Source organism: Alkalinema sp. FACHB-956 (assembly GCF_014697025.1).
Lineage (GTDB): Bacteria > Cyanobacteriota > Cyanobacteriia > Leptolyngbyales > Leptolyngbyaceae > Alkalinema.
Genome location: NZ_JACJRC010000001.1, coordinates 288,052 through 518,737, shown reverse-complemented (window position 1 = coordinate 518,737; position 230,686 = coordinate 288,052). Strand labels below are relative to the sequence as shown.

Genomic DNA, 230,686 nt, shown 5'->3' with positions numbered 1-230,686 from the left:
CCTTGATGTGTGATCAGATCAGCCTCTCGCGGATTGTGGTGGAACTCTTAAGCAATGCCTACCGCTATACGCCCGCAGGCCAACACATTATGATTGCTGCCAAACAGGTGGTGGACGATTCCGAGGAAGAACCCCGACTGCATTTGCAAGTGTTTAACGCAGGTGTGGAAATTCCTCGGGAAGAAATTCCCCGCATCTTTGATAAATTCCACCGCATTCCCAAGCTGGATATCCGCAAACAAGGCGGCACAGGACTGGGGTTAGCCTTGGTGCAACGGTTGGTCAATCGTCTCGGGGGGCGAGTTCTACTAGAAACCAGTCCCGAAGGCACGCAATTCACGATCGAACTGCCCTTCCAAAGCAAAGGTTAGGGCTGCACTGACAGGCTGCACTGATAAACTGCGCTGACAGGCTGCACTGATAAAAAATTGCAAGGGAGACTAGACCCACGAACCATCACTAAACGATCGATGGATAAACGCTCGATCGATCAACGTGGGAACCGTCGTGCTAACGTTCAGTTCAGCAGACAAAGCAACATCCTGAGGAAAGTCCCGTACAATTAATTCCTTACCAGAACTACATCGCTGGATCAGTGCCTTCAGGTTTGGTTGGACGCCTTGATAGGCCAGCATTGCAGCTTGGGCTTCCGGCGATAATTGGCCCTGTAAATAGCTGATAATGGCCCCAGCCCCCAGCCAATCTTCTAAGGACGGACGCAGACTCCCATCGGGCCAGCGCTCCCCAGCAGGAATCACAGCAATCCGACTTCCATAGGTCATGGCAGCCTGGGCGATCGCTTGGCAATTCCGAAAGCATCCCGCCAAGGTCGGGCTCGGTTGTGCTGCCAAACTGAGGGGCGAACCGTTCGCCGAAGGCAGAACCAACCGGGTTCCGGCGGGGATGGTTTGCAACGCGGTCGGCGAGAGAGAATATCCCGAATGGCTGCGTTTGGTCGCCAATTCTGCCCCGATCGTCCGAGCAAATGCCTGGGCAGAGTCATCCTTCCACCCATAGGGAAACACGATCGCACCTTGATGGGTCGCAATTTCAATACAAGTTGAAAAGGACAAAATATCAACAATGATCACCACATCGCTGATCGGGGCTAATTGGGCAACGCCATGCGCTCCCCATTCACAACGAATATCAAACTCTGCCTGATCGAAATCCATGCCCAACCCTATCGCATTTTCCTAGAATGAAATTGGCCTAGAACGACATGCATCTAGTGAGCCAACGCTTCTAATCGGCTGATACTGCGATCGACGATATCCAAGCTGGCCTGCCAAAACTCCGGTTGGCGGATGTCTTGGTTCAGGTGAGTTTGCACCACCGCTTCAGCAGTCATGCTGCCCGTATCCCGTAGGAGGTTGGTATAGAGCTGATTAAACGTTTCGCCGTAGCGTTCTTTTTGGGCGTAGATGCCGAGGCTAAATAAATAACCAAACAGATAGGGATAGTTGTAAAAGCCCAAGCCGGACATGGAGAAATGCAGCTTACTGGCCCAAAATAGCTCGTCATAGCTGGCCAAGCTGTCTTCGTACCAATGCTGCCAACTGTCGCGCATCATCGTTTTCAGCGTATCGGCAATCACAAATCCCTGTTTGCGCCGTTCCACCAACGCTTGCTCAAAGGTGAAGCGGGCGGGAATATTCAGCAAAAAGGTCGCGGCGGCGGTGCCATCTTCCCAGGCGATCGCTAACTTTTCTGCCGTCGTACTCGCTTGGGCTAGGAGGGCATCCCGCACCAGGGTTTCAGCAAAAATGCTCGCGGTTTCAGCCAGCGTCATAGAGTAGTAGGTTTTGTAGGGCGGCAGATCGCGCATGACCCAGTTGTGCCATGCATGGCCCAGTTCGTGGGCGAGGGTCAGCACATTGGTCATGCTGCCGTCGAAGGTCATGAAGATACGCGGCTGGCGCGGTTCGGCAAATCTAGTGCAGTAGGCTCCCGTTGCACGGTGGGGCGTCGGCTTGGCATCAATCCAGCCTTTTTCGGCCATCATCACGGCAAAGTCGCCCATGGCCGGGGTGAGTTGGCGGAAGGCATGGGCAATCAGGTCGATCGCCCCTTCAAAGGGAATCGAGGTCGTTTCTCCGGGGGCGGGTGCCGGGGCAAATAAATCCCACGGTTGCATCGCGTCCACTTGCAGCACCTGACCCATAGCCTTAAGCGCACGCTGGCCGATCGATCGCCGTTGGTAGGTGGTGTCCATCAGCGCATCCAGGGTGGCGCGATCGATGCAGCTTTGGTGGCAGCTTTTATCCAGGTAATGCAGAGGCCGAATTTTGCCGCGCTGTTTGCTCTCCTGTAAGCGCCAGCCGTTGATCGCGTTGAGGATGGCGGCGACGGTGCCCGATTGGCTCTCCCAGGCGGCTTGGGTGCCGTGCCATGCCGCCGATCGCAGGTCACGATCGGGTGAACTTTGCAGGTTAAACGCCTTCGCAAGGCCGATCGCTTCGCCATTCACCTGACATTGCAAGTTACCCGCCAGTTCGGTGTACAGGTTGCCCCAGCTATGCAAGCCATTGACCGCTAGCCCTGTCACCAGTTGTTCTTCCTCCAGGCTGAGCAGTTGGTCTTGCAGTTGGCGATCGTGTTGCAGAGAAAAGCTGAGTTCTTCCAGCAGCGGATCGCGAATCAGTTCTTGGATGAAGGCGTCGTTGACCCGCAGGAGAAACACTTCCAGGGGCTTTGTGGCTTGGCTAAATTCGGCGGAGAGTTGTTGGAGGGTGGGTTTCCATTCACGGGCGCGGGCGTCTTGGGCATCAACGCTGAGGATGGAGGAGATGAAGGTGTGGGTATTACTCAGTTGGTTGCGCAGTTCTGTCCGCCGTTGGTGCACGGTTTTGACTTGTTGCAGGAGAGTGTCGAACTGCTCCGGGGCCACGGTTGCAGCAGTGGCGATGTGCAGGCTGAAGGGAGTGCATTGTTCGGCGAGCTGGGCGATCGCGCTTTGGAGTTGCTCGACGGTGGCGGCAATCTGCGGATCGGCGCTGCTGCTGTAGAACTGGCGGTTGTCCCAGGTTTGCTGTAAGGCGGGGAGGGGCTGGGGGCTGACGGTGGGTGAGGGGGCGGATGGCAGATTCGACACGGCAGTTCTCCAAGATGAAACCCAATATCCATCCTACGCTAAAGGTCCAGGGGTTGGGTTTACAGCAAGTGTAGGTTAAGTTTCGCAAGAAATGTCTTCGGCATCGAGGTCTTCGTAGTCGGCAAGGATTTCTTCAGAGGTCATACTTGCACTAAGGTGTTCTAGAATCATTTCGACTGGGTAGCGAAGGCCACGAATGCAGGGGTTACCGTGGCAGATATCTGGGTTGTGGGTAATGCGTTGTAAAAGATCTGTAGTTGTGTGAGTGGATGTTAATTTGATGTTGAATGATAGATTTATGATCGCTCTTTTTTCAATATTGAATTCTTCATTCTTCGTCCTCTACTGCTCCGAGAGCTTTGAGGGAAACGATCGGTTTACAGACCCATTCTTTTCTGGGCTAACGGATGCGGATAACGTCCTTGGTCGATGAGGATTTGCCGTTCCATGAGGCGATTACGATCGTTAAACCCCAAAATCCTTACGGTGACTTCACCGATCGAACTCACGGGCATGATTGTACTTTGTTCTAACCGAAAATGCTCGCTCCACTGGTCTCGACGGGGATTATAAAACCTGATGAATTCCTGAGTTTCCCAGATAATCGAGCCAATATCACTGCCTTTATAACGGTTACAGAAGATGCAAGCGTAGGCGAGGTTATTTGCTTCGTTGGGGCCGTTATGTTTGAGGCTGATGATGTGGTCGATCGAACAGCCCAAAACAGTATCATCAGAATGAATTAGGCAATATTCACAGAGGCGATCGGCTCGATTGATCACAAGTTGACGTATTTCTTGGGAAATGTAAGGTCTTTCCATTGCCTATGCGGGGTTGAGATGTTGGTGGGCGCGGGCTTTGGCGAGACGGAGCAGGTGTTCGAGGGTCATGTATTGTTCAAGCTCTGCTTTTTCGTCTAAGGTCAGTCCAGCATTTTTTTCGCGAAAAATTAGATCGCTGACTCGTTCTTTTGCGACTTCAGAGGGCTGAAATTCAATTAGTTCTTTAGGTGTGATGCCTGCGGCAAGAAAGTCAATGATTTCGTCGTAAGCGGTGGGTGTGTTGATTGGGGTTGTCATTGTTGTACTCCTGATTAACTAAATATATAGATTTATGATCACTCTTTTTTCCATATTGAATTCTTCATTCTTCGTCCTCCACGGCTCCGAGGGCTTTGAGGGAGGCGATCGTGGCGGGAGTTAAGCCTTTAACTCCAGTAATGTTCATACCTTCATAGGGGCGACGGGGATGGAGAGTTTGTAAACACTTACCTGTTTGAACATCCCAGATGCGAATTGTCTGATCTGAACTGCCACTAATCACCTTAGAGCTATCTTTAGTAAAGGAGGTAGAATGAACACTGTCTCTGTGTCCCTCTAAAGTGTGAAGAAGTTCACCCGTACTCAGGTTCCAGAGCTTAATCGAAAAATCTTGGCTAGCACTTGCTAGCAATCTATCATCTGTAGAAACTGATAATGAAAGAATATTTGCATCATGAGCTATCCATTTTTTAAAACATCTCATATCAGCAGTATTCCATAGTCGAATAATTCCATCGGCACCAGCTGTTAATATTACTTCCCCACTATGAGTAAATACAATAGAGTTAATTCCTCCTTTGTGTTCTTTATATTTGCCAATGCAGATTCCTGTTGAAAGTTCCCACAATCCAATTACTTGATCATCTCCGCCACTGGCAATAAGAGAATCATCCGGACTAATTGCAATAGCCCATAGCCAATTATCATGAGCTTTGAAAACAGATATGCATTCTCCTGAATCTATACTCCATATACGTACCGTTAAATCAGCACCTGTACTAATCAAGAGACTACCATCTGAATTAAAAATAACTGCGTTAACAGGTCGTTCATGCCCAGCTAAAACCTTTAAACATTGACCTGTGTTTAGATCCCAAAGCTTAATTAGTCTGTCAAAACTTGCAGTTGCAATACTGTTTCCGCTCGGGCTAATCGCAACTGAATTGATTCGACTCTCATGTGCAAGAAAAGCCATGTTACGTCCAGTTCTCACATTCAGATTATCGAAATTCATACCTTGCCAAATTCTCAAACCTTTATCTTCACACCCAAGCACTAAGGTTTGTTCATCAGGTGACAAAGAAATTGAGCGTATACCCCCTGTATATCCTTGTAGTGTCGCTATGCATTCTCCGGTTGAAATATCCCAATGCTTGATGGTTTGATCATCACTGCCACTTGTTAATTGCAGACCATTGGGATGAAATGCCACCGCTCGAACCCAATCAACATGACCCAGAAGGATTTTCAAGCATTCTCCACTTTCAACTTCCCAAACCCTAATCGTTTGGTCATAGCAAGCGCTTGCTAGAAGTGTTCCATCAGGACTAAACTTCACAGAATACACTCTTTTATCAGAATGACCTTCTAGGACTTTCAGACATTCACCCGTATCAAGATGCCATAATCTAATAGTTTGATCGCGACTTCCACTTGCCAATGTTCTACCATCAGGACTCAGTGCTAAAGAACGAACCCGATGTGTATGACCACTCAATGATCTCAAATATGTTCCTGTTTCCAAATCCCAGATTCGGATAGACTGGTCAGAGGCACCACTAATCAATACTTTATCCATATCTTGGATAACAACTGCTTCTACGGCTGAAGTATGTCCTTCTAGCGTATGCAAACATTTCTGACCTAACCAGTCCCAGACCTTAATTGTTCTATCATCACTACCGCTGATAATATATTTTTTATCAAGGCTCATAGTAACTGAATTGATGCGGTCAGTATGACCTAGTAAAACTTGAAGACATTTTCCCGTTTTGACATCCCAAACTCGAATAGTGCTATCAAATGCGGCACTAATTAGTAGTGTATTATCTGCGGAAAACTCGAGCGAACGCACCCAATTTGTATGGCCTTTGAAACTGGTAATTAATTGATTATCTTTTGTGTTCCATAAATCAATTGTGCAAATTGCACTAGCTGTTGCAAATATCTTGCCATCATGGCTATAAGAAATCGTAAAGACAGCACCAAAGATTTGAGGAAAAGTAGACTGTTCAAGTACTGCATTCTTAAAGTTAGTCTCGTTCAAGTTCGCATTCACTAAATCTGCATTTCTAATAACTGTATTTGACAAATCTTGTGCGGCCAATGCACTTCTATCAAGTAGAGTCAATAGTGTAGCTGTATTACCACCCAAATAATCGACAACCTTGGGATTATCGTTTCGAGTCGCTTCAATCACAAGTTGAAGAGGATGCGTAGGATTACGTCTAAATGTAGTCAGTATTGGAGTAATCAGTTCTACCAATGCTTTTGTCAGAGTCTTTTTGCCGATTGTTTGATGCAGTTTTTCCAAACTCTCTGTCTTAAAACTTGCTAGCGGAGCCACCTGATCTCGCGTTTCAAAATACTCAGACCAAGTATACTCATGAGGTTCCAATGCCCGATCGATATCCCCTCGCATCTGCGCCAACTCTAGAAAATCTGGTGCTAATGCTCCCAATTCTGCCGCAAACTTAAACGCCACAAAAAACTCCAACAACGATCGATGGGCAGGCGTATAATCCCCCTCGGCATTCCGAATCAGCATCGTCTGACCCATCATGTCGTAATGCCAATGGTCTAAATCCTTCTCCTCTTGCACCGCCGAGCCAAAGAGCTTACGAAGCCGATCGGGGAACTCCCGGTAATTCAAGCTCATACGATCGGTGCTCAACATCTCCCAGGACAATTCGCAGAGAAAATATAACTTATCTGCCATCGAGGTAAACGTGCGTTCCGCCTTGATGTCTCGCTCCATCTTGCGCCGCACCGCATACAAATACACCCGCGACATATCCACCGGCTTCCCCGCTTCAATATCCGGTAATGCTTCTAGAATTAACTCCGTCATCACCGGACGCCTTGCCAAATCCAATAACTGTGGATTACCCATCACCTGATCGACCGTTGCCGCAGCAGCTTGTAACTGCAATACCTGACGGATTTGCCCATCGTCAAATTTTTCTAACTCCAGCACTTCAAACTGTGGTGTTTCTCCTGTCAAATCCCGCGTTGAAGCTTGCAATTCCGCATTCAATAACGCCCTACCTTCCCGCGCCTCTGGGAAATGCTCCGTCCGACAGGTCAAAATCACCTTGGAACCCGGCACTACCACCTTCGCCAGTTCCCAAAAATTATTAATCATCTGCTGCTTATCGACCCGCGCCGCCATTTCGTCAAACCCATCAAAAATCAGCAGCAATTTCCCCATACGGTTCAACTGTTCAAACGCCGAATAGCCGGGAATCGGAATTTCATGCTTGCGGAAAAAGAATTCCGAAAACAACGACTCCACACTGACCGCCTTGGCATAATCCCGCAACGGCACCACGATCGGTAACCGAGGCCGTGCCATTCCCTTCGCTTGGGCTTCGCGATATTGCCGCAACACCTGCGCCGCATAATGCAACGTCAGCCAGGTTTTGCCCGTGCCAAACTCACCCAAAATCGACAAATGTTCCTTGGCCGGATCATCCAACCAGCGATCGAGATAGCCCTCTGTCCAGCCATCCTCCGCCCCATAGCGACTAATGCCCAGCCGCTGATGGGTGATGGGATCAACTTCTTCCTTCGTACAGGCCAACGGCACATAGCGCGCTTCGACGCCCCGCTGCGCAATTTCCGCTGCCAACCAGTCTAAATAGCCCGTAAAATCAGCATCTTGGTCGAGCAACTCGTCCAACGTAAACGCTGCCAACGACTCATAATCCGGTTGTTCTAATACATTCCGTGCTGCCTGGGAAATCCGCCGTGCCGTCACCAGCCAGCCCTCATCGGTTTTCTGCTGGGCCGCAACTTCCGCCAACGATCGCACATCCCGCACGCCCACTTCCCCATCCACCCCGCGCACCAGAATGCGATCGTAGCGACCTCGCCGCACCGGAATGTTAATAATCCATTCAAAATAAGTCGCGTCCCACACCTCATAGGACTCGAACCGATAGCCTAATGTCTCAAACCAACCCCGCACCTGTTGTCCCAGGGCAAAGGCGCGGCAGGACTGGGCTGGGTGTGATGTTGTTGTTGCGGCACCGGAGAGTAGAGCGGGCTGTGCGCCTGCAAGGTTAGCCAGTTCCGTGCGGATGCCTTCCAAGCTGGGCAAGCGATCGAGCCGTTCGTGCAACTGCTGAAGGGTCTGTTGGACGGACGTGACTTGATGGGACAGCATCACCTCGCTGGGATTGCGGGTTTGCTTCGTCACCGTGATAAAGCAGGCGGCAAAAGCGGCTAATTCCCGCTTTGGATCTAACCCGATCGATCGTACGTCTTGCCCGATCGGACTTTGGTCTAAAAACTGTTCCCCCGACGTTAGCCAATGTTGGGCGTTGTTGTCACCGAAGGCCGTTTTAAAAATTTTGCGAATTTCCGACTGACGAAAAATCTCTAAACAGGGCTTGGGTTTGCCCACGCCATATTCCACCAGCGCGTAGGTATAAACCCCATCAAAATCCGCTGGCGGCTGGTCGGGGGAAAGTCCAAGCTGCTTCAAAAGCCGAATCACATGCTCATTGCGTTGCAGCTTATCCTTAACCAGTTGGCTCCCGATCAACATGTCCAGAGCCTTTGCCAGCAGATCGAAAACCATAAGGCAATCGTCCAAAAGAGGGCTATAAAGAGGTTGTCTGCCAGTGTAGCAAATTTACAAAAAAGCCCGATCGATCGCTGGATTTCCGATCGCCCTACGCCCGATCGCCGCACTACGGCAAAGCATCCTGTCACCAAACAATACAAATTGAGCAGTTTTGTAAAGCGGGATTGACAGGAACTCTACTTTTTCGTAGGCTTGTTTTTCATAGCGATCGCCATGGACATCCTTCTTTCAACGGGTCGGCATGAAGCATGGGGTCGCTGGGATCCAAAAATTTAGAGCACTACCCTTTGTTGCTGGACACAACTCTGGGTAGCTATTCCCCCTCGCTGGTGCTACAGCAAGGAGGCTTGTTGAGAATTTTAACATTCGAGCGAGCCACTCTTGTTTGTGATGTCAAACGGGGTGGCTCTAAATTTTTGGGCTTCTTACCAACTCTCAACAGGAGAAGCTCAACAATGGCAAACAGTTCTAGCGATCGCAGCGATCGTGCGGTTCAACCTGAGAAACAACGCTTACAGATCCACTTAATCGGCCACAAAGAATTCGTGCAGGACACAATTAATCAATTCCATGCCCACCGAATTGCAGACAGGATTCACTGGAGTCAACCGATGAAAATTGTTCATTCCGATGGACAATACATCAGCATTCTCAGTCGCGAACGGCAACGGTGATTGCAACGGCAATTGCAACAGTAATTATAGTTATAGTTCATGAAGTTAGGACAGTAGTATCCAGTTCATTCATCTACACTACAGATTCGATCCCCCCGCGCTAAGTGCCGCTGTGCACCGATTTGCAAGCACAAATATGCTTGTCCTAACGATTTTGGCGACTGCTATAATTTCAGCCTCATTTAAAAACCGGGATTTTTAGAAAATCCCGGTTTTTGGGTAGGACTAAAATTTACGCTAACAGGGGATCGAGTTGACCTTTACGATCGAGGGCATGAATATCATCACAGCCACCCACATGTTGGTCATTAATAAACACCTGAGGCACCGATCGACGACCATTGGCCCGCTCAGCCATTTTTGCCCGTCCCGGCTCATCCCCATCCAGGCAGTACTCCGTATACTGCACCCCTTTACTATCCAACAACCGCTTCGCCCGAATGCAAAACGGACAGGTACTCCAGGTATAAATTTCAACATTGGCAGCCATAATTGCGCGTGATTCCCTTTTGTTCAGAATGTCTCGTCCTATTCTAGACGCTCGATCGGCTTTCTCACGGGGCTTTCTTCTGAGATCGCTCACGGGGCTTTTCACGGGGCTTCTCACTGAGCCATGGCATAGCGAACCAACTGACAGAGCCGCTGCCGCAACGTTTCCAGCCCTAACCGCTCCTGCGCCGAGATAAATAACGCATGGGGATATTCCTCCTTAGCCTCCATCAGGCGATCGCCATCCACCTGATCAACCTTGTTAAACACAATCACCGCAGGCCCCGGCGCGATCGGCATCTGCGACAAAATCGCCATCACATCCCGCACCTGACTCAGCCAAGCCGGATGGGATAAATCCACCAAATGCAATAACGCATCCGCCTCCGTCACTTCCTCCAACGTCGCCCGGAACGAATCAAACAATGGTGGCGGCAATTCATGGATAAATCCCACCGTATCCGTTAACAAAATCGCCGATGACTCCTCCATCTCCGCATCCTGAATCACTAATCGCCGCGTCGTGGGATCGAGGGTGGCAAATAACTGATCCGCCGCATAGATCTCGGAATTCGTCAGCACATTTAATAACGTCGATTTCCCGGCATTGGTGTAACCCACGATCGCGATCGTCGGCACCTCCTCATGCTGGCGTTTTTGGCGCATTCTGGCACGATGGGCTTGTAACTGATTCACTTCCTGTTGCAGACGGCTAATCCGTTTCTGAATAGCTCGCCGCTCCGTTTCCAATTTCGTTTCCCCTGGGCCTCGGGTGCCAATTCCCCCACCCAACCGGGACATCGCCTGCCCCCGGCCCACCAAGCGCGGCAGCATGTATTCCAACTGCGCCAACTCCACTTGCAGCTTACCCGCCCCCGACTGCGCTCGCTGAGCAAAAATATCCAGAATCACCTGGGTGCGATCGACCACTCGGATCCCCAACTGCGCCTCTAAATTGCGTCCCTGCACGGGCGATAAATCCCGATCGAAGACAACAAGATTCGCGCCGATCGACTGGGCCACCAAGGCAATTTCCTGCACCTTTCCTTCGCCAACCACCGTTTGGGGATGGGGTCTGGGTCGCTTTTGCCGCAGGGTTTCCAGCACTTCTCCCCCCGCCGTTTCCACCAACCGTCCCAACTCGTCCAGCGTATCCTGGAAGCGCTGCTTCGACAGATCGTTCGTTTGCAGGCCGACGATGAGCACCCGATCGTGATCGCGATCGACCTCTTGAGCCACAAACTGCCGCTGAAAATCCGCCTCCAACTCCTCAACAAACTCGATGAAGTGCTGCGCCAGCAAATCATCAACGGACATGGGATGGGAAATCTGCCAAGCGGTTTCGGGATGGGGCAACAGATGGCAGAGATAGGCTTCTTTGATGTAACCCGTGGCACCCCCACCCCGCCGCTGAAACCCGCTCCCGGTCAAGGTCAACATCACCAGTGCATCTAAGCGTTGCATCGCCATGGCCGTCAGCGCCACTTCCCCTGGGGGGTCTTGCTTCAGTTGCGTGGCCAGACAGCGAATGCCACTCAGCCGTTCGGCCCCGTAGCGCGGCAGTTCCAAGGGCGGAATTTGGGTTTGGCGCGGCGTGCCCACCCCCACCCGGATCACCTGTCCTCGGCGGTTGACATAGGCACAGACTGGCTGACCGATTTCGGTACTCACCGCCGCCAGCCGTTGGGCAAACTCTGGGGTGGTGATGCTATCGATCGGTAAGCGCTGGTGATACAGCCGCTGGAGTTGCTTGAGTTGATTGGTTTTGAGTCCTTGCAGGTGACCGTGAATCGTTTCGATAGGGTACTGAGCCAAACGCGACAAGTTCTATTGTGCTAAACAACCCGGCTGGGGATCAACTCCTTGATCCGCCAAGGGCGATCGCGACGAGCCGCAGAACCCGTTACATCTAAGGCTTTACCGCAATTTGGTAGAAAATCGGAAGAAGCCAAAGCTGCCTGCGGGAAGTTGGTTGTTGGGGGCCGCCAAGCTATCGTTCACCACGTTTGTGACCACGGCTCCATCCACGCCGGTAATGGGTTGGCCCTGGTCATCCACCGTCGGACAGATCAAGCGCTTGCCTGTCCCTACCGGAAACTGGCTGGGCAGCATAGCCCCCGCCGGAAAAAATTCCCCCCGATCCTTCAGGTCTGGGCGGGCGGGATCGATCGAGTAATCGGGAATATCCGTTAATGCAGTTGTCGTATTGCCGATCGTTAGGCTCATGGAATTCGGCACATAGGTTGTATTATTCGGAATCCAATCGCAGAGATTCACATTCGTCGCGGGCAATCCTCCAGTTGAGAGGAAGTAAATGGTGTATTCGATCGTGGAACCGTTTTTCATCACCCCCGCATCGATCGCGCCCTTGAGAGAGTTACTGGGCCAACTGGGATGGTTATCATCGAGGGTATTGGAATCATCATCAAAAGCCGTCAGATCAACGATCGTGCCATTGGCTCGCCGACTGGTGGTGCTATTGTTGATAGCGGTAATCCGTTTCACCAACAGCAGCTTCGATTGACTTCCTAAGGGGTTGAGATCAAAGCCAAAATTCTGTCCAGTAATATCGCTCGTAGACAGTGTGACTGCTAAATTATTTGGCGTTCCCAATACGAATCCCGCTGGAATATCAGGATCACTAGTATCAACTTGAATTTTGTAATTTCCATTCACAACTCCTGCAAAGGTATAATCCCCATTAGCATCTGTTGTCGTAGTTTGCAGAACGTTGTTATTCGTATCCAGTAACTTAACTGTAATGTTGGCAGGTAATTTCGCTTCCGATCCACCGAGTTGATCATTCCCATCACTATCTCGATATAACGTTCCTGTAATTTTAGCCGTAATATTCAGCGTTGCTAATTCCGCTGAGCTTGGGAAAAACGTCCAAGTATCTACCCCTTTTGTATCTCCAAAAGAGCCATTGCACTTGACGTTGGCGTTCCCTCCGTTCGCTGCCCCAAATTTCCGGAATAATGCAGCACTACTATCGGTGCCTAAAATAGGATCGCTAAAAGCGGGGTTGGGTGCTCCGCCACCACAGAGAACCGATCCAACGGTACCCACGGTCGTCCCATTGGCAGTCACATAGCCCCGATCGTCGAAGTAGGCGATCGTATTTGATCCTAAAGGATGTACCCCATTCAGTAATTCAAACGTCGGCCCCCCATAGAAGTTATTTTCCGCATCCAATAACGGAAAGTGATATTCCCCAGAGTGCACCTTCGCTCGGACGGGATAGTTCGCACCGATCGGGAACGGGGTGCCATTGTTATCTTTACCGTTCCAAGGGACAGTTTGCACCCCTGCGGACAACATGACTCCGCGTAATACCCGGTTTTGCGGATGGGTCGGGTCAAAGTTGACACCATCCCGACTGATGACAATTTCGTAATTGCCCGCGATCGAACTATTGAAGGTAAAGGTGCCGCCAGTATTGACTTGGCTGGTATTCCCCGACAGACTGCCCGTGAACTGCAAGCTATCCATACTGGGTGGAATGGGTACGGTGGGAATGCCCGTTCCCACAACCAATCCATTGGGATCATAGCGATCGAGATAACTCAAGGATTGGGCATCCAGCGGATTGACAAACAACGGATACTGAGGCGGTGCTAACTTGGTACCACCATCGGGATTGGTAATGTTACCATCACTGCCCACCATATCGTGGTACAGCGGCGTCTTGCCATCACTATCCCAAAAGCCTACTTGGTTTCCGTAGAGTAGAAATCCGAGGGGATCTAACCCCCGCAACGTAATGCGGTATTGATACCCATCCGTAGTAACGGGATAAATTGGGAAATTCAATGGACGGCCATTGCCTCCAGTAAAGAGCGCAAAGTAATAGGTAAAGGCTCGGCCATTCAGATCAGCAATCGAAGCGGTATCACTGCTGCGAACGGTGATATCCCAAGCGGCTACACTGCCGTTCTGTTGTGCGGAAAAATTATTGGCATTGGCTAGGGCAATATCGCCGGGGGCAGATGCATCTCGGGCACTGTTGACGCCATCTGGCCCATAGAACGCAACACTATAAACCCCTGTTTGGGGCGCTCTGTAGTAGCAGGGGACATAACCTGTTGCATTGCCGCTCCCCGTAATCGCTTGGGGGCCTGCCAGTTCCTGGGTGCGGTTGGTGATTTGCCCCATCGTGGTAGAACTCAGGGCCGATCGCTGGGCCAAGCAGGAAAAGCTGGGACTAGCGGGCAACGTTTCATTGCCCACATTGCCGGTCACCAGCCCAGGGTTATACAGCACAATATCTCCCAACCCCACGCCGACGGCGGTGGAACCCAGCAGAATGTATTCATCCTTCTGGGCAAAGACCTTCATCAAGCTCCGCCGTCTAATCAACCCACCCACAAATTCCGTGCGCCATTCCAAATTTGCCCGTCGGGCTGCGGCTGGAGCCGTTGCGGGATAGAGTGTCCGGCTACCCTCTGCCACGACGGGTTGAGCAGTTAGGCCACTGAGTAGCAACAAGCCACCCAACGCACCCACGATCGCGCTAGCTTTACCCAGCCCTGCTTTACCCAACTTCGAGATCTTGAAATGACGCATCACGGAATTTGATCCCACTCGATCGAACAAGATAGTTATTTAGAAGAACCTACAAATTGAAAATGCCTAGAATGCCGTTATTTCACCCGGACTTGATAGGCCACATTGATTTCCCCCTGGGGCGCGATCGGATTCTGCCACTTCCAACGCACATGGGTGTAGGATTCAACGGGGGCTGGTCGAACTTCCACCTTGCCACTGAGGGTTTTCACCTCCACCATGGGTGCCGCCGAATAGTTTTTGCCCCCATCGATACTGAACAAAATTTCTACCCCCGCTTGCTTGGTTGCGGAATCTTTGAAATAAACGGTGTTTTGCGGAATGGGTTGGGTCAGGACAAGATTTTTTGCGCTGCCTTTGCCTTCATTTTTACCCTTAAGGGAGTAGCGAAGAACGTCACCAGTTTGAGCGGTCACTTGCTGGCCGACTTTTTCCCAGGTAATGCGCTCTTTGCCTTGGGCATCTTTGCTAACGATGCGCTTCTCACCGATCAAATTCAGCTTGATTTGCGGTTTTTCCGCTGTTTGGGCAATCGCGGGTCGGGTGTCCCAGCCAGAGACGATCGTCACAGTTGGAGCCATGACCATTAGTCCGATCGTGCTGAGTCCTGCAATCCAAAACCGTTTCATCATCATTTACCTAGTAGTTACTCAAGAGTTGACTCAATTCCAACCTAGCAATCTCTAGACAGTCCAAGCCAAGGGCTTATGCGTTGATTCCTTATTGTGCGGCATCTCTTTCATCTATCCCTCTGGTCTATCCTGGGCTGCTGTCCCACTCGACTACGTTGCGATCGACCCACCTCTTTAGTTGATTTTGCGGCGGAAGGTGAACTGACCACGGGCTTGGGGCTGAATCACGACACCGGGTTGGTGCACATAGCGGCTGACATCCGTTGCCTTAGTGGTTCCCGTTTGCTCGCCACTGGGCCAGTAGGTCGTCGTACCATTGGTGACAATAACGGAGGCGAGGACGTGGCTGGTCTGAATCAGGCCATTGGCTTCCTTAGCCCAGGTATTGTTGCCGTTGTCGCCATCCTCGGTCAGGGTGATGTTGTTGGCATTCAGGGTGACGTTACCCACCCCAACGGGCGAGATCGAAATATTTTCATAGGTCACGGCATACTCCAACAGTTGTCCGCGCTTGGCATTGGTTTGATCCGCTGCCACGGTGCCATTGGCTTCCAATAGCGTCACGGTTTTGGACAGTTTGAGAAACCCGGTGTACACCCGATCGAGGGTTCGATTCTGCATGGGCTCTACCGCGATCGGATCGGGGCGGGAGTCGCCATCTTGATCCACAAAGGCATAGAGCGGAACGGCAAAGCCTTTCCCGGTATCGGTGGACAGGGGCGTGCCAGCGGGGAGATCCACCGCAACGCTATAGTTCACCTGTTGGCCCGCTGCCAAACTAGGAATCTGGATGGGGCTACCAGACTGCAAAATAAAGTTGCCCACTGCGGTATCAAAGACGTACACCGCTGTTTGTCCACCATAGGTCAGGGTCACTTGAGTCTGGTTGGGCGGCAGTTGTTCCCCAGTCGTAGGGGTAAAATTAGCCGCATCGGGCACGAGCAATAGTCCGGTCAAGGTTGCTGTAGGACTGGGGTTACTGACGGTGTTCTGGAACGTGACCGCTGGTGGATCGATCGTGCTCCCCGGCAGGGCATTGGCAGGCAGGGCCGCACTCCGGTTGGTGAAATCGTCGTGATTATCCACCCGTCCCACGGCTCCCGGCATCCCGATCGGGCCATTCAGCACCGTCCCCGGCAGGGCAATTGTATAGACGTTATCCTCACCACCGGGGCCTTGGCCGGAGTTGTTGTTGGCGCTGTCTACGCCGTGGTTGGTCGGGTTAGCTTGGCCGTTGGGAATGGTGGCCGCACTGGGCGTCAGGCTGGCGGTGGCTCCTGGGGTGCCATTGTCGTTGAAGTTAGACGGCTGGGCGTCACCGGATTCGTCGTAAACCAGCGGTGCGGTGTTGCCTGTAATCCCTTCGGTTTGGCCGAACACCTGCGCAAGGTTGACAATATTGCTGGAACTGCCAGACGCGCCCGTGGTGCGCACTTTAAAGGTCAACCCCGTGACCCGGTAGTTCTTCGGAAGAGCCGTGGTGGCTGCATTGTAGACAAAGCCAACCCGCGTAATGGGTTGCCCAGAGGGTGGGGCAGCCGTGTACCAAGTAGCGGCGGGGGCCGGAGTCGAGAGGGGCGCATCGGTAAACACCGGAGTCCACTGCGGGTCGGACGATAGGGCTGACCCTGCAATGTAGTCGGTGTTTGCGGGTACAGCATCAGAAATCAGGACTCGGTTTGGCCCGATGCCCAGTACGTTAATACCCACCAGATTACCGGGGGTGAGGCCAGGACTCGCGATCGGGGCAGTGCCTTCCACCCGCAGCCCCAACTCATAGGTCAGTTCATCGTCCGTCAACACCGCGACGTTTTTGGCATCGTAGCTTTTCATCGTTTTCAGCACCGTGGCCAGGGCTTGGGCCTGGGCTCCCACCTTGAGGGACTGCACGGCGCTGGCTTCCCGTTCTTCCGTGGCGGGGAGGACGGCGGCGGTGGCTCCGGTTTCGCTGCTGGAGTCTAAGGTGCGGACTTCCGTGGGTAAAGCGGTATCGGGGGCGTCGGGCTGGTTTTGACTGCCTGGTGAGTTATCGTTGGCTCCCGTATCCCCCAAACGCACTGTGATATCTGCACCGGAAGCGGCTTGGGGTTGAATCGTCACCGGAATCGTCACGACGTAGGAATAACCCGCTGGCAGCACCCCCGTTGGCATCGCCCCGATCGCGGGTAAGCCAGGAATCGTACTGGTGCGGGCATTGGCTGGATTGGGATAGGTGACCAATACTGGGTTCGCAAAGTTGACTCGATTACCCTGGGCATCGAGGTAACCCGCAATGAAAACTTGCGCTGCTGTGCCGGGGCCAGCGACGATCGGAGCTGTGGGGATCAAGAGTTCAGTGGTGTCGTTGCCCACGTTAGTGACCTTGAACTCAAAATCCACACCATCGTTGGGTAAAACACTGCCCCCATTGCGATCGATCGTGGCAAGGGGCGTCACTAAAACCCCGGCAACTTCTGCCACCGCAACTTGAACGGTGTTAGATTTTGCGTCGTATTGCGCCCCATTGGGATCTTCATAGGCCGCCGTCGCCGTATTGCGAATGGCAGTTCCCGCAGGAACAACCTCAGCAACGGCAGGGGTAACACCAGCCAAAATACTTCCGGGCAAAATACTTCCGGCAATCAACAGAGACGCTAAGAGCCGAGAAGACGCAAAATAGCGCTTCTTCATTGTGGGTGTGCAAAAGGATCAAAAGGACGAAAACAACAGGACGAAAAAAGGTGAGATCAAATGAATGAGGTTCACCTAACTTTGGTAAGGACAACCTCAAGGCACAGATTCAATGTCGTAAATCAACTCAGTCACTAATCAATTTTTCTAGCCAGATTGATATCTTTCAGCAAGGTTTTCCACTACTTTTCCCCGATTGAGTTATCTAACGATCGCAGCAAATTTTGATCAAGGAAAATCTAGTGCAATTACTGAAGTTGATAGGCAACACATTCTTGATGGGTCATGGATTTACTAGATTTTACAGAGGTTATAAAAGCCGTTGTCTGCAGTGGCACAATGCCATAATGAAAGGCGATCGCTGCTTAATAACAGCCCCATTACTCACGCAGTCAGAAATTGTTAAGAGGTCGTCTGTGCAGGATTTAGCGTCAGTTTTTGTGCCAGGATTTCCGAACGATCGCGCCGGGATAGAAAACCGATCGGGCTGGACGATCGCCGCTCGATCTCTGAGTGTTTTGCTGCTGGTGGGCGGGGCGATCGGTCTGCTTCCAGTGGCCATGGCAGCCCCCACAGAACCCCTGCTCGATCGGGCCTCTAATGGCATGGTCACCTCAGCCCATCCCCTCGCTAGCCAGATCGGTCGGGATGTCCTGAAAAAAGGCGGCAATGCCGTGGATGCAGCGGTGGCGACCACCTTGGCCATTTCGGTAGTGGAACCCTTTTCGGCGGGGCTAGGCGGCGGTGGATTTCTCTTGTTCTACGATGGCAAAACGGGCAAGACCGTTGCCTTGGATTTTCGCGAACGGGCACCCCTGCAAGCCACCCGCAACCTCTATTTAGATGCCCGGGGCAAAGTTCGCCCGCAGGCCAGTACAAAAGGCGCTTTGGCGGTTGCGGTTCCAGGCACGATCGCAGGGCTAGCGGAGGTTCACCAACGCTACGGAAAATTGCCTTGGCAAACCTTGGTGGAACCCGCGATCGACCTGGCGGAGCAAGGTTTTCCCGTCAGTTGGCAATACACCCGCACCAGCCAAGGGGCGCAAGCGGTGCTACAACAGCCGGAAGCCCAGCGAATTTTTACGCACCAGGGCCAACCGCTGCAACCGGGCGATCGCTTGATACAAACGGACTTAGCCAAAACGCTGCGATCGATCGCGATTTCTCCCCAGAATTTCTACCGGGGCACCATTGCCCAGGCGATCGTCCAGGATGTGCAAGTTCAGGGCGGGATTTTGTCGATCGAAGATTTGCGTACCTATCGCCCGATTTGGCGACAACCCCTCTGTGGCCCCTTCCGGCAGTACCAAGTCTGTTCCATGCCGCCCCCTTCCTCCGGTGGGGTGCACCTGCTGCAAATGCTGAATCTATTGGATACCCCAGCGCTGCATACTGGAGGCTGGCACCATCCCGACACCGTGCAGATGATGGTGGAAGCGATGCGGATTGCCTACCGCGATCGGGCGCAGTATTTAGGTGATCCGGATTTTGTGGCGATTCCCGTGCAAGGGCTGATCAGTCCAGCCTATGCCCAGCGTCGTCGCACAGAAATTAAGCTCAACCAAGCCACTCCATCCGGTCAAGTTCCCTTGGTGGATCCTTGGGCGTTTCAACCCGTCAACCCAAAGGTTCCAGCGGCCAATCCTGCTGGGGTGAAACAGCTTAAACCGTTGCAGCCCCAGGAGTCCGATGATACCAGTCACCTCACCGTCGTCGATCGCGATCGTAATGCCGTCAGCCTGACGTTTACAATTAATCTCGGTTTTGGGTCAGGGGTGGTGCCCAAGGGGACGGGAGTTCTATTGAATAACGAAATGGATGACTTTGCCGTGGCTCCCAATACGCCCAATGCCTTTGGGCTGGTGGGGGATGAGGCCAATGCGATCGCCCCCCGCAAAACACCTTTGTCCAGCATGACTCCAACGATCGTCACTGAAAAGGGCAAGTTTCGCATGGCGGTGGGTTCCCCCGGTGGCAGTACGATTATCACCACCGTACTGCAAAGCTTGCTCAATCATCTGGTGCATGGCATGGACATCCGACGATCGATCGCCGCTCCCCGCATCCATCACCAGTGGTTGCCCGATGAACTGCGGGTGGAGCAATGGGGCTTAGATCCCTTAACGCGGCAAGCCCTGGAACATCGGGGACAGCTACTGCGCGATCGGGACAGTTGGGGCAATGCCAACGGGATTGTGGCGCTTCCCGACGGTCGTTTGGAGGGAGCCGCCGATCCGAGAGGAGAAGGCGCAGCGGCAGGTTGGTAATCGAGGGATAACTTTAACGCTGACGCTGACACTGACTCCGACTCCGACTCCGACACTGACTCCGAGCTAGGTGGTTGGAGAGGGCGTTTAAGAGAGCATTTGGCAAGGGGTTTGACAGGTCGTTTTCCCACAAATGGTTGATTTACCGATGAGGCTGTCCATACTGAAGGGGGATATCGGTCGGTTCAGGGGTTTCCTAGAGAGCCTATGCGTCGAAGGGATGGCACCGGATCAATGGCACGCAATCTAAATGGCACAACCATGGCACCTATGGCACCTAAAGTTTCCATCATCGTCAACTGTTACAACCAGAGCCAGTATTTGGCTCGATCGGTTCAAAGCGTCTTGGCGCAAACTTGGACGGATTTGGAATGCCTCATTATTGATGATGGTTCTACGGATGAAACCCCCCAGGTAGCAGCAGCCTTGGTGCAGCTCGATCCCCGCGTGCAGTATTTTCGCAAAGAGAACGGCGGACTGCCTGCTGCGCGCAACTTTGGAGTCGCCCAGGCCCAGGGGGAATGGATTCAGTGCTTGGATGCCGATGATTGGATTCATACCGATAAGATTCGGGCTCAACTGGCGCAGGTGGAAAATCGAGATCCCCAAGGGTTGGTGCTTTACTGCGATTATGAACGGGTGTTGTTGGATACTGCCGATCAAATTGTCGATCGCCAGCCCCACCCCATTGGTCAACTTTCTTCTGAAACGTTTGTGCAGCGGCTGTTGCTGCCAGATTTTTTGGTCAACACGCCCCATCCCGCATTGCAGCAATGTATGTTGATGCATCGCAGTGTCTTGGCATTGGCGAAATTCCCGGAGCAGTTCAAGGCATTGGGCGATCGGTATTTTGCGATCGAAATTTTGGAGCGAGGCGCAGAATTTATCCATACCCCGATGGTCGGTGCCTTTTACACGAAGCATCAAACCAACCGCACCAATCATTGGGTCTACATGTGCAGTTATTACATTCTGTTTTATGAAACCCTGGCGCAGCACTATCCCCAACGGCTCCCCCAATGCCAAGCGGCGATCGATCTTCTAGTCAATGAAGCCATTCAGGAAAAGCAGACGGAAAACTTCCAGCGTCTTGTCAAAATGCTGACGATTCCAGTGCATTTGAAACTCTGGAATCAGATTTGGACCGTGCGCCAACGTTGGCTCCTACAACTGCTGTATCAACTACGTTGCCGCACACCCAACTTTATTTTGTATGAGAAATACCGAGGCCCCCGTTCCCAGCGAGTTTTGCAGTCTTTACGACTCCTCAAAGCCAATTCATAAACTCCACTGTTTCAGCTTATTCCTCAACCTTGTCGTTCCCAATTTTGTTTTTTGATCTTGTTCTTCCGATCGCGGCCCTAGGCTCCCATGAATTCACCTAACCCCCTGCTGCTCAAATATATTCGTCGCTATCCTGGTTGGATTGTTCTCACCATTCTCCTAGGATTTTCCAGCGCGTTGTTTAACGGGGTGAGTACGGCACTCATCGCTCCAATTCTGCTAAATTTCCTAGGGCAAGCTGAGAGCATGAAAGGGTTGCCTCCGGTAATTGAGAAAACCCTGCGTTTCGCCGGACTGGATCAGAATCCCTCTGCGATCGTATTGTTCGGGGTGATTCTGGCGGCGATCGTTCTCAAAAATGCTGCGAGTTATGCAAGTACATTAAGTTCGACACATCTGATTCGGCTACTGACCAATGGGATGCGGCGGGATGCATTGAGATTGTTATTGCAGGTTGATCTGGATTTCTTTACGAAAAGTAAGGTGGGGGATCTCGTCAATCGCATTGGTTCTGAGGTGGGACAGTCTGCCAATGCCTTAAAAGCGACGATCGGGATTTGCATTAATATCATTACTATTTTTGTATTTTTAACGCTGTTGTTAGCGATTTCCTGGAAACTGACTATTATTTCTACAGCGTTATTGTCACTCGTTGCGATTGCCAATCAATATTTCGTTCGTCGGGCGAAACGCTTTGGTTATGAGTTATCGAATAACTCTCGACTGTATTCAGTGAAGTTGCTGGAAATCCTCAATGGGATTCGGTTAATTAAGGCAACGAGCAATGAATCAGCAGAATATGACAAAATTGAACGCATGATTTCCGATCGAGAAAAAGCGGATTTTCAATCCCAGGCCAATTTTGCGATCGTAGGCCCGGTTAATGAAGTTGCAGGTATTATAACGATTCTGTTGATCGTGATTTTAGGTCGATCGCTGTTTGCGGATCAAATTGCAGCCACTTCAGCATTGTTACTGAGTTATTTATTGCTACTCTTTCGAATGCTACCTGTGATTGGCCAGCTTAACAGTGCGCGAAATACCTTGGCCAATGCGACTCCCAGTCTCGCGATCGTGGAAGATCTGCTGCGATCCGACAATAAGCCCCTCATGCCCCAGCGCAATCTCTACGGCTACCAAGGACTAGAGACCGAAATTCGCTTTGATCAGGTTAGTTTTGCCTATCCCGGTCAAGAAAATCCTGTTTTGCGCCAGATTTCTCTAACGATTCCCAAGGGTAAAACTGTGGCTTTGGTCGGGGCGTCAGGAGCGGGAAAATCCACGATCGCCGATTTGCTCACCCGCTTTTACGATCCCACCGAAGGCTGGATTACCTTAGATGGCCAAGACTTGCGGGATTTCGATTTACGATCGTTGCGGCGGGCCATGGGGGTTGTCAGTCAGGATACGTTCCTGTTCAACGATACGATTCGCAATAACATTGCCTACGCTTGTCCTGATGTCACAGAAGCCGAGATTATTGCCGCTGCCCAACGGGCAAATGCCTATGAGTTCATTCAAAAATTACCCCAAGGTTTAGATACGCTCATCGGAGATCGGGGGGTGTTACTCTCCGGGGGACAGCGACAACGGCTCGCGATCGCCCGTGCCCTCCTGCGCGATCCGGAAATTTTGATTCTGGATGAAGCCACCAGTGCGCTGGATACGGTATCCGAGCGTTTGGTGCAACAGGCAATCGATGATTTAAGCCGCGATCGCACAACATTGGTGATTGCCCACCGACTTTCGACCATTCAAAAGGCCCATCAAGTGGTGGCCCTCGATCGAGGCCGCGTCGTGGAACAGGGAACCCACGCCGAACTGCTCCAGCAGGGCGGTTACTACGCCAAACTTTGTGCCATGCAGTTTAGTGATTCCAGTCACCACACCCCATTGGATTCTAATCTCTCCACGCAGGACAGCTGTTTAGACGATCTAGCAAGTTCCCAGGAGGTGGTGCGATGAATCGAACTGTGATTGGGATGATGAGCAGTTATGTGGGGCTGAACCCCTGCTCGATCGATTGGCTTTGGAATCAAGCAAAGCAACCCTTTGGCCAATGGGATCGTATTCAGATTTTGGCCAATGCGGAGCGTCCGGATTTTATGCTGATGTATAACTTCCATGACTTTCCCCAGGTTCCACAAAGGCATTGGAATCCCCTCAAAAATCAACGCCGACAAAAGCAATTTATCGATCTGCAAACAGCGCTAGAGGCTAAACGCCGAGGGGTTCCCCCGGAACGCACCCTTTTTCTCTGGCGCGAACCTCCGCTGGCAGAAATTGTCCATAAAAATATCGCCACCTATAACCAGGCAAAACCCTACTGCCACTATATTTCTGGGCCAGATGACCACGCTCCCCAACCGGACTATATGCCCGCAATTTGGTATGTTAACAACACCTTTGCGGAACTGGAGCAAATGCCGCCACCGCCCAAGGTCAAGCCCTGTAGCTGGATTACTTCTGGCATCGATCGCACGGCTAATCACCGGACTCGTCTGGCATTTCTCCAACTAATTCATGAAAGTGATCTGGACTGTGACTTTTATGGTCGGGGATTGCCTACTTGGGCCAAGGCCAGTGCAATTAATAACAAGTGGTATGGCATGGCTCCCTATTACTACAATTTGTCGATCGAAAACTATGCGGACAATGACTGGTATGTCAGCGAAAAGCTATGGGATTCGCTGCTGAGCTGGTGTTTGCCAATTTACTACGGCGGATCTGCTGCGGATAAGCTTTTGCCGCCCGGTAGTTTTCTGCGACTGCCCAGTTTGGATGAAAAAGGCTTGCAGTACATTCGGGAAGTGACGGCAACCCCGGATGCTTGGTATGAAGCCAAGGACGCGATCGCCGAAGCCCGTCAAATCATCCTGCACAAGTTGAATTTGGTGAATTGGCTGGCAGAGTATGTGGCAAAGTTTTAGGTGCAGTGATTGCAAGTGTAGTGGAAGCGTAGTTGAGGGGAATGGGTAAACGCATGGATGGCATTTGTACCCTGGCAAACGATCGGGTTCTCGATCAAACGATCGCGCTGCTCAACAGCATTGAAGCGACGATGGGGCCGGAGTTTCCCGTTTGCATTTTCCCCTACGACGATCGCTGCGATCGATTAGCGGAGGTGATTCAAGCCCGCCCTCAGGTACAAATCTTTCGCGATCGCGCCGTGCTGGCCTATTGGGATCACTGGGCGCGGGCGATGTGGGATGCCTGTCCCCAAGCCAAGCAGCGCTGGCAGGAAATTACGACAGATCCCTACTATCGCTTTGGCACCCATCGTCGCTTGGCTGCGTTTTATGGGCCCTTCGATCGCTTTCTCTACATGGATGCGGATACGTTATTGCTCCAGGATGTACGTCCCTTATTTCAGCAATTAACAACCCATGACTGGATCGTCTACGACTTCCAACATCGCGATCTCTCCCATGTGTACAATCATCGATCGTCAAAATTGTCGCAGGTGTTTGCGAACGATCGGTTAGCGCGAGAAATTTTCTGTTCAGGTTTCTATGCGGCGAAGCGAGATACCTTTTCTGAGACGCAGTTGCAGGAATTACTAACCCATTTACAATCGGGAGAGTCAGAGATTCTCTATTGCATGGCTCCTGACCAAACGCTGTTGAACTATTGGGTGATGCGATCGAATTTGTCGGTCTATAACCTCGCGCTAGAACTGCCGCTGGAAGCACAAACGGGCTGCTGTGTAACGTCGGATCATTTTGTCTATCGCGATCGACAGCTCTATGATCATGAAGTTCCGCTCACCTATTTACATTACATTGGTTTATCGTCCAGTTTGTTTCAACGACTCTGTGCGGGGGAAAATCTGGCGTTGCCCTACCGCGACATTTTTCTACAATACCGCTATTGGCACGATCCCAGCCAGCAGCCCCGCTTTGTTGGCAAACCGCGTTCCGGCGATCGCCCCCCCTTGGCCGATCGAATTTTGAAAAAACTATGCCGTACCCCGATCGGTCGCTAATTTCTATCTTGCTGGCTCATAATCACCTCGGGGAATCGATCGTCTCTCCGCTGTTCCCCAATCTTCAACTGCGGTTAGACGATATTTTGCCGCGATAATCGCAAGTTGTGATAATCACAGGCTTCTAAGTTGACAGGTTTTTAAGGCATTGTGGTTAGGGCGATCGCGCTAGAAATTTGCGTAGGAATTGGCGGAAGGGATTTATTTCTGCCTCTGAATTGGGCACCCTAATGCAGTATCCTGCGTTGAACGCACCTTTGAAGGAGTTCGCCATGAGTCGTGGCATTTACATCACAGCGAATGATAAAGTGACCGATCATGCGATCGCGCTCCTGAATAGCATTCGTTTATATGACACCGAAACCCCGATCGTTTTAATTCCCTACGACGACAACTATCACAGCATTGCCGCCCTGCTGAATCAACGATTTGGCGTCACCGTCTATGAAGACTTGGAATTGATCGATCGACTGTCTCGGCAGTTGCATGAGACCTTTGGGGGCAACTTCTTTGCACGGCCCAACCAATTCCGCAAGCAAGCCTGTTGGTTTGGCCCCTTCGAGGAATTTCTCTACATCGACACCGACATTGTTGTTTTTGAAAAGATTGTTGATAATCTCAACTATTTGCAGGATTATGATTTCCTCTGCTGCGACTATCAACATCGCGGGGGCATCAAAAACGTCTTTTCTGAAGCCGTATTAACCCAAGGCATTTTCACTGAGCAAGACTTGCAAGATCTGTTTAATGGCGGTTGGTGGGCGTCCAGAAAAGGGGTAATCCAGGAAAAAGACTTGCTGGAAACCTTTGCTGAATGTGCTCAACACCCTGAATTCTTCGACTTTTCCCAAAAAACCTCCGACCAGCCCATCATCAACTACATGATTCTCAAGCGGGTGGCCAAACGCTTCAACGTCGTGCGGCGGGAAGGAGGTGCCCCCGGTAGCTGGGCGGGCAGTCCCCAGTTTGTGCTGAACAACGATCGCCCCTTCGACCCCACCTGCAATCAGCCCTTACAGTATCTCCACTGGGCGGGCATTCGGATTCAACCCGGTTGTCCCTACTGGGATCTGTGGGCCAAGCATCGCTACCTCGGCGAAGAGATGCCCACCTTTGAAACCCCGACTGCTCCGGTCAAATCGCCCAAAGCTAGCTTTTTAAAGCGATTAGTGAATAAAGTCAGGGGCTAAGATCGAGGATTTCTGGGGTGCCACCCGCCAATCCGCAGAACTAGGATTGAACTCAGAGAGCACTCAGCAAATTTCTGTTGAGGGATGAAATCGCGGATGGCGAAGGACAGGCTTTCAATTTACAGTATTATCCTGACCCAATAGGATGCCGTATGGGAATAAATGTTGTAACAGGTGTGGCTGGATTCATCGGTTCTCATGTCGCCGAAACCTTGTTAAAGCAAGGCGATCGGGTGATTGGGATCGATCACTTTAACGATTACTATGATCCGCAGTTGAAACGGCGAAACTTGCAAAGTTTTGTGGATCATCCGAATTTTCAACTGATTGAGGGCGATATTCAATTCCTTGACTGGAATTTATTGCTTCAGGATGTGGATGTTGTCTATCACCAAGCGGCCCAGGCCGGGGTGCGGGCCAGCTGGGGCACAAGTTTCCGGGCTTATACAGAGCGCAACATCAATGCAACCCAGGTGATGCTGGAAGCAGCCAAGGATGCGAAACACCTGCAACGGTTTATCTACGCATCGACTTCGTCCATCTACGGCAACGCGGAAACCCTGCCCACCTACGAAACCATTCCGCCCCAGCCCGTTTCTCCCTACGGCATTACCAAGCTAGCCGCAGAACGGTTGTGTGGGTTGTATCACGACAACTTTGGTGTTCCGTTTGTCTCCCTGCGTTACTTTACAGTCTATGGCCCTCGTCAACGGCCAGATATGGGCTTTCACAAGTTTTTTAAGGCTGCAATGAACGATCGCCCGATCGATATTTTTGGCGATGGGCAACAAACCCGTGATTTTACGTTCATTAGTGATGCAGTGGCCGCCAACTTAGCCGCAGCGAAAGCCCCTGGCGCAGTGGGGGAAATTTTCAATATTGGCGGTGGCAGTCGGGTTGTGCTGGCAGACGTGCTGAACCTGATGGAGGACATTATCGGCAAACCCATTCAGCGCAATCACATTGAGAAGGCACGGGGCGATGCAAGACATACAGCAGCCGATGTGACCAAGGCACGGGAAATCCTGGGGTACAATCCACAGGTAGCCTTGCGCGAGGGCCTGGAGCAAGAGTGGGCTTGGATTCAGGAATTGTACGCTGAAGCGACTTCGGTGAGTTCGTCGGTCAGCTAAGGGAACAGCGCATCCATCCCGTCAGCAGAATGCAACCGTTATCTATTGTTTGAGTTTGGTATCGCGATAAGTCTGTGGCAGGTTGACTCTGTTACAGACTTTTTTCTTGCTACAGACTTTTTTCTTGAGTCCGCAACCGCCACTTTGAGGCGGAGGCAGCCAATAGACCTCTGAGCATTAAAGCGCGATCGCCCCTGGCAACAGATAACAGATAACAGATTGCCATCGACCCACAGATTGCCATCGACCCCCGTTATCGATGGGGAATTCGAATCACAAGTTCCGTTCCATGACCCACTGTGGAAACACAGGTCAGATGGCCTTGGTGTTTATCAACAATAATTTGGTGGCTGGTGGATAGTCCCATCCCTGTCCCTTGCCCCACGGGCTTGGTCGTGAAAAATGGGTCGAAGATATGACTTTGAATGTCTTCCGGAATTCCTGGGCCATTATCCGCGATCGCAATTTCCACCCACTGCTTGCCACAGGGGTCATCCAGTAACGCAGTGGTAATCGTAATTTGACTAGGATGAGCTGCTATTTCTGGGAGTTTGCGATGACGATCCCTCTCATTGAGTGCATCGATCGCATTGGCTAAAATATGCATGAATACTTGATTCAGTTGCCCAGCATAGCATTCCACTTGCGGTAATGTGCCGTACTGTTTAACGACTTGAATTCCGGGTTGGTTGTCTGTTCCATTGAGGCGATTCTGTAAAATCATTAATGTGCTGTCAATGCCTGCATGGATATCGACGGCTTTCACATCCGACTCATCCAACCGGGAAAATAGGCGTAGAGACTTCACGATTTCGCGAATGCGTTCTGTTCCACCTTTCATGGAACTTAAGAGTTTGAGCAGATCTTGATTGAGAGACTCTAGATTAATGGCTTCAATCTGATTGACGATCGCGGAACTCGGGTTCGGATAGTTTTTCCGATAGAGTTCAACAATATTCAACAGATCTTGGGTATATTCTGCTGCATAGGTAATATTGCCATGGATGAAATTGACGGGATTATTAATTTCATGGGCAATCCCTGCAACCAATTGGCCGAGGCTCGACATTTTTTCATGGTGCACCATTTGCGCTTGCGTGCGCCGCAATTCCTGTAAGGTGATTTCCAGTTCCTGACTTTTGGCCTGTGCTTGGGTATAGAGATCGGTGTGGTCAATGGCGATCGAAACTTGATTCCCAACAGCATTCAGTAAATCAATTTCCGCTTCACTCCAGTGGTGGTATTTTTGGGAATATAGACAAAATAGGAGGCCAATGCGATCGTTCGCCGTTCTAATAGATAAAATCACATCGGATTTAATATTGAGTGAATCTAGTAAAGTTCGAAAGACCGGATCCTCAACCTCTCGACTGTCATTAATCACAATCGTTTGATGCTGTATGAGCAAATCGGAAGCATTCCCCAATAAAGAGACGGGATATTCTCCGACGTAGCTGGGAAACCCGTCGGGTCTGACATCCATAATGATTTCCCAAACAGATTCTTCTTCCTGGGGGCGTAACCAACCGAACCCGCAATAGTCCAATTCAAGAAGCTCATGTAAGGCTTGAATTGTCGTTTCAATAACTGTATTTAAACTTAGTGCATTACAAATTTGATTGGTGATTTGACTGAGAAGGGTTTTATAGCGATTTTGTTCTTGGAGTTGAGCCTCTGCTACTTTTCGATCGCTGACATCCCGAGCAATTCCATGGAAACCAATGACTTGGCCCAATTCGTTTTTGATAGGCGAGTTATTACAAACAATCCAAATCCAACTTCCATCCTTCCGCCGAGTGCGAAACTCAAGCCCTGATAGCTTTTCTCCGGTTTGCAACAAATGCTGACTACTAGCAATCACCCGAGGTAAGTCGTTAGGATGGATGAAAAGACCAAAGGGTTTGAATAAAAACTCTTGCACCTCGTAACCATACATGGTTTTGAACTGAGGTGACAGATAGGTGAAGTTCCCCGCAGCATCGACTTCGTAGATGAGATCATCTGCATTTTCGATAAAGTGCCGGAATTTCGCTTCACGTAAGCTAATTTCTAATTCGATTTCTTTTTGTACGGTAATATCAGTCGCCGTGACGATTAATTGTTGAATACCCTGTTCCCCCCAGGAGAGCGGCTTGACCGTCAGTAACCACCAAGTGCGATGACCGTCGAGTTCGAAATATTCTTCAAAGGAAATCGCCTTTTGAGCGGAGAAACAAGCTTGATATCGACGCAGATAGAGGTCTGCAATGTTAGCTGGAAGGGCTTCGCACACAGTCTTTCCTAGCAAATCATTGACGGGAATAGGACTGGTGCGAGCCATCGTCGCGTTGAATTTGACGTACCGGAAATCCTGACCATTGTCGATGACCTCTAAGACAAAAATGCCATCTAAGGTATCCCACAATTGTCGTAAAACTTGGGGTTGTAAAACTTGGGGTTGTAAAACTTGGGGCTGTAATAATGCGGGTTGTTCTGAAGAAAGAACCCCATCCGTAAACGAAGTGCCAGGGCCATCAATGGGAACTTTCATAAAACTTTAGCCTAGGTAGAGGAAGTAGGGGGAACGATACTCAAGAACGATTCTCAAGGACTCTCCACAATAATTCCAGAATTCCCTATGCGTACCTATAGTTTACTATTCTAACGATGGGGAATGCGAATCACGAGTTCCGTGCCGTGACCCACGGTTGACGAGCAGGTCAGACTCCCTTGATGTTTATCGGCAATAACTTGATAGCTGGTGGATAGTCCCATCCCCGTCCCTTGACCCACGGGCTTGGTCGTAAAAAATGGGTCAAAGATTCGGCCTTGAATGTCTTCAGGAATCCCTGGGCCATTGTCCGCGATCGCAATTTCCACCCACTGCTTACCGTCGGATTCCTCCAGCAACGAAGTTGTAATGGTGATTTGGCTGGGATGAGCTTCCATCTCTGGAATGGAACGATGCTTATCCCTTTCCTCTAAGGCATCGATCGCATTGGCCAAGATGTTCATGAAAACTTGGTTGAGTTGGCCTGCATAGCACTCCACGGAAGGCAAGGTACCATACTGTTTAATGACTTGAATCCCAGGACAATTTGGCTTACCTTTGAGACGATTCTGTAGGATCATTAATGTACTATCCATGCTTTCATGAATATCGACAGATTTCACATCCGATTCATCCAACCGGGAAAATAGGCGCAGGGACTTCACAATTTCGCGGATGCGTTCCGTTCCCACCTTCATGGAATTCAGTAGCTTCAGTAAATCTTGACTGAGAAACTCTAGATCAACTTCTTCAATATAGTCGGCAATGGCGGAGGTCGGGTTAGGATAGTCCTTCTGATAGAGTTCAATTAACCCCAGAAGGTCTTGGGTATATTCTGCGGCATAGTTGATATTGCCATGAATGAAGTTGACAGGATTGTTAATTTCATGGGCAATTCCTGCAACCAGTTGGCCAAGGCTCGACATTTTTTCATGGTGCACCATCTGAGCTTGCGTGCGCCGCAATTCCTGCAAGGTGATTTCCAGTTTTTGGCTTTTTGCCCGTGTTTGGGCATAGAGATCAGCTTGGTCAATGGCGATCGAGACTTGACTCCCAATGGCATTGAGCAACTCAATTTCCGGGTCACTCCAGTGGTGGTATTTTTGGGAATACAAACAAAATAGAAGCCCAATGCGATCGCCCGCAGTTCTGATGGGCAACGTGACATCGGACTTAATGTTAGATGAATCTAGCAAAGCTCGAAAGACTGGATCTTCAACGTCTTGACTATCATTAATGATAATCGTTTGATGTTGTATGAGTAAGTCAGAACCGCTGCCCAATAAAGAGGCTGGATACTTTCCTACATAGCTCGGGAAACCCTCAGGTCTGGCATCCATTATGATTTCCCAAATGGGTTCTGCTCCGTTGGGGTGGAACCAACCAAATCCACAATAATCCAGTTCAAGCAGCTCATGTAAGGCGTGAATTGTCGTTTCAATAACTGTGTTTAAACTCAGTGCATTACAAATTTGATTGGCAATGTGGCTGAGGAGCGTTTTGTAGCGAGTTTGCTCTTGGAGTTGGGCTTCTGCCACTTTACGATCGCTGACATCCCGAGCAATTCCATGGAAACCAATGACCTGACCCAATTCATTTTTAATAGGGGAATTATTGCAAACAATCCAAATTGAACTGCCATCCCTACGACACGTTCGGAATTCCAGTCCTGATTGGCGCTCTCCAGTCAATAATAAATGTTGGTTACTTGCAGCTACTCGGGTCAGATCGTCAGGATGGACGATCGAGACAAAGGATTTTCGTAAAAACGCTTTCACCTCATAGCCATACATGGTTTTGAACTGAGGCGACAGATAGGTGAAGTTCCCTGCGGCATCAACTTCGTAGATGAGATCATCGGCATTTTCGACAAATCGTCGAAACTTCGCTTCACGAATTCCAATCTCTGCTTCGATTTCCTTTTGTGCGGTAATATCAACAGCGGTGGCGATCAATTGCTGAATGCCCGCCGTCCCCCAGCACAAAGGCTTGACCGTTAGCAACCACCAGACCCTATTTCCTTCTAATTCAAAATGTTCTTCAAAGGAAACCGTTTGGGCAGAATTAAAACAAGCCTGATACCGTCGTAAACAGATGTCGGAAATCGTTGGAGGAAGTGCCTCTCTCACCGTTTTCCCCAACAGATAATCGACAGGAATAGGACTGGTGCGAGTCATCGTGGCGTTGAACTTGACGTACCGAAAATCTTGACCGTTTTCGATGACCTCCAATATAAAAATGCCATAGTCGATCGCATCCCACAACTGTTGTAAAAACTGAACCTCTTCAGGAGAAAGGGATGCATCAAGAACCAATATTTCAGCAGCATTGGGGCTTGTAAAAGTGGCTACAGGAGGAACTTGTGCACTCAAATCAACGGGAACTACCATAAAACCTTAGCCTAGATAGAGGGAGCGCGGGAACGATACCGAAAGACATCTATGTATGGTTCCAGAATTCCCTTCGTGCACCAACATTCCACCATTAGGCTAACAATTCCCGAATATTTAGCGATATTACGATCGCCTTCTTGACGTTCAATTCACCTTAAATCAGTAAATCTACGGGGTTGGCAATTATTGCCTCAATAGATTTACGGAGCATTTTCTATAACATTCCCAGATCTCTTAATGACTGCTGAAGTCGCTGAGCTTCTGGAGACCCTTGTTGTTGATGGAGGGCGATCGCTTGCTGAAAGGCTGCACGGCTCCCAGCCCCATCGCCAATTTTCAGCAAGACCACCCCCAGGTTTTGATAGGCATCGGCGTAGTCTGGTTGCAGTTGGATGGCCGTTTGATAATGCCCGATCGCCCCTGCCAAATCGCCCAATGCCCTCAGCGTCATACCTAGGTTGTAATGGGCGATCGTGAAATCGGGGGCGATCGCTAAGGCCTGTTCGTAGAGTAACTTTGCAGTTTCCAAATCCCCATGGGTTTGCCGCAAAGCAGCCCAGTTATGCAGCGCACCGAGTTTGAGCATCGGCAGGATTGGCTGCTGCATGGCTTGCTGATACTGTTCATCAGCTTGTAAGGGTTCCTGTAATTCTTGGTAGACAGAACCAAGATGATAATGCAATTCGTACCGAGTTGATACATCGATCGTTTCTGCTTGCAAACCTCGTTGTAAAAGTTCAATTCCCCGTGTTGTTTCTCCCATTTGAATATACAACGCACCTAATTTGCTACAGACGTAGGGATCGTTGGGATGCTGGGCTAAGAAGCCTTCCATAGTGGTGCGAGCTTTCTTCCATTTATCCCGTGCAGCAATCATTTCCGGTTGATAGCCATCATGCCAAATGGCGATGTCTGGTAAGTTAATAATTTCCCAGTGGGATTCCTGCTGTAATAGCGTCTCCACACTGTCGTCAATCATGGCGTGGTAAGGCCGCTGAAAGTAGATAGCAGGGTGTTTCCGAAAGAGGCGCGAGACGAGGGAATAGGGAGCTTGGGGGGCTCCGACTTCTTGGCGCACGAGGTTGATGACTAAAGCCTTGGAATTTTGGATGGCGGTTGTTAAGGCTGGCACGATCGCGGGGAGCAAAACTTCATCGGCATCCAGAACTAGAACCCATTCTCCGGTCACATAGGGCAGCGCAGCATTGCGAGCCGCAGAAAAATCATCACACCAGGTAAATTCGTAGACCTTTGCGCCGTAGGATTGGGCGATCGCGATCGTCTGATCCGTTGACCCCGTATCCAGCACGATCATTTCATCAACCACATCTTTCACACTATCCAAGCAGCGGGGAAGATTGGCTGCTTCGTTTTTGACAATCATGCAAAGGCTGAGGGACATATTGAGAGACGTACTGAGGGACATCCAGCGGTTTATGCAACGGGGGAACGGGACTAGGCTAGGAACGCAGCCCCGATCGCGTCATCCAACGAGGGAAGATCTTTTTGGCGTGCTTTCCAGTATAGGATTCTCTGCTGGATAATAGATGAATGGCGCATCACGGAAGATCTATGAGTTCCACTGGCCGAAATCCAAATCAACGACAGACAGACCCATCCCTGGGGCCACCCTCGCGGCCAAAGACTCGCTGGTGGCGACAGGCAAAGTTCTGGCAATTCTTTTGGCAGGCGATCGTCGTTCTCTTCGTCGTTGCAGCATTAAGTTATTTAGGCTACAACCTCGATCACAACCTCAAACGACTGGGAATTCGGCTGGGGTTCAAATTCCTAGAATCACAGGCGGGGTTTAGTATTGGCGAAACGCCGATCGCCTACCAACCCAGCGATCGCTACGCCATGGCGATGTTTGTTGGCTTTCTCAACTCTCTGCGGGTGATTGTGAGTGGGATTGCGATCGCGACGTTAGTGGGGTTTGTGGCGGGCGTGGCGCGGTTGTCCAATAACTGGCTGCTGCGACAACTGGCTAAGGTCTATGTGGAAACGCTGCGCAATATGCCGCTGTTATTGCAACTGCTGTTCTGGTACTTTGTCTTCACCAGTTTGACCAAGTCGGATCAGGTGGTCTCCTTTGGCCTGATCCAGTTCAGCAAAGGGGGCATTAATCTGTTGGGGTTGCCACTCTCTCCGGAATTCTCGGCGCTGCTCACGGGGCTGACGCTGTACACCGGAACGTTTATTGCCGAGATTGTGCGGGGGGGAATTCAATCCGTTCCCAAGGGGCAGTGGGAAGCAGCCCGATCGCTGGGGTTATTGCCGGGTCAAACGTTGCGGTTCATCATTCTGCCTCAGGCACTCCGATCTATGATTCCGTCCCTGGCCAACCAATATTTGAACCTAGCGAAGAATTCCAGTTTAGCGATCGCCGTGGGCTATCCCGATCTGTATGCGGTCTCGTCTACCACATTTAACCAAACGGGGCGTGCCGTGGAAGTGATGATTCTGATTTCCCTGACCTATCTTTCCCTCAGCTTATTGATCGCCTGGGTGCTCAATCAATTCAATCGGCGTGTCCAGCTTGTGGAACGGTAACTGGGAACTCCTGAGCACTGTCACTTGTTGGAATCCATCTTTGACCGATCGCTTGCAATAATCCATTAGAGTTACGATGATGCAGAATTCCCAGCCTCCGACTCCTCCAAAAGCACAGACGAGACAACAAACGCTACAACAGATTCCACAATGGTTACAGAAGAATCTGTTTAACACAACGTTGAATAGCCTCTTGACCCTGCTATGCCTTGCGTTTTTAGTCTGGGTGGGCTATGGGTTTTGGAGTTGGCTGGCACAGGCCCAATGGACGGTGATTACGGCAAATCTGCGCTTATTTTTCGTGGGGCGCTATCCGGTAAATCAGGTGTGGCGGCTGTGGGCTGTATTGGGCGTATTTGTCGGAATGACTGCGCTCTGGACTGTGCCCCAATTTATGCAATCTGTGCAATCCCAACGGGTGCAATCCCAACGGGTCAAGAAGCGCATTCAGTTAGTATTCTATGCCCTGCTTCCGATCGCTTTCTGCGCGATCGCCTACTTGGCCAATGGCGGCTTAGGGCTGAAGTTTGTCCGCACAAGTTTATGGGGCGGCTTGTTTCTGACGCTCTTGACTGCCGCAGTCAGTATCTTACTAGCGTTTCCGTTCAGTATCTTGCTGGCCCTAGGCCGACAGTCTACCTTGCCGATCGTGCGTTGGGTTTGTACGGGTTACATCGAACTGGTGCGGGGCTTACCGCTAATCGGGATTTTATTTATGGCGCAGGTGATGCTGCCGTTGCTGCTGCCCGATGAAATTCGCCTCGATCGGGTGGTGCGGGCGATCGCAGGACTGATGCTGTTTAACGCGGCCTATCTGGCGGAAAATGTGCGATCGGGTCTCCAGGCGATTCCCAAAGGACAGACCGAAGCGGCCAAAGCTCTCGGACTCAATACGATTCAAACATTGACTTTAATCATATTGCCCCAATCGTTACGCATTTCTACCCCTGCCATTGTGGGACAGTTTATTTCTCTATTCAAAGATACGTCGTTACTAGGATTGTTTTCGATGTTTGAACTAACGGGAATTTCTCGCACAATTCTGTCCCAACCAGACTTTAGCGATCGACAAACGGAAGTGTATTTATTTATTGGCTTCATCTACTGGATGGTCTGTTTCAGTATGTCCCAGGTCAGCCGCAAGCTTGAGAAGCAGAAAGCTTGAGAGGCAGAAATGAGCCTGCATTCAGCGGCCCGATTCCTGCATTCTCGACACCCGCTATTTTTCAAGCAACACCACCGCATAGGCGATGATTGCGTCCTCCCGTCCTACCGCGTCCTGTTTCTCATTAGTCGTCGCTTTGATGCCAATTAAATCGGGATCGATGTTGAGCACTTCTGCTAGGCGATCGCGCATTGCAGGAATGTGGGGTTTGAGCTTGGGCCGTTCTGCGATCACCACCGAATCCAGGTTCCCAATCCGCCAACCCCGATCGAGAATCAGTTGATGAACCTGTTCCAAAAGCTTGAGGCTATCTGCACCTTTCCATTGCGGATCGGTCGGCGGAAAGTAGTGGCCAATATCCCCCAAACTGAGGGCACCCAGCATCGCGTCCATAATGGCGTGGGTCAGGACATCCGCATCACTATGCCCCAGTAAACCTTTGGAATGATCGATTTTAATTCCGCCTAGAATCAAGTCCCGCCCTTCTACGAGGCAGTGTAGGTCATAGCCGTTGCCAATTCGAATTGCCATAGGTTTACTAATGGTTGACTAATCTTCAAAACATCGATACTTTACCAGCTTACGGGATCTTGGCTGATGGTATGCCGGGACGATGCAGTCTACCGAGACGATCGGGCTACGATGCCCCTCAGCTCGATTTCAGATCAGCGCGATCGCAGAACCAACCTCCTCCCCCTGATTTACTGGCCACCGTCCATAAATTGTTAACCGAATCCGGGTTCTCCTGATTAGCATAGAGAAGACAAGTACATTGCAAGATCAGCGATCGGGTTAGCGAATCTTGTTGGCAAATCTTGTTGGCAAATCTTGTTGGCGAATTTGGGCCTAGCAGGAAGTCCAACCTTTCAACCTTTGACCGATCGTCGTGATTGCTCCTGTCGTCCCATTTCTTCGGTTCTTCTATGCGCGACTTCCTTAAGACCACCCTGGCCACTCTTGTAGGGCTGTTGATTTTCTCCGGTGTCAGCCTCGGTGGCCTGCTCTTTCTCATCATGGGGCTGGCGAGTTCTCGCAGCACCGGCCCGCAGGTCAAAGATAAAACCGTGTTGGTCATGGACTTGGCGCAGCCGATTACGGATTCCCAACCGGAACGGAGTCCTCAGGAAGTAGTGAATGATACCGTTGCTGGCAACCTTCAGAGCACAGTCACCCTGCGCACGGTATTAACCACGATCGATCAAGCCGCTAAGGACGATCGCATTCTGGCCCTGTACCTGACCGCCCGCGATTCCTCCAGCCGCAATGGCTCCGGCTATGCCACCCTCAAGGAAGTCCGCGAAGCCCTGCAACGATTTAAAGCATCCGGGAAGAAGATCTACGCCTACGACGTGGAATGGGGCGAGAAGGAATATTACCTCGCGTCGGTGGCAGACAATATTGCGGTCAATCCCATGGGGGTAGTGGAAATGAACGGTCTGAGTTCCCAGACAATGTTCTTTTCCCAGGCTTTACAGAAATTTGGGGTGGGCGTGCAGGCGATCTGGCGGGGGAAATATAAGTCGGCGGTGGAACCGTTTTTGCGCCAACGGAGCAGTAATCCCAGCAAAGAACAAACCACCAAACTGTTAAATGACATTTGGGGCGAATTTTTAACCGCAACCGGCAAGGCGCGCAATTTAGATCCCAATGTTTTGCAAAAGCTCTCGGATACCAAGGGCATTTTGACCGCAGCAGATGCCAAGCAAGCCAAATTGGTCGATCGCGTGGTCTATGCCGATGAAGTGTTGGATGAGTTGAAAAAGCTAACGGGTGAAGAAGACGAAACGAAATCCTTTCGAGGTATTTCCCTGCGGAACTATGCTGAAGCCATCAGCGATCGCGTCGAAAAAGTTTCAGAAAATCAAATCGCTGTGGTCTATGCCGAAGGTGAAATTGTTAACGGTTCAGGAGATGTCGGACAGATTGGGGGCGATAGTTTTGCGAGAACGCTGCGCAGACTGCGACAGGACAAGGATGTAAAAGCCGTTGTCCTACGCATTAATAGTCCCGGTGGAAGTGCCACGGCCTCCGATATCATTCAGCGGGAAGTGATTGTCACTCGCAAGGTTAAACCCGTCATTGTCTCCATGGGCAGTGTGGCGGCTTCGGGGGGCTATTGGATTGCCACCTATGGCGATCGGATTTTTGCAGAACCGACGACGATTACCGGGTCGATCGGGGTGTTTGGACTGTTGCCCAATATTCAAAAACTGGCCAACGATAATGGCATTACCTGGGATGTCGTCAAAACAGGCAAATTTGCCGATGGAGCAACCATTTCCCGCCCGAAAACCCAGGAGGAAATTACGATCGTTCAACGCATTATTGGCCAAATTTACGATCAGTTTCTCACTAAGGTAGCGGAATCCCGCAAGCTCGACAAAGCCAAGGTGGCGGAAATTGCCCAAGGCCGAGTTTGGTCGGGGGCCGAAGCGAAAAAAATTGGTTTGGTGGATGAGTTAGGGGGATTGGAAGCGGCAATTAAAGAAGCGGCCAATCGGGCAAAATTAGGCGATAACTGGCAGGTAGAGGAATACCCTGAACCCACTAGCTTTGAAGAACGGGTGCTGCGGAGTTTGTTTGGTGCCCAGATAGAAGCTCAGCCCCAGGGCAATGATCCGTTTACCGAAGAATTTAAGAAGTTACAGACCGAGTTTAATACCCTGCGATCGCTCAATGATCCCCGTGGGATTTACCTGCGGATGCCGGAAAATTTGCGGATTGAGTAGGGAAGGCTCCCGTTTCTGGAAAACGCTCAGTTGGATGCGTAGACTTGGGTAAACCACGATCGCTCCATCCAACGATCGTTCCATTGAACAGATTTTTCGATCGCTCAGCCTCACCCGGTTCCCAAGGATTTTTCTATGAAAGTTGGTCTAGAAATTGCCCTCAGCGACGTCCAACTGGACGTAACCCAAGCCAACAGCCAACGCCAAGCGGCCATCTCCGTTTTTGCGATGCCGGAACCCAGCAGCCGAGAGGTTCCTCTCAACCTCTGTCTCATCCTGGATCACAGCGGTTCCATGCGGGGTAAATCCCTGGACACCGTTAAACAGGCGGCCAAAGGGCTGATCGAAAAACTCACCCCCGGCGATCGCATCACCATCATCGCCTTCAACCACGAAGCCCACGTCCTCGTGGCAAACCAAACCGTTAACCAGCCCGCTGACATTCAATCCCAACTGGATGCCCTCACCGCCACCGGCGGCACCAACATCGACGAAGGCTTAAAACTCGGCATCGAAGAATGCGCTAAGGGCAAACAGGGCACGGTCTCGCAAATTTTCCTGCTGACCGACGGCGAAAACGAACATGGCAACAACGATCGCTGCCTCAAACTGGCCCACGTGGCCACGGGCTACGGCCTGACAATTAATGCTTTGGGCTTCGGCGATAACTGGAATCAGGATATTCTCGAACAAATTGCTGATGCAGGCATTGGGGCCTTGGCCTACATCGCTGCGCCGGAACTAGCCGTGACGGAATTCGATCGCCTGCTGAACCGGGCGCAATCCGTCGGCTTGACCAACGCCCACCTGATGCTGAAATTGGCCCCCAACACCCGCCTTGCCGAACTGAAACCCCTCGCTCAGGTGGCTCCGGAGACGATCGAACTGCCGGTGACGATGGAAGGCGACATCGCGATCGCCCGGTTGGGAGATCTCCTAGTCGATGCGCCCCGCGTGGTACTGGCCAACCTCTATTTCGATCAGCTTCCGGAGGGTAGCCACACCGTCGCCCAAGTCCAAGTCCGCTACGACAACCCCCTGACGGGCACCACCACCGCCTCCGATATCTCCCCCATCACCCTGCAAGCCGTCCCCACCTACACCCCCCAGCCCAACCCCGCTGTCCAAACCCACATCCTGGCCCTGGCCAAATATCGCCAAACCCAAATCGCCGAAAACAAGCTGCAACAGGGGGACAAAACCGGAGCGGCCACGATGCTGCAAACCGCTGCCAATACTGCCTTGCAAATGGGCGATCGGGCGGGAGCCACGGTGCTCCAGGAAACCGCTACCCGCTTGCAATCCGGTGAAACCCTTTCCGAACGCGATCGCAAACAAACCCGCATCGCCTCCAAAACTGTCCTCCAGGGATGATTCCTGCAGCCTCTTAGCTTTTAGGGGATAATAACAGGGCTTGTCTGGTAGGAATTGCAGTGGATACGCCTACACAGTTGATCTTTGCGCTGGGGTTAATTGTCCTAACCCTAATTCTCGCTGCTTGGCAACGGTTGGATCTGCTCGGGAGTGTGGTGGTGGCTGCGGGGCGATCGATCCTGCAAATGATCGTATTTAGTTATATTCTGGCAACGATTTTTATCGTGCGCGATCCGGTTTTAACCCTCATTGCGGTCTTGGCGCTCCTGCTTGTTGCCGCGATCGTCACCCAAAAACAACTCAGCCAACGGATCCCCTACCTCTTGCCCATCACCCTCGGTTCACTCTTCCTGGGCAGTAGCGTCACCCTGGGCTATGTGTTCACCTTTGTGGTGCAGTCCACCCCTTGGTACGAGCCGCGCGTTTTGCTACCGCTGTCGGGACTGGTCTTTGCCAACGCCATGAACGGAGCCGCGATCGCCGGAGAGCAGTTCATCCACAGCCTCAGCCACAACACCCAGGAAATTGAAACCCACCTCAGCCTCGGAGCCAGCCCCACGATCGCCATTGCCCCCTACCGCCAAGCCGCGATTCGAGCCGGACTGTTGCCCACCCTGAACGCTCTGACGATCGCGGGGCTGGCAATCCTGCCAAGTTTTATGGGAGGCACCTTACTCGCTGGCTTCGATCCCCTGCAAGCTGGAGCCTATCAACTCCTGATTCTCTTCATGACCCTGCTTGCCACACTGATCACCCTCCTGGGTCTTCTGGCAGGCATCACCCAACAATTTTTTACACCGGCTGCCCAGTTGCGCCGCTGGTGATCCACAATGGTGGGTAATTCCCCGTAGTTTATCCAACCGCTGGGAATCATGAAACGTCAGCCGTTTCTCCTAACCTAATGGAACACCTCTCCGTTCCCAAGACCTTCAAGGGCATTGCTCTTTTTACTCCAGGCGGAGATTTAGTTTATTGTATTGACGCAAACAAGCAGTCCCGTTGGCACCTCCATCTCTGTGCAGCCTTGCAGGATTGGCTGGGACTCTCAGAACCGCCTCATTTTCTCTTGCCTTGCTATACCGCAACGGTCGATCGCTGGCAGGACGCTCACACTGGAAAAGTCAACACTTTAGCGACCGCCGCTCCGGGTGTGATTCGTTACCGTGTCTTGTTAGAAGCGTTATTTGGCCTCGAACCGCAGCAGTGGCAAACCGTACAAACAACCCCAGAACTCTGTACCCCCCGATTACTATCCACCTACCGCCAACAATTTCCAGTCCTGTGGGAATGCCATGACTGGGTCATTCGCCTAGACGACACCGATCGTCCATCCCCGATCGAGCCATCCCACCCCATCATTCCTGCCCCCTTCTCACCCTCCCACTCTCCCACACCCCACACCCCACACCCCCACACCCCACACCCCCACTCCTCCACTCTCCCACTCCCCACTCTCCCACTCCCCCATTCCCCCATTCCCCACCCAACTCCCTCCCCCACCTACGTCTTCCATCTCTATCTCTCCAGCCGTAGTGGCAATGTCCAACGCATCTTGCAAAATCTCCATACCTTGCTGGAACAATGTATCGATCAACCCTACACACTCAAAATGATCGATATTTCCAAGAACCCAGAACAAGCAGAACTCGATCAAGTGACTGCGATGCCCACCTTGGTGCGGGTGAGTCCTTTACCCATGCGACGAATTGTTGGAGACTTGGAAGATGCCGATCGGTTGCTGAGCCTACTGAGTAGCCCTTAAGTTGCAGCTTGAATTGCAGCCTGAACAGCAGCTTGATAGTCTGCTATCGCCTAGCGATCGTGTTGCTTCGACAAGCCCATGGCCTAAAGCTCACTGCCTAGCCATCTTCCTATAATCGCCACTGCATCCCCTGCTTTCTAGTTCATTCTTTTCAAAGTCGATTCATAAATTCCTATCAGCAATGTATTTAGAAACCAGTCAGTTATCCTTGGATACCCTGTTGAACCATGCCTTAGCAGGGCATGATTTATCGCCAGAGGAAGGCTTGTACCTGCTGCGTCAAACCAGTCCCACAGCACTAGAGGCCATTCGTGAAACCGCCGATCGCCTTCGCCAACAGCAAATCGGCGACACCGTCACCTACGTGGTCAATCGCAATATTAACTACACCAACATTTGCGAACAGCATTGCAGCTTTTGCGCGTTTCGGCGCGATGCGGAGGAATCGGGAGCCTATTGGTTAGATTGGGACACCATTTTGGCCAAGGCGACCGAAGCGGTGCAGCAAGGCGCAACGGAAATTTGTATGCAAGGGGGCCTCAATCCCCAGGCCAAAATTGACGATCGGGCCTTACCCTATTACCTAAAATTAGTCGCTACGATTAAATCCGCCTTTCCCCATTTGCATCTCCATGCCTTTTCTCCCCAAGAAATTCAATTTATTGCGCGGCAGGATGGCCTAACCTACGGCGAGGTGATTGCGGCATTGCAGGCAGCGGGGGTCGATTCCATGCCCGGAACGGCAGCGGAAGTCCTGGATGACACCGTGAGGCGCGTCATTTGTCCAGAGAAAATTAATGCAGCCACTTGGGTTGAAATTATTCACACAGCCCATACCTTAGGGATGCCCACCACCAGCACAATGCTGTCGGGGCATATCGAAACCCCGGCCCAACAAATTGCGCACCTAGAACAACTCCGGCAACTGCAACAAAAAGCCCAGCATCGCGGCGATCGCGGCATTACGGAATTTATTTTGCTGCCCTTTGTCGGCCAAGAAGCCCCCAAACCGTTGCGCAGTCGAGTCGGACGGGATCAACCGGATTTAGCCGCCTCGTTACAGTTAACTGCCGTCGCCCGCATTTACCTCGGCAACTGGATTCCCAACCACCAACCCAGTTGGGTCAAATTGGGTTTACCGGGCGCGATCGCTGCGCTGACTTGGGGCTGCAATGACATCGGGGGCACATTGATGGAGGAACATATCACCACCATGGCAGGTGCGATCGGGGGCACTTGCCAAACCGTGGAGACCTTAACCCAAGCGATCGCCAGCCTCGATCGGCCTGCCCAGCAACGGGATACGCTGTATCGATCGATTTCAAGGTGATTTTTTGAAAAATTGTTTTTTCTTGGGAAATTGTGATTGTTTCCTGAAAATTCCGTTGGAAAACCACAAAAACCGCACAGTGTTTGACGAAGAGTCCTGCAACGCGGGTCTAGACTCGACATTGCGTCCCTAGATTCGATCGTCGTATTCCAGAAAATAATCGACTAATCTTAATTTTTTCTGTGGAATTGCTGCTCAAGCCGCGTGAAGAATGGATAGACTCTGGTACATTGGCTGTTGATAGATTGCAATGGCATTGCTTGATCCCGGTTAGCGAATGAACGCCAAAACCCTCTTCCAGAAGAAACCTAATTCCTTCCTGCTGCCCCTAGCGGGAGCCGCTTTCCTGATTGTAGGGGGCGGGTTTGCCTTCTGGACCTTGACTCGCCCCAATTTTGCTCCGGGCACGTTGCCGAGTGGCGCAACCCTGATTCCCCAGGATGCGCTCATGGTGGTGTCCTTCACCACAGACGGCAACCAATGGCAACAATTGCGCACCTTTGGCACGCCCCAAAGCCAAGCAGCACTAGATCAAAACCTCGCCCAATTGCGCGATCGCTTCCTGACGGCCAATGGACTGAGCTACGAACAGGACATTCAACCGTGGATTGGCCCGGAGGTCACCCTGGCCATGCTGTCGCCCCAATCGGAATTGGAACCGCCGAAGAATGGTCAACCGCCCCAACCCGCCAATGCCCAGCCCGCGGTCCTGGTTCTTCCGATTAACAATGCCTTAAAGGCGAAGGAAGTCTTCGATCGGCCCCGTAATCTTCCCGGACGGCAATGGACAGAGCGCACCTACCAAGGGATTCAAGTTCGGGAGGCAAAGGGGGAACAACCCTCGCAGAATGTGGATATTGCCGCGATCGACGGCAAGTTTATTCTGGTGTCCAATAGTGCTCGGGCCATCGAACGGGCGATCGAGACCCATAAAGGGGGAAAATCCCTGGCGGGGACTCCGGGCTATGCCAATGCCCTGGGACAAATCCAGAAAGGACGCGGGTTTGCCAGTGTCTATATGAACCTGCCAGAAATGGTGATGTCGGGTAACGCCAACACCAATCGCAACCTCCCGCAACAGAGCCTTGAGCAGGTGAAGCAGAGCCAAGGTTGGGCCACGGTGGCGAATCTTGAGAACGATGGGATTACGCTCAACAGTGTGTTCTGGCTGAAACCCGATGGCGATCGCAAATTCTCCGTGCGCAACACGGCCAAAACGATGCCGACCCGCTTACCCGGAGATACGGTTCTGATGGCCTCGGGGGGGGATTTTAAGCAGTTCTGGACAGACTACACCCGCGACTTTGCCACAATGCCCGTCAAGCTGCTCGATCCGGTCAGCTTCCGGCAGGAGGTGAAGGGTGCGCTGGGGATGGATCTAGAGCAGGATTTTGTCAATTGGATGCAGGGTGAATTTTCGCTTTCCCTAGTGGCAGCGCCTCCGGGTAGTCCGCCGACCACGCCGATCGGGTTAGTAATCATGGCTCAGACTAGCGATCGTCGAGCGGCGGAAAAGGCCCTGAAGCAACTGGACGAAACCATGGCGAAGAAGTTCAGTTTCAAGGTGGAAGCAGGGCAAGTATCGGGGCAAGAGGTGGTGAACTGGCGGATGCCCTCGGCGGAAGTGGGCATTACCCGTGGTTGGCTAGATGGCAATGTAGCGTTTCTCACCCTGGGGGCTCCGGTGGTCTCCAGTCTGCTCCCCCGTCCCGCTAATACGCTCTCGGCGAGTCCATTGTTCCAGAAGGCGATCGCGCCGAGTAACGATGCGGTGAGCGGTAACTTTTTTATGGATGTGAAACGGGCCGGTGGCTTTAAGGGGCTACCGCTATTGCGCTTTCCTGAAAGTAGTCAAGTCTGGTTGGATGCCATTCAAGCGATCGGGATTACCACCGTCGTCACCAGCGATCGAACGACTCGCTATGATGTGACCTTGTTGATGCAAAAGGGCGATCGACCCGGCGACCTGCCCAGTCCGAGCCTCCCCAGTCCCAGTGCTCCGTCCTCCGGCCCATCTAAGTAACTAGCCTTTGTGACGGGAGTTCCATGCTCAGTGCCCCTAACTCAGCTAGTCTCAGTCCCCCAAGCCAATCTAGCAATCCATAGCAGGGCCAGAACCCCTAGCGAGACCCAATCCCAGTGCCGTAACTGTAATTCATGCCATTCCACCCGATGGCGATCGGGACTGGTAAATCCCCGGACTTTCATCGCACTGGCAATTTGTTCTGCCCGCAACAGTAAGTTCTCTAACAGGCGTTCTGCAACTAAAACCCACACTTTAATCGTGCGTTTTAACCCCAGCTTTTTCCAATCGATCGCGCGAGTACGAATCGATCGCACCAAGTTTTGAAATTCTTCCAACACCAGCGGAATAAATCGTAGTGATAACGTAAGTGTCAATGCAATTTCAGTCACCGGAATTTTAAACCGCCGCAAGGGTTCCAGTAAATCTTCCAAACCTGCCGTAATTTCCTCTGGAGCTGTGGTGAGTAAATACAGCGTCGTGCTATACAGCAATGTGAATAAAAGCGTGGCAAACCGCAGCGCTAAATTGAGCGATCGCTGGGTAATGGTAAACACACCGAACTTGGCCACAACATAATGATAATCCGTGGGCTGAGGCAATTTCGGGGCGGCCTTCGCTTCGTTGGATCCCCCCCCTAGCAAACGACTGTACCAAGGTTTTTCCGCTGGCAAGGGAGCCATCTGAGCCGGTTGCTGGGAAAAGACTAATTCATTCTCCGGAAACCGAGGCTGAGGATTCACGTTCAAGCCATCCGGCGCGATCGCAATCAACACCCCCACATACACACAGAGCAGCGTTAACCACCCCATCTGCTGCCGCCACACCCGCAGCGGAATCTTGGCACTCATGGTTAACCCCATCAGAGCCACGACCAAGCCAATTCGCCATTCCACCGTTGCCAAAAAGGGAGCCGCTAGGAAACTCATGAGCCACGCTAACTTCGTCCTAGGATCCAACTTGTGCATCCAGGTAATCGGCTGTTCCAGATACAGTCCCAGGGGCAAAGAGCGCAGCAGATCCATACAACAACGTGATCCAGAGAAGCAGTTTGGACAGAAAAGCGAATTCAGGACGGTGAATGTCGGCAAAATTCACACCCGTGGATCACCCACAGACACCCATATCTTCAGAATCTTCAGAGTCTTCAGATATCTTCAATTAGTGTAGTCGGGATTGTTCAAAGTCTGCTGAGAGAATTGTGAGTTTCCGCATGATCGATCGGCCTTTCTGTCGAACGCCCCTTGCATGAACAAACGCGATCGACCGTGCCATTGACAGATTGAGAGGGGTATACTGCCATCACATATATCACTCAGCCTGTGCATGAATAAATCCTTTGTCCTGGACACCAACGTTCTGCTTCACGACCCTGCTGCTATCCATCGCTTTGGAGAAAACGATGTCGTGTTGCCCATTACGGTCATCGAAGAGCTCGATCGCTTCAAGAAACAGCCAGAGACGACCGGACGGAATGCACGTCAAGTGTCCCGTATGTTGGATGAACTGCGCCAGCAAGGAACGATTATTCAAGGCATTCCCCTGGATAACGGAGGCACCTTGCGGGTTGCGCTCTGTCATCGAGAAACGCTGCGGGAGCTGCCGCCGGAACTAGAGGGCGATCGGGCGGACAATGAGATTTTAGCGGTGGCGCTGGAACTGCGGCGGCAATGCCAATGCCCCGTTGTCCTAGTCAGCAAAGATACGAATCTACGGATCAAGGCGGATGCCCTTGGGTTAGATGTCAGTGACTACGAAACCGATAAGGTCGATATTTCGGATCTCTACACAGGCTCAGCGGAAGTCCTTGTCGATGCTGAGGTGATTAGTCAACTCTTTCGGGAAGGGGGCGTGATACTCCCCGGAGAATTTTTCCCGAACCAGGCCATTACCTTGGTCAACCAACTCAACCCTTCCCACACCGCCTTAGCGATCGTCGATGGCAGTGGCAAAAAACTGGTGCCCATTACCAAGTTTCCCCATTCCGGCATTTCCCGCATCCAGCCCCGCAACCGAGAACAAAGTTTCGCCTTTGATTTACTCCTGCGGGATGACATTCAATTAGTCACGTTGGTCGGCTTTGCGGGCACCGGAAAAACACTCTTGGCGATCGCAGCGGGGCTGCACAAAGTAGCCGATGAACGGCTCTATTCCCGTCTGTTGATTTCCCGGCCTGTGGTGCCGATGGGTCGGGATATCGGCTATCTCCCCGGTGACATTGAGGAAAAACTGGCCCCTTGGATGCAGCCGCTGTTCGATAACTTTGATCTCATTTTTGGGACTCAGGACAGTACTGGCAAGCCCTCCCATTGGCGCAAAGGCCATGAGGAGCTGATTGAACGGGGGTTGTTGCAGATTGAACCGCTGACCTACATTCGGGGGCGCACCTTACCGCAGCAATTTCTGATTGTGGATGAGGCGCAGAACTTGACCCCTCACGAGGTCAAAACGATTCTGACTCGGGCAGGGGAAGGCACCAAAATCGTTATGACAGGCGATCCGGATCAAATCGATAACCCCTACGTGGATGCGGCCAGTAATGGCTTGACCTACGCAGTGGAGCGATTCAAATCCGAGGCGATCGCAGGTCACATCACCTTGGCACGGGGTGAGCGATCGATCTTGGCAGAGCGGGCAGCGGCTCTGTTATAGCCTGTCACCCAACCATTCTAGAGCTGTGCGGTAGAACGTCTGCTCAAGCCATCACCAACGCTGGGGGGGCTTGAGTCACAACTTCGCGAAATTGCACGACGTTGCCAATCACTGCGATCGCAGGGGCTGTGAATTTACTCTCTTCTACCGCTTGCAAAATTCCGCCTAGGTGGCCGATCAATTCGGTTTGATCGGGACGGGTACCCCAGCGGATTAACGCGATCGGAGTTGTATCAGATAACCCAGCATCGATTAAGGCTTCAACAATGTGAGGGAGATTGTGTATCCCCATGTAAACGACAATGGTTTCAGCACTGTGGGCGATCGCAGACCAATTGACATCGGGGCGGTATTTCTCAACCGATTCGTGACCGGTAACGAATATCACCGAGGAACTGTAATTCCGATGGGTTAAGGGAATGTTTGCATAAGCAGGGGCTGCAATGCCTGAGGTAATGCCCGGAACGACCTCGACGGAAACTCCCGCTGCCACCAGATCTTCCATTTCCTCGCCGCCCCGCCCAAAGATAAATGGATCACCGCCCTTGAGTCGCACCACGATCGCGGCGTCCTGGGCCTTTTCAATCAGTAATTTCGTCGTCTCTTCCTGCAACAACGAATGCTGTCCTCTGCGTTTGCCGGCATGAATTTTTTCAGCTTGAGGATTGATCATTGCGAGGATAGGCGGACTGACTAATGCGTCATAGACTACAACATCCGCACATTCTAGAAGCGCTTTGCCTTTTAGCGTCATTAAACCAGGATCGCCTGGGCCTGCACCAACGAGATAGACTTTACCGAAGGCCATAGAACGCTGGGTCATAGAGGTGTCACACTGAAACCACGACGGTGAATAAGTAGGGCGAATTAGAAAAATATTAAAGATACAGGAATGAAAAAGAAAAAACAATGGATCAAGATTGAATCCATGATTGCGTTAATCAAGATATTGCAGCCAATAGCATCCCTCCATTCACGGATGGACGCATTCAGGCTTCAACTGTTTTAATATCAAATCCACTAAAGCGGGATTGGTATCGAGGGTTGACAACAGTTGAACCTGTGGACGGTTGGGACGATGAGACCACGATCGTACCTGTTCTGCGATCGCATCGGTAATGCCTCCTTCAGACAAGAAGTAAGGAAGAATGACAATGGGTCTATTGACCACTGCGGGTTCTGCCGCACTAGGTAGATGGTTCTCAGAGTTTGTTTCTGGGGAAACATTTCTATGAAGAGATTGATTTAAGCAATCCTCTAAACTGGGGGCAATTGACCAATAGGCTATCTGGGCATCCAGGGCCTGGGCCAACTGTTCCACGATCGTGTTGCCCCCTGGACGACGACTGCCATGGGCTAGCAAAATGCGTATCGGGGACAGTAAGGGGGACTGGGAGGGCGCGGGTGTTTGCGGGGGTAAAGCCTGGTCAAACTGTTGCTGGAGTAGGGGGAGCAACTCTGGATCACTGCCCAAAAACGGCATCATTTTGAGCATGACCGCCGTTTGGGACTCGGCCAGTGCTTGCTGCGCGATCGAAATCTGTTGCGGTAAATCTTCCATCACATGCACCCCCGGCAAAAGAAACAAGGGGACGATCGTCACAGTTTTGCCCCCGGCCTGGGCCACTGGCTGGGCAAAGGCAATAATCTGCTGATGTAAGGGCTCCGGCATACATTCCAATGCGGCTGTGCCAACCGCGACCGGCCTGCTCAGCATCGTCGATCGCGTCTCTCCCGTCGATCGCGTTGCGCTTGAACAATCCTGGCCATAGGAATCGAGAACCAGGGGAGGTTGGCCTAGGCGATCGCGAAATTGCTCGGCCAATCTTAAGGCAGCACGCTGGGAACGGGGGTCACGACTGCCATGGGTGACAAATAGGTAAGCGTTCAAGGATGTACTCAACCAAGCCAAAGGCGTACTCAAGTTATTGCTAGGAGGGAATCTCAGTGGGAATCTCGAAAGGGAAATCTAAAACAAGTTGTAATCCGGAAACTGAGTTCAACCAATGCGCTTGATTGAATGGCCGAACAAGACGTAGCCGCTTATATACAACTCAGTTTGACTCAAACCCAGTTGCAATCAAACTCAGTTGCAATCAGTTGCAGTCAAGAGAACTTAAGCAATTAATTAAATAGCTCTTAATCATACTGTGCGATCGACTCCTGGGTTGTAGCGGATTTAGCGATCGATCATCGATCTTTGCGAAATTAATTCTATCCTGCCTTTTGGGTGAGATTCTTGCCCCGATCCCCTGGAAAGGGTGCGTAAACAGTTAGCATAGGTGGAGCAATTTCAGAGAGGCTGGGCGATGCAACTCAGGGATACGCAGGTCAGGGGAGGACAACTCCATGGAATCCAACTGAACGCGGGAACAACCCTGCAAAGCGGAAAATACTTGCTGAACCATCCGTTGGATGGACAGGGAATTGGCATCACCTACCGGGCCACCGTGACTGCAACCGGACAGACAGTGGCGATCAAAACCTTTAACCCCAGTTTGCAGACCCATCCCAAATTTGCTCAACTCTGCCAACGCTTCCTCGATCGATCGCGCATTCTTGCCGCTAGCCAACATCCCAGCCTCATTCGTGTTCTTGACTTTTTTTTGGAAGCAGAGCACCCGTTTGTCGTGATGGACTACGTTCCAGGCCACACGCTGGCGGATCTGTTGAGTGCAGGCTCTCCCATTGCTCCGAAGGCTGCCCTACAGGCCCTGTGCCAAGCCACCGCTGCCCTGCGCATTGCCCATCAGAATCACTTGGTGCACGGGAACCTGCACCCCCGGCAACTGATTCAGCGCACGGGCACCAACTTAATTGTCGTCGTGGGATTTAGTACCGGGCTGATTCCGGCTGCATCGAAATCACTGGATCCAGCGCGATCGCTCTATTGGGCTCCGGAAATGCTCACCCAAGGGGCGACTCCGCAAACCGATCTTTACAGCATTGCGGCCATTTTGTACCATGCCCTTTCCAATCATCCGCCGGTCATCTCTTCTACAAACGACTTCGCGGAGAAATTTCCCTTACTGCCTTTACTGCCTCCCGTTGCCCAGAAAGTATTGCGCCATGCCCTAGAAACGGATCCCAAACAACGAATCCAAACAGCGGAAACCCTCTTGCAGCTTTTAGGGGGTAAATCGGCCACGCTAAGTACTCCTCCCAGTGCAAGTACTCCTCCCAGTGCAAGTACTCCCGGTGCAAGCAGTCCCAGCACAAGCAGTCCCGATGCAAATCCTGAGGCAAGTCCTGAGGCAAGTCCTGAAGTTGAACGCCCTCATTCACCGAAGGTTGCCTCTACGAGCCCCCCCACGACCAGTCTCCCGCCGACCCTATCGGCTCCCACACACCCAGTAACGGCAGCCCCGCAACCCGGCCCCAATCTTCCCGATGTCCCTACGGTGCTACCAGTCCCAGATCCCCCCACGACTTCTCCCAGGGCAACTGAATCTCTTGCCCCTGTGGAAGCATCTGAATCGGCTGCCACGACTGCAAATCTGTCCCAGGGAGCTGTGACGACTCCTCACTCGATCGCACTGCCTAAACTACCGCAGAGTCCCCCTTCTCTCTCACCAGCAGGCAGTGAGCCTTTGGTAGATCCAAGGACAGACGGATTCTCTGCCTCGACTCCCTTGGCTCCGGCTCCCTACCGCCAGGAACCGCTGCCTGAACCGGAAGCCCCCCGTCCAGAAGCACCCCCTGGATCGACCCATGGGTCTCCTCTATCCTCGCGATCGACCCAAGATTTTGACGCACAAGATCTTGACGCCCATTCTGAAGCTTCTCAATCTCACACCCCAAAATCGTCCATGCTAACTGTTCCTAAATATTCCAAACGTGCCTTTGTCCTGATTGGCGCGATCGCTGCCGCGCTGGGGATCAGCTTCGGGCTAGCGCTCCGCTTTAGTGCAGGGCAACGTCCGGGATCTAGTTTGTTCCATGCTGGCCAGTCCTTCCCTGAACGGGAATGGAAAGGCTCCGTTGAAGCGGTAGAAAACACAGATGAGATTCCCAGTGAAATCTCCGGCGGCAAAAGTGGCTCAGCCAGCTCTGGTCCAACTGCCCCCAGCAATGAAGTCAACGAGTTTCCTGAACCGATCGAATCTCCCCTCCCTCGCCGAGAACTTCCGTTCAGTCCAGAAGCCCCTATCAGCCCTGTAGATTCAGCACAGCCTGAACCAGCCCCCCCACGATCGCAACCGCCCGTAGCAGCCCCCCCTCGTCGCTCAACGGTCACAGCCCCTGAACCTCCCCCGCCCGAAAATTCTGCTGCACCGTCCAAAGCCGCCCCCGCAGAACCCGCCCCCCCCGCGCCGGAACCCCCACCCCAAAAACTCCGCGAGGCTGATCCTGCGCCCCCCATTGCAGCGCCCAAATCCCTCACAAAATCGGCGGATCCCCTCCCTCCAGGCTCCACACCCTAGGGAGAGATGCTGATTCGACAGACTGGGGCATGGATTCCGGGATTCGTCTGACTCTGGAATGTTAAGCAAGTTATAATTTTTGCGAACGTCTGCAAAGCATTCCCATGAGTAGTCCCTTGGTTCATGCCTTTTTTGTTGGTCGCGCGATCGCAGAAATTCTCTCGGAGCAAGCTGAGAAAGCGGTGACCAATGCCCTGAGCGAGCTAGGTAAATTTGATGCTGAGCAGCGGGAAACCCTGCGCAACTTTGTTCAGCAGGTTACAGAACGAGTAGAAGTCAGCGTTAATGCCCAAGGCAGTACTGCTCCAGCGTCCAATCCGTCTCGGAGCGGAGACTTGCAGGCCATCATTGATGATCTGCGGGCTGAGATTGCTGAGGTTCGCACAGAACTTCAGCGTTACCGTAATGGTGATAGCTAATCCTGCTACCTCCCCTTTCCTTGTTTTGTTCCTCTCTACCCCGAGAATTGCTTCATGGGCAGCCAGTCCTATACCGATCGAGCCTATCGCTGGAATCGTGACAACTATTCCCGGCGGCGGCGCTTTGTAGATATTTGGGCCTTTGTGCTGCGGTTGCTCTATGAGCACTGGCTGTTTGAGAAGGCTTGGAGTTACCGGGGGGGTATCTCAGAATCGAAAAAAGCTGTTCGTAGACGCGCCCTAGCAATCTGGGTGCGGGAAACCTTGTTAGATTTGGGGCCAACATTTATTAAAGCGGGTCAATTATTTTCAACCCGCGCGGATTTATTTCCCAGTGAATTCGTCGAGGAACTGTCTAAGCTACAAGATCGTGTTCCAGCCTTCAGCTATGAGCAAGTGGCTGAAATTATTCACCAGGATCTGGGCAAATCGATCCCAGACCTCTATCGCAGCTTTGATCCCGTGCCACTTGCCGCTGCCAGCCTAGGCCAAGTCCACCGGGCCCAGCTTCAATCTGGGGAGGAAGTGGTTGTTAAAATTCAGCGACCGGGCCTACGCAAGCTATTTACGATCGACCTGGAAATTCTCAAGGGCATTGCCCGCTACTTCCAAAGCCATCCCAAATGGGGGCGAGGGCGGGATTGGATGGGGATCTATGAGGAATGCTGCAAAATCCTCTGGGAGGAAATTGACTACCTCAATGAAGGGCGCAATGCCGATACGTTCCGGCGCAATTTTCGGGACGAGCCGGGGGTTCGCGTGCCTCGAGTCTACTGGCGCTATGCCTCTCCCCGCACCTTAACGCTGGAATATGTTCCTGGCATCAAAATCAGCCACTATGAAGCGTTGGAAGCAGCGGGCCTCGATCGTAAGGAAATTGCCAAACTAGGGGCACAATCCTATCTGCGGCAAATTTTGGACAAAGGCTTTTTCCACGCTGACCCCCACCCCGGTAATTTAGCGGTGAGTCCAGAAGGCCAACTGATCTTTTATGACTTCGGCATGATGGGTCAGGTAAAATCCGTAACCCGCGAGAAACTGTTGGGAACCTTTTTTGGCATTGCCCAAAAGGACGCCGATCGGGTGATTCAATCCCTGGTGGAATTGGGTGCGCTCACTCCGACGGATGATCCGGGTCCAGTGCGGCGATCGGTGCAGTACATGCTGGACAACTTCATGGATAAACCCTTTGAAACCCAGTCCATCAATGCCATCAGTGATGATCTGTATGAAATCGCCTACGATCAGCCCTTTCGCTTTCCCGCAACTTTTACCTTTGTGATGCGAGCGTTTTCCACGTTGGAAGGAGTGGGCAAAGGCTTGGATCCTGAGTTTAATTTTATGGAGGTTGCAAAACCCTTTGCAATGCAGCTTATGGCCAATGAGAATCCCTATTCAGAAGCGGGCAACCTATTAAATGAGCTGAGTCGTCAAGCGGCCCAGGTCAGTAATTCTGCCCTAGGACTCCCCCGACGGATTGAGGATACCCTAGATAAATTGGAACGGGGAGACTTGCGTGTCCGGGTGCGATCGAGCGAAACCGATCGTGTGCTGCGCAAGCTGACAGGGGTTAATATGGGAACCAACTACACATTGTTGGTTTGTACGTTTACCCTGTCTGCAACCATCCTACTGGTGAACCATTGGGTATGGGCGGCGGTTTTGGCTGCCTTGGCAGCACTAGCTGCAGGGACTGCCCTAGTACGCCTGTTAATTAAGCTCGATCGCTTTGAGCGACTGCCCTAGGGGCTTTACGCCTTGTTTCCATTTCTTCAACCTTGTTCGCTGAGTGCTGTCTGTTCATGAAACGTTTTTTCGCAGGAATGACTGATCCGGGGCTAGTGCGCTCGGCTAACCAGGATGCCTATCACACGGATCCTGAGGGTAGATTCTTTGTCGTAGCGGACGGAATGGGCGGCCATGCTGGGGGACAGGAAGCCAGTCGTCTCGCGATCGAGGCAATGTATGGCCATTTCCAGCGCTTTTGGGATTCGGAGGATTCCTCCCAGGATTTGTTGGAGCAAGCGTTTTTAAAAGCGAATCAAGCGATTCTCTACGACCAAAAGCTACACCCGGAACGCAGCGACATGGGAACAACAGCAGTGGCGCTGCTGTTTCGTCAGGGAGAGGTGTGGTGTGCCCATGTGGGTGACTCGCGGCTGTACCAAATGCGGGGCGCTACGTTGGAACAAATTACGAGGGATCATACTTGGATTGCCCGTGCTGTTAGTTCTGGAACCTTGACCCCGGATCAGGCCCGTGTGCACCCAATGCGCCATGTGCTGTCCCAGTGCCTTGGCCGGGAAGAAAGCTCAGAAATCGATATGCAGCAAATCGATGTCAAACCCGGCGATCGGCTTCTGCTGTGTAGTGATGGCCTCACAGAAGAACTTAGTGATTCTCTGATTGCCAATAATCTCAAAACAATTCGAGCCTGTGATATGGCTGCGAGTACCTTAATTAACGCGGCCAAGGACCATGGAGGCCGAGACAATATTACTGTGGTAGTCATCACGATCGATCCTTCAGGTAACTCCTAAGCCTCGACAGAAGCTACTGAGCAAAACAAATCTTGTCCTGTAGATTTCATGCAGCAGAGTTCACCCCGTAGATCCTAATCGAGATTCAGTAATTCTACAGAGTGAGAATGATTAGATTTATTCATCTGTGGATTGCTGGCAAATTAGTTAATTTAACTTATCAGGTAAGTTTAACCCAGCTATCAATTAATCTGAGGCTGAGTAATGACTTCATCGCCGGGAATCGTTACTTTAGCTACACCAAATCCTAAGATTGCCCATCATCCTGGAAAGGTGGAGATAGCACTTGTATCTTCTCCACATTACTACTCTCTCTCTTATTTCAGGAATGACCATCATGGATAAGTCAATTGAGCTAACGCTGGAACAACAATTCAATCTGCGATCGTTTGCTACGTTGGTACGCGATATGAGTCGGGAACAAGCCCAAGAGTTTCTGGTGAATCTCTACGAGCAGATGCTGATTAAAGATGCTTATTACAAGCATTTTCTGCGCAAGGAATGGGGACTAGAAGAGCAGGGCTGGGAAGGCTCAAGCTAAGCCACAGGTTACGAAACTAAGGCTCTGAGTGGCTATGAGCACTGTATTGTGAGGAATTCATCAACCCAATCATTCATAACTCGGAAAGTTGTGGACGAATGAATTCCTCATTCTTGTTGAGAATCTTTAATCTTTATTTAATTTAGAAACTTTTAATTGAGTTAAAAAAGTAAGCTATCAATTTATAAAGTTCCTGAAGGCAAATTCAGACCTATAAAATCACTACAGAATGACCACGGAGTAATTTTGCAATAAAAGCTTTTCATAATTTTATAAGGTAACGCTTTTATAAAGTGACGTTTATAAAGTGACGCTGGAGTTCTATTCCCTAGAATATAAAGTAAAGCTGGAGTTCTATTCCCTAGAACTCCCAGCGATCGCAATTAATCTGCCCACTGTAATTTACCCTTGCAACTTAACTGCAATTTGTAGCGATTTGTAGAATTTGTAGAGCCATTTTTAGCTATTTGCAGAATTCAGATCAGGGGGTCATACAAGTCAGCAGTTTATACCCGTCCGAGTGCATCAAGGTCGGTGGTTCATGTTTATCTTGTTATGACTGATTCACCAACCTGATGTAATTTGCATGTAATTTACATTTCTTACCATGTAATTGGTACGTTCAGATTAGTAATCAAACGATCGATATAGCAATCAATACGATGATCGTTAATGCAATCTAAGCCTGGTTTCATAAAATCATCCATGCTCCCTTGGACGCGATCGAGAAACTGTAGCCAAAAGTAGGGATCTGTTTTGATTTGTCCCGTTGCTGTGAAATAGAGAAAGGTACCAGCATGGCTATACCCCATTTCGCGCGGGGGAATGCGCGTCACCGTATCGTTGTTATTCACAAAGCGAAAGCTCTTGGATTTAAAATCAGCGTTGAATGTCCGTTCAAAGGCCCGATCGCCGACTCGCGGCGACCCAAAGGTATACAAGCCATAGACAGGAATATCTTTTTCCCGGAGCCGAGCCACCGCTAACGTTGCCAATGCCCCTCCTAAACTGTGTCCGGTAAACCACAGCGATCGCGGTTTTTGGAGTTGTAACTGCTTGATATAGTCCAGAAACCGCATTTCTTCACCTTTGCTGTTCTTGCCATAGCTTTTTTGCCAAAGGTGATCGAGGGCATAGCGAAACCCAGGATGGACTTTACCAAAGGCGTCGGATTCTGGCATCAGACATTTCAAGTTATTCAGCCAATCTGCCTGCTCTGTCGATCCGCGAAAGGCGACGATGATGACTTGATCATTCACCATCAAGTAGGCCTGGGTTTCTTTCTCATTCAGGAATTGACAATCTGTAAAGTGCCAAGTCTGTTTCACAAATGGAATGACATCTTCAGGGGCGAAATAGGCTAATTTCGAAGCCTTGGCGAGGGTTAAGGCAATTTTGGGGTGATACTTCGCAGTTTCGTATTGGAAATCAAACTGTGAAACTTTTGGGAGAATGGCCGAAAAATCAGGGGAGGGCATAGAGCTGCAACCTTCAAAATAGTTGAATATCAGACTATCGAATCTTCTATGCATCCATTCACGCCCTATCCCATGGATTTCGGGAACCTTTTCAAAATTTGACAGTCTACCTGCCATTCAGCGACAGCAGGTAGAGTTTCGATCGAAAAAGCTCCCCAGCCTTGACTTGATAGTCATCTGGAGAGCTTCCCTAGGTCTTAATAATTCGTGGTCTTAATAATTCGTGGCCTTACAGTTAATTGATGGTAATTGTAATTGATGGTAATTGATGGCCTTCATCCTGCTCTGACTACAGGGCTGGGCGTTGGGTATGCCATTCGGTAGCTTGCTCGTAGGCATAGGCCGTGTGGAACACTTGATCTTCCCGCAGCACATTCCCGATGATCTGCAAACCGATCGGTAAGCCGTTGGAATCGATGCCACAGGGCAAACTCAGACCGGGTAACCCTGCCAGATTCACCGGAATCGTCATCAAGTCATCCAGGTACATGCTGAGCGGATCGGACATTTTATCGCCAATCTTGAAGGCAGTGGTGGGTGCAGTCGGTGAAACGAGGACATCCACTTTTTCAAAGGCCGCTTCAAAGTCCTGTTTGATCAGGGTGCGTACTTTTTGCGCTTTGAGGTAATAGGCGTCGTAATACCCCGCAGATAGGGCGTAGGTGCCAATCATGATCCGCCGCTTCACCTCCGCCCCAAAGCCTTCGGCTCTCGTGCGGGTATACATTTCCATCAAGTCTTCAGCATCTTCTACCCGGCGACCGTAGCGTACACCGTCATAGCGTGCCAGGTTAGCCGAGGCTTCCGATGGTGCAATGATGTAGTAGGCCGAAATACCATACCGGAACCGAGGACAGGAAATGTCAATAATCTCTGCACCCAGGTCTTTGAGTTGCTGAATGGCTTTCTGGGTGGCTGCCGCCACTTCTGGGTTCAAGCCTTCGCCAAAGGTTTCTTGAATGACTCCAACCTTTTTACCCTTCAGATCGGTCTTGAGGTACTGGGTATAGTCAGGAACTTCGACCTTCAAGCTGGTGGAGTCCTTCGGGTCATAGCCTGCGATCGCCCCCAGCAGGATCGCCGCATCTTCCACCGTGGTAGAAAAGGGGCCAATCTGATCCAAGGAGGAAGCAAAGGCAACGAGCCCATAGCGGGAAACTAAGCCGTAGGTCGGTTTGAGACCCACAATGCCGCAGAACGAAGCAGGTTGACGGATGGAGCCGCCAGTATCGGAGCCGAGGGACAGAGGTGCTTCCCCAGCGGCCACCGCAGAGGCTGACCCACCCGAAGAGCCACCCGGTACCCGATCGAGATCCCAGGGGTTCGCGGTTTTTTGGAAAGCGGAAGTTTCCGTGGAGCCACCCATGGCAAACTCGTCCATGTTGGTTTTGCCCACCATGACCATGTCCGCATCCAGCAGCTTCTGGTTAACCGTCGCGTCGTAGGGCGGGACAAAGTTCTCCAGAATGCGGGATGCACAGGTAGTGCGCACGTCTTTGGTGCAAATGTTATCTTTCACCGCGATCGGAATGCCTGCCAGCAGCCCGATTTCTTCACCAGCGGCGATTTTGGCATCCACGGCCTTGGCTTGTTCCAGCGCCCGATCGCCCGTCACCATCAAGAAACTCTGGACTTTGCCATCCACGGCGGCAATCCGATCTAAAGCTTCCTGGGTAATTTCCACCGCCGATCGTTCTTTTTTGACAAGCTGTTCGTGTAGCTCACGAATGGATGCCATTGTTACGTCCTCTATCTTCTGATGCGCGTCCAGCTTACCAGTATAGGAGGAATTGGCCTGGAAGAATCGATGGAGCTCTTCAGGAAACGCAATCGAATATCCCCGGTGATTTCTGGCCTGGAATGCTCAAGCTGCCATCAACCCACCGTAAAGTTTTTCCAGAGGATTGCTAGTTGTTGAATCAAGTCCTTTAAGGGAAGGCGGTAATAAGCGGCAATGACGCCCCCAAAAAAGCCGAATAAATGACTTTCCCAGGCAACATTCTTTGAAACCACGGGAGTCATGCCCCAAACTAGCGTATTGCCAAAGTTCCAAGGCGTTTTTTCACCAGTCAGCCTTGGAAAGACAATCATGTCCCCAAAGAAGAAGGAAAAAATAATTAGACTAAAGAACACCGCTGCGAAGGCATCTTTATTCACTAAAATCTGAGTCAGCAGGAAGCCAAAATACCCTGCATTAATGTCACTGGCACCAATGTAACTGGTTTTAGCTCGGCCAAAGAACCAACCCAGCAGCCCAGAAACCCACAGGGACACAAACGTCACCATGGAAAAATCGCTCGGATCACGCAGGACTAAGATCCCCCCAAGCAGTAAGTAGTATTTAGTATTGCCAATGAGATGGTTCCAATCTGCATGGAGAAAGGGGGCCAGGGGAATCCGAAATAGACTCCAGACATCCCGTGGATATACCCCCAATCGATTGAGCTGCCAGTTAAAAAAGCCCCCGTTAATGACAGTAAAAGCCCATGCAATGATGAGGAAGTCCAGCAAGAGCCTAGCTTGGGCAAACCAGTCGTTAAAGGAAAGATAGAGGGGATTGTTCATGCTTGCACCCGCAGCAGCCAGAGTCTTGAATCGTCTTCTTCAAATTTAATTTTGCGGCAATCTTACTGCCATCCGATCGCTAATTTCTTTTATGCACAATATTTTTATGGCCGTTTTTTATAGCCGTTAGTGAAAGAATACCCTGACTGGCTAGAGATCTGCTTAACATGCCGATGTTTTTTAAGCTTGGCAGCCCTCAGTTTTCACGCTCAGCCCTAACCCTCAGTTTTCACGCTCAGCCCTAACCCTCAGCCGATCGCTGTTTTGCTATGCACCCGCTCCTAACCCGCACAGATCAACTCTGTCAAACCCACATTGCGCCCCAAGCACAAACCTTAGACTGGAATCCTGACGCTTTAGCCCAAGCCTTAGCGCTCCTGGGACAGCATGATCTGTTAGCCCTCAAAGCCTTTCCCTCTTGGCAGGGAGTACCGATCGATGCCCTCGTATTTGCCCAGTTCCAAGAACGCTTGGCCCGATCGTCTGGGGCGTTGGCCTTTCTGCAAACCCAACACCAAAGTGCTGGGGGAATGTTAGCGAATAGTGACAATCGATCGCTGCAAGCGGACTACCTGCCCAAAATGGCTAGCGGAGAAGCCCTGGTCGGCATTGCCTTTTCCCATTTACGACGAGTGGACAATCCTCCGGTCACCGCGATCGTGGTGGATGACGGTCAGACAATTAACGGCTATGAACTCAACGGTTACATTCCCTGGATTACCGGCTCTGGCATTTTTCAGGATTTTATTCTGGCAGCAACGTTATCCGATGGGTCGGCGGTCTACGGCCTGTTACCGTTCAAATCAACCACGCAATCTACGGGTGGATCTCTGCTGCTGAGTGAACCGATGCAACTCGCGGCCATGAATGCGGCCCAAACGGTGACAGGGAATCTGAACCGTTGGATTTTGCCGTCGGAACGAGTGGTAACGATACGGCCTGCGGGGGCGATGCCAGCCAGCGATCGGGCCAACGTCCTCAGCCACAGCAGTTTCGCCCTAGGGTGTGCCCAAGCGGGATTAGATTGGCTTTTGGAAATGCAGCAGCGTAAGTCTTTTTTAGCGATCGGGCCGATCCATACTGATCTCTCCGCAGAACTCTACACCTGCCGCACGGAGATTGACCAAGCATTAACGAACCAGAACTCAAAGCATCGTTTAACCCAGAACTACGAGGCCCAATTATCCCTCCGGGTTTGGGCGATCGATCTAGCATTACGCTGTACCCAGGCTGCGGTTGTCGCTTCGAGTGGGGCCGCCAATCAGAGCAGTCATCCGGCCAATCGTCTCTACCGGGAGGCGTTGGTGTGGAGTGTGGCCGGTCAAACCCCGGATGTGCTGGCAGCGGCGCTCCAACGGATTGCAGGACGATCGACCTCAATGGTAAGCCCGTAAATTCCCGGAAACCACGCTGGCCCAGAAGCAGTCATCCAGCCCATGATAGAAATCTACTTAGAGCAACCTCTTAGATCAACCTCAATTAAACCCCTGTCATGATGCAAAAGTTACTAGCTGGAATGATGGGTATCGCTCCCGTCTTGCTCTCGGCACAGGTTACTCTGGCCGGCCCTATTTTGCCTGGGCGCTGCCACATGGGAACCTGCTGGGATAGTCAATTCATCAGTAAAACAGTGATGGACAAAACCGATCGGGGCACCCTCTACCGCGTACAGATTGCCCATCGTTTCTGGCCTATGGAGAGTGAGCCGTCTGACAACTTTGGGGAGCCGCAAACCAACTACGTCCATTGCTCCACCCAAAAGCCTGCCTACATCTTTGAAAGTGATGGGACGATCTACGCCCACCTGCTGAATCCCGGCGGTGACTGGTTTGGCTATAACCAAGGCGACTATCCCGTTTACTGGGCGACTTGCCATAACTTCGTTGGCCCAGACTTTTTCTCCGATGAAATGACCGAAAAAGCCCGCAGCTTGGGCTATCCCTTAGACCTTCCGTCAGATCAAATTGAGCTCACCAAGGTCACGGACATTCTGGAGTAGCCCCCAGTGTCACGTCCCAGCCTTAGCCGCTCTGCCTTAGCCGATTTCACTTAGCCACCACTGGCATCAAAGCGACTCCGTTCAATTAACTGAGAGGGGCTCAAGTTAGCCACAAAATCCCGGAAGGCTTGGCGTTCTGCTTCGTCGGCATCCCGATCGACAGGAATGGAAGCATCCGCCACCACTTCTTCCATCACCCAAATGGGAGCCCCTGCTCGCAGGGCTAGGGCGATCGCGTCACTGGGTCGCGCATCAATTTCCCGCTTCAACTCGCCCTGTTTAACGATCAGCAGCGCATAGAAGGTACTGTCCTTGAGGGCATGGATGACAACGCGATCCAAGGCCATATCCCAAGCATCCAGCAAATTGACAAATAAATCATGGGTACCTGGGCGCGGCGGCGTGATATTGCGCATCACACTGCCGATCGCCTTTGCTTGGTCTTCCCCGATATAAATGGGTAACGCTCGACGACCTGTACCATCTTCGAGCAGGACGATCGGACTCCGGGTTGCTGCATCCACCGCGATCGTCGTCACTTTCATTTCGATCATAGATCCCGCCTCAAGAACACCCGTCGCAAACGAAGCTTATCTATATAGACTAATTATCAACATGGTCTAAACTTTGCGTTGGGGGCTACGCATGGAGAGATCCTTAGATGATGAATTCATTTTCTACATCCCAGAAATCCCTGAATTTAATCCTAAATGATTCCCTAGAGAATTTGCCAAAATAAAAAAGACTTCGTACTTTCATTAAACTAAGTCGAAGAAATATCAAGCGATGACTTTCTTGTTTACGACATTCAAGCGTAGATTAAACTTCAAACGGCTTAAGTGAAATTCTCAACCAATGATCTTCCTATCGTCAATCGCAAAACTCTGATCATCTAATCAAAAGTCTGATTAAAAAACTTAAAAAATTTGATCAAAAAATATTTGCTACACTATCCACCCTTTTGAGTCAAAGCAAACGCTGTGTTTACAGGACTAGTTCAAGACGTTGGTACCTTGCAAACCCTCGATCCGGAGCATGTAGAAATTACTTGTTCAGAGGATTCTATTATTCTCCAGGGCCTAGAACTGGGAGATAGTGTGGCTGTGGATGGGGTGTGTCTGACGGTGGTGAAAATTTTGCCGATCGGATTTATTGCCGATGTTTCCCCAGAAACGATGCGGCGCACTGCCCTCGGTCGCAGTGAGGGACGAGTCAAACGGGTTAACTTAGAAACGTCTCTGAGGATCGGCAGTAAACTCGGTGGCCATTTTGTCACCGGCCATGTGGACGGCATCGGGTATTTCCAATCCGCTGTGCAGGCTGCAACATCCTGGGATATTACGTTTACGACGGAAAGTGACACCGTTGCCCGATACATCCTCTCCAAGGGCAGTGTGTCCGTCAATGGGATTAGCTTGACCGTGGCTGATTGTAACCTGGAAGGGACGCGCTTTAGTGTGGCAGTGATTCCTCACACCTATACGGCGACCAATTTGTGTCACCTTCAACCGGGAAGCTGGGTCAATTTGGAAGGCGATATTTTGGGCAAATACGTTGAAAAATTCTTGCGCAGCGATCGTACCGCTTCCAATCCCCCCCTGGGCAGCCGATCGGGGAATGGCTATGCCTCCCACGATGCAGCTATTTCCACCGATTTCCTAGCAGAACACGGTTATCTTTAACCGGGTCTCTCTAAGCGATCGCAGCCAAAGCTAGATAACAGCAGGGGACGATCGGATATCTCGCCGATCGTCCCCCAAATTTTCTAGCCGATGATGGCTTGTCTACCCAACTACGGCTAGAACTATGGCTAGAACTATGGCCAGAAAACCCCTGCCCTACAGCACTTCCCGCTTGAGATAGGGCTGCAAGGCTTCGGGCACTCGGATGGTGCCATCGGGTTGTTGGTAATTTTCCAACACAGCGGCCATGGTGCGGCCCACTGCTAAGCCTGACCCGTTCAACGTATGGACAAACTGCGTCCCCTTTTGCCCGGATTCCTTAAAGCGAATGTTGCCGCGACGGGCTTGGAAATCACCGAAGTTCGAGCAGCTGGAAATTTCCCGATAGGTATTGCCGGAGGGTAGCCAAACTTCTAAGTCATAGCACTTCGCTGCACCAAACCCGATATCCCCTGTACACAGTTCGATCGTGCGGTAGGGCAGTTTCAAGGCTTGCAGGATGGATTCAGCACTGGCGACCAGTTTTTGGTGCTCTTCCTCAGAGGTTTCGGGCCGCACCAGTTTGACGAGCTCAACCTTGTTGAATTGGTGCAGCCGGATCAACCCACGGGTATCCCGACCATAGCTACCCGCCTCCCGCCGGAAACAGGGGGTATAGGCACAGTGGTGAATCGGTAACTGGCCGCTATCGATAATTTCATCCCGATAGAGGTTAGTCACCGGTACTTCTGCCGTCGGAGCCAGCCACAGGTCATCCTCAGCACATTTAAAGCTTTCTTCCGCGAACTTGGGTAACTGGCCTGTCGCGGTTAACGACGTGGAGTTAATCAAAAAGGGCGGCAAGACTTCCAAGTAACCCGCTGCGATGTGTTGATCCAGCATGAACTGAATCAAGGCTCGCTCCAGCGCTGCCCCTGCACCGAGTAAGGCTACAAAGCGGGTCTGGGCAATTTTGGTGGCCCGATCGGTGGTCAGAATCCCCAATTTTTCAGCAATTTCGTAGTGGGGCAGGACAGCATGGCTGGGTTTGTACTCATCACCCCAGCGGCGCACTTCCACATTCTCCGTTTCGTCTTTCCCGATCGGCGTGGTGTCGCTGGGCAAATTGGGTAATTGTAAGACGAGGGCTTCGATTTGCGCCTTAATTTCCTTCTCGCGCGGCTCCAGATCCGCCAGTTGCGCCTTGACTTGGTTGCCTTCTTCCTTCAGCGCCAAAATTTCTGGATCGTCGGGCTTGCTGCCGGATTTCATCTTTTGGCCGACGAGCTTACCCACTTCGTTGCCCCGTGCTTGGAGGGCCGATCGCTGTTGTTCTAGGTCACGACGCTGCTGATCCAAGTCTAGAATTGGCTGGATGTCATAGTTTCCCCCTCGCTGGGCCAACTTTTGGGTTACGAGGTCTGGATTTTCTCGCAGGAGCTTTAGGTCAAGCACGGGTTTTTAATCGGTAAATTTGTCCATAGAACAGGATACAAGGCGATCGGGAGAAGGCGCACGCCACAGCGCGGAATTTTGAGATTCCTGCTTGAAGTCATTCTCAGTGGCAGTGATCCATTCAGGGCAGAGCCAGCTGTTCCGATCAATAGATGACCAACTAGCGGCTTATACAACCCGATTAGCTTCTTGTCTGCGATTCGCTTCTTGTCTGCGATTCGCTCACTTTTCCACAATCTCGCCAGCATTTGGCACAATCTGATCCAACATAGGCTGATCCGTAGAAGCGGGAAGCATTGTCTGAGTTTCCGGAATGTACTTTGTTCCCCAGGCCAACATCGCTTTCAATACAGGTCTGAGACTTCTACCATAGTCCGTCAAGGAATAGTTCATACGGCGGGAATGGCTGCTGTAGCGTTTTTTTTCGACCAGGCCGAACTCTTCCAACATCTTTAAACGATTGGTCAAGATATTCGTCGAAATGCCTTCTGGCGACTCTAAAAACTCCTCGAATCGCTGTTTGTTGAAAAACAACATATCGCGAATGATTAACAACGTCCAACGATCGCCAATGAGATCCAAGGCACAAGCAATAGGACAGGCCGATCGACGCTCAGGCGGCATAGGTACAGGCACAATGGAAACGGGATTGAAAGGGTTCAACTCGAATTTATCTTGATGACTTGCATTATACAAGCGAAGTTGATAGAGTCTAACTTGTAAATTGCAATTTAAAAGTGAATCCAATGACTTCTTCCTTCGACACCCATGCATCCCATGCAGACACGATGACCAATCCTGTGCAACAGCTTCCAGACAGTGCCCAAACCTTGCAAGGGGAGAATTTTTCAGCGTTGCTGCTCGATCGGTGGCAATCTTTGGAGCAGGCAACGTTTGATTTGAAAACCCGTAACTTCAAGGTGCAAGGGAAGTTATTTCTGAAGGAATTACTGGGTCTGACCGGAGCAGAAATTTCCCTGAATGTGATGCCTCCTGGTGGGGCAGTGCCCTTCTATCACAAGCATCAGCAGAGTGAAGAGATTTACCTGTTTATCCAAGGACAAGGAGAGTTTCAGGTAGATGGAGAGTGTTTTTCAGTGCAGTCCGGCTCCGTGGTACGGGTGGCACCAGAAGGGGAGCGGTGTTGGCGCAATACGGGAACGAACACATTAGTGACGATCGTGGTGCAGGTCCTTCAAAAGTCCTATGAATCCATTCACACGATCGTAGATGGGGTAGCGATTGACAAGCCAGTTGTTTGGGCGGATTAGCGGAATTAAAAGTGGATTAGCCCTTATCTAGGAGCTGGCTCGTCTAGAAACTGGCAGTTTTGTTGTAATGCTTGGTTGAGGAGGACTTGGTACTGCCGATCGTTGATGATGTAGGAACCGAAGCGTTCCAAATGGGGGTTGGTCATCTGGGCGTCAAATAGGACAAACTGACGATTGCGCAAATGCTCCACCAGCTTGACCATCGCCACCTTTGAGCCTTCGGGAATGCGATAGAACATCGATTCACCAATAAAGGCCCCACGAATCACAATACCCAAAATGCCCCCCGCCAGATGATCTCCCTGCCAGGTCTCAAAACTATGGGCCCAACCCGCTTGGTGCAATTTGTAATACACCAGTTTCAGTTCTTCGGAAATCCAGGTGGTGTCCCGATCGGCACAGCCCTCCACAACCTCCATAAAGGCCCGATCGATAGCAACTTCAAAGCGATTCTGATTCAGTGCCCGTCGTAGGGATTTGGGATAACGGAAGCGATCGTCCAGAGGAATCAGCGTCCGCTGCCGACTGACATACCAGCCCAACTGATGGTCATCATCCGCCATCAAAAAGTAGCCCTCTGCGTAGGCTTGCACGATCGAGGGCACATCAAGTTCCATGATTCAGCGAGGGGTTCAGCTCAAACGATTACTTTCACAGTACATCATGCACCAGGACATCATGCAGAAAGACAACAAGTACAGAAACAACAGGCACAGACCCGGACAACCAGCAAAAGAATAACGGATTCCATTAAACCGCTCGATCGTTGCGAACCCGTTACAAACCAACGATTTCCCCCACAGTCACAGATTGGCTGGTGTATAGTTTGGATTAGCTCTCTGCTTGTGGATGGGTGGCACTATACCGCCGCCTGAAAGGAATAACCGTCCATGAATTATTGGGAAACAAATACCGACCACGCCGAACCCATTCCTTCGGTAACGTTGCATACAGCGACTCAGCCCGAACAGGAAGGCGAATGGCTGCGACAAAAGCTTCACCGTTGGTTAGACGAACAATTTATTCCAGAAGCCGTCAATGCAGAGATTGCCTATCGGGCATCCCAAATCTTTGTGCGGCAACGGATGGAAGGCGAGAACGACTTGATTACGCTAACCCTCGCGCTGGTGACTGAATTAGAGAATTTTGATTTTTCTAAAAGTTTCTTTGGTAATTTTGCAGTCGCCAATGCCGTTAGTGAATTAGTCATGGAAAGCCTAGGCGTTAGCGATTTGTGCTGCGGGCAGTAAGTCGGGCAGTCAGTCGGACAGTCAGTCGGGCAGTCGGTCGGGCAGTCAGTCGGGCAGTCAGTCGGACAGTCAGTGATTTGGCTGCGGGCAGTAGTAGCGTGGTAGCAGTTGCTGTGGTGTGGGTCACTTGCAGGAGTCGCTGTGATGGCAGCCAGTGGAACAGCAGGACTGACCTTGCCTGCGAATAGTAGGCATCAAAATTGAGGTAGACATAAAAATTGAGCTTTAAGCGAGAGAGGACTTAACTTGCAACGACATCACTCTCTGCCTAAAACTCAGTTTTTCAAACCTAATTACAGTCCCGAACCAACTAGACTAGCGTGGTCAACTACCAGCTAGACTTCACGACTCCAGGAAGCAGCCCTTGGTGGGCCATTTCGCGGAGAACGTGACGAGATAACCCAAAGTCACGGTAATAGGCGTGGGGACGACCCGTAGCCCAGCAACGGTTGTGCAGACGAATCTTGGCACTGTTGCGAGGTAGTTGCTGGATCTTACGATGAACTTCCAGCTTCTCCATGGGATCTTCGATGCTTTCAAATTCTGCCTTCAGCGCAGCCCGCTTTTCAGCATATTTGGCAACCAGCTTTTCGCGCCTTTTTTCGCGCTCAATCATGCCTTTCTTAGCCATGAAACCCTTTGAACCGTTTTATACAGCGTTTCTGATTATATCGAACAATTCCCGATCTGTAACCTGCGATTTGTCAAACAATCTTGATAGAAAGGGGTGAGTCAGGGTCTCAATTCCAGCGTTAACCCCAGGCCCAGCAAACCAGCCGATCGCGCCCCCTACTGACCCTCTACTTACCGCGCTTTGCAAGTTCCTTTTGGCGATTCACCTTCCCCGCTGAAGGACATAAATCCGCCAGTTCGCAGGCTTCGCACAGGGGCTTACGGGCATCGCAAATGGCACGACCATGGTAGATCAGATGGATCGAAGTATTTTCCCATTCTGGCTGGGGAAACAATTTCATTAAGTCCCGCTCGATTTTGACGGCATCCTGGTGCTTAGTGAAGCCTAACCGATTGCTCAAGCGCGTCACATGGGTATCTACCGTAAAGCCTAAATTCACCCCATACCCCACCGCAGACACCACATTGGCCGTTTTGCGAGCCACTCCCGGCAAACGCGTCAGGGTTTCCATCGTGCGAGGCACCTCCCCTTCGAACTGCTCCAGAATCATCTGGCAGGCTGCCCGAATATTTTTCGCCTTATTGCGGTAGAAGCCCGTCGATTTTACGAGGGATTCCAACTCGTCTAGGTCAGCTTCTGCAAAGGCTTGGGCGTTGGGATAGCGCTGGAACAAGGCAGGCGTGACTTTGTTCACCCGTTCATCGGTACATTGCGCCGCCAGCATGGTGGCAACCAAAAGCTGCAAGGGATTTTCAAAATCTAAGGAACAGGTCGCCCCAAGATATAGCCGTTTCAAACGCACCAAAACTTCTAAGGCCCGTTGTTTTTTGGCCGGGAGACGAGTCCGACGGGTGGGAGGCGTCGCTTCAGCTTGCATGGTAGGTCGTTTTCATGGCAATCAGAACAGAGATGTTTGAGAATTTCCCCCAGGAGAATCAGAGCTCCAACGGGAAAAGTCCCCTAGAAAAACCAATGGCCCGATCGCCGATTTCATCCCAACGATCGAGCCATTGATTCATCCGAAGATTACTGCTGGATCCAGTTAGCGGTATCTCGGATAATCAGAAATACGCCAAGCCCGAGGAGCAACACCAATCCGGTTTGCATAAAGCTCTCTTCAATCCGCTTGGGCACAGGTTTCCCGGACAGCGCCTCAAACAGAATAAAAACCAATTGCCCCCCATCCAGCGCTGGCAACGGCAGAATATTGATCACCGCTAGGTTAATGCTAATCAAGGCAGCGAAGCCAAACAGCCGACGCGGATCATCCTGGGCTAACTGGGCACCCTGACGAACGATCGCCACCGGCCCTGCCACTTGATCAGCCACTTGACTGAACTTGCTGACCAACATACCAAAGCCCGCGATCGTTTGGGTCGTAATCCGATTAAATTCATCGGCGGCCAGGGTCAAGGATTCGATCGGATTGCGGGGCTTTTTGATCTCCACTTTTTCCAGCATGGGAAACAGCCCAATCCCAACCCGACCGACTTTTTTCTTTTGATCCAGTTCCGGTGTAATGGCGATCGTCAGATTTTCCTGCTTGCGCTGCACCTGTAACTGCAATTCCTGATTAGGGCTGGTTTCGATCGCTTGGCGCAGGCGATCGGGGGAGTTACTGGCTGCTGGAATGGGCTTGCCGTTAATGGCTAGAACAACGTCCCCCGCTTGCAGTCCGGCTTTTTCGGCTACAGACGCCTGTTCGACTTTGGGCAGGAGCACCCCTGGTTTAAAAATCGGTGTTGGAATACCGACTGTCCCTGCCTGAGCAACTAAAACGGCATAGGCAAAAATCAGATTGGCAATCACCCCTGCACTGATGACGATCGCCCGATCGAAGACGGGACGATTACGCAACAGGTTGGGATCTGTGGGGGGAATGTCACTATCTGGATCATCGTCAGGAAATCCCACAAAACCACCCAAAGGTAAGGCCCGGAGAGCATATTCTGTCTGTTTACCTTGGTATTTCCAGAGCACCGGGCCAAAGCCGATCGAAAATCGGTTGGCGTAGATTCCTTGGAGCCGTGCCGCCAAAAAGTGGCCTAACTCATGCACAAAGATCAGCAAGGCGAGAATCAGAATGACCTGAAAAATTGGCATAGATTAAAGGGGAAATCTAGGACAGACACAATTTGAGCAATACAAAAACCAGCAATCCTGAACTAGCACATTGCTGTCAATGTTGCTTCATTGTAGATTGCTGGGCTTCAGACTATCAAACGATCGCAGGGAAATGCTGTTCAGCGATCGCGAAACGATCGAACCAGACTAGCAGCCTCTTACACCGAAGAAACTAGGGCTTGGCAGGCTGACTTCCTGGACCCGGCAGGTTGGATTGAATGGGTTGCAGGTTGGTGGAGACTGCTGGCTGCTGGCCTTGGGCAATCTTTTGAGGTTGCTGGGCAATTTGCAGAGACTTCACCAAACTAGCCATGGCAAACTCCAATTCCTGCCCTGCATCCTGCGCTACCCAAGAGCCATCTTCCGTTTGTTGCCGCAGTTCAAAGTGCAAGTGCGGCCCGGTGGAATTTCCGGTACTGCCCACAAGCCCAATCACCGTGCCCTTTTGAATCACCTCACCCGGCTTCACGAAGAGTTCCGACAGGTGAGCGTATAGGGTTTGTTGGGTGCCGTTGTTATGTTCCAAGGCCACGGTTAAGCCATAGCCACCCAGCAAGTCTGCTAGCAGAACCCGTCCGGTCAAAGCAGCCAACACCGGAGTTCCCATGGGGGCACCAATATCAGTTCCAGTATGCATCCGCTGATCCCCCGTGATGGGGTGGATGCGCCAGCCGAAAATTGAAGTAATTTCTGCGGGGATGGCTAGGGGAAAAATTAAGCCCAAGTTGCGAATGGGCGTTAGCTTGGATAGCTTGATGGCGGAGTTGAAGTAGGGTTTCAGCGAAGGGGGGGTAAACTGCACCCCAGCACTTCCAAAGCTGACAGGGCCTAACCGGACTGGAGCCGCACTCATGGTTTCCGGCGTGGCGACGGCGTAGGTCGCGGGCCCCTGGGCACCGATCGCGGCCTTTCCGCTGGTCGATCGCCCAGCACCTTGGGAGCCAGAGGCCACATTCGCCCCACCACAGACACTTCCGGCGGTCTTGCCCCACTTCACTGCTTGTTCGCAGCCAGAAGAGCGCTCAGAAAAAATGATGGCATCGGGCGCAATATAGGGGGCTTCGTTCGGTTGGCTAGGTGCTGTTTCCACGGGAGACGGCACAATTTCCACCGGCGGTGCTGTCTCTCGTGCCACAGGAGCCGGTTCATCGGGCAGCGGAGCCGCGCCCATATCTGGGGAAGCTGGGCTCGCGGATGACGGGGCTAAGGAGACCTGGGGAGAGGGCTCCGGCAGTTCTAGCTCGATCGGCAGATCATCCGGCTTGGTAGACGCTGGGTTGATCGCCCGATCGCCACCGGACGCAGCAAGCTCAGTGGGCGCTTTTTCAGAAATCAGCAGCTTTAAAGGATCCGAGGTTTGGGCTTGGGCAACGGTGGAACCCAGCATACTCAGGCTCCCCAAACAAAAGCCGATCGTCCGAATCAGCGAGGTTCGGCCATTGCAGCTAGGGGACGGGTTCATCGGGGGACGCTGGGTCATGCTTGTTCTTACTCCTCTACACCCCAGTGGCGGCCTACCACGAAGGCTCACCGGGGTCAAATGGTTAACTGATTGGGATGAATGATTGGGATGGATGAACGATTGGGATTATTGTTGTCCAGAATAGCCTAACTGCACCATTCCTGGGGGAAGGTATCGGTCTTGGCTAGACTCGGGGGCTGGGCTGGGATTGCCACTGACGGCCTGTTGGATTTCCAGCGGGGACATCTCTGCCTTAGACTGCAAGCGAACGTGAAGGTTCCCTTGAGCCGTAACCCCAACCACAACGCCCCTGTAACTTTCCCAGGTGACAGTTTGCCCAAGGTTGACCAACAGATCTAGATATCTGGGTAACATTGCAGCCACACCATAGGTTCGCCAAGTTGCATAGCCACCTATCACCCCCAAGGTGACGATCGCGGCCAAACTTTCCAAGGATTCTAAACCAGGAACGGGCTGGCTTTGCAAGATCTCCTGCAAACATATTCCTGGGGGTGGGGGTGAGTTACACCAGTTAATCCCAACCCCCACCACCGCCTGATGGATTTTTCCCTGGCGAAGACGAGTTTCGGTCAAAATCCCGCCGAGCTTGCGTCCCTGCAGAACCAGATCATTAAGCCACTTGACTTGTACAGGCACTTGTACAGGTGCTTGTACGGGCATAGGCACTTGTACGGGAAATTCTGTGGGAACTGGCTCAGCAACCTGTAAGGGATCCTGTAAGGGATCCTGCCCAGCAACCTTCTTCGCGTCAGCAGCCAATAAACCCGGAAACTCCCGCAGGGCCGTGGCAATGCCCCAAGCACTACAGAGCGTAAGTTGGGCAGCCTCTTCCACGTCTAAGTCCGGCTGGAGCGCGATCGACAGATACAAACCGCCCGTCTGAGAGTCCCACGATCGTCCCCATTGGCCTTTACCTGCTGTTTGCGTCTCCGCCAGCACGATCGTGCCCTCCGATGCACCCTGGGCCAGCAATTCCCACAGCTTGCGATTCGTTGAATCGAGTTCTGCAAAGTAATGCAGTTTGAGGGATGGCCGCAAAGTTGCAGCAGTCAACCCATGATTGAATTGAAGCAACGTCTGCAAGGCAGCATCAAATTTGGCTAGGTTAAAAGGCACGGACTCACGGGCTCAGGGTAAGGGGCGCAAAGGCTGGCATGGATTGCCTAGGGAAAACCGCTATCAACGCTACCATGTTTGTGTTTATCCCTCTGGGTTGATCTCAGCTTGAGCCCTAGAACTTGGCCTACAGAACTTGAACTCTATGCATACCTGGCATTGGCAAACGTGGAACGACCTGCCCTACCTGACTTGCAGTTTACTGGAACCGTGGCAGCACGGTTGGTTTACCCAGAAATTTGCGCCTAAAACACCGTTTGAACTGACCGCCGAACTCTATCCCCAGGCGATCGCCTATCGTGCCAAGCAAGTCCACGGCGACAAAGTTTTAGCCCCGGCGGAGATGCCCTCCCCCCTGCACGCTGATAATTTGCCCGATGGAGATGGGGTGATTTCCCAGGACGCCCATCAAGCGGTTTGGGTGTGTACCGCCGACTGTACCCCAGTCCTCATTGGCGACGTCCAGACGGGCCAGGTGGCCGCAGTCCATGCAGGTTGGCGCGGAACGGCAAAAAAAATCGTGCCTGGGGCGATCGAACGTTTACTTCAGCACGGTAGTCAGTTAGCTAATCTGCGGGTAGCTATGGGACCCGCGATCGCTGGGGAAGTCTATCAGGTAGATACTGATGTGGCGGTGCAAACGGCAGCAACCATTGCCCCCGAAACCCCTGAAATGGCCTTGGATGAAGCGATCGCCCATCTACAAGCGTTGCCCCATTCCCCCGTGTTACCCGATCCGCAGGTTGGTAAAGTGCGCCTCAATGTGCGCCAAGTCAATGCCCTCCAACTTGAACAACTGGGGCTAGCACCGGAGCAAATCGCCATTTCTCCCCACTGCACCTATCAGGATCCTGATAACTTCTTTTCCCACCGTCGAGCCCCCTTGAGGAAGGCGCAATGGGCTGGGATTGTCAGCCGTGGCCTGTCAGTCGTGGACTAGAGTCTGAACCCAAAAATAAATTCGGGCACAGATAATCCGTGCCCTGCCCACACCGGAACGGTGCTCTGTCTGTCAGTTTAGTGCGATCGCCTTAAAACTTCACGATACCTGTGACGCCTTGTTAGTAGTTGCTGACATTCGATTGCTCTGACCAATTCCGGCACACGGAGCAGAGCAGGGGGCTGTCTATGATACAGTGACCCCTACGGGTATCCCTTCACCAGTCATTTTTGACCGTCAACCCTTTTGGTTGTGACCCTTGGTTACAATTTTGGGTTGTGCCTAGTTCAGCTATACCCAGTTCGGTTATGCCCAGCAGTTATGACCCGTGAATGCTTCAGCCAGTACCCGGTTATGCCTTGACGGCAATGCCTTCATCGTCGTATGGGGCTGTGCTACTTTCATCGCTTCGTTTGTTTATCCAGTTTCTACCCAGTCGGTGAATTTCCATGTCGTTGTTTGATTGGTTTGCGAATCGGCGCAAAGAAAATCCTTCCTCAGAGCCGCAGCAGGAACGAGAGATTGCAGATGGCCTGTGGACAAAGTGCGAGTCGTGTGGGGCGTTGATGTATACCAAGGATTTGCGAACCAACCAGATGGTTTGCTTGGAATGCAACCACCACATGCGGGTTTATAGCGATGAGCGCATTCGTCAGCTAATTGATGCCGATACTTGGACCGCCCTGGATGAATCCGTTCGGTCTATAGATCCGCTGGGATTCCGCGATCGTAAACCTTATACCGATCGCCTGCGGGAAATGCAGGAAAAAACCAAGCTGGTGGATGCGGTGCAGACTGGGGTAGGCCAGTTAGAAGGCACAACCGTTGCCCTCGGGGTCATGGACTTCCGCTTTATGGGCGGTAGCATGGGATCCGTCGTGGGCGAAAAATTGACCCGCTTAATCGAACGGGGCACACAACAACGCCTGCCGGTGATTATTGTCTGCGCCTCCGGGGGAGCCAGAATGCAGGAAGGCATGTTGAGCCTTATGCAAATGGCGAAGATTTCCGGTGCCCTCGATCGTCATCGTGATCAGCGCTTGCTCTACATTCCTGTGCTGACCCATCCCACCGCAGGCGGGGTCACAGCCAGCTTTGCCATGCTCGGTGATGTCATCATTGCGGAACCCAAGGCCACGATCGCCTTTGCGGGACGACGGGTGGTTGAACAAACCCTGCGGGAAAAACTGCCCGATGACTTCCAAACGGCGGAATACCTCTTGGAGCACGGATTTGTGGATCTGATTGTGCCGCGCACCCAACTGAAAAAGACGTTAGCTCAGTTAATCGATCTCCATCAGCCAACCCCCGCTTCCACGGATTTGGTGCGCCATCATCTCGCGAGTGACCTGCCCGATGTGAAGCCGCTAAGCCACATTGAAGGGTAATTGCAGAGCCGTTTTGGAATGCATTTCTCAGTGAAGTCGTGAGTGAGCTGCTCGTAGTGAGATGCTTGTGTCGAAACGCAGCTCACTACGCAGCTCATTTTAGGGAAGGTTCTGCCGAAATTTGGGCAACAGTTTTTCGGGGGATCCATCTGAAAAATCGACAATTCTAGCTTTTTGTTGCAGTTTGTAAAGGTAACTCTAAGATTGCCATTAGTGATTGTCCAATCCCGTGATATTGGTATTAAAAGACATTGTTGTGTTGTGAATCTGATCCGAGCCACTTCTGAAGGAGAACCATGCTTAAGAGATTCTTTTGGCTGGCCGTAACCGCCGTATTCTTTACTTTTCAATTCATCCAAGGGGCACAGGCAGCCGAGTTGGACACAAAGATTCGGACAGTCCCCCTCAACTCTTCTGGGGATACTGTTACTCTAAGCCTCAAGCAGGTTTCCGAAGGGAAGCGGCTGTTCCAATACGCCTGTGCTCAATGCCATGTGGGTGGAATTACTAAAACCGATCCCAACGTAGGTTTAGATCCTGAAGCGCTGTCATTGGCAACCCCCAATCGGAACAGTATTGAAGCCCTGGTTGACTATATGAAGGATCCCACCTCCTATGATGGGACAGAGTCGATCGCGGAAGTTCACCCCAGCTTGAAGAGCGCTGATATTTTCCCTGAAATGCGCAACTTGACCGATGATGATCTGTTTGAAATTGCAGGTCATATCCTATTGCAGCCCAAGGTTGTTGGCGATCGTTGGGGCGGCGGTAAGATCTACTTCTAGGAATTTAGTAATCGATTCAGGCATTCTTCAACTTAGCCACAATAGTGCTTTCGCCAGTGCTTTCGCCTAGCCAGTTAAGTTGGAAGCTGTTGTTTCATCATTAAATAATTTGGGAGGAAAGTCGATTTTTGCAGATGCAGAGGTCGGCTTTTCTTTCAATTTGAGCCTCGATCGTTCACGGGTTCAGATCCGTTCCAAACCCATTCCAGATCGGTTCCATTACGCAGTGTTCGTTTTCCCCACACCTCTCCGGGCTGTTTCCACAGTTCGATACCAAAAACGATGTTGACAACATTCACGAATCGCTTACGACGCGCTTGTTTGCTAGGACTATTACTGGCATTGGTGTTTCCAGCAATAGTCCTGTTTGCGGCTCCGGCCCAAGCCGCTTTGGATCCCTACGTGACGCAATATCTTAAGGTTTTACCCAGTGAGGCTGCTAGTTTACCGATCGATCGCACTGGAGCCACCCGAGAAGTTGGCTACCAAGAGTTATTGCAGGGCAAAACCCTCTTTTCCCAAACTTGCCAAAGTTGTCATGTTGGCGGCTCTACTCTAGCCAATCCAACCGTGTCTCTCGCCCTACCCGCCCTGCAAGCAGCCACCCCACCCCGTGATACCCTCAATGCCTTAGTCACCTACATGCGCCACCCCCTGGCCTACGATGGCAGTGATGACAACTTATACTGCCGGGAAGTTAGCGAAAGTTGGCTCTCTCCAGCAGAGGTGGAAAGCATTGCCGCATTTATCCTCCGCGCCGCCGAAGTTGCACCCGGTTGGGGTCGATCGCCCATGTAGTGGTGTCGATCGTCTCTGTGAATTCTTTTAATAAGGTCGATCGGCTATGTAGCGCAGTGAATTGTAGTGTGGATTGTAAGCGTGAGCTCGAAAAAATCCTACGACGACCTGTCCTACGACAACCCGTCTAAGATATGATCTCCTATGGAACGGTTTTAGTATCCGAGGGATCGATATGAAAGCTTTTGCTAAGGTTAGTCGGCAGCTGGTTGTTGCAGCAGTTGCAGTAATTTTAGTTGTTGGCAGCTTCTTCTTCAGTGCTGCTTCTGCTGAAGCCGCTAACGTGACGGTGAAGATGGGGACAACCAAAGGTCTGGTATTTGAACCTGCTGTTGCTAACATCAAACCCGGTGACACGGTAACTTGGGAAGTTGGGCAATTGCCTCCCCATAATGTGCAATTTGATAAAGTTCCCGGTGGAGACAGCGCGCTCGCTGCTTCTCTGTCCCATAAGTCTTTGGAAGGTGCAGGGAAAACTTTTTCCGTGACTTTCCCTGCTGATGCTCCTGCGGGTGAATACAGCTACTTCTGTATGCCTCACCGGGGTGCAGGAATGGTTGGTAGAATCGTTGTCAACTAGTTCTCTCCAGGGTTCTAGGGAATACTTGCTTGTCCGGATATCCTAGGTGAGACTGAGTGGTAGAACTGAGTCAATCCCCAATCCAATAATCTATAGCAAGAATTTAACCACGCAGAATTCACTCCAGAAAAGAGATGCTACTCAGTAGCATCTCTTTTTGCATGCTGAGATTAAGGCTTTCATACTGGGATTAAGTCAGTGGGTCCAGGTAGAGTTCTTCAATAGAGTTCTAGGCAGAAGACACGAGTTGGTATAGTGGTTTTGTGGATTTTTGGGTTGTGGGAGAAAGGCTGTGAGACTGTTGAAAAGACTGATCACGATCGTGTTTGCCCTGGGGTGTTTCAGTCTGATGGGGCCACTGCCCTCTTCCGCCGCGCTGATGTCTCCTGCTCCAGTCCCCAAGCCATCCGTCAGCCCCAGCCCCTCTGCCCCAGTACCCTCCCTAGGACAAAAAATTTTTAGTGCAAATTGCTCGGCCTGTCACATTGGTGGCAATAACGTGATCTTGGCCGAAAAAAATCTCCACCTCGAGACTTTGCAAAAGTACGAAATGGATTCGATCGTGGCCATTAAAAACCAGGTTATCCACGGCAAAAATGCCATGCCCGCCTTTTCCGATAATTTGACCCTAGAGGAAATTGAAGCCGTTGCGCGCTATGTCCTTAGTCAAGCAGCCCAGGATTGGAAAGATAGCTCGATCGACCTGCAATCCCTGCAAATGGCTAGCCCACGGGAAAAAGACAAGGAAAAGCCGAATGCTATTGGAAAAACCAGCGTCGTTGGGTCTTAGGAATAGTCAGATTGTAGGTGCTATGAAAATCCGTCTGAACTTTGTGGGTCAGTCGGCGCGACACTTGGCGAATGATTTGATCGAGTAAGCGTTCCCCCGTAGCCTGAATCAGCGATTTGGGGAGAGCTTGGATAAACTTGGGGAATTGAATCTGCACCGTCAGATCCAAATGCCACTGCACACGGGTTATTTTTGCCCCGTTATCTAGTCCATCCTCTTCAGTGGGCTCATGTTCCACCAATTCCATTGAGGCTCTAAAGTCTACATCGTAACCAGGAGCCACAAAACCAGGCACAGGAATGGTCTCAATCCGATAAACACTTTCTTGTTGCGGTAACAGGTCAAGACCGATTTTAGGTTCGATTTCGTACCCTAGAGCGCCATAATTCCCGATCGTTAAGATATAGCCCGTGTTGCCGATCGGATCTGCCTTCATCGGTTGGGCACAGCGACGAAACCACTCGGAATGATTATCCAAATAGCGAGCGACCATGGCTGCATCGGCATACATCTCCATGCAGTCCACAAAAATCGTGTGAAACTTAGTGGTGGGCTCAATGGTTGGCTCGGCCACGATATCGACAAAAGAATCAAAGGTGCGATCGTTGGGCTGGGCTTGCATAATCAGTTCCGCTCAGGACAAACCGTCGGGGCAGCAACAAGATTCTCCTAGATGGGATCAAAGCAGTGACTGAGGGGTCAACTGCGATCGGCTAAGAATTGATTCCTAGGGAATCCCTCGTCATATCTAGGACTGCATGAGACTAGTTATGCAGCTTACAAGCAACATAACCAGTAGACCTCAACCATCCTAACGGCTGCCTTACCGGATACGCTACCAGCATAGCTTGGTGAATTCCGCAACGAAGTTGGAGAAATCACCGAAAAACAACCTCAAGAATTCCTGCGGTATCTTGGAAATCGGTGAGATTGCCATACTAAATCAAGATCGCCATATTAGCAGACAAAGGATTAGAGAACAGGTATGAAGGCATTTGTCGCAGGAGCTACGGGAGAAACAGGCCGACGCATTGTGCAACAACTGGTCGATCGCGGCATTGCTGTTCGGGTCTTGGTACGGGATGCCAACAAGGCAAAAGACCTGCTCCCCGCCTCTGTGGAGGTGGTGACGGGTGATGTGCTGCAAGGCAATACTTTGGCTGCCGCGATCGGGGATGCGACTGTCGTCTTTTGTGCCACGGGTGCAAGACCAAGCTTGGATCCAACACAGCCCTATTTGGTAGATTTTGAAGGGACTAAAAATTTGATTAATGCGGCCAAAACCCAGGGGGTGGAGCAGTTTGTCCTAGTGACCTCCCTTTGTGTTTCGAAGCTGTTGCATCCGCTGAATTTATTCTGGGCAATTCTCGTCTGGAAAAAATGGGCTGAAGAATACCTCCAGCGCAGTGGCTTGACCTATACGATCGTGCGTCCCGGCGGGCTGAAAAATGACGACAACAGTGATGCGATTGTGATGTCCAACGCCGATACCTTGTTTGAGGGCAGCATTCCTCGCACTAAGGTCGCGCAGGTGTGTGTAGAAGCCGCTCTGGCCACAGAAGCGAAGAATAAAGTGGTTGAAATTGTGGCTAAACCCGATGCCCCCCACAAGTCCTTCGGTGAGCTGTTTAGCGCGATCGGGTAATCCCCCAGGTAATCCCCCCCAGGTAATCCCCCAGATGATCAGCCTGTTTTAGGTTGGTCTTTAAATTAAGAAGCGATCGAGGGCTGCTTTGAGTTCATCGATCTCTGCTTCAATATCGCCTTCCTTAGCGGCACGGGCAATGCACTCGGTCAAATGCTCATCCAAGATGATTCGACCGACTCGATCGAGTGCACCCCGTACCGCAGCAATTTGCACCAAAACATCGGGACAAGAGCGATTTTCCTGCAACATCGTCTTGATGCCACGAATATGGCCTTCAATCCGCGACAAACGGTTGACTAACCGTCGGGTTGATTCTTCGCTATGAATGTGGCCGTGGGAATGATGACTGTGGGAATGACTGCCGTGGGAATGACTGCCGTGGGAATGACTGCTGTGGGAATGGCTCGAGTCATGGGAGTGCCCTGAATTCGGAGGATGGGAATGGGAAGACAGGAATGACTCGTGAGAAGAAGAACGGTCAGTTTGGGTCATCGATCCTTAGAACCTGGCTGATTTCTCCTTTTAGTGTAGTGCGATCGTCTGAGGGGAGGCTGTTCATTCGAATGGGGCCGCGATCGCAACTCTCTGCTATACAGTCTGCTATACAGTGCCACTAGATCTGGAACAGGTTCACGAAAAAAACTCTGGAATCGTCAAACCTTTCACGATCGCAGAGGTGTTTAATGCAGTGTTTTCTCAGGATTTACGAAGCTATTGACTAGCTTCGTAAGGGCCCATTCTAACTTGAGGTTCTATCCCACCCGATCCCTCAGTGGTGCACTTTATCTGGTGCACTTTATCTTCAGTGGTTGGTGCACTTTGCTCAGGAGATGGCAGCTTAGGAGATGGGATCTAATAAAAGATGGGATCTAAAGAGACGGCGGCTTGGGTGCATTGCTTTGCTTGTCCTGCCAGTAGAGGTAGCCATTCCAACCTGCTGCGGCAATAAACAGCAGCAACGATAGCCAGTAACCGATCTCATAGGTTGTGCCAATCATATTCTCCAAACCGAGGCTGGCACCGTTGCCATTGCCTGACTTTTTCAGTTCTTCCGCCAGCCCGCCGTCAATTCCTAGTTTGAGGAACAACAATACGATCGCACCCAGTCCCCCGATCGCAGCCTGGATCAGCATCTGCTGCTGAACTGCAACGAACCCCAAGGCTACGCCTGCACAGGCCACCGCAAAGGCTACGCCCGCTAGGGCATTTCCTGGGACTTTGTTTTCTGGTTCCTTGGAGTTTTGTTTTGAACTACCCGAATTCGGTAAAGAATTTGCCGAGGTATCAGGAGAGCCTAAAGCATTCAAATTGGGGCTAGCTATTTTCTTTCCGGTCGCCACTTCAAACCCTGTCATCTTCACCAAAGGTATTTCCTGCCCTGGGCCTTTACAGGAAATCGTGACGAATGGCATAAAAAAGCAGATTAATATCAAGGCAAAGAGCGCCGGAGAGACTTTAGGCAGGAAGTTTTTGAGAGCCATAACGCTTGTTTATCCTTGCAAATGCTGAATTGAATGACGGTGGAAGAATCAATCAGAACCCTGCCATTGCCCCTAAGTTCGACTGCCCAGTCATCCTTGCCCGATGGTTTGGAATGAACTAGTCCCGGCAAATCTCGTGATCAATTTTCAGGCTTTTGATTAATTTGCCTCGATAATACTTGCTTCGAACACACTTGCTGCAAACACACTTACTGCAAACACACTTACTGCAAACACAGCAGCCCGAGCAAGTTACTTCACCCAGAACTTCGCTCAACCCATCCATGGGGATGACGGTTCTGAACAATCGTACTAACCACAACATCGTACTAACCACAACGCTGACCACAACGCTGACCATCACCAGCCTGAAATAATTCCCAGCCTGAAATAATTACTAGACGGCAAGTGAGGTTTCCGAACTACCCGATCCCCCCTGAACCTGCCAGAATGGGCGTAGGGTATTCGTCGATCGATCTATTAGGTCGATCGATTGTGTCGATCGAGTTTTCATCGATCTATGTGTCGATAAATGTCTAAGATGCCTATGCAAGCCTTGAAGTCCCATCGGTTGAAATCCCATCGGTTATTGCGTACTGTGCGATCGCTCCTGTTAGCAGGGCTCGTCTTTTTCTCCTCGATCGTGGGTTGGACAATCCCCGTTCAGGCAGATCCAGACTCGCCCTTAGCCCAATCTCAGAAGACGGCTGAATCCACGGTAGTCAGCCAGCCTGCAAAAAGTTTGACCAATCCCAAGCCGGAACCTACTCTGCGGGAACCCAAACCGATTGAACGAGGCAGCTTTGTGGCGGCAGCCGTGCGGCGGGTGGGGGATTCCGTAGTTCGCATTGACACCGAAAAGACCATCACCCGACGGGCTATTCCGGATCCCATGTTCGAGGATCCATTTTTCCGTCGCTTTTTTGGAGATGAACTTTTAGCACCACGGGAAGAATTATTGCGCGGTCAAGGTTCGGGTTTCGTGATTGATAAATCTGGTGTGATCTTGACCAACTCCCACGTTGTGAATGGAGCAGACAAGGTAACCGTCACCCTGAAGGATGGTCGTAAGTTTGAAGGGCGGGTCAAGGGAGTGGATCCCGTTACCGATTTAGCGGTGGTCAAGGTTGAAGGGAGTAACTTACCCACTGCCCCCTTGGGAGACTCCAGTGATGTACAAGTGGGGGATTGGGCGATCGCGGTGGGCAATCCTCTGGGCTTAGATAATACAGTGACCCTGGGGATCGTCAGCACCCTCAAGCGATCGAGCGCTCAAGTGGGAATGGTCGATAAGCGGTTGGAGTTTATCCAAACCGATGCCGCGATTAACCCAGGCAATTCTGGGGGGCCTTTGGTCAACGATCGGGGGGAAGTGATTGGCATTAACACCGCCATTCGGGCCGATGCCATGGGCATTGGTTTTGCGATCCCCATCAATAAAGCAAAGGATCTCAAGGATCAATTGGCGCGAGGGGAGAAAATTCGCCATCCCTACCTGGGTGTTCAAATGACGACGTTGACGCCAGAACTGGCACGGCAGAATAACGATGATCCCAATGCGGTGTTCCTGGTGCCGGAAGTCAATGGCGTGATCGTTGTCAAGGTGATGCCCGGTACCCCTGCGGCCAAAGCTGGCATTCGGCGGGGGGATGTCATTACTGCGATCGATGGGCAGCCCGTGCGATCGGCGGAAAACCTGCAAGAAGTGGTGGAGAACAGCCGTCTGGGGCAGTCGCTCAAAATTGAAATTCAACGCGGTAACCAAGCCCAACAATTAACCGTGAAAACGGGTGAATTACAAGAAAACGCTTAGCCGATCGGCCATCTCATCCAGCTTTGTTCAGCTAGCGCAAGATGTCTGCTTTCTGCTTAAGATAAATAAATGCCCTTACCGCTATGGCTGGGGCATTTTTGTTTTTTAGGTCTAGCACGTTGCCCCAGAGTGAATGGCTCTAAAAGTGGAGGGCTTTAAGAGTGAATAGCTTTAAGTGAATGACTTTAAGAGTGCAGAACTCTGAGGGAGACTGGATCCTGTTGATTGCCGATTAGCTAGTTAGCTAGCTAATTGCCTGTTAGTTGGCTTGTTAAAAGTGGGATTGTTAATTGATCAGTCTTGCTGTCAATTTCTAGTGTGAATGCAGTCTACCGAGGTGGGGCATGGGTGGCTTAAGTGGTTTAAAAGGTCGCGATATTTTGAGTCTGGCGGATCTGACTCCTGAGGAAATCCAAGATGTGGTCAATCTTGCGATCGCGTTGAAAACGGGAACCGTCAATCCGCGCTTTACAGGAAAAATCCCGACGTTAGGACTCCTGTTTTATAAGGCTTCTACCCGTACGCGCGTCAGCTTTTCTACAGCGATGTTTCAACTGGGGGGACAGGTCTTAGATCTCAATGTCAATGTGACGCAAATTGGCCGAGGTGAGCCTTTAGAAGATACAGCACGGGTGCTCGATCGCTACCTTGATGCGATCGCCATTCGTACCTTTGCCCAGGCCGATCTAGAAATTTTTGCTCAGTACGCCAACATTCCCATCATCAACGCCCTGACGGATTTGGAACATCCCTGTCAGATTTTGGCGGATCTGCAAACGATTCAAGAAACCTTTGGCGCTTTGTCTGGTCTGACCTTAACTTACTTGGGTGATGGGAATAATGTAGCCCATTCCCTGTTAATCGGTTGTGCAGCGGTTGGCATGAATATTCGCATTGCCACACCAGCGGATTATCAACCCGCCCCCGCCATTGTCCAGCAGGCCCAAACCTTAGCAGCGGGCAGATCGGAGGTGCTTTTGACCCAAGATCCGATCGCCGCCGTTACCGGAGCCCATGTCCTCTACACCGATGTCTGGGCCAGCATGGGGCAGGAAGACGAAGCGGATGCCCGCATTCCGATTTTCCAACCGTTCCAAATCAATGAAGTCTTGTTGAAGCAGGCGGATTCCAGCGCGATCGTTCTGCACTGCTTGCCTGCGCACCGAGGGGAAGAAATTACCCACGAAGTGATGGAAGGCCCACAATCTCGGGTATGGGATCAAGCTGAAAATCGGATGCACGCTCAAAAAGCATTACTCGCTAGCTTATTTGGCTTGGTCTAGGAAAATGGGGTGGGGTCTAGGGAACTCTGATCTAGAAGCTGGCTGTCGCGAAGTCATGATTCTTCCCAGGCAGGTTTCAGATTTCGGGTGCTCTAACACGTTCTCAGTGCTCTCACTTGTGTGGGTAAAAGCATCAATTTAATTCAGCCTAGGGCCTGAATTTGCCGCTCACCATCTAAAACTTACCGCCTAAAACTGACTGCCTAAACCACACTGGTGAGTTTTAGGCAGCGCGCGATCAGTCTAGGTCAGTCCAGGATGGTTGCTGATTTTGCTGCGGTGAATGCTTTTATTGCGGTAAATGCTCTGGACTCGGAAAACGTTTCGAGTTGATTGACTCCAGTGGAGTTACATCCCTGTTGAAGCCCTACCCTGAGTTTGAATCTACAACCTGAGTTTGAATCTACAACCTGTTTAAATCTAGCCCCTGAGTAAGGTCGATCGCAGATCAAATGCACCTTGGGCCAATGAAGTTTGACAGCTTGTCTAAGATCCGATTGTGAAACAGTCTACCGAATGCAGAGCCAGTGAAATTGCTATCACGCAATTCATTGCACGCAGTTTAGATGCGTTGGATGGCGCTTGGGGAACTGTTGGAGAGGGGAACTGGGTGGATCCCATTCAGCTTAGCCCCACTCACCAACTTCATTCTTTGGTTCGTTGAATGAGATGGTTCCAATCCGTTATCAGTTTGTCTATCTCTTTTGTTGGGTTTCAGTAGTTAGAGACCTCAGTCTAGAGACCTATGCGGCTAGATGCCACCTATACAGCTAGATACCACCTATACGGCTAGATACCGATGTTGAAACGTTCTCTGAATTCATCTAATTGATTTTATTTATGATGCACCTTGGTTTGGATACTCAGAATCACCGTCGTTTTGAACTTCCAGGGGCACGCCCCCAATATACGCCCGATCGACCCGGGCAAGTTCACCACATCTTTCTTGACTTGGTCTTGGATCTAGCGCAGCATACCTGCCAAGGACGCTGCCAAATCAAGCTGGTTCCCATCCGCAGTGGCCTTGAACAACTGACCTTGGATGCTGTTGATCTCCAAATTCAAGACGTTCGGGTGGGTGGGGAGACACAGATCTTTGATTATGACGGTCAGCAAATTCAGGTTCATCTCAGCCAGCCAACCCAGCAAGGGCAAGCGATCGACCTTGAGATCCACTATGGGTTACAAAATCCCCAGCGGGGGCTGTATTTCGTTGCGCCCAATGAACACTATCCCCACAAACCTGTTCAGGCTTGGACCCAGGGCGAAGATGAGGATTCCCGCTATTGGTTTCCCTGTTTTGATTACCCAGGACAACTGGCCAGTTCAGAAATTCGAGTTGAGGTAGCCAAACCCTACCAGGTCGTTTCCAATGGGGAATTAATTAACACCGAATCCAAGGAAACCACCCAGATTTTCCACTGGCTACAACAGGAAGTCCATCCCACCTACCTGATGACGATCGCGGTGGGGGATTTTGCCGAACTGCAAGACGAATGGCAGGGAAAACCCGTCACCTATTATGTCGAAAAGGGTCAGGAAGCCGCCGCACGCTTGACCATGGGCAAAACACCCGCAATGCTAGATTTTTTTAGCCAAACCTATGGTTATCCCTATCCCTACAGCAAATACGCCCAGGTTTGCGTGGATGACTATATTTTTGGCGGCATGGAAAACACCTCCATGACCCTACTGACCGATCGCTGTTTGTTGGACGAACGGGCCGCGATCGATAGTTTCTACAGTGAAACGTTAGTCGCCCATGAACTGGCGCACCAATGGTTTGGCGATCTGGCGGTGATCAAACATTGGTCCCATGCCTGGATCAAAGAAGGCATGGCATCCTACGCAGAAGTGCTGTGGCTCAGTCATGCCTACGGGGAAGAGGTTGGTCGCTACTATCTACTGGGTCAGGCGGAAGAGTATCTGGATGAGGATGCTTCCCGCTATCGGCGACCCTTGGTGACCCATGTCTATCGGGAGGCGATCGAACTTTACGATCGCCACATCTACGAAAAAGGCTCCTGCGTCTACCACATGATTCGGGCAGAGCTGGGCGACGAGCTATTTTTCAAGACGATCGCGACGTTCCTACAAGACCATGCCCACCGCACTGTGGAAACGGTGGATCTGCTGCGGGCGATCGAAAAGGCCACCGGACGCAATCTCCTTTTCCTGTTTGACCAGTATGTCTATCGCGGTGGCCATCCCGATTACAAAGTGACCTATAGCTGGGACAGTGAAAGCAACCTGGCTAAATTCACCGTAATCCAAACCCAGGTCAGCGATGGGGAAACCGATGGCTTATTTGATCTGAAAATTCCGATCGGCTTTGGCTGGCAGGATGGCACTGTCCAAACACTTAAATCCCAAACATTTAAGTTCCAAACATTCACCGTACGGATTCAAGAACGGGAACAAAGTTTCTATTTTCCCCTAGCGAAAAAGCCGGATTTTGTCCGATTCGATGTCGGCAATCATGTTCTCAAAACCGTTCAACTCGACTATCCACTGCCAGAACTGAAGGCCCAACTCCAGCAGGACCCCGATCCGATCGCTCGCATTTACGCGGCTCGATCGCTGGGCAAAAAGGGAGGCTTAGAAGCAGTCAAAGCCCTGGCCACGGCTCTGACCGAGGATTCCTTCTGGGGGGTTCGCGTCGAGGTTGCTCGGAGCCTAGGCAAAATCACGCTCGATCAGGTCGTTGATGCCTTAGTCCCTGGACTCCAAGATCCCCAAGCACAAGTGCGGAAGGCAGTGATCGAAACCCTGGCTCAGCTGAAAATTCCGACTATCTATCCCATTCTGAAATCCTGTGTAGTGGCTGGGGATGCTAGCTATCCCACAGAAGCAGCGGCGATCGCGAGTTTAGGCACGATCGCGGCCTCGGGCTTAGCTGATGCACCCCCCGAAGCGGAAGTTTTGGAACTCCTACGATCGGTTTTGACCACTCGCCAGGGCTGGAATGATGTGGTGCGCATTGGAGCGGTACAAGCCCTCAGTCGCATGAAACAGTCCGCTGCGGCCCTGGACTTACTCCTGGAATACACAGCCTTAGGGATCTCCCAAGCCCTACGCTTGGCAGCAATTCGGGCCCTGGGTGCAATTTCCAGCGGCCAAACGAACGCGAATATCGATCGCATCCTCGATCGATTACAGGAGGTGATGCGCGAACCGTTTTTCCTGACCCGAGTTGCAGTGATTGTTGCCCTAGAGCAAATGCAAACCCCCCGGGCGATCGGCATTCTTCAAGGACTGTTGCAGCAAACGGCAGATGGGCGGCTACGGCGGATGGCAGAAGAAGCGATCCAAGCAGTGCAGGAACGGATTGGCACCGATCCCTCGGTCAAACAACTGCGCGAAGATCTAGACCAGATCCGGCGGGAAAATCAAGATCTTAAAAGCCGCCTTGCTGCCCTAGAAGCGAAAACGGCACCCGCCAATATTCCGCAATAGAAGGCTTCGAGCTATTCGAGCTATTCGTCTCGGCTAACTATTGGTCTCATAACTATTGGTCTCAGCTAACTCTTAGTCTCAGTTAAATCGCTGGGGTGACAGACCGGCGAGAAGAGGATCGGGTTGACCGACGAAAGCTAGGGCAAAGCGCCGAGCCAAGGGGGGAACTAAAACGAGCGGATTACTAAAGCCAGAGAATAAATGGATGCTGGAATTCTCCACGATCGGGCCAACTAACGGTAAATGATCCCGACTGAAGGCGACAGTGCAGGCGTTCCAGGTTCCCGGTAGATCGGCGATCGCTGGCAGCATCGTGCGCAAGCCATTTCGAATGATTTGTTCGCTGCCCACGGGATCTAAAGGAGCGTCGATCGTGGTGATGGTTCGGCTGATTTGACCGATGCGCAGGGTGCCATCGGCGAATTGCACTGCCCCTGCATCCAAAATCGGTGGGGACAGTTGATGGCCATCTTCGTCCCAGCAGGGATCTAGCTCAGCGGTGCTGGCCTGGGCTTCTAGGCTAAATCGTTTGATCTCCGGAGCCATGACGATCGTGCGGAGTTGCAAGCCACTGGGCGGAATTTCGATCGACTCTGCATAGCTGAAATATTGTTTGAGGGCAATTCCCGACTGGCGCAACAGTTGCCGACTGAGAGATCCAGCACACACGATGACCTTAGCCGCCCGCAAGGTTTCCCCCGCCGCTACCACGGCCACCCCTTCACCATCGGCCTCTATGCGATCGACTTGGGCAATTTTATAGGTTCCGCCCCGCCGCACCATGGCCGATCGATAGGCTTGGCTGGCTTTGACAGGATGAACCTGGGCATGGGGCAGAGCCAAGGCGGCAACCATGGAGTCCAAGGCAAGCAAGGGTTCCCGTTCCTGGGCGTCTTGAGGGGTCAAAACTGTTGGCTGAATGGCAAACCCAGCGTAACTGGCCAGCAATGGGGAAAGGTTTTGCTCCGGCGCGATCGGCATCAGCAATTCCAGCTCCCGGAATTCCGTCGGGGCTTCCAATTCCTCCGGCAGTTGACGATGAATCGCAATTCCCTCAGCACAAAGCGTTTGAGTGAGTGTTGTCTCCCCAGCCCAGTAGGCAATGCCGCCATAGCTCTGTTGGGTTGCGCCCCGCAAATTTGGATATTGCTCGATTAGAAGGACTTGGATGCCTTGGTTGGCTAACTCATAGCCCAAAGCCGCCCCCGTAATCCCTCCACCAATCACGATCGCATCGTAGGACATGGATTCCGCATGACAAAAAGACCTTCCCCATCATGCCATTAACCCCTTACGCGACGATCCCGAAGCTCAGATTTCACGGGCGAAAAAGATAGATGAACTGGATCAGGGAGCATTTGTGCCCCCTTGATCTCCCCCTTCATCGTTGGATGTTTATAGTTGGGGATGTTTATAGTTGGATGGATTCGTTTTCCTCACAGGAGTCCCTGCCCATGAAGTTTGTGCCCATGAAGTTTGTGCCCATGAAGTTTGTGCCCATGAAGTTTGTAGTCCCCTATTTGCCAGGGCAACGGCGGTTCCGGCAACTCTGGCGGCTGATGGTGCCCTTGCTTGCTTTAGTTGGAACTCTGGCCGCGATCGTGATTGCACAGCCATCCATTGCTTTCCAAGCCTCAGTGACCCCCAATAATCCCATTCTGGGAGATACCCTCTCGGTGGTGGTTCCGGGAGCAGCGGAGAGCACGATCGTTCGCATGAATGGCCAAACCTATTCTGCCTTTGACCTGGGAAACGGGCAGATGCGAGCACTACTACCAACGACGCCTCTCGATAAACCAGGCCCTTTGAAAATTCAGGTGGAATCCGGAGCAGACAGCCAAACCCTGACGGTTAATCTGAAAAATCGATCGTTCCCCACCCAAAGCATTTGGCTACCCCCAGGTCAGGATGGCAATGTGAGCGATTGGGAATACGATCGGGTTGATGCCTTTAAGAAAATTGTTTCTCCTCAGAAATTATGGAATGGTAAATTTCTGCGCCCCAATAATGGGCCGGTGACCACTGGCTATGGCGTGCGCCGCTACTACAATGGTGTGTTTGCCAATGACTATTACCACCGGGGCGTAGACTATGCCGGGAATTCAGGATCGGCGGTTATTGCCCCGGCGGATGGCAAAGTGGCCTTGATTGGCTACGAAAAGGATGGCTTTAAAGTCCACGGCAACGTAATTGGCCTCGACCATGGTCAAGGCGTGACCAGCATTTACCTGCACCTCAGCCGGATTAAGGTGAAAGAAGGGGATTTCGTTAAAGCCGGTCAGACGATCGGGACGTTAGGCAGTACGGGTGCTTCTACAGGCCCACACCTTCACTGGGGCTTGTATGTTCACGGTCAATCGATCGACCCGGTGCCCTGGCGGGAAACTGGGTTTAACTAGGGTTTAACTAGGTTGTAGCTAGGGCTTCACTAAAGTCGCAAAGCAAAAAGATCGCAAAGCAAAAAGATCGCAAAGCAAAGTGGCTAACCGTTACTGGCTAGCCACCTAACACTATCGCGAGCATTGACTGAGAACTTCAAAGCCTCAGAACTTCAAAGCCTCAGAACTTCAAAGCCTTAGAACTTTAAACTATCACCAGAGGTTACTGTTCCCACAGGCAAGGTCGCTAACTTCGGGTCAGGGGGAAACGCGACCTCTTGCACGGTTCCAGGCTCGCCGAGGGGCTTAGCCTGACCTTCATTAAACGCAGCCATGACGCCACCGGCATTCCCAGCCCGGACAACCACCTGTTTTTCGGCAGCCCAAGTGCGAGTCGTGCCTTGAGGTAACACCCCTTCAAACTCCTGCTTACCATCCACCGAAATTCGGATCCAGGACTGATCCTTAAACACCAATCCAACTCGAACTGGCTTACCAGTCGAATTTGCCTCGATCGAGGTTGCAGTGGTGGGACTCGCAGCCCGTGCCCCCAAACTGGGGCCCATGGGCACAGGGGACACCGGTAGACTTTCTTTAAACTTTTGGAGGCTTTCTGCCGTGAGTTGGGGCTGGCTAGCAGACTGGTTCATCAGATAGGCTAGTCCCTGTACAGCACCCACTACCAGCGCCAAATACACCAGATAGAGGTGGGCGGGCCGCAGTTGTCCCAACGGGAGCCAGCCCCAATTCAGACGCTGGGGTAAAGCGACTGGATTGGTCAAAAACTCACTCGCTAAGTGAACCCCATTGAGTCCGACCGCGTTGCCAAATAGGCGAATAAAACTCTGAACATAAACGGGTTCCGGAAGATCGGACAGCCGTCCCTCTTCGATCGCCCGCAGCAAGCGCACCTGAATGTGGGTTCTTGCGGCCACATCATCCAGGCTCATTTCGCGCTGCAATCTTGCATGACTTAAGCGTGTCCCCAGCTCTGCCAGCTTTTCGGCCTGCTGTTGTTTTGCTGCTTGGAGGACTTGCTTCCTCATAACCTCTGCTCCTTGCTCGTGGCTGTCGCCCTAATCGATAGTAAGTGAAGTTGGCGTTGTAAGAAAAGAATTTCAGCTTCCGTGAGAGATCGATACTGTCCGGGAGACAGGGGGGGATGGGCCGGCGAATCTAAGGTGATTGTTCCGATCGCCACCCGATGGAGATGAATCACGGTGTGTCCCAGGAGATCAGCAACTTTGCGAATTTGGCGATTTCGCCCCTCCGACAAAATGATTTGCAGAAGTGTGCGATCGGAACGCTGCTTCAGGACTTCCACTTTAGCAGGTAAAGTTTTACGTCCTTCCAACATAATTCCCTCACGCCACCGTCGCAAGCAACTGAAGGACGGATGGCCTTCCACCCACACTTGGTAAGTTTTAGGCACTTGATGACTAGGATGGGTTAGCCCGAAGGTCAATTCGCCGTCATTGGTCAAAATCAGAGCCCCGGTGGATTGAGTGTCTAGCCGTCCCACTGGATGGATTCCTTGACTACTCTGTAAGTCCTTGGGTAGCAGACTTAAAACGGTGGGCCGATTCTGCGGATCCCAACAGGTGGAGACGACCCCGATCGGCTTGTTCAACAGAAGGTAAATCGTCTGGGGGCGTTGAACGGGCTGGAGTAGCTGATCATCCACTTGAATGTGATCGACGGAGGGATCAGCCCTTTGCCCTAACTGAGCCACTTGGCCATTCACCCGAACCCGACCTTCCAGAATCATCTGTTCAGCCTGACGGCGGGAAGCAACGCCCCATTGAGATATGACTTTCTGTAACCGCTCTTCCATGGTGAGTACGTCATCTCGCCGAACAAGTAACGAGTTTTCTAGGAGACCTCAGTCAACCAATCATGGGTGAACCCATCAAGTGAACCCATCATTGAACCTTTGCCATCTGAATGAACGTTGAACCACTCAATACGGAATTGGGTAAGTAACATCATGCAACGATGCAATCAGTTTTGGATAGCAGCACAGAGATAAAGCACAGATTCCTACAAAATATTAGCGGAATATCTTCCTTATCTGGAGAGTTGCAGGAAAACCCATGGAATTCTTGATTTTTCTCCAGTTATACAGTATTTCTGTCCCAACTTATGGCTACCCGATTCAAAGTCATTCACTGACCCAGTCAGTCACTGAATTCACAGGTGTGCTCAAAGGAGTTCACAGGTTACCTAACAACTTAAAAATTAGTTGACGAGTTGGTTGACGAGCATCGATGCCCATCTGACGAGCGTTGGACTGTGCCAACCTATCATAGCGAACTGCCTTGGGCTTCCCCAAGTCACGTGTGATACCCAAAGTCATACTAGATGCTGAATCTTGACCATTGTTTGTGCTGGATGGGCTTAGGTATCTAGACAATGCTTCGTTATTTTGAGCAATGAGCCTTCCAGAATTCGTATCCAATGACACCAAAGCTTTAATTTATGGCTAAACCGCTGACCCTGTGCCACTACGAGGGCCCAGAAATTTCCTGGACGAGAACATAGGGTTGAACAATCAGGGCTTGCAGACGCTTGGTTTGGGGCCAAGTCTCTAACTGTTCCACAGTAGGCTTAGCCACAAGTTGCTCCGTAATCCAGCGTCCAACCGCAACGGAGTCATCTTGCGCGATCGCCAAGCCCACGTCTACCAAGTCCAGCCCCTCGGTCACGACAATGACAACATCCCGAGCCAGATGGGGAGCCAACCAAGACCACTCCGCCTCATCGATCGATTCCGTTAATTCTTCGCGTAGGGTTGCCATAAATGCCTCGTAGATCCGTTGAGAAGGAGGAAACAGATGGGAAATAGATGAGAGATTTAAAAGGACAGCATTAAAATAGATTACAAAAAATGATGGCAAAGGTTATCAGAACGACCAATGCCACATTGCACGATTGATTCACTCATCCAATCATTCAGCGAATTGAGTCTTGCGTCAAAACCATTAACTAAAGCATTAACAGAGATTAGAAAAACCAATCAATCATTTTCTAACCCCCGGTGCAAAAATGCCTTTTCCAACAGCTCTAGATGGATAGACCCATTAGCGTCCTAAATCATGGAGTCCATTGATCACGGCTGCACACTGTTGTGTCACCGCTTCCAACTCTGCCCGATCGCTGCTGGTAGGCGGGAGAATGATTTCTCCAATGCGAATCGTTAGCGGCACAGATCGGGGCCAAGCGGATCCTGATTGGAAAATCTCGTGGCTCCCCCAAAGACAGACGGGCAGAATCGGCGACTGGGTTTTCGCCGCAATCCAAGCTGCACCAATTTTCGGATCTTGGATGCGGCCATCACGGGTGCGCGTTCCATCCAGAAAAATTCCCGTTGCCCAACCTTTTTCGATCGAAGCAATGGCCGATTTCATGGCAGAGCGATCGGCGGAACCCCGTTTGACCGGATAAGCGCCATAGGCTTGGATGGCCTGTTTCAGCACCGGAACTTGAAAGAGCTCCTCCTTAGCCATGAAGGCGACGGGACGCCCCACGCAGTTAGAGACGATCGGTGGATCAAAGTCACTAGCGTGGTTACTCACAACCAACAGCCGCCCGCGCTTGGGCACATTCTGCGCCCCATAGATGCGTCCCCGAAAGTAGGTGTGTAGGACTGGGCTGACCACAGACCACTTAAATAAGTGGTAAAGCATCAGGCTGATCAAGGGTTCCCGATCGGGAACCTGCAGCGAGCGCGGTTGAGAAAGACTGTCAGACATGGGATCAGACATGGGAAAAGCCACTCAGAGGAGGAGCAACGTGAGGAATTTAAGGTTAGGCCAAGGCAGTAGCAGCCAAATCTTCGGCAGTGCCCACCGTGGAGAAGGTGAGGTCGCCGCATGTCCGTTTGATAATACCGACGAGAACTTTACCGGGGCCGACTTCTACCACGCGGGTAATCCCTTCCTCGGGCAGTTGCAGAGAAATTTCCCGCCAGCGCACCGATCCGGTCATTTGCTTGCTCAGACGATCTTTGAGAACAGCTCCATCGGTGCTGGGAGTGGGGTCGGTATTAGACAGCACAGGCACCGTGGCATCCTGGAACGCGATCGCATCCAAAGCTTGATTAAATTTCGCAGCGGCATCGGCCATCAGAGGGGAATGGAAAGCTCCGCTGACATTCAGTTTGACGGCCCGTTTACACTTCACCGAGGCAATCACGGCATCCACAGCGGCAGGCGTTCCCGAAATCACGACCTGGCCATCGTTATTATCATTGGCCAGAACCACCCCTTCCGTTTGACCGATCGCGGTTTCCAGTTGCTCCCGGTTAAACCCTAGGAGTGCTGCCATTTGGCCATCAGAGGCACTATCCATCAGTTGCGATCGGGTTTGGATCAACTGCAAGCCCGTTTCAAAGCTAAACACGCCCGCTGCGTAGAGGGCAGAATATTCTCCCAGGCTGTGCCCTGCCACTAAATGCGGTTTTTCCCCGGCCAGCTTGAGGCGATCGGCCAGAATGGTTTCAACAATGTAAAGGCAGGGCTGGGTGTACAGTGTTCGGGAGAGTTCCGCTTCATCCCCTTGGATCCGATCGATCACCGACCAACCCAAAATCTCGCTTGCTGCTTCAAATCGAGCTTTAGCAGCAGGGATATCCAGAAGATCTATCCCCATTCCAACGGCCTGTGAACCCTGGCCAGGAAACACCCACGCGGTTTTAGTCATGGCTTTAACTGATGTTGTGAACAAATGGTCAACGTTGCCAGCGGCGAACGTCGTTATGGCGCGACGTTACACCGCTGTGGATTAGGTGAATGGCGAGTGGGGAAATCTCAGACCGATCGTGCCCCATTCGCACGGTCAAGGAGGAGCCGTGATTGGCCCAAATGGGTTACTTCCCCCACTGAACCACTGCAGCCCCCCAGGTCAAACCAGCCCCAAAACCAGACATCGCGATTTTGTTTCCGGGCTGAATTCTGCCATCTCGTACCGCTTCATCCAGCGCAAGGGGAATGGAAGCGGCGGAGGTATTGCCATACTTGGCTAGGTTACTAATAACTTTTTCGCGGGGAATGGAGAGTCGATCGGCCACAGCATCCAAAATCCGTTGGTTTGCTTGGTGCATGACCACCCAATCGATCTCGGCGGCATCCAGTCCTGCATGGAAGAAGGTTTTCTCCATGACTTCCGGCACCTTGCGAACGGCAAACTTGTAGACCTCTTGCCCATTCATGGTGATGGGTCGATATCCCCCTTGGGCGATCGTCACGTCTGGAGTGAGAACCTTGGATTCCCCTTGGTAGGCCAAATTTAAGCAGGCATTTTGGCTGCCATCACTGTGCAATTCAAAGCCCAGTAAGCGATCGATCGGATCTGCTTGGATGACCACAGCGCCTGCACCATCGCCAAATAACACACAGGTGCGGCGATCGCTCCAGTCCACCCAGCGCGACAAAATATCCCCCCCAATCAGCACCACATTGCGATATACCCCAGTGCGGATAAACTGGGCTGCTGTGACCAACCCAAAGACAAACCCAGAACAAGCCGCCGTCAAATCAAAGGAAACGGCACGGGTTGCACCCAACCGCGCTTGAATCACCGATGCAGTGCCAAACAGATCATCGGGGGTAGAAGTTGCTAGGAGAATCAGATCGACCTCTTCCGGAGCCACTCCAGCCATCTCCAGAGCTTTGGCCGCAGCCGCAGCCCCCAGCTGGGCTAGGGAATAACCAGGATCCGCTAGGCAGCGCCGACGGATGCCCGTGCGAGTGGCAATCCATTCATCGGAGGTTTCAACGACCTGGCTGAGGCCATCGTTATCCAGGGATACTGCGGGAGATGCTGAGCCACAGCCAATAATTGCAAGTCCAACCCGTTCCAATAGTCTTGTCTCCATGCTGACGGGGTATGTGCTGAGGGAATCTGTACTGATGGGAGAGATACAGCGACCTAGGAATTTTCAGCGATCGCGGGCACTACGGTTTCTTCATAGCTGGAACGAATCCGCTCCAACACCTGATTTTCCACCGCTTCTTTGGCTAGGCGAATCGCGCTACAGACCGTACCAGCCTTAGAACTGCCATGGCCAATAATGCAAATACCAGCCACGCCTAACAACAACGCGCCCCCATGTTCCGCATGGTCAACGCGCTGCTTAATGCGTCGGAGATTGTGGCGGAGAACAGCGGTTCCCAGCTTACCACGCTTGCCACGAGGCAATTCTTCCTTGAGGATTTGCAGAAGAATATCGCCTACCGCTTCGGCAAATTTTAAGAGGACATTGCCCACAAAGCCGTCACAGACCACAACATCAAACTGGCCCGATAGCACATCCCGCCCTTCAGCGTTGCCGATAAAAGGAATGTGGGGATTGTCTCGCAGAAGTTGATTGGCAGCCAAGGCCACTTCGTTGCCCTTGGAATCCTCTTCACCAATGTTGAGCAACCCCACCCGAGGCTCGGGGTTCCCCATCACATACTGGGCATACACCGTCCCCATGAGCGCAAATTGCTCTAGATACTTCGGACGGCAATCGACGTTAGCGCCCACGTCTAACACAATCACGGGTTTATTCGGAATCATGGTTGGGAACACCGCCCCGATCGCCGGTCGATCGATTCCCGGCAGACGACCTAGGCGCAGCAACGCCGCCGCCATGGCTGCCCCAGAATGGCCAGCGGAAAAGACCGCATCTGCTTGCCCCGATTTGACCAAATTCATGGAAACATTGATCGAAGCCTTGGGTTTTCGCCGCAGGGCACGACCCGGTTCCTCCGACATCTCGACCACCCCTTCGGCAGGCACGATCTCTGGTTTCCGGCTATAGGTGTGGTTGGCCAAACAGGCTTCGAGTTCCTGGGGGTCGCCCACCAGTAACACATCGACATCCCAAGCTTCCTGGGCTTTCAAAGCGCCCGCGACGATTTCCGCCGGAGCATGATCACCACCCATCGCGTCAATTGCGATTCGTACCCGCGTTGATCCCATTGGTGAATAGTGATAAAAACCTAAAGAATTTTACCAGAAGGGCTTCCCAACATATAGGGCACAAACCAAGTAGGTCTATAAACCAAGTAGGTTACGAACTCAGGATTTGGCCGGGATATTCAAAAGCTCTCCAAGTAAAGCACCAATAGCATAGGGGATTCATGGGGCCTAAGACTATTACTCTTCCAAAAAAACTCATTCTTCTGACGGTTGTCAGCACGATCGGTCTTTTCTGTTGCAGCAGTTTACGCCATGCCTGGTTTTGGTCAGGGGCGTTTGATCTGGGATATTTTGACCAAGCTGCTTATTTAATTAGCCAAGGCCAGCCCCCGATCGTATCTTTTTGGGGCTATCACTTCCTGGGAGGCCACGGGGATTGGATCCTCTATCCGATCGGGCTGCTCTATCGCATCGTTCCGACGGTTTATTGGCTGTTGGCGATCCAAGCACTCTCCCTATCCCTTGGTCATCTCACCACTTGGCTTGTGGCGCGGCAAGCGGGATTAAGTGAGGCTAAATCCTGGGCGATCGTGCTGGCCTATGGGCTCTATCCCTTGGTATTTAATCTAAACCTGTTCGATTTCCATCCTGAAGTCATTGCCTTGCCGCTAATCTTGCTTGCGGTTTGGGCCGCCAGAGCCGATCGCCTTGGGCTATTTGCAGGATGTCTAGTGGTGATTTTAGGATGCCGGGATGCCCTAGCCATTACCGTTGCGGCCATGGGCGTTTGGCTCTGGTTTTTTGAAAAACGGCAGCGGGCGGGGGCGATCGCGATCGCATGGGGCCTCGGCTGGTTTATTTTTGTCACGCAAATTTTGATTCCCCATTTTCGCCCGGATGGGGTGGAAGCCGTGAGACGCTATGCCTTTTTAGGGGATTCTCTGCCGGAGGTGATTGCCAATCTGTTTCTACAACCCGGTTTAGTGTTGGGTCGCGTTTTTTCCGGTGAAACGATCGGGTACTTAGCCCTGCTGCTCCTACCCCTATTCTGGGTACTCAATCCCAGATTCCTAGCCCCGACGATCGTGGGATTGCCGAATTTCATCATTAACGTTCTGTCGAACTCCCCGGCTCAACGGGATTTAGTTCATCAGTATTCTCTGCCAATTCTGCCGTTCTTACTGCTTGCCGGAATTGCCTGCCTTGCTGCCGATCGTCCCATTTTGCTCCGCCAACCTCGCTGGATCATTGCTTGGTCGCTTTTTGGATTCCTCTGTCTGGCGAAATATAGCTACTTTGGCTGGAAATTCCTCGATCGTTTGGATACATCAGCCGCCGTACAGACTGCCCTAGCCCAAATCCCCCCCCAGGCTGCGGTACTGACCACCCATGACATCGTGCCCCACCTGACCCATCGGGCCCAAATTGACTTCACTAAGGGCGACTATTCTTTACGGCTCGATCGTTTTGATGCGGTGCTATTGAATCTCAAACATCCGGGATTTGGCAGCGATCGAAACTATGCTCACGTTGTCCTACAGCAGGCTCAAAACACCCCTTCCCTCCAGCGCATCTTTACCCAGGATGAAGTCTATCTTTTTCTCCGTAATTTTCCGGATCATCCCAAAGAGTGATGTGTCTAAAGTAACTATAAATTTCGAATAAATACGGACATTATGTGGACACCGCCTGAAGGACTTGCGAACCTCTCCAATGTTGATGTAAAGCTTCTGCAAAGAAACCCTGCCCCACGGTTGTCAGGCCAGTGGAAATTAGTGTTTACTCTGGTAGTGAGAAAAACCACTTAAATAGGTGATTGACCTTTCCTATTACGTGACAATCATCTAGTACTTGACACACCATCAGTCCCTTTCTTGGGATGGAGGTTTGTTGGAACCCAGGGGGTCTACAGTTTAAAGGCTGCATTTGCCAACTGCTACACCGTCGTCAGGGATTTAATCTCTCGCGTAAGTAACCTGAAAGTTGACACCCGAAAGTTGACGCTTAACAGTTAACAATTGTGTTTCACTGCAAATGCATTGGGACGGAGAATAAATGTTGAATCTAGAGTCCTCGCAGGAAGGGTACATGCCCGAAGCTCATTCACTTCCGGCTTCAATCCTCAAAGTACCTAACCTCTTAAATGACGAGATTTCCACCTTAGAGAAATCTGCGACATACATTGGAGAAGACGGTGATAACGACCAGCCGTTCGCGTCTGAACTCCGTTATTCCTACTACATCCAAGCCACTCGGATTGAGCATCGGGCTTTCCTGACGACCAATCTGCCCACCATGGGCGAAGCTCAGGTGACGGATGTGGGCTCCACCTGGTTGATTGGCCGGAGTCGCAATTGCGCGATCGTGGTACCGGATCGATCGATCTCCCGTTGCCATGCCGTCATCAGCCATGATCCTCAGTACGGCTTCTATGTGATGGACGTCGGTAGCAGCAATGGCACCTTCCTCAATCAGCAGCGTTTAGCGGTGCTCAAACGATACCCAATCAAAGATGGCGATATTCTCACGCTCTGTCATCTGCGCACTGAATTTTTTATCCACCCTCGCTAGCCGCCTATTTTTTTGCGGGCAGTCTTCTTCCTAGCCATGCTTCTTCCTAGCCATGCTTGGTAGACGTGCAAGGCTGTAGGTTGACTGATTGACCGAGCATGCAGTGGACTGTGCCCCCTAGCTAGAGGATGCCTCTGGAGGGTGATTGGAGAGTGAGAATGCTTGAAAAGCGCATGACTTAATGTTCATGACTTAATATTCATGACTCAAGATGTTCATGACTTAAGGTTCATGATTTCATGTCGACGCTTCCCGGCTAGTTAAGTGTGGCCAATGCTAACTGAATTGGCCAATTGCAACAATACCGTTCCCGAAATTTTACCGTTCCCAAAATTTTCCCCGAAAATAGCCTGTTGAATCAGGCAGTCTAACCTGCTGCCATCTGAGTTGCCTCCAGGGTGGAGACTTCTTGGAGCTGAATCGTATCTTCACGAGGATCGGCTCGCACAACTTTAACTTGAAAGCGATCGCCCAATTCGATCGAACGGTTGAGACGCATGGCTAGTTCCAGACCCAAGTCTTCCAGCAGGACTAAGCACAGACCTTCATGTTCGCGGAGCCAGCGCAGCATTAGGGTAGACCAGACTTCGTGGGTGTTGCGTCGAAGGTACTCCAGTCCCCAGTAGCGATTGGTTTGGCGCTCCACCAAAGCCGCTTCTTGAACATTACTGGCAATGCTCAAGACTAAATCTTGCATTTGTTCCGCAGAGAACGGCAGCGATTCTCCTCGCAAATGGGCTTTGATTTGGAAGTGAGCAAGTAAGTCACTGTAGCGCCGAATCGGTGAGGTGACCTGTGTATAGGTATCCAGCCCCAAGCTGGCATGGCGAGAGGGGGTGATGCTCAGTTCACTCCGAGGCATACAGCGCCGAATGGCACAAGCTCTCGCAGGCCCCGCCGGAACTTGTAATAACTCTTCATCGGATGGCAGTTCAGGTTGGGGCTGATTGCGAAATAGCAACGGTAGGCTATGGATTTGACCATAGCGAGCAGCAACTTCTCCAGCCAAAATCATCATCTCTGCCACCAGTTGCCGGGAGAAGCGATCGTCCAGCACCTGGATAATAATTTCTTCCCCATCGTTTTCCACTTTGATGGTGGATTCTGGCATGTTGATGCTGATTGCCCCCTGGGATTGTCGCCAGAGTTGCCGCTGCTTGGCCCATTTCGCGAGGCTCTCTAGCTCCGGTTCTGCCGTCACCCCCAATTCCAGCATCTCGTCCACATCCGCGTAGGTGAGGCGATAGGTAATTTTGATGTGGCTAGCGTGAATACTGAAGTCGCTCACTGCGCCATCGGCGTCTAACAAAATACCAAAACTGAGGGCACAACAGACAACCCCAGTGTTCAGACTCATGGGGCCTGTCGCCAGTTCCGTGGGGAACATGGAAATCATGCCCGTAGGTAGATAGAGGGTGGTACTGCGGCGGCGGGCTTCTAGATCTAAGGGATCACCGGGCAGGAGCCAGCGAGTCGGATCGGCAATATGGATCCAAATACGTTCAGAGCCATCGGGTAAATATTCAATACTCAGACCATCATCAATTTCGCGCGTACTTTCATCATCGATCGTGTAGACCTTCAGATGGGTGAGATCTAAGCGATCGGGATGCAAGTCTTGTGGCGGGGAAAGGAGGTACTGATGTGACAACTCTTGAACCTTTGGCGGAAAGTGAGTAGGAATTTGACTATGGCGAAGGAAAAGGTTTTCGTGGGGACTCCATAATCCTAATTCAACCAGAAGCCGAAATGCGCCTTGTGCCGTTTCAGGACGTTTGAGGGCCGCTAAGACCTCGATCGCAGCACTGCGATTGGGAGCATCATCACCAAAGGCGGCAAATTTTTCGAGGGCATCTAATCGGGGACGATCGCTGGGCTGCCAATCGGGCGTTTGCTCACCCGCAATCACCTGTTGCAACCGGGTCAAAAATCCTTCCCATTCCTGCTGGCGCTGGTTGGCGAGGGCAATTTGGCGCTGGATTTCCGCGACTTGACTGGCAGGCCGAGGTTCGTAGCGATCGCCCTTTTGCTTGAAATACAGTCGATCTTCTGCCAAGAGCAGATGGGCAATGTAGCAAAACTCTGGATCAGTCGAGGAAAACAGCAAGGTAGCCAATGCAGCGGGATCGGTGGACTCACCTTCTTCTACCAGAAGTTCCCAAGCTACTTCCAAACTTGAAGGATCCAGGGAGGACTGAACTCGCTGGGAAAAGGCAGCAATTTCCGTGGGCTTAAACGTCTGCCCGGTAACCGTGTATTCAATCTGGCGTGGATGGAGCGTCGAAGCTTGACCTCGTTCATCGATCACGACCCAGTGTTTTTTTCCTTCTGGGCGATCGATCACCGCAAGACGCCGTTCTCCGTTCACAACAAATTCAACCAGCGTTCCCTTTTCCATAGCAGGGCTTCATCCAGGCGAGCGTATACGACTTGAGTAACTAACCCCGAACCGTTCCAGGAAATAGCGGGTTGGTTTAATGATTACCACAATCACCAAACCCTCATTTCCGATCGGTCATTAGTCATCCATTTCTTATTGATGGAATCTTATTGATGAAAAAATAGTGCCAGCAATAGCTGTCTGCTAGCAAGCATTATTAACTAGCAAACATTAATTAACTAGCAAGAATTGTTATCTGGCAAGAATTGTTATCTGGCAAGCAATAAACGATTACTAGTGATTACTATTGTCAATTTGCAAAGGATTCAAATAAGACGAGGGATGATGGACTGTTTAATTGCGGCCATCACCCCTCAGATCTATCCCTAAGACTCGCTTAGCCTTCTTGGTTGATGAAGGGTAGCAATGCCAAAATTCTAGCTCGCTTGATGGCAACCGTCAGATCCCGCTGCTGTTTAGCGGTCAATCCTGTGATGCGACGAGGCAAAATCTTACCGCGCTCTGTAATAAACTTCCGCAGCAGGTCTACATCTTTGTAATCAATGGGATCGCCCGGTTTAATGGGAGAAATGCGACGACGAAAATAAGCCATGGTGTTTCACTCGATGAATTGGACAGAACGGAGATTCTGAGTTTTGTTTGGAGCGATCGCCCCCTCAAAACTTCCAAAGGATTTGCCAGGAGAACTGGTGTATCAAATCCGAGCCTTCGCTAAGTTTGCGAAGCTCTGGTCGTCAAGCTCGCTTTAAAGGCACTTAGGACGACTAATCTCACAACTACTTAATTTCGCGGTGAACGGTATGCTTGTTGCAATGGGGGCAGAACTTCTTGAGTTCTAGCCGGCTGGTGGTGTTCCGACGATTCTTCATCGTGGTGTAACGGGACACCCCTGCAGAACGCTTATCTGGATTGGTACGGCACTCCGTACACTCCAGCGTAATGATTATTCTTACGCCTTTGTTTTTAGCCATGATTCACAACCTTAAGGGCTGGTATTTATTCAGACACAAATAACCATTATTTCACAGGAAGGTCTAGTTTGAAAGTAATCTGCAAGGGGTTTTGCCAGTTTTTTCAGAAGAACAGCTTGCGTTAGTCGAGCAAAAGCACCCCTATCATCCCTGACTGGTGGTTAGGAAAGCTCGATGGGTCGATCGGGGCATCACCTCGGGGTTCAAATTTTCATGCAATTTTTTGCTCAAATATTATTCAAATATTGTTCAAATTGTATTGTTCAAATTGTTCAAAATTGTGGGTCTATGTTGGCAGTTGAAACGGCGGAGTCTTTGATTTTTCAAGCAGTCCAAGTGCCGGATGCAGCGGTTGATTGTGATTGGGTACCGTTATTGGAGGCGATCGATCGCGTTTTGGCACAGCCTGTGAGCAGTGAGTTGGATTTTCCCCATTGGGATAATTCTGCAATGGATGGCTATGCGGTGCGCTATGACGATGTAGCAACAGGGCAAGTGGCAACAGGGCAAGTGGCAACAGGGCAAGTGGCAACAGGGCAACCTGGGGCAATCACCCTGGCCGTGGTTGAAGAGATTCCGGCGGGGGTTGCCCCCCAACAAACACTGCAACCGGGACAGGCGGCCCGCATTTTTACGGGGGCGATGCTGCCCTTGGGAGCCGATACGATCGTGATGCAGGAAAATACCCAGCGCCAAGGCGATCGGGTCACGATCTTAGTCCCCCCCCGTCACCTAGGGGAATTTGTCCGGCGGCGGGGTGGTTTTTACCAAGCGGGACAACCGTTGTTAGCGGCGGGAACTCGTCTAGGAGCCGCAGAAATTGCGGTTCTGGCAGCCGTGCAATGTACCCAGGTACCGGTCTATCAGCGGCCCAAGGTGGCCATTCTCTCCACCGGCGATGAACTGGTGACACCAGACCAGCCGTTACAGCCGGGACAGATTGTGGATTCCAACCAATACGCTTTAGCGGCTTTGGTGCAACAGTCGGGAGCGGAGGTGTTGCGTTTGGGCATTGTGCCCGATGATCCCGCTGCGTTGCAAGCGGCCATGGAAGCCGCGATCGCCCAAGCAGATATCGTAATTTCTTCCGGTGGGGTCTCCGTCGGGGATTATGACTATGTGGATGGAATTTTAGAAGCGCTGGGCGCAACGATTCAGATTCGATCGATCGCGGTTAAACCCGGCAAACCCCTCACCTTTGCGACCCTGCCTAATACGCTGTATTTCGGCCTGCCTGGAAACCCAGTCTCTGCCTTGGTGACATTTTTACGGTTTGTTCAACCGGCTTTGAAACGACGATCGGGACTGGCAACGGGCTGGCAACCGAACTTCATCACGGCCAAAACGGGTTGTGATCTCAAGTCCGACGGCAAGCGTGAGTCCTACCTTTGGGGCAAGGTCACCTTCCAAGCCGGTGAGCTTTGCTTTTCGCCCGCTGCGGGAGGCCATAATTCGGGTAACTTGATTAACCTCGCAGGCTGCAACGGTCTCGCCAGGATCCCCATCGGCGCAACGGCGATCGCTGCAGGAAGCGACACATCAGTGTTGTTGATGCAGGGCATTGTGTAGATGCCCCAGTTTACGGGGGGTGCAACCACTCCTTGAACCCGGAAAACCCACAAAAAAGGCACCCTACAGGGTGCCTGAAACCAGAACAGAAAACTTTGAATGAGTAATCACGTTGAATTGCGTTGCAGCTAGCCTCGGGGTGGACGACGACGCTGCAAAAACTCAGGAATATCTAACCCCCCAGGCGTTGGTGGTGCAGGCTTGGGGGTGCGGGGTTCCGGTAAGGGTAATCCGCCAGCATTGGTTTCCGATTTGGGAACCGATCGCTTGGGTGTAGCCGTAGGTCGGGTGGCTGCTTGCACTTGGGTCTCCCCAGAGAATCCTGTGGCAATGACCGTAATCCGGACTTCACCCTGCATCCGCTCATCAATCACAGCGCCAAAGATGATATTGGCATTGGGATCAACGACTTCATAGATAATCTCCGCAGCAGCATTCACTTCATGGAGGGTGAGGTCATGGCCACCGGTAATGTTAAACACGACGCCCCGCGCACCGTCGATCGACGCTTCCAACAAGGGCGAAGAGATAGCAGCCATCGCGGCTTCCCGTGCCCGAGACTTGCCGGAGCCAATGCCAATGCCCATCAAGGCCGATCCCGCATCTGCCATCACAGCCCGCACATCGGCAAAATCTACATTGACTAAGCCCGGAATGGTAATGATGTCGGAAATCCCCTGCACCCCTTGGCGTAGAACATCATCGGCTGTCCGGAACGCTTCTTGCACCGGGGTCGATTCCGAAATCACGGACAAGAGCTTGTCATTGGGAATGATGATTAAGGTATCCACTCGCCCTTGCAAGGCCGCGAGTCCCTCTTCCGCTTGATTGGTGCGTCGCCGCCCTTCAAAGGTAAACGGACGGGTCACAACTCCAACGGTCAGTGCTCCAATTTCCTTAGCCACTTCGGCAACGATCGGCGCAGCTCCGGTGCCTGTACCGCCCCCCATACCCGCTGTAATAAATACCAGGTCAGACCCTTCTAGGGCCGCTGCAATCTCATCACGAGACTCTTCTGCAGCCTTCTGCCCGATCGCGGGATTACCGCCCGCCCCGAGACCACGGGTTAATTTTTGACCGATTTGCAGTCGCTTTTGGGCAGAGGACTGGGTCAACGCTTGGGCATCGGTATTGATTGACCAAAATTCAACCCCGGTCACTTCACTGGCGATCATTCGATTGACAGCATTGCCGCCACTTCCGCCTACGCCAATTACTTTAATTTTGGCAATACTGCTGGGCACGATGTCACCACTCCTTAATTCCTCTCCGGGCACCACTTTGACATTTCCCCCTGAATTACTGGATGAACTGATACTGCGGAGAGAGTTGGAGCTATCCCCTACCGACGCAAACTTCGAGACTCCATCCTCATGGGAGCCTATATCCGCATGGGAACGAATCTGACCGGGCTCAAGCGACTCGTTGAGGGTCAGTGGAGTGGAATTTGACTCATTGTTAAGCGTCATTGGAACTACGGGCGGAACTTATAAACAATTTTTTGACTCCAGGTAGCAACGCATCACCAGGGGGTAACTGGCTAACCGGAACACCAATTCTACTAAATCTTCAACAGCAAAACCGTCGATTCGCCATCAAGTTCGGTTTAATTGTGCCATGAGATTACGGGAAATTCTGCCACAGTTCGATCGCTATGGGGTACTAATTTTTCCGGAGCTTTTTGCAGCACGCAGTTTCAGGATAGGCGTATTGGGATTTCGCAAATCGAGATATTCCATAGAACCCGCGGTTTTATTCCGAGACAGATCCCGCATACGATCGAGGACTCGAATTTGGTTGCCAAACTGATTGCCATAGGCTCCGAGGTGTACAGTCCCTAATTCAGTTTTGAGGATTAGGTTTCCAGGGTTCTGCCAATTAATGGCCTGGACCGTGATGGGGCTGCGGCTAATGATGGGGTAGAAGCGATCCCAATGGGGTTGATAGGTATCAGGATTCCCAATCACTTGGAGGGGCGGCAATTGGAGATTCTGTTCAACGGCTGTATAACTTTCCAAGGGGATCCAGCGCCCATGCTCATCCAATAAGCCAGACGGTTGCCCCGTAGCCGCTCCCTTTGAGGCGGTGTCTCTAGAAGGGTTACTGCTAGGGGCCTTGTCCTCCTTGGAGATAGATGCTTGACCATTAGGCCCAGGACTCGTGTTGCGATCGGCCTTGCTCGCTTCCCCTGGAGGAGTCAACCAAGCTTGGGCAACGGGTTTACGTTCACGGATACGCACGGTTAACCCTGGGGGGAAGAGATGGCGCTCTACGCTCACCTCGGCGATGGGGGCCTTGTCCTTTAAGGTCTCAGCAATTTTGGTCGGTTGCACCTTACTGAGGGACTCAGGATAGTTGATCGGTAGCAGGGATCGTACCGTTTTTGCAGCTAGGAACTGATTCCCTTCAATCTTGACCTGAGCAGGGTTTCGAATGACCCAATTAGGCTGAGTCACCGCCCATAGGGAGGTTCCGGCAAGCCCGAGAACCACAAGCGATCGCCAAGACATTTTGAGGGTGCGGTTACGTCGTTGTCGCCGCAGTTGTTGCCTTCGTTGAGAAAGTTCGTGCCGAGAAACGGGAGCAATGCCAGCCATGGTGTCTAGAAGGAGGAAGATTGGCGGAGCGACGAATTGCGCGGACAATTCGCACTGCTAATGCGGGGGCGGCTTGACTGGGGATTGGTACTGGAAAGGGTAATCAAGATTGAGTGGGTCAAATCGCCAAAAAATTTGTCCCTATATTTAAGCATGGTCAGTCCAAATGGCACGGCTGAGATTTTCTCATTACGAAGGCACGCTCTAGCTAAATCGTCGTCTCTACCGAGGACGCGAACAAGCAGCTTAACGGATTAGGTGACTGGATACCTGAATAACTAGATACCTGGATACCTGGATAACTCAACTAGCAAACCAGCCCCGATCGTAAAGCCCGCACCGCTGCTTGTGTCCGATCGTCAGCGCACAATTTATTCAAAATATTGCGGACATGGGTTTTCACCGTACCGACCGTGATGAAGAGCTTATCTGCGATCGCAGCGTTGCTGTAGCCGTCCACAATCAGTTGGAGAACTTCCAACTCCCGCTCGGTTAAGGGGTAGGATTCCGTTGGCTCAGTGGGGGTAGGGGGTAGGGCCGCATTGCGCCCTGCCATCGCGGGCTGCTGGGACTGACGCAGAACAATGCGGGCGATCGCCGGATCAATCCAAGAATTCCCTTCATGGGTGACCCGTAGGGCTTCCACCAATTGATCCAGGCTGACATCCTTCATGCAATAGGAATCTGCGCCAGCGGCAAAGGCTGCCATTACAACGTCTTCCGTATCCTGAAGCGTCAAAATCAAAATTTTGGTTGGGGAGTTCTCTGACGGCTGTGCCTGTTTAAACCGTTTTGTCAACTCAATGCCATCCATATCGGGAAGACCAATATCCACAATGGCCACGTCAGGCTTAGCGATCGTCAGCAAACGCAGCCCATCGGCCCCATTGGATGCCTCGCCAATGACCCGAAAACCCGATCGTTGTTGGAGTGCAGTCCGCATGCCGACACGGGTTAAATCGTGATCTTCTATCAGCGCGATTCGAATGTCGTTCATTAGAGTTAACTTCCACCCATTTGCATAAGGATACTTACCCAAAGACTGCCCTGAATTCTGCCATCTGCATCACTGTGGTCACCCGCTCCTTCAAAAGTTTAAACGGACACCCAAAATTCCCAAAACGTGAGGAAATCCCTTAGCGGTGCAGATCTGGTTAACCCCTATTTCGTGCTCAATCGTAGCCGTTTATTCTCGCCCACCTCACCCTAAATGATGAAGGAATTGAGAGTAAACTTCACAAGTCCCCTCGAGATTGACTGCAATTGCAGCGGAATTGAGTGCTTATGGTCAATTTGTTGCCATAAGGTCAACTCATGATGAATCTCGTGCGATCGTGTCTACGGATCTCCCATGTCTCCCATTTGACTCCTATGCATCCACCCTAGGTAGATTCTCAAGAGTTTTGGGCTTGATGGTTCCGATTAGAGTACCTCAATCAGTGTATTTTCGAGTCTTTTGTATCTATTCGAGACTGTCATATTTAGAAGGGAGTCCTTACATCCACCCTAGGAAATAAACCGGGGAATTGCGGGTGATAGTCTAGTGGTTAGCAAATCACTAAAATAATTGGGGAATGCCTGAAAATAGTGAATGAGGGGACTAGTTGAGGGCACTAGTGGATAAAGCTGAGTTGGTTGAGCCTAAACTCGGTTGAGGCATGAGATGTGATGGATAGAAATCTCAAGTTACTCATAGCAGGAGCAAGTGCAACGAATCGCATGGCGGTTTGTCAAGCTTGGCACTTGGCGGGCATGGAACTCCCGATCGTGGAAGTAGACAGCACTGCGATCGCGATCGCGACCTTGGAAAACGAGCCCTTTGATTGTTTGGTCATTGATGAACAATTATTGGATGGATCTGGGCAATTTCTCCTAGATGCCGTCCAACTGAAGCCCATCGCAGTTGGAATTGTCATGCTCATGCATGAGGAGAATCCAGAGGGGGCTTGGAAGCTTCTAGAACGGGGTTCTGGAGAGTATCTAGTGCTGCCGGAGGTCACCCCCACAACCCTCTGCCATCGCGTCTGGAATGCAGTTCGGCTCAACCGCATGGCGTGGCGGATGCAAGGGATGCATCACCAAGTCCAGAAAATTTTGGCTGAGAATGAACGGCTCTCGCAGTCCGCTCAAGAAGCTGAAAAAATCCGCAATCGCGTTGTCTTGACGCTAGGCCGCAACCAGCAACAACTACGCACCCTGCAGCAGTTAACGGATCTACTCAACCAGCGGTTAACGAATTTGCCGGGGCTCTTGCAAGCCATGATTGATGCCGTTTGTGAGGCGATTCCCGATGCACAGTTTGGTCTAATCGTGCTGCAAAATGCCCAAACCCAGCACCTCGAACTGACCGCCACCGTGGGACTGCATCGCAGTGATTTTCTTCAAGAAGCGTTTTCCTTGCAAAAGGGGCCACTGAGTCAAGTGTTTTTGACGGGCGAATCTCTCTTGCTACGGACGCACAAGCTCGATCGTCGGATGCCCGCGATCGAGGTTCAGAATCCCTTAGAGCACACGCCCGCCGCCCTGTGTACGGTGGCGATCGCCTCGGCCCAAGCAGGGCGATTGGGGGTGTTGGCCGTTGGCAACTGGGAAAATCCCCAAGCCTTTGACGATGACGATTTACGGCTGTTAATGGCCTTTGGCGAGCAAGCAGCGATCGCCCTGAATAACGCCCAGTTAATTAACGCCTTGGAAGAACGAGAAGAGCGGCTGGCCCTGCAAAATAATTTGCTGTACGAGCAAAACCAAGAACTGGAAAATCAGCGACAGCAAATTCAGATGCAAAACTTGCGGCTTTTGGAAGCGGCGCAAATGAAATCGCAGTTTCTCGCCACCATGTCCCATGAATTACGGACGCCCATGAATGCCATCATTGGGTTTTCTCAGCTCCTCATGCGGCAACAGAAACAACTCTCCCCGCAACAAGCGGACATGGTGAGCCGCATTCTGAACAATGGTAAGCATCTCTTGGCCTTAATCAATGACATCTTAGATCTGTCGCGAATTGAAGCGGGGCGCTTGGAACTGAAGCCAGAAGGATTCAACCTCCCTGAATTGCTCCAATCCACGATCGAAGAACTGCGATCGCTGGCCGATCAGAAGCAACTAGAGCTACAAGTGATTACTCGATTGTTGGATCCTGTGGTTGTAAACGATATGGCTCGGGTGCGTCAGGTACTGGTCAATCTGCTATCCAATGCCATTAAGTTCACTGAAACCGGCGGTGTGGTGGTTGAAGTCCAGGATTTGCAGATCGATCGACTACAAATTACCGTTCGAGACACAGGCATCGGCATTGCCGAAGAACATCTTCCCCATATCTTTGAAGAATTTCGGCAGATCGATCAAACGGCGACTCGTCGCCATGCTGGGACAGGGCTTGGTCTAGCGATTACCAAGTGGCTCGTGCGCATGATGGGGGGGCAAATCAGTGTAACCAGCCAATTGGGGCAAGGGTCTACCTTCGAGGTGGAAATTCCTCGGGAAGTGGTGATTCGGCCTCCAGCGAAGTTACAACCGCTGATGCAAGGCACAGACTTCTAACAGCGAACCTAGCCCCGTTGGCGCTAGGAAATTTGTTCAGCAGGAAATTCATTCAGCAGGAAATTCGTTCAGCCAGACGAAGCTTCGCCGATCGCGATCGACTGTTCGCCTGAATTTCTTCCTCGCTGGGCAAAATTGGCTTCTTCGTCATGACCTTCAGTAACTCCGATTCCCGCATTCGGTGCTTAACAATGCGATCCTCTAAGCTGTGAAAACTAATAATAGCCAGTCTCCCACCGGGTTTAAGCCAGAGCGGCGCTTGAGCGATGAAGGTTTCCAACACCTCTAATTCTCGGTTTACTGCGATGCGTAAGGCTTGAAACACCCGAGTCGCTGGGTGAATCCGACCATGGCGATATTTCCCAGGAACGCATTGGGCAATGGCCTCCGCCAAGCCAGTGGTGGTCTCAAAGGGGCGACGTTCGACAATTTGCCGCGCAATGCGTCGGGACAGCCGTTCTTCGCCGTAGGTGTAGAAAATATCGGCCAGTTCTTTTTCATCCCAGAAGTTAATGATTTCTGCTGCGGTTAATTCTTGCTGCTGATCCATCCGCATATCTAAGGGAGCCGTGTGGCGGAAACTAAACCCCCGATCGGCGATGTCGAACTGGGCAGAACTGACGCCGAGATCCGCTAGAATGCCGTCGAATTTTAGTTCACCCGGATTAAATGCAGCAAAATTGGTCTGATGAAATGTGACTTGGTTTTTAAAATCACCTAATGTTTCCTGGGCTGCTGCGATCGCCATGGCATCCTGATCCAACGCCACCAGTTCCACCTGAGGAGCGGCTTCCAGAATCAACCGACTGTGACCACCGCCCCCCACCGTCGCATCCAAATAGCGTCCCCCCGATCGCACTTGCAGTCCGTCGATCACTTCCTGGTAGAGAACGGAGACATGGACAAATTCTGGGCGATCTGCGCGATCGGCTTCGCGACCGATCTCGGTGTGATCGATCTGGCTGCGATCGATCGCGCTAGGCATTTCTATCGGCGACGCAGACTGGGAAATATCTTGGGAGGGTTGAGTCACAGGTTCAGTGAGGGGGCGATCGAGTGGGCAAGTTGATGCGCATTGATGCGCAAAAATGCTGTTCTATTGTCCTCAACTTTGGCGCGGACTGGGCAACTTTCTAGGAAAACCAACGGCGGGGGAATGGCCACTCACTCAGAATCTCCCTTGCAGCCAAGAAATTGCAGGCCAGAAATCGCAGGTAAGAAATCGCAGGTAAGAATCAAAACGATCGTAAAAAATATTTTTCAACCGGATAGTAAACTTCTGTAACAGTAGTAGCGCTAAAACGTTAACGCTTTGCAAGATTTACCCGGAAAAATCAGTGACCTAGATTACAAAACCTTTACAAATCAACGGTTCCGAACAAAAGCGTTACATCCCGGTGATAGTCTAGCTTTTGTATTTATTGTGAAAACGCAAGATAGCAAGAGGCGGAAATGACCGGGGCAAACGATATTCCATACCTGTTACGCGCTGCGAAGGGAGAAGTGCTGGCTCGTCCGCCCGTTTGGATGATGCGTCAGGCAGGTCGGTACATGAAGGTTTATCGTGACCTGCGCGATAAATATCCGTCCTTCCGGGAGCGCTCTGAAAATCCCGATCTGTCGATCGAAATTTCGCTACAACCTTGGCGGGCCTTCCGTCCCGATGGCGTCATCATGTTCTCCGATATTCTGACGCCATTACCGGGCATGGGGATCAACTTTGACATCATCGAAAGCCGGGGGCCGATTATCGATCCGCCTATCCGCACCATGGAACAGGTGAAGCAACTGCGCCTGCTCAACCCGGAAGAATCGCTGCCCTTTGTCAAAACGGTGCTGCAATCCCTGCGCCAAGAAGTGGGCAACCAAGCAGCCGTTCTGGGCTTTGTCGGTGCGCCTTGGACCTTAGCAGCTTACGCCGTGGAAGGCAAGAGTTCCAAAGACTATGCCGTGATCAAGCGCATGGCCTTCTGCGAGCCGGAAACCCTGCACGCACTGCTGTCCCTGTTGGCGGATTCGATCGCAGAATACGTTCGCTACCAAATCGACAGTGGCGCGCAACTGGTGCAAATGTTTGATTCCTGGGCCGGACACCTCAGCCCGATCGACTATGACACCTTTGCCCTGCCCTATCAACAACGGGTCTTCCAGCAAGTCAAGCAAACCCACCCCGACACCCCACTTGTGCTCTACATCAGTGGTAGCGCGGGTGTGTTGGAGCGTATGGGCCAATCTGGCTGCGACTTTGTCAGCGTGGACTGGACGGTGGATATGGCCGATGCCCGTCATCGCCTAGGCCATGAGATCGGGGTACAAGGTAACGTTGATCCCGGTGTGCTGTTTGGGTCTAAGGAAATTATTCGCGATCGCATCTTAGATACCGTGCGCAAAGCCGGAAACCGGAAGCACATTCTGAACCTAGGGCATGGTATTCTACCCGGTACTCCAGAAGAAAATGCCGCCTTTTTCTTTGAAACTGCCAAACAACTGGATCAGTTGATGGCAACTGCCTAAGGGGTATAGGGTACGGCGTGACCCTGTACTATCCATTCCGTACCCACCCACATCCATGACCCATAAGCGTATTTTTGTGACTGGTGCCAGTGGCTGTATTGGTCACTATATGGTGGATCAGTTAATTCATCAGACGCAGCATGAGCTATTTTTGCTGGTCAGAAATCCTGAGAAGCTCAAGTTTGACTACAATGCTCGTCCTGGAATCAAGTTGCTGGTCGGGGATATCAAGGAAATCGATCGCTTCGCGGCACTCCTGCAAACGATCGATTGCGCTATCCTAGCTGCAACTTCGTGGGGTGGATTTGAAGAGGTCTATGACGTGAATGTCACCAAGACCCAGGAATTAATTAATCTACTGAATCCCGACCTGTGTCAGCAAATTATTTACTTTTCGACCGCTAGCATTCTCGATCGACAAAATCAGCCCTTGCCAGAAGCGGGGCAGTTCGGGACGGATTACATTCGATCGAAGTATCTCTGTCACCAAGAATTACAACATTCTCCTTGGAAGGACAAAATTACGACGGTCTATCCGACGCTAGTGTTTGGTGGAGACGATCGTTTTCCGAAGTCCCATCTATCTTCTGGGTTGAAGGATGTTGTCAAGTGGATTAAGCTGATTCGCTTTTTCCGAGCCGATGGCAGTTTCCACTTTATCCACGGGCGGGATATTGCCCAAGTCGTGAACTATTTCGTCGATCATCCCCCAGCATTGGGAGAACGGCGCGATTTTGTACTGGGGAACGATCGTTATTCCGTCGATCGAGTCATTTCCGAAGTGTGTGCTTATTTAAAGATTCCCATTTACTTCCGCATTCCACTCTATACCTGGCTAGCGGATCTCATCACATTTCTCTTTCGGATTCAAATGGCTGATTGGGATCGTTTCTCTTTGCGCTATCGTCATTTTACCCATCAACAGGTTGTCAATCCCCAAACCTTTGGGTTGGTGTCCTACTGTTCTACCCTCGGGGATGTGTTACGAATTACTGGAATTCTGCGCTAGTCGGAATCTCCCAGGATCTCTGTGAGTCTCAACCTGTCTCTGATTGCAACTTCAACGGTTCAATTTCAATTGTGATTGCAACTTGGGTTTCAAGATTTTCATAGGCCCAATTCATAGCCAACCCAAACAATTCATAGCCAACACAAAAAGGCATCTTCTACAACTAGGAGATGCCTTTTCCACTGAATTGTCACAGGATTGCATTGCTGCAGAACTGCTTAGATCAGTTTGATGCCACGGAAGACTTTGAACAGACTGATCGCAGTTACAAATGCAGCCCCCAGGAGGACAAAGTACAGCACTACGCTACCCATATTGGTTTTCCTCAGTATTCTCGCTTTTAGCAATATACACCGATTTAGACAGTGATTTGGAGAGTGATTTGGAGAGTGATTGAGACATTGGATTGAGGCGATCGGTGGAGCGCTACAAGGGACGGGGGCAGAACGAGAAACCTCTCCGATGAAAGAGATGGAGCATGGCAGAATAGATAGACTGAGTAATTTTTCGTCCTACCTCATTTTTTTACGACTATGCCATCTGTGATTCCTGTTGCGTTGCCGCAAAATCCCTATGAAATCGCGATCGAAGCGGGCTTGATCGATCGCCTAGGCGCTTGGATGACGGATGAAAAGCTGAAGAAAATGGGCCGGAAAGCGCTGGTGGTCTCCAATCCCACGATTTTTAAACACTATGGGCAACGGGTAGTCGATTCACTCCAGTCAGCCGGCTTTTCGGTGGGACAGGTCATTTTGCCACCGGGAGAACGCTACAAAACGCCTTCGACACTGCAAAAAATTTACGATGCGGCCTTAGAAAATCGGCTAGAGCGATCGTCGGTAATGGTGGCACTGGGCGGCGGCGTGATTGGCGATATGACGGGCTTTGCAGCGGCAACTTGGTTACGGGGCATCAATGTGGTGCAGGTGCCGACGAGCTTGCTGGCAATGGTGGATGCAGCGATCGGGGGTAAAACGGGAGTCAACCATCCCAAGGGCAAAAACCTGATTGGGGCGTTCCATCAACCGCGACTAGTGGTGATCGATCCGCAGGTGCTGAAAACCTTGCCGGTACGAGAGTTCCGCGCGGGGATGGCGGAAGTGATTAAGTATGGCGTGATTTGGGATGCGGAATTATTCCAAAAGCTAGAGGAAGCCAAGCGACTGGATCAGGCTCGCTACGTTGGTGAAGCGTTACTCCAAGACATTCTGGAGCGATCCTGTGGAGCCAAGGCCCATGTTGTCGCGAAGGATGAAAAGGAATCGGGGCTGCGGGAAATTCTCAACTACGGGCATACGATAGGCCACGCGGTGGAAAGCTTGACGGGCTACCGGCTGGTGAACCATGGGGAAGCGGTGGGCATTGGCATGGTGGCCGCTGGGGAAATTGCTGTTGCCATGGGGCTGTGGACGCGGGAGGAGTGCGATCGGCAAAATGCGTTGATTGCCAAATGTGCCCTACCGACCAAGCTTCCCACCACCATGGACTTTGATGCCATTATTGCCTCGACCCAGAACGATAAAAAGGTGCAGGCGGGGCAAGTGCGATTCGTCCTACCGGACACGATCGGGCATGTGAATGTTACCGATCAAGTGACACCGGAGATTATTAAACAGGTGTTGCAAGAGATGTAATCCTGACGTAAGTTCGATGACTTTGTGGTGTGGCGCGCTCGTTGGGGCTGCTGCGCAGCATGGATTCGTAATGTGACACGATCGTCGGGGCTGCTGCGCAGCGAAGATCGGGGAACTTCTCCCCTCAAGGCAGTTTGCTCTGGCAGAGCGTCAGAGAAACTACCTTGCCCCCTGACATGTCAGGGGACTCTACTCCCCCGACACCCCCCGAACGTGAATTCTCCGTCCCAGTACAGGGGATTTGTGAGGGCAACTTGCAATACCTATCAAAAGCAGGGGGGGTATCACTAGACAGTGATACCCCCCCTGCTCTCTGGAACTCATTGAAAGTTTAGCGGGGGCCTCCAGTCCTTTCAGATTGAAGGCCCCATAGTTAGACTCAGGTGAACTTACTCAACGCCTTCAATGCGGTCTTCTACTTCTTGGTAGAGTTCGCGTAGGCGATCGAGGTTTTCCTCCGAAGTATCCCAGTAGCCGCGACCATTGGCTTCCAGCAGAGTCGTCACCATCTTGCGGAAGGAGTTGGGGTTGAGATCCATCAACCGTTTGCACATCTCCTCATCCTTGATGAAGGTAGAGTTGGTATCTTCATAGATCCAGTTATCCACCGCATCCGCCGTCGCAGACCAACCCATCGTGTTGACCAAACGCTTCGACAACTCCCGCACCCCTTCGTACCCGTGGGAGAGCATCCCCTCGTACCACTTGGGATTCAGCAACTTCGTCCGTGAATCTAAGCGCACCGTTTCCGAAAGCGTCCGAATCTGGGCATTGGCCGTGGTGGTATCCGCCATAAAGGACGCCGGAGCCTTCCCATCATCCCGCAGGCGCGCCACGATCTTGGTCGGATCGGAGTCGTAGTAGTGGGACACATCCGTCAAGGAAATTTCCGAGGAATCCAGGTTCTGGAAGGTCACATCCGCCGTTTTCAGGGCTGCCCGGAAGACTTGCTCATTCTGCTCCATCACTCCAGGATTATCCGCCGAGAAGGCAAAGCCCTTGCGGGAGAGGTACATGTTTTGCAGTTCCTCTTCATTTTCCCAGGTGCCATTTTCCACCGCCAAGTTGATGTTGGAGGAGTAGGAACCGGAGGCATTGGAGAAGACACGGGTTGCGGCCTCACGAATATTCACGCCCAGTTCTTCCGCCTGTTGCAAGGCATGTTTGCGAACGAAGTTCATCTCTAGGGGCTCATCCGCTTCCGCAGCCATTTTGACCGCTTTGTCCAACAGCGCCATTTGGTTAATGAACAGGTCGCGGAAGACCCCAGAACAGTTGACCACAACGTCAATCCGAGGACGACCCAGTTCATGGAGCGGAATCAACTCTAACTTGTTGACACGACCAAAGGAATCGGGAATCGGCTTCGCACCCACCATCCAAAGGATTTGTGCCAAGGATTCCCCATAGGTTTTGATGTTATCCGTTCCCCAGAGGACGCAGGCGATCGTTTCGGGATAGGCTCCGTTGTTCTCGGTTTTCTGCCGATCGATCAAACGATCGACCACAATCTTGGCCGACTTCACCGCCGCCGCCGTGGGAATCGACTGCGGGTCCAGGGCATGGATATTTTTACCCGTGGGCAACACATCTGGGTTACGAATCGGGTCACCACCGGGGCCAGGATTGATGTATTCCCCATTCAGACCCGTTAGCAAGCCGCCCAGTTCGTTATCCGCCACCACTTGCTTCAGGCAGAACTGCAAGAACTCAAACAATGGCTTCAAGGCATCGGGATCCACATTGGTGTAGCCCAAATCGTGGAGAGCTTGCACCCAGGGTTCCTTCTTCTGGGCTCCAAATCCTGCAAACAGGTTGGAGAACATCGAGGTTTTAGAAACCCGACCTTCTTCATCTTGCTGCGATCGCACCATGGCCGTGACCGCTGCACGGGTGGCCTGCTGAACGTCGTTGAGCAGTTGCACATCCGCCAACACACCCAGGTCACTGTTTTTGAAGATCTCGTCGATGTTGCGGTAAACGCTATTGGCAATGACGCGCGGCAGACTGAGGATTTCCTCCTCCTCCCGATCGAGGCTGGCAATGTTCACCAACGTGGCGATCGCTTCCTCCGCCGTGGGGGGCTTGCCAATCACATGCAGACCACAGGGCAGCAACCGCGACTCGATCTCCATAATCTTGATGTAGATCTTGCCGACAATGCCATCGCGATCGTCTTGGGTCAGTTCCGCCGCTGAACCCTCCGGCAACACCACATCCTTATCCAGGTTGCAGATGCGGGCCTTGTCCATAATCGTGTCTACGATCTGCACGCCGCGCCCACTGTCCTTCATGGTTTGGTAGGAGCCGATCAACTCGCTCAGCTCCTTCAAGCCCTTGTAAAGCCCCGCATTTTCCGCCGGAGGGGTCAGATAGGAAATCGTTTCCGCGTAGCTACGGCGCTTGGCGATCGTGGCTTCCGACGGATTGTTAGCCGCGTAGTAATACAGGTTGGGAATGGACCCAATCAAGCTGTCGGGATAGCAGGTATCGGACATCCCCATTTGTTTCCCAGGCATGAACTCCAAGGATCCGTGGGTACCGAAGTGCAGGACAGCATCCGCTTGCCAAACCTTTTCCAGGTAGGTGTAGTAGGCGGCAAATCCGTGGTGGGGACTGGCCGATCGGGAGAACAGCAGCCGCATCGGGTCGCCTTCGTAGCCAAAGGTGGGCTGCACACCGATGAAGACATTACCAAACTGCTTACCGAATACCAGCAGATTTTGGCCATCGGTATTCAGATGACCGGGAGGTGGCCCCCAGGATTCGTGCAGGCGCTCTTGGTAGGGCGTCAGGCGCTCGTACTCCTCAACCGACATGCGGTAGGCGATGTTCAGCTCAGGGCTGTTGTACTGGGCTTGGGCATCGTGCAGCACTTCCAGCATCAGGGATTTGGAATCTTCGGGTACGCCGTCGATCGTGTAGCCGTCGGCTTTCAAGCCTTCCAGCACCTTGTAGATGGAGCCAAACACATCCAGGTAAGCAGCGGTACCCACGTTGCCCTTGTCCGGCGGGAAGCTAAAGACCGTAATGGCCACCTTCTTCTCAGCCTTGGGTTTGCGGCGCAGGTTAGCCCACTTCAAAGCCCGTTGCGCGATCGCTTCGACCCGATCTTGCAGGGTAATCGCCTTACCCGTGGCACCATCGCGACCGGACATGATGATGGGTTCGATCGCCCCGTCCAGTTCCGGCAGGGCAATTTGCAGGGCCACTTGAATGGGGTGCAGACCCAGTTCGCTTTCCTGCCATTCCTCGGTGGTTTGGAAGACCAGCGGCAAGGCCACCATGTAGGGACGGTTCAAGCGTTTGAGCGATTCCACCGCCTTGGGATGATCCTGTTTGGCAGGGCCACCCACCAGGGCAAAGCCAGTCAGGGAAACCACGACATCAACGATCGCTTGATTTTGCTCGATCGGATCGTAGAAATAGGCATCCACAGGTTTGGAGAAGTCCAAGCCCCCCGCAAACACCGGAATGACACGGGCACCTAGGGCTTCAAATTCCGACAACACAGACACGTAGTGGGCATCGTCCCCGGTCACAATGTGCGTCCGTTGCAGCACCAACCCAACCGTTGGGCAATCGCCCCGCCGCTGAGCCTCGGGCAAATCGCCACGGGAGGCATACCAGTTGAAGTATTCCTTGGCATCTTCGTACATCGTGGGAGCCAAGGGATGCCAAATCCCCATGTCGGGATAGGTGACCGGCTCACTGTACTCAAGGTTGGGAGAATCTTTCGTGGCCCCAGCGATCGCCCTTTCACCCTTGAAGACGTAGCGATCGGCCAGCATGAGCAGGAAGTTTTCCAGGTTATCTTGGTTGCCCCCTAGCCAGTACTGGAAGCTCAGCATAAAGTTGCGGGCATCCTGGGCTTTTTCCACGGGCAGATATTTCAGCACCGTCGGCAAGGTCCGCAGCAGCTTGAGCATGGCGTCTTGGAAGCCAGCGCCAGACTTCTCTTTACGCTTCTTCATGAAGCTGGAAATGACGCTCTTAGACTGGCCGATCTGCGCCAGGGAGAAGCTGCCCATTTTATTGAGACGCATCACCTGTGGCATTGAAGGGAAGACCACAGAAACATCTAGATTGGCTTTAACAGGCTCCACCGCCTCGACGATCTTATCTGCCAAATCTTCCAGGAAGATCAGAGAAGCAATAAAGACGTTGGCCTCTGCCACATCCCGTTTGAAATCTTCGTAATTACTCGCATCCCGCAGCTCTTCAATCAAGTAACCACTAATTTCAACGGCTATATCTGGGTTACTGGCGTTAATCGATCGCACAGCTGCGGACAATGCGCTCTGGTACTGGGGTTCCAACACGACGTACACCACCTTGACCAAGGAGCGACCATTGAGGTCATCGGGTTGAATGTGGCGGACAGAAGGTTTGGTGTAAGTGAACATGCGGGTCAAGACTCCTTCGATGCGTGTTCTCCTCTGCTAGAGCGACAGACCTAGCAGCGATCGAAAATTTATGAGGGAAAAGGCACAGTTAGACACGGGACACTACAACTCTACGGCAAGCTACAGAAAGCCCAAGGACAGAAATCTAAAGCATGCGACAGAGATTCTGCCAGCACCCGGCGAAATTACAAAACTTCTAACAAGCCAGTGCAAACAAATGTTTGAAACCGAGTAGGAAGTTTGCAATTTACAATTTTCATCTATAACAAATGGTTTTTACCAGAAAACCAGACCAGAACTGCGTTTCAGGCAGCAACTGACACAATTTGATATAAACTCTGTGACTATCATTAATTTTTTTTAACAAAAATGAGAGTATTCACTCCAATAATTTTTACAAAAGTTAAACATTGAGTCAACTACTCTCCACTGTAATGCCGTTAATTACTGCTCAATGGCACTCTATCCTTGGTGTTCATCAATTTAGAACCGATTGAAAAATCTATTGCAGATCGATGCATTACCAGGGTTCGAGCTCCGAGACAGATTCAATTCTTCAGCGCCTAATTCTTGGGCACCTAATTCTCCAGAACCTAATTCTCCAGCGCTGGCAGCATGAGAAACCGTGTCATGCCATCTCACATTTCTGCTACTAGAATTGCTGTTTCTAGCCTCGCCATCTAATCAAGTAGCTTTATAAAAAGCTTTATAAAAATTTAAAGACTGCTGATTGGTTCAACAGTCTCTGGAAAAGATTTCTCGAACCACTCCCCTGAATTTTCCAGGAAAATCGATCGCTGATGAAAGGCAAACCCAGCGGGTGAACAGTCAAGCCATCGGAGCCGAGCCAGCTCAGAAGCCCCTTACACCAAGCCCAGCATTTATTGCCCGGACTGGACTCCTGTTTTCTGTTCGATCGGAAAGCTGACAAACAATTTACTGATGTTTCCTGAATAGGCGGTCGTGATGCCTAGTAAAAACAAACTCGCAATTAAAGCAACGATCGAAGAGGGGGTCTTGAAGCCAGAATCTCGGACGAGGCGAGAAATCGGATGACTCTGGAGCCGTAGAATTTTGACCGATGGAAGCTGCCAACGAAACGGATCCCGAACATAATGGCCCGTCCCACTGGCCACTAGCCGCGAACCACAGTGGGGACACACTTTCAATCCGCCGATCGCCAATCCTTCACAAACGATGGCAGACCCGTGGCAAATCGGACAATGGGAATAGCTACGATCGCAAAACTCAGCGCTCATGAATGAAACTCTGGCAAAGATTCGTAGAAACAAACCTTACTGTCATAACCTATTTTTGAGGGACTGCACCCTAAAAAGATCTTAAAGGTTAAATTATCCAGACAGATCAGGTTGGATCATTCAAGATTCCATAACTCTAGTCTAGCGATGTTCGGTTCCGCCAGGGTAGAGGATGTATGAATCTTTTCGCCGCGATAGGTTTTCGTCCAAGCGATAGGTTTTCGTCCAATCAAACGCGACATCAACCCACACCCTCAGCCCACTCAACAAAAAAGGAACGACAGAAGCCGTTCCCTCAATCACAATGTTTTTCGATAACCCCAATGAGCGACCTGATGGAAAATTTCCAGAAAAATCAGGACTCAAAACTTGGCTGCACTCAGCAACTGAACTCAGAAAACCAGCCTAAATCCTTATACCAAATCAACCTGTGATTGCAACCCATGACGATCCCCCTAAATCCCCCTTAAAAAGGAGGACTTTGAAAGAATTTGACTAAATTCCCCCCTTTTTAAGGGGGGCTAGGGGGGATCGGATCTGTAGCATTGATAAATCAATTTGGTATTAGGTTCAACATCTCTAGGTTAAACATCCCTAGGTTCGAAGTCCCTAAGGCAAAACCTCCTAAGTCTAAAATCCCTAAGGCAAAAACCTTTGAATTCCAAACCTAGGACAGGGTTGAACTAGGATATAGCCTGAATTAGGACATAGCTTGAATGATGATGTCGAAGTAGGGAGCAGTTGCTGCTGCGTCAGCATCACTGAGTAAGTCCAAAGCCGCTGACTTGAGACACTTGATAGCATCCGCCATACCTGGAACTGGAACACCGAGGGAGTTGTACATTTCCCGTGCTCCCACCAACCCGATCGATTCGATCGGCTCTTGATTGCCTGCCAGAACCCCGTAGGTAACTAGCCGTAGGTACCAGCCATAGTCGCGGATGCATTGCGCCCGCTCCCGGCTGCCGTAGGCATTACCACCAGGGGAGATGTAGTCCGGATGAATCTTCCAGAGGTTTTTAGAAGCTTCGTCTACAATCTTTTTTTCGTTTTCAGCGAGGATTTCAGCGATGCGAGTCCGCTGCTCACCAGTTTTAAAAAAATCTGCTACGCCTTTGAGTTCACCGCTGGTGAGATACCGGAGTTCGTCGTCGGCTTTAAGGATGACTTGGCTAACTACGCTCATATCGATGGAGGTTTGATTTGCGGTCTTTCAGAATTCTCCTTGTAGTTTATCCAGTTTAGGGTGCATCCAAAATGGGAAAGGCGAGATTTCTGGGAAATCGTTTACAAAAGTTCATTAATTCCCCTTGTTTTGATCGGCTTGCGATCGACCCATAATCGATGATTTTGGCGGCAGTCTGCGCCAAAAACCCCCCGAAAAACCAGATGATTCGGTTACTCCGCCTCCCAGCGATCGGTTTCTGCTTCACGGGTGATTTCTGAACTGGGTCGGCTGGCCACGAGGGCGATCGCAATGGCATCCATCACGCGGGCCACGGGAATAATTTCCAGACCGACGGAATTGTAATTGCCCCCTTTGGGCACGATCGCCCGTTTGAAGCCCAGTTTGGCGGCTTCCTTCAACCGCAACTCCATCTGGGACACCGGTCGCACCTGGCCGCCCAAGCCCACTTCGCCAATCAGCACCGTCTGCGGATCGACCGTGCGATCGCGGAAACTAGCGGCCACGGCGATCGCCACGCCCAGATCGGCAGCGGGTTCACCGACGCTGAGCCCTCCGGATGAGGCCACATAGGCGTCGAGTTTGGACAGCGGAATGCCAACACGCTTTTCCAGCACCGCCAAAATTTGCAGCAGCCGATTGTACTCAATCCCTGTAGTGGAACGGCGCGGCGAACTGTAACTGGTGGGAGCAACCAGGGCTTGCAATTCCACCACGATCGGTCTGGTGCCCTCGCAGGCCACGATCGTCGCAGTGCCGGAAGATGGTTCCTCCCGGTTGCCTAAAAAGAGTTCGGAGGGATTCAAGATTTCCTGTAAGCCTTGATCCACCATTTCAAACACACCCACTTCATGGGTCGCCCCAAAACGATTTTTCACCGATCGCAGTAAGCGATGGCTGGCGAAGCGATCGCCCTCAAAGTACAAAACCGTATCGACAAGATGTTCCAGAACCTTTGGCCCTGCGATCGCGCCCTCTTTGGTGACATGTCCTACGATGAACAGCGTAATGCCCAATCGCTTAGCCAACTGCATCAACAACGAGGTACATTCCCGCACCTGGGCCACGGAACCAGGCGCAGACGTGAGGGCCGCGTAGTACAGCGCTTGGATACTGTCAATCACCGCTACCCGAGGCCGCAGGGATTCTAACTCCGTCAAAATCGTATCGAGATCAATTTCCGGCAAGAGGTATAAATCGCCGGTGGCAGAATCCGGATTATCAGCAACTGGATTCGCTAAATCAGCTGGATTCGCTAAATCAGCTGGATTCGCTAAATCAGCGGCAGGCGTCTCGCCATCTGCGGTGGCTGTTTTCTTAGCGCGGGGCTGTTTGGTGCGGGTGGATTTGGGCGGGGCTACTTCTGCGGCATCCAAGTTCCGAGTGTCAACAGGTCGATCGCCGCTGGAATCGGGATCTGTCAAGGTCGATCGCCCCAGACCAATGCCCAACCGTTGGGCTCTGAGTTTAACCTGCTGCCCCGATTCCTCCGCACAGACATAGAGAATGCTGTGGGTTTGGGCTAAGCGGTTGGCTGTTTGCAGCAGCAGGGTTGATTTGCCAATGCCCGGATCGCCCCCAATCAGCACTAGGGAACCTGGCACAATGCCCCCACCCAGCACCCGATCGAGTTCGCTATATCCAGATGCAAGTCGAGCTTGGGGGTGATCTTGGATTTGCCCCAAGGTCAACGAAGACACAGGGCGAGGTTCACTGGTGGCATCCCGCGATCGTCGTCCCCGACTTAATTGCAGGAGCGGACTTTGGCTGAGGCGATTGCTACTGCTACTGGAAGCAGCGGCTGAAACTTGCTCCTCTAAAGCGTTCCAGGCATGACAAGCCGGACAACGACCAAAGTACTGGGGAAATTCTGCACCACATTGATTGCAAACAAAGAGCGATCGTGCCTTGGGCATGGATAGAGGACGTGAAGGGCAATTCTTTACAATCTCTATAAGTCTTAAGAAAGCCTGAAGCTTCGTAATAATCAGGATCTTAGGTTATCAAATCAAATACATGTTCTATTATTGTTAATCATAGAGTATGAAAACTTAACTCATTCAGGATTGCCTCTTTGAAGGAGCGTTACCCAAATTGGAAACTCATAAAGAAAAAATCCTAGTTGTGGATGACGAAGCTAGCATTCGTCGGATTTTAGAAACTCGCCTTTCCATGATTGGCTATGACGTGGTGACCGCCGCCGATGGAGAGGAAGCCCTGGATACCTTTCGCAATGCTGATCCAGACTTGGTTGTCCTAGATGTCATGATGCCCAAGCTAGATGGCTATGGTGTTTGCCAAGAGCTTCGCAAAGAGTCTGATGTCCCGATTATTATGCTGACGGCGTTGGGTGACGTGGCCGATCGCATTACGGGGCTAGAACTGGGGGCTGATGACTATGTCGTCAAGCCATTTTCGCCGAAGGAACTGGAAGCACGGATTCGATCGGTACTACGACGAGTTGAGAAAAACTCTGCAACGGGAATTCCCAGCTCCGGCGTCATTCAAATCAATACGATTCGGATCGATACCAATAAGCGCCAAGTGTACAAAGGGGATGAGCGCATTCGGCTCACGGGTATGGAATTTAGCCTGTTAGAGCTATTGGTCAGCAAGTCGGGCGACCCCTTCTCACGGGCAGAAATTCTCCAGGAAGTTTGGGGCTACACGCCTGAACGGCATGTGGATACTCGGGTGGTAGACGTTCATATTTCTCGCCTGCGCGCCAAGCTGGAAGATGACCCGAGCAATCCGGAACTGATTCTCACGGCAAGAGGGACGGGTTATCTATTCCAACGCATTTTAGAACCGGGGGAATTGGAATAGCCTATCAATCGATGGTTGCACAATATTGATTATGAGAATTGAGCACCATCATCAATCTAGCAAAATCAAACAAGCCTGGCAGGTTATGCAGCAGGCTTGTTTTTTTATCAAAAATTAACCGCCCATTCAACAAACTGTTGTCTCAGGTTTTGACTGCCTGAAAGTTTCGTGGTTGGGGATTCGGGCCTTTCTTGTCGGCACAAAATCCCAGGTCGATCGTTTGGCGAGGGGTTAAGGTCTTGCCCCATTCAGCAGGTTGCACTTGATAATTCCCTGCGCTTTGGACTGTGAAGGAGCCATTCCAAGACTGTGTGATAGTGGCATCAACCATGTTAAAGCGCAGAAGCCAGTTGGAAATCGCTTGCTGAGTGGGATTGCTGACTTGAATCCTGGTACAAAACCCCGTTTCCCAATCAGATTGTTTTTGGACTTGGACTTGCAATGGGGTCTCTAAATTGGGCGATCGGGGGGAACTCAACACCGGGCTAGGCGACACCGAGGGCGTTGGCTGGGGACCTGGCTGTGATGGGGAGGTTGGGGTCGGCGTGGGGACTGGAGAAGGTATGGGCGACTGACCACCAACAGGGGCCATTGTTAAGGTCGGTAACAGGACGCTGAGCAATTTTTGTTTATTGCGATCCACAGTTTTCCAGTCATCTAGCAGTAGACCACCAGTATCGCCACTATTAGGATTGAAACTCCAGTAGGCAAACCCTAAACGATTGGTTTGCAGAAATTGCACAAATCGCTGCTGCCAAATGCCTTCTTTGGATTGGTTGTCGGTTTGGCGACCCCCAAATTCCCCCACCCAAATGGGCGCGATACCTCGCTGGGCAATGTAGTAGAATCCTTGATTCCAACGGGAGACTAAGTTATTGGGAAAGCGCTTGTCGGCAAACCAGGGTTGGGCAAAGACGCCGGGGCCATATTCGTGGGGCGAGTACACAACCCGATTCGGCACTGATAAGCGAACTGGGAAGCGATCGACCCCTTCTAGGTTTCCGCCCATCCAATGTTTCAGCTTCTGACCGGGAACGTTATTTTCAACGCCTTCTACGATAATCAGCCAGTTGCGATTTACCTTCAGAATGGCATTACCCGCCCGCTCGGCGGCCAGTCGCCAATCCGTTGCCCGATCGCCCGTTCCCCAACTGGCTTTCCCGTGGGGTTCATTTTTCAAGTCAGCCCCGATCACATTTGGCTGATTTTTGTAACGCTCCGCCAGCATTGTCCAGGTATTCACCCAGTCGGCTTCTGTAAAGCCATCACCGTACCAGAGTTCAGGAATTCGTTGGTCATTTAAGCGATGGCTATCTAGTATCACAAAGAGCCCCTGACGACCGGCCTCTTGCACCACTGCATCCATCACTTGCAAAGGTGTTTTGTTCTTGAAAGTGGCATTTCCGGGCAGATCAAAGTTAATCCCCGAGAGGGTTTGAGATTTTAAGCTAGCCAGGGAATAGGGCAAACGAATCACGTTGTAACCCATTTGCTTGATTTGGGCAACCACATCAACGTAATCTCGCTCCCAAAGTCCGTGGGGGGCATGGGTTTCGGTTTCCAGGCCAAACCAATTGACGCCTCGCAATAGAACAGTGCGTCCTTGGGCATCAACAATCTCACTTTTGCGCGTAGATAAAGGAGGTTGCAAAACTCCTGCCGTTTGAGCTTGAGCCACTGGAGAAAATATTTGCCCAGACGAAAATACTGGCCCAGATAATAACGCCCCGATCGGCCATCCTAGGTGCAGACAAACTGAGGTAATGGCAGTACAAAGTGCCAAGCTCAGCATTCTGAAGCCAACAGACCTAAGCCATTGCCTGGATCGGTGGAGCGATCGGGGTTTGGCATGGGTGACTGAGGAAGGTGGACAGGGCGAACCGGGTTGTCGAGAAGAATGTGCCATGGGTCAGAGGGATACAAGGTACAGCAAACTTATCATTGAGCTCATTCATGTAGCGAATTCATTGAGCTGAACTGCGACGGGTTGAATTCACTCGATCGAGGCCAGATGGAATAAAAGAAGACAAAAGGTGTACTCCGTATTCGGGATTTTATGACGTCATTGTTGGGGGGAAAAAGTTCCGCGATCGGCCCATCTTTGTGAAAAGGCCATGGGTTTGTGAAAGGACCGTCTGGTTGGGAGAAGGGTGGATACATGTGATTCGGAATACACCCTGGCATAAATCAACAGCCCTGGGTGCGTCTAGTCCTTCAAAAAGATGGGTCTGCCCCTGTATTTCTGACTAGATAAACTCTGCTACATTTCTTATGAAGTGCTTAGGCTTAAATGCTTAGTTGATGATTCAGCTTCAATGCTCAGCCCCATTTCCCAGGCTCAATCCAGGGGGATAGGTCTGCTGTGATTCTGGGTAGAGTGCCTGACGGTTAGGTGAATTGCGCATTCCCCCTGCCTCAACACCTTGGGAGTATCTACGGTTATAGATGCCCATGAAGACCTGAAAAATCGCTGAAAATCGTCCTTATCAACGGTTTTCGCCTCCCTTTGTCGGCATATCTAGTTAGTGTTATCAGGGAATTTACATAAACTTGTCTATGTTGGAAGCATTCTTCATCGGATTTACAACATATACCTAGGCGTTAGCCCTTAATCTGGTATCAAAGGTTGAGCGCCCTTCCCAAAGAGTTCTGGGCTGAAGTGTTCTGACTTAGACCTTATTCGGACTTGAGGTATTCACCGGAAGCGCTTTTCTCCTTGTTTTTCTTCTACCAGTTTGTCTCCATCTTGCTAGATACCTAGATACTCAGAGTTACCCATTATGTCTAGAACCTTCTTTGGCAACATCCTAGTTCCTGCTGTTCTGCTCTCTGGCGCAAGTGTCGCTTTTATGTCTGTTGCTCCGGCGGTCTCCAGCACCGACTCAGTCACTGACTCAGTAGAAGTTACCTCCAAAAGCACCTCTCTGATCGGTTCACTGCCAATCTCCGAAATGAAAACTTCTGCTGCTTCCTACGTAGGCTTAGCCAGTGCAGGAATGTTGGGGCTAGGCATCTCAGGTTTAGCTGTTCGTGGCTGGCGTAAATCGGCCCGGAAGGTCAGCCTGATGGAGCAACAGTTGCAAACACTACAAACCAATTTAGAAGTTCGCGATCGTCAACTACAGCAGTCTCTTCTTTCAGAGACTCATTTACTGCAATCGGGATTAGACTTCTTTTTGGAAGATGAGTCTACGGCAGTGGCTCCGTTGGCAGAGGCACCTGCGCTTCCAGTAGCCGAAGCTGCTCATGGTTCTTCGGTTCAGCCATCTACCCCAGCAACTGTCGCTCCTGCCCAATCCTTTGCTGTCGCAAAAGCCGAAGTTGACTTGACGCCCATCAAGGTTTCGCCCGTTAGCATTCATGCTGCCGTTTCTCCGCTCCATGCAGCCCAAGGATTTCTGAGCTTTTCTCGCGTGGGATATGGGGCATCCCAAATGGCAGCTGTTGAATCTCAAGCGCTGCCTGTCCAACAAGAGGTTGTCGTCCCTCAAATTCAAGATCTACAACTGCAACTGCAACAATTGGTTGCTCAGATTGAGGTTCTGCAAAGCAATCTACAGCCGATCGAGAAACCCAGTGCAGGGAAATTTGAGGTTGCTGCTATGCCAGAGAGTAAAGCTGTATCCGTCATGCCACAGCGGTCTCAAACGCTGGATCACACCTGGGTAATGCAACGCGCTGTTTAGGTCGCAAGCGTTAGGTTGCAAGCTGTGTAAGCGGCAGAACTGGTTGAACAGTTGGTTGAAAATTTGAGTTGTCCATAGGTCGCAGTCGATCAGGCTGCGACTTTTTTTGCGACTTTTTTGTAGATTCGACCATGGCGTCCTGCCAATGGTTTATCCTGCAATGGCCTGTAGATCTGATACAAACCTGATCCCAAGATGGGAACTGGAGGAAAATCGAGCAAACCAGGGGATGACACAAAGTCCCAGCCCCTGGCTCACATCCTCTAATTGACTCGCTTTGTAATTGACTCGCTTTGGCCTGTCTAGATGCCTAACCGTTGATAGACCTGATCGAGATTTTTTAGATGATGCTTGGCGTCAAAACAGTCAGCAATTTCTTCGGGAGAAAGCAGTGCCTTGACTTGCTCATTGGCTTCAATTTTGGCGCGGAAGTTTCCCCCTTCTACGTTCCATTCCGTATGGGCACAGCTTTGAACGATCGCGTAGGCTTCTTCCCGTTTCATGCCTTTACCAACCAAGGTCAGCAGCACTCGTTGACTGAAGACCACCCCACCGTACAGGTTCATGTTGCGGGTCATGTTTTCGGGATAGACCAGCAAGTGCTTGACTAAATCCGTGATCTCCACCAGCATAAAGTGCGTCAGGATGCAGGCATCTGGAAACGCCACCCGTTCCACAGAACTATGGGAAATATCCCGTTCGTGCCATAAAGCCACGTTTTCCAAGGCAGCGACCGCATACCCCCGAACTAACCGCGCCATTCCGGTCAGCCGCTCCGATCGAATCGGATTGCGCTTGTGAGGCATGGCAGAAGAGCCTTTTTGTCCTTTCGAGAAAAATTCTTCTACTTCCAGGACATCCGTGCGTTGTAAGTTACGAATTTCCACGGCAAACCGCTCGATCGAAGCAGTCACCAGCGCCAGCCCATTCATAAACTCAGCATGGCGATCGCGGGAAATGACTTGGGTAGACGCTGCATCTGGTTCCAAACCCAGCTTCTGACAGGTTAGTTCTTCAATTTTTGGATCGATATTGGCATAGGTGCCCACTGCACCGGAAATTTGACCCACTGCGATCGATTTCTTAATGGCACAGAGACGATCGCGGTTGCGAAGCATTTCTGCCAACCAACCCGCTAACTTAAATCCGAAAGTCATTGGTTCTGCATGGATCCCATGGGAGCGACCAATCATGACCGTATCTCGGTGCTGTTGCGCTTGGTAGCGGATTGCTTGAATGCAGTCCTCCAGCTTTTGCATAATCAGATCCAAACTGGCGACAATCTGTAACGCCAAGGCGGTATCCAGCATGTCAGAACTAGTCATTCCCAGGTGGATGTAGCGACCTGCATCCCCTACGTACTCATTCACATTGGTTAAGAAGGCAATCACATCATGCTTGACTTCTTTTTCAATTTCTAGAACGCGGTTGATATCAAACTTTGCCTTCGCCTTGATCTCGTCTACCGCATCTTGGGGAATGTAACCCAATTCAGCTTGGGCTTCGCAGACTGCGATTTCCACTTGCAACCAGGTTTGTAGTTTATATTCGTCACTCCAGATTGCGCCCATTTCGGGCAGTGTATAACGCTCGATCAAGGTCCTGTCTCAGAAATACAACCGTCACATTGTAAGGCAATGGGTACCCGAAATTTGTCCGAGGTTGTATCCAACTGTGTAATCAGTGGCCACGGGAAAATTTATACCTGCTGAGGTCAGTGGCGAAGCGGGCGATCGCGAACCTTCGCGCAGGGGCTAAACGAGATGGTTGCGTAGGTTATGGCCCGCTAACCTACTGGGACTCAAGAACTGGATGAATAGAGACCGAATGAATAGAGACCGGATGAATAGATATGCCTACTGGACTTCCACTTGGAAACGGTACTGATATCCTTTGTAATTGGAATCCAAGACAATTTGATAGTCCCCTGATAAGGCAAGTTTCTGTGTCCAAGATGCTTGCCGATCGTCCATACCAACCAGAAATTTGCCCTTGGGATCCCTTACGGCTGGGAGTGGGCCTTTCTGTCGAGTAATGGTGAGGGTTTGGCCTTGGCTCAGTTGTACTCGGTAGATATGGCTACCTGTGCCAATGAACTGATCCCCAAGGGTGGCACGAATACTTCCCTGGGCAAACGTTACCCGTTCAGTTTTCTCGTTACAGCCACTCTGGACCACAGACTTTGCGATCCAGCCCTTTGCTGGAGTCGAAATTCGGAACCAATCATCTTTTTCTTCCACCACAGTCAGAAACGTACCATTTTTGAGCTGGCTGACGATCGTGCTTCCGGAGGCAGTACTGGGTTGCGATCGCAAATTGCTAGGCGGGTTCGGATCACTCACCTTGGCCATCGTTACTTTGCAGCTTTCAACTTGCCGAGTCGGAGTTGCTGAAGAGGGGTCTACAGACTGGCTTCCGTTAGTATCGGTCGGGACATCGGAACCCATGACAGGCTGATTATTATCACTAGCAGTAGGACTAGGGGAGACAGTCCCCAAACTCGGGCTAGGGGAGACAGAGACCGTTGGCGGTTGGGCAGCGTCCTGATTGCCTGACACAGCCGACGGCAGAGCCGTTGGGGTAGCCATGGGCGAAGATTCGGGTTTTGGTTGCACCAGGGCCAGTGTCCCCACCGTAACGGCTGCAACTCCGGTTAAACCCGCAGCGACTAAAGCAGATTTAGATGCCATATTTCAGCCTTCCTAAACGCGATCGATTGAAGAGCTATATCGCTATGGTAGGAAGGATATTGGCTTCCAAACCTTGAGACGACATGAAGTTTTGCCCTTGTCTTGACCTTCACAGGAAAGCGAAACCATCGCGGAAACCCGACTAAAAACGTTACTTCAGCAGCAACATTAGGGGCAATATTAGGAAACACTGTACCCACCCAAGTCCGAGTGGATGGGTAGAGAGGTCGATGGGTGCATGGGTCGATGAAGCGGGGATGGCGCGAAGCGCTGACGGCAATGATCTCGATCGCTCAGACTTTATCTCGATCGCTCAGAACTTATCTCGGCAGCTCAGCGGTCAACTGTAGTTCGATCGCCCGTTTGACTAAAGGAGCCATTTTAGATCGCCAATAGCGGATATCTGGGACAGTATGCATCATGGCTAATACCATTTGAGGCCGTCGGGTGGCGATCGCGACTTCAGCCTTACCGTAAGCATCCTCCGCTTGCTTCCACTTCACCGTCATACTGCCCATTAAGTTTTCCACTTGAGTATAGGCGGGATCTTCAGCGGGAACCTGACGCAGACGATTAAGAGCCCCTGCTAAATTCCCGGCGTGCCATTGCTCCTGGGCTTCTGCAATCAGTTGGCGGCTGGAAGCTGGATGAGCCAATTCTAAGGGCTTTCTGTCTGAACGCTTACCCGATGTATCACAGGTTGTCACAGTCAAATTCCGGTAGACCCAGCCTGAAACCGGCGCATTGATTTGCAACCAACCGTCGCGTTCGTCTACAACGGCTAGATTAACTCCATTTTTGATGGTTCCCACAATGTTGTCTGGCGCAATGCTTGGGGTCGATCGCACATTCAACAAAGGTTTCGGATCTGCGGACAACGTTTGGCAATCACTCAATTTGGCCAGTTGTACGGGGGAGGCATTCCTGGGATCAAAGGATTGGGATGGCTTCGGGCGTAAGGTTGCATATCCCACACCAACGACCGTAACCCCCGCTGTCAGCCACATTCCAACCACTAATGGCAGTTGCAATTTCATATTCACCCTGTCCTTACTGTGACGAATCCTTCCAAACCCGTAAGCACCAAATCCGTAAACGCACTGAGCTGTGACAATTAAGCCGTGACAATCAACCACGAACTGCCTTCAGTGTGCCCAAAGTCATTGGAAAACTCGAACCCAGAAACCGCCCATTCAATCAATGTGCCGACTGAAAAATTTAAGTAACTCCACGGAAGAAGCGGGAGACGCACCCGTCATCGCACCCATCATCGCACCCGTCACGCACCCGCCAAGTCGTTAGGCCCTGGTTGTATTGCCCTCGCTTGCTCACTGACCCTTAACTCAGATCGACAATTGTAAACATATGTTTCAGTATTGCCGTCAAACCGGCATTCTGTCTTGACAGCTTCCTGTACAATCGATAGGGTAATATGCATACCCGGGTAAAACGATTTGAAGTTATATGCAAGATAAGCAGAAAGTTACGTTGTATCTCCCCTCTGACCTGCATCGCCAACTCAAAATTCGTGCAGCTGTCGATGCTGAACCCATGTCTTCCCTAGCAGAAAAAGCAATTTGTTTTTATCTCACCCATCCTGAAGTGGTGGAATCAGTGGAAGCGATCCAAGGTCAGACCCATCGTGTGTACGCTTGCCCGGAGTGTCAATCCTCTCTGGTCATGCGGGAAGGGGAAATGGTGACTCTAGGGCAACAGCCTGGAGCCGTTCAGGAAGCCGCACTGTCTCTGGATGCAGTTGCAAGTACCGAACTTGTTTCTGATCAGAGTGAAGAAGCGCTGGTTCCCTGTTAATTCATAGGATTCGACGGCTTCGGCTTTGTTGAATCCTTCTAAAGGTTCAGTCTGGGTTGCTTTGTTCATTGCATTCTCTGCAACATCCCTAACTTTGTGGTGGATCGTCTATGCAAGAAGAACTCAGTGTTCTCATCCAAGCTCAATACCCGCTCATCTATCTTGTAACTTCCGAAGAAGAACGAGCCGAGCAAGCAATCTCAGAGGTTGCTCAGAATAAGTTGGAGCGAACTGTTTATAGCTGGACGTTAACCCAAGGGATGGTTCAGTATGGACGTACAGGCCAACCGCCCCAACCCGGCACCATTCCCCCCCAGCAAGCGATCGCCACAGCGATTCGACAGTCGGAACCTTCCATTTTTATTTTTAAAGATCTTCATCCCTTCCTCCATGACGGGACTGGCAGTGCAGAGGTTGTTCGTTGGATCCGCGATGCGATCGCAGCCTTCAAGGGCACTCAGAAAACGATTATTCTGATGTCTCCCGTGCAGCAAGTGCCGATCGAGATGGAGAAGGAAGTTGTTGTGATTGACTTTGCTTTGCCTTCCATGGCAGAGATTAACGATGTGCTGTCTCGGCAACTGGTTTCTCCCCGCGATCGACGCCTTTCGACGGAAAGTCGGGAGAAGCTGTTGAAGGCAGCCCTAGGGCTGACCCGTGACGAGGCTGAGAAAGTCTATCGCAAAGCCTATGTCACAGCGGGTCGCATGACCGAAGAAGAAGTTGATATTGTTCTCTCTGAGAAGAAACAACTGATTCGCCGCAATGGCATCCTGGAATACATTGAGGAAGACGAAACCATTAATGCCGTTGGTGGGCTAGAAGAGCTAAAGCACTGGCTGAAGCAGCGTTCCAATGCCTTTACTGAACGGGCTAGGGAATATGGTCTCCCCCAACCCAAGGGAATGCTGATTTTAGGCGTTCCGGGTTGCGGTAAATCTTTAATCGCTAAGACCACATCCAAGTTGTGGGGCTTGCCCTTACTGCGTCTTGATATGGGTCGGGTTTACGACGGATCGACGGTCGGTAAATCTGAAGCGAATCTACGGAGTGCCCTGAAAACTGCGGAATCGATTTCCCCAGCCATTCTATTTATTGACGAGTTGGATAAGGCCTTTGGTGGAGCCGGGGGATCGGCAGACTCCGATGGCGGCACCTCCAGCCGGATTTTTGGTTCCTTTTTGACTTGGATGCAGGAAAAAACCTCCCCTGTATTTGTCATGGCTACGGCAAACCGAGTCGAACGGTTACCGGGCGAGTTTCTCCGCAAAGGTCGGTTTGACGAGATTTTCTTTGTTGATCTGCCCAATGCGGATGAGCGGCAGGATATTTTCAGAATTCATCTTCTCAAGCGGCGTCGGGACATCGATCGCTTTGACCTCGAGCAATTGGCCAATGTTTGCGAAGGCTTTTCCGGCGCAGAAATTGAACAGGCTTTGATTGCTGCCATGTATGAAGCGTTTGCTCAGGAACGAGAGTTCACTCAATTGGATATTATTGCGGCCTGTCGCGCTACGATGCCGCTGTCCAAGACGATGACTGAGCAAGTTACTGCGCTTCGAGACTGGGCTAGGCAACGTGCCCGTCCAGCGGCAGCCTCCATCGCAGAATACCAGCGATTGGAGTTCTAACAAGCTTTCTCCTGGTTCCCAACAGGAGGGAGGCTAGTTCACTTGAGCTAGCACGTAACAAACAAAGCGAATAGCTACTTCCCAATAGCTAAATGCTTTTGACACTGTTTCTTTGACACTGTTGTCGTTGTTTGCAAATTTCCACGGAGGAAACTCTCATGTCTCACTTTAGCACTCTGCGCACCAAAGTCACCGATGCTGAAATCCTGAAAAACTCTCTGCGGGATCTCGGGATCAACGTCAAGAGTGAAGCCGATGTTCGCGGATACAATGGTCAGCGGGTTCGGGCAGACATCGTGGCTGTTCTGGATGGCGAGTATGATCTGGGTTGGTCTCGCAATGCAGATGGCACCTTTGATCTGATTGCGGATCTCTGGGGTGTGGCCAAGAAGCACAACCAAACGGAACTGATTAATTCCATCAACCAGAAGTATGCCGTCAACAAAACCCTGGCAGAAGTAAAACGGCCTGGGTTGAGCAATGCTAACGTCAAGCTGGTACTGCAAAAATAGTTTCTCTGCGCGTTCCCAAGCTGACGGGTTAGCCACTGGTTAGCCCGTTTTCTCTGGCGGAGGTGCCCGATCGGGTACCTCCGCTGCGCTTTGAACCGTCGAATGCTAGGGTTAAACAGTCAATTGTTTGTTAACTTCCTGCCCTTTTTGAGAAGAATCATCATGCAACCATTAACCGAGGAGTTGGTTCACCGGATCAATCGGATTGTGCGGGACTGTGGCCAATCTGCTAAACACCTTGCAGGTCAAGGGTTTGAAGTCTATCAAAAAGGGCCAGGGGATTATGTCACAGACGTCGATCGGGCCTTAGATGAGCAACTGACCCAGGCGTTTGACCAACTCTTTCCCGATGACAAGCTCGTGACGGAAGAAAATAGCGCCTCCTTACAAGGGTTTCACGATCGTACTCAGCGCATCTGGTGCGTAGATCCGTTAGATGGAACCCAGGATTTTATCAATGGTGATCCTGACTACGCAGTTATGGTGGGCGCATTAGGACGTGAGCCGTTGGCGGGCTGGATCTATGCACCGGAATATGATGCCTTGTATTTTGGGGGGCCGGGAATTGGCCTATGGCAACGCAAAGGAGAGCTAGAGCCCTGTCCACTGACGCCTTCCCCAACAGAACACAGTCAGCGATGGATTATTGGGTATAAGGATCTGCAGAATTATGGCTCCATTATTCAAGCGCAGCTCCCGAAAGTTGAATTTTGGCAGCGTCCAGGGAGCTTTGGGCTCAAGGTGCTAGAAGTGGTGCAGGGGCAGGCTGGAGCTTACATTTATTTAAATCAGCGGGTTAAGGTTTGGGATACGGTTGCCCCCCTGGCGATCGCCCAAGCAGCGGGATTACAGTGCTGTGATTTACAGGGGCAGGCCATTGGGTATGCGCCGGATCAGATTCATCCCGAGACCTTAGCCCACCTGCAACCGATCGTGATTGGCTGGCCTACAGTCGTTCAAGCGTTGCTGCCAGCTTTGGCCTTAGCCATTCATGCGGCAGTGGTCCCCTAAAGGGCTCGCCCGATCGGGTGGACTTCGGTTTGATGCAGCTTTTATTTAGGATTCGGGGCACAATAAAGTCACGAGCAGCCTGCATCCACTCATAGACTGAGGATCCGTAAATTCTCACAATTGAACCTTGATGCAGGCCCCACGTCCGCTCTTTTCCCCCTGAACTGCTTCCATGCAAACCGAAGTTATCAGTGAATTGTTTCCTCTTCTTGCTGCCGCTAATCCGGAAACGTTGGATTGGTTGCTGTCTGTTGCTGTTGAGCATGAATACCCTTCAGGTCGAGCTGTCTTGATGGAAGATGCCTGGGGAAATGCTGTCTACTTTGTCCTGTCGGGATGGGTCAAGGTGCGGCGTCACTCGGGCAGTGGGGAAGATGTTGCTACTTTGGCAATTCTCGGGAAAGGGGATTTCTTTGGCGAAATGGCCGTTTTGGATGAGTCCCCCCGATCGACGGATGTAATTGCACTGACCCCGGTTAAACTTTTGAGCATCGCGGCGCAGCGGTTTATCCAAACCCTGTTTAAAGATCCCCAATTGCATCACCGGATGTTGCAACTGATGGTCCGTCGGCTCCGACAAACCAACTTGCGGTTTCAACTCCGCGATCAACCCCCTGCCATTAAGCTCATTCACACATTAGTGACCCTGGCGGAAGCCTATGGCCAGCCATCGGGGACAGGCGTGGATATTTTCAATATTGCAGCCAAGGATCTCGCCGATGTTTCCGATATCAATGCCGATGAAGCGGCCAAAATTCTGGTGAAGCTGACGGAAAAAGGATGGGTCAAAATTGATACGGAACGCCAGACGATGCATCTGCCCAACCTGAAGCAACTGCATCAAATTTTGCACAAAGCCAATGGTGGATAAATGATTGGCGGATCAATGATTGGTGGATCAATAATCTGTGGGAAATAACGGCTTCGATGGTCAGACATTTTGCAGTTATTCCTCCAAACGGTAGTCACCCAGGAAATCCCTACGGCATGATGGATATATCGTCTTGTCGGAGGGTTTTCCGTGGGTCAAGAAGAACTCGTCTATACGTCAGCCCCGCATACTTGGGAGACAGTGGGTCAAGATCATGATCGGGAGCCCTCGATCGATCGAATGGCGGCCTTGAAGTTACATTACCAAGTGGCAATGCCCCAACCGACGAATCACTTGTTTGAGGTGACGTTAGAGGTGACGGGTTGGAGCCAGGACGTTTTAGAGGTGAAGATGCCCGTGTGGACACCTGGGTCCTATCTGGTGCGGGAATATTCCCGGCATCTCCAAAATTTTGAGGCGGTCACTCCCTCCGGGGAGCCATTCGTGTTTCAGAAGTTAGCCAAAAATCATTGGCGCATTCAGACCCAGGCGCAATCTACTGTGGTGATTCGCTACCAGATCTATGCCAATGAGTTAACAGTTCGAACTAATCACCTCGATCGCACCCATGGCTACTTTAACGGCGCAGCAACCTTTTTCTACATTCCAGGGTATCAAGCGCAGCCGATCGAAGTGACGATCGTGCCACCCAGTTCTGATTGGCAGGTGGCAACAGCTTTGCCGGAGATTGGGGAGAATACCTTTTTGGCGCGGGACTTTGACACGTTGGTGGATAGTCCGTTTGAAATTGGCTTACAGAGCCGATTTGACTTTGAAGTGCTGGGCAAGACCCATCAGTGGGTGATTTGGGGCAAGGGTAATGTAAACCCCGATCGCTTGATTGCGGATACCCAACGGATTATCGAAGCAGAAGCCCAAATGTTTGGTGGGTTGCCCTACGATCGCTATTTATTTATTTTGCATCTCACCAATGGCTATGGGGGGTTGGAACATAAGGATTCTTGTTCGCTCATTTACGATCGCCATGGATTTAGGAAACAGAAGGACTACGAATCATTTTTGCAATTAGTGGCCCATGAGTTTTTCCATCTTTGGAATGTCAAACGCATCCGACCGCAAGCGTTGGAGAAATTTGATTATGATCAAGAAAACTACACACCTTCGTTATGGTTTTGTGAAGGGGTAACGAGTTACTACGACAATCTATTTCCACTCCGTGCAGGCATCTATGGTGCTAAGACCTATCTCAGGTGTTTAAGTCAAGAAATTACACGCTATTTAACAACGCTGGGACGCTTTGTACAACCCTTAAGTGAATCGGGATTTGATGCTTGGATTAAACTGTATCGACCGGATTCTAACACGCCCAACTCCCAAATGTCCTATTACTTGAAGGGCGCAATGGTGACACTTTTATTAGATCTAGAGATCCGCAAGCGCCATCACAATCAGAAATCCTTTGATGATGTGATGCGCATCATGTGGGAAAAGTTTGGCAAGGATGAGATTGGCTTTACGCCCCAGGATGCGAAATCTGTGATTGAAGCGGTAGCAGGCACTGATTTAACGGACTTTTTCGACCGTTACCTGCATGGGCTAGAGGAGCTAGATTTTGGGGCTTATTTCCAGGAATTTGGCCTTCGGTTAGAATCTAATGCTGACAAAGGACTCGCACCAACGTGGGGCGCGCGAATTGTGGCGGAACAGAACCGAACGATCGTGAAATCGGTAGCCTTTAATTCCCCAGCGCAGTTAGCGGGTCTGGATGCGGGGGATGAGTTGATTGCGATCGATGGATTGCGGGCAACGGTGGATGGGGTGAACGATCGCTTACAGGCTGCCCAGGTAGGGGAGGTGCTAGAAGTGACGTTTTTCCATCAAGATGAATTGCTCTTGGCTCAAGTGATTTTGGCGGAACCCCAGCCGACTCAGTTTAAAATTGTGCCAGTGGAGTTACCTACGGAGCGTCAGGCATCTTTGTTTACAGGGTGGTTGGGGGAATCTCTGGCAGATTTGTAATCAGGGTGTTGGCAAGGACGGTAATGGCCGATAGGGGTGAATTGACGATCGTAATCGGGGGGTGAAGGCAGGGAAATTGCATGACATCTGCGGGGGTTTGTTCAGAGGGGTTGATGCTTGCATCGATGCGGTTGACTGTTTGCAGGGCATAGGTCACGAGTTCTGAGCAAAAGAGGGCGGATAAATCTTGAGGATTGCCGCCGCAGAGGTCGTCCATGGCATCCATGCCTGCCCCGATCGCTTGAACGAAGTCGTAGGAGACTTGTTGTTGCTCAATCTCCCATAACCAGGCTTGTAGATGACGAATTTCGGATTCGCTTAGGGGAGGGTGGAGGGCAGCCCAGCGCACAGGGGTTTGGCTGGCGGCAATACGATGGGAGAGCCATTGGAGTTGGGCTCCAAAGTTGTGCTGACCAGTGCCCACGCTGGGAAGGCTGGTGTCGATGTGGGATTCCGCAATGAGAATGTTGTCACCTTCGTCGTTGGTTCGATCGACGGAAAAGACAATGGCAACATGAACGTGATCAGATTGAGTGGCAATTTTGACAACATTGGACGGGATGTCGCTACCGGAAAAAACAAGAACGTCGCCGGGTTGAATTTTGAGTTGTAGGGCGGCGTAGGAAATTTCGCTGGGGCGATCGAGTTGACTATCCAATGACATATCACCATTCTGATTCATTGCTGGTGAGATTATACCTGGTTCAAGCCACCTCAATTCTTTTGTATCAAGTTATTTCAAGCCGATTGATTTAGGTCGCATCCTTTCAACAATCCCCTATTACCCCTAGGGTAAACTGTCAAAGATTTAATAACTCTTCAAAAGATAACTCTTAGTCAATCAATAACTACAAGTTTATTAAAGTGGAGCCGATCGCGTTAACAACTCTTGATGGGCTAATTCTTGCTCTAAATATTCAATGCGACAATGGGCTTCATCTAGCTTTTTCTGGAGCCTGTTATTTGCCAGAGCGGTATCAATACGATGGCGGAGGATGGGCCAGCGGATGGGTTTTGTAATATAGTCTGTAATACCTGCATTGAAGGCTCGATCGATGAACTCTGCATTCGACAGAGCCGTAATCATAATCAACGGTGGACAAGTTTCTCCATAGGTTTTTTTCAACGTATGACAACAGGTGAAGCCATCCATATCAGGCATGACTGCATCAATGAGAATTAAATCCGGAAGTTGTTGCTGGCAGATCAATAAACAAGCTTCTCCATTGGGTGCTTCAATCACTCGATCGCCATTGTGGGAAATGGCACAATTCAGAATGCTGCGGAGATTGGGTTCATCATCTACTACTAAAATGGTTGGTTTATTAGAATCCATAACAGTCTTTCCTAGCATCATGATATAGAGGATCAAGCTTGAGTATTGAATGGGAAATCCCAACGGGGCATTGACTGGGAGCAGGGATCGCCTTAGTTGGCGACTTGGTGGTTCATCGGAGCAATGAGGGCTTGCACGATCGGACTTTGGGCCATGGAATGGGCTGAATGCCGCTTCCGCAGTCCATTCACGAGGAAGTAGTTCGCCCAGTAATAGGTTTGTAGTTTCTCTTGGCGATCGGGAGTCAAGTTCCAAACATAACCCAAATCCCGTTGTTCAATACTGATTTGGCGGAGAGTCTTTAGCCATTCCCGCCCTGCTCGACGGCACCAACGATCGAGGGACTGCTGATTTTGAGCAGCTTCCAGTAACTCCGGCAACTGGGCTCGAAAGCTCATCGCAATGGCTTCTGCTGCAGTGCCTTCGCTCAAGGAAGTCATTAAAAAGCCTAGAGAAAAGGCATTGTCCAAGGTGGGTTGATTGAGCAATTGCTCCCCTTGGTGGAATAGGTGCATTAAATCTAAATCTAATTTGAGTTCCGGGGACAGGTGGCAGGCCAGTTGGGGATCTAAGGCAAACGCAAGATCCAAGCCCAGATTTTCTAAGCTGAGGTAATAGAACGCGCGTAGGGCCGCAGGATGGTATTGGCTAGCAAAAGGTTGCGCCTTACGATCGAGCCATTGCAGAATGCGATGCAGTTCCAAATCATCTTGTACCATCTGGTCAATGCATTGCTTCATCCAAGTAAACAGGGGGGTGGGATGGGGCAATAATTCAATCAACAGTTCAATCACTGTGCGCCAGCGAGGTTCCAAGACACGATGGGATAGGGTCTGGAGCCAGGGTTGTTGGTCGGGAGAAGATTGCGGCTGAGTCATGGGAGCAAGGACTTTACCGCTCGGTTCAGCATTTTGGGGGGCAGGCGATAGGAGAATCGATCGCGTGGCAAACCGTCGGGCCACCAAATATTCCTGCACAGTCAGGTAAGAAAAGGCATAGACAGAATGGGCTTCTTCCGTCAGCATTCCATAGTCCACCATCAACGCTTCCAGTAATGACTCACTGGCAAACCAGAGAGATTCTGCATCGCGATGGCGAGTGGCTTCCGTATGGTTAGTTAGGTAAGTGGCTAGAATCGGTAGAATTTCCGACTTGTCAAAGAGATAGTGGCCGTCTTCAAAGAATTTATAAGCAATTTGTCCCAGCAGATCTACAACTTCAGCGATCGTGAGGTGATAACCGTGATGCTGGCGACTGATTCCTCGTTGTTGATCCCGTTTCCAGACTAATAGTTCTAGCACTTCTTGGCATAGCAGTGATGAGCGACTAGGAAAGGCTTGACGCTCCCAGAAAATTTCGCACAGTCGTTGCAGGAGCAGTGGAGTCTTAGCCAGATCTAAAAGACGCTTATTCTGGGGCTGGTAGAGGGCTGCTAAGAAGTTGCCAACAAAAGTTTGGCCCCGATCGGTATTGTAATAAACTTGAGATTCTGCCCAGGTCACGACAAAGGAACGGATTTGCTCCGCAGTCCAATCCATCAGTTCCAAGGTCGTAAATCCAGATGCATTCACATCCCGCAATCCCGATCGACAGGTCAGGACGATCGCCACCTTAGGATATTGCGCCATAAAGACTTGCAGCGCATTCATCACCCCAGCCCGACGATCGGCGGGTAATTCATCTAAGCCATCTAAGAGTAATCGGAATTTGCCATCGGCTAACCATTGCTGATTTTGTTGTACTGAAAGTTCACAATAGTGTTGTTGAATTAGTGTTTCAAAGGAGAAGTCATCCGTTGAAAGAACGGTATGTAAAGGTAACAAAATGGGTAGTCGATCGCCCGGTTCCCCTTGAGCCAGATCGGCGATCGCCAAAGATTTTAACAGGGTCGTTTTGCCACTACCGGGACGGCCATAGATCAGCCAACGGGATTGGGCGGGAAGCCCCGTGGCGGGAATGACAGTATGAATCGTATTGGAGCAGGCAAACCCTGGAAAGGGATGGGTCGTGGGTAGGGCAAGGGATGCCGATGGGTTGGGTGCAGAATTGCTGAACAATTTAGAAACAGCGGGTTGTACAGCATCCCAATCCCGGTTAGGTTGAAAATCATTGACCTCTAGCCACCGTTGGCCTTTCACCTGGGAAGAAAGAAATAACTCAATGTAAAATTCCGAGCTGCTGTTCGCCAGGGTTGGCATAGGGGCGATCGTCGGTTCAGATTGGTGGAGACGGTGTTGCGCCACGCTCCACAGCTGTTCCCAGGTCATCGTAGCGTTCATCGCAGGCTGGGCATCCTCCACGATCGCACGCGCCCCATGCTCCAGGTTCGACAGCGCATTGCTGCCATCTTCTTCGGTTTCATCAAAGCGCGGCAACTCAGCAATTTCTTGCCAATCTAAATCTAATTGGAAACAGATATCAATAAATAAATGACGTTCGATCGGACGCCCGGAAAAGAACTTCCAAATGGATTGTCGTGTTTGCAATCCCACAGCACTCGCCAGATATTCTTGAGTCCACTCGCGGCGTTCAAATGCTCGCTTAGCCTTGGCGATTCCGATTGCAGACGCTTTGACCGATCGTTTGCCCATGGTGTCCCCTGTCGTCCTAGAGAGAATTGGAAGCAGCGTGAATCAACCGTTGTGGACGTTGTGTATTTGTCACTAGGTGTTTGTCACGCTTACCTCATGTTTCTAGAAACGCTTGGGGCAACCGGATGAATGTCAATTTTGCATGAATTTTTCAGTACTTTCCCGGATTACATTATGCATAACCGATTAAAGTGAAAAATTAGTGAAAATCTCTGATTAGAAATTGGATAGTCAAGCAGGCAATGGTTAAACAGGCAATGATTGAGCAGCCAATGGTCAAGTAACCAAGATTTGAGAAACCAAGACCCATCGATCGCTAGGTTCAACGTCGATGGGTCTATTTTTTAGCTAGGGTGACCTAGGTGTGCAGTCTGCACAATTCCCTGGATTCGATGCCCTGGATTCAATTCCTTGGGTGAATGGGATTCGGTTAATTATTGACCGTAGCTTTGGCTGGGGACGTGGGTAAGAGGCGTTGCAGACGCTGCCGAAGGACAGCCCAGTTAATCGGTTTGGTGACGTAGTCGGTGGCACCCGCTGCAAAGGCTTGATCCACCGATTCGGAATCATCCAGGGCAGTAATCATCAGAATCGGGATTGACCGAACCGCCGTAGAGATTCCACCCGCTTCAGCTTGGGCTTGAATTGATTGCCGAATGGCGTGGCAGCAGGCAAAGCCATCCATATCGGGCATGAGAGCATCCAGCAACACCAAGTCCGGCTTCAGTTCGTGGAATTTAGCCAGTCCTGCGGTGCCATTCTCAGCCTCCACGGTACGGTATCCCGCTTGACTGATGGCCGTCCGGAGAATCGATCGCATGGAGCGATCGTCATCCACGATCAGCACCAAGGGTTTCGTCTCATCACTCGCACTGGTTACAGGCACGGGCAGATTGGCCGCAGGTAGGGGATGAACTAATTCCTGCTGGCCGCAGGTTTCTAGGAAGGTGGAGGTTTGCTCAGCATCTTGGCTCGGGGCAAAGAGATAGCCCTGGGCATATTTAAGTCCGACTTCCTTCAGCCGCAGCAGTTGCTCAGTCGATTCGACCCCTACCGCGATCGCCTTCATTCTGAGATCCTTGGCCAGGATGACGATCGTTTCAATTAAGCTAACGGTTTTGGGATCAACCCCGATGCGACTGACGAGGGATTTATCAACTTTCAGCGCAGAAATTGGGAAACGGTGTAGATAATCTAACGTGGAATACCCTTCACCGAAGTTGTCAATGCAAACTTGAATGTTCCGAGTCTGCAACTGCAACAGAATTGCCGTCGTAGCCGCAGCATCTTCCATCACCACTTGGTCTTTGATTTCCAGCATCAGCGCATTTCCGGGCAAATCGTACTGCTGGAGGGCGGCATCCAATCGGGAAACTAACTCAGGATGGAAAAACTGCTGGCTGCTGAGGTTAATGCTCAACTGAAGATCCAGTTTGGGGTGTTGTTGACGCCAGGTTTGTAGTTGTTGGCATGCGCCCTGGAGCAACCACCAGCCTAGGGGAACAATTAATCCCGTTTCGTGGGCGGCGGATTCAAATTCCGCAGGACAAATCAAACCGCGCGTCGGGTGCTGCCAACGAATCGTGGCTTCTACGCCCAGAATCTTGCGCGTCCCAATCTCCATCATGGGTTGGTAGTGAATGCAAAATTCTTCTTGTTCCACAGCTTGGTGGAGGTCAGCGTGGTTCAGTACGGCACGGCGCAGAATGCGGAAGTATTGCTGGCTGATTTCATGGGGTGTGAAGTATTCCTGGATGTAGCGGTGACCGGCTTTGCCCATGCGTTCCGTCATTTCCGGATCTTTCATCAAATACCGGATAAACCCAGCCAAACCTTTACTGTCGCCATTGCTAATCGCTGCACCGCAGTTGGCATCGGAGACGAGCGATCGCAGGTAGGAATGTTTTTCGCAAATGATGGCGACGGGACGACCTGCGGACAGCGCGGAGTAGAACTTACTCGGGGCCACTAAGCCTTCCATGTCTACGTCCACACTCACCAGGGAGAGGTCGCAGGCCGTGAGGGATTCGGGCAATCTGGCTTTGTCTTGGTAGGGTAAAAAGCGGCAGTTTTGCAAGCCCAGGGCCGCCGCCTGTTGTTTGCACTCTTCCCGTTTGGGGCCACCGCCGACAAAGAGGAATTCCACCGGTTCGTTTTGCAGTTCGACTGCGGCCCCCATGATGGTGTCCATGTCATGGCATCGCCCCATGTTGCCCGAATAGAGCACGGTAAATTTTTCCGTCAGTTGATGCTCCTGGGCAAAGCTATTTTGAGCTTTGAGCATGGGCTTAATCCAAGTGGGATCAGCCCAGTTATGGATAACAATAATTTTTTCGCTAACTTCTGGAACCTTGGCAACAATGCGATCCTTCATGGTTTGGCAAGGAACGACAATGCTATCAGCAGCATTCCAAACCCGACGGTTAACACTATCCCAGAAACGAATGAGCCAATGGTTTTGAGATAAAACTTCGAGTTCAACAGCGACATCGGGGTAGAGGTCATAGACTAACGTGGCAAACGGAACACCAAATACTAATTTGATCAAGTATCCTAAAACTTGGAGAAAGGGGGGTTCACTGGTTAATAATAAAATGTCACCGCGATGCTCACGCTTGAGAAGATGGAGAGCGGCATGAGCACAAAAAGCGAGACTGCTAATGGTACGACCCGCCCATTTACGGGAGACACTGCGGAGAAAGTTCGATCGCCGGACAAGCACTTCGCCCATTTTTTCCACTTCGGGAGCCTTGGCAGCGGTGGCATCAAAGGCATAGCTGGGCTGTCCGGTGAAGACTTGGACTTGCATGCCCTGGGTGGTGAGGTTTTGGGCCAATTCATCCATGAACTGTCCCGTTGCGGCAAAGTCTGGGGGATAGAATTGGGTAATCAGCGTCAGTTGCACATCATCTTTGACCGTTGAGTTAGATTTGCGGTTGAAGAGCGATTGAACAAGATGAGTGACGCCGGAAAAAGGAGCAAAAAACATGGTGACAACTGGAGTGTTTCCGTAAAGTGCATAAGGTGAAGAAGTAGATGCACCCTGAACCTTAGGAGAAAATAAGCTCGATCGAGAATTACCTAAAAAGTAAACATTACTTAAAAAGTAAACATTACCTAAAAAGCAAGAATCACTAAAAGATAATCCTCGATCGATGAACCAACCAACAACTCATTCACAACTCATAGGCTGCAATGAGCAGAACTTACACCACTAACGGTTTGGATTGCAGTTTCTTCCGTTGGAAGAACCACTTTTGAGCCACGATCGCGATGGCGACCACAACCCCTAGGGTGGAGTGCAGCTCAAAGGGCACAGAAACATATGTCGCATTCCTCAAGCTGATGTTGGGGTTTTGACCGTAGTTATAGTTCTGGAAGATGTTCCGGAAGCTAGCAGCACCGAGATCCAGCGCAATGACCCCATCGTTGTAGTCGTTGTCACTGCCCCAGTTGGTGTTGTCTTCGTAGGCCAGGATGATCCGATCGGCCTTGGGATCAGCATAGGCCGTCCAATACACCGGCGCGTCTGGATTGAATCTGCTGATGGCGTTGAGCCTGGGATTGGTACTCAGTGCTCTAGCATTGGGGTTATTCACCCCGTTGGGGGCCACAGAGAAATCCAGCTTCGTTCCGCCTGCGATGGTGGAGGTTTGTACCCAATCGCCCATCCGCAGTGGTGCATCCTTGGAGGACAGCGCGCTATTGACCCCGGACAGATCCGAGAACACCGTTGCTGTTTGCAGGGTTTGCCCTTGGGTCGTCAGTCTGATAGGGCTTTTGTTAGCTGCGCTCTCGTTGACGAACGCAATGCGGGGTGCATAGTCATTCACAAGGCTGAGTTTGCTGGCATCAATCAGCCACAGATTGCTGGCCGACAGGTTCACAGAAACCCGATTGACTCTGCCCAGGTTTTGGTACTTAGCCAGGTCAAACCAGCTATTGCCTTGGACGTAGTGCTGGATGGGGCCGACAGAAAGAGAAGTTGTCATTAATTTAGACTCCTTGTAATCATCTCAGAGATTTTTGACATCGTAGGTGCATGAATCGTCGGTGCATGAATGACTCTGGTTTTAATGGGCTCAGCAGGGTTGCCTGCGTAGATCATCATGGGTGAGAGCGATCGTCCGGCGACGCCGCCCAGGACTAAAACAGCCCCTTCTCCCACGGTGACCCCAGGCCCGATCGTGGCCCGTGCCGCGATCCAACTGCCCTGCTGAATGTAAATCGGGGCAATCCTTAATTGAAAATGGGGATGGCTCCAATCATGGTTACCAGTACAAAGGTAAACAGATTGGGAAATGCAAACATGGCTCTCAATCGTAACGGGGGCGAGATTGTCAATCCATGCGTTTTCACCAATCCAAACAAAATCACCCACCACAAGCCGCCAGGGAAATTTAATCCTGACACCGGGCTTAATGCGAACACCCTGCCCGATCGAGGCCCCAAACCAGCGCAGAACTTGCACCTTCAGGGCTGACCAGGGGAGGAAATAACTTTGGACGATCGGCGAACCGATAAAGTACCAAAGCAGTTGCTGCCAGGTAGCGGCTCCGGGCGTGTAGTCATCGATCGTGTAGTCAGCGAGATTCATCGGTTGTGTTTGCAGATTCTGTGTTTGCAGATTCATGGGTCGTTTCTGCCCCAAACAGTTGGTCATTGAGTTGCGTAACTTGGTAGTCCTGACGGAACTCAGCCCCAGTCCATCCTGTAAAAATCCAAATGGTAGAGCGAATCACATCTCGGACCGTGCGCCAGGGCGATTCAGGTTCTCCCACGGAAGGTACATTGACCGGGGTCACAGCAATGCCACGACTGCCCAGCACCATGGTGGCGATCGCCGTCGCCCGAGGCATATGTTCAGCAGAGGTGACAAGATAGATGTGGTTAATCTTCTCCTGCTCAAATCTCGCGAGCATTGTCGTAAAGTTAGTTACCGTGTCCGTTGCTTTACGGTCTTGGTGAACTCGACTTAGATCGATTTTTGCTGCGCGAAAAATGGCCTCTGCTTTTTCACGTTCTAGACCGGAAGAGATCCAAATTTTGAGGTCGGGATGATTCCGAGCAAATTCGGCTGCAAACATCTCGCGTTTTTCGCCACCACCTAGGGTTAAGATTGCTTGGGGTTTGGGGGCCATCCAAGTGGCAATCTCGATGCGAACGGGAATGTAACCCGCCATAAAGACAAACCCAGTGAGGGCTGCCCAGCGGTGGAGGCCACGCCAACGGTGACGGTTCTGTACGATCGATTTAAATTTTCTCCAATCAAGAAACGTAGACGTCATGGGTCAATGGAAAGGGGCCAGGGAATGATTGAGGACAAAATGACGCTGCTCAGAATCAGGAATCATCACTTCATAGAACCTGACTCTGCTCCTAGTCTGGGAGGGCGACTGTTGCGATCGCGTCTACTGCATTGTTCACGGGTTGTATAAGTTTGCCGCTGCCCGAAGCCCGACACGAAAACAAACATGCCTTAGTTAGCTTGGCAATAACTCTCTTTTAGTCCCATTTTTGCTGGGTAGATTAATGAATATCTCCAACTCTTCAATGGATGCAATGCCTGCACCTCAAGATCCCCGCATCGATAGATCGATGGATCGGTCTATTGAATCGGTACAGTCCCAGTCAGGAACTTCCCCCACCACCAGCCCTGATGTAGAACAGAACATTCCCGATCGGGCGGAAGGCGATCGTTTATCCGACGATCGGCCCCAAGGAAATCGCACTCCAGCAGACAACCCGGATGGTGCCGTACTGGTCAACCTGGCTCAAAATCCACTCTTGAGTGGTTTGAACCCCGTTCGAGGCTTACGCATTCTCCGGTTTGTTGGGTATGGGTTGTTGCTCGTTTCGTTGATTGACTTACTGTACGTAGTGCTTCCCGCAGAGTTAATGAATCCGGTTTGGGAATACCAGACAACGGGGGATGTGGTGCGTCTGATTCCCGTCCCATTAATCGCATTTATGCTGGTATTCTACGGGGAATCGGCGGCTCGGTTTCGCTTAGAAAGACCCGTTGTCAAGCTGGTTTCTTGGAGTACGCTGCTCATTGGCGTCATTTTAATTCTGTTAATTCCCCTAACAGTGGTTAACACGATGCGGATTAGTCGCTTTAATAACGACCAGATCAATACTCAGGTTAACCAACAAAAACTCCTCTTAGAAACCACCCAGGCACAGTTGGATCAAGCAACACCAGCCCAGCTCCAAAGCCTCATTCCCGTTCCCGATGATAAGACAAAGCAAATTCCCAATGCGCCTAAAAATGCGGAAGAAGCTAAGGCTCAGGTTTTAGATAACCTCAAGAAGGCTCGCGAAGAAGCCAATAAACAGGCAGACCAAGCTCGCAAAAATGTGCAGCAAAACTTGACCAAGAACAGTTCCAAGATCATTCTAGAAGCCTTGGTGGGTGGAGCATTATTTCTCTACATTTGGTATGTCAGCGGCTGGGCGCGCAAACGTCTCGGCGATGCCTATGAAATGGCAGGTGCAGGGCAGAGTGCCCCCAAACTGCCCAATAATGCAGCGCCATCATCGCGCAAGTCTGCCCGTCGCCGTCGCCGCAACTAGATAGATTACATGAAAGATGATGCTTCGGACTGGATGTTTGGTATTTAGGTTTTTGTATTCCGTTTTTCCCGCTAGGTATCTTGCATGAAGATTGGTGGAATCGCCAGCATGCGTTTTATGAGGCCGGCCTGGACACGCCGTTATCTCCTGGTTTGGTTAGGGGTTGGCCTCATTTTTTTACATCTCGTGCTGATTTGGAAGGTGATTGGAGAAACCGATCAACTGGTTATTAGTCTCGTATTTTGGAGCGCGATCGTTACATCTCTTTGGCAACGCCACGATCGCCTCAAGCTGAAGAGTGGCATGGGCACCATTTTATTGGGGGGAAGTTTGCTGGGCTTGTTGCTCTTTAAATGTTTATCTCTCTTTCAATGTGAATCGGATTTCGTTCGAATTTTTCCCATCTGGGCGGTGCTGAGTTTAGGACTCATTGCATCGGGTTGGAAATTTCATCAGTATGCCCGCGAAGGCTTGTTGGTAGCGACGTTGATTATTCCACCGGGTGTAATTTTCCGGTTGGTGGATGTTTCGATCGGCGACTTAATTCGCTTAGTGATTGCTAAATTAGCCAGTCTGTTTCTTTATTATGCAGGCTATAACTCAGTCCAGATCGGGGTCAAGATCTCACTGAATAACAACATCATTGAAGTGGGCTATCCTTGCACGGGTATTCCCATGATGGTGCTGCTAATCCAACTGACGATCGTGTTTAATTTAATGACCCAGTTTTCTAAGATTCACAAAATCTTACTTCTGGGATTTACAGTGGTGATGTCGGTCATACTATCCAGTGTGCGAGTCATGATTATGGCACTGGTCGTCAAAGATCAAGCTGCTTTTGACTATTGGCATGGAGCCCAGGGAGCCCAGATTTTTTCAACCATTGCGTTTATCCTATTTGCTCTGGCTTGCCGTTGGTTATTGTCCCGATCGTCGGCAGAGGCAAATGACGAGGATGGACTTGAAGACGATTATGAGGAGGCGCATGAAGAGGAGTATGAAGATGATTATGAGGAAGAGTACGAAGAGGATTACGAGAATGAATTAGATGGTGAAAGATGCACTTCGCAGCATCTATCTTTGACCAACACGCAAGATATCATCACAATGCAAGATGTTGTCGTAGCCGGAGAAAGCTGGACCAATTCAGCGATCGAAGAAGTTGCTATGAAATCTCAAATTTGCGCTCAAAGCCAGTCGAATCATTCATAGGGGGTGGGATGTGCAGGATTTTTTACGACTAAATGATGCTCAACTGAATCGACGACGGCTCTTGAAATTTCAGTTTGCATTCTTTCGGGCGCTGAGTCTCAGCGTATGGGCAGTTGCCATTCAAGGGGTGATGAATCCAAAGATGTTTCTGCGGGAGTATCATCCCCACCCCTTTCCTGAGACCCTCCAGATTGAATCATTCCAGGATCTCACACACACAACGCTTGCGGTAAAAAATACAACAACCCCCCAGTACGATCGCATCTTAGCAACCAGACAATACGACTATACCTATCAACAGAAACCGCTCTCTCTAGAATTGCGGTATGTGGTCGATACAGAAGGCGATCTGGGCAAACTGATGGATGAACAAATGGGCCTGCCTAAGGAGATCAATGACACTGCAAAAATGTTAGTGAACTCCATTGGCACTTACCGATCGTTCACCTATCAAAAACGAGCTTACGTAAGCACTTGCCTGACACCGACGGGCAGAGCCGTGATCAATAAAACGCAATTTCAGAAACAGCAGTATCTCCATCTATTAGAGCCGAAAGTCTGGGGCCGTTGGGCGATCGGGCAGGGAAACTTACTGGAACAACGTTGTATTTGGGCACAAATTTCTATGCCCATCCAGCAAGCCCACCCCTCGGCAGAAGAATCAGCCTTGTTGTTAAAACAGATCGGCTACGTGAAGGAAACCTGCAACTTTTGCAAACGCCAGCCAGCCAATCTAGGGCAATGAATAGGGCAATGAATAGGGCAATGAATAGGCCACCGCTTTCCTAAATGGCAATGACTACCCACCTATGATTACCCACCTATGACTATCCGCCTATGACTACCTGCCTAATAAGCCACGACGAACCAGCCTAATAAGCCGCTCCCGACTTACGATGCAGCACTGCTGTGACCCCATTGGCTTCCAAGACTTCACCCCCGTTCACCACTGCGTAGAGTAGCCAGTGATCGCCGCAATCTAAGCGATTCTGCACGGTACATTCCAAGTAAGCTAAGGCTTCCTGCAAAATAGGACTACCGTTACGGGCTGTTTTGACAGCCACTTCCGCGAAGGGGTCAGTCCCCGTGACCGTAATTTTTTGGAAATGTCTGCGGAGGTTTTTACCTTCCCGCAACACGTTCAGCACAAATTGATCACCCGCATGATCGAGGATGCCTTCGGCTAAATCTTTGGAGATTGCGATCGTGATTCCCGGTGGATTGAACGTGGCTTGGGAAACCCAAGAGGTCAAAATTGCAGCCTTTGCATCACCCCGCTGCACCGTGACGATGCTGAGAGATCCGACCACGCGGCCCATAGCCTGCTCCGTGCGATCGGCTTGGGCTTCGGTGGCGGCTGTTTGTTTGGGGGCGCGGGTTTTCTGGGTTTTGCGCAGGGACTTGGCAAATTCGGCCCCGGCATTTTCGCAAAGGGAGAGCATCTCTTCCGTTGGCTTAAATTTGCAGCGCAACGTCTCAAACCCTAAGGAGTAACCCGCGTTCAGCAATTTCGTTTCCAATAGATCGATCGCTTCTCCGCTCCAACCATAGGAACCAAACACCCCAGCGGATTTGGTTTTGGATGCAGTTGATAGAATCAATCCCAGTGCTGTTTGAATTTGGGTAGGAGCATGTCCCCCCAGCGTTGGCGAACCGATAATAAAGCCATCACAGTTTTCGATCGCCGCTGTGATTTCCTCTGGCTCAGATAGCTCACAGTTAATGGATTCCACTTCGATATTAGATTCCGTGAGTCCGCGCGCGATCGCATTGGCCATCAAGCCCGTATTGCCATAGGCGGACGTATAGAGCAATGCTACGGACAATGCCTTTTGATGCTGGGCTTCACACCAATCCCGATAGTCAAACATCAGCCGACTAACGCTGTAGCGCACCAAGGGGCCGTGGCCGACGGCGAACATCTTGACAGGATAAAGGGAAATTTTTTCTAGAACATCCTCAACCTGCTTCGTTTGAGCGGCGTGAATGCAATCGAAATAGTATTGCCGATCGTCCTGCACTGCCTTCCAGTTATCATCCAAAATTTCATCACCACAGACATGGGCCCCAAACAGTTTGTCGGAAAAGAGCACACGGGTTGCTGCATCATAGACACACAGTCCATCCGGGTGGCGTGGGGTCGGCTTGGTAATAAACTTCAGTTCATGGCCTTCTCCTAGATCAATCACATCCCCCGCGCGGACGGTAATGATGGGCAATTCGTCGTCAGGAAATGCCGTTTTGAGAATATTGGCCGCTGGCCGAGAACAGACAATTTTAGCTCGATATGCAAGCGGCAACAGTGCTTTCAGCGTTTCAATTCGGTTGGGGTTAACGTGGTTGAGAATGATGTAGTCAATTTGCTGATAGTATTCATGCTGCTGCAACTCATCAATGAAAATATCAACAAATGACCCGCCGGGTGGGTCAATCAATGCGACTTCACGGGCTTGTATCAGATAGCTATTAACCGTGGTACCTTTTTTACGCGCGTATTCTGCCTCAAAGCGCAACTGTTCCCAAATCCGCGATCGGAGAACCAGTGTCTTTTCAGCAATTTCAGCAACTTGGACATCCCGAGGACGGGTCGTTGTAGACATAGGAAAACTCCGATCGATAGATGGGGCAGGGACTTATACCGAATCAATTGGTGATTACGACCCGGATGATCCCCCTAAATCCCCCTTAATAAGGACTTTGAAAGAATTTGGCTGAATTTCCCCCTTTTTCTAGCGCAGCGGCACGTAGTGCGGGGGCTAGGGGAATCGGGTCTTATAGCACTAATCAATCACACTAATCAATCAATTGCGTACTTAGTAGTGGTTGCCGACTTTGCGGTGATGAACGGCGGTGAGGGAATCGAGATTGGAAACCCGACCCACATCCACCGTGGCATAGACTAACCAGTGATCACTGCATTCCATGCGGGTTTGCACTTCGCATTCCAAATAAGCCAAAGCATCCGTCAGGATGGGCGAGCCGTTTTGGGCCGGTTGGGTATTGACGCCTTCGAAGCGATCGGCCCCCGGTGCAAAGCGCTTAAGGAAATGCTTCATCAATAACTGATAGTTGCCTTCTTCCAAAACGTTGAGGACAAACTTATCGCCCACCCGCATTAACGACTCGATCGCCCGATCCTTGGCCACCGCGATCGTTAAACCCAAGGGCTTAAAGCTAGCCTGCGACACCCAAGAGGCCAACATCGCACTTTTCACGTCGCCTTTCTGGGCTGTGATGATATACAGTCCACCGCTCAAGCGACCCAGGGCTTTATCCAAGTCGTGATTCAGTGCCTTCATCTGCTTCACCGCCCGATCGCGGGTCAGCCATTGGCCGATGTCGGTACCGGATTCTTCGCAAAGTTGGTAGACTGCCTTGCCCGTGCCGTTGTCAAGTTTGATCGGCGGGAAAGCTTCGGTCAGACCGGCTTCCTGCAAGCGGGCGCGCAGGGTGTGCACAGGTTCGTCAATGCCGCCACCGGACTCGCACAATCCGTAGGCTTGCTTGCTGTTGGCCGTGGCGAGAATGGTGCTGATGGCTGTGGCCGTGGTTTCGCTCATCTCACCGGATTGGGGCGGCATCAGAATAATAATGCCGTTGGCGATTTCCACAGCGTAGCGAACATCGGTTAATTCTGCGGTGCTGAGGTCGATCGACTCCACCAAGACATCGGTTTTTAGCACCCCGTTGGCCAGGTAGCCGGACAGTTGATCGGCATCGCCATAACCCGACACGTAGAACACCACCACGTTTTTGGCAGCCTTGGCTTTTTCGCTGCTCCAGGTTTGGTAGCGGCCCACCAGTTCGGTCAGGTTATGTTGAATCAATGGCCCGTGGCCTGTCGCGATCGTGGTGACTCCCGGCAGATCGCCCATGCGTTTAATCGCAGAGAGCACCGATTTGGCATTGGGAGCCATGAGGCATTCGTAATAGATGCGAAAATCGGCTTCGATCAGTTCCAAATCTTCGTCGTAGGTGTAATCGTCGCAGTAGTGCATACCAAAGGCATCACAGGTAAATAGGTGCTGCGTGGCGGGGTCGTAGGTAAAGATGGTGTCCGGCCAGTGCAGGTTGGGCGCGGAGATGAATTCGAGAACGTGGCCTTTCCCCAGATCCAGCTTTTCGCCACTCTTGACCATGCGCTTGTTGTAGGGTTGGTGCACGAGGTCATCGAGGAATTGCAGGGCAACTTTGGCCGCAACGACGGTGATGTCGGGATTCAGTTGCAGAATGTCTTTCACCAGCCCGCTGTGATCCGGCTCGGTGTGACTGACGATGAGGTAATCGATCTCCTTGGGATCAATCAGGCTGGTTAAGGTATTGAGGTAGAGATCGCGAAATTTTTCGTGGGAGGTGTCGATCAGTGCTGTCTTTTCCCCCCGGATGAGGAAGGAGTTATAGGTGGTGCCGTTCTGTAGCGCAAACTCAATGTCGAAGCGATCGCGATCCCAATCCAACGATCGAATAACCGTTGTATCCAGCGCGATGTCTGAATGCTGAAGGGTTAGACGCTTTTTAGGACTGGACGTTTGGTTCGTGCGACTTATCGATGAGACCATCGGTCAACCTCCCTAACTGCTCGGTGGATCAGGCGTAATACTTACAGGATCTATTATGACTGCTTCCGCGCCAAATATTGCGATTTGTAACGTTTCAATGAATAAAGTTACTGATTAGCCAGAGTTATTAATTTGAGTCCAGCCTATCATAGGTATTGTGAGTCCCATCGTTTTTAAACTAGGATTAAGCTACTTGCAACCTAATCTTAAGTAGAGACAGGTCAGACCATTGAGCCTTTTTGTGAAGAATTGAATGAGTCATTGCGCTTCGATCGCTGCCAGTATTATCAATTGAATTTCAATGATGCATTGATCTATACTCTTTCAATCTTTGATTTTGCACTTCCTTTTTGACTGCATTTTGTATTTCATTCTGCGTTGCTAATTTTGGATTTTCTATGCATTCCGATCCCTATGCTTGGCTCGATCGATCCTTGGAAACGTTGCACAAGGCGGGTTGGTATCGATCGACCAAAACGGTGACGGGAAAACCGGGCACGCGAATTTGCGTCGATGGGCAGGCATTGCTCAACTTTGCTAGTAATGATTACCTGGGATTAGCGGGGGACGATCGCTTGATTGCCGCAGCGGTGGCGGCCACGCAAGCCTATGGCACAGGGACAACGGGTTCGCGCTTAATTACCGGCCATCGGGACTTGCATCGACAGTTGGAACGGGCGATCGCGGCGTTGAAACAAACGGAAGATGCGATCGTCTTTAGCTCCGGCTATGCCGCTAATTTGGGCACGATCGCGGCGCTGATGGGCCAGCGGGATTTGATTCTGTCCGATCAGTACAATCACTCCAGTCTGCGCAGTGGGGCGCTGGTGAGTGGGGCGCGGTTGTTGGAGTACCGCCATGGGGATTTGGCCGAGGTGCGATCGCGGCTGGTGGCGGAACGGGCCAATTTTCCCCGCTGCTTAATCCTGACGGATAGTGTCTTCAGTATGGATGGGGATTTGGCTCCGTTGCCGGAACTGCTGGATTTGGCGGAGGAATTTAGCTGTATGGTGCTGGTGGATGAGGCCCACGGCACCGGGGTGATGGGCCAATCCGGTGCGGGCTGTGTGGAGCATTTTGGTTGCACGGGCCGATCGCTGATTCAGATGGGCACGCTGAGTAAGGCGCTGGGTAGTTTGGGGGGCTATGTGGCGGGGTCGGCAAAGTTGGTGGATTTTCTGCGTAACCGTGCTCCCAGTTGGATTTACACCACGGGCTTGACAGCAGCGGATACGGCAGCGGCCTTGGCCGCGTTGGAAATCGTGAAAACGGAACCCGATCGCCGCGATCGCCTCTGGGCCAATGTCGCTTATTTAAAAACGCAGTTAGAACGGCTTAGTCACCAGAATGAAACGTTCAGGTTACTGCCCTCGGACTCGCCGATCGTCTGTTTGGGGCTAGCCGATGTGGCCACGGCGATGCAGATGGGGCAAGCGCTTCAGACGAATGGCATTTTTGCTCCGGCCATTCGTCCGCCCACGGTTCCCACCAGCCGCATTCGCATGACCGTGATGGCAACCCATAGCGTTTCGGATATTGATCAGTTAGTGGATGCGATTCAGCGTTCGATCGCCGCGATCGAACGCTGCCGTTAATTGTTGTCGCCACTGATGCTGAGTTCAAGGTTTCTATCGCCGCTGATTTGAGCCTTTATAGCTCCCGTGGAGACTCTTGAGAGGTTTCTCCTAGTTCAATTAGAGGTGCCCCTTCAGGCGCAGGTGGATTTTCGGATAGACTTTCGGGGCTTTCTGAAGCACTTGCAGTCGCAATTTCTGGCGTCATGATCGAATTTTCAATCACTAACTTGGGATCGCCGACTTCTGCTTCATCCAGCGCTAATTCTGGTAAATCTGCAATTTCCCCTTCATTCTCTTTTACGGTATAAAACTCTGGTTTAATGCGCCGAATCGGCAAATTCGCCACCAAGGCCGTCACCCGATTATTATTTTCTAGCGCAAAATCCATCGAATCCGCATCCAGATCGACGTACTTCGAGACAACGGCCAAGATTTCCTGTCGCATCGCCTCGATCATCTGCGGTGTCAAATCCGATCGATCGTGAGCCAGAACCAGCTTAAGGCGATTTTTCACCTCCTGGCGACTCGTGTGATCGTTGAATTTTGGAAACATCCGTTCGAGAAGTTCGAGGATCATGATGCAACGGCGAGTGGGGGACTAAACGGTAGATAAATAGTTTAGGGAATGGCTGGGGGTTGGGAAATACCTGGGGGCGAGAAATACCTGGGGCGAGAAATACCTGGAAGCTTAGCCGATCGGTTTCGTGAAGAAATTTTTCAGCTTGGCAAGCAGGCCATCTTTGACATTGAGATCCAAAAAGGGTACTTTTTCCCCTTCGATCCGACGGGCAATATTTTCAAACGCGGTGCCTGCCAAGGTGGGATTGCCAGACAAAACGAGCGGTTCGCCTTTGTTCGTGGAAACAATTACCTTCTCATCGTCGGGCACCACGCCAATCAAGGGCACCGCGAGAATTTCTTGCACATCCTCCACGGACATCATGTCATTGACTTCCACCATCTTGGGCCGAATCCGGTTGATAATCAGACTGGTGCGCTTAATGTTATTCGCTTCTAACAAACCAATGACCCGATCGGCGTCCCGTACAGCTGCAATTTCTGGCGTCGTCACAATCAGCGCTTCCTGAGCAGCGGCGATCGCATTTTGGAAGCCCATTTCAATCCCCGCCGGAGAATCGATCAAGACAAAGTCATAGACCCGCGCGATCGCTGCGATGAGCTGCCGCATCTGGGCGGGATTGACGGAATCCTTGGTGCGGTTTTGCGCGGCAGGTAACAGGACTAAATTGCCTCGCCGCTTGTCTTTCACCAACGCCTGCTCTAGCCGACATTGCCCCGCCAACACATCCACAGCGGTATAGACAACCCGGTTTTCCAGCCCCAGGAGCAAATCCAAATTGCGCAGACCAAAGTCCGCATCAATGACCGCAACCTTGCGATTGCGCTGCGCCAAGGCCATGCCTAAATTAGCGGTTGTGGTGGTTTTGCCAACCCCACCTTTTCCAGACGTAACAACGATTACGCGACCCATTGCGTTGAAACCCAGTGCTTCAAATGCTTATAGACTATAACACTCCCTTTTCGATTTACTTCAGGATAGGCCGGGAGAAATCCGCCGCGCTGGCGATACTAATTTTTCCTTGCGCGGTGACATAGGCGACTTCCGGAAAAATTTGGTTGGGTGGGTTCGACGGGCCACGGGCTACGAAATCGGCGATGCGAATTTGGGCGGGTTCCATTTTGAGCGCCATGACGATCGCGCTGGCATTGCCCGCTGATCCGGCATGGACAACCCCCCGCAGCCGTCCCCAGATCAAGATATCGCCCTCTGCCACGATCGAACTGCCAGGATTCAGGTCACCCATGACCACGACGGAGCCGTTATGACGAATTTCGACGCCCGATCGCAGGGTCATTTCTAAGTAGAGTGGTTCTGCGAGGGGGGGCGTATTTTCGCCATTGGCGGGTTTGGTGACTTGCAGACGGGGAATGGTTTGTTCGACGGAATAGCCTGCGGTGGCAGCGGCAACGGCGGTTTGGCGACGGGTGGTGTAGACGCGCTTCAGCCGCAGTTGGGCCTTGGTCAGCACTTCCGCGAGTTCCTGCAATTGAGTGCTGTTTAATAGCCGATCGCGGGCCATGACTCGTACATTACTGCCCGGTGCCCACGATCGGGCATCGCCATTCAAGCGTTGTTGAAGTTGCTGGATCAGTTCCGTCCAGGAGTAGCCTAGGGTTTTCTCTTTGTCCGTGGGTTCCGGCGGTAGGATGGCCCAGAGTTTACCCTGTTCTGTTTTGATGCGAATTTGGGCATTGGGGTCGATCGGGGCTTGGGGATCGCTTTGCGCCATTACGCCCGCAGGCACCTGGGTCACATCCGTGGGTGGATCATCGGCGTCGGGAATGTCGGAGTTGGGTAAATCGCTATGGGGTAAATCGCTATGGGGTAAATCGCTATGGGATGAATTGCTGGATACCGACTCTGGACTTGGGTTATCGGGGCTGGGGGTAGGAGGGGTAGAAGGGGTGGGAGAATCTGGAATCGGAGCACTGGCCGCAGGTGACTCCGGTGAGGCTGGGGCACTGGATGCTGGGTCGTTCACTGGGTCTTTGGGGGCAAAAGGGGGGGCCTCCGAGGGGGAAACAGGCGTAGATGCGGTACGCTCAGCGTTGGCGTCGGGGTGGGGAAGGTCGGCAGTCATGCTGAATGGGTAGATCGATGGGGGTCTCTATAGCAAGTCGCTAACTGTGAACTTTACCGTCCTGTTGAATCCGAGACAAGAGAGAATGATGGAATGAGCCGATCGGGGCTTGATTTTGAGAAGAACCTGTAACTTTAACGCTGTCCTATGGGAACCTCTTTGGCGGTTAATCAACAATCGTTTGCTACGGAAGTTTTAGAAAAATCCTACGAAAAGCCAGTATTAGTTGATTTCTATGCAACTTGGTGTGGGCCTTGCCAAATGCTGAAGCCCATCTTGGAAACGATGGTGCAGGAGTATGATTTTGTCCTAGCCAAGGTGGACATTGACGAAAATCCGGATTTGGCCAATACCTATGGGGTGTCCGGGGTGCCGGATGTGCGGATTGTGACGGAGGGTGCGGTGAAGCCCGGATTTGTGGGGGTGTTGCCGGAGCACCAAATTCGGCAATTGCTGGAACAACTGAGTTTACGATCGCAGCTGAATGCGGAACTGGAGGCGCTGTATGCGGAGGCGGCCCAGGGACAGGTGGCGGAATCGACGGCTAAGTTACAGGCTTTGCTGGAGAAATATCCCAATGACTATGGGTTGATTTTGGAAGCGGCCAATTTTTATCTAGAAGCAGGAAATCACGAAAAGGCGGAGACATTGTTGGGCATTATTCCGCAGTACGAGAAGGAATATGCGGCACGGGCGCGGGGGTTGCAGTCGTTGATTCAGTTTCAGCAAATTACGCAACTGGAAGTGCTGAGTGAGTTGGATGGGATGTATCAAACGGCAGCGCAGGCGGCTTTGGATCAGGATTATGAAGCAGCGTTGCAGGGCTTTTTGGCGATCGTGCAGCGTGATCGGTTATATCGCAATGATGCTGCGCGGCGTGCAATGCTGTCGCTGTTTGATTTGTTGGGGAATGATAATCCGTTAACCCATCAGTACCGCAAGCAACTGATGATGGCAATTTATTAATCCTGAACACCCGCGATCGAATTGAGTCGTTACAGTGGGGGTAGCGTGCTTGTGATACGATCGCACTACTCTCTAGGTCAAGTGATCGGTAATGGGCAACGAAACACTCCAACCAGATGAACAAGATTCACCGTGGAAAAAGGTGCTGCGGCTGTATTTTCGGGAGGCGCTAGACTTCTTTTTCCCGGAGATTGCGCAGGTTGTCGATTGGACAAAGCCGATCGAATTTCTGGACAAGGAATTGTTGAAACTGGCACCCACCGCCGTCATGGGCAAGCGGTACGCCGATCAATTGGTCAAACTGCACCGCAACCAGGGGCCAGATATTTACCTATTGATTCACGTTGAGATTCAAGCTGTGCCTGAAAAAGGCTTTGCCAAGCGGATTTACACCTATTCGTTTCGAATTTTCGATTATTTTGAACACCATGCCACGAGTATTGCAATTCTGTGCGATGGAAAACCGCATTGGCGACCGTCGCACTACAACGTAACGCAACCCGGAACAACGCTAAATTTTGAGTTCAGTACGGTGAAGTTGTTGGATTACCGCGATCGGTGGGCGGAGTTGGAGCGCAGCCAAAATCCCTTTGCCTGGGTGGTGATGGCCCATTTAAAGATGCAGGAAACCCGGCGGGATAAGCTGAGTCGGAAGGACTGGAAGCTGCGGCTGATCCGGTCTCTGCATGAGTCTGGCTATAATAAAACAGATGTGCTGAATCTGTTCAACTTCATCGATTGGATTTTGGGGTTACCCAAAGCGTTAGAGCATAAGTTTTGGCAAGAGTTGCAAGCCTACGAGGAGGAGCGCAAAGTGCCTTACATTACCAGCGTGGAACGAATTGGCTACGATCGGGGCAAGATTGAAGGCCGTCAGGAAGAAGCCCAACGATCGCTGGAACGGGAACGATCGCTGATCCTACGCTTACTTAGCCGTAAAGTTGGCTCCATCGACGATCTCATACTCGATCGCATCAACGTGCTATCGATCGAACACCTTGAATCCCTCGGTGAAGCGTTGCTGGATTTTGAATCGATCGATGACCTTACCAATTGGTTAAACAATCAGGATTAGACAGTAATTGTGGTTTCTCAGAATGTGGCAGACGAATAGCCCGATCGAATTTTCAACCATGCTGCTTTTCTGAAATGGAGAAATGTTGCTGAATATCACAGGATTGCAACAGGATGACAAAATTTCGGAATACGGTTGACAGAACCTGAGTTTGTCCGTAGGCTTGTTTCTCATAGCTGAGTACAACCGTGTTTCAACACCCCGATGGAATCAGCTTGTTTCCCGAAAATTAAGGCGCTACCCCACGTTGCTTGGACCCAACGGAGGGCAGCTAAACCCCCAAGCTGAAGCGACCAGCTCGGCGGTCTGACACGGATTGTAACATTCGATCGGGCCACCCTACTTGTCCTGCGCAAAAGGGTGGCTTTAATTTTTGGGGTTTCTTCCCGTCTTAACAATCAGGAGAAATCCCATGTTCATTGGCATGAGCGACCACGATCGCCCGATCGACGACACCCGCAGACCGCTCCAGTTCTACCTTCTCGGCACCCGCGAAGAAATTCAATCCACCATCAACCAACTGCAAGTGCTGCGGTTTTGCGAACGCATTCGCTGGAGTCCTCCCATTCCCGTCCTCGGCTCCGATTGGAAATACATCAGCATGATGGAACGCGATCACAATTAGCGATCGCCAGTCAGGGTTTAGACAACAGCAGCGATCGTCTCCCGTGATTCGATCATTTCTAGATCTCACTTCTTGGACAATCGACTGAGATGACCGAAGGAACTTTCCCGTGAAAATCGGCGGCTGGAGTGAAATAATTGAGGAAATTTCACTGCCTCTTTTACTTTCTATGCCACAAACAAAAATTCACGGCCAAGCGGAGTTCCTTCGTCAAAATCGATCGCGCCTTTCTGACATCATTCACGCTTGTATTGTTGAAGCATTCGCCTATCCGATCGAAAAACGGTTTCAGCGCTTTTTTCCCATGGAACCTGAGGATTTTATTTACCCCGCCGATCGATCGCCGCAATACATTGTGATTGAAATTAGCTTCTTTGCTGGACGCACAGTGGAAACCAAGAAAACACTAATCCGCTTATTGTATAAACGGTTAAGTCAAGAATTAGAAATGGCTGTCAATGACATTGAAATCATCCTCTACGAAATTCCCAAGGAACACTGGGGCGTACGCGGTGTACCCGGAGATGAATTAAATCTGGGCTACCAGGTCAACGTTTAGAGATCGGGTCGTTGACTTGAATTCATCACCCTTCTATCAAGTCCCAAAGGCTTCAAACAAGCTAACCAGCACAACATTGGAAAACAGAAAGCCCTCCGGTTCCGACAGGCTCATTCGATCGATCTCCTCCCAGGATACATCGGGGGGCAACCGTTTTCCCGTAGCATCCCAAGCCTCCACCCAGCCAGGAGCTTGGTAACGTTTCAAGCATTGCCAAACCTGTTCGATCGCTGAGTTGCCAAACTGTTGTCGCAGGTTTTCGATCGCCACCCCTTTTGCTAATCGTAAGCCAACCATGAGCGTTTCCACGAGACGATCGGAGGTGTGATCAATTTCACTTGCTAGCAATTCTGAGGGGATTTCAGGATTTTCCAGCCATTGATAATACGCCTCCCGCGTGCGCGGTCGGGCAAAACGCTGGCCGTTGACGTAACTGGTTGCGCCCATGCCAAAGCCATAGAACGATCGATTTTCCCAGTAGGTCAAATTATGGCGACAGGCATAACCGGGCTGGGCATAGTTGGAAATTTCGTAATGCTCATAACCCGCTGCTTGCAACGTGCGCGAGGCAAGGCGATACATGTCTGCGGTGGTTTCGTCCGTGGGCAGGGGCCGATCGCCCGGTTGGTAGCGCTTACCAAACACCGTCCCCGGTTCCAAGGTGAGGTCATAGGTGGAAATGTGGGTGGGTCGCAGGTCGATCGCGGCCTCTAACGACGCTTGCCACTGTTGCACCGTCTGGCTAGGCAACCCGGAAATCAAGTCCAGACTATAGTTGGTGATGCCGACCTCGTGAATTAATTCTGCGGAATGGTAAATATCTTCCACCTGATGGGTGCGGCCACAGACTTGCAGCAATTCCGGTTGAAAGGCTTGGGACCCCAGACTGACCCGCGTAATCCCCGCCGATCGATAGCCTTGGAGTTGGGCCCGATCGAAGGTGCCGGGGTCAATTTCGATCGAGATTTCGGCCCCCGGTGCAATGCCAAAGGTTTGATTCAGCGTCGTCAGCAGCCGATCGAGTTGTTGCGGTGTTAACAACGATGGTGTTCCCCCCCCGAAGAAGATGGTTTGCAACTGAGTGGGGAAAGGCTGGGTTTGGTAAGGCTGGGTTTGGCAAGGCTGCGTCGATCGCTGTGTAGTGCCACGGATTTCCCCACATAGCTTGTCCACATACTCCTGAATCATGCCAGAGTTGTGCCCCGTTTTGCGATCGCCCACCACAGAAATGGGAAAATCACAGTAGTAACAGCGCCGCCGACAAAAGGGGATGTGTAAATAGGCAGCGGTAATTGCGTCGTTATGCAACACGATCGTTATTAATTTTTAACGAAGCTCTACATTTGTAACATTTGGTTGGGTTATCTACACTCACCCAACATTACAATTCCATAAACCCGATAAACTCCCAAGATATAATGTTGCCTAAATACGCCCAAATCAGGGGTTTTCGCCTTTCCTAAACTCCTTCGACCCTTCATTTGATCCTTCATCTGATGGGTCTAGCTCACCACCCGCCAGACGAGACCTATCAGACCTAGACCTATGCTTGATGCAATTATCATCTTGGCTCTCATCCTAGCAGGCGCAGGGATCGGTTTCCATGGGATCGAAGCCCTGCCGATCAACCTTCAGGATCAAGTCACCAATCCGGAAGGGTTGCGGTTTGTGGTCAGCGGATTTGGGGCGCTGATTGGCACGGTGTTTGGGCTGTTGGTGCAAACCAGCTACCGACGACTGGAAAAGCAAATTAAGGACATGCCCGCCCATGTGTTGCTGGCCCGATCGGTGGGGTTGGTTCTGGGCTTGCTGGTGGCCAACCTGATGCTGGCTCCCATCTTTCTGTTGCCGATTCCGCCGGAGTTTGCCTTTATTAAGCCGCTGACGGCCATTCTAGGGAGCATTCTCTTCTCGGTGTCCGGCATGTCCTTGGCCGATACCCACGGTCGATCGCTGCTGCGGTTGATCAATCCCAGCAGTGTGGAATCGGTCTTGCTGGCCGAAGGGACGCTGAAACCGGCATCGGCCAAGGTCTTGGATACCAGCAGCATCATTGATGGGCGGATTGCTGAAATTTTGGCGACGGGCTTTTTGGAAGGGCAGTTGTTGGTGCCCCACTTTGTCCTGCAAGAGCTGCAACAGGTGGCCGATGCGTCGAATGACCAGAAACGGGCACGGGGACGGCGGGGCTTGGATATTCTGAACCAGATGCGATCGAAATATCCCGATCGGGTCGTGATTCACCCAGCGGACTACGAGGATATTCCCACAGTGGATGCAAAATTAGTGCGGCTGGCGATGGACATTAACGGAGCCTTGGTGACAACGGACTACAACTTGAACAAAGTCGCGCGGGTGCAGCAGGTGGCGGTGCTGAACTTGAACGATCTCTCCCAGGCGATTCGCCCCAGTTACCTCCCCGGCGACAGTTTGGATTTAAAAATCCTCAAGGAAGGCAAAGAACCTGCCCAGGGGATCGGTTACCTGGACGACGGCACAATGGTGGTCGTGGAAGATGGCCGCAGCTATGTGGGCGGGGAGTTGGAAGTGGTGGTGACCAGTGCGCTGCAAACCTCCGCAGGTCGCATGATTTTCGCCAAACCCAAATCCCTCGCCATGTCTTAGTGTTGGGGCTTAGTGCTATTCCCCTAGATAAATCCCAAGTCCCTTCGCGGTTTTCACCAACGTACTGACCGGATCGACGGCGTGGTAGTGGGCGATCCCATCCATGATCGGCACATCAATCACCGATCGTTGTTGCCATGCCACCATGCGATCGAATTTGCCCTCAGCCAGCAAGTCCACGGCTGCTACCCCAAAGGCCGAAGCTAGCAAGCGATCCAACGGCGAAGGGGTGCCCCCCCGCTGCACATGGCCCAGAACGGTAACCCGCGTTTCGGCCCCACTACAGGCGGAGATACGATCGGCCAGGTATTGTCCAATTCCCCCGTAGCGGCATTGGCCGAGGGCGTTGGTGGAACTGATGGTGTCCCCAGTTTCAGTGCGCACCGCTTCGGACACAATGATGAGGGAATAGTTTTTGCCCTTCGCTTGCCGCTCCCGGATTTTGTCGCAGACTTTGCTGATCGAATAGGGAATTTCTGGGATCAGGATAACATCGGCTCCCCCAGCGATTCCGGCGCTGATGGCAATGTGTCCTGCATCCCGACCCATCACTTCCAAAATCATGACGCGGGAGTGGCTGGCAGCGGTAAATTGCAGCCGATCGAGGGCTTCGGTAGCAATGTTGACAGCCGTGTCAAAGCCGATCGATCGCTCAGTGACGTCCACATCGTTGTCAATGGTTTTGGGAATGGCCACGAAGGGGATGTTGCCCAGTTGCATCAATTTGCGCAAAATCGCAATGCTGCCGTCCCCCCCAATGCCAATCAGTGCGTCTAGATTCAGCGATCGGTAATTTTCGATAATTTCATCGGAACGATCAATCACGGATCCGTCTTGCATGGGATAGGCAAAGGGATTGCCTTGATTGGTGGTGCCGAGAAAGGTGCCGCCCCCGGTGAGCCAGCGATCGACCTGTTCGATCGTTAACTCCATCACGTCGGGCGGACTGCACATCAAGCCTTGGGTGGCGCGGCAGATGCCCACCACTTCCCAATCGTAGGTGCCGATCGCGCGATAGACCACGGCCCGAATCACGGCATTCAGACCGGCGCAGTCGCCACCACTGGTTAAGATGCCAATGCGTTTAATACCCATAAGCCACTATACTCATACCCCAAATACACTACAATTTTTGAGTTGCGGCGCATTGATTGCCACTGAAATCACCGAATGAATGCAGATTTGCCAGCGTTTGATGACCTATCTCTAGGATTAGGCGGCGTTCCGATCGCGCCTCCAGACTTTCGATCGGGATTTGTCGGGATCATTGGTCGTCCCAATGTGGGCAAGTCCACGTTGATGAACGCTTTGGTGGGGCAGAAGATTGCGATTACTTCGCCCACAGCCCAAACGACGCGCAACCGCCTCAAGGGGATCCTGACCACACCGGAGGCCCAAATTATTTTCGTTGATACGCCAGGAATTCACAAACCCCACCACAAGTTGGGGGAAGTGTTGGTGAAAAATGCCCAGATGGCGATCCATGCGGTAGATCTGTTGGTGTTTGTGGTAGATGCCTCCACGGAATTGGGCGGGGGCGATCGGTTTATTGCGGATTTGCTCAACCAAACGGATGTTCCGGTGATTCTGGGCTTGAATAAGGCGGATCAGCAAGCGGAGTCTGACCAAGCCTACGATCGGGGCTATTTGGAACTCGCAGCCACCCGAGGCTGGCATACGGCTAAGTTTTCGGCGCTGACGGGTGCGGGGTTGGATTCGCTCCAGACGCAACTGATTGCGAATCTGGAAGAAGGCCCCTACTATTACCCGCCGGATCTGATTACCGATCAGCCGGAACGGTTCATTATGGGGGAATTAATCCGGGAACAAATTTTGCACCTGACCCGTGAGGAGGTGCCACATTCCGTGGCGATCGCGATCGAGAAGGTGTCGGAAGAGGAAAAAATCACCCGTGTGTTTGCCACGATTCATGTGGAACGGGATTCGCAAAAGGGAATTATTATCGGCAAAAAAGGCGCAATGCTAAAGACGATCGGAACGGAAGCCCGTCAGCAAATGCAAAAGTTAATCGAAGGCAAAATCGATTTGCAATTGTTTGTCAAAGTGCAACCGAAGTGGCGACAGTCACGGACTCGTTTGGCAGAATTGGGCTATCGGGTAGAAACCGAGTAGTCGAGCACACCTTTTAGTCGGGCACAGAGTAGGGTTCAGATGCATTCAATGCTTTGGTAGTCCTATTTCTTAAAGGATGAAGAATAATCAGACTTCGCCGAAAGCCTTGTAGAAAAGACCTTTCAGCTTAAGGTTATTTTTCTCTATCCTTTACGTCAGGGCACTACCAATGCTTTGTCTCATTCCTACGCTCAGGCAGGTGCAGTGATATGAGATGACACAATAAAGGTGAGAGCAGAATGGAACGTAGAAGATGTGTGGGATGAATGCCCACAAGGGAATCCTGATCACGACCTTGTGGGGCTAGCTCGATCGTTATAATCCGGATGATGTACGGGATTACGTTCGCTTACTACTCAGCATCTCTCAGCAGAGGCGATCGCGACTTTGCTGGAACATTTGCCCGATTATGTGAAGGTAGCTTTGGCGGAAAAGGCTGAGGAGTTGGAATGCCCGATGGAGGCTGTGATCGAAATGGCGATCGTGAATTTTCTGGATGATGAAGCTTTTAGCTTTGAGGATTGCTTGTTATCAAGGCGGTCAATAAATCATGACTAAAAGGTTCGGTTATCCAACCGCTATATGTGGTGTCCTCTACTGACAGCGATTTATGTACTTGTTAATTTAGTTAGTGTCTATTTTGGAAATGCTAAGTAATAAGTGGACAAACTCTACAGACACCATACCCCGAAAACCCAAAATGGGTGAGAGCAAAATGTTGGGGGACTTACGAATTATTATTGACCTCACGATCGGGGAAAGGCTTCATATGGGCATACCAATCCAAGCAGTCACATTAAAACCTTTATACCTGAACCAAAGACAAGACTCTCATTCAAAGACAACATTCTCATATAAATCTACCAAACTAATTTCAACCGAGATCGAAGTCAGCATAATTTGCTGATCCAAACCATCGTATTCTGTGAAAAGCCACTGATGGGAACCCTGTTTAACGTAATGTTCAACATGGGGCTGATATTGGTCAATTAATACATACTCTTGAAATGTAGAAATCGTCCGATACGCAGAAAACTTTTTATTTCGATCGTACGCCTCAGTCGAATCAGACAATACTTCAGCAATCAAAATTGGATTTATTACCGTATCTTTTCGTCCGGCTTGAAGCTCGATCGGACGCGGTAAGATCATGATGTCGGGATAGGCATAAATGTTGCGATCGGGAATCGCAAGACGTTGATCCGCAATAAAAAGATCGTAAGGCTTCCCCTTCAACCCTAACCACAGGAGTCCATTCATGTTACTGCTGATTTTATTGTGTGTCGGGGTTCCACCAGACATGGGCACAATTTCTCCATTCCAATATTCGCTACGAGTTTCGGCTGAAACCTCCAACTCAAGGTATTGTTCAGCCGTATAGGATTCGTTGTTGATGGCAGTTTTGTCTGTCGCAAGAACCATAGGTGATCGCTCCGCATTACTTTCAAGACCGGTCTCAATCCAAAGCGAACTTGGGGAATCGATCGGCAGAATCCCAAGAGATACCGATCGATTCCATTCTAGACGCTACGCACTAAAGTACTTCGCGACGGGGTGATAAACCACACAACTGTTGTTGATCGCGATCGATACAACTGCTCACTCTCATCAATAGGCGGGCTAATCCGATCGCACTGACTTCTATTAGCATCATCACGCGATCGCATAATCCGAACATTCCCGCATCGAAGGATGATGAAATCCAATCACCAACTCTTGCTTGGAAATTCCCATCTCTTCTAGATCTCGATCGATCTCAATATCCGTATTATTTTCCTGAACCCAAATCTTGCCATCTTTAATATCAAAATGAAAAATGCAAGTGTGAATGCGTTTATTCTTCTCCCAACCCGTCCTCAATAAAAGATAATGATCATGAGTTGTATCAACAATCACCTGCGTTTCCAAGCCTTCGCGTTTCGCACCATAATTGGCATAATTTGCCAGGAATTGTTGAAGGCATTGACGGTAGTATTCTAGTCTCTCCATAGCTCAATCTCCTGGGTTAACTTATCATACACAATCAGCTTGATTGGATAGTCACGCAGCGTTGCTTGAATTAGAACCTCTTGAAATAATGATTCGTAGGTTGCTATGGGAATTGCTAAGTAAAGCGAACGATCGGGTTCCTCCAACTTCAAAGCAACTTTGTAAGTCAAGTACTGACCTAGTGCAGCATAGAATGCCGTGATTTTGGAAGTATTCACAAAGCTCTTCACTTCGATTGCGATTTTTTGTCCTTCCTTTTCTGCGGCAATTAACGGCTCTGCTGCCAAATCAATCTGGATGTTCACATCACCGATGCTTAGATAAAGCGGATCATCTGTAATCACCCAACCCGATTGGCTTAAAGCCTGTTTAACTAAGTCATGGAACAAGTCCTTACGGGGCATTAGGTTCTACTCCCTACATTTTGGCACAAAGAACTAGCCCTGGGGTAATGCCTCATGGCCATCGCCCCAGGGAAATCCATCACGCGAACTCGTTCCTACGCACTAAAGTACTTCGCGACGGGGTGATACACTACAAACGCTGTCGTGGATTGCTCCGGATACAACTGCTCACTCTCATCAATGTGCATCCCAATCCGATCGCACGCCAACAACTGCAACTGCGGCACCTGATCCATCACGTTCGGACAAGCGGGATACCCAAAGCTATAGCGCGAACCCTGATAGCGTTGCGCCAACATATCGCGAATATTATCCGGCTCCAACTCGCCATAGCCCAACTCCCGACGAATCCGCGCGTGACTCCACTCCGCCAGCGCTTCCGCCAACTGCACCGCCATCCCGTGGAAATAGAGATAATCGGTGTAGCTATTGCCCTTGTAGAGTTCCTGCGCCTTCTCCGTCGCAATTTCCCCCATCGTCACCGCCTGCATCGGCAACACATCAAACGTATTTTGTTCGATCGGGCGAAGGAAATCAGCAATGCAAAGACGACGCAAGGACTTCTGGCGCGGGAATTGCCAAGTCACGAACGGAGTTGCAGTTTGCGGCGTTAAGCCCTGCTCAATTACCAAGGGATCGTACACATGCACCGAATTGCCTTCCGCCGCACAGGGGAAATAGCCATAGACCAACGTCGGTTCTAGCCATTGCTCATTGCGGAGTCTCGCTTTCCATTCCTCCAATACCGGATATACCTTCTCCGCCAGGAACGCATCGTACTCCTCACGGGACTGTTCCTTCGGTTTACGGAACTGCCACTGCCCCGCAATCAGCGCTTGCAAATCCATGTGCCAGAAGAGTTCTTCTAGATTTAACTCTGCTGCTGTGAGAATCTTGGTGCCCCAGAAGGGTGGCGTGGGTCGTGGAATCTCAATGTCCACCGCCTCCGATCGCACCGTATCAATCACCTCCGGCTCATCGGACTTCGGCGCAACATCCCCGTTCAGTTCCCGTTCCGCCTGTTCGATCGCCTTTTTGCCCTTTTGGTTAAATTGGGCAAATTCTCCGGTGAATCCTTCCGTATCGCTCCAAGCCTTCTGCTGTTTGGCAGGCATGAGCCGATCCATAAAGGTCAAATCGGCAAAGGCATCCTTCCCGTAAATCACTTGCCCGTTGTAGGCATCCTGACAATCACCATAGACGAACTTAGGCGTCAGGGCTGCCCCTCCCAAAATCACCGGAACCGTAATACCCTTCTCATTGAAGACCTCCAGATTCTCTTTCATGAATGCTGTAGACTTCACTAACAAGCCACTCATGGCAATGCAATCGGGTTTGTGTTGTTCGTAGGCATCCACGATCGCGTCAACGGTTTGTTTAATGCCTAAGTTAACAACCTTGTAACCGTTGTTAGTCAGGATGATATCCACGAGGTTTTTACCAATGTCATGGACATCCCCCTTAACGGTCGCAATCAGGAATTTACCTTTGCCCCGATCGTCCGTTTCTCCTTCCACCTTCTCCATAAAGGGTTCCAGAAACGCCACCGCTGACTTCATGGTTTCCGCTGACTGCAACACAAAGGGCAATTGCATTTGACCGGAGCCAAACAATTCCCCCACCACTTTCATACCATCTAGCAGGAAGGTATTAATAATATCCAGCGCTTTGTGGCCTTCCTCTAGGGCAATCTTCAAAGCGTCATCTAAACCAATCCGCTCACCGTCGATAATGTGTTGCTTCAGGCGTTGGTCGATCGGTAAATCAGCGAGGGAACTGCTGGCTCGGGCATCCTTTGTACTGACCCCGGCAAAGACTTCCGTCAGCTTAGTTAACGGATCATAGGTGCAGATATTGCCGTCAAACGCGCGATTGTCGTAGATCAAATCCCGGCAAACTTTCTGGTGTTCCTCGCTGATTTTCGATAATGGCAAAATCTTGGCAGCGGAGACGATCGCGCCATCCATGCCCACCTGCATCGCCTCATGGAGGAACATGGAATTCAACGTAATCCGCGCCGCTGGACTTAAGCCGAAGGACACGTTGGAAACCCCCAGCATGAAATGCACACCGGGTAGATTTTCCCGAATCATGCGGATGGATTCGATCGTGGCTTTGGCATTTTCCCGGTCTTCCTCAATCCCGGTGGAAATGGGTAAGGCTAAGGTATCGTAGAAAATTTCATGGGGCGGAATGCCAAACTCCACCGCATCCCGGTAGGCCCGCTGGGCGATTTGGAATTTTTTCTCCGCCGTGCGCGCCATGCCCTCTTCGTCAATGCAACCGATGACGACCCCGGCCCCGTATTCCTTGGCCAGTTCCAACACCTTGAAGAAGCGCTCGTCGCCATCTTCGTAGTTGGTCGAGTTCAGAATGCACTTGCCGCCCGCTACCTTGAGGCCCGCTTCCATCTTCGTCCATTCCGTGGAGTCGAGCATCAAGGGCAACGTTGTATTCGTCACCAATCGCGAAACCAATTCCTTCATGTCTCGCTCACCGTTGCGCCCCACGTAGTCTACGTTGACATCCAAAACGTGTGCGCCTTCTTTGACCTGCGATTTCGCGATCGCGAGCAAGCCATCCCAATCATCTTCGTTGAGCAATTCCCGCACTTTCTTGGAACCGCTGGCGTTCAAGCGTTCGCCCACAATCAGGAACGAATTGTCCTGCTCGTAGGGTTGGGCGGAATAGATGGAAGCTGCTGAGGGGGTATATTGCAACGGCTCCCGCGTGGTGGGATTTTCTGAAATGCGCACCGATCGCGGCTTGGGCGTCATTTCAGCGGCCAACTCGGCCAAGGCTTGGATGTGGCTGGGTCGGGTTCCACAGCAGCCCCCGATGACCTGCACGCCCCAGTCTTCGATAAATTTATGCAACGCCATGCGCATTTCTAGCGGCGTCAGTTTGTAGTGGGCATGGCCACCGATATTTTCCGGCAACCCCGCGTTGGGAATGCAGGAGACGACAAACGGGGCATTTTCCGTTAGATACTTAATATGTTCCGCCATGCGATCGGGGCCAGTAGCACAGTTCAGCCCCAAGACATCAATCGGGTAGGGTTCCAAAATCGCCAGCACACCCGAAATATCCGTGCCCACCAACATCGTGCCTTGAACTTCCATCGTCACGGACACCATCAAGGGCAACCGCGATCCTTTTTTGGCAAAGACGGATTCGATCGCGTTCAACGCGGCCTTGATCTGCAACACGTCCTGACAGGTTTCGACGATGAATAGATCCACACCCCCGTCGTATAAGCCCTCGGCCTGGGTGGTGAAGCTTGCCTTGAGTTCGTCGTAGGTGATGTGACCGAGGGTAGGGAGTTTGGTGCCAGGGCCGATCGAACCCGCGACAAAGCGAGGCTTCTCTGGTGTGGAAAACTCATCAGCACAACGGCGGGCCAATTCAGCGGATTTTTTGCTCAACTCGTAGGCCCGATCAGCCAGATCATACTCCGCCAGCACCAGCGGACTGGACCCAAAGCTATCGGTTTCGATCACATCTGCGCCCGCCGCAAGGAAATCCCGGTGAACCTTGGCGATCGCCTCCGGTTTCGTCACGACCAAATATTCATTGCAGCCTTCATACTCCGCGCCCCCAAAATCCTCTGCGGTGAGATTTTGGGATTGGATATTGGTGCCCATTGCGCCATCAAAGACAAGGACGGGACGCTCAGGGCTGTGAAGACGCTCAAGAAATCGGCTGTTCATAGGGCAAGTTCCACGCGACTGCGGTTTGCAAGGGGAATTGAAAGATCGGAAAAAACGCGAGAAACGTTTTTCCACATTTCTTCAGTATTGCGATCGAAGCTTGCTGGGCAAAGTCTTCCTCCGCAACCTTACAAAAACTACATCTTTACTTTGACATATCCTTTTGCCACAGACTACTGGACTCTGGGGAGAAGGCCAATGGTTGATCCCCGATCGCCCTTGCCTACGCTGGATTCCAGCATACCAGCCGATCCCCAAGGGAATATCGATTCTGCACAGTCGAATCCAGGCGAACCCAGGCGAACCCAGGCGAACCTGGGGTGACCGATCGTGCAGCTACGGGATCGGCTAGCAGTGACATCTCGGCCAGCAGTGCTATTTCAGCCAGCCGCGATCGACCAACCATTGCTTAGCTTGGGCCGGCCATAGCTGGGGACTATCTTCTGGGCGATATTTAATAGAGGCCATGGACAGCAGTAGTGGCGTTCCCCCAACTTTGATCCCCATCAACAGGTGCAAGCCAAGGCAAATGAAGAGTACTAACCAACTGATCAGATGGGCTAGGTAGGCACTGTGATCTACTTGCCCCATTGGTAGCCAGGTTTCGTCCATCAGCTTACCCGACCCCCAGGCCATCCAGGCTGCCAACAGGATCGCTGTATTCGTCAGCCGATGCAGCGTCACCCACCAAATCGGCTTGTTCACCTGACTTAACTTGCCTAGGGCCTTGTATCCTGCCAAGCGCCGTTGGCCTAGGGTGAGGCTGTAGAGGGCAAACAGCGGTAGAAAAAGGAAAAACGTCAGCCCGATCGTGCCGTGAATGTCGATAATCGCATTAATTCTGGGGATCGCCAGCTTGCCCCAGCGCCCATCAAACTGGTTATAGACGCAATAGCCGCTGATGAGAGCCAGGATGACCAAAATACTATTTACGCCATGGAGCAGACGCAGTAAAAGGGGTTGATAGGGTTTGGTTGGCATGGAGATTAGGTGCACGTGAGCAATTACCCAAACCATGATAAGCCCTGATCCCACCCCCTTGGGGCCTTTCGCCTCCTGTCAACCATCCTGGAACAAATTAACGAAAAGCTTACGAATTCCGATCCCCAGACAGAGAGGCGGTATCGTGAATGCTGAATGATTCCCAACCCTCTCTTTGTCCCCTTGCATAGCTTCGATCGTTGTTTTGCAAAATTGCTCGGTGATTTCGATCGTTCATTTTTCAACATTTCCTAGTAACTCACAATCTCAACTCACAATCTCAACTCACAGTCTTAGTCGAGCAAAAATATCGTCCTCAGTAGAGCAAAAATATCGTCGATCGCAGCGGTTTCGATCCCCCTAAATCCCCCTTAATTAAGGGGGACTTTGAACAAAATAAGGGGGACTTTGAACAAACCCGCATTTGCGATTCTCCTAATTTGAATTTCCAGTTCCCTCTCTATTTCCGGTTCCCCCTTTATTAAGGGGGGCTGGGGGGATCCACCACGTCGCGATCGACGAATGAATTCTAGGTAGGTGCGTACCAGCACTGCGGTTAACACCACTCAATTTTTGAACATTTTGTCACTCACACATTCTGACATTCAGGAGAGATCCCATGGCCGTTAAGATTGGTATCAATGGATTTGGACGCATTGGACGTTTGGTATTGCGGGCTGGATTTGACCACCCAGAAATTGAATTCGTCGGAATTAACGACCTTGTTCCGCCCGATAATTTGGCCTATTTATTGAAATACGATTCCACCCATGGCACGCTGCACCAATCGATCGAATCCACCCCAGAAGGAATTGTCGTCAATGGGCAATTAGTGGCTTGTACCGCGATTCGTAATCCCGCAGAACTGCCCTGGGATAAATTGGGCGTTGATTATGTTGTGGAATGCACGGGATTGTTTACTGACCACGAGGGGGCGTCCAAACACCTGCAAGCGGGAGCGAAGCGCGTTGTCATTTCCGCTCCGACGAAGGATCCCGAGCGTGTCAAAACCTTACTCATGGGCGTCAACCACGACAGCTTTGATCCCCAAGTGGACACGATCGTGTCCAACGCCAGTTGCACCACCAATTGCCTCGCCCCGATCGCGAAAGTGTTGAACGATAAGTTTGGCATTGCGGAAGGCTTGATGACCACCGTGCACGCCATGACCGCCACCCAGCCCACGGTGGATGGCCCCAGTAAAAAAGACTGGCGCGGAGGCCGGGGTGCGGCGCAAAACATCATTCCTGCCTCCACCGGAGCGGCTAAAGCCGTGGCGTTAGTGTTACCGGAACTGAAAGGGAAACTAACGGGTATGGCCTTCCGGGTGCCCACGCCCGATGTCTCGGTGGTTGACCTCACGTTTAAAACGGAAAAAGCAACGACCTACACCGAGATTTGCGATGCGATGGAAGCCGCTTCCCACAATGGTTTAACGGGCATTTTGGGCTATACCGATGAAGAAGTCGTTTCCACCGATTTCCAAGGCGATTCCCACTCCAGCATTTTTGATGCGGGGGCGGGAATGCAATTGAACGACCATTTCTTTAAAGTAGTGGCCTGGTATGACAATGAGTGGGGCTATTCCAACCGGGTGGTGGATTTAATTCTGCACATGGCTAAACAAGATGGCTTGATTGCCTAGGATCTGCCTAGGAATGACTCGATCTCGCCTCGATCTCTTCCTAGTACCCCTGAGAATTCGATCCCCCTAGCCCCCCGTAATAAGGGGGGGACTAGAGAAAATCAAAGAAAGTCCAAGAATCAGATTTAAAATCTCTAGTCTGAGCCTAAATTCACTCAAAGTCCGCCTTATTAAGGGGGACTTAGGGGGATCGAATCTTTCGCAATGACAAGTGAATTCAGTCTACCTCGTCCTCATCCGGCAATTCCAACGCTAGTTGGTACAACGGACGGCGAGCCATTCCAGTCTGTTGGGCTAACTGACGACTGGCCTGAGATCGGGATATCCCCTGACGCAATAACGCCAGCAACTCTGCTTTCAATACAGCCTCCGTTAGCTCCACGGTTTTCGGAACAGTACCCGCGACGATCAAGGTATATTCGCCTTGGGGTTCGCGGGTTTTGTAATGTTCAATCGCGGCAGCAATCGTCCCGCGCCAAAATTCCTCATGGAGCTTCGTCAGTTCCCGCGCGATCGTCATGGCCCGATCGTCCCCAAAGGCCAACTGAAACGATGCTAGGGTATCGCGTAAACGGTGGGGCGCTTCGTAGAAAATTAAGGTGCGGGTTTCCGTTTGCAAGGCTTCCAAGGCCCGATCGCGCTCCTTCGTTTTTGCAGGCAGAAATCCCTCAAAGGCGAAGCGATCGGAAGGTAACCCCGAAGCTGCCAAGGCCGTAATCGCTGCCGTCACGCCCGGAATTGGGACGACAGGAAATCCCGCCTCGGCACAGGCTTTCACCAATTCATAGCCCGGATCCGAGACACAGGGCATTCCTGCATCGGTGACGAGGGCGATCGATTTCCCCTGCTGCAAGCGATCGAGCAACTCCGGGATCCGCGCTGTGCGATTGTGTTCGTGGTAGCTCAGTTGTGGGGTTTTGATTTGGAAGTGCTGGAGCAGCTTACCCGTGTGGCGGGTGTCCTCCGCTGCAATCCAATCCACCTGTTGCAATACCTGAATGGCCCGAAAGGTCATGTCCTCCAGGTTGCCGATCGGCGTTCCGACGAGATATAACGTGCCTGCACAAATTTCCATGGAGGAATCATAGGCGAAAATGGGCGATCGGAGGACAGATTGCTGGGAGGAGAAAACCAATGGCACGGGGATTATTTATCGGATTAACCACCGTGGATTTTATCTACCTGGCAGAGGCACCGCCCCAGGCCAATCAGAAAGTAGTGGCGATCGAATCACTCATTTCCGCTGGGGGGCCTGCGACCAATGCGGCGGTGGCCTTTGCAGCCCTGGGAGGCGCGGCGACGTTGCTGAGTTCGGTGGGCCAGCACCCGATTACGTCGCTGATTCACGCTGATTTGGAAAGCTGTGGGGTGCGCTTGATGGATTTAACTCCGGAGCAGACGGCGTCGCCCCCGGTGTCGTCGATTGTGATCACCCAGGCCACGGGCGATCGATCGGTCATTTCCCTGAATGCCCAAAGAACTCAGGTTCCTGCCGATAGTCTTCCCCAGGAACCCTTACAAGCGCTGTTAGCTGATACCGATGTTGTTTTGATCGATGGGCATCAGATGGCCTTGAGTGCTGCGATCGCCCAGGAAGCGAAACGCTTAGGGATTCCTGTGGTCATCGACGGCGGTAGTTGGAAACCTGGATTTGACACCGTGTTGCCTTTTGTAGAGTATGCCATTTGTTCCGCCAATTTCCAGCCTCCCGGTTGCGCGACCCAGGCGGACGTGTTCGCCTACCTGCGACAGTTTGGCATTCAGACCATTGCCATAACCCAAGGGGCAGGGCCGATCGTGTGGTGTGATTTGGCACATCCAACGCTGCAAGCTCGACAACCGCCGTCGATCGTGCCTGTAGACACCCTGGGGGCTGGTGACATTTTCCATGGAGCCTTTTGTCACGCCATTTTACAGCAAAATCTTATAAATTCCTTAGATTTCGCAGGAAAAACGGCAGCTTTCGCCTGTAGGTTCTTAGGGACTCGGTCTTGGAGCTTAGAACTTCCTTAGGATAGAGGTATTTGATCAATAAATCGATTTGGATAGATAGATGTAACGCAGAATTACAATGGTATTCCTACGGTAATTGCCATTGTAGTTCCAGGGGTTATCTGGATTCAACGATCGTAGAGCTCAGTAGTTCTCCTTAGATTCTTCTCATTATCAAAGTATTAATTCAAACAAAATGGAGTCTTGCCTATGTCATTAATGAAACGCTGTGCCGCAGAATTTTTTGGGACGTTTTGGCTCGTTCTTGGCGGGTGCGGCAGTGCCGTACTGGCTGCGAGTTTTACTTCGTCTACGCTGGCGGATAATGCGGGCAAAGTGATTGGCACCCTACCCACGGGAATTGGTGCGTTGGGGGTCGCGATCGCCTTTGGTTTATCTGTGCTCACCATGGCCTACGCGATCGGTCACATTTCCGGCTGCCATCTCAATCCGGCAGTTTCCTTTGGACTGTGGGCGGGCAAACGCTTTCCGGCCTCTGACCTGTTACCCTACATCGTGGCTCAGGTGCTCGGTGCAACGGCGTCCGCTGGCGTTATCTTTTTGATCGCCAGTGGCCGACCTGATTTTGCCTTGACTGGCAGCAATCCCCTGGCAACGAACGGGTTTGGCGTCCATTCCCCAGCGGGCTACTCCCTCGCTGCTTGCCTGATCACCGAGATTGTGATGACGTTCTTCTTCTTGATGATTATTTTGGGTTCCACCGATCGGCGTGCCCCCCAAGGACTGGCTCCTGTGGCGATCGGGTTGGGCTTAACCCTGATTCACTTAATTAGCATTCCGGTGACGAATACGTCTGTGAATCCGGCTCGCAGTACTGGCCCCGCGATTTTTGCGGGTGCAGAGTTGTTTAGCCAAGTTTGGTTGTTTTGGGTTGCACCCATTGTGGGGGCTTTGCTAGCAGGTTGGGTGTATAACGCCCTCTTTAGCGATGCTAGCGAATCTCGCCTTGCCGATCGAGAGCAAGCCCCCCTCGCTTAGGCAGATGCTAGGCTAGCCAGTTTGAACGTTTGAGCTTTGAAAACTTGAGCTTTGAAAACTTGAGCTTTGAACGTTTGAACACTTCTAGAGGCGTTCCCTCGGGGACGTCTCTTTTTTTCGGGTGGGTTGCAGAGTTGCCCCATCGTGCATCATGCAGGATGGAAATAGCAGGATTTCGATGATCTGACCACGCGATCGCGCTAGCACTGGTTTCCCCCAACGTCTATAATTGTTAATCGTTTCGTTACATTTCCGGAGATACCCTATGGAAGGTCGTTGGAGGGAAGGTCGTTGGAGTGGACTGAATCGACAGCAGCACCTCTGGATAGCCGCATCCATTTGGACCTTAGTGGGCGCAGGCTTGCTCACCATGGGCAGTGTATTTTGGTTCCATTTTCCGTACCTGGGTGATTTGGATCCCCGTCATCTCAGCATTGGCGCGATCGCCCTGGCCGTGGGCCTGATGAAAGGCAAACTGGTGCTGGATAAAACCGCTGGACGGGTCATCGATCGGGTGGACAGCCTCCAGGAACCGAATCCGTTGAAGAGTATTTTCCAAATGTTTGGAGCCAAAACGATCGGGCTGATTGTAGCCATGATGGGCATTGGTATTGTCTTACGGGCAGCGGGCGTCAGCTTTGAAGTGCGAGGTTTAATTTATTTAGCGGTGGGGGCTGGGTTGCTCTGGAGTTGCCGTCGCTACTGGGTTTCGGCCTTTGCACCGATCGCTCAACCCGCCCAGGATGCTTGAGGCTTGAGACGGAATTTCTCAGCGAGTAAACCGCAAGGTCTGAGAAATGGGTCTGAGAAATGGGTTTGAGAAATGGGTCTGAGAAATTGGATCTGAGAAATAAACCTGAGGCATGAGCTTGAGCAATTCAGTCTGACAGGTTGGTCTGAGGTCAAGATATCAATCGACACAGATTAAACGAAATTGATAAGAAAGAATACACTAGTGGGGCATGGCGCTGCTATGCCTTTTTTGTTGGATTATCGTTCTTAACAGAATAAGAATCTAACATTGTTGGTTGGAATGGGTAGGGAACAGTATGGCGATCGCAGAACGCTTAGGAGAATTTCGTAATCTAGCGCGTACCGTGGGCTGGCAGGCGGCGGATATTTTATTACAGGCGCGATCGGGCGGCTTTGAGGTCAAGGGCACAAGTGAGAGTCCCGTAACGAGTGCCGATCTAGCGGCAAATCAACATATTCTAACGATGTTGCAGTTCCAATTGGGATTGGATGATTTTGCCTATCTCAGTGAAGAGACCTTTAAAACGCAAGACCCCAAGGAAAGACTTGGGAAGGATTGGGTTTGGGTGATTGATCCGTTGGATGGCACTAAGGATTACATCAATAACACCGGAGAATATGCCGTACAGATTGCACTGACGCACCAAGGGCGTCCGGTGGTGGCGGTGGTGGCTTGTCCGGCGATGGGCAAGCTGTATAGCGCGATCGCAGGAAAGGGCACCTTGGTAGAACAGCAAGGCGGTAAGCCCAAATCAGCGAAGGTGAGTCGGAAAAAGACGATCGAAGAAATGATTTTAGTGACTAGTCGTAGTCATCGAAGTCCATCCCTAGAGGCGTTATTAAAGCAATTAACGGTTGCTTCTCAAGTTTCGATCGGCAGTGTGGGTTGTAAGATTGCAGCAATTGTTGATCAAACGGCTGATTTATATATTTCTCTATCGGGTCATTCTGCACCCAAAGATTGGGATTTTGCGGCTCCGGAGTTGATTTTGCAGGAGGCGGGCGGACTGTTAACGCGGTTCGATCAGTCTGTGTTGCGGTACAACCAAGCGGATGTGAGTCAATGGGGCGGTCTTGTGGGCAGTAATGGGCAGGCCCACCGGATCCTTTGCCAACAGCTTCAGACGGCATTCGCGGAGCTCGATCGGGGTCAAAATTGAACGACGGGGGCAGAAAAATCTGTCCTGTCAGTCTTGCCATTGATTAGGCACTCGCGAAGAAGTGCAGGCAGCGGTTAATCAGTTACACGTTTTGCGATTTTCCAATTCTGCTATGCAGGGACTTCGCGAAACGTCCGATGCCGTGACCAAGGAGAGGGCAGAAATTTGAATATTTGCTTAATCACCGGCTCCTGTGGAAAATCCCCGTCGATCGCTTTCGGGTTCTGCCATCTCCACCCGAAAGCGGACCCGATCGGTCTCTTGGCCCTGCTTCACTTGACCCTGCTTCACTTGACCTTGCTTCACTTCAAGCGTCCAAGTTCCTGGTTTCATTTCCCAAAACAATGACTGGTTTGATGTTTTAGCAATAGTTTTTCCATTAAGTATCCACTCGATCGACTGTTGAGACTGGGTTGACACTTTAAATTCTAGGCGTTGTCGTTCAGACTCTTTTTGTGAAGATTGAATTGACGGATGACCCCGATCTGATACCAGTAAAAACTGATCACCTTCCTGAGGGGAAATAATTCTTAGTTGCTGATTCCAGCGTTTTGCTTGAGATTGCTGGGCCATCCATTCGTTGTACTCCGCAGGTAAATTCAGCCGTACTGTAGACTGTTTCGATCTCGACTGCGCTGGTGTCTGCGCTACGGTCAGATCAGCAGTATCCTGGCTTTGTTCATAGGCAGTTAAGTCCTCTGGATAAAAATATTCCTGGACGATCGTTGGACAGGCGTGTGTGGGTTTCAGCCCAGACAACGCACAAATCGGACGCTGCACGAGTCCCGTCGGTTTGGGTAGCGCTTCCGGTTCCCGCTGCCCATGTAAATGCACCATGATTTGATTCCACAGCGGAGCCGCCCCCGTCACTCCTGAAATTTGCCGCATGGGTTCTCCGGTAAAATTGCCCACCCACGTCGCCACTGTGTACTCTCGACTAAAGCCCACTGTCCACGTATCCCGAAAATCTGACGAGGTGCCCGTTTTAACCGCCGTCGGAAACGGTAAACTCAACAGCGAATTCAGGCCAAAGGACTTGGCCCGTGCATGGCGATCGCTCAACATGTCGGCAATCAACGCCCAGGTTGCCGCCGCATCCCGATGGTAAGCCGTCGGTTTAAGCTGCGGGGCTTGCGGCAGACCCACATCCACGGAGGTTCGCGAAGAAGCTTGCGGCGATCGACCTTGATTGGCCATCACTTGATAGGCATAGGCCAACTCCCACAAACTCACCTCCCCACTGCCTAGCGTTAGTCCTAGCCCGTAGTAAGTCGGCGTTTGGGTGAGGTGCCGAAAACCCAATTGATGCAAGCGATCGAGAAACGTAGCAACCCCCACCTTTTCCAGTACTCGCACCGCAGGAATATTGAGGGAATTAGCTAAGGCAATGCGAACCCGCACAGGCCCTTGAAAGGTTTCACTATAGTCTGTGGGACTGTAAAGTTGCGCACCAGGACTTCCATAGTGAGCCGGAACATCCGCCAGAATTGTATTCGGTTTAATGATCTGTTTTTCCAATGCTAATTCATACAGAAATGGCTTCAAGGTTGAACCCGGTTGCCGCAATGCTTGCACGCCATCGTTGCGCCCCATTTCCGATTCTGCGAAGTAATCCCGAGATCCCACGTAGGCCAACACGTCTCCTGTGGAATTATCCAACACGATCGCCGCTGCCTGCTGCACGTTATAGGATTGCAGTGTTTCCAACACCTGGCGCACTTGAGCTTCCACAAATTGTTGGAGGGGCAAATCTAAGCTGGTGGTAATCTGGGCTGGATGGGTTTTGGGTAATTGCTTCGCGACCCAAAAGAGATAATGGGGAGCAGCAAGAATACCCTGCTGGCGGGGTTGTAACGTCACCACTTCCGCCCAGGCCAGATCGCGTTGTTCTGGAGTAATCAGCCGATCGGCAACGAGGCGATCGAGGACATAGTGTTGCCGTCGTTTGAGCCGATCCCAGTGTTCGTGGGGATTGAGTCGATTGGGGGCATTGGGAATCGCTGCCAGCAACGTCGCCTGCGCTAAACTCAAATCCTGGGCTGGAATGCCAAAATAGACCTTGGATGCTGCTTCTACGCCATACACATTGCCCCCCATGGGCAAACGGTTGACATAACTGTGTAAAATCTCGCGGCGATCCATCCCTGCCCACAAACGCCAAGAGACCCAAATTTCCTGGAGCTTACTGGCGATCGTCCGGGGTTTTGGATCGATCATACGAGCCAACTGCATGGTTATGGTCGAGCCACCACTGACGACTTCACGGGTCGTAACAACTTGCCCGATCGCCCGTCCCATCGCCCACCAATCCACCGCGCCATGGCTGTAAAACCGCTTATCCTCCGCCGCAACGATCGCTTGCAGAAACCAGGGAGACACCCGTTCGATCGGCACTACTGCGGTATGGTCTTGGTCGCGGGTTAGCAAGGTCCCTAAAACTGTCCCATGGCGATCTCGGAATTCGATCGCGCGATCGTCCTGTACCAAGTCAGTAGCACGAATCGGAACCAGGCAGGGAAGCAATCGCAGCAGAATCAGCAAGCCGACCAATCCCAGCAGAATTTTCCAACGATTCCACCGCCAGCGACGACGGTTGCTGGATGGCCGACCGTGCCCATCATCATGCATCAGCCCAGCGATCGTGAGCCACACTTTTCTGGGTAACGCTATCAACCAACCTAACCACTGGGGTTTTGCCATAACGGAATCACTTAGGCAGAATCACGGGAGAACCCGCAACAATATCTTCAAAGTCCTGATCTTCAAAGTCCTTCTGGAAATATTCACTCGACTGAAATTACACCTGAAATTGCAGCAGTCCCCCTGTCTCGATTCTACGATCGCGCCCTGCGGATCGCCCGTATTTCATTGCATTTCGCAACGATCGCGATCCCAATCGCCCCCGCCAAGGCCATTCCCCACAACGCTGACAATCCCATCACCCGAGGATTGAAGATACCCGCTAAAATAGGGGGTTGGTATCCTCATCAAACAATTTGGGAGTGCCAGCCCGATTTGCTCGATCGTTCAACAATCCCTATAGCCCATGAACGCACCTGTTGACTTTATCGATGCCTACGATGTTGTTGTGGTTGGCGCGGGCCATTCCGGCTGCGAAGCAGCGCTGGCCTCGGCACGCTTAGGCTGTCGCACCCTGTTGCTGACGCTGAACCTCGATCGGGTGGCATGGCAACCCTGTAACCCGGCGATCGGTGGGCCCGCCAAGTCCCAACTGGTGCATGAAGTTGATGCTTTGGGCGGCGAAATGGGTCGGGTCGCCGATCGAACCTACCTGCAAAAGCGCATTCTCAACTCCTCCCGTGGCCCTGCGGTCTGGGCCTTGCGCGCGCAGTCGGACAAGCGGGAATACGCCGCTGTCATGAAGGGGATTGTGGAAACGGAGTCCAACCTCACCCTGCGGGAAGGGATGGTGACGGATTTGGTTCTGGGGGCCAATGACGACATTATCGGCGTGCAAACCTACTTTGGCGTTGCCTTTGCCTGCAAAGCGGTCATTCTCACCACGGGCACCTTCCTGGGGGGACGCATTTGGGTGGGTGATAAATCCATGGAAGCGGGACGGGCGGGCGAATTTGCGGCTACGGGCTTGACCGATACCCTGAATCGTCTCGGCTTTGAAACGGGACGGCTGAAAACGGGAACTCCGGCCCGTGTCGATCGCCGATCGATCAACTTCGATATCCTGGAACCGCAGCCAGGAGATGAGGACGTGCGGTGGTTTAGCTTTGACCCAACGGCTTGGCAAGAGCGGCTCCAGGTGCCCTGCTATCTGACCCGCACCACGGCGGAGACCCACCGGATTATTCGGGAAAACCTGCATCTGTCCCCAGTCTACGGCGGCTGGGTGGATGCCAAAGGCCCGCGCTATTGCCCCAGCATTGAAGATAAAATCGTCCGCTTTGCTGATAAGGAAAGTCATCAAATTTTCCTGGAACCGGAAGGCCGAGACATTCCTGAAATCTATGTCCAAGGATTTTCCACGGGATTGCCAGAACGGTTGCAGCTAGCGATGTTGCAATCGTTACCGGGACTGGAGAAATGCGTCATGCTGCGTCCGGCCTATGCGGTGGAGTACGACTACCTCCCAGCCACGCAATGCTATCCCACCTTGATGACTAAGAAAATTCAAGGGCTATTCTGTGCTGGCCAGATTAACGGCACAACGGGTTACGAAGAAGCTGCTGCCCAAGGGTTTGTTGCAGGGGTGAATGCGGCGCGCTTGGTGCGGGGGGAGCGTGAAATAATTTTCCCGCGCGAAGGGAGTTATCTGGGAACGTTAATTGATGACCTGTGCACGAAGGATTTGCGGGAACCCTACCGGATGTTAACGAGTCGATCGGAGTATCGCTTAATCCTACGATCGGACAATGCGGATCAACGCTTAACGCCCCTGGGTCGGGAGATTGGGCTGATCGACGATCGACGTTGGGAATTGTTTACGCGCAAACAGGAAAACATTGCCGCAGAAAAGGAGCGATTGCATACAACACGGGTGAAGGAACACGACGAACTTGGTAAAGCCATTGCTGACCACACTCAACAAGCCATCAAAGGATCAATTACCCTAGCGGAACTGTTGCGTAAACCAGGGTTTCACTACGTTGATCTCGATCGCTTCAATTTAGGCAACCTGGAGTTAGATCGATCGGAAAAGGAAGGCGCAGAAATCGATATTAAGTATGCAGGCTACATCCACCGCCAGCAAACGCAGATCGAACAAATCGCCCGCCAGGAACACCGTAAACTGCCAGCGGATTTGGACTACGTGAGCATTGCCACCCTGTCGAAAGAAGCGCGGGAAAAACTCAGTAAAGTACGCCCCTTAACGATCGGTCAAGCATCACGCATTGGCGGCGTCAATCCGGCGGATATTAATGCACTGCTAATTTATCTCGAAATCCAAGCTCGACAAACCCCAACGGCGATCGCGCCGTAAATCATGGGGCATCCGTAGACTCCCTGATGCTTCACCAAATGCCGTACTTAACCGAGCGTCTCTAAGCAGAGGCGCTTGAAATGATCGCCCCGCTGTTCAAAATTGTCATACTGATCAAAACTGGCACAGGCCGGAGACAGCAACACCACCTTCGCTCCCAACGCCTTCGCCAATTCCGCAGATCGGGGAACGGCCCGATCCATCGTTTCCACAATTTCGCAATTACTGTATCCCACAGTCTGCAAGCGCTGGGCAAACCGTTCCGCGGCGTCTCCAATCAGTAACACCGCTGCCGCCGATCGTTGAATTTGAGCGAGCCACGCCCCATCTTCCCCTTCCTTGGGTGCACCACCTGCGATCAAAATGGCCGGAGCTTGGACGGATGCCAACCCTACTTCCGCTGCATCATAATTAGTGGCTTTACTATCGTTGATAAAGTCAATGCCCTGCCAGCAAATCACCTGTTCTAACCGATGTTCCACGCCAGGAAATTCCGTAATTGCTTGAGCGATCGCTGCATTGTCAATACCTGCCAACTTGGCTGTTGCCACCGCCATTAACAAGTTCTGTAGATTATGGCTTCCCGGCATTCGTAACGCATCTGCGGCGAGTACAGCCTCACCCCGAAAAACCACTTGATTGTCTTCGATCCAAATCCCTAACTCAGGATTGCCCACTAAATTAGCTTTACCGGAAACACTCGTCCAGCAAGCATTCTGCCGCACCGGAAAGCCCTGCTCTAGGCCCAACTGCCGTAGGTAGGGATCATCCCCATTCCACACTTGCATTTGTGATCGCGCTAGTAATCGCGCTTTCATTTCAAAATAATTCGCCATGGTTTTGTGGCGAGCGAGGTGATCTGGTGTAAATGTTGTCCACAGGGCAATCTGCGGCGCGATCGTGGGCGCAGATTCGATTTGATAACTGCTTAACTCCGCCACACACCAGTCTGGCTGCTGCTCCAGCAATGCCACTTCACAGGCCCCATAGCCAATATTGCCAAAGGCCGGAGCATGGTGGCCAGCGGCTTGAAAAATTGCCGCCACTAAGGCCGTCGTCGTCGTTTTACCATTGGTTCCGGTAATCGCGACCCAGGGCCGATCGCGCAAATTTCGCCAAGCCAGCTCCATTTCACCGATCGTGACGATGCCTAAGCTGCGCGCCTGCACCAAACTAGGGACATCCCACGGCACTCCTGGACTCACCACCAGCAAATCCGGTTGTACCAAGGTCGGATCAAAGCCATCACCGAGAGATACGGCAATTCCTTCTGCTATCAAACTGGTGGCTTGGGTCTGCAAGGCTTCCGACTGGCCCCGATCGTGAATTGTCACCTCCCAGCCCTGGGCCTTCAGTAACCGCGCTGCGCCGTTGCCTGACTTGCCCACCCCAATAATTGACGCCTTTGGCATACCCCGCTCCTGGTCTACAATTTGACGGCCTACGTTGGATAATTTACGATTTCACGTTTACGACTTCACGATCGCGCCGAAATCCGCCAATACCCGTGCCCGGTTGCGCAAGACGCCCAAGAGATTCAACCGATTTTGTTTGATGGCAGGATCTTTATCCATCACCAGAACACTGTCTTCTCCATCAAAGAACTGCGTCAATGTCGGCGCGATCGCGGCCAGGGAACTCACCAACTGGTCATAGTCCGTTTGGGTTTGTAACTGCGTCAACGCATCATAAAACGCCTGCTCCGAAGATTTCTGGAACAGCGAAGGTTTCACTACCGCCGTCACATCGGTCTGTTGGAAATCTAACGTTCCCTGGGCTGCCAACTTCGAGGCCCGATTGACCACCGCATAGATCGGTGCTAGCCGTCCATCCTGGCGAATCGTTTGCAAGAACACTGCTCGATCGCGCACATTCACCAAGTCCCGCAGCGCTCGATCGGCATAGTCGGCATCATTTTCACCCACTACGGCATTCACCAAGTCATAGTCGATGCTATGCTCTTCCTTCAACAATGTCTGCACCCGCTGGAGGAAGAAGTCCTTCAACGCAACCAGCAATGTATCAGCCTTCAGTTTCATGACTGATTCGTACTGCTGGCTGAATTGCTGAATGATTGTCTCTAGCAATGCTAGGAGATCGATTTGGAGATTGGCAGCCCAAGTAATATTGACAATTGCATTCGCTGCCCGCCGCAACGCAAAGGGATCGGAAGAACCACTGGGAATCATATTCAAACTGAAAATGCTAACCAGCGTGTCTAGACGATCGCTCAAACCGACCACCTGACCCGCCAACGTTTGGGGCAAGGAATCGCCGGCACCCTTGGGTAGGTAATGCTCCATGATGGCGATCGCGACTTCTTCGCCTTCCCCGCTGTGACGGGCATACTTCTCACCCATCACCCCTTGCAGTTCCGGAAACTCGCCCACCATCTGTGTTACCAAGTCCGCTTTACTCAGCAACGCCGCCCGTTCGATCGACTGCCGTTGCGTCCCCGTAATCGCCAACTGATCGCACAGGTGCCCCGCAATCACCATAATCCGATCGGCCTTGGCTCGCATGGAACCCAGATCGGCTTGGAAGGTTACGGTTTCCAACTTTGGCAGAAAACTTTCTAGCTTCTCTTTGCGATCGGCATCAAAGAAAAACTTGCCATCGGAGAGCCGCGCCCGAATCACCCGTTGATTCCCCTGGGCAATAATGGTGGCCTTAGCCGGATCACCATTGGAAATCGTAATGAAATAGGGGAGCAATTCCGCCGAATTTTCGCCTTTGCGCACGGAGAAGTAGCGCTGATGGCTCTCCATTTCTGTTACCGCCACTTCCGCAGGCAACTCCAGAAACTCATCATCAAACTTCCCGACCACCGCCGAGGGATATTCCACCAAGTTCACGACTTCCGCCAATAGATCGGGGTTAATCGTCGCTACACCCCCAATTTCTGCGGCTGCCGCCTTGGCTTGGGTAACGATCGTCTGCTCCCGTTGAGCCGGATCCACCTCGATAAAGGCTTTCCGTAGCGTGGCAACATAGTCATCTGCCGTTGCAATGCTGATGGGCTCCGGATGCAGCACCCGATGGCCTGCTGAGAGGCGATCGCTGCTGTAAACGGCTTCTGCCCCATTGGTTAAGGTAATCGGTAGCACCGTGTCATCGATCAACGCCACCAACCAGCGCACGGGCCGGGAAAAGCGGACATCCCCATTCCCCCAACGCATTAATCGCTTGCCGTCCAAGCCCATGACCCACTGCGGTACCAATTCCGTCAGCAACTCCGCCACCGGACGCCCCGCAATCTGCTTCTGCACAAAGACAAAATCGCCTTTATCCGTGGGCCGAATTTCCAAATCTGTTACCGCCACGCCTTGTTTCTGGGCGAATCCTTCTGCCGCTTTGGTGGGCTGGCCATCTTTGAAGGCAGCCTGGGCGGGGGGCCCTTTCACTTCCTCGGTTTGGTCGGCTTGTTGCAGGGGCAGTCCCTTCACCAGTACTGCCAGTCGTCGTGGAGTCCCGTAGAATTCAATCCCTGAAGGTTCTAGTTTCAGTTCCGCAAAGCTTTGGGGAATGCGAACTTTCCATTGTTCGATCGCACTCGCCACAAAAGCAGCAGGGAGTTCTTCCGTTCCAACTTCCAACAAAAACGACGACATAGTCCAGTGCAGCTTGTAATCAGCAATTAGGCAACTGGACTAGTTTACCGCGTTCAGTCGGTCTGTGAGTGGAGATCCTTAGTTGAGATTTAAGTTAAAGGAAATTTCCTCGCGAATTTCTGAGTAATCCACATGGGTACTCGCTTTTGTGGTGGGATGAATCAATCGCGTCAAAATTTCTGGATGGAGAGCTTCGAGGGAGCGGTAGCTACCACTGACGAAGAAGAAAAACTCAGTGTTGCCGACTTGAATAAAGTCGCCATCCTTCAGTAAGCAGCGGTTTTCTACTCGAATGCCATTCACGAAGGATCCGTTCATGCTGTTAAGGTCAACTAGATAAAAGCCTTCTCGACGGGTAAACATGAGGACGGCATGGCGGCGCGACATCATCCGATCGCGCATGGGCATCGCAGCTTCTCGGTTGCGGCCGATCGTCCACACCATCTGCGGCTGAATTAAGGTACGGGATCCTTCTCCTAAGAGATTGGTAATGAGGTAGGCTTGCTGACCTCGCAGCACCCCTTGCACATATTTAGGTCGCGGCACATCCAGGTGATAACGGGTAGAGTCACTATCAGGTTGACCTGTGCCATCGTCCATGACAAAGGTCGCAATTCGGTGGGACAGAACTTCGTCGGAGTCTTCTAACCCATCCAGATTTTCATAGTTGGCAGCTTGCACGGAGGCAATGGCTTCAATTTCGCTGACAAGGGAGTCAATATTGAGGGAAGCTGAGTCAAAGGGGGATAGAAAAACATCAGGAGAGTGCGGATCTAAACTCATGGAAATCTCTCCTTAAATGATTTGGAGAATGTCATTATTGGGAGTCATCATCTAAACAAATGCCATGGAAGGACATTCCTGCTTAGAGTGCCCCAGTGCTACGGACGAAATAACGATCTAACTCCCATAATTTCGTGATTTTTTCGATTATTTTTATTTGTTTTTCAGTGTAAAATGGTCTTTTTCAACCTTTAGCAGCATTTCCTTTAGCAGCCTTCAATGCCGTGATCTAATGCTGTGCTCTGGGGACTAGTCCATGCCGGTTCTGTCATCCTTGACCGTTTAGCAATCCTTGACCGTCTAGAATAGACGGCGTACCCCGCATAAAGTAGAGAAGGGTCAATTGCTATGATGCAGATGCCTGCCCCAGTTCCACGCCGTTTTGGGCACCCCCTTGATCGGTTGGCAGTGGCCTTGATTGCGGCATTGGTGCTTGTGATTGGCGTACTGCTGTTCGCGGGCGATCGGGGCGCGCCTCGCGTGCGGGAGTTTAACTGGCACGATCGGGAAGTGGGCGCAATGGACACTGCGTTTGTGCTGAACTTCAGCCGTCCCATGGATCATGAGAGCGTGGTCAACAATTTGAAGATTACCCCATCCTTACCCGGTCGGATCAGTTGGGCAGGCCGACGCATGGTTTACACGCTTAACTTTCCCGCACCCTATGGCGAAGCGTTTCAACTCCAATTGCAGGATGCCCAGGATCGGTTTCAGCAGGGGACCTACCATGCCAAGATGCAACCTTTCAGCGCCACCTTTCGCACCCGCGATCGGGTTTTTGCCTATGTGGGAACGGAAGGAGAAGAGGCGGGACGCTTGGTGCTCTATAACCTGACCAAAACGGAAAAACGTCTTTTGACACCGTCTAATCTGACGGTCTTTGACTTCAAGCCCTATCCCATGGCCGATCGCATCCTGTTTTCAGCGGTCGATCGAGCCCCAGCAGCGGCTCAAGCGAACAATAATCCAGTCCCCCTTGTGGAGCAAAAGCTCTATACCGTCACAACGGGGTTGCGGGTCAATGCTCCGACAGCGTCCGACCCGCAGGCGAGTGATCTCCCCTATAGCCCTGGGGATGCAGGGCAGGTTCTTGAAGTTCTGGACAATCAGGACTACCAAAACTTGAAATTTGACCTGTCTCCCGATGGACGGACGATCGTCGTGCAGCGAGTCAGCCGCAAAAATCAGGGACAGTCTGAACCCTGGATTCTGCGATCGGGCACAGCTCCAGCACCCATTAAACTCGACCAACCCGGTGGCGACTTTTTGATTACTGCTGACAGTCAATCTATGATTCTGGCCCAGGGAGAAGGACTCTCGGTTCTGCCACTGCAAGAGGGGGCGGAAGCACCCAGCTTCTTACCTAAATTTGGCAACGTGCTGGGCTTAGCCCGGGATAATACCGCTGCGGCTATGGTGAAGTTTAATAAGAACTACACGCGATCGTTGTTTCTGGTCACAGGTCAAGGGGAAAAGGAAATTCTGCAAACCACGGGATCGATTCTGAATGCAATTTTTGATCCCACCAAACAGATTCTCTACTGTCTATTAACGGAACTGATTCCCGGTGAAACCTATCAGGAACAACCCTACCTAGCGGCGATCGATCTCAAAACCGCCCAAACCGCCAAGAACCCGAATGAGGCGTTGTACCCGTTGCTCAAGTTGCCCAATCAACGGGAAGTCAAAGTCAGCCTTGCGCCCGATGGAGTAGCTCTATTATTTGACCAAACGGTGAAGCCTTCTCCCAACGGGGAACCAACGGCCAAAACAGGACAGCTATGGCTGTTGCCCTTAGCGAGTGATCCCAAGCAAGCTTTAGAACCCCAATCCCTCCCGTTTGCAGGAATTCATCCTCAGTGGCTGCCCTGACCTGGCGGATAGTCAGGATCCCTGATCCAAGCATCGTAGATGGTACGAACCCCCTTATAAACAACATCTAGGAACAAAATTTATGAACAAATTTATTCATGAAGGCCGCAGATTGACCTGACAATCGCTAGAATGGGGGGTAACCTGGAGGTGAAACGAATGGATCACTTTACGTAGCTTATTAGGTAGCTCATTCGTAAATTGGGCCAGGGAAATTGCCTTTCTAGTCTTTGGTAGGTTCTTGGAGCATTCCTCGTATCTCAGCATGACTATACTGACCGAGTTTAATTGGCGCTGCGGGTTCCTTCACCCTTGCTTGTACAGTTTTGTACCGACAGCATCTCGGCGGTTAAAGCTTCAAATTTTGCAGTTGTAAAGAGCCCTAAAAAGTTCTGTAGCTTGCTCTTTCTGCACGTTTAATAACGGATCCAAGGTTTGTGTGATTCACTTTTGGGTCATGGCTCTAAGGTTTAAGCGCTGTTCTTTCAGCCGAGTCTTTTAGGATCCAATGTTGTTTGGAATGGCTATTTGCTTAGTGAAGAATTTCTATCCTCCCATTTCAACGCTTCTCCGCACCCAGCTCAAGTGGGTGGTTCAACGGTCTCGATCGACCTTGCCGACGGAAAGAGTTCTAGCCATTGAGGAACTTTTGAGCCCGTTTTATCGAGATTTTCGGAGAGGTTTGTGTATGAGTGAATAGGAGGTTCGATCGCTTTGAGGAGACGGGAGTGCAGTAGAATATCCGGTCCCTCTCTGATAGACTCCAGTCAGTTCCATGATGTGATGGATGGATCTATCCCTAGACCTTTGAGAATGATTGTCTCAGGAGAAACACCATGTTGCACCGCAAAATTTATCAACTTTGCTGCGATGGACGAGAAGTTTGGATTTTTCTGCGGGATCAGCAACGCTGGATTGAGCGCGCCCGAATTTTGGATATTGAGGGCGATCTCGTCACCCTACGGTACGAAACGGAGGAAGAAGACGAAGTTTGTTCCTGGGAAGAAATGGTTCGCCTAGAAAGCATTGGGGCTGTGACCCAAAAATTAGCATCGGTGCCAAAAGGCAATGTCGATCCCCTTGTCTCTGATGATTGTCCAGAAGCAGAGCAGTTGTCGAATCAGCCATCGTCAGAATCCAATGAGTCCTAAGCCTGTGTGGTTGAGCACAACTTGACGGACTAATGCGGGATTCAGACTGAATAGTTGCGTTGGAAGGGAGGCACGATCGTCGATCGTGCCTCCCTTGCTTTGATTTCCTGATCACCGCCTCATTTCGTTGATGAGACAGGGTTGATTAGACAGGCTTCTGGGTTTTGTTGGGCAGGCTCCCGCTGGGCAAAGCGAGCGGATCCCAGATTATGATCATGGAATTGAGATGATTCATTGGGGTTCTAGCAACCTGCCACTGAGTCCAGTCTCAGGCCAACATTTTTTTCTTCAAAAGTGGGTATCCTAGCAGCGAAGGTAGATTAACCTGGAAGCTAAAGCCTCCAACATCTCAACTCCAAAGACTCACCCGTCCCCCAACTTCATTAGTCCCCCAAAACGATCCCGGCAATTCTATGAAAGTCTCTCTCTCAGCCACGCCTGCCCAGTCCCGACAACTGAAGCAGCAACTTGCGAATCCAGAAGATAAGCTTTCCTACGAGTTGGGCAAAGCCGTCCAGGAACTGCCACCACTGTATACCCGCTTGTTAGCAGGGGGAATTAGTGTACTGACCTTGAGCGCGATCGGTTGGGCTCACTTTAGCTTGATTGACGAAGTTGCAACGGCCCAAGGCAAGCTGGTTCCCTTTACTGAAGTGCGCCCCCTGCGGGCATTGAGTGCAGGAAGTGTATCGCGGGTTGCCGTCCAGCCGGGACAAACCGTCACCAAGGATGAGGTACTAGTGGAAGTGGATCCTGGGGTTGCGGAAACCAGTGTGGAAAGTTTAGAGAAAGAAGTCGCCAAAATTCAAGAGAATATTGCTCGGTTGGAAGCGGAAAGCCGAGGGCAAGTGACAGCCGCTAATGCCGAACAAAGCCAGCTTCTTCTAGCACGGCAGCGGGAACTTCAGGAAAAACAATCGGCTGCCAACGCCGAAGCCAATCGCCAACTCGCCACGATCGGGGAAGGGCAATCTCGCCTAGAACGGTTTCGCGAAAACCTAGCCAACGCGAGAGCAACCTTAGCCAATGCGCAGATCAGCAAGCAGAACGCAGAACGGAACCTGGCCACTGCTAGGGAAAAGGAATCCCGACTGCGCACTTTAAACGAAGATCAGGCTGTTCCCCACATCGAATATTTGAACGCGGTGGATCAGGTGACCAATGCCAGCAACCAAGTCACCAATGCCAGCAATCAAATTGTGGAGGCTCAGAACCAGATCGTCAGTTTAGAAAAGGAAATTGAAGCCCAAGCTGAACGGATATTGCAAGCCCAACAAGCCTTTGAGGGGGCGAGAAGTACCGCAGCGGGGATCGCCCCGCAGCGCCAAGGGGAAGTCCTGACGCAGCTGACTCTGCAACGGCAGGAACTGACGAAGAAGCAAGGGGAATTGGAAGTCGCCAAGAAGCAACAAAACGATCGTGAAACGATCACAGCCCCCTTTGACGGCACGATTTATGACGTGAAGGTGACCCAAGGGCCGATTCAGCAGGGGGAAGAAATTCTGCGGGTGCTGCCGAAAAACCAAGACTTAGTCTTAGAGGCCAAGATCCTCAATCGGGACATTGGGTTTATCCTGCAAAAATTCGAGCAAAAGGAGGAAGTGAACGTCAAAGTCAAATTTGCGACCTTCCCCTACCAGGAATTTGGCATTGTTGAAGGGACATTGGTTCAGATCAGCCCCGATGCGATCGTTGAGAAGGATGAGAGTGGACGGGATATTGGCCCGGTCTTCCCCTGTAAGGTTCGGCTCAAGCAGTCTTCCATCAAGGTGCGGGGGCGGGATGTGGCTTTTACCCCTGGGATGGCCGCCACCGCAGAAATTGTGACCCGCAAGAAATCGGTTCTTAGCTTCATCACTGAACCCATTACCAAACGCTTTAACGAAGCATTCTCGGTACGGTAATCAGTCTGAATCCGGTCGTCAGTCCGGTCATCAGCAGGGTGATGGGTGCAGGGATGAGCAATTATCCCTACATTTGTCTAGGAAATCACGACTTCTCTTTGCAAAAATCCCATAGAATTCCCATAGAATAAGGAGCGGGTAGACGTGTAAAGCATTTTTTTATGAGAATCCTTGCTCTTGTTCCCGGTGAAATCGGTGATCAAATCCTCTTTTTTCCAACGATCGATGATTTGAAAAAACGCTATCCCGAAGCTCAGATTGATGTAGTCGTTGAGCCTAGAGCTAAGGAAGCCTACCGAGTTTCCAAGTCAGTCAATGAAGTAATTGCGTTCGACTTTCAGGCGAGGAACAGTCTAGCCGACTGGGGTAACTTGCTGGGAACGGTGCGCGATCGGGAATATGAAGCTGCGATTACCCTGGATAACCGATGGTCAGTGGGGTTTCTCCTCTGGTTGAGTGGGATTCCAAATCGGGTTGGGTTTGCGGGAGGAGCGGGTGAGCTCTTCCTCACGCGATCGATCCCTTACAAGGGCAATCAGTACCTCGCCCAGACCTACCACGATCTGGTGCAGGGCATGGATCTCAGTACGCCACTGCCCGATTTCAAAGTCAGTGTGCCCGCCAAAGATCTGCAATGGGCTGACCAAGAACGGCAACGTCTGGGGTTGGCTTCTGGGGGCTATGTTGTGGTTTGTGGTGATGCCAAATCCGCTGATGGTGTTTACCCCGCTGACAATTGGCGACTGATTCTTCAAGACTTTCAGAAAAAGCAGCCTGAGTTACCCTTGGTGCTGGCACAAACCTCCGAGGATGACAGTTGGGTCAAGCTGCTTGTGGAAGCCTTACCAGGGCTTAAGATCACCGCTCCAGATAATCTTGGGCAATTGGTGGCAATGCTGACTGGAGCCAGCCTAGTCATGTGTCTGAACAGCGATACGATGCACCTATCTATCGCGTCCCAGGCATTTACTTTAGTGCTACTGGGTCAGGCGGATCCTAATAAGTTGCTCCCCAAGAACGATCGCGTCCTATCGATCAAGTCCTCCACTGGGCAAGTGGCCGATATTGCACCTTCGACGGTGCTAGAGAAGGTATGGGGCGGCTAGGCTCTCGTCTTTTAGATGGGCAGGGGGCATTTAGGGGAAGATTGTGCGGTTGAAGAAAGGTCGGGAAGCTGGCAGAGACGGGCAAGCTCTGCTCCTTCTTGGTAGATGTTAGTGACCCATTGAGTTACTTGGGTAAGCACTTAGTCACCTTGGCTGGTACTGAGCTACCGTGGCAGATTAGCTAGTACTTAGCCACCGTGGCAGACACCTAGTCACCGCCGCCGACGTTGATGCCGCTGCCGTAGAGTTGAGCATTCTGGAAGGTTAAGCCCGTAATGTTAGCCCCTCGGGTCTCTGCGTTGTAAACGATCGCGTTGGTCAAGTCCGCCCGCGCCAGGTTGCTGCCACTCATATCCGCGTTGGTAGCAAAGGTTCCCACCATGTTAGCCCGTGCTAGATTGGCACCCGTCAAATCGGCTCCTTCCAAGTTCGCACCTGACAAGTCTGCCCCTTCTAGGTTGGCTCCCCGCAAATCGGCTCCAATCAAATGGGCATGGCGTAGGTTTGCGCCTGATAAGTTACAGCCCTGACATTCGCCCGTTTCTAGCAACTTCTGGACTTGATCCGGATCAGCTGCGCGCACGGGTGTAGACATCAGCAATGCAAAGGCCAGTGTAATGGCATAAATCACCGATCGTCGCATAATGGTTCTCCTCCACCAAACAAGACAGGTGGGCTTAACTTCAGTGGAAATGCGTAGTATTCCAGAATAGGTTGGAACGAATGCTGGGAACCTAGTCCTGAATTCTATGTGTCTTATGCATCCTCTTAGCACTGTAGGGGGTGGAGCCAGGGAAGCAAGTCTAACCTATGACTTAATTTTCGCAGTTCGGCGTGAGTCAATAGGAACATCGATACATAAGTTAGGGATTTGCTAAGAAATCACACGGTCGATGCAGCGTTGATTGGACCCGGCTTTGCACTCGTCAATGATTGCGGAATTCGCAATGTTGTTAAATGTAATTTACATTACAGATTGAATTCTCAAGAAATGTAAATTTCTGGCTTAACGGCAAGGGCTTCCTAATTCACCAATTCCTGACAGGGAACAGTTTTGACGTGATTGTTAAGCAATTTTTGATAGAATAGATTTTTACAAAACTAAATCAAGTTTTTATACGGGGTAGGAGAGGATTGCATGGCAGGTCTGTTTGGATTTGGGAAAAATAACGATCAAGAGCCTCAATCCAAGGAAAGTTTTTTCTTGGATGATGATGCTGCACGATCCATGGGTAATACCGACTATATGCGGCAGTCCAAAAAGATCCGTCGGACATTCCCGAAGAGTGCCGGTGGCGAAGAGTTTGAGATTGTAAAAGAAGTGTCTGCAGCAGACCAAACGGTTTTCAATAGCCAAAATGGTAGTTTTTCGGCTAGCTCTACCGCAGCCTCGAAGGCTACGGAGAATGGTGCTGCTGGCAGCCAAGAAGCTCAAGAACGGCGCAAACTGGATACCAGCATGGATATGTTCCGGAATATGGCGAAGGACATCCGTCGCTAACCATCCGTCGTTAGAGAGATGGCCTAGGTTCTATCGGCTAGAAATTGGGGGAGAGATTCACGATCGTGGGTCTCTCTTTATTTTGCAGAATTTTGCAGAGTTCGTGTTTTGTAGAGTTCGTGTTTTGCAACACCAATGTTTTGCAACACCAATGTTTTGCAGCAGGAATTCCTATGGTGAGTTTCTGGAAATGGGCGGGTTTGGCGATCGTTCCTTGGTAGGCTAAAGCAAGCATCAGTTCATCGTTTTTCCTATTGCGGTTGCATTGTTGGTTATGAATACTCGCCCCAAAATTATTGTGCTAGATGATGATCCCACTGGCTCGCAGACGGTTCATAGCTGTCTGTTGTTGATGCAGTGGGATGTGGAAACTTTAAAGTTGGGATTGCGAGATGAGGCACCCATTTTTTTCGTGTTAACCAATACCCGAGCACTGCCCGCAGAACAAGCCGCAGATGTGACGCGGGAGGTGTGCCGCAATTTAAAAACGGCGATCGCTGAAGTCGGTATTCAGGATTTCCTAGTCGTCAGCCGATCGGACTCCACCCTGCGCGGCCATTATCCGATCGAAACCGATGTGATTGCCGAGGAACTGGGGGGATTTGATGCCCATTTCCTCACCCCGGCCTTTTTTGAAGGCGGTCGCACGACGCGGGACAGCATTCACTACCTCAAGGTCAATGGCGTGGATACCCCGGTGCACGAAACGGAATTTGCGAAGGATTCTGTCTTTGGCTACAGCCATAGCTATCTACCCGACTACGTTGAGGAGAAAACCCAGGGGCGTATTGCTGCCAACCAAGTGGAGCGATTTGTGCTGGCGGATATTCGATCGGGGGTGCTCGATCGCCTGTTGCACCTGACCCAGAATTGCTGTGCGGTGGTGGATGCGGAAACCCAAGCGGATCTGAATCAATTTGCAGCAGAGGTTTTGGCCGCTGCCTCCCAGGGCAAACGCTTTTTGTTCCGCAGTGCGGCTAGTTTACTCACCGCCTTGGCGAACCTGCCACCCCAACCGATCGCGCCGGAGGAAATGGCCAGCTACGTTCGGGAGGGCAAACCGGGGGCTGTCATTGTCGGTTCCCATGTGAAAAAGACGACGGAACAATTAGCCAACCTACTGCAAGCACCGGGGACGGTGGGGGTAGAGGTAGAAGTGGGGCGGTTGTTAGACCCCAATCCCGCAATCCCAGGGCAACTCTTGGCCGAAATTTACGATCGGGTCAGCCAAATTCACCAAGCAGGACAAACGGCGGTGGTTTACACCAGTCGGCAGGAACTGACCTTTGATGATGTGGAGACTCGGCTGAAGTTTGGGGAAGCAGTTTCCAGTTTACTGATGAATGTGATTCGCCATTTGCCAGAGGATATCGGCTTTTTGATTAGCAAAGGGGGCATTACCTCCAACGATACCCTGAGCCAAGGACTAGCGCTGCAAACCGCCTATCTCTTGGGTCAGGTGATTCCTGGGGTGTCGATGGTGCGCACGTCCGAGACCCATCCGCAGTTTCCCAATTTACCGATCGTGCTATTTCCCGGCAATGTGGGCGACGGGACTGCGCTGACTCAGGTCTATCAGCGATTGAGTCAACATTAATTTCAGTACTAGATTTAGCGTTGATGACGGCATTAAACTCAGCGTTAAGCTTAGTACTTCATGCTAGATAAACTGCTAGATTCGAAAAACTAGAGTCAGCGGACGATCGAGGATTCTGCGATCGTCCGCTGATTGTTTGATAGCAAGGCTGGTCGGAGAACCCGGGTTACTTTAACCCAAGAAATTGAACCACACCCGATCGAACCAACTAAAGTCTGCCAGCTTAATGGTTGGTAGCTTTTTACGAATGTCGTTAATATTCCAACCCGTTAATTTTGAGAGGGTTTGAGCTTCCTGTTCAAACCGGCGGGGCAACGCAGCGCGGTAGCGTTTACCTTCTGCACATTTTGCTTCGCCGAGGAACGGATGCTGCATCACATAACGACCTTGGAAAGTGTCCTGATTGTTCGTCGTTTGGAACATCAAATCCTCTGGGAATTTGTCGCGGGTATAGCGTACATGCAAGCGGGTGACGTACACTCCGTTATTCATCACAGGCGGGCGACGACGATTCCAAATTCCGGGGTTAGGCTCATCACTCGATCGATCGAGCCAGAAGACCCCCGCTTCTTTCAGTTCTTCGGGGTTGAGCGGATCGGCGGAACAGGGGTCGCAATTGGCCATATTCCAGGCATATTCCAAAAAGGCGACGTTGCGATTTTCCCGATCGTAGGCTGTGCTGAACAGATCTTTGTAAAATGGGCCAAATTCGTTCTTAACGAATTCGGGAATATTGACATTGGACGGAACCTGCACCGTGCGGTAATTGGTGACTTCGGCGCGGCCCTGGGGCGACAGTACGTAGACAATCAAATCCTGGGCCTGCTGGGCGTTCACCATGCCTAACCGGATCGGCAGCATAAAACGCGGTGACTGGTAGGTCATTTGCAGTGGTCGCAGGCGGGTAAAGCCGGAATCTTCAAACTTCTCAAGATTCACCTTAGCCACGAAGAACTTCATCTTCTGCCGAATGTAAGGTCGCAGCAGTTTGCGGGCACCGTCCGGAATTTTGTAGTCGTTTTGTCGCAGCCAGGTTTCCAATCCGCCGGATTCCTTAGCGCTGAGAATCAAAATGTCGTATTCACCCACGCTGAATTTAGCTTCAATGGTCACGCCAAAGGCATCACTGCGGCGGGATTTGCTTTCTCCGGCGGCTTGGGGGGCGGGAACGGCACTCATGGGAATCCGATCTTCCAATTCAAACCGCTGGCAAGGATCGGGATCGAAATATTCCACCAGTCGTGGGGCACTGAAGGCGTCCAACCGTTCAATAATGGCGGGATTGGCGACTTTGACCTGTTCCTTTTTCAGCACGACGGGTACCGGAACCACGATCGCGAAATCCTTGACCTCGCCTTGGTAATCATTGGCCATGGTTAACACGGTTTGATTACCCTCGCGGGCGATCGCCACTTGGGAGGCTTGGTTGTATAGTTTGGAGTCTGCCTTTGCAACATAGAAGCCACAGAAGGCCCAAGCTGCGGGTACAACTGTTAAACACAATGCTATTGCAGCTAAAAAAGCTAATACAAAGTTTAATAGGGATCGAGAATGTTTCATCGTTCTATCCAATCAGTATTGATCAATGGGTGAATCACTAAAAAGAATTCAGGCAACTGAGAGTAACAATTGTTGTAATCGTGTGGGTTGCGATCGTGGGTAATGTAATCGTGTGGATGAAAATCTAGACTTTACCGATCTAGACTTTACCGATCGAGGGAGGGGCTGGCAGTCATGGAGCGATCGGCGGATGGATGCAGCCATTCAAAGCGATCGGCCTGAAACAGCCAGTCTAAAAGGAAGGTCAAGGGAGCCAGCACAAACAACGCCCAAAAGACGGCTGTATTAAGAAAATAGACATTTCGTAAAACAAAGGTGAGGGCTGCGATCGCGGCGGCCCAAATCAAGCGAGCCGATCGCGCATTGGGAATCGTTCTCGGGTCGGTGATCATAAACAGCGCAAACATCACCAAAGACCCACTCATGAGGCGATGCCCCCAAACATCCCACGTCCAACCTAGATAGAGGTTGCGCACGGCCTCTAGGCCAACGTAGACCGATAAAAAGGCGACGGTGGTATCCCAGCGCCCCACCTTTTGCAGTACCAGGCCGCCACAGAGCAGAAACAGCGCCGCATACCAGGCGGATTCTCCCCACTGGCCCGGTGACACCCAAGCGTGATGGGTCAGCAGCAAGACCGAAATAATGCCAAAGTTACCAGGGTTAAAAATATGTTTCTGATTGACCCGTAGGAGGAATTTGGACGCGATCGCCATGCTGCAAGCCAGAACCATCGTTTCCCAGCGATCGACCCGGAGCAGGAGCGATAGTCCCAGGGCTGTGATGAGAGCACTGTAATAGGTAGATGGTTGCAAGCTAGGCATGGGCCAGGGGTCAGATTTCTGTTCCACCCGCCATTGGAGAAACTGGACGATCGACTGGGCGATCGCTTGGGTGGCGCAGCAGGTGACGATCGCCACGAGGATGATCGTCGGATGGAGCGTCCAATCCCGAGTCACGAGACCGAGGAGCAAAAACAAGCTGAGAAACAGAATTTGATAGAGACGGGCATCGATCGCACGTGCGGGGACAGGTGGTCGGTCGGTCGGCGCGGCCAGCAGCGAAGCAGCGGCTTGAGACAGGGCAGTTTGGGGCATGGTAGTGAGGAACAAACTGTAGCTGAATTATGCCTCTCCCAGAAGCAAACCTATGCACCGTTACAGTTTACGTAACATCCCTGTTTTATTTCCAACCAACCAGGGATTACTAAATGTTACAAGTCCTTTGATGGCGCAATATTCCATGCGTGGCACAGATGCATTGCGAAACTCCCTGGAGTGCCCGGTTTCTGCGATCGCGTTTTGTGCCCTGCCTCTTAAATTGTCCTACAGATCTTGCACCACGGTCATACATCACAGTCCTAGGAGTCCGTTGTGTGCTGAAACGTCCAAGATCACTCAATGATTTGTTGAAACCCTCTTCTCCCGCGCAACTGACTCAAGTTGACGGGATCGCAGATCCATCCTGCCTATCTCCGCCCAACTGGCTCAAGCAACTGATCCAACAGCCGAAATGGTATTTCATTTACTATATTTTGGCTGGTTGCAACGTTGTTACGATGCTAGCCACGCTCTCCCTCAATCATCAGATTACGTGCATCTACGATCGCTCAGTTACCATTAACCAAACTTGGGCAACACGCCAGCAGACCTATTCTCAGCTAGGTACTTTGGCGATCGCCCTCAATGCCCCCGGAAATAACGTTTTTAACTCCCGGAACATTGATGCGGAATCCAAGGAACTGAAGCGGGCCGCCAAACAATTTCACACGCTGCTCCAACAGGTCAAAACTGACCTAACCCAGCAAGTATCACCGAATCTGGCAAATCCTTTACTCATGAACCTGGATGGGTTGGATCTGGATGCCATTGGGATGCAAAGTGAAGCGGAATTGATCTTCTCTTACCTGCGCCAAAATCAAATTGCCCAAGCCAGTATCCATATGTCAAATATGGATCAGTACAATATCAAAATCAGCGCAACGATCGCAAAACTACGGGAACAGATTAACCAAATTCAGCAGCAACGATTTGCAGAGCAACACACCGAAATTGCAATGCTGAAGCTGTATGAGTATGTGCTGGCAGGCTGTGTCGGTATGATCACACTCGCTGTCACGGCCTATGGCCTGCGGTTGGCGCAGACTGCCCAGCAAACGGCCAAGGATCGTGAACAGGCGATCGTTCAACTCCAACAAACAGAAGCTTATTTGCTGGAGAAAAATCAACAATTAGAACAAGCCCTTCAGCAAATTCAACAAACGCCCCAACTGATTCAAACGGAAAAAATGGCGAGTTTAGGTCAACTGGTGGCAGGGGTTGCCCACGAGATCAATAACCCTGTCAACTTCATTTACGGCAACCTGAAACATACGCAACAATCCATTCAAGATTTGCTGAGTTTAATTGCGCTCTACCAAACTCTACCCGATCAGGATACACGGGGAATGGCGGAACAGGCGATCGCTGAAAAGATGGAGGAAATTGATTTTGACTATCTCGTGGATGATTTGCCCAAGCAATTAGCATCCATGCAAACAGGGGCCGATCGGATTCGTCAAATTGTTCTTTCTCTGCGCACTTTTTCGCGCCTAGATGAATCGGATTGTAAAACGGTCAATCTCCATGATGGCATTGACAGTACGTTATTACTCCTACAGCATCGGTTCAAAAGTCGAAACCATCACCCTTGCATCCAGATCATTAAAGAATATGGTGATCTGCCATTGATCGAATGCTATGCCGGACAGCTCAATCAGGTATTTATGAACATTCTGGCGAATGCTTTGGATGCGCTAGAAGAATGCATGGAGGGTGCTGGAACAGATAGTGAGAAATCCTACCAAATTACCATTCGCACATCAGTGATTCAGTCCCGTTGGGTTCAAATTGAAATCGTTGACAACGGCGTAGGAATGACAGAACAAACTCGGCAGCAAATCTTTGATCCTTTTTTCACCACCAAGCCTGTCGGCAAAGGGACAGGCATGGGGATGTCCATCAGCTATCAAATCATTACCGAAAAGCATGGAGGCCACCTGGAATGCTATTCCACACCGGGTCAAGGCACTGAATTTATAATTCAAATTCCCATCCATCAACGTAGGGAATCCTTCGAGCGATCGGTTCATCCATGCTCAATAGCTACTTGACGGTCTACTTGACGATTTGCTTGACGGTCTAATGAATGACTTTTTAGGGTGGGCAATGACTTTGTGGCCGGGGCTAGGAGGCCGGATTATTGGCGGATGAGGACGCGGCAGGGTGCCCCGCTGGTGCCGACCAAGGCTAATGGTAAAGCAAAGATTTCACCGTTAGGATGGACTTTCTGGGCTGTGGGTCGATCGAGATCTTCAACCCAGTATTTACCTGCCTTGGCTAGCTGTTGGTAGAACGTAAAATCTGGGGCAGCGGCGATCGTCACAGACCCATCTACAACCCACAAGGGGGGTGCCAGTTGCAGTAGATAGGTTAAGGCGTCCAGGGTCAGGCAACTGCTGGTTTGTAAGGGGGCGCGAATGAATAAAATCCCTTCGTCGGCGATCGAGGAACACAGGGTGGTTACTGTTTCGATCGTGCCATAGGTGGGCAAGTCTAGGAGGAAGTAGCGGCCTATCAAGTGGGCGGGGGACAGGGCTTCTAGGGTGGCTCCGTGGGCATCAAAGTGGGCGGGGGCATCGATGTGGGTGCCAGTTTGGGTGCCGAGGCGTAATTCTGACACTCGAAAGCCCTGGTCGTTAACGGAACACCATTCCCGACATTCAAACGGGGGGTCACTATAGGTTGCCGTGGCATATATTTCGATCGCTGCGTCGATCGGTTTTGTCAAATCCAAGGTATGGCGACTGGTTGAGCCAGATTCAAGACCTGGGAAATGGCTGTCCCTATTTTTCATAGTCCGACGGTATGGGTCAGGTACATCGCTCAAGCTTGCAGTTCAAACATCTGATCGGGCGTCAAGGTAAATTCTGGCACGATGTGAGAAATGACCCGATCGCCGCCTTGGAATACGCGATCAGTGTAGGCTCCTTCAACCCATTGGCAAACGGTTATTTGCTTTTCCTGGGGATCGACAATCCAATATTCTGCAATGCAACGGGCGGCGTATTCCGTATGCTTGTGACGATAATCCCGAATGCGATTATTGACCCCTGGACTCACGACTTCAACGACTAACGCGGGGGGCGGCATCTCTCGGGTAATCGTGGCCCGAGAGGTTCCCTCCAAGGCCGTGGCCGCTTCTGGCGTCAAGATCAGTAAATCAGGGCAGCGCGTATTGGCCAACCGTCCACTCACTTCAATTTCTGCATTCCAGGCAATCAATTGTTGCGGTAAATATCTAGCAAATTCCAGTAAGAGCTTGACGGCGATCGCATTGTTCTGGCGCGTTTCCGGTGGCATTTCTACTAACTCTCCATCCACCAATTCGTAGCGAGTATCCGTGCCATCGTCATAGGTTAGATATTCCTCCAAGGTAAGTTTTCTGTGGGTGCTACTGAGGGTCATGGTGGGGTAGGAGGGTAGGAGGGGAAATTGGGATTGCTGAGCTGATCGGCGGAGCAGATCGATAGTCTTCTTGATAGCTTGATAGATAGTATTCTAGCGAGGAATCTCTTGGGCTCGGGTTACTGCTCGGGTTACTTTTTGACATCGGTGACGCGCCAATTGAGCTTGAGGTTGACCCAGAAGTTCCACATCACTACGATCGCGATCGCCAGTAACTTTGCTAGGAATGGGTTCAAGCCCAGTACTGTGCTAAACAGTCCCATCAGCGAGCCTTGCAAGACAATCCCCGTACCGCAGACGACATTGAATTTCAGTAAGCGTTTCAACCAGCGCCGTTTGCCCGGTTGACCGCGAGAAATTTCGCCAAACGTCCAGAAATCATTCCAAACGAAGTTATTAATCAGTGCGACTTCCGCCGAAAGTACCGCCGCTAGGACTGCCCGACTTGGCCCCAGCAGCCCAAACAGCACCGCAAACACGGCCATGTCCACAGCTAAGCCACTAAAGCCCACGATCCCGAAGCGCAAAAACTTGCCGATCGGAAAGCGTTGGTTCAGCTTTTTCAGCGCCGTGCGATCGCGTTTGGCCCAGCGTAACCGCAGTAGATGTTGGATGTATTCCCAATACTGCTGTCCAGTTACCTTGCTTTCCCCATCCTGCCGTTCCTGGAACACATAACCCACCTCAGCAATCTGGCCAATGCGCCCGCGTCCAATCACCTCTAGCAAAATCTTGTAGCCCGCTGGATTGAGGGCGCGATCGCCGATCGCCGATCGTTGCACCAGAAAATACCCACTCATCGGATCGGACACACGACCGAGGACATGGGGCAGGATCAGTAACCCCAAGATCTGTGCCCCCCGCGAAGTCATTCGCCGAAACAGGCTCCATTCACTGATGCCCCCCCCATCGACATGGCGACTGGCCACCGCTAAATTGGCTCCCTGGATCATCTGCGTCCACAACCCCAGCAACACCTCCGGCGGATGCTGCAAATCCCCATCGATCACCCCTAACACCCGCCCCTGGGCCACCTGCCAACCGCGAATCACTGCCGTAGATAGTCCCCGTTCTCCCTGTCGCCGGACAACCCGTAGTTGAGGATAGTGGGGGGCGAGGGCGAGGGCTTTTTCCCAAGTCCGATCGGGGCTATCATCATCCACGACAATCAGTTCATAATCGTGGCGCAACACTTGATCCAGCGTAGAACTGAGGATTTCTACTAAGCGCTGAATATTATTAGCTTCGTTGTAGGTGGGAATAATTAACGAAAATGCGAGGGGAAACTCCAACGACAATGCAGGAACGATCAAGTCGCCTTGGGGCGCAGCTAATAGAGCAGCAGTGGGAACAGACGGAACAGTCAAAGGGGTTTCCTCTCGATCGATGGCCTCAATTCGCATAGCGTCGGCGCTAGCGGCAATAGAACGGACAGAAGCAGGGCGGGAAGGACTCGTCATAGATGGCTATTGTACCGAGAAGTTAATATTTATTGTTGGTATAAATTTAGAGCTTCGGCGATCGGTGGCAGTCGGCGGGATCAAAGCCTCAGGCCAGAGAGAGGGATTAGCAACGACGTTTTTGGGCCATGTTTGGGTTCCTAGCTTGGGTGTCTCGCTGGGGTTCCTGGCTTGAGTTCTCAGCAGGGCGCAAATCAAGGGGGGGAAATCAAGGGGGAAATCAAGGGGAAATCGGGCATTCTGAGAGTACCCCCTTTGTCCTTCCCCAGCCCATGGCCAAGTCAAACTCCCGAAAATCCAGCAAATCTTCCAAGGCCGCGAAACGCCAGTCCGCAAGCAGCCCGGAATCCATCGAACAGCCGACCCTGACGCTGAAAGAACAACTGGCGGCAAAACGTAAAGCAGCTAAGGCTAAACAAGAATTGACGCAGTTTTTGACGATCGCGACGGTTTGTTCGATCTTCGTTGCGCTGTTGTTGGCGATCGTGGGGGGTGTCAAAGGTGCCGTGGGGGGCATGGTGGGAACGCTGGTGCTGCTGCTCGCGTTTAAATATCCCTGGCAGGCGCTCTACGGCTTTTGGATTTATTTGCCCCTGGGGGGAACGATCACCTATTCGATCGGGGGCGGCAGTAACCCTGTGTTGCAATTGGCCAAGGATATTTTCTATCTCCCGGCACTGATTGCCACAATCCAACTGTGCCAGCGGAAAAAATTACCTTTCATCCTGCCCACTGGCTTGAAAACACCGCTCTTGTTGTTACTGGGGTACTGCCTGTTGGTTCTGCTGTTTGTCAATGGAGCCCAGCAACTGGCCCCCAAGGGAGATAAACCCTTTTTGATGGGGCTTTTGGGCTTGAAGGTTTTTCTGGGTTACGTACCGCTGATTTCCTGTGCTTACTATTTTTTAAATAAGCGATCGGATTTTTATCGCCTAATGCGGATTACGGCGGTGTTGACCCTGGTGTGCTGTGGCTTGGCGTTTGCCCAATACATGATGCTGAAAACTGGTCGCTGTCAGGGCACGGTCGGATCCGGTGCGGAGTTGTTTAAAGCCTCCCTAGGCGCGCGGTGTTTGGTAGGAGGCTCGCTGCTGTACAACGAGGAGCAGGGGGTGATCCGCCTACCGGGAACCTTTGTGGCCCCCTGGCAGTGGGGCTGGTTTCTGATTTCGGCGGCCTTTTTTAGTTTTGCAACGGCCTTTAGCGATCGCAGTTTTCTCTGGCGGTTGGTAGGGATGGGCGCAATGGCCGGAACCCTAGCGATGGCCGTGCTGTCGGGACAACGGATTGCCCTCGCGATCGTGCCGATCGTGTTTGCGGTGCTGCTGGTCGTGACGGGTCAGGTGGCCAACCTAAAGCGCTTTTTGCCGATCGGGATCACGCTGGGGGTATTTGCCGCGATCGCCATGGCCGCCTATCCAGAGGTGGTACAGGAACGGTTGGATAGCTTTTCTAGCCGCTGGGAAGCAGCTCCACCAACGGAATTTATTGCGTCGCAGTTTGATTTCGTGAGTGATCTGGCCGGAGTTTTGGGGCGGGGCCTGGGGCGGGCAACCAATTCGGCCCGGAGTTTTGGGGAAACGAAGCTGATTGAAACCTACTATCCCAAGCTGTTATTTGAGATTGGCCCGATCGGGGTGTTGCTCTTTCTGGTGGTCGTGACCACACTAACGGTAGTCACGTTCCGCGCCTATCGCCAACTCAAGGATAAAAACCTGCGGGGCATGGGGGCGGCGCTGTGGGTGTTTATCCTGTTTATCAGCTACAACACCTATTACTATCCCCTCGATGTGGATCCAGTTGGAGTTTACTACTGGTTTATGGCAGGAGCCTTACTCAAGTTGCCGGAACTGGAAAAAACCGAAGTGCCCCAACTGGCTGAGGCAACGGCGACTCCACCTAAAGGCAAACGTCGTAAGTCATCTCCCCGATCGAGATAGTCCTTTCCAGCATCTGCCAGCATCATCCCATCCCCGTTTTTCTGCAAGCTATTTCTGTAAACTATGCTGCCATTGATTTCCGTCATCATCCCCACCTATGGGCGAGAAGAACCGCTGGTGGTTTCGATTCGAGATGTGTTGAAACAGGACTATCCGCAGTTTGAAGTGCTGGTGGTCGATCAGACGCCGACCCATGGGCCGGAGGTGCAGGCGTTTCTGGAAGAGATGGCTGCTGCGGGAAAAATTCGCTGGTTCCGACTGAATTGGGCCAGTTTGCCGGGGGCGCGGAACTATGCGGTGCGGCAGGCAAAGGGCGATGTCATGCTGTTTTTGGATGATGATGTGGAGTTACCAGCGGGCTTTTTGGCGGCCCATGCCCAGAATTACGATCGCCCGGAGGTGGGGGCGGTGGCGGGACGGGTGCTAGATCGGATGAAGTTGGCGGATCATGCGGCGGGTTTGGTAGTGGAAGATTTGCCGCCGGAAGCCATGGATCCGGGAATTGCTTGGTATCACATCAACCTGGTGCATACGGTGAAGCCGCAGCGGGTTTTGAGTGCACGGGGCTGCAATATGTCCTACCGCCGAGAAATTTTTTACAAACACCAAATTTGGTTTGATGAGCGGTTTCGAGGGAGCGCGGTGCGGGAGGAATCGGATTTTTGTCTGAGAATCCGCAAAACGGGTTTGCAGATTTGGTACGACCCCACGGCGCAATTGGTGCATCTGGGGGAAGAAACCGGCGGCTGTCACGACATCAGCACCCGATCGATGCAGTACCAAATTACTTTCTATCACAACCACTTTTTGATGGGCTTGAAAAATCTGACGCCCTGGCAAGCGGTGCGATTTTTTAGCAAATTATTTGATTGTCACGTTCTGGGCCATCCCCCCTGCTACAAGAGCAAATCTCCGATTAAAATCCTGACGCGCGGCGGCTTTTTTTGTTTAGCGTTTTTAGCGACTTTGAAAACGTTAGTCCAGTCCTATTGGGATGACGGTCAGGTTTACACGCGCAAAGCTCGCGCGTTGGATAGCTAATTTGTCGTACCCAATTGATTTATCAATGCTACAGATCCGATCCCCCCTCACCCCCCTTAAAAAGGGGGGAATTCAGTTAAATTCTTTCAAAGTCCCCCTTTTTAAGGGGGATTTAGGGGGATCTCTATGTTTTGCAATCACAAGTCGATTTGGTATCAGGTTGGATTAATCGAAACGCATCCGGGATAAATCAGTCAGCAAATCAGTGAGGAGAGGGGCAATGCGAATTTTGGTGGTCAGTCATTCCTATATTGTGGATTTGAACTGCGAAAAGTTGCGATCGTTGGCGAAGCTCGATCCGGCGATCGAAGTGACGATCGTCGTACCGAAGCGCTGGCGGCCCGGTGGGGTGATGAAAAACGTGGTGGAGGCGCGGGCTTGGCAGGATGGCAATTTCCGGGTGGTTCCGGTGTTGAACTACAGCCAAAATAACCAAGGTTTGCTGTGTTTTGGGCCGGAGTTGATTACACTCTTGCGCCAGTTTCGCCCGGATGTGATTCAGGTGGAACAGGGGGTGAAGTCCCTGGCCTATGCGCAGTTGATTATGCTCGATCGCCTGCTAAATTTGCGGGCTAAACGGTTGTTTTTTACCTGGTGGAATCTGCCCTATCAGTTGAAATTTCCGGTTTCGCTGATTGAAAAATTCAATTTAGCGAATACTGATGGCATTGTTGTTGGCAATCAGGCGGGTTACGAAATTTTCAAACAAAAGGGCTACGATCGCGCAATGCAGATTATGCCGCAGTTGGGGGTTGATGATCGCATTTTCCAACCGCAACGCCAACCGGAACTGCGATCGCACTTGGGGATTGCCCCTACGGATTTTGTGATTGGTTTTGTGGGGCGGTTCGTGCCGGAAAAAGGGTTGATGACGTTGCTTCAGGCGGCAGCAGGGTTGGGACAGCGGCCTTGGAAGTTGCTGCTGTTGGGTCGTGGGCCTTTGCAGGAGGAACTGTTAACGACGGCGACGGAATTGGGGATTCGCGATCGGTTGATTCTGGTGGAAAGTGTGCCCCATGCGGAGGTCTATCGCTATATCAACAGTATGGACACGTTGGTGTTGCCGTCGGAAACTACCTATCAATTCAAAACGCTGACAGCGGTGGGTTGGCAGGAGCAGTTTGGCCATGTGCTGATTGAAGCGATGGCTTGCCAAGTTCCGGTGATTGGTTCTGATTCTGGTGAAATTCCCAATGTGATTGCGGATGCAGGGTTGGTGTTTCCGGAGGGTGATCGGGAGGCGCTGGGCGATCGCTTAATGCAACTGATCGATCGTCCAGAATTTGCCCAGGACATGGGACAGCGGGGCTATCAACGGGCGATGGTGAAATATACCAATCAGGCGTTGGCTAAGGAATTGCTTGCGTTTTATCAAACAGTTGTGTGATCGTAGGTGAATGGAAAGCTAAGGGACTCGTGATATAGCGCGATCGTCGGGGCTGCTGCGCAGCGAGGATCGGGGAACTTCTCCCCGCCCCCCTGCTATGTCAGGGGACTCTACTCCCCCGACACCCCCCGAAAGGGTATTCTCCATCTTGAGCCAGTAGGCATTCGCAAAGTACACATTGCAGCTATCAAATTCACGTTGGGTGATTCGGTAGACTTTTCACTCGGTAGACTTTCTACATCGATCGTTGTACCCTCACGAATCATTTAAATAGGAGGGTCAGTTCAGCGCTCCTAGCTTTCACTGGAGAAATCAGCTCCGATCTCTCCAGAGTTCCCTGAATCTAATAACGGTCAATGACTACCGATTACTGCTGCAATAACTCCCGAACATCGGTGACCTTGCCCGTAATGGCCGCCGCCGCCACCATCGCCGGACTCATCAACAACGTCCGCCCAGAAGCCGAACCTTGCCGTCCTTTGAAATTGCGGTTGGAAGACGAAGCGCTAATTTGCCGTCCCTCCAGGCGATCGGGGTTCATGGCCAAGCACATGGAGCAGCCCGGTTCCCGCCACTCAAAACCCGCTGCGGCAAACACCCGATCGAGCCCTTCTGCTTCGGCCTCCTGCTTCACCCGCTCCGACCCCGGTACCACAAAGGCTTTCACCCCCGGCGCAACGCTATGGCCTTGGGCAATTTTGGCGGCTTCCCGTAGGTCAGAAATGCGGCCATTGGTGCAACTGCCGATAAAGCAAACATCGATCTTCGTTCCGGCTAAGGGTTTGCCCGGTTGCAGATCCATGTAGCTGTAGGCTTCCTGGGCCAATGCTTGCTCATCCTGGGGCATTTCTTCAGGAGTGGGAACGGATTCATCAACTCCAATCCCTTGGCTAGGTGTAATGCCCCAGGTAACGGTAGGCGCAATGTCCGCTGCATTGAAAACGACAACATCATCGTAAACTGCATCGGCATCACTTCGTAGGCTATCCCACCAAGCCACTGCCTGATCCCAAGTATCCCCCTTGGGCGCAAAGTCTCGACCTTTGAGGTAGTCGTAGGTGATTTGATCGGGGTTGACATAACCACAGCGCGCCCCGCCTTCGATCGCCATGTTGCACACGGTCATACGTTCTTCCATGGACATGGCTTCAAAAGTGGTACCTGCAAATTCGTAGGCATAGCCCACGCCCCCCTTAACGCCCAATTTACGAATAATATGCAGAACCACATCTTTGGCATAGACGCCCGGTTGCAGGGGGCCATTGACTTCTACTTTGCGCACCTTGAGTTTCGCGAGGGCCAAGGTTTGTGAGGCCAGCACATCCCGCACTTGACTCGTGCCAATACCAAAGGCGATCGCGCCAAAGGCTCCGTGGGTGGAAGTGTGGCTATCTCCGCAGGCGATCGTCATGCCGGGTTGGGTCAAGCCTTGCTCCGGTGCAATGATATGCACAATCCCCTGCCTGCCGGATCCTGTGTTGTAAAAGCGAATCTGATTGGCCGCAGTATTTTTTTCCAATTCCTGAAGCATTGCCTCGGCCATGGGATCGGCAAAGGGGCGTGCTTGGTTGTCCGTGGGAATGATGTGATCAACGGTAGCAACGGTGCGATCGGGAAACATGACCTGCAAATTCCGTTCCCGCAGCATGGCAAATGCCTGGGGACTAGTCACCTCATGGATCAGGTGCAGCCCAATAAATAGCTGGGTTTGGCCGGAGGGAAGGGTACCGACGGTGTGGAGATCCCAAACTTTATCGAATAGCGTTCTCTGACTCATGGTGACTTTCCGAAAAACGGTAATGGCGGATACTACAAAGTCCAATTTTATCGAAAAGCTGGGCCGATTGTTGGGATCATCCTTTGCAACAAAATGGAAATTGTCGATATTTTGGGAAGGGGGGAGTTGACTAGATGGCTGCCTAGACGATTTACCTAGACGATTTGCCTAGACGATTTGCCTAGACGATTTGCCTAGACGATGTGACATCGCCCAACGGATTGGGCAGGCTGGAATGAACGTAAGACGGGGAAGTTCTGAGTGGGTGCTGGGGAGGACGGGCTAGAGATATGCTGGACGTACGCTGGAGAAAGGCTAGAGGGATCGTGAACTGGACGAGATGCCAGATGCTTGTTCAGGTAGAGGGGTCTTCTGGGGCATCAATCTTTTTCTATGGGCGTTGCTGGGTTGGATAGAGACCCAGAAGGACGATCGTGTTTGTTCTTATTGATTTGGCACTCATTCCTCACTAATGACATGTTTGATTTTCCAGGCATTGAGGTAACTGAACAGATTTATGCAAGTCTGAATTCTGTAATTTATCGGGGACATTCTAGCCACACGCCGCACCCAATCATTCTGAAAGTTCTGAACCAGCAGTATCCCAATCCTCAATCCTTGGCCAATTATCGTCGGGAATACGAGATCTTATCCAAATTGCAGGTTGAGCCAGTCATTCAAATCTATGACTTTCAGGCATATCAGAATACTTGCTTTCTGGTGCTGGAGGACTTTGGGGGGCGATCGCTGAATGTTTTCCAAGCGCAGCAGCCTTTTTCTGTCCAAACGGTTTTGGAGTTAGCGATTCAGATTGCCCAAGCCTTAGATATCATTCACCAACACCAGGTCATTCATAAAGATATTAATCCCAGTAATATTGTCTGGAATTCGACGACTGGTGAGTTAAAACTCATTGATTTTGGACTTTCTGTGGTGCAATCGCGATCGCAACCCACATTTTCTCAGAATAATGTGCTGGAGGGTACTCTGGCCTACATTTCTCCGGAGCAGACGGGACGAACGAACCATGCCATTGATTGCCGCACAGATTTCTACAGTCTGGGGGTGACTTTGTATGAGTTACTGACCCATCAGTTACCTTTTGAGACCCTTGAGCCCTTGGAGTTAATTCATTGCCACCTAGCACAACAACCCTGTCCCCCCCATGAGTTAAATGCTGATATTCCGCAAAGTTTGTCGGCGATCGTGATGAAGCTTTTAGCCAAAATGCCGGAGGATCGTTATCAAAGTGCCTACGGATTGCAAGCGGATTTAGAACATTGCCTCGCACAGTGGCACCAGGGGGTGCGCCATGTGTTTCGCTTGGGACAATTGGATCGATCGGATCGGTTTCAGGTATCGTCTAAACTGTATGGACGGGAGCAGGCGATCGAACAGTTATTGGACACCTTTGCGCAAACCCAACGGGGATCTGCACAACTGACCGTCATTTCAGGGTATGCGGGCATTGGGAAATCTAGACTCGTGCAGGAAGTGGCGCAACCCATTGCTGAGCGTCAAGGGCGGTTGATTTCTGGTAAATTTGCGCAATTGCAGCGATCGAGACCCTATAGCGCGATCGTAGAAGCGCTGCGAATGCTGATGAAGCAGTTACTCAGTTCTGATGAGATCACTTTGCAGAAATGGCGATCGCAGATTTTAGACGCTGTGGGCAATAACGGACAGGTGATTATTCAAGCGATTCCTGAAGTGGAATGGTTAATTGGGCCACAGCCGGACATTCTCCCCTTACCCTCCCAAGAAGCTCAAAATCGTTTTAATCGTGTCTTTCAGGAGTTTTTGAGGATATTTTGTCAAACGGATCATCCGTTAGTGTTGTTTCTGGATGATTTGCAATGGGCTGATAATGCGACTTTACAATGGTTAGAATTCACCTTTTTAGATAGCGCATTTGAAGGCTTGATGATTGTGGGAGCCTATCGCGATCGAGAGGTGGATGAAGCCCATCCCCTCCTGCAAACATTGAACAAACTGACCGGTCGGGGAGTGGCGATTGGGGCGATCGAACTTGTTCCGTTGGCGTTAGAATCCGTAGAGCACATGGTGGCTGATACGTTGTACTGCGAAATCACCCAAGCGGCTCCCCTGGCAGAACTCATTCTGACAAAAACCCAAGGCAATCCTTTTTTTATTGGTGAATTTCTGAAAACGTTGTACGCGGAAAAATTAATTCATTTTGATTATTCGCAACGGGCTTGGCAATGGGATGTTGAACGAATTCAGAGTGAACAAATTACCAATAATGTCGTTGATTTGTTAATTGATCAAATTCAAAAACTGCCGCCTTCGGCTCAACGGTTACTCCAAATGGCAGCCTGTTTGGGCAATTACTTTGATCTGGCAACGCTAGCTCTGCTGGAGCAGGACGCTGTGCAAACGATCGCGACTCAACTCTGGCCTGCCTTGGGTCAGGGATTTATTGTGCCAGATTATCGCTACGGAGCGAGCACGGATACCCTGGCGGGGGTGCCGTTGCAATATCGATTTGCCCACGATCGCATTCAACAGGCCGTTGATTTATTAATTCCCACGGCGCAGAAACAACAATTCCATTGGCGAATTGGGCAAGCCTTCCTCAACCACAGTACCCTTCAAGCGCAGGCCGATCGCCTGTTTGATCTGGTCAATCACCTGAATCAGGGGCCGGTGATGCTGTACGATCGCGCGGTCAAACAGCATTTAGCGGAATTGAATCTGAAAGCAGGTCGCAAAGCTAGAGATGCCAATGCCTATGACATTGCCCTTGATTACTTTGTAACAGGTTTAGGATATTTAGAACAGCAGTCTTGGCAATGCCAATATCGACTGGTTTTAATGCTGTTGGAAGCGGCGGCTGATGCGGCTTTGTTATGTGGCAAATTCACAGTTATGGAGCATTATTTAGATGAAATTTTGAACAATACAACTTCACTGTTAGATCAGATGAATGCCCACGAGATCCGTATTCAATCCTATGTTGCGCGGCAGCAAACGGAACAGGCGATTCTTTACGGCATTGAGCGTTTTCAACAATTTGGACTGAAGGTTCAGCGGCAGGTTCGGATGATGACGCTCCTGCCCGATCTGCTGCGGCTCCAGCGGGTATTAAAACGATCGTGGCAACGGATTGCTGAATTGCCAATCATGACTGACCCAACCGCTCGGGCGATCACCCAAATCATGGATAGCTTGGGGGGTTCACTATACGTATCAAGCCGCAATCTACTTCTGTGGAATACGATTCAGGGTATCCAACTTTCCTTGCAGCACGGGGCAGCCCCTTCCTCTCCGTTGCAATATGGAGCCTTTGGATTGATGCTATGTAATGTGATGGGCAAGGTGGAATTGGGATATCGGATTGCCCAACAAGCGATCGCGCTGACTCATAAATTGGAGAATCGACGCACTGAAGTTCGGTTGGGGATGGTCTTTCAAAGTTTTATCCGTCACTGGAAAGAACCCGCTCGGTGCCTCCTAGATCCCCTTTTGGAACTGCACTATCGCGCGATCGAAGTGGGCGATTTTGAATATGCGGCGGCTTGCTTATTTTTTCGAGTGAGCTACGGGGTTTGGGTGGGACAAGAGCTGAATCAGCTGCTGCAGGACTGTGAAATCTATTACCCGATGATGCAAAGCCTACGTCAACCGCGAACTTTAATGGTATTTCGGTTAGTTTGGCAAACTTTGCTCAATTTACAACTGCCCTCCCCTGAGCAAGCCGTGCAATTTGCAGGCGTGCGGTATGACGAAACCAATCCGGAGGCTCAGGTCTTTGTCGATCCATCATCTCAGTTTAACTTTCACTATCAAAAGTTATTCCTAGCGTATTTGTTTGGCGAGTATGAACTGGCACAACAGCACCTCACACACCTGAAGCCTTTGCAACAAGGGGCGCTCGGTCGCCTGATGCGATCGGGGCGGCATTTTTTCGAGGCGTTAACCTGCTTGGCACAGTGGTCAGAAATTCATCCCCTGCAACGATTCCAATGGATGCGACGCATTCGGACTGCCCAGAAACAATTACAACACCGGGCCAAGTATGTGCCCTCCGATTATCAGCATAAAGTGTGGCTGATTGAAGCCGAATGCTGCCGGGTTCAACGTCAACCCTTAAAGGCCATGGGATATTACGATCGGGCAATTGATGCAGCCCGCAAGCAAGGCTTTTTACAGGAGGTGGCAATCGCCTGTGAGTTAGCAACTGGGTTCTATTTAGAATTAAACCAGGTGAAAATTGCGCAATGGTATTTTCAAGAAGCTTGCTATTGGTTTAAACGCTGGGGAGCAACCGCAAAAGTCAAGCATTTAGAAATCAAATATTCTCAATTATTGGTGGGTATTTTAGGACAGAATACAGATCATTCTGGTGATTACTTACAAACTTCCCTGAATCCGTTGCGAGACAGTGTAAATAGTCATTCTTCCCAATTAGATTTAATGACAGTGATGAAATCATCGCAGGCATTGTCGCAGGAAATTGTCCTCGATCGCTTACTCGAAAAATTCATGGCAACCATTTTAGAAAATACTGGAGCCGATCGGGGGGTGTTATTACTGGAGTCGGAAACGGGCTGGTATGCTGCAACATCGCGATCGTTGGATCTGAGCATACACAATCTAGAGAAGCCATCCCGTTCGGTTGACTTGGCCCATCAAATCGCACTTTCGATCGTCAACTATGTGGCGCATACCCAGGAAACCATTGTTCTAGACGATCTGACTAACTACCATAGTCAATTCAGCCAAGACCCCTATATCCAAACAGTAGAACCCAAGTCAATTTTAGCGACACCTTTGATTCATCAGGGCAACTTTTTAGGGGTGGTTTATTTAGAAAATAAGCTTTCGCGGGCGACTTTTACCGTTGCGCGATCGGACATTGTTAAAGTGCTGTGTGCCCAAGCAGCCATTTCGATCGAAAATGCTCGCTTATATGCGTTTCAGAAAGAACAGGCCCAAATCCTAGAGCAAAAGGTTATGGAGCGCACAGCCGCCCTTGCGGCAGCCAATGAAGAGTTACAACGGTTAGCGACCTTAGATGGTTTAACGCAGGTGGCCAATCGGCGGGCGTTTGATCACTACTTGCAGCGGGAATGGCAACACCTCCTGCGGGATCAGCGCTCCCTGGGGCTAATTCTCTGCGATGTCGATTACTTCAAACGCTATAACGATCACTATGGCCATCAGGGAGGAGATACCTGTTTGCAAACCGTAGCCCAGACCATTCAAGCCTCCGTTAAGCGATCGACGGATTTAGTTGCCCGCTATGGGGGGGAGGAATTTGCCATCATTTTGCCCAATACCACGATCGAAGGTGCGTTTCAAATTGCTGAAACGATTCGTCTGAATATTGCCTATCTCAAACTGCCCCATGCCCAATCGGAAGTAAGTGAGTGCGTTAGTCTGAGCTTGGGGGTAACGGCAATTGTTCCGGCACAGAATCTGACTCCGGAGCAGTTAATTCAACAAGCAGATGCAGCATTGTACGCAGCCAAGCAGCAGGGTCGAAATCGCGTGATCATTTACCAATCTCAGTCATGAGTCCTCTGTGTGAGTTAGCACGTTGTGAATTGGAATAGTTTTGTGGATTGGAATAGTTTTGTGAGTTGGAATAATTTTGTGAGTTTTACCGTTTACTGGCTGATTGCTGGCACTTGACTCACTGTATTTCTGGTTGGAATAACAAAGTCTTGATTGAGCCGAATTTCCAAGACTTGACCCGGTTGGATAGTCGTTGATTTAGGAGCCGTAGCATAGGTAATGGCAGCCCCAGCAGCAGCTCCGCCAATAAAGTTACCACCGGATAGCCCCCCGACGATAATCCCCGCCAGTGCGCCAATTCCCGAGTTTTGTAGCAAATTCTTTTCAGAGGGCTGACGGACGCCGCCCAAGGCATTGGATTCCGCAGACAGGGGAAAGTTTTGGCCTTGAATGGAGATCGTTTGTGCAATAAAACGACTCCCCGCAGCACTGCTTTCAAAGCGACCTAGGACTAGACTTCCTTCCGGCGCGATCGGTTTCCCAATGCGATCGATGATGGGACTTTGTAAGACGAGAATTTCCTGGCGGGCTTCATTTTTCTGCAAGGTGAGATTGCTAATGCCGGTGTAACGGACTGCTAGAGCCGTTCCTACAGGCAAGACTAGCCCATTGGCGCTGGGGTTGACGATCGCGGGAAAACTTCCCATGGGGACCGCTTGAGGCATCGCGATGGGTACGGTTCCTTGGGGTAATCCTGGGGCTGCACTTTGGGCAGCATTGGGTAAGGGCTGACCAAATTCGATCTGGGAAGGCGCGATCGCGGGTTGGGGCATGGTTGCCGCCGGTTGCAGAATGACGGGAGGCGCGATCGACGGGGGTGGAACCATCGGCTGCGCCACGGGTTGGGCTGGCGCGATCGCAGGGCTCAGCGCAGGCTCAGGTGGGAGCGCATTGGGTTTGGGAATGTGGGCCGGCCACTGTCCCGGAATGGGGTTTGCTTTTGGCGCACTGGGTGCAGGTACAGGAATCGCGACCTTTTGGGGCTGGAGGGACGCGGGGGGCTGATTGTTGGGTAACGCAGAAGGTTGCACGATCGTGGTTGGCAACGGCGGCAACGGCGGCACAGACACTGTTGGCGCGCTGGGAACGGTTTGGGTAGATTCCGCTGGTGGTAGGGTATCTGGAAGGTTCGCAGTGGGATTTGAGGCCAGGATTGCAGGCGGGGCGGGCGGTAGGGTGGAACCAGGGGCCGCCGCTGGACTTGCATTAGGGGGCGGGGCTAATTGGGTTAGCGTAGTGGGTTCCAAGCGGGGGGGCGGTGGAGTCGTGGGATCGGCGATCGCCGGGGTCGTGGGAGCGGTCGCTGGGCTGACAGTGGGTTGGGAGATGGGAGCCGTAGGAAGTGCTGTAGGCGTTTTAACAGGCGTTTTGACAGGCGTTTTAACAGGCGTTTTGACAGGCGTTTTGATGGTGGCTGGAATCGCGGCGGTTCCTGTCGGAGCTTTAGGCGCTGGAACCGTCACGATCGCCTTGGGCAATTCTATCCGGGGCGTTGGCGTGGCCGTCGTTGGTGTGACCGTTGCTGTAGCTTGGGGTTTAGCTGGCGTAGCGGGATTCGTTAAGTTCGCTGAATTCAGGTCAGCAGGCTGCACGATCGTAGCCATGCCGGGGGGATAATCGGCGGGGCTGGGGGGCGTTACGGGTTCATTGCTGCGATTGAAGCGATCGAGGCTTGCAGACGTACTAGAAGACGCATTAGAACCAGCCACCGATGGAGCTGCAAAAGACAACCGATCGGGAATAGGCTGGGTAGGGGACTTGACTGCGATCGGTTTCGCCAAGGAGGACTGGGCCAACAGGGGTTGCACTCGCCAACGATCGCTCAGATTGCGATCGCCATCTCCCAGCCGTTCGATCGCCACCTGTCCACGGGCGAACACCGCATCCGGAGACATTTCGAGGATCAGTCGGGTGAGATTCGGCTGCAATTGGTTCACCGTAATCTGCCGAATGGCTCCAGTGGTAAAGGTTTGCTGGGCGGGGGCGGAGCCGATTTGGGTATCGGGCAGATCGACAATAATCCGCGCGGGTTGCGCCATCAAAAAGTGACGCGGCTGAATGCCATCGGTGATGACGAATTCCAGTTGATTGGTGCTGGGGTCGTATTTCCAGCCATCCAAGGGGGTCGCCAAAGCAGCAGGTGCAGCGATCGTGCCCAGACCCAGCCCTAGGGACAGGAATACTCCAAACCGATGGGGTGCCTTCCCGGCTAACGAGTTGTGAAAGATGGCTGTTAACTGAGATGTGAATGTGGCGTTTTCCATGTGCATCACCCAAAATTGCTCAATCCCGATCGCGAGTCAACTCAGCGAGTCAAACCAGCAAGTCACCCTGGCAATCCATTGGACTGCTACAGGATACTCGCCCGTCTGAAAATTGCACGATTTTTTGCGCTTGCGTTCTGGGACTGGGGCGGGGGGAGTAGCAAGTTGGAAAAGTCTAGACCGTAGAGGGGGCGAGATAGGGCGCTAGATATTCCTGGGTTAGCGCCAGACTGCCGGCCAACAGCACTTGGTCATGGTCAATCATGCCGATGACCCGATCGGGATTGTCCGGATCTAGGACGGGCAACTGTCGCAGTCCGCGCGCTGCCATGCGATCGAGGGCTTCGCTGACGGTTTCATCGGGGGAAGCGGAGAGAATTTTTGCGGTACAAATACTGGCGATCGGTTGATTGGCCAGGGCTGCAATGTCCTCGGGGCTGCTGCTATGGCGGGTCAAGGCGCGGTTAATGTCTTGCAGGGTCAGAATGCCCAGCAGTGCGGAACCCTCCATGACCAAGGCGCTATGGGATTGGTGTCGGGTGAGCGCCAGCCCTGCTTCGGGAATTGGCAGGGAAGCGGGCAGGCTTAAAAAGTGCGACTGCATCAAATCTTTCACCCGCAGCCGTTGCAACAACAGGGTTTGTTGATCGGGGGTAGCGGGTTCAGCAATCACTTCCGTAATCACTTCCGCTGGGGTCGGGGTTGCAGCGGTTTCTGGCTCCTTGACTTCTTGTTTGATTTTTTTGTCCTGCTTGGCCTTAAAGCGATCCATCAGCCAGACGCTCAATCCCACCGCTGCCATCAGGGGAAGGACAATGCGATAGTCGCGAGTCAGTTCAAACAGCAGCAAAATGGCTGTCAGGGGCGCTCTGGCACTGGTGGCGAGAACGGCGGCCATTCCCACCATGGCGTAGGCTGGGGGGGCAGCGATGTTATCGGCAAACATGGGTAACAGCTTGGGCAAGGCTTGACCGTAGGCAGTTCCCAAGGTGGCCCCCAGAAACATCGCCGGGGCAAAGACGCCACCCACCAAACCACTGCCCAGGCACAGTGCCGTTAACACCAGTTTGCTCACCAGCAGCACCAGCAATAGCCCGATCGAAAATTGCACATCCCGCAGCATAGCCTCGATCGTCTCGTAACCAATGCCCAGCACCTGGGGCAATTTCAGGGCAACCAATCCGACACAGGTGGCTCCCAAAATCGGCTGAATTTCCCGAGGAATTTTCGCGAGCATTTGCAGCCGTTCCACCTTGCCCTGAAAGGCGCGCTGGGAGAAGCGATTCAATTGCGTATAGGCGATCGCGACTAGGCTAGCACAGAGGCCGAGGCCAATGTAGAGCGGGAGTTCTAAGGGGCTACGGACTTCGTAGGAGGGCAGATCGAAGGCAGGCTGGGAACCGAGGCCAATCTGGGCAATCAGGGAAGATACGACGGCGGAGAGCAACACGACACTGGCGGCAGAGGTGGCAAAGGTGGTGCCCAGGACGACTTCCAGGGCAAAAAAGACCCCCGCGATCGGGGCGTTAAATCCTGCGGCCAGCCCTGCTGCGGCTCCAGCTCCGAGGAGTAACCGTTGCCGTTCTTGGGAGACTTGGAGTGCCTGTCCCAGTAACACCCCTAGGTTTGCCCCGATTTCGACGCTGGGGCCTTCCGGGCCGAGGGATGCCCCGGAGCCCAAGGAGATTGCCGCTGCCACCATTTTGGTGACTGGTCGCACGGGGGAAATTTCCTGGCTGCTTTGGACGGAGCTAATGAGGGCGGACACGCTAGGGCCAAAGTCTTTCCAGCGCCACCGCATCCCGCCAATGATGAGGCCGCCGATCGCGGGCATCATGGCCAAGGTCCAGGATCCCCAACTGCCAATTTTGCCCATAACATCGGCAAATAGGAGGTGATGGATCAGGTCGATCAGGTAGCGAAAGGTGACGACGCCCATGCCTGCGCCAGTCCCCACGACGACAGCCAAAATCAGCACGATCGTTTCTGGGGAGGGTTGGATCTGATTGACCATCACCGAGAGGCGGGGAGAGGGTTGGGTCGCAGGACTCTGGGCGGGCGGATCGATCGTCATTGGGGTACAGGGATGGGAAGATGATTGTTTGTAGCTCAGTCCCCATTGTTCACTATGTTTCTGGTGTTAAACCATCAACTTTTTCCGAGGGGGCGGTTGTGGCGGCGGCAAGTGACTAGGGTTAGGATGTTGCCGCCCATCTGCTCAGGGTTGAGAACAGAGGCCGCGCAGTGGGACAGTCAGAGGCGTTGTTTTGGGAGGAGGACAAGGCGATGGGTGCGATCGTACGGGCCAATCAGGTTTTGGAGTTTTGGTTTGGGGCAGGGTGGCGAGATGTGGTGGATCTGAAGCCGCGATCGGAGTGGTTCCAAAAGGATCCAAATTTTGACCATGCCATTCGGGAGCGATTTTTGGATCTCTACGAGAAGGCGATCGCCCATCAATTGGATGCCTGGATGGAGCAACCGGAGGCTTGTTTGGCCTTGGTGATTTTGCTGGATCAGTTTTCTCGCAATATGTTTCGGGGGCAAGCCCAGGCGTTTGCAGCGGATAGCCTCGCGTTGTTTGTGGCCAGTCACGCGATCGACTTAGGCTTTGATGAGGCATTACCGCCAGTGTTGCGCCAGTTTTTCTTTTTTCCGTTTGAACATAGCGAAAACCTGGCCCATCAGAGCTTTGCGGTGGCTAAGTTTCAGCAATTTGTGGGAGATTCAGATTTGGAGAATACCTACGATTATGCCCTGCGACACCGGGCAGTGATTGAACAGTTTGGGCGGTTTCCCCACCGTAATGCAATCCTGGGGCGGGACAGTACGGCTGAAGAAATTGCCTTTCTCCAACAACCCGGCTCCTCATTTTGAGATGGGTCACTGATCTGGAGGGTTATTGATCTGGTTCAAGTCAATTCTCACCGTTCGATCGAATATTCCGTCATCCGGGCGATCGTTCGTTGTGGAGATGTTCGATCGCGCGTTCCCTTGAATAATCAGCTCAATTAATCTGTTCTTGCATTGCTTCCAATTGTTCGATCGAATATTCCGTCATCCGCTGAACAAGGAGAAATCATTTTGAATTAATTAGATTGGTTCATATTCATTTTACAAGAGGAATTAATTGATGTTTCCACCTCCACTGGATCGTCGGCAAGCCTTACAATTTGCTTTGTGGTTATGCATTCCTAGCTCTGCAATTATTCATCTGTTAATCTTCTTGATGGCAAGATTTAGTCCCATGTGGGTTCCATCAATCAGAGATTTAGTAGGCATTACGGCTATAGGTGTAGTCTTTGGCTTAGTTAAGGCTCTATTTATTAGTGCTGTGGTCTATCAGTTTAAGCCAGCTTGGAGACGACCCATGATTCTAGGAAGTGTAGTAGTGTTAACCTTATTAGAAGGACATTTGCTATACGAACTATGGACATCTTCATTCCCGTTTGGTGTTACAGAGAATAATTTTAATAAAGCCAACCTATTTACTGATCCATTCACATTTAGTTAGCTCGTGTTTAATGAACCAAATTAATTTTATTTGCTAAATTTCTAATATCCAATTACTTCTTTGGAAGATGTTCGATCGCGCGTTCCCTTTAATAATCAGCTCAATTAATCTGTTCTTGCATTGCTTCCAATTGTTCGATCGAATATTCCGTAATCCGCGAGATCGTCTCCAGGGATAAGCCTTCCTGCAACATCTTCATCGCCAGGATCCGCCGTTCCTCTTCCAGCCCTTCCGCGCGACCTTCCATCCGGCCTTCCATCCGACCTTCCATCCGACCTTCTAATCGACCTTCCGCGCGGCCTTCTGCCTTGAGTACCGTTTCCCACTCTTGATAAATCACCGATTCCCGCATCACTTCCCTCCTGAGAATTCGCTGAATCACCGCCTTCTCCAATGATAGCCCAGCTATCACAGCACTACTCACGGTCAGATTGCTGCGCTGGGCCCGATCGGGAATCTCATCCAACCGCCGCGCCACTTCCCGTAACAAGGCTTCCCGATCGTTCGTTTGCGTTAACACCGCATAGGGCAACAATCCAGGCCGTTGCAAAAACACTTCCGGCAACTGCTCCCACAACCGCACCACTTGAAACTCATGGCGAAGTTGATTCCCTGCAAACTGCGTCACGTAGACCCAATCCGAAGTCGTTTCCCGTAAATAAACCACCACTTGCACTAACTTTCGATCGGGATATTTGCGATAAATCCGTAACGCATAATCCGCCATGCGAAACGGCAAATCCTGATCGGGATTGGTTTGAAATTCACAATGGACAATCACCTGTTGCGATTTCAATAAAATTACAGAATCCGCTCGAATCGGTTCGATCGACAATTCAGTGGGTTGCAGTTCGGTTAACGCGATCGGTTCCCCTAGCAACCAAGCCGCAAAGTCCTGGGAATATTGCTGAATCAGGAATTTAGAAAGGTTGTCAAACATAGTGCAATTTTACTACATCTAGTCAGACTTCAGCTTCATGCAATCTTTACAAAAAATATTTGCATGGTGACTTTTCACATCTAGGATAAACCTGGTATATTTACGGACGTACCGCAAACGAGGTAGCTATCTACAAAACTATGACTGCCCCCTAGTGCATCGCCCTATGCATATTTCATAGTTTTTTGTAGATTTGCAATAATAATTTGCTCACTCATTTCCTTTGGGTCATCTCCGCTCAGAATCATTGATTTTAGCGTTTTAGTGAACGTTGATTTTTGATGCCAATCTTTTGGAAATTTTGGACTAATTAACATTTCTTGAGTATTGCTCTAGCACCCTGTGTATGGCTAATGCTGGATGCAAAAGTCATAGGCTTTCGTACTCGGTAGTTGGGATGTATTTAATGTCCCAATTCACTTTGCAGTGCCGATCGAGGTTGCTCGATCGAGTGTAGTTTTTCCACTGTCGTTGTTTTCTGTTGTTGCTTGCAAATTTAAAGGTTCGTGATTGCTATGCCGACGCCTACTGACGCTTTCCTGGGTCTGTCTCTTTCTGCTGCGCAAAATTTGAATATTGTCAATGGTGTACCAACGCTGCAACAGGAGAGTTTGTCGGCGACCAATCGGCAGGATGTCTATCGCTGGAATCTCAGTAGTCGTAGCAGTCTGAATCTATCCCTATCTAATCTAAGCGGCAATGTCAATGTCGGCATTGGGATTGATGTTAATCAAAGTGGGATTGTTGATTCTGCGGATCAGTTTTGGCAATCGAGCCGAGATGGGATTGGCAATGAAACAATTCAAGTAGAACTGCTGGAAGCGGGTACCTATTATGTCGTTGTTAATAGCGTAGATAGTGTTTCCACAGGGTATGACCTCAGAATCGCAACGCAGACGAAACAACAAACGGATATTCTATGGCGCAATCTCACGAATTTCACCTTGGGCTATTGGCAGTTTGAGGGTTTGCAGTATATCGGCTCTAAGCAAATTCCTACGCCCGTTGGAGGGGAATGGACGATCGAGGGAATTGGAGATTTTAATGGCGATATCAATGAGGATATCCTGTGGCGGGAACGCAGCACGGGTAAGATGGCTGTGTGGTTGATGGCCAATGGTACTTACACTGAAGCGCTATTTCTCAATAATGTAGTGGTGACGGCGGATTGGCAGGTTAAGGGGGTGGCGGATATTGACCTGGATGGGAAGGCCGATGTGGTTTGGCACAATCCCACCAGTGGTGATGTCTACCTCTGGAAGATGAATGGAGCTAATCGGGTTAGTGATAAGCTCTTGGCGCAAAGCCTGGTTGGTAATGCTTGGACGTTGGAAAAAGTGGCGGATTTCAATGGCGATCGCACGGGGGATTTGCTCTGGCGACACCAGCAGACGGGGGATCTGCATTTGTGGGGAATGACGGGTTTTGCGATCGATGGCAATAAGACCCATGTGGTAGGTCAGATGAATGGCCAAGGCCAGTTTACGGCGTTACAAATTCCCGCGAGTACAGGCTGGAAGATCGAAGGAGCGGGGGACTTTACGGGCGATGGTAAGGCGGATCTGCTGTGGCGCAACAGTCAGGGGCAGATTGCGGTGTGGGCGATGGATGGTTGGAAGGTGCAGTCATCGCTGATTTGGCAGGGGGTAGTGGCAGATTTTGGGTGGCAGTTGGTGGGGATTGATGATTTTAGTGGGGATGGCAAGACGGATGCCCTGTGGCAGCACCAAAGTACGGGGGATTTGGTGATTTGGCAGATGAATGGGACGCAAACGCCGATGGGCGGGACGGTGGTCAACCCCAGTCAGGGTGGACAGATTAAGGCGATCGGGACGGCGGTGCGGCCTGTGGTTTGGGATGAGGCGGGGGATACCTGGGCGCTGGCGACGGGGCTGGGCACGCTGAATGGTTCTGGGCGGCAGGTGGGGACGCTGAATGGTTGGGATCGGGATGATTTCTATCGGTTTTCGTTGAGTGCGGCAACTCCGATCGGGCTATGGTTGCATGATTTGACGGGGAATGCGGAGTTGCAGTTGCTCGACAGTGCGGGACAGGTGTTGGCGAGTTCGACGCTGGGGCTGGGGCTGGATGAGGTGATTCAGCGGTCTTTGGCAGCGGGAACCTATGGGGTTCGGGTGTTTCACAATGAGACGAATGCCCAGATGGCCTACCAGTTGGATTGGACGACGATGCCCAGCCAAGTGTCCTTTGGTAGTGGGATGCAGTTGGCCTTGGCTTCGGATACGGGGATTAGCAATAGTGATGGGATTACGAATCAGGCTTCGGTGACGGTGCAGGGCACGGGTCAGGCGGGTTCTGTGGTGACGGTTCGGGATCAGACGCAGCAGGTGTTGGGGCAGACGCGGATTGGGGCTAATGGGCAATGGCAACTGCAATTAGCGGAGTTGGCGGATGGTAGCTATGGCTTGACGGCCCAGGTCACCAATCCTTGGGGCTATAGCACTACGGGCAATGCCTTGGCGATTACCATTGATACTGTGGCTCCAAACCAAGTCATCTCCGGCATTCTCAACGGCATCACCTGGCAAAGTAGCGACCAAATCCAAGCCACGATTACTGATCTAGGGGTGGGTTTAGCCAACGTCACCTACCAACTCGACAACCAAACGCCCCAAACTTGGACGGGCAACAATGGTCAATGGAGCAAATCCGTCAGTGACCTCCTCAATTGGAACGATCCCAGCCAGCAAGGTAGCCATACCCTCACCCTCCGCAGCCTCGATCGAGCAGGCAACTTGCAAACCGAGCAATACAGCTTCTCCGTCCCCAAACCCTTCACCTGGGCAGATACCGACCTGTGGACCGGGAGCACAGACCCCAATGACCCCAATACCAGTGGAGATAACCTGGTTGCACCGCCCCTGGGGGGGAGTGGTGGCCAGAGCGGAGGCAGTGGTCTGGCCCAGTATGGTTGGGGGGCTGATGGCTATTGGGGCTACTGGTATGGTGGACAGTGGTCTCGCAGTCCCTACAACACCCCAGAAGGGGTTCTCAACGATCCACAGTGGTTCCCGGCCAATGGCAACCCTGGTAGCAGCAACACCTATCGTAGTCGTCTACGCTCCATCCTGACGACTGCCCTTGCCGCCATTCCGACGGATAGTGCTGGGAACCAAGCCAAGAAAGCAGCGCTCAAAAATCGTATCAACTTGCTCATCGAAGCCGGAGCCTATCTCCAGGGCGATGCCGATGATCGCATTGGCTTTGGCTATGAGGGAGGAGCCGCCTTTACGGGGGCTTGGTTAGATCAGTTTTTCCAAGGCAGTTTAGTCAAAGCAAAGTATTCCTCAGCGAATTTGAATCAAATTGGCTTGGCCTTAGCCAAAGAATTGGTAACGAATCCCGAATCAGTTCGGTTATTGACCTTCCAAACGCTAGTGGAAACGGTGGTGGGAGCGGCACATCTCCAGACCCATTGGTTTGGGGCACAACAGACGAATCAAATTCAGCAAGCGGCGCGGGAACTGGCCCGTAGCTATGGTTTATTGAAGCCCCAGGGAACGGGTTTGACTGGAACCTTTGGTTGGTTAGATCAGCTGTGGGATATGGCGGACAGTGGTTTGAGTGATGGCAATACGATTCGGACAATCCTGCATGGCAATACCAAGGCGGCGGGGATTGTGGGCAATGTGGTGCAAATGTTGAATGGCTTGGGCAATGGCGATGGAGACTGGTATGACTTGCAACTGTGGCGCATGAGTCGGAGTTTGGTGCAGGCGGGGATGCAGGTAGCGCAGTGGCGGGATGCGGTGCAGACGGTGGAGTTTGTTGAGGCGTTGTTGAATTTGGGTTACAGTTTGGTGCAGGTGCATCCGACGGTGGAGGCGACGAATGGTACTGAGATTGCCAATTGGGTCGAGACGTTGCTGGAGCAGGGGGATATCCGCATCGCAGCGGCGGGGTTGGGGATGCTGGCAAATAACCTCCCTACAGTAGACCGTTCCACTCAAGCTCTAAACTTTGCAGAACGTTTAATTCGATCGACGGCTGCTATCAATGATGCAACATTAGCTCAGCAACTCTTAAATGCTCAGGTGATGAGTTCTTTGCTCAACTTCGGTGGAGCCTACGTAACATTGGCCGAGAGAAGTACCTATGTCAACCCAACCGATGACTTCC

Annotated in this window: 176 protein-coding genes (2 of these 176 running past the window's edge); 85 read left to right on the top strand and 91 right to left on the bottom strand. The window is 51.4% G+C overall.

The window, feature by feature from the left end; translation table 11 throughout:
• Nucleotides 1-371: the end of a GAF domain-containing sensor histidine kinase gene (locus H6G21_RS02100; protein WP_190569965.1), read on the top strand. Its footprint begins 856 nt before the window's first position; only the last 371 of its 1,227 coding nucleotides appear in the window; its start codon lies beyond the left edge, outside the window; its stop codon occupies nucleotides 369-371.
• 69 nt (nucleotides 372-440) lie between these two features.
• Here the strand turns inward: H6G21_RS02100 and H6G21_RS02095 are convergent, their stop codons facing one another.
• From H6G21_RS02095 to H6G21_RS02070, 6 genes are all read right to left on the bottom strand, one after another.
• Complete coding sequence (locus tag H6G21_RS02095) at nucleotides 441-1,175, bottom strand: 2-phosphosulfolactate phosphatase (protein WP_190569963.1); 735 nt, start codon at nucleotides 1,173-1,175, stop codon at nucleotides 441-443.
• Nucleotides 1,176-1,228: 53 nt separating this feature from the next.
• Entirely contained in the window at nucleotides 1,229-3,094 is a 1,866-nt protein-coding gene (locus tag H6G21_RS02090) for a M3 family oligoendopeptidase (RefSeq protein ID WP_347277962.1), read from the bottom strand.
• A gap of 75 nt (nucleotides 3,095-3,169) precedes the next feature.
• Nucleotides 3,170-3,376, bottom strand: coding sequence for a DUF433 domain-containing protein (locus H6G21_RS25565; RefSeq protein WP_190570488.1), 207 nt, complete (start codon nucleotides 3,374-3,376; stop codon nucleotides 3,170-3,172).
• 95 nt (nucleotides 3,377-3,471) lie between these two features.
• A complete protein-coding gene (locus H6G21_RS02080) occupies nucleotides 3,472-3,915 on the bottom strand; it encodes an HNH endonuclease signature motif containing protein (RefSeq protein ID WP_190569961.1) in 444 nt (147 codons plus the stop codon).
• A gap of 3 nt (nucleotides 3,916-3,918) precedes the next feature.
• Complete coding sequence (locus tag H6G21_RS02075) at nucleotides 3,919-4,173, bottom strand: hypothetical protein (RefSeq protein ID WP_190569959.1); 255 nt, start codon at nucleotides 4,171-4,173, stop codon at nucleotides 3,919-3,921.
• A gap of 64 nt (nucleotides 4,174-4,237) precedes the next feature.
• Nucleotides 4,238-8,719 (bottom strand): NACHT domain-containing protein, encoded by a 4,482-nt coding sequence (locus H6G21_RS02070; RefSeq protein ID WP_190569958.1) that lies wholly within the window; start codon nucleotides 8,717-8,719, stop codon nucleotides 4,238-4,240.
• 33 nt (nucleotides 8,720-8,752) lie between these two features.
• Between H6G21_RS02070 and H6G21_RS02065 the strand changes: the two genes are divergently transcribed.
• Both H6G21_RS02065 and H6G21_RS02060 read left to right on the top strand, forming a co-directional pair.
• Nucleotides 8,753-8,893, top strand: coding sequence for a hypothetical protein (locus H6G21_RS02065; protein WP_190569956.1), 141 nt, complete (start codon nucleotides 8,753-8,755; stop codon nucleotides 8,891-8,893).
• Between the two features lie 287 nt (nucleotides 8,894-9,180).
• Nucleotides 9,181-9,399 (top strand): hypothetical protein, encoded by a 219-nt coding sequence (locus H6G21_RS02060; protein WP_190569954.1) that lies wholly within the window; start codon nucleotides 9,181-9,183, stop codon nucleotides 9,397-9,399.
• Between the two features lie 232 nt (nucleotides 9,400-9,631).
• On the opposite strand, the gene grxC is transcribed toward H6G21_RS02060, so the two are convergent.
• The 5 genes from grxC to H6G21_RS02035 all read right to left on the bottom strand — a co-directional run bounded on the left by grxC (nucleotide 9,632) and on the right by H6G21_RS02035 (nucleotide 17,756).
• Complete coding sequence (gene grxC / locus H6G21_RS02055) at nucleotides 9,632-9,889, bottom strand: glutaredoxin 3 (protein WP_190569952.1); 258 nt, start codon at nucleotides 9,887-9,889, stop codon at nucleotides 9,632-9,634.
• A gap of 113 nt (nucleotides 9,890-10,002) precedes the next feature.
• Nucleotides 10,003-11,703: a GTPase HflX gene (hflX, locus tag H6G21_RS02050; RefSeq protein ID WP_242041586.1), complete on the bottom strand. Its 1,701-nt coding sequence runs from the start codon at nucleotides 11,701-11,703 to the stop codon at nucleotides 10,003-10,005.
• Between the two features lie 102 nt (nucleotides 11,704-11,805).
• The gene (locus tag H6G21_RS25560; RefSeq protein WP_190569950.1) at nucleotides 11,806-14,454 is read right to left on the bottom strand and encodes an SdrD B-like domain-containing protein; all 2,649 of its coding nucleotides are present in this window, start codon (nucleotides 14,452-14,454) and stop codon (nucleotides 11,806-11,808) included.
• Nucleotides 14,455-14,531: 77 nt separating this feature from the next.
• On the bottom strand, nucleotides 14,532-15,089 hold the full coding sequence (locus H6G21_RS02040) for a DUF11 domain-containing protein (protein ID WP_190569948.1): 558 nt from the start codon (nucleotides 15,087-15,089) through the stop codon (nucleotides 14,532-14,534).
• A 171-nt stretch (nucleotides 15,090-15,260) separates the two neighbouring features.
• Nucleotides 15,261-17,756: a hypothetical protein gene (locus H6G21_RS02035; RefSeq protein ID WP_190569946.1), complete on the bottom strand. Its 2,496-nt coding sequence runs from the start codon at nucleotides 17,754-17,756 to the stop codon at nucleotides 15,261-15,263.
• A 560-nt stretch (nucleotides 17,757-18,316) separates the two neighbouring features.
• Here H6G21_RS02035 and ggt point away from each other — a divergent pair.
• The 7 genes from ggt (at nucleotide 18,317) to H6G21_RS02000 (ending at nucleotide 27,615) form a co-directional block, all read left to right on the top strand.
• Nucleotides 18,317-20,023 carry a gamma-glutamyltransferase gene (gene ggt, locus H6G21_RS02030; protein WP_199306985.1) on the top strand — a complete coding sequence of 569 codons (1,707 nt, stop codon included), beginning with the start codon at nucleotides 18,317-18,319 and terminating at the stop codon, nucleotides 20,021-20,023.
• Between the two features lie 234 nt (nucleotides 20,024-20,257).
• Entirely contained in the window at nucleotides 20,258-21,307 is a 1,050-nt protein-coding gene (locus H6G21_RS02025; RefSeq protein WP_199306960.1) for a glycosyltransferase family 2 protein, read from the top strand.
• An 87-nt stretch (nucleotides 21,308-21,394) separates the two neighbouring features.
• Nucleotides 21,395-23,272 carry an ABC transporter ATP-binding protein gene (locus H6G21_RS02020; RefSeq protein WP_190569944.1) on the top strand — a complete coding sequence of 626 codons (1,878 nt, stop codon included), beginning with the start codon at nucleotides 21,395-21,397 and terminating at the stop codon, nucleotides 23,270-23,272.
• Nucleotides 23,269-24,237 carry a glycosyltransferase family 10 gene (locus H6G21_RS02015; RefSeq protein WP_190569942.1) on the top strand — a complete coding sequence of 323 codons (969 nt, stop codon included), beginning with the start codon at nucleotides 23,269-23,271 and terminating at the stop codon, nucleotides 24,235-24,237. The genes H6G21_RS02020 and H6G21_RS02015 overlap by 4 nt, the downstream gene beginning before the upstream one ends.
• 41 nt (nucleotides 24,238-24,278) lie before the next feature.
• On the top strand, nucleotides 24,279-25,292 hold the full coding sequence (locus H6G21_RS02010) for an Npun_R2821/Npun_R2822 family protein (protein WP_242041585.1): 1,014 nt from the start codon (nucleotides 24,279-24,281) through the stop codon (nucleotides 25,290-25,292).
• 272 nt (nucleotides 25,293-25,564) lie between these two features.
• The gene (locus tag H6G21_RS02005; protein ID WP_190569940.1) at nucleotides 25,565-26,482 is read left to right on the top strand and encodes an Npun_R2821/Npun_R2822 family protein; all 918 of its coding nucleotides are present in this window, start codon (nucleotides 25,565-25,567) and stop codon (nucleotides 26,480-26,482) included.
• 152 nt (nucleotides 26,483-26,634) lie between these two features.
• Nucleotides 26,635-27,615, top strand: coding sequence for an NAD-dependent epimerase/dehydratase family protein (locus H6G21_RS02000; RefSeq protein ID WP_190569938.1), 981 nt, complete (start codon nucleotides 26,635-26,637; stop codon nucleotides 27,613-27,615).
• A 253-nt stretch (nucleotides 27,616-27,868) separates the two neighbouring features.
• Here H6G21_RS02000 and H6G21_RS01995 read toward each other — a convergent pair whose 3' ends face one another.
• The 3 genes from H6G21_RS01995 to H6G21_RS01985 all read right to left on the bottom strand — a co-directional run bounded on the left by H6G21_RS01995 (nucleotide 27,869) and on the right by H6G21_RS01985 (nucleotide 33,940).
• Nucleotides 27,869-30,145 carry a PAS domain S-box protein gene (locus H6G21_RS01995; protein ID WP_190569936.1) on the bottom strand — a complete coding sequence of 759 codons (2,277 nt, stop codon included), beginning with the start codon at nucleotides 30,143-30,145 and terminating at the stop codon, nucleotides 27,869-27,871.
• A gap of 110 nt (nucleotides 30,146-30,255) precedes the next feature.
• Nucleotides 30,256-32,535 (bottom strand): PAS domain S-box protein, encoded by a 2,280-nt coding sequence (locus H6G21_RS01990; protein WP_190569934.1) that lies wholly within the window; start codon nucleotides 32,533-32,535, stop codon nucleotides 30,256-30,258.
• Nucleotides 32,536-32,752: 217 nt separating this feature from the next.
• Nucleotides 32,753-33,940 (bottom strand): glycosyltransferase, encoded by a 1,188-nt coding sequence (locus H6G21_RS01985; RefSeq protein ID WP_190570478.1) that lies wholly within the window; start codon nucleotides 33,938-33,940, stop codon nucleotides 32,753-32,755.
• Nucleotides 33,941-34,110: 170 nt separating this feature from the next.
• Between H6G21_RS01985 and H6G21_RS01980 the strand changes: the two genes are divergently transcribed.
• Entirely contained in the window at nucleotides 34,111-35,088 is a 978-nt protein-coding gene (locus H6G21_RS01980; protein WP_190569932.1) for an ABC transporter permease subunit, read from the top strand.
• Nucleotides 35,089-35,164: 76 nt separating this feature from the next.
• Complete coding sequence (locus H6G21_RS01975; protein ID WP_199306959.1) at nucleotides 35,165-36,253, top strand: amino acid ABC transporter permease; 1,089 nt, start codon at nucleotides 35,165-35,167, stop codon at nucleotides 36,251-36,253.
• A gap of 54 nt (nucleotides 36,254-36,307) precedes the next feature.
• Here H6G21_RS01975 and ispF read toward each other — a convergent pair whose 3' ends face one another.
• Complete coding sequence (ispF, locus tag H6G21_RS01970) at nucleotides 36,308-36,784, bottom strand: 2-C-methyl-D-erythritol 2,4-cyclodiphosphate synthase (protein WP_190569930.1); 477 nt, start codon at nucleotides 36,782-36,784, stop codon at nucleotides 36,308-36,310.
• Between the two features lie 392 nt (nucleotides 36,785-37,176).
• On the opposite strand from ispF, the gene sppA reads away from it, so the two are divergent.
• From sppA to H6G21_RS01940, 6 genes are all read left to right on the top strand, one after another.
• Nucleotides 37,177-38,982 carry a signal peptide peptidase SppA gene (gene sppA, locus H6G21_RS01965; RefSeq protein WP_190569927.1) on the top strand — a complete coding sequence of 602 codons (1,806 nt, stop codon included), beginning with the start codon at nucleotides 37,177-37,179 and terminating at the stop codon, nucleotides 38,980-38,982.
• Nucleotides 38,983-39,117: 135 nt separating this feature from the next.
• Nucleotides 39,118-40,356 carry a VWA domain-containing protein gene (locus H6G21_RS01960; RefSeq protein ID WP_190569925.1) on the top strand — a complete coding sequence of 413 codons (1,239 nt, stop codon included), beginning with the start codon at nucleotides 39,118-39,120 and terminating at the stop codon, nucleotides 40,354-40,356.
• Nucleotides 40,357-40,415: 59 nt separating this feature from the next.
• Nucleotides 40,416-41,180, top strand: coding sequence for an ABC transporter permease (locus H6G21_RS01955; protein ID WP_190569923.1), 765 nt, complete (start codon nucleotides 40,416-40,418; stop codon nucleotides 41,178-41,180).
• A gap of 77 nt (nucleotides 41,181-41,257) precedes the next feature.
• The gene (locus tag H6G21_RS01950) at nucleotides 41,258-42,118 is read left to right on the top strand and encodes a circadian clock KaiB family protein (RefSeq protein WP_190569921.1); all 861 of its coding nucleotides are present in this window, start codon (nucleotides 41,258-41,260) and stop codon (nucleotides 42,116-42,118) included.
• 181 nt (nucleotides 42,119-42,299) lie between these two features.
• The gene (gene cofH, locus H6G21_RS01945; protein ID WP_190569918.1) at nucleotides 42,300-43,448 is read left to right on the top strand and encodes a 7,8-didemethyl-8-hydroxy-5-deazariboflavin synthase subunit CofH; all 1,149 of its coding nucleotides are present in this window, start codon (nucleotides 42,300-42,302) and stop codon (nucleotides 43,446-43,448) included.
• A 277-nt stretch (nucleotides 43,449-43,725) separates the two neighbouring features.
• Complete coding sequence (locus H6G21_RS01940; protein ID WP_190569916.1) at nucleotides 43,726-45,471, top strand: DUF3352 domain-containing protein; 1,746 nt, start codon at nucleotides 43,726-43,728, stop codon at nucleotides 45,469-45,471.
• A 41-nt stretch (nucleotides 45,472-45,512) separates the two neighbouring features.
• On the opposite strand, the gene H6G21_RS01935 is transcribed toward H6G21_RS01940, so the two are convergent.
• A complete protein-coding gene (locus H6G21_RS01935) occupies nucleotides 45,513-46,496 on the bottom strand; it encodes a CbiQ family ECF transporter T component (RefSeq protein WP_190569914.1) in 984 nt (327 codons plus the stop codon).
• A gap of 301 nt (nucleotides 46,497-46,797) precedes the next feature.
• Between H6G21_RS01935 and H6G21_RS01930 the strand changes: the two genes are divergently transcribed.
• Nucleotides 46,798-48,123, top strand: coding sequence for a PhoH family protein (locus H6G21_RS01930; RefSeq protein WP_190569912.1), 1,326 nt, complete (start codon nucleotides 46,798-46,800; stop codon nucleotides 48,121-48,123).
• A gap of 43 nt (nucleotides 48,124-48,166) precedes the next feature.
• Here the strand turns inward: H6G21_RS01930 and cobA are convergent, their stop codons facing one another.
• Together cobA and H6G21_RS01920 are read right to left on the bottom strand one after the other, a co-directional pair.
• Nucleotides 48,167-48,946, bottom strand: a complete 780-nt coding sequence (gene cobA / locus H6G21_RS01925) for a uroporphyrinogen-III C-methyltransferase (protein ID WP_190569910.1) — start codon at nucleotides 48,944-48,946, stop codon at nucleotides 48,167-48,169.
• Nucleotides 48,947-49,096: 150 nt separating this feature from the next.
• Entirely contained in the window at nucleotides 49,097-50,047 is a 951-nt protein-coding gene (locus tag H6G21_RS01920) for a sirohydrochlorin chelatase (protein WP_190569908.1), read from the bottom strand.
• A gap of 385 nt (nucleotides 50,048-50,432) precedes the next feature.
• Between H6G21_RS01920 and H6G21_RS01915 the strand changes: the two genes are divergently transcribed.
• The 5 genes from H6G21_RS01915 to H6G21_RS01895 all read left to right on the top strand — a co-directional run bounded on the left by H6G21_RS01915 (nucleotide 50,433) and on the right by H6G21_RS01895 (nucleotide 56,047).
• On the top strand, nucleotides 50,433-52,547 hold the full coding sequence (locus H6G21_RS01915) for a serine/threonine-protein kinase (protein WP_190569906.1): 2,115 nt from the start codon (nucleotides 50,433-50,435) through the stop codon (nucleotides 52,545-52,547).
• A gap of 104 nt (nucleotides 52,548-52,651) precedes the next feature.
• A complete protein-coding gene (locus H6G21_RS01910; protein ID WP_190569905.1) occupies nucleotides 52,652-52,966 on the top strand; it encodes a DUF6825 family protein in 315 nt (104 codons plus the stop codon).
• A 54-nt stretch (nucleotides 52,967-53,020) separates the two neighbouring features.
• Entirely contained in the window at nucleotides 53,021-54,712 is a 1,692-nt protein-coding gene (locus H6G21_RS01905; protein WP_190569903.1) for an AarF/ABC1/UbiB kinase family protein, read from the top strand.
• Between the two features lie 56 nt (nucleotides 54,713-54,768).
• Nucleotides 54,769-55,506 (top strand): Stp1/IreP family PP2C-type Ser/Thr phosphatase, encoded by a 738-nt coding sequence (locus H6G21_RS01900; protein WP_190569901.1) that lies wholly within the window; start codon nucleotides 54,769-54,771, stop codon nucleotides 55,504-55,506.
• A gap of 337 nt (nucleotides 55,507-55,843) precedes the next feature.
• Nucleotides 55,844-56,047, top strand: coding sequence for an NblA/ycf18 family protein (locus tag H6G21_RS01895; RefSeq protein ID WP_190569899.1), 204 nt, complete (start codon nucleotides 55,844-55,846; stop codon nucleotides 56,045-56,047).
• Nucleotides 56,048-56,649: 602 nt separating this feature from the next.
• On the opposite strand, the gene H6G21_RS01890 is transcribed toward H6G21_RS01895, so the two are convergent.
• The 3 genes from H6G21_RS01890 to H6G21_RS01880 all read right to left on the bottom strand — a co-directional run bounded on the left by H6G21_RS01890 (nucleotide 56,650) and on the right by H6G21_RS01880 (nucleotide 60,090).
• Nucleotides 56,650-57,525 (bottom strand): lipase family protein, encoded by an 876-nt coding sequence (locus H6G21_RS01890; RefSeq protein ID WP_190569897.1) that lies wholly within the window; start codon nucleotides 57,523-57,525, stop codon nucleotides 56,650-56,652.
• Nucleotides 57,526-57,814: 289 nt separating this feature from the next.
• Entirely contained in the window at nucleotides 57,815-59,263 is a 1,449-nt protein-coding gene (gene gatA / locus H6G21_RS01885) for an Asp-tRNA(Asn)/Glu-tRNA(Gln) amidotransferase subunit GatA (RefSeq protein WP_190569895.1), read from the bottom strand.
• Nucleotides 59,264-59,400: 137 nt separating this feature from the next.
• Nucleotides 59,401-60,090, bottom strand: a complete 690-nt coding sequence (locus tag H6G21_RS01880) for a rhomboid family intramembrane serine protease (RefSeq protein WP_190569893.1) — start codon at nucleotides 60,088-60,090, stop codon at nucleotides 59,401-59,403.
• Between the two features lie 269 nt (nucleotides 60,091-60,359).
• Here H6G21_RS01880 and H6G21_RS01875 point away from each other — a divergent pair, with 269 nt between their 5' ends.
• Nucleotides 60,360-61,484 (top strand): acyl-CoA dehydrogenase family protein, encoded by a 1,125-nt coding sequence (locus H6G21_RS01875; protein ID WP_190569891.1) that lies wholly within the window; start codon nucleotides 60,360-60,362, stop codon nucleotides 61,482-61,484.
• A gap of 197 nt (nucleotides 61,485-61,681) precedes the next feature.
• A complete protein-coding gene (locus tag H6G21_RS01870; RefSeq protein WP_190569888.1) occupies nucleotides 61,682-62,089 on the top strand; it encodes a hypothetical protein in 408 nt (135 codons plus the stop codon).
• A 50-nt stretch (nucleotides 62,090-62,139) separates the two neighbouring features.
• On the opposite strand, the gene H6G21_RS01865 is transcribed toward H6G21_RS01870, so the two are convergent.
• Nucleotides 62,140-62,643 carry a bifunctional nuclease family protein gene (locus H6G21_RS01865; RefSeq protein WP_190569886.1) on the bottom strand — a complete coding sequence of 168 codons (504 nt, stop codon included), beginning with the start codon at nucleotides 62,641-62,643 and terminating at the stop codon, nucleotides 62,140-62,142.
• Nucleotides 62,644-63,069: 426 nt separating this feature from the next.
• Here H6G21_RS01865 and H6G21_RS01860 point away from each other — a divergent pair, with 426 nt between their 5' ends.
• Nucleotides 63,070-63,771: a riboflavin synthase gene (locus H6G21_RS01860; RefSeq protein WP_190569884.1), complete on the top strand. Its 702-nt coding sequence runs from the start codon at nucleotides 63,070-63,072 to the stop codon at nucleotides 63,769-63,771.
• 156 nt (nucleotides 63,772-63,927) lie between these two features.
• Here the strand turns inward: H6G21_RS01860 and serS are convergent, their stop codons facing one another.
• The gene (gene serS / locus H6G21_RS01855) at nucleotides 63,928-65,205 is read right to left on the bottom strand and encodes a serine--tRNA ligase (RefSeq protein WP_190569882.1); all 1,278 of its coding nucleotides are present in this window, start codon (nucleotides 65,203-65,205) and stop codon (nucleotides 63,928-63,930) included.
• Nucleotides 65,206-65,427: 222 nt separating this feature from the next.
• A complete protein-coding gene (locus H6G21_RS01850) occupies nucleotides 65,428-65,829 on the bottom strand; it encodes a helix-turn-helix domain-containing protein (RefSeq protein WP_190569879.1) in 402 nt (133 codons plus the stop codon).
• 122 nt (nucleotides 65,830-65,951) lie between these two features.
• On the opposite strand from H6G21_RS01850, the gene H6G21_RS01845 reads away from it, so the two are divergent.
• Nucleotides 65,952-66,476 carry a cupin domain-containing protein gene (locus H6G21_RS01845; RefSeq protein WP_242041583.1) on the top strand — a complete coding sequence of 175 codons (525 nt, stop codon included), beginning with the start codon at nucleotides 65,952-65,954 and terminating at the stop codon, nucleotides 66,474-66,476.
• A gap of 23 nt (nucleotides 66,477-66,499) precedes the next feature.
• Here H6G21_RS01845 and aat read toward each other — a convergent pair whose 3' ends face one another.
• Nucleotides 66,500-67,093, bottom strand: a complete 594-nt coding sequence (aat, locus tag H6G21_RS01840; RefSeq protein WP_190569878.1) for a leucyl/phenylalanyl-tRNA--protein transferase — start codon at nucleotides 67,091-67,093, stop codon at nucleotides 66,500-66,502.
• 273 nt (nucleotides 67,094-67,366) lie between these two features.
• Between aat and H6G21_RS01835 the strand changes: the two genes are divergently transcribed.
• Both H6G21_RS01835 and H6G21_RS01830 read left to right on the top strand, forming a co-directional pair.
• A complete protein-coding gene (locus H6G21_RS01835) occupies nucleotides 67,367-67,726 on the top strand; it encodes a hypothetical protein (protein WP_190569876.1) in 360 nt (119 codons plus the stop codon).
• A complete protein-coding gene (locus H6G21_RS01830) occupies nucleotides 67,711-67,914 on the top strand; it encodes a hypothetical protein (RefSeq protein WP_190569874.1) in 204 nt (67 codons plus the stop codon). The genes H6G21_RS01835 and H6G21_RS01830 overlap by 16 nt, the downstream gene beginning before the upstream one ends.
• A gap of 140 nt (nucleotides 67,915-68,054) precedes the next feature.
• On the opposite strand, the gene rpsN is transcribed toward H6G21_RS01830, so the two are convergent.
• The 5 genes from rpsN to H6G21_RS01805 all read right to left on the bottom strand — a co-directional run bounded on the left by rpsN (nucleotide 68,055) and on the right by H6G21_RS01805 (nucleotide 73,083).
• Nucleotides 68,055-68,357, bottom strand: a complete 303-nt coding sequence (gene rpsN / locus H6G21_RS01825) for a 30S ribosomal protein S14 (protein ID WP_190569872.1) — start codon at nucleotides 68,355-68,357, stop codon at nucleotides 68,055-68,057.
• Nucleotides 68,358-68,526: 169 nt separating this feature from the next.
• Nucleotides 68,527-69,237 (bottom strand): endonuclease III, encoded by a 711-nt coding sequence (gene nth / locus H6G21_RS01820; RefSeq protein ID WP_190569870.1) that lies wholly within the window; start codon nucleotides 69,235-69,237, stop codon nucleotides 68,527-68,529.
• 149 nt (nucleotides 69,238-69,386) lie between these two features.
• The gene (rseP, locus tag H6G21_RS01815) at nucleotides 69,387-70,463 is read right to left on the bottom strand and encodes an RIP metalloprotease RseP (protein ID WP_190569868.1); all 1,077 of its coding nucleotides are present in this window, start codon (nucleotides 70,461-70,463) and stop codon (nucleotides 69,387-69,389) included.
• A 193-nt stretch (nucleotides 70,464-70,656) separates the two neighbouring features.
• On the bottom strand, nucleotides 70,657-71,964 hold the full coding sequence (locus H6G21_RS01810; protein WP_190569866.1) for a M23 family metallopeptidase: 1,308 nt from the start codon (nucleotides 71,962-71,964) through the stop codon (nucleotides 70,657-70,659).
• A gap of 108 nt (nucleotides 71,965-72,072) precedes the next feature.
• Nucleotides 72,073-73,083, bottom strand: coding sequence for a biotin--[acetyl-CoA-carboxylase] ligase (locus H6G21_RS01805; RefSeq protein WP_190569864.1), 1,011 nt, complete (start codon nucleotides 73,081-73,083; stop codon nucleotides 72,073-72,075).
• A gap of 145 nt (nucleotides 73,084-73,228) precedes the next feature.
• Here H6G21_RS01805 and pgeF point away from each other — a divergent pair, with 145 nt between their 5' ends.
• The 6 genes from pgeF (at nucleotide 73,229) to H6G21_RS01775 (ending at nucleotide 78,364) form a co-directional block, all read left to right on the top strand.
• Complete coding sequence (gene pgeF, locus H6G21_RS01800; protein WP_190569862.1) at nucleotides 73,229-74,023, top strand: peptidoglycan editing factor PgeF; 795 nt, start codon at nucleotides 73,229-73,231, stop codon at nucleotides 74,021-74,023.
• 449 nt (nucleotides 74,024-74,472) lie between these two features.
• The gene (gene accD, locus H6G21_RS01795) at nucleotides 74,473-75,411 is read left to right on the top strand and encodes an acetyl-CoA carboxylase, carboxyltransferase subunit beta (protein WP_190569860.1); all 939 of its coding nucleotides are present in this window, start codon (nucleotides 74,473-74,475) and stop codon (nucleotides 75,409-75,411) included.
• Between the two features lie 296 nt (nucleotides 75,412-75,707).
• Nucleotides 75,708-76,196 carry a photosystem II cytochrome c-550 gene (psbV, locus tag H6G21_RS01790; RefSeq protein WP_190569858.1) on the top strand — a complete coding sequence of 163 codons (489 nt, stop codon included), beginning with the start codon at nucleotides 75,708-75,710 and terminating at the stop codon, nucleotides 76,194-76,196.
• Between the two features lie 282 nt (nucleotides 76,197-76,478).
• On the top strand, nucleotides 76,479-76,994 hold the full coding sequence (gene psbV2, locus H6G21_RS01785) for a photosystem II cytochrome PsbV2 (protein ID WP_190569856.1): 516 nt from the start codon (nucleotides 76,479-76,481) through the stop codon (nucleotides 76,992-76,994).
• A 175-nt stretch (nucleotides 76,995-77,169) separates the two neighbouring features.
• Entirely contained in the window at nucleotides 77,170-77,574 is a 405-nt protein-coding gene (gene petE, locus H6G21_RS01780) for a plastocyanin (RefSeq protein WP_190569853.1), read from the top strand.
• 292 nt (nucleotides 77,575-77,866) lie between these two features.
• A complete protein-coding gene (locus H6G21_RS01775; RefSeq protein WP_347277961.1) occupies nucleotides 77,867-78,364 on the top strand; it encodes a c-type cytochrome in 498 nt (165 codons plus the stop codon).
• On the opposite strand, the gene H6G21_RS01770 is transcribed toward H6G21_RS01775, so the two are convergent.
• On the bottom strand, nucleotides 78,333-78,986 hold the full coding sequence (locus H6G21_RS01770; RefSeq protein WP_190569852.1) for a DUF1997 domain-containing protein: 654 nt from the start codon (nucleotides 78,984-78,986) through the stop codon (nucleotides 78,333-78,335). The genes H6G21_RS01775 and H6G21_RS01770 overlap by 32 nt on opposite strands.
• Nucleotides 78,987-79,349: 363 nt before the next feature.
• Here H6G21_RS01770 and H6G21_RS01765 point away from each other — a divergent pair, with 363 nt between their 5' ends.
• Nucleotides 79,350-80,009 (top strand): NAD(P)H-binding protein, encoded by a 660-nt coding sequence (locus H6G21_RS01765; RefSeq protein WP_190569850.1) that lies wholly within the window; start codon nucleotides 79,350-79,352, stop codon nucleotides 80,007-80,009.
• 60 nt (nucleotides 80,010-80,069) lie between these two features.
• On the opposite strand, the gene H6G21_RS01760 is transcribed toward H6G21_RS01765, so the two are convergent.
• Both H6G21_RS01760 and H6G21_RS01755 read right to left on the bottom strand, forming a co-directional pair.
• The gene (locus H6G21_RS01760) at nucleotides 80,070-80,504 is read right to left on the bottom strand and encodes a metal-sensing transcriptional repressor (protein ID WP_190569847.1); all 435 of its coding nucleotides are present in this window, start codon (nucleotides 80,502-80,504) and stop codon (nucleotides 80,070-80,072) included.
• Between the two features lie 377 nt (nucleotides 80,505-80,881).
• The gene (locus tag H6G21_RS01755) at nucleotides 80,882-81,493 is read right to left on the bottom strand and encodes a hypothetical protein (RefSeq protein ID WP_190569845.1); all 612 of its coding nucleotides are present in this window, start codon (nucleotides 81,491-81,493) and stop codon (nucleotides 80,882-80,884) included.
• A gap of 532 nt (nucleotides 81,494-82,025) precedes the next feature.
• Here H6G21_RS01755 and H6G21_RS01750 point away from each other — a divergent pair.
• From H6G21_RS01750 to H6G21_RS01740, 3 genes are all read left to right on the top strand, one after another.
• On the top strand, nucleotides 82,026-83,306 hold the full coding sequence (locus tag H6G21_RS01750; protein WP_242041582.1) for an HhoA/HhoB/HtrA family serine endopeptidase: 1,281 nt from the start codon (nucleotides 82,026-82,028) through the stop codon (nucleotides 83,304-83,306).
• 344 nt (nucleotides 83,307-83,650) lie between these two features.
• Nucleotides 83,651-84,589, top strand: a complete 939-nt coding sequence (gene argF, locus H6G21_RS01745) for an ornithine carbamoyltransferase (RefSeq protein WP_190569843.1) — start codon at nucleotides 83,651-83,653, stop codon at nucleotides 84,587-84,589.
• A gap of 840 nt (nucleotides 84,590-85,429) precedes the next feature.
• The gene (locus H6G21_RS01740) at nucleotides 85,430-88,045 is read left to right on the top strand and encodes a M1 family metallopeptidase (protein WP_190569841.1); all 2,616 of its coding nucleotides are present in this window, start codon (nucleotides 85,430-85,432) and stop codon (nucleotides 88,043-88,045) included.
• A gap of 78 nt (nucleotides 88,046-88,123) precedes the next feature.
• Here the strand turns inward: H6G21_RS01740 and H6G21_RS01735 are convergent, their stop codons facing one another.
• Nucleotides 88,124-89,290 (bottom strand): FAD-binding oxidoreductase, encoded by a 1,167-nt coding sequence (locus H6G21_RS01735; RefSeq protein WP_190569839.1) that lies wholly within the window; start codon nucleotides 89,288-89,290, stop codon nucleotides 88,124-88,126.
• Between the two features lie 239 nt (nucleotides 89,291-89,529).
• Between H6G21_RS01735 and H6G21_RS01730 the strand changes: the two genes are divergently transcribed.
• Nucleotides 89,530-90,444, top strand: a complete 915-nt coding sequence (locus tag H6G21_RS01730) for a peptidoglycan DD-metalloendopeptidase family protein (protein ID WP_190570468.1) — start codon at nucleotides 89,530-89,532, stop codon at nucleotides 90,442-90,444.
• Between the two features lie 176 nt (nucleotides 90,445-90,620).
• Here H6G21_RS01730 and H6G21_RS01725 read toward each other — a convergent pair whose 3' ends face one another.
• From H6G21_RS01725 to plsX, 7 genes are all read right to left on the bottom strand, one after another.
• Nucleotides 90,621-91,469 carry a RodZ domain-containing protein gene (locus H6G21_RS01725; protein ID WP_190569837.1) on the bottom strand — a complete coding sequence of 283 codons (849 nt, stop codon included), beginning with the start codon at nucleotides 91,467-91,469 and terminating at the stop codon, nucleotides 90,621-90,623.
• The gene (locus H6G21_RS01720) at nucleotides 91,466-92,257 is read right to left on the bottom strand and encodes a pseudouridine synthase (RefSeq protein WP_190569835.1); all 792 of its coding nucleotides are present in this window, start codon (nucleotides 92,255-92,257) and stop codon (nucleotides 91,466-91,468) included. Before H6G21_RS01720 ends, H6G21_RS01725 begins: the two co-directional genes overlap by 4 nt.
• A 670-nt stretch (nucleotides 92,258-92,927) precedes the next feature.
• Nucleotides 92,928-93,221, bottom strand: a complete 294-nt coding sequence (locus H6G21_RS01715; RefSeq protein WP_190569833.1) for a DUF2288 domain-containing protein — start codon at nucleotides 93,219-93,221, stop codon at nucleotides 92,928-92,930.
• Nucleotides 93,222-93,503: 282 nt separating this feature from the next.
• Nucleotides 93,504-94,187 (bottom strand): lysophospholipid acyltransferase family protein, encoded by a 684-nt coding sequence (locus H6G21_RS01710; protein WP_242041580.1) that lies wholly within the window; start codon nucleotides 94,185-94,187, stop codon nucleotides 93,504-93,506.
• 43 nt (nucleotides 94,188-94,230) lie between these two features.
• A complete protein-coding gene (gene fabD / locus H6G21_RS01705) occupies nucleotides 94,231-95,124 on the bottom strand; it encodes an ACP S-malonyltransferase (protein ID WP_190569832.1) in 894 nt (297 codons plus the stop codon).
• Between the two features lie 166 nt (nucleotides 95,125-95,290).
• On the bottom strand, nucleotides 95,291-96,283 hold the full coding sequence (locus H6G21_RS01700; protein ID WP_347277960.1) for a beta-ketoacyl-ACP synthase III: 993 nt from the start codon (nucleotides 96,281-96,283) through the stop codon (nucleotides 95,291-95,293).
• Between the two features lie 68 nt (nucleotides 96,284-96,351).
• A complete protein-coding gene (gene plsX, locus H6G21_RS01695) occupies nucleotides 96,352-97,389 on the bottom strand; it encodes a phosphate acyltransferase PlsX (RefSeq protein WP_190569827.1) in 1,038 nt (345 codons plus the stop codon).
• 161 nt (nucleotides 97,390-97,550) lie between these two features.
• Here plsX and H6G21_RS01690 point away from each other — a divergent pair, with 161 nt between their 5' ends.
• Both H6G21_RS01690 and H6G21_RS01685 read left to right on the top strand, forming a co-directional pair.
• Nucleotides 97,551-98,963 (top strand): DUF2079 domain-containing protein, encoded by a 1,413-nt coding sequence (locus tag H6G21_RS01690; protein WP_190569825.1) that lies wholly within the window; start codon nucleotides 97,551-97,553, stop codon nucleotides 98,961-98,963.
• A 454-nt stretch (nucleotides 98,964-99,417) separates the two neighbouring features.
• Nucleotides 99,418-99,900, top strand: coding sequence for an FHA domain-containing protein (locus tag H6G21_RS01685; protein WP_190569823.1), 483 nt, complete (start codon nucleotides 99,418-99,420; stop codon nucleotides 99,898-99,900).
• A 367-nt stretch (nucleotides 99,901-100,267) separates the two neighbouring features.
• Here the strand turns inward: H6G21_RS01685 and H6G21_RS01680 are convergent, their stop codons facing one another.
• From H6G21_RS01680 to rpmG, 3 genes are all read right to left on the bottom strand, one after another.
• Nucleotides 100,268-102,298 (bottom strand): ribonuclease R family protein, encoded by a 2,031-nt coding sequence (locus H6G21_RS01680; protein WP_190569820.1) that lies wholly within the window; start codon nucleotides 102,296-102,298, stop codon nucleotides 100,268-100,270.
• Nucleotides 102,299-102,677: 379 nt separating this feature from the next.
• Nucleotides 102,678-102,893 carry a 30S ribosomal protein S18 gene (rpsR, locus tag H6G21_RS01675; RefSeq protein ID WP_190569818.1) on the bottom strand — a complete coding sequence of 72 codons (216 nt, stop codon included), beginning with the start codon at nucleotides 102,891-102,893 and terminating at the stop codon, nucleotides 102,678-102,680.
• 184 nt (nucleotides 102,894-103,077) lie between these two features.
• A complete protein-coding gene (rpmG, locus tag H6G21_RS01670; RefSeq protein ID WP_190569816.1) occupies nucleotides 103,078-103,272 on the bottom strand; it encodes a 50S ribosomal protein L33 in 195 nt (64 codons plus the stop codon).
• 288 nt (nucleotides 103,273-103,560) lie between these two features.
• Between rpmG and glp the strand changes: the two genes are divergently transcribed.
• Nucleotides 103,561-104,841, top strand: coding sequence for a gephyrin-like molybdotransferase Glp (gene glp, locus H6G21_RS01665; RefSeq protein WP_190569812.1), 1,281 nt, complete (start codon nucleotides 103,561-103,563; stop codon nucleotides 104,839-104,841).
• A 128-nt stretch (nucleotides 104,842-104,969) separates the two neighbouring features.
• Here glp and ftsZ read toward each other — a convergent pair whose 3' ends face one another.
• The 3 genes from ftsZ to H6G21_RS01650 form a co-directional block, all read right to left on the bottom strand.
• Nucleotides 104,970-106,310 carry a cell division protein FtsZ gene (ftsZ, locus tag H6G21_RS01660; protein WP_242041579.1) on the bottom strand — a complete coding sequence of 447 codons (1,341 nt, stop codon included), beginning with the start codon at nucleotides 106,308-106,310 and terminating at the stop codon, nucleotides 104,970-104,972.
• Between the two features lie 183 nt (nucleotides 106,311-106,493).
• Nucleotides 106,494-107,486 (bottom strand): FtsQ-type POTRA domain-containing protein, encoded by a 993-nt coding sequence (locus tag H6G21_RS01655; protein WP_242041578.1) that lies wholly within the window; start codon nucleotides 107,484-107,486, stop codon nucleotides 106,494-106,496.
• Between the two features lie 259 nt (nucleotides 107,487-107,745).
• Nucleotides 107,746-108,435 carry a response regulator transcription factor gene (locus H6G21_RS01650; RefSeq protein ID WP_190569810.1) on the bottom strand — a complete coding sequence of 230 codons (690 nt, stop codon included), beginning with the start codon at nucleotides 108,433-108,435 and terminating at the stop codon, nucleotides 107,746-107,748.
• Nucleotides 108,436-109,106: 671 nt separating this feature from the next.
• On the opposite strand from H6G21_RS01650, the gene H6G21_RS01645 reads away from it, so the two are divergent.
• Nucleotides 109,107-110,981: an ATP-binding protein gene (locus H6G21_RS01645; protein WP_190569808.1), complete on the top strand. Its 1,875-nt coding sequence runs from the start codon at nucleotides 109,107-109,109 to the stop codon at nucleotides 110,979-110,981.
• A 52-nt stretch (nucleotides 110,982-111,033) separates the two neighbouring features.
• On the opposite strand, the gene rsmH is transcribed toward H6G21_RS01645, so the two are convergent.
• Nucleotides 111,034-112,014 (bottom strand): 16S rRNA (cytosine(1402)-N(4))-methyltransferase RsmH, encoded by a 981-nt coding sequence (rsmH, locus tag H6G21_RS01640; protein ID WP_347277959.1) that lies wholly within the window; start codon nucleotides 112,012-112,014, stop codon nucleotides 111,034-111,036.
• Between the two features lie 419 nt (nucleotides 112,015-112,433).
• On the opposite strand from rsmH, the gene hemE reads away from it, so the two are divergent.
• The 3 genes from hemE to aroB all read left to right on the top strand — a co-directional run bounded on the left by hemE (nucleotide 112,434) and on the right by aroB (nucleotide 116,138).
• Nucleotides 112,434-113,495, top strand: a complete 1,062-nt coding sequence (gene hemE, locus H6G21_RS01635) for a uroporphyrinogen decarboxylase (protein ID WP_190569806.1) — start codon at nucleotides 112,434-112,436, stop codon at nucleotides 113,493-113,495.
• A 55-nt stretch (nucleotides 113,496-113,550) separates the two neighbouring features.
• Nucleotides 113,551-114,504 (top strand): NAD(P)-dependent oxidoreductase, encoded by a 954-nt coding sequence (locus tag H6G21_RS01630; RefSeq protein WP_190569804.1) that lies wholly within the window; start codon nucleotides 113,551-113,553, stop codon nucleotides 114,502-114,504.
• Nucleotides 114,505-115,037: 533 nt separating this feature from the next.
• Nucleotides 115,038-116,138 carry a 3-dehydroquinate synthase gene (gene aroB, locus H6G21_RS01625; RefSeq protein WP_190569802.1) on the top strand — a complete coding sequence of 367 codons (1,101 nt, stop codon included), beginning with the start codon at nucleotides 115,038-115,040 and terminating at the stop codon, nucleotides 116,136-116,138.
• A 389-nt stretch (nucleotides 116,139-116,527) separates the two neighbouring features.
• On the opposite strand, the gene H6G21_RS01620 is transcribed toward aroB, so the two are convergent.
• The 4 genes from H6G21_RS01620 to radA form a co-directional block, all read right to left on the bottom strand.
• On the bottom strand, nucleotides 116,528-120,544 hold the full coding sequence (locus tag H6G21_RS01620) for a magnesium chelatase subunit H (RefSeq protein WP_190569800.1): 4,017 nt from the start codon (nucleotides 120,542-120,544) through the stop codon (nucleotides 116,528-116,530).
• Nucleotides 120,545-121,425: 881 nt separating this feature from the next.
• Nucleotides 121,426-121,803: a hypothetical protein gene (locus H6G21_RS01615; RefSeq protein ID WP_190569798.1), complete on the bottom strand. Its 378-nt coding sequence runs from the start codon at nucleotides 121,801-121,803 to the stop codon at nucleotides 121,426-121,428.
• A 700-nt stretch (nucleotides 121,804-122,503) separates the two neighbouring features.
• Nucleotides 122,504-122,989, bottom strand: a complete 486-nt coding sequence (gene apcD / locus H6G21_RS01610) for an allophycocyanin subunit alpha-B (RefSeq protein WP_190569794.1) — start codon at nucleotides 122,987-122,989, stop codon at nucleotides 122,504-122,506.
• 212 nt (nucleotides 122,990-123,201) lie between these two features.
• Entirely contained in the window at nucleotides 123,202-124,905 is a 1,704-nt protein-coding gene (gene radA / locus H6G21_RS25520) for a DNA repair protein RadA (RefSeq protein ID WP_190569792.1), read from the bottom strand.
• A 178-nt stretch (nucleotides 124,906-125,083) separates the two neighbouring features.
• Between radA and rpaB the strand changes: the two genes are divergently transcribed.
• The gene (gene rpaB / locus H6G21_RS01600; protein ID WP_190569790.1) at nucleotides 125,084-125,815 is read left to right on the top strand and encodes a response regulator transcription factor RpaB; all 732 of its coding nucleotides are present in this window, start codon (nucleotides 125,084-125,086) and stop codon (nucleotides 125,813-125,815) included.
• A gap of 142 nt (nucleotides 125,816-125,957) precedes the next feature.
• Here rpaB and H6G21_RS01595 read toward each other — a convergent pair whose 3' ends face one another.
• Nucleotides 125,958-127,721 carry a cellulase family glycosylhydrolase gene (locus tag H6G21_RS01595; RefSeq protein ID WP_199306958.1) on the bottom strand — a complete coding sequence of 588 codons (1,764 nt, stop codon included), beginning with the start codon at nucleotides 127,719-127,721 and terminating at the stop codon, nucleotides 125,958-125,960.
• A gap of 1,045 nt (nucleotides 127,722-128,766) precedes the next feature.
• Between H6G21_RS01595 and H6G21_RS01590 the strand changes: the two genes are divergently transcribed.
• The gene (locus tag H6G21_RS01590; RefSeq protein ID WP_190569788.1) at nucleotides 128,767-129,501 is read left to right on the top strand and encodes a hypothetical protein; all 735 of its coding nucleotides are present in this window, start codon (nucleotides 128,767-128,769) and stop codon (nucleotides 129,499-129,501) included.
• Between the two features lie 302 nt (nucleotides 129,502-129,803).
• On the opposite strand, the gene purB is transcribed toward H6G21_RS01590, so the two are convergent.
• The 3 genes from purB to H6G21_RS01575 all read right to left on the bottom strand — a co-directional run bounded on the left by purB (nucleotide 129,804) and on the right by H6G21_RS01575 (nucleotide 133,228).
• Complete coding sequence (purB, locus tag H6G21_RS01585) at nucleotides 129,804-131,099, bottom strand: adenylosuccinate lyase (protein ID WP_190569786.1); 1,296 nt, start codon at nucleotides 131,097-131,099, stop codon at nucleotides 129,804-129,806.
• Nucleotides 131,100-131,357: 258 nt separating this feature from the next.
• Nucleotides 131,358-132,191, bottom strand: a complete 834-nt coding sequence (locus H6G21_RS01580; RefSeq protein ID WP_190569784.1) for an SH3 domain-containing protein — start codon at nucleotides 132,189-132,191, stop codon at nucleotides 131,358-131,360.
• 320 nt (nucleotides 132,192-132,511) lie between these two features.
• On the bottom strand, nucleotides 132,512-133,228 hold the full coding sequence (locus H6G21_RS01575; protein WP_190569782.1) for an SH3 domain-containing protein: 717 nt from the start codon (nucleotides 133,226-133,228) through the stop codon (nucleotides 132,512-132,514).
• A gap of 427 nt (nucleotides 133,229-133,655) precedes the next feature.
• Between H6G21_RS01575 and H6G21_RS01570 the strand changes: the two genes are divergently transcribed.
• The 6 genes from H6G21_RS01570 to H6G21_RS01545 all read left to right on the top strand — a co-directional run bounded on the left by H6G21_RS01570 (nucleotide 133,656) and on the right by H6G21_RS01545 (nucleotide 140,008).
• Complete coding sequence (locus tag H6G21_RS01570) at nucleotides 133,656-134,003, top strand: hypothetical protein (protein ID WP_190569779.1); 348 nt, start codon at nucleotides 133,656-133,658, stop codon at nucleotides 134,001-134,003.
• A gap of 110 nt (nucleotides 134,004-134,113) precedes the next feature.
• The gene (locus H6G21_RS01565) at nucleotides 134,114-135,634 is read left to right on the top strand and encodes an AAA family ATPase (RefSeq protein WP_190569777.1); all 1,521 of its coding nucleotides are present in this window, start codon (nucleotides 134,114-134,116) and stop codon (nucleotides 135,632-135,634) included.
• A 158-nt stretch (nucleotides 135,635-135,792) separates the two neighbouring features.
• Nucleotides 135,793-136,146: a DUF1257 domain-containing protein gene (locus tag H6G21_RS01560; protein WP_190569775.1), complete on the top strand. Its 354-nt coding sequence runs from the start codon at nucleotides 135,793-135,795 to the stop codon at nucleotides 136,144-136,146.
• Between the two features lie 162 nt (nucleotides 136,147-136,308).
• Nucleotides 136,309-137,157, top strand: coding sequence for an inositol monophosphatase family protein (locus H6G21_RS01555; RefSeq protein ID WP_190569773.1), 849 nt, complete (start codon nucleotides 136,309-136,311; stop codon nucleotides 137,155-137,157).
• A gap of 172 nt (nucleotides 137,158-137,329) precedes the next feature.
• A complete protein-coding gene (locus tag H6G21_RS01550) occupies nucleotides 137,330-138,028 on the top strand; it encodes a Crp/Fnr family transcriptional regulator (RefSeq protein WP_190569771.1) in 699 nt (232 codons plus the stop codon).
• 240 nt (nucleotides 138,029-138,268) lie between these two features.
• Nucleotides 138,269-140,008, top strand: a complete 1,740-nt coding sequence (locus tag H6G21_RS01545) for a M61 family metallopeptidase (RefSeq protein ID WP_190570456.1) — start codon at nucleotides 138,269-138,271, stop codon at nucleotides 140,006-140,008.
• Here the strand turns inward: H6G21_RS01545 and H6G21_RS01540 are convergent.
• The 7 genes from H6G21_RS01540 to H6G21_RS01510 form a co-directional block, all read right to left on the bottom strand.
• Nucleotides 139,971-140,672 (bottom strand): hypothetical protein, encoded by a 702-nt coding sequence (locus tag H6G21_RS01540; RefSeq protein WP_190569769.1) that lies wholly within the window; start codon nucleotides 140,670-140,672, stop codon nucleotides 139,971-139,973. The genes H6G21_RS01545 and H6G21_RS01540 overlap by 38 nt on opposite strands.
• A gap of 195 nt (nucleotides 140,673-140,867) precedes the next feature.
• A complete protein-coding gene (locus H6G21_RS01535; RefSeq protein ID WP_242041577.1) occupies nucleotides 140,868-141,344 on the bottom strand; it encodes a response regulator in 477 nt (158 codons plus the stop codon).
• 92 nt (nucleotides 141,345-141,436) lie between these two features.
• Nucleotides 141,437-143,935, bottom strand: a complete 2,499-nt coding sequence (locus H6G21_RS01530; RefSeq protein WP_190569767.1) for an NACHT domain-containing protein — start codon at nucleotides 143,933-143,935, stop codon at nucleotides 141,437-141,439.
• Nucleotides 143,936-144,365: 430 nt separating this feature from the next.
• A complete protein-coding gene (locus H6G21_RS01525; RefSeq protein ID WP_190569765.1) occupies nucleotides 144,366-146,924 on the bottom strand; it encodes an EAL domain-containing protein in 2,559 nt (852 codons plus the stop codon).
• A gap of 217 nt (nucleotides 146,925-147,141) precedes the next feature.
• The gene (locus tag H6G21_RS01520) at nucleotides 147,142-147,927 is read right to left on the bottom strand and encodes a DUF4114 domain-containing protein (protein ID WP_190569763.1); all 786 of its coding nucleotides are present in this window, start codon (nucleotides 147,925-147,927) and stop codon (nucleotides 147,142-147,144) included.
• Entirely contained in the window at nucleotides 147,927-148,532 is a 606-nt protein-coding gene (locus tag H6G21_RS01515) for a WcaF family extracellular polysaccharide biosynthesis acetyltransferase (RefSeq protein WP_190569761.1), read from the bottom strand. Before H6G21_RS01515 ends, H6G21_RS01520 begins: the two co-directional genes overlap by 1 nt.
• Nucleotides 148,519-149,223 carry a YdcF family protein gene (locus H6G21_RS01510; RefSeq protein ID WP_190569759.1) on the bottom strand — a complete coding sequence of 235 codons (705 nt, stop codon included), beginning with the start codon at nucleotides 149,221-149,223 and terminating at the stop codon, nucleotides 148,519-148,521. Before H6G21_RS01510 ends, H6G21_RS01515 begins: the two co-directional genes overlap by 14 nt.
• A 310-nt stretch (nucleotides 149,224-149,533) precedes the next feature.
• Here H6G21_RS01510 and H6G21_RS01505 point away from each other — a divergent pair, with 310 nt between their 5' ends.
• From H6G21_RS01505 to H6G21_RS01495, 3 genes are all read left to right on the top strand, one after another.
• Nucleotides 149,534-150,511, top strand: coding sequence for an HpsJ family protein (locus tag H6G21_RS01505; RefSeq protein ID WP_190569756.1), 978 nt, complete (start codon nucleotides 149,534-149,536; stop codon nucleotides 150,509-150,511).
• A gap of 108 nt (nucleotides 150,512-150,619) precedes the next feature.
• On the top strand, nucleotides 150,620-151,723 hold the full coding sequence (locus H6G21_RS01500) for an archaeosortase/exosortase family protein (RefSeq protein WP_190569754.1): 1,104 nt from the start codon (nucleotides 150,620-150,622) through the stop codon (nucleotides 151,721-151,723).
• A 10-nt stretch (nucleotides 151,724-151,733) separates the two neighbouring features.
• The gene (locus H6G21_RS01495) at nucleotides 151,734-152,468 is read left to right on the top strand and encodes a cyanoexosortase A system-associated protein (RefSeq protein WP_190569752.1); all 735 of its coding nucleotides are present in this window, start codon (nucleotides 151,734-151,736) and stop codon (nucleotides 152,466-152,468) included.
• A 127-nt stretch (nucleotides 152,469-152,595) separates the two neighbouring features.
• On the opposite strand, the gene H6G21_RS01490 is transcribed toward H6G21_RS01495, so the two are convergent.
• Nucleotides 152,596-154,323: a diflavin flavoprotein gene (locus H6G21_RS01490; protein ID WP_190569750.1), complete on the bottom strand. Its 1,728-nt coding sequence runs from the start codon at nucleotides 154,321-154,323 to the stop codon at nucleotides 152,596-152,598.
• Between the two features lie 213 nt (nucleotides 154,324-154,536).
• On the bottom strand, nucleotides 154,537-156,282 hold the full coding sequence (locus tag H6G21_RS01485; protein WP_190569748.1) for a diflavin flavoprotein: 1,746 nt from the start codon (nucleotides 156,280-156,282) through the stop codon (nucleotides 154,537-154,539).
• Nucleotides 156,283-156,680: 398 nt separating this feature from the next.
• Here H6G21_RS01485 and bioF point away from each other — a divergent pair, with 398 nt between their 5' ends.
• Nucleotides 156,681-157,877 (top strand): 8-amino-7-oxononanoate synthase, encoded by a 1,197-nt coding sequence (bioF, locus tag H6G21_RS01480; protein WP_190569746.1) that lies wholly within the window; start codon nucleotides 156,681-156,683, stop codon nucleotides 157,875-157,877.
• A gap of 55 nt (nucleotides 157,878-157,932) precedes the next feature.
• On the opposite strand, the gene minE is transcribed toward bioF, so the two are convergent.
• The 3 genes from minE to minC all read right to left on the bottom strand — a co-directional run bounded on the left by minE (nucleotide 157,933) and on the right by minC (nucleotide 160,522).
• Nucleotides 157,933-158,436 carry a cell division topological specificity factor MinE gene (gene minE / locus H6G21_RS01475; protein ID WP_190569744.1) on the bottom strand — a complete coding sequence of 168 codons (504 nt, stop codon included), beginning with the start codon at nucleotides 158,434-158,436 and terminating at the stop codon, nucleotides 157,933-157,935.
• A gap of 111 nt (nucleotides 158,437-158,547) precedes the next feature.
• Nucleotides 158,548-159,351, bottom strand: coding sequence for a septum site-determining protein MinD (gene minD, locus H6G21_RS01470; RefSeq protein WP_190569743.1), 804 nt, complete (start codon nucleotides 159,349-159,351; stop codon nucleotides 158,548-158,550).
• A gap of 55 nt (nucleotides 159,352-159,406) precedes the next feature.
• Entirely contained in the window at nucleotides 159,407-160,522 is a 1,116-nt protein-coding gene (gene minC / locus H6G21_RS01465; RefSeq protein ID WP_190569741.1) for a septum site-determining protein MinC, read from the bottom strand.
• A 147-nt stretch (nucleotides 160,523-160,669) separates the two neighbouring features.
• Here minC and H6G21_RS01460 point away from each other — a divergent pair, with 147 nt between their 5' ends.
• The 4 genes from H6G21_RS01460 (at nucleotide 160,670) to H6G21_RS01445 (ending at nucleotide 163,747) form a co-directional block, all read left to right on the top strand.
• Nucleotides 160,670-161,488 (top strand): tetratricopeptide repeat protein, encoded by an 819-nt coding sequence (locus H6G21_RS01460; RefSeq protein ID WP_190569739.1) that lies wholly within the window; start codon nucleotides 160,670-160,672, stop codon nucleotides 161,486-161,488.
• 91 nt (nucleotides 161,489-161,579) lie between these two features.
• Nucleotides 161,580-162,563: a DUF4351 domain-containing protein gene (locus H6G21_RS01455; RefSeq protein ID WP_190569737.1), complete on the top strand. Its 984-nt coding sequence runs from the start codon at nucleotides 161,580-161,582 to the stop codon at nucleotides 162,561-162,563.
• 412 nt (nucleotides 162,564-162,975) lie between these two features.
• Nucleotides 162,976-163,188: a hypothetical protein gene (locus H6G21_RS01450; protein ID WP_190569735.1), complete on the top strand. Its 213-nt coding sequence runs from the start codon at nucleotides 162,976-162,978 to the stop codon at nucleotides 163,186-163,188.
• Between the two features lie 169 nt (nucleotides 163,189-163,357).
• Nucleotides 163,358-163,747 carry a tautomerase family protein gene (locus H6G21_RS01445; protein ID WP_190569734.1) on the top strand — a complete coding sequence of 130 codons (390 nt, stop codon included), beginning with the start codon at nucleotides 163,358-163,360 and terminating at the stop codon, nucleotides 163,745-163,747.
• Nucleotides 163,748-163,783: 36 nt separating this feature from the next.
• Here H6G21_RS01445 and hemW read toward each other — a convergent pair whose 3' ends face one another.
• Complete coding sequence (hemW, locus tag H6G21_RS01440) at nucleotides 163,784-165,058, bottom strand: radical SAM family heme chaperone HemW (protein ID WP_347277958.1); 1,275 nt, start codon at nucleotides 165,056-165,058, stop codon at nucleotides 163,784-163,786.
• Nucleotides 165,059-165,292: 234 nt separating this feature from the next.
• Between hemW and H6G21_RS01435 the strand changes: the two genes are divergently transcribed.
• On the top strand, nucleotides 165,293-166,372 hold the full coding sequence (locus H6G21_RS01435; protein WP_190569732.1) for a PIN/TRAM domain-containing protein: 1,080 nt from the start codon (nucleotides 165,293-165,295) through the stop codon (nucleotides 166,370-166,372).
• A 15-nt stretch (nucleotides 166,373-166,387) separates the two neighbouring features.
• Here the strand turns inward: H6G21_RS01435 and H6G21_RS01430 are convergent, their stop codons facing one another.
• Nucleotides 166,388-167,467 (bottom strand): ATP-dependent 6-phosphofructokinase, encoded by a 1,080-nt coding sequence (locus tag H6G21_RS01430; RefSeq protein WP_190569731.1) that lies wholly within the window; start codon nucleotides 167,465-167,467, stop codon nucleotides 166,388-166,390.
• A gap of 75 nt (nucleotides 167,468-167,542) precedes the next feature.
• Between H6G21_RS01430 and era the strand changes: the two genes are divergently transcribed.
• Nucleotides 167,543-168,505, top strand: coding sequence for a GTPase Era (gene era, locus H6G21_RS01425; RefSeq protein WP_190569729.1), 963 nt, complete (start codon nucleotides 167,543-167,545; stop codon nucleotides 168,503-168,505).
• An 831-nt stretch (nucleotides 168,506-169,336) separates the two neighbouring features.
• Here the strand turns inward: era and H6G21_RS01420 are convergent.
• The 5 genes from H6G21_RS01420 to H6G21_RS01400 form a co-directional block, all read right to left on the bottom strand.
• On the bottom strand, nucleotides 169,337-169,927 hold the full coding sequence (locus H6G21_RS01420; RefSeq protein WP_190569727.1) for a Uma2 family endonuclease: 591 nt from the start codon (nucleotides 169,925-169,927) through the stop codon (nucleotides 169,337-169,339).
• Nucleotides 169,928-170,158: 231 nt separating this feature from the next.
• Complete coding sequence (locus tag H6G21_RS01415; RefSeq protein ID WP_190569725.1) at nucleotides 170,159-170,494, bottom strand: XisI protein; 336 nt, start codon at nucleotides 170,492-170,494, stop codon at nucleotides 170,159-170,161.
• Nucleotides 170,482-170,898, bottom strand: a complete 417-nt coding sequence (locus H6G21_RS01410) for a XisH family protein (protein WP_190569723.1) — start codon at nucleotides 170,896-170,898, stop codon at nucleotides 170,482-170,484. Before H6G21_RS01410 ends, H6G21_RS01415 begins: the two co-directional genes overlap by 13 nt.
• 95 nt (nucleotides 170,899-170,993) lie before the next feature.
• Nucleotides 170,994-174,608: a methionine synthase gene (metH, locus tag H6G21_RS01405; protein WP_190569721.1), complete on the bottom strand. Its 3,615-nt coding sequence runs from the start codon at nucleotides 174,606-174,608 to the stop codon at nucleotides 170,994-170,996.
• Nucleotides 174,609-174,983: 375 nt separating this feature from the next.
• Nucleotides 174,984-175,589, bottom strand: coding sequence for a cytochrome b/b6 domain-containing protein (locus H6G21_RS01400; RefSeq protein WP_190569719.1), 606 nt, complete (start codon nucleotides 175,587-175,589; stop codon nucleotides 174,984-174,986).
• A gap of 619 nt (nucleotides 175,590-176,208) precedes the next feature.
• Between H6G21_RS01400 and gap the strand changes: the two genes are divergently transcribed.
• Nucleotides 176,209-177,234, top strand: a complete 1,026-nt coding sequence (gap, locus tag H6G21_RS01395) for a type I glyceraldehyde-3-phosphate dehydrogenase (RefSeq protein ID WP_190569717.1) — start codon at nucleotides 176,209-176,211, stop codon at nucleotides 177,232-177,234.
• Nucleotides 177,235-177,451: 217 nt separating this feature from the next.
• Here the strand turns inward: gap and rsmI are convergent, their stop codons facing one another.
• The gene (rsmI, locus tag H6G21_RS01390; RefSeq protein WP_190570451.1) at nucleotides 177,452-178,309 is read right to left on the bottom strand and encodes a 16S rRNA (cytidine(1402)-2'-O)-methyltransferase; all 858 of its coding nucleotides are present in this window, start codon (nucleotides 178,307-178,309) and stop codon (nucleotides 177,452-177,454) included.
• 59 nt (nucleotides 178,310-178,368) lie between these two features.
• Between rsmI and H6G21_RS01385 the strand changes: the two genes are divergently transcribed.
• The 4 genes from H6G21_RS01385 (at nucleotide 178,369) to H6G21_RS01370 (ending at nucleotide 182,138) form a co-directional block, all read left to right on the top strand.
• Nucleotides 178,369-179,247: a PfkB family carbohydrate kinase gene (locus H6G21_RS01385; protein ID WP_190569715.1), complete on the top strand. Its 879-nt coding sequence runs from the start codon at nucleotides 178,369-178,371 to the stop codon at nucleotides 179,245-179,247.
• 189 nt (nucleotides 179,248-179,436) lie between these two features.
• Nucleotides 179,437-180,225, top strand: a complete 789-nt coding sequence (aqpZ, locus tag H6G21_RS01380; RefSeq protein ID WP_190569713.1) for an aquaporin Z — start codon at nucleotides 179,437-179,439, stop codon at nucleotides 180,223-180,225.
• A 265-nt stretch (nucleotides 180,226-180,490) separates the two neighbouring features.
• Nucleotides 180,491-180,976, top strand: coding sequence for a hypothetical protein (locus H6G21_RS01375; protein WP_190569711.1), 486 nt, complete (start codon nucleotides 180,491-180,493; stop codon nucleotides 180,974-180,976).
• 298 nt (nucleotides 180,977-181,274) lie between these two features.
• A complete protein-coding gene (locus H6G21_RS01370) occupies nucleotides 181,275-182,138 on the top strand; it encodes a 3'(2'),5'-bisphosphate nucleotidase CysQ (protein ID WP_190569709.1) in 864 nt (287 codons plus the stop codon).
• A gap of 177 nt (nucleotides 182,139-182,315) precedes the next feature.
• On the opposite strand, the gene pbpC is transcribed toward H6G21_RS01370, so the two are convergent.
• Nucleotides 182,316-184,838, bottom strand: a complete 2,523-nt coding sequence (gene pbpC, locus H6G21_RS01365; RefSeq protein ID WP_242041576.1) for a penicillin-binding protein 1C — start codon at nucleotides 184,836-184,838, stop codon at nucleotides 182,316-182,318.
• A gap of 346 nt (nucleotides 184,839-185,184) precedes the next feature.
• On the opposite strand from pbpC, the gene mnmG reads away from it, so the two are divergent.
• Complete coding sequence (mnmG, locus tag H6G21_RS01360; RefSeq protein WP_190569707.1) at nucleotides 185,185-187,095, top strand: tRNA uridine-5-carboxymethylaminomethyl(34) synthesis enzyme MnmG; 1,911 nt, start codon at nucleotides 185,185-185,187, stop codon at nucleotides 187,093-187,095.
• 47 nt (nucleotides 187,096-187,142) lie between these two features.
• On the opposite strand, the gene murD is transcribed toward mnmG, so the two are convergent.
• The 3 genes from murD to H6G21_RS01345 all read right to left on the bottom strand — a co-directional run bounded on the left by murD (nucleotide 187,143) and on the right by H6G21_RS01345 (nucleotide 191,489).
• Nucleotides 187,143-188,507 carry a UDP-N-acetylmuramoyl-L-alanine--D-glutamate ligase gene (murD, locus tag H6G21_RS01355; protein ID WP_190569704.1) on the bottom strand — a complete coding sequence of 455 codons (1,365 nt, stop codon included), beginning with the start codon at nucleotides 188,505-188,507 and terminating at the stop codon, nucleotides 187,143-187,145.
• A gap of 57 nt (nucleotides 188,508-188,564) precedes the next feature.
• Nucleotides 188,565-190,706: a glycine--tRNA ligase subunit beta gene (glyS, locus tag H6G21_RS01350; protein WP_190569702.1), complete on the bottom strand. Its 2,142-nt coding sequence runs from the start codon at nucleotides 190,704-190,706 to the stop codon at nucleotides 188,565-188,567.
• A gap of 78 nt (nucleotides 190,707-190,784) precedes the next feature.
• A complete protein-coding gene (locus H6G21_RS01345; protein WP_199306956.1) occupies nucleotides 190,785-191,489 on the bottom strand; it encodes an FHA domain-containing protein in 705 nt (234 codons plus the stop codon).
• 348 nt (nucleotides 191,490-191,837) lie between these two features.
• Here H6G21_RS01345 and H6G21_RS01340 point away from each other — a divergent pair, with 348 nt between their 5' ends.
• The 4 genes from H6G21_RS01340 (at nucleotide 191,838) to H6G21_RS01325 (ending at nucleotide 197,522) form a co-directional block, all read left to right on the top strand.
• Entirely contained in the window at nucleotides 191,838-193,361 is a 1,524-nt protein-coding gene (locus H6G21_RS01340; protein ID WP_242041575.1) for a hypothetical protein, read from the top strand.
• 836 nt (nucleotides 193,362-194,197) lie between these two features.
• Nucleotides 194,198-194,512 carry a DUF6679 family protein gene (locus tag H6G21_RS01335; RefSeq protein WP_190569701.1) on the top strand — a complete coding sequence of 105 codons (315 nt, stop codon included), beginning with the start codon at nucleotides 194,198-194,200 and terminating at the stop codon, nucleotides 194,510-194,512.
• A gap of 413 nt (nucleotides 194,513-194,925) precedes the next feature.
• On the top strand, nucleotides 194,926-196,416 hold the full coding sequence (locus H6G21_RS01330; RefSeq protein WP_190569699.1) for an HlyD family type I secretion periplasmic adaptor subunit: 1,491 nt from the start codon (nucleotides 194,926-194,928) through the stop codon (nucleotides 196,414-196,416).
• 161 nt (nucleotides 196,417-196,577) lie between these two features.
• A complete protein-coding gene (locus H6G21_RS01325; protein WP_190569696.1) occupies nucleotides 196,578-197,522 on the top strand; it encodes a glycosyltransferase family 9 protein in 945 nt (314 codons plus the stop codon).
• A gap of 208 nt (nucleotides 197,523-197,730) precedes the next feature.
• Here the strand turns inward: H6G21_RS01325 and H6G21_RS01320 are convergent, their stop codons facing one another.
• The gene (locus H6G21_RS01320; RefSeq protein ID WP_190569694.1) at nucleotides 197,731-198,165 is read right to left on the bottom strand and encodes a pentapeptide repeat-containing protein; all 435 of its coding nucleotides are present in this window, start codon (nucleotides 198,163-198,165) and stop codon (nucleotides 197,731-197,733) included.
• Between the two features lie 495 nt (nucleotides 198,166-198,660).
• Between H6G21_RS01320 and H6G21_RS01315 the strand changes: the two genes are divergently transcribed.
• A complete protein-coding gene (locus H6G21_RS01315; RefSeq protein WP_190569692.1) occupies nucleotides 198,661-199,023 on the top strand; it encodes a hypothetical protein in 363 nt (120 codons plus the stop codon).
• Between the two features lie 37 nt (nucleotides 199,024-199,060).
• Here the strand turns inward: H6G21_RS01315 and H6G21_RS01310 are convergent, their stop codons facing one another.
• On the bottom strand, nucleotides 199,061-199,258 hold the full coding sequence (locus H6G21_RS01310; protein ID WP_190569690.1) for a hypothetical protein: 198 nt from the start codon (nucleotides 199,256-199,258) through the stop codon (nucleotides 199,061-199,063).
• Nucleotides 199,259-199,297: 39 nt separating this feature from the next.
• On the opposite strand from H6G21_RS01310, the gene H6G21_RS01305 reads away from it, so the two are divergent.
• Entirely contained in the window at nucleotides 199,298-200,620 is a 1,323-nt protein-coding gene (locus H6G21_RS01305) for a four-carbon acid sugar kinase family protein (RefSeq protein ID WP_190569688.1), read from the top strand.
• Between the two features lie 171 nt (nucleotides 200,621-200,791).
• Here the strand turns inward: H6G21_RS01305 and H6G21_RS01300 are convergent, their stop codons facing one another.
• Nucleotides 200,792-202,180, bottom strand: coding sequence for a DUF2330 domain-containing protein (locus tag H6G21_RS01300; protein WP_190569686.1), 1,389 nt, complete (start codon nucleotides 202,178-202,180; stop codon nucleotides 200,792-200,794).
• Between the two features lie 146 nt (nucleotides 202,181-202,326).
• Nucleotides 202,327-203,277: an RnfABCDGE type electron transport complex subunit D gene (locus tag H6G21_RS01295; protein ID WP_190569684.1), complete on the bottom strand. Its 951-nt coding sequence runs from the start codon at nucleotides 203,275-203,277 to the stop codon at nucleotides 202,327-202,329.
• 278 nt (nucleotides 203,278-203,555) lie between these two features.
• On the opposite strand from H6G21_RS01295, the gene H6G21_RS01290 reads away from it, so the two are divergent.
• A complete protein-coding gene (locus H6G21_RS01290; protein WP_347277957.1) occupies nucleotides 203,556-205,331 on the top strand; it encodes an ATP-binding protein in 1,776 nt (591 codons plus the stop codon).
• An 86-nt stretch (nucleotides 205,332-205,417) separates the two neighbouring features.
• Here H6G21_RS01290 and H6G21_RS01285 read toward each other — a convergent pair whose 3' ends face one another.
• The 3 genes from H6G21_RS01285 to H6G21_RS01275 form a co-directional block, all read right to left on the bottom strand.
• Nucleotides 205,418-206,014, bottom strand: a complete 597-nt coding sequence (locus tag H6G21_RS01285) for a cyclase family protein (protein WP_190569680.1) — start codon at nucleotides 206,012-206,014, stop codon at nucleotides 205,418-205,420.
• Between the two features lie 89 nt (nucleotides 206,015-206,103).
• Nucleotides 206,104-206,685, bottom strand: a complete 582-nt coding sequence (locus H6G21_RS01280; RefSeq protein WP_190569678.1) for a Uma2 family endonuclease — start codon at nucleotides 206,683-206,685, stop codon at nucleotides 206,104-206,106.
• A 131-nt stretch (nucleotides 206,686-206,816) separates the two neighbouring features.
• Complete coding sequence (locus H6G21_RS01275; RefSeq protein WP_242041574.1) at nucleotides 206,817-208,145, bottom strand: glycosyltransferase family 2 protein; 1,329 nt, start codon at nucleotides 208,143-208,145, stop codon at nucleotides 206,817-206,819.
• A 128-nt stretch (nucleotides 208,146-208,273) separates the two neighbouring features.
• On the opposite strand from H6G21_RS01275, the gene hpsL reads away from it, so the two are divergent.
• The 3 genes from hpsL to hpsO all read left to right on the top strand — a co-directional run bounded on the left by hpsL (nucleotide 208,274) and on the right by hpsO (nucleotide 212,513).
• Entirely contained in the window at nucleotides 208,274-210,085 is a 1,812-nt protein-coding gene (gene hpsL / locus H6G21_RS01270) for a hormogonium polysaccharide biosynthesis protein HpsL (RefSeq protein ID WP_242041573.1), read from the top strand.
• A gap of 63 nt (nucleotides 210,086-210,148) precedes the next feature.
• Complete coding sequence (hpsN, locus tag H6G21_RS01265) at nucleotides 210,149-211,126, top strand: hormogonium polysaccharide biosynthesis glycosyltransferase HpsN (protein WP_190569676.1); 978 nt, start codon at nucleotides 210,149-210,151, stop codon at nucleotides 211,124-211,126.
• A 220-nt stretch (nucleotides 211,127-211,346) separates the two neighbouring features.
• Nucleotides 211,347-212,513, top strand: a complete 1,167-nt coding sequence (gene hpsO / locus H6G21_RS01260; protein ID WP_190569674.1) for a hormogonium polysaccharide biosynthesis glycosyltransferase HpsO — start codon at nucleotides 211,347-211,349, stop codon at nucleotides 212,511-212,513.
• Between the two features lie 367 nt (nucleotides 212,514-212,880).
• Here the strand turns inward: hpsO and leuC are convergent, their stop codons facing one another.
• Nucleotides 212,881-214,290, bottom strand: coding sequence for a 3-isopropylmalate dehydratase large subunit (gene leuC / locus H6G21_RS01255; RefSeq protein ID WP_190569672.1), 1,410 nt, complete (start codon nucleotides 214,288-214,290; stop codon nucleotides 212,881-212,883).
• Between the two features lie 477 nt (nucleotides 214,291-214,767).
• Here leuC and H6G21_RS01250 point away from each other — a divergent pair, with 477 nt between their 5' ends.
• Nucleotides 214,768-219,831 carry a diguanylate cyclase gene (locus H6G21_RS01250; protein WP_190569670.1) on the top strand — a complete coding sequence of 1,688 codons (5,064 nt, stop codon included), beginning with the start codon at nucleotides 214,768-214,770 and terminating at the stop codon, nucleotides 219,829-219,831.
• 92 nt (nucleotides 219,832-219,923) lie between these two features.
• Here H6G21_RS01250 and H6G21_RS01245 read toward each other — a convergent pair whose 3' ends face one another.
• Nucleotides 219,924-222,095, bottom strand: coding sequence for an AMIN domain-containing protein (locus H6G21_RS01245; RefSeq protein ID WP_190569667.1), 2,172 nt, complete (start codon nucleotides 222,093-222,095; stop codon nucleotides 219,924-219,926).
• A gap of 175 nt (nucleotides 222,096-222,270) precedes the next feature.
• Nucleotides 222,271-224,169, bottom strand: coding sequence for a chloride channel protein (locus tag H6G21_RS01240; RefSeq protein ID WP_190569666.1), 1,899 nt, complete (start codon nucleotides 224,167-224,169; stop codon nucleotides 222,271-222,273).
• 170 nt (nucleotides 224,170-224,339) lie between these two features.
• On the opposite strand from H6G21_RS01240, the gene H6G21_RS01235 reads away from it, so the two are divergent.
• Nucleotides 224,340-224,969, top strand: a complete 630-nt coding sequence (locus H6G21_RS01235) for a DUF924 family protein (protein ID WP_347277956.1) — start codon at nucleotides 224,340-224,342, stop codon at nucleotides 224,967-224,969.
• Nucleotides 224,970-225,706: 737 nt separating this feature from the next.
• Here the strand turns inward: H6G21_RS01235 and H6G21_RS01230 are convergent.
• Nucleotides 225,707-226,546: an Rpn family recombination-promoting nuclease/putative transposase gene (locus H6G21_RS01230; protein WP_190569664.1), complete on the bottom strand. Its 840-nt coding sequence runs from the start codon at nucleotides 226,544-226,546 to the stop codon at nucleotides 225,707-225,709.
• 515 nt (nucleotides 226,547-227,061) lie between these two features.
• On the opposite strand from H6G21_RS01230, the gene H6G21_RS01225 reads away from it, so the two are divergent.
• Nucleotides 227,062-230,686: the 5' portion of an Ig-like domain-containing protein gene (locus H6G21_RS01225; RefSeq protein ID WP_190569662.1), read on the top strand. It continues 1,232 nt past the right edge of the window; 3,625 of the gene's 4,857 nt are visible here — the first part of the coding sequence; its start codon is at nucleotides 227,062-227,064; the stop codon falls past the right edge of the window.

Bases quoted from the DNA above. Each gene is read 5' to 3' on its own strand.
- H6G21_RS01415 (WP_190569725.1), bottom strand. From the start codon at position 170,494: ATGGAGAGACTAGAATACTACCGTCAATGCCTTCAACAATTCCTGGCA.
- rsmI (WP_190570451.1), bottom strand. From the start codon at position 178,309: ATGGAAATTTGTGCAGGCACGTTATATCTCGTCGGAACGCCGATCGGC.
- H6G21_RS01455 (WP_190569737.1), top strand. From the start codon at position 161,580: ATGGGCAACGAAACACTCCAACCAGATGAACAAGATTCACCGTGGAAA.
- H6G21_RS01715 (WP_190569833.1), bottom strand. From the start codon at position 93,221: ATGGCAACCCTACGCGAAGAATTAACGGAATCGATCGATGAGGCGGAG.
- petE (WP_190569853.1), top strand. From the start codon at position 77,170: ATGAAAGCTTTTGCTAAGGTTAGTCGGCAGCTGGTTGTTGCAGCAGTT.
- hpsL (WP_242041573.1), top strand. From the start codon at position 208,274: ATGTTTGGGTTCCTAGCTTGGGTGTCTCGCTGGGGTTCCTGGCTTGAG.
- psbV2 (WP_190569856.1), top strand. From the start codon at position 76,479: ATGTTGACAACATTCACGAATCGCTTACGACGCGCTTGTTTGCTAGGA.
- argF (WP_190569843.1), top strand. From the start codon at position 83,651: ATGGGTGGCTTAAGTGGTTTAAAAGGTCGCGATATTTTGAGTCTGGCG.
- H6G21_RS01865 (WP_190569886.1), bottom strand. From the start codon at position 62,643: ATGATCGAAATGAAAGTGACGACGATCGCGGTGGATGCAGCAACCCGG.
- psbV (WP_190569858.1), top strand. From the start codon at position 75,708: ATGCTTAAGAGATTCTTTTGGCTGGCCGTAACCGCCGTATTCTTTACT.
- H6G21_RS01645 (WP_190569808.1), top strand. From the start codon at position 109,107: ATGGATAGAAATCTCAAGTTACTCATAGCAGGAGCAAGTGCAACGAAT.
- H6G21_RS01975 (WP_199306959.1), top strand. From the start codon at position 35,165: ATGATGCAGAATTCCCAGCCTCCGACTCCTCCAAAAGCACAGACGAGA.
- hemE (WP_190569806.1), top strand. From the start codon at position 112,434: ATGACCGGGGCAAACGATATTCCATACCTGTTACGCGCTGCGAAGGGA.
- H6G21_RS01230 (WP_190569664.1), bottom strand. From the start codon at position 226,546: ATGTTTGACAACCTTTCTAAATTCCTGATTCAGCAATATTCCCAGGAC.
- metH (WP_190569721.1), bottom strand. From the start codon at position 174,608: ATGAACAGCCGATTTCTTGAGCGTCTTCACAGCCCTGAGCGTCCCGTC.
- rpsN (WP_190569872.1), bottom strand. From the start codon at position 68,357: ATGGCTAAGAAAGGCATGATTGAGCGCGAAAAAAGGCGCGAAAAGCTG.
- H6G21_RS01765 (WP_190569850.1), top strand. From the start codon at position 79,350: ATGAAGGCATTTGTCGCAGGAGCTACGGGAGAAACAGGCCGACGCATT.
- H6G21_RS01275 (WP_242041574.1), bottom strand. From the start codon at position 208,145: ATGACGAGTCCTTCCCGCCCTGCTTCTGTCCGTTCTATTGCCGCTAGC.
- H6G21_RS01525 (WP_190569765.1), bottom strand. From the start codon at position 146,924: ATGTTTTTTGCTCCTTTTTCCGGCGTCACTCATCTTGTTCAATCGCTC.
- H6G21_RS01915 (WP_190569906.1), top strand. From the start codon at position 50,433: ATGCAACTCAGGGATACGCAGGTCAGGGGAGGACAACTCCATGGAATC.
- radA (WP_190569792.1), bottom strand. From the start codon at position 124,905: ATGCCCAAGGCACGATCGCTCTTTGTTTGCAATCAATGTGGTGCAGAA.
- H6G21_RS01400 (WP_190569719.1), bottom strand. From the start codon at position 175,589: ATGCCAACCAAACCCTATCAACCCCTTTTACTGCGTCTGCTCCATGGC.
- sppA (WP_190569927.1), top strand. From the start codon at position 37,177: ATGCGCGACTTCCTTAAGACCACCCTGGCCACTCTTGTAGGGCTGTTG.
- H6G21_RS01990 (WP_190569934.1), bottom strand. From the start codon at position 32,535: ATGGTAGTTCCCGTTGATTTGAGTGCACAAGTTCCTCCTGTAGCCACT.
- aroB (WP_190569802.1), top strand. From the start codon at position 115,038: ATGCCATCTGTGATTCCTGTTGCGTTGCCGCAAAATCCCTATGAAATC.
- murD (WP_190569704.1), bottom strand. From the start codon at position 188,507: ATGCCAAAGGCGTCAATTATTGGGGTGGGCAAGTCAGGCAACGGCGCA.
- H6G21_RS01615 (WP_190569798.1), bottom strand. From the start codon at position 121,803: ATGAGCGCTGAGTTTTGCGATCGTAGCTATTCCCATTGTCCGATTTGC.
- H6G21_RS02025 (WP_199306960.1), top strand. From the start codon at position 20,258: ATGGCACGCAATCTAAATGGCACAACCATGGCACCTATGGCACCTAAA.
- H6G21_RS01370 (WP_190569709.1), top strand. From the start codon at position 181,275: ATGGCGATCGCAGAACGCTTAGGAGAATTTCGTAATCTAGCGCGTACC.
- H6G21_RS01720 (WP_190569835.1), bottom strand. From the start codon at position 92,257: ATGGAAGAGCGGTTACAGAAAGTCATATCTCAATGGGGCGTTGCTTCC.
- H6G21_RS01725 (WP_190569837.1), bottom strand. From the start codon at position 91,469: ATGAGGAAGCAAGTCCTCCAAGCAGCAAAACAACAGCAGGCCGAAAAG.
- H6G21_RS02005 (WP_190569940.1), top strand. From the start codon at position 25,565: ATGAGTCGTGGCATTTACATCACAGCGAATGATAAAGTGACCGATCAT.
- plsX (WP_190569827.1), bottom strand. From the start codon at position 97,389: ATGGGATCAACGCGGGTACGAATCGCAATTGACGCGATGGGTGGTGAT.
- H6G21_RS01420 (WP_190569727.1), bottom strand. From the start codon at position 169,927: ATGGTTCTTGCGACAGACAAAACTGCCATCAACAACGAATCCTATACG.
- H6G21_RS01485 (WP_190569748.1), bottom strand. From the start codon at position 156,282: ATGGTCTCATCGATAAGTCGCACGAACCAAACGTCCAGTCCTAAAAAG.
- cobA (WP_190569910.1), bottom strand. From the start codon at position 48,946: ATGACCCAGCGTTCTATGGCCTTCGGTAAAGTCTATCTCGTTGGTGCA.
- H6G21_RS01810 (WP_190569866.1), bottom strand. From the start codon at position 71,964: ATGACCCAGCGTCCCCCGATGAACCCGTCCCCTAGCTGCAATGGCCGA.
- H6G21_RS01435 (WP_190569732.1), top strand. From the start codon at position 165,293: ATGCTTGATGCAATTATCATCTTGGCTCTCATCCTAGCAGGCGCAGGG.
- H6G21_RS01375 (WP_190569711.1), top strand. From the start codon at position 180,491: ATGGAAGGTCGTTGGAGGGAAGGTCGTTGGAGTGGACTGAATCGACAG.
- H6G21_RS01560 (WP_190569775.1), top strand. From the start codon at position 135,793: ATGTCTCACTTTAGCACTCTGCGCACCAAAGTCACCGATGCTGAAATC.
- nth (WP_190569870.1), bottom strand. From the start codon at position 69,237: ATGCAAGCTGAAGCGACGCCTCCCACCCGTCGGACTCGTCTCCCGGCC.
- H6G21_RS01570 (WP_190569779.1), top strand. From the start codon at position 133,656: ATGCAAGATAAGCAGAAAGTTACGTTGTATCTCCCCTCTGACCTGCAT.
- H6G21_RS01595 (WP_199306958.1), bottom strand. From the start codon at position 127,721: ATGGCACATTCTTCTCGACAACCCGGTTCGCCCTGTCCACCTTCCTCA.
- pgeF (WP_190569862.1), top strand. From the start codon at position 73,229: ATGCATACCTGGCATTGGCAAACGTGGAACGACCTGCCCTACCTGACT.
- H6G21_RS01555 (WP_190569773.1), top strand. From the start codon at position 136,309: ATGCAACCATTAACCGAGGAGTTGGTTCACCGGATCAATCGGATTGTG.
- H6G21_RS01330 (WP_190569699.1), top strand. From the start codon at position 194,926: ATGAAAGTCTCTCTCTCAGCCACGCCTGCCCAGTCCCGACAACTGAAG.
- H6G21_RS01760 (WP_190569847.1), bottom strand. From the start codon at position 80,504: ATGACCCAAACTGACCGTTCTTCTTCTCACGAGTCATTCCTGTCTTCC.
- H6G21_RS01430 (WP_190569731.1), bottom strand. From the start codon at position 167,467: ATGGGTATTAAACGCATTGGCATCTTAACCAGTGGTGGCGACTGCGCC.
- H6G21_RS01385 (WP_190569715.1), top strand. From the start codon at position 178,369: ATGGCACGGGGATTATTTATCGGATTAACCACCGTGGATTTTATCTAC.
- aqpZ (WP_190569713.1), top strand. From the start codon at position 179,437: ATGTCATTAATGAAACGCTGTGCCGCAGAATTTTTTGGGACGTTTTGG.
- leuC (WP_190569672.1), bottom strand. From the start codon at position 214,290: ATGAGTCAGAGAACGCTATTCGATAAAGTTTGGGATCTCCACACCGTC.
- hpsN (WP_190569676.1), top strand. From the start codon at position 210,149: ATGCTGCCATTGATTTCCGTCATCATCCCCACCTATGGGCGAGAAGAA.
- H6G21_RS01880 (WP_190569893.1), bottom strand. From the start codon at position 60,090: ATGAACAATCCCCTCTATCTTTCCTTTAACGACTGGTTTGCCCAAGCT.
- H6G21_RS01320 (WP_190569694.1), bottom strand. From the start codon at position 198,165: ATGCGACGATCGGTGATTTATGCCATTACACTGGCCTTTGCATTGCTG.
- minD (WP_190569743.1), bottom strand. From the start codon at position 159,351: ATGGGTCGCGTAATCGTTGTTACGTCTGGAAAAGGTGGGGTTGGCAAA.
- hpsO (WP_190569674.1), top strand. From the start codon at position 211,347: ATGCGAATTTTGGTGGTCAGTCATTCCTATATTGTGGATTTGAACTGC.
- H6G21_RS01940 (WP_190569916.1), top strand. From the start codon at position 43,726: ATGAACGCCAAAACCCTCTTCCAGAAGAAACCTAATTCCTTCCTGCTG.
- H6G21_RS01590 (WP_190569788.1), top strand. From the start codon at position 128,767: ATGAAAACTTCTGCTGCTTCCTACGTAGGCTTAGCCAGTGCAGGAATG.
- H6G21_RS02035 (WP_190569946.1), bottom strand. From the start codon at position 17,756: ATGAAGAAGCGCTATTTTGCGTCTTCTCGGCTCTTAGCGTCTCTGTTG.
- H6G21_RS01985 (WP_190570478.1), bottom strand. From the start codon at position 33,940: ATGTCCCTCAGCCTTTGCATGATTGTCAAAAACGAAGCAGCCAATCTT.
- glp (WP_190569812.1), top strand. From the start codon at position 103,561: ATGTTGGCAGTTGAAACGGCGGAGTCTTTGATTTTTCAAGCAGTCCAA.
- H6G21_RS01305 (WP_190569688.1), top strand. From the start codon at position 199,298: ATGAATACTCGCCCCAAAATTATTGTGCTAGATGATGATCCCACTGGC.
- H6G21_RS01910 (WP_190569905.1), top strand. From the start codon at position 52,652: ATGAGTAGTCCCTTGGTTCATGCCTTTTTTGTTGGTCGCGCGATCGCA.
- H6G21_RS01580 (WP_190569784.1), bottom strand. From the start codon at position 132,191: ATGGCATCTAAATCTGCTTTAGTCGCTGCGGGTTTAACCGGAGTTGCA.
- H6G21_RS02080 (WP_190569961.1), bottom strand. From the start codon at position 3,915: ATGGAAAGACCTTACATTTCCCAAGAAATACGTCAACTTGTGATCAAT.
- H6G21_RS02060 (WP_190569954.1), top strand. From the start codon at position 9,181: ATGGCAAACAGTTCTAGCGATCGCAGCGATCGTGCGGTTCAACCTGAG.
- rseP (WP_190569868.1), bottom strand. From the start codon at position 70,463: ATGCCAATTTTTCAGGTCATTCTGATTCTCGCCTTGCTGATCTTTGTG.
- aat (WP_190569878.1), bottom strand. From the start codon at position 67,093: ATGGAACTTGATGTGCCCTCGATCGTGCAAGCCTACGCAGAGGGCTAC.
- H6G21_RS01710 (WP_242041580.1), bottom strand. From the start codon at position 94,187: ATGTCTGATCCCATGTCTGACAGTCTTTCTCAACCGCGCTCGCTGCAG.
- H6G21_RS01345 (WP_199306956.1), bottom strand. From the start codon at position 191,489: ATGAGTTTAGATCCGCACTCTCCTGATGTTTTTCTATCCCCCTTTGAC.
- H6G21_RS01685 (WP_190569823.1), top strand. From the start codon at position 99,418: ATGCCCGAAGCTCATTCACTTCCGGCTTCAATCCTCAAAGTACCTAAC.
- H6G21_RS01905 (WP_190569903.1), top strand. From the start codon at position 53,021: ATGGGCAGCCAGTCCTATACCGATCGAGCCTATCGCTGGAATCGTGAC.
- mnmG (WP_190569707.1), top strand. From the start codon at position 185,185: ATGAACGCACCTGTTGACTTTATCGATGCCTACGATGTTGTTGTGGTT.
- ggt (WP_199306985.1), top strand. From the start codon at position 18,317: ATGGCAGCCCCCACAGAACCCCTGCTCGATCGGGCCTCTAATGGCATG.
- H6G21_RS01630 (WP_190569804.1), top strand. From the start codon at position 113,551: ATGACCCATAAGCGTATTTTTGTGACTGGTGCCAGTGGCTGTATTGGT.
- H6G21_RS01875 (WP_190569891.1), top strand. From the start codon at position 60,360: ATGCACCCGCTCCTAACCCGCACAGATCAACTCTGTCAAACCCACATT.
- H6G21_RS01300 (WP_190569686.1), bottom strand. From the start codon at position 202,180: ATGAAACATTCTCGATCCCTATTAAACTTTGTATTAGCTTTTTTAGCT.
- ispF (WP_190569930.1), bottom strand. From the start codon at position 36,784: ATGGCAATTCGAATTGGCAACGGCTATGACCTACACTGCCTCGTAGAA.
- H6G21_RS01450 (WP_190569735.1), top strand. From the start codon at position 162,976: ATGTTCATTGGCATGAGCGACCACGATCGCCCGATCGACGACACCCGC.
- rpmG (WP_190569816.1), bottom strand. From the start codon at position 103,272: ATGGCTAAAAACAAAGGCGTAAGAATAATCATTACGCTGGAGTGTACG.
- H6G21_RS01575 (WP_190569782.1), bottom strand. From the start codon at position 133,228: ATGAAATTGCAACTGCCATTAGTGGTTGGAATGTGGCTGACAGCGGGG.
- H6G21_RS01520 (WP_190569763.1), bottom strand. From the start codon at position 147,927: ATGACAACTTCTCTTTCTGTCGGCCCCATCCAGCACTACGTCCAAGGC.
- H6G21_RS01755 (WP_190569845.1), bottom strand. From the start codon at position 81,493: ATGGCTCTCAAAAACTTCCTGCCTAAAGTCTCTCCGGCGCTCTTTGCC.
- H6G21_RS01500 (WP_190569754.1), top strand. From the start codon at position 150,620: ATGCGTTTTATGAGGCCGGCCTGGACACGCCGTTATCTCCTGGTTTGG.
- apcD (WP_190569794.1), bottom strand. From the start codon at position 122,989: ATGAGCGTAGTTAGCCAAGTCATCCTTAAAGCCGACGACGAACTCCGG.
- pbpC (WP_242041576.1), bottom strand. From the start codon at position 184,838: ATGGCAAAACCCCAGTGGTTAGGTTGGTTGATAGCGTTACCCAGAAAA.
- H6G21_RS01650 (WP_190569810.1), bottom strand. From the start codon at position 108,435: ATGAACGACATTCGAATCGCGCTGATAGAAGATCACGATTTAACCCGT.
- H6G21_RS02070 (WP_190569958.1), bottom strand. From the start codon at position 8,719: ATGGTTTTCGATCTGCTGGCAAAGGCTCTGGACATGTTGATCGGGAGC.
- glyS (WP_190569702.1), bottom strand. From the start codon at position 190,706: ATGTCGTCGTTTTTGTTGGAAGTTGGAACGGAAGAACTCCCTGCTGCT.
- H6G21_RS01530 (WP_190569767.1), bottom strand. From the start codon at position 143,935: ATGGGCAAACGATCGGTCAAAGCGTCTGCAATCGGAATCGCCAAGGCT.
- H6G21_RS02015 (WP_190569942.1), top strand. From the start codon at position 23,269: ATGAATCGAACTGTGATTGGGATGATGAGCAGTTATGTGGGGCTGAAC.
- minC (WP_190569741.1), bottom strand. From the start codon at position 160,522: ATGACTGCCGACCTTCCCCACCCCGACGCCAACGCTGAGCGTACCGCA.
- H6G21_RS01340 (WP_242041575.1), top strand. From the start codon at position 191,838: ATGATGCAGATGCCTGCCCCAGTTCCACGCCGTTTTGGGCACCCCCTT.
- H6G21_RS01980 (WP_190569932.1), top strand. From the start codon at position 34,111: ATGAGTTCCACTGGCCGAAATCCAAATCAACGACAGACAGACCCATCC.
- H6G21_RS01835 (WP_190569876.1), top strand. From the start codon at position 67,367: ATGAATTATTGGGAAACAAATACCGACCACGCCGAACCCATTCCTTCG.
- H6G21_RS01410 (WP_190569723.1), bottom strand. From the start codon at position 170,898: ATGCCCCGTAAGGACTTGTTCCATGACTTAGTTAAACAGGCTTTAAGC.
- H6G21_RS01730 (WP_190570468.1), top strand. From the start codon at position 89,530: ATGAAGTTTGTGCCCATGAAGTTTGTAGTCCCCTATTTGCCAGGGCAA.
- H6G21_RS01995 (WP_190569936.1), bottom strand. From the start codon at position 30,145: ATGAAAGTTCCCATTGATGGCCCTGGCACTTCGTTTACGGATGGGGTT.
- H6G21_RS02020 (WP_190569944.1), top strand. From the start codon at position 21,395: ATGAATTCACCTAACCCCCTGCTGCTCAAATATATTCGTCGCTATCCT.
- rpsR (WP_190569818.1), bottom strand. From the start codon at position 102,893: ATGGCTTATTTTCGTCGTCGCATTTCTCCCATTAAACCGGGCGATCCC.
- H6G21_RS01280 (WP_190569678.1), bottom strand. From the start codon at position 206,685: ATGACCCTCAGTAGCACCCACAGAAAACTTACCTTGGAGGAATATCTA.
- H6G21_RS01460 (WP_190569739.1), top strand. From the start codon at position 160,670: ATGGGAACCTCTTTGGCGGTTAATCAACAATCGTTTGCTACGGAAGTT.
- H6G21_RS01620 (WP_190569800.1), bottom strand. From the start codon at position 120,544: ATGTTCACTTACACCAAACCTTCTGTCCGCCACATTCAACCCGATGAC.
- H6G21_RS01870 (WP_190569888.1), top strand. From the start codon at position 61,682: ATGGGAACCTGCTGGGATAGTCAATTCATCAGTAAAACAGTGATGGAC.
- H6G21_RS02010 (WP_242041585.1), top strand. From the start codon at position 24,279: ATGGGTAAACGCATGGATGGCATTTGTACCCTGGCAAACGATCGGGTT.
- H6G21_RS01565 (WP_190569777.1), top strand. From the start codon at position 134,114: ATGCAAGAAGAACTCAGTGTTCTCATCCAAGCTCAATACCCGCTCATC.
- H6G21_RS01890 (WP_190569897.1), bottom strand. From the start codon at position 57,525: ATGCCCTCCCCTGATTTTTCGGCCATTCTCCCAAAAGTTTCACAGTTT.
- H6G21_RS01515 (WP_190569761.1), bottom strand. From the start codon at position 148,532: ATGAATCTCGCTGACTACACGATCGATGACTACACGCCCGGAGCCGCT.
- gatA (WP_190569895.1), bottom strand. From the start codon at position 59,263: ATGGCATCCATTCGTGAGCTACACGAACAGCTTGTCAAAAAAGAACGA.
- H6G21_RS01950 (WP_190569921.1), top strand. From the start codon at position 41,258: ATGGAACACCTCTCCGTTCCCAAGACCTTCAAGGGCATTGCTCTTTTT.
- H6G21_RS01850 (WP_190569879.1), bottom strand. From the start codon at position 65,829: ATGCCGCCTGAGCGTCGATCGGCCTGTCCTATTGCTTGTGCCTTGGAT.
- ftsZ (WP_242041579.1), bottom strand. From the start codon at position 106,310: ATGACGCTTAACAATGAGTCAAATTCCACTCCACTGACCCTCAACGAG.
- H6G21_RS01680 (WP_190569820.1), bottom strand. From the start codon at position 102,298: ATGGAAAAGGGAACGCTGGTTGAATTTGTTGTGAACGGAGAACGGCGT.
- H6G21_RS01550 (WP_190569771.1), top strand. From the start codon at position 137,330: ATGCAAACCGAAGTTATCAGTGAATTGTTTCCTCTTCTTGCTGCCGCT.
- H6G21_RS01245 (WP_190569667.1), bottom strand. From the start codon at position 222,095: ATGGAAAACGCCACATTCACATCTCAGTTAACAGCCATCTTTCACAAC.
- H6G21_RS25560 (WP_190569950.1), bottom strand. From the start codon at position 14,454: ATGCGTCATTTCAAGATCTCGAAGTTGGGTAAAGCAGGGCTGGGTAAA.
- H6G21_RS01250 (WP_190569670.1), top strand. From the start codon at position 214,768: ATGTTTGATTTTCCAGGCATTGAGGTAACTGAACAGATTTATGCAAGT.
- minE (WP_190569744.1), bottom strand. From the start codon at position 158,436: ATGATCCTCGAACTTCTCGAACGGATGTTTCCAAAATTCAACGATCAC.
- H6G21_RS01315 (WP_190569692.1), top strand. From the start codon at position 198,661: ATGGCAGGTCTGTTTGGATTTGGGAAAAATAACGATCAAGAGCCTCAA.
- H6G21_RS01895 (WP_190569899.1), top strand. From the start codon at position 55,844: ATGGATAAGTCAATTGAGCTAACGCTGGAACAACAATTCAATCTGCGA.
- H6G21_RS01295 (WP_190569684.1), bottom strand. From the start codon at position 203,277: ATGCCCCAAACTGCCCTGTCTCAAGCCGCTGCTTCGCTGCTGGCCGCG.
- H6G21_RS01325 (WP_190569696.1), top strand. From the start codon at position 196,578: ATGAGAATCCTTGCTCTTGTTCCCGGTGAAATCGGTGATCAAATCCTC.
- H6G21_RS01935 (WP_190569914.1), bottom strand. From the start codon at position 46,496: ATGGATCTGCTGCGCTCTTTGCCCCTGGGACTGTATCTGGAACAGCCG.
- era (WP_190569729.1), top strand. From the start codon at position 167,543: ATGAATGCAGATTTGCCAGCGTTTGATGACCTATCTCTAGGATTAGGC.
- H6G21_RS01930 (WP_190569912.1), top strand. From the start codon at position 46,798: ATGAATAAATCCTTTGTCCTGGACACCAACGTTCTGCTTCACGACCCT.
- H6G21_RS01310 (WP_190569690.1), bottom strand. From the start codon at position 199,258: ATGCTTGCTTTAGCCTACCAAGGAACGATCGCCAAACCCGCCCATTTC.
- fabD (WP_190569832.1), bottom strand. From the start codon at position 95,124: ATGACTAAAACCGCGTGGGTGTTTCCTGGCCAGGGTTCACAGGCCGTT.
- H6G21_RS01900 (WP_190569901.1), top strand. From the start codon at position 54,769: ATGAAACGTTTTTTCGCAGGAATGACTGATCCGGGGCTAGTGCGCTCG.
- H6G21_RS01540 (WP_190569769.1), bottom strand. From the start codon at position 140,672: ATGTCATTGGATAGTCAACTCGATCGCCCCAGCGAAATTTCCTACGCC.
- bioF (WP_190569746.1), top strand. From the start codon at position 156,681: ATGCATTCCGATCCCTATGCTTGGCTCGATCGATCCTTGGAAACGTTG.
- H6G21_RS01505 (WP_190569756.1), top strand. From the start codon at position 149,534: ATGGATCGGTCTATTGAATCGGTACAGTCCCAGTCAGGAACTTCCCCC.
- H6G21_RS02000 (WP_190569938.1), top strand. From the start codon at position 26,635: ATGGGAATAAATGTTGTAACAGGTGTGGCTGGATTCATCGGTTCTCAT.
- H6G21_RS01510 (WP_190569759.1), bottom strand. From the start codon at position 149,223: ATGACGTCTACGTTTCTTGATTGGAGAAAATTTAAATCGATCGTACAG.
- H6G21_RS01545 (WP_190570456.1), top strand. From the start codon at position 138,269: ATGGCGGCCTTGAAGTTACATTACCAAGTGGCAATGCCCCAACCGACG.
- H6G21_RS01740 (WP_190569841.1), top strand. From the start codon at position 85,430: ATGATGCACCTTGGTTTGGATACTCAGAATCACCGTCGTTTTGAACTT.
- grxC (WP_190569952.1), bottom strand. From the start codon at position 9,889: ATGGCTGCCAATGTTGAAATTTATACCTGGAGTACCTGTCCGTTTTGC.
- H6G21_RS01445 (WP_190569734.1), top strand. From the start codon at position 163,358: ATGCCACAAACAAAAATTCACGGCCAAGCGGAGTTCCTTCGTCAAAAT.
- H6G21_RS01750 (WP_242041582.1), top strand. From the start codon at position 82,026: ATGTCTAAGATGCCTATGCAAGCCTTGAAGTCCCATCGGTTGAAATCC.
- H6G21_RS01490 (WP_190569750.1), bottom strand. From the start codon at position 154,323: ATGTCTACAACGACCCGTCCTCGGGATGTCCAAGTTGCTGAAATTGCT.
- H6G21_RS01845 (WP_242041583.1), top strand. From the start codon at position 65,952: ATGACTTCTTCCTTCGACACCCATGCATCCCATGCAGACACGATGACC.
- H6G21_RS02075 (WP_190569959.1), bottom strand. From the start codon at position 4,173: ATGACAACCCCAATCAACACACCCACCGCTTACGACGAAATCATTGAC.
- H6G21_RS01690 (WP_190569825.1), top strand. From the start codon at position 97,551: ATGGGGCCTAAGACTATTACTCTTCCAAAAAAACTCATTCTTCTGACG.
- H6G21_RS01240 (WP_190569666.1), bottom strand. From the start codon at position 224,169: ATGACGATCGATCCGCCCGCCCAGAGTCCTGCGACCCAACCCTCTCCC.
- H6G21_RS02095 (WP_190569963.1), bottom strand. From the start codon at position 1,175: ATGGATTTCGATCAGGCAGAGTTTGATATTCGTTGTGAATGGGGAGCG.
- H6G21_RS01960 (WP_190569925.1), top strand. From the start codon at position 39,118: ATGAAAGTTGGTCTAGAAATTGCCCTCAGCGACGTCCAACTGGACGTA.
- H6G21_RS01535 (WP_242041577.1), bottom strand. From the start codon at position 141,344: ATGGATTCTAATAAACCAACCATTTTAGTAGTAGATGATGAACCCAAT.
- accD (WP_190569860.1), top strand. From the start codon at position 74,473: ATGTCGTTGTTTGATTGGTTTGCGAATCGGCGCAAAGAAAATCCTTCC.
- H6G21_RS01335 (WP_190569701.1), top strand. From the start codon at position 194,198: ATGTTGCACCGCAAAATTTATCAACTTTGCTGCGATGGACGAGAAGTT.
- H6G21_RS02040 (WP_190569948.1), bottom strand. From the start codon at position 15,089: ATGATGATGAAACGGTTTTGGATTGCAGGACTCAGCACGATCGGACTA.
- H6G21_RS01770 (WP_190569852.1), bottom strand. From the start codon at position 78,986: ATGCAAGCCCAGCCCAACGATCGCACCTTTGATTCTTTTGTCGATATC.
- gap (WP_190569717.1), top strand. From the start codon at position 176,209: ATGGCCGTTAAGATTGGTATCAATGGATTTGGACGCATTGGACGTTTG.
- cofH (WP_190569918.1), top strand. From the start codon at position 42,300: ATGTATTTAGAAACCAGTCAGTTATCCTTGGATACCCTGTTGAACCAT.
- H6G21_RS01735 (WP_190569839.1), bottom strand. From the start codon at position 89,290: ATGTCCTACGATGCGATCGTGATTGGTGGAGGGATTACGGGGGCGGCT.